This is a genomic window from Ramlibacter sp. (assembly GCF_050250995.1).
GTDB lineage: Bacteria > Pseudomonadota > Gammaproteobacteria > Burkholderiales > Burkholderiaceae_C > Ramlibacter.
Genome location: NZ_JBFWNP010000001.1, coordinates 223,252 through 390,869, shown reverse-complemented (window position 1 = coordinate 390,869; position 167,618 = coordinate 223,252). Strand labels below are relative to the sequence as shown.

152 protein-coding genes, 2 tRNA genes and 2 pseudogenes (1 of these 156 running past the window's edge) are annotated in these 167,618 nt (G+C 68.5%); 83 read left to right on the top strand and 73 right to left on the bottom strand.

All coding sequences use genetic code 11. The features are described 5' to 3' along the window. The first annotated feature begins 239 nt into the window (after window positions 1–239). Complete coding sequence (locus AB7E83_RS01850) at window positions 240–1,883, top strand: AMP-binding protein (RefSeq protein WP_428564704.1); 1,644 nt, start codon at window positions 240–242, stop codon at window positions 1,881–1,883. Here the strand turns inward: AB7E83_RS01850 and AB7E83_RS01845 are convergent. Together AB7E83_RS01845 and AB7E83_RS01840 are read right to left on the bottom strand one after the other, a co-directional pair. Beyond that, a complete protein-coding gene (locus AB7E83_RS01845; RefSeq protein WP_428564701.1) occupies window positions 1,867–2,727 on the bottom strand; it encodes a MaoC/PaaZ C-terminal domain-containing protein in 861 nt (286 codons plus the stop codon). The two genes, AB7E83_RS01850 and AB7E83_RS01845, sit on opposite strands and share 17 nt — an antisense overlap. Window positions 2,728–2,740: 13 nt before the next feature. Then, entirely contained in the window at window positions 2,741–3,658 is a 918-nt protein-coding gene (locus AB7E83_RS01840) for an SDR family NAD(P)-dependent oxidoreductase (RefSeq protein ID WP_428564698.1), read from the bottom strand. Between the two features lie 154 nt (window positions 3,659–3,812). On the opposite strand from AB7E83_RS01840, the gene AB7E83_RS01835 reads away from it, so the two are divergent. After that, a complete protein-coding gene (locus tag AB7E83_RS01835) occupies window positions 3,813–4,979 on the top strand; it encodes a flavin reductase (RefSeq protein ID WP_428564695.1) in 1,167 nt (388 codons plus the stop codon). A gap of 12 nt (window positions 4,980–4,991) precedes the next feature. On the opposite strand, the gene AB7E83_RS01830 is transcribed toward AB7E83_RS01835, so the two are convergent. After that, a complete protein-coding gene (locus AB7E83_RS01830; protein WP_428564692.1) occupies window positions 4,992–6,365 on the bottom strand; it encodes a 4-hydroxyphenylacetate 3-hydroxylase N-terminal domain-containing protein in 1,374 nt (457 codons plus the stop codon). 222 nt (window positions 6,366–6,587) lie between these two features. Here AB7E83_RS01830 and AB7E83_RS01825 point away from each other — a divergent pair, with 222 nt between their 5' ends. From AB7E83_RS01825 to AB7E83_RS01805, 5 genes are read left to right on the top strand one after another with little or no spacing between them, the layout of a single operon-like run. Beyond that, window positions 6,588–7,763 carry an ABC transporter substrate-binding protein gene (locus AB7E83_RS01825; protein ID WP_428564689.1) on the top strand — a complete coding sequence of 392 codons (1,176 nt, stop codon included), beginning with the start codon at window positions 6,588–6,590 and terminating at the stop codon, window positions 7,761–7,763. A gap of 4 nt (window positions 7,764–7,767) precedes the next feature. Further along, entirely contained in the window at window positions 7,768–8,943 is a 1,176-nt protein-coding gene (locus tag AB7E83_RS01820; RefSeq protein ID WP_428564686.1) for an acyl-CoA dehydrogenase family protein, read from the top strand. Window positions 8,944–8,949: 6 nt separating this feature from the next. After that, window positions 8,950–10,140: an acyl-CoA dehydrogenase family protein gene (locus tag AB7E83_RS01815; RefSeq protein ID WP_428564683.1), complete on the top strand. Its 1,191-nt coding sequence runs from the start codon at window positions 8,950–8,952 to the stop codon at window positions 10,138–10,140. A gap of 43 nt (window positions 10,141–10,183) precedes the next feature. Further along, a complete protein-coding gene (locus AB7E83_RS01810; protein ID WP_428564680.1) occupies window positions 10,184–11,605 on the top strand; it encodes a 4-hydroxyphenylacetate 3-hydroxylase N-terminal domain-containing protein in 1,422 nt (473 codons plus the stop codon). A 31-nt stretch (window positions 11,606–11,636) separates the two neighbouring features. Next, on the top strand, window positions 11,637–12,413 hold the full coding sequence (locus tag AB7E83_RS01805) for an enoyl-CoA hydratase/isomerase family protein (RefSeq protein WP_428564677.1): 777 nt from the start codon (window positions 11,637–11,639) through the stop codon (window positions 12,411–12,413). Between the two features lie 18 nt (window positions 12,414–12,431). On the opposite strand, the gene AB7E83_RS01800 is transcribed toward AB7E83_RS01805, so the two are convergent. After that, a complete protein-coding gene (locus AB7E83_RS01800) occupies window positions 12,432–14,633 on the bottom strand; it encodes an acyl-CoA dehydrogenase family protein (RefSeq protein ID WP_428564674.1) in 2,202 nt (733 codons plus the stop codon). 147 nt (window positions 14,634–14,780) lie between these two features. Between AB7E83_RS01800 and AB7E83_RS01795 the strand changes: the two genes are divergently transcribed. Next, window positions 14,781–16,370 (top strand): long-chain-fatty-acid--CoA ligase, encoded by a 1,590-nt coding sequence (locus AB7E83_RS01795; RefSeq protein WP_428564671.1) that lies wholly within the window; start codon window positions 14,781–14,783, stop codon window positions 16,368–16,370. 10 nt (window positions 16,371–16,380) lie between these two features. Here the strand turns inward: AB7E83_RS01795 and AB7E83_RS01790 are convergent, their stop codons facing one another. From AB7E83_RS01790 to AB7E83_RS01760, 7 genes are read right to left on the bottom strand one after another with little or no spacing between them, the layout of a single operon-like run. Next, a complete protein-coding gene (locus tag AB7E83_RS01790; protein ID WP_428564668.1) occupies window positions 16,381–17,559 on the bottom strand; it encodes an ABC transporter substrate-binding protein in 1,179 nt (392 codons plus the stop codon). Between the two features lie 12 nt (window positions 17,560–17,571). Beyond that, a complete protein-coding gene (locus AB7E83_RS01785; RefSeq protein WP_428564665.1) occupies window positions 17,572–18,756 on the bottom strand; it encodes an ABC transporter substrate-binding protein in 1,185 nt (394 codons plus the stop codon). A gap of 49 nt (window positions 18,757–18,805) precedes the next feature. Further along, window positions 18,806–20,644: an AMP-dependent synthetase/ligase gene (locus AB7E83_RS01780; protein WP_428564662.1), complete on the bottom strand. Its 1,839-nt coding sequence runs from the start codon at window positions 20,642–20,644 to the stop codon at window positions 18,806–18,808. Next, window positions 20,641–21,414 carry an ABC transporter ATP-binding protein gene (locus AB7E83_RS01775; RefSeq protein ID WP_428564659.1) on the bottom strand — a complete coding sequence of 258 codons (774 nt, stop codon included), beginning with the start codon at window positions 21,412–21,414 and terminating at the stop codon, window positions 20,641–20,643. The genes AB7E83_RS01780 and AB7E83_RS01775 overlap by 4 nt, the downstream gene beginning before the upstream one ends. Window positions 21,415–21,421: 7 nt before the next feature. Continuing rightward, window positions 21,422–22,180 (bottom strand): ABC transporter ATP-binding protein, encoded by a 759-nt coding sequence (locus AB7E83_RS01770; protein ID WP_428564656.1) that lies wholly within the window; start codon window positions 22,178–22,180, stop codon window positions 21,422–21,424. Beyond that, window positions 22,177–23,253, bottom strand: a complete 1,077-nt coding sequence (locus tag AB7E83_RS01765; protein WP_428564653.1) for a branched-chain amino acid ABC transporter permease — start codon at window positions 23,251–23,253, stop codon at window positions 22,177–22,179. Before AB7E83_RS01765 ends, AB7E83_RS01770 begins: the two co-directional genes overlap by 4 nt. Window positions 23,254–23,263: 10 nt before the next feature. Beyond that, window positions 23,264–24,139, bottom strand: a complete 876-nt coding sequence (locus tag AB7E83_RS01760; RefSeq protein ID WP_428564650.1) for a branched-chain amino acid ABC transporter permease — start codon at window positions 24,137–24,139, stop codon at window positions 23,264–23,266. Between the two features lie 165 nt (window positions 24,140–24,304). Between AB7E83_RS01760 and AB7E83_RS01755 the strand changes: the two genes are divergently transcribed. The 3 genes from AB7E83_RS01755 (at window position 24,305) to AB7E83_RS01745 (ending at window position 28,171) form a co-directional block, all read left to right on the top strand. Further along, on the top strand, window positions 24,305–25,735 hold the full coding sequence (locus tag AB7E83_RS01755; RefSeq protein ID WP_428564647.1) for an MmgE/PrpD family protein: 1,431 nt from the start codon (window positions 24,305–24,307) through the stop codon (window positions 25,733–25,735). Window positions 25,736–25,815: 80 nt separating this feature from the next. Beyond that, window positions 25,816–26,967 (top strand): acyl-CoA dehydrogenase family protein, encoded by a 1,152-nt coding sequence (locus tag AB7E83_RS01750; RefSeq protein ID WP_428564644.1) that lies wholly within the window; start codon window positions 25,816–25,818, stop codon window positions 26,965–26,967. Window positions 26,968–26,995: 28 nt separating this feature from the next. Continuing rightward, the gene (locus AB7E83_RS01745) at window positions 26,996–28,171 is read left to right on the top strand and encodes an acetyl-CoA C-acetyltransferase (RefSeq protein ID WP_428564641.1); all 1,176 of its coding nucleotides are present in this window, start codon (window positions 26,996–26,998) and stop codon (window positions 28,169–28,171) included. A 6-nt stretch (window positions 28,172–28,177) separates the two neighbouring features. Here AB7E83_RS01745 and AB7E83_RS01740 read toward each other — a convergent pair whose 3' ends face one another. From AB7E83_RS01740 to AB7E83_RS01730, 3 genes and pseudogenes are all read right to left on the bottom strand, one after another. Then, complete coding sequence (locus AB7E83_RS01740) at window positions 28,178–28,330, bottom strand: rubredoxin (protein ID WP_428564742.1); 153 nt, start codon at window positions 28,328–28,330, stop codon at window positions 28,178–28,180. 180 nt (window positions 28,331–28,510) lie between these two features. Then, window positions 28,511–28,801, bottom strand: a pseudogene (locus AB7E83_RS01735) (VOC family protein); the annotation flags it as partial. A gap of 15 nt (window positions 28,802–28,816) precedes the next feature. Further along, window positions 28,817–29,803, bottom strand: coding sequence for a Bug family tripartite tricarboxylate transporter substrate binding protein (locus tag AB7E83_RS01730; RefSeq protein ID WP_428564638.1), 987 nt, complete (start codon window positions 29,801–29,803; stop codon window positions 28,817–28,819). A gap of 127 nt (window positions 29,804–29,930) precedes the next feature. On the opposite strand from AB7E83_RS01730, the gene AB7E83_RS01725 reads away from it, so the two are divergent. Next, window positions 29,931–31,067 (top strand): hypothetical protein, encoded by a 1,137-nt coding sequence (locus AB7E83_RS01725; RefSeq protein WP_428564635.1) that lies wholly within the window; start codon window positions 29,931–29,933, stop codon window positions 31,065–31,067. Between the two features lie 28 nt (window positions 31,068–31,095). Here AB7E83_RS01725 and AB7E83_RS01720 read toward each other — a convergent pair whose 3' ends face one another. Then, a complete protein-coding gene (locus AB7E83_RS01720; RefSeq protein ID WP_428564632.1) occupies window positions 31,096–32,010 on the bottom strand; it encodes a LysR substrate-binding domain-containing protein in 915 nt (304 codons plus the stop codon). A gap of 144 nt (window positions 32,011–32,154) precedes the next feature. Here AB7E83_RS01720 and AB7E83_RS01715 point away from each other — a divergent pair, with 144 nt between their 5' ends. From AB7E83_RS01715 to AB7E83_RS01660, 12 genes are all read left to right on the top strand, one after another. Beyond that, complete coding sequence (locus tag AB7E83_RS01715) at window positions 32,155–33,027, top strand: amidohydrolase family protein (RefSeq protein WP_428564629.1); 873 nt, start codon at window positions 32,155–32,157, stop codon at window positions 33,025–33,027. Beyond that, complete coding sequence (locus tag AB7E83_RS01710; RefSeq protein ID WP_428564626.1) at window positions 33,024–33,890, top strand: acyl-CoA dehydrogenase; 867 nt, start codon at window positions 33,024–33,026, stop codon at window positions 33,888–33,890. Before AB7E83_RS01715 ends, AB7E83_RS01710 begins: the two co-directional genes overlap by 4 nt. Then, window positions 33,887–35,293: a phenylacetate--CoA ligase family protein gene (locus AB7E83_RS01705; RefSeq protein WP_428564619.1), complete on the top strand. Its 1,407-nt coding sequence runs from the start codon at window positions 33,887–33,889 to the stop codon at window positions 35,291–35,293. Before AB7E83_RS01710 ends, AB7E83_RS01705 begins: the two co-directional genes overlap by 4 nt. 41 nt (window positions 35,294–35,334) lie before the next feature. Continuing rightward, window positions 35,335–36,312, top strand: a complete 978-nt coding sequence (locus tag AB7E83_RS01700) for a Bug family tripartite tricarboxylate transporter substrate binding protein (protein WP_428564739.1) — start codon at window positions 35,335–35,337, stop codon at window positions 36,310–36,312. A 14-nt stretch (window positions 36,313–36,326) separates the two neighbouring features. Next, window positions 36,327–36,950 carry a flavin reductase family protein gene (locus AB7E83_RS01695; protein ID WP_428564616.1) on the top strand — a complete coding sequence of 208 codons (624 nt, stop codon included), beginning with the start codon at window positions 36,327–36,329 and terminating at the stop codon, window positions 36,948–36,950. Window positions 36,951–37,135: 185 nt separating this feature from the next. Further along, window positions 37,136–38,140, top strand: a complete 1,005-nt coding sequence (locus AB7E83_RS01690; protein WP_428564613.1) for a Bug family tripartite tricarboxylate transporter substrate binding protein — start codon at window positions 37,136–37,138, stop codon at window positions 38,138–38,140. Between the two features lie 19 nt (window positions 38,141–38,159). Then, entirely contained in the window at window positions 38,160–39,134 is a 975-nt protein-coding gene (locus AB7E83_RS01685; RefSeq protein ID WP_428564610.1) for a Bug family tripartite tricarboxylate transporter substrate binding protein, read from the top strand. Continuing rightward, window positions 39,131–40,129 carry a Bug family tripartite tricarboxylate transporter substrate binding protein gene (locus AB7E83_RS01680; RefSeq protein WP_428564607.1) on the top strand — a complete coding sequence of 333 codons (999 nt, stop codon included), beginning with the start codon at window positions 39,131–39,133 and terminating at the stop codon, window positions 40,127–40,129. The genes AB7E83_RS01685 and AB7E83_RS01680 overlap by 4 nt, the downstream gene beginning before the upstream one ends. 2 nt (window positions 40,130–40,131) lie before the next feature. Further along, complete coding sequence (locus AB7E83_RS01675) at window positions 40,132–40,977, top strand: alpha/beta fold hydrolase (RefSeq protein WP_428564604.1); 846 nt, start codon at window positions 40,132–40,134, stop codon at window positions 40,975–40,977. A gap of 98 nt (window positions 40,978–41,075) precedes the next feature. Further along, the gene (locus tag AB7E83_RS01670) at window positions 41,076–41,987 is read left to right on the top strand and encodes a TauD/TfdA dioxygenase family protein (protein WP_428564601.1); all 912 of its coding nucleotides are present in this window, start codon (window positions 41,076–41,078) and stop codon (window positions 41,985–41,987) included. 8 nt (window positions 41,988–41,995) lie between these two features. Continuing rightward, complete coding sequence (locus AB7E83_RS01665) at window positions 41,996–43,144, top strand: mandelate racemase/muconate lactonizing enzyme family protein (protein WP_428564598.1); 1,149 nt, start codon at window positions 41,996–41,998, stop codon at window positions 43,142–43,144. 14 nt (window positions 43,145–43,158) lie between these two features. Continuing rightward, on the top strand, window positions 43,159–44,058 hold the full coding sequence (locus tag AB7E83_RS01660) for a TauD/TfdA dioxygenase family protein (protein ID WP_428564595.1): 900 nt from the start codon (window positions 43,159–43,161) through the stop codon (window positions 44,056–44,058). Here AB7E83_RS01660 and AB7E83_RS01655 read toward each other — a convergent pair. From AB7E83_RS01655 to AB7E83_RS01645, 3 genes are all read right to left on the bottom strand, one after another. Then, window positions 44,048–44,695, bottom strand: coding sequence for a 3-oxoacid CoA-transferase subunit B (locus AB7E83_RS01655; RefSeq protein ID WP_428564592.1), 648 nt, complete (start codon window positions 44,693–44,695; stop codon window positions 44,048–44,050). The genes AB7E83_RS01660 and AB7E83_RS01655 overlap by 11 nt on opposite strands. Window positions 44,696–44,712: 17 nt before the next feature. After that, the gene (locus tag AB7E83_RS01650; protein WP_428564589.1) at window positions 44,713–45,402 is read right to left on the bottom strand and encodes a 3-oxoacid CoA-transferase subunit A; all 690 of its coding nucleotides are present in this window, start codon (window positions 45,400–45,402) and stop codon (window positions 44,713–44,715) included. A 98-nt stretch (window positions 45,403–45,500) separates the two neighbouring features. Further along, window positions 45,501–46,460, bottom strand: a complete 960-nt coding sequence (locus AB7E83_RS01645) for a LysR family transcriptional regulator (RefSeq protein WP_428564586.1) — start codon at window positions 46,458–46,460, stop codon at window positions 45,501–45,503. Window positions 46,461–46,628: 168 nt separating this feature from the next. On the opposite strand from AB7E83_RS01645, the gene AB7E83_RS01640 reads away from it, so the two are divergent. Genes AB7E83_RS01640 through AB7E83_RS01620 form a run of 5 tightly spaced genes read left to right on the top strand, consistent with a single transcriptional unit; the run spans window position 46,629 to window position 51,157 of the window. Next, on the top strand, window positions 46,629–47,639 hold the full coding sequence (locus AB7E83_RS01640; protein WP_428564583.1) for a tripartite tricarboxylate transporter substrate binding protein: 1,011 nt from the start codon (window positions 46,629–46,631) through the stop codon (window positions 47,637–47,639). A gap of 16 nt (window positions 47,640–47,655) precedes the next feature. Beyond that, a complete protein-coding gene (locus AB7E83_RS01635) occupies window positions 47,656–48,336 on the top strand; it encodes a flavin reductase family protein (RefSeq protein WP_428564580.1) in 681 nt (226 codons plus the stop codon). Window positions 48,337–48,362: 26 nt separating this feature from the next. Further along, window positions 48,363–49,460 carry an enolase C-terminal domain-like protein gene (locus AB7E83_RS01630; protein ID WP_428564577.1) on the top strand — a complete coding sequence of 366 codons (1,098 nt, stop codon included), beginning with the start codon at window positions 48,363–48,365 and terminating at the stop codon, window positions 49,458–49,460. Window positions 49,461–49,483: 23 nt separating this feature from the next. Beyond that, a complete protein-coding gene (locus tag AB7E83_RS01625; RefSeq protein ID WP_428564574.1) occupies window positions 49,484–50,326 on the top strand; it encodes a fumarylacetoacetate hydrolase family protein in 843 nt (280 codons plus the stop codon). A gap of 51 nt (window positions 50,327–50,377) precedes the next feature. Then, window positions 50,378–51,157: an alpha/beta fold hydrolase gene (locus AB7E83_RS01620; protein ID WP_428564571.1), complete on the top strand. Its 780-nt coding sequence runs from the start codon at window positions 50,378–50,380 to the stop codon at window positions 51,155–51,157. 19 nt (window positions 51,158–51,176) lie between these two features. Here the strand turns inward: AB7E83_RS01620 and AB7E83_RS01615 are convergent, their stop codons facing one another. From AB7E83_RS01615 to AB7E83_RS01600, 4 genes are all read right to left on the bottom strand, one after another. Continuing rightward, the gene (locus AB7E83_RS01615; RefSeq protein WP_428564568.1) at window positions 51,177–52,277 is read right to left on the bottom strand and encodes an aldo/keto reductase; all 1,101 of its coding nucleotides are present in this window, start codon (window positions 52,275–52,277) and stop codon (window positions 51,177–51,179) included. Further along, a complete protein-coding gene (locus AB7E83_RS01610) occupies window positions 52,277–53,335 on the bottom strand; it encodes a Rieske 2Fe-2S domain-containing protein (RefSeq protein WP_428564565.1) in 1,059 nt (352 codons plus the stop codon). The genes AB7E83_RS01615 and AB7E83_RS01610 overlap by 1 nt, the downstream gene beginning before the upstream one ends. 15 nt (window positions 53,336–53,350) lie before the next feature. Beyond that, entirely contained in the window at window positions 53,351–54,298 is a 948-nt protein-coding gene (locus tag AB7E83_RS01605) for an ABC transporter substrate-binding protein (protein WP_428564562.1), read from the bottom strand. 440 nt (window positions 54,299–54,738) lie between these two features. Then, window positions 54,739–54,815, bottom strand: a tRNA-Ile gene (locus AB7E83_RS01600). Between the two features lie 131 nt (window positions 54,816–54,946). Between AB7E83_RS01600 and AB7E83_RS01595 the strand changes: the two genes are divergently transcribed. The 4 genes from AB7E83_RS01595 (at window position 54,947) to AB7E83_RS01580 (ending at window position 59,085) form a co-directional block, all read left to right on the top strand. Beyond that, window positions 54,947–56,491, top strand: a complete 1,545-nt coding sequence (locus AB7E83_RS01595) for an acetolactate synthase large subunit (protein WP_428564559.1) — start codon at window positions 54,947–54,949, stop codon at window positions 56,489–56,491. Window positions 56,492–56,623: 132 nt separating this feature from the next. Next, the gene (locus AB7E83_RS01590) at window positions 56,624–57,616 is read left to right on the top strand and encodes a Bug family tripartite tricarboxylate transporter substrate binding protein (protein ID WP_428564556.1); all 993 of its coding nucleotides are present in this window, start codon (window positions 56,624–56,626) and stop codon (window positions 57,614–57,616) included. A 51-nt stretch (window positions 57,617–57,667) separates the two neighbouring features. Next, window positions 57,668–58,255 (top strand): hypothetical protein, encoded by a 588-nt coding sequence (locus AB7E83_RS01585; protein ID WP_428564553.1) that lies wholly within the window; start codon window positions 57,668–57,670, stop codon window positions 58,253–58,255. Between the two features lie 5 nt (window positions 58,256–58,260). Next, a complete protein-coding gene (locus AB7E83_RS01580) occupies window positions 58,261–59,085 on the top strand; it encodes an SDR family NAD(P)-dependent oxidoreductase (protein ID WP_428564550.1) in 825 nt (274 codons plus the stop codon). A gap of 12 nt (window positions 59,086–59,097) precedes the next feature. Here AB7E83_RS01580 and AB7E83_RS01575 read toward each other — a convergent pair whose 3' ends face one another. Beyond that, complete coding sequence (locus tag AB7E83_RS01575; RefSeq protein ID WP_428564736.1) at window positions 59,098–60,630, bottom strand: long-chain-fatty-acid--CoA ligase; 1,533 nt, start codon at window positions 60,628–60,630, stop codon at window positions 59,098–59,100. 206 nt (window positions 60,631–60,836) lie between these two features. Between AB7E83_RS01575 and AB7E83_RS01570 the strand changes: the two genes are divergently transcribed. Beyond that, window positions 60,837–61,808 carry a Bug family tripartite tricarboxylate transporter substrate binding protein gene (locus AB7E83_RS01570; protein WP_428564547.1) on the top strand — a complete coding sequence of 324 codons (972 nt, stop codon included), beginning with the start codon at window positions 60,837–60,839 and terminating at the stop codon, window positions 61,806–61,808. A 12-nt stretch (window positions 61,809–61,820) separates the two neighbouring features. Here the strand turns inward: AB7E83_RS01570 and AB7E83_RS01565 are convergent, their stop codons facing one another. Then, the gene (locus AB7E83_RS01565; protein ID WP_428564544.1) at window positions 61,821–62,798 is read right to left on the bottom strand and encodes a Bug family tripartite tricarboxylate transporter substrate binding protein; all 978 of its coding nucleotides are present in this window, start codon (window positions 62,796–62,798) and stop codon (window positions 61,821–61,823) included. Window positions 62,799–62,936: 138 nt separating this feature from the next. On the opposite strand from AB7E83_RS01565, the gene AB7E83_RS01560 reads away from it, so the two are divergent. Next, complete coding sequence (locus tag AB7E83_RS01560; RefSeq protein ID WP_428564541.1) at window positions 62,937–63,239, top strand: YciI family protein; 303 nt, start codon at window positions 62,937–62,939, stop codon at window positions 63,237–63,239. Window positions 63,240–63,257: 18 nt separating this feature from the next. Here the strand turns inward: AB7E83_RS01560 and AB7E83_RS01555 are convergent, their stop codons facing one another. Then, complete coding sequence (locus AB7E83_RS01555; RefSeq protein ID WP_428564538.1) at window positions 63,258–63,995, bottom strand: transporter substrate-binding domain-containing protein; 738 nt, start codon at window positions 63,993–63,995, stop codon at window positions 63,258–63,260. Window positions 63,996–64,085: 90 nt separating this feature from the next. Here AB7E83_RS01555 and AB7E83_RS01550 point away from each other — a divergent pair. Beyond that, window positions 64,086–64,162: transfer RNA gene (locus tag AB7E83_RS01550), tRNA-Arg, on the top strand. Between the two features lie 68 nt (window positions 64,163–64,230). Here AB7E83_RS01550 and AB7E83_RS01545 read toward each other — a convergent pair. Continuing rightward, the gene (locus tag AB7E83_RS01545; protein WP_428564535.1) at window positions 64,231–64,431 is read right to left on the bottom strand and encodes a hypothetical protein; all 201 of its coding nucleotides are present in this window, start codon (window positions 64,429–64,431) and stop codon (window positions 64,231–64,233) included. 25 nt (window positions 64,432–64,456) lie between these two features. After that, window positions 64,457–65,380 (bottom strand): hypothetical protein, encoded by a 924-nt coding sequence (locus AB7E83_RS01540; protein WP_428564532.1) that lies wholly within the window; start codon window positions 65,378–65,380, stop codon window positions 64,457–64,459. Window positions 65,381–65,552: 172 nt separating this feature from the next. Between AB7E83_RS01540 and AB7E83_RS01535 the strand changes: the two genes are divergently transcribed. From AB7E83_RS01535 to AB7E83_RS01490, 10 genes are all read left to right on the top strand, one after another. After that, window positions 65,553–66,632, top strand: a complete 1,080-nt coding sequence (locus tag AB7E83_RS01535) for a porin (RefSeq protein ID WP_428564529.1) — start codon at window positions 65,553–65,555, stop codon at window positions 66,630–66,632. A 348-nt stretch (window positions 66,633–66,980) separates the two neighbouring features. Next, window positions 66,981–68,108, top strand: coding sequence for a non-hydrolyzing UDP-N-acetylglucosamine 2-epimerase (gene wecB / locus AB7E83_RS01530; RefSeq protein ID WP_428564526.1), 1,128 nt, complete (start codon window positions 66,981–66,983; stop codon window positions 68,106–68,108). Between the two features lie 23 nt (window positions 68,109–68,131). Then, window positions 68,132–68,467: a hypothetical protein gene (locus tag AB7E83_RS01525; RefSeq protein WP_428564523.1), complete on the top strand. Its 336-nt coding sequence runs from the start codon at window positions 68,132–68,134 to the stop codon at window positions 68,465–68,467. Then, a complete protein-coding gene (locus AB7E83_RS01520; RefSeq protein ID WP_428564520.1) occupies window positions 68,464–70,101 on the top strand; it encodes a DUF2334 domain-containing protein in 1,638 nt (545 codons plus the stop codon). The genes AB7E83_RS01525 and AB7E83_RS01520 overlap by 4 nt, the downstream gene beginning before the upstream one ends. Window positions 70,102–70,135: 34 nt before the next feature. Then, window positions 70,136–72,145, top strand: coding sequence for a cellulose biosynthesis cyclic di-GMP-binding regulatory protein BcsB (locus tag AB7E83_RS01515; RefSeq protein WP_428564517.1), 2,010 nt, complete (start codon window positions 70,136–70,138; stop codon window positions 72,143–72,145). A 33-nt stretch (window positions 72,146–72,178) separates the two neighbouring features. Continuing rightward, window positions 72,179–74,311 carry a glycosyl transferase family protein gene (locus AB7E83_RS01510; RefSeq protein WP_428564514.1) on the top strand — a complete coding sequence of 711 codons (2,133 nt, stop codon included), beginning with the start codon at window positions 72,179–72,181 and terminating at the stop codon, window positions 74,309–74,311. Next, window positions 74,308–76,818, top strand: coding sequence for an NfrA family protein (locus tag AB7E83_RS01505; RefSeq protein WP_428564511.1), 2,511 nt, complete (start codon window positions 74,308–74,310; stop codon window positions 76,816–76,818). The genes AB7E83_RS01510 and AB7E83_RS01505 overlap by 4 nt, the downstream gene beginning before the upstream one ends. Before the next feature lie 114 nt (window positions 76,819–76,932). Further along, window positions 76,933–77,763, top strand: coding sequence for a hypothetical protein (locus tag AB7E83_RS01500; RefSeq protein ID WP_428564508.1), 831 nt, complete (start codon window positions 76,933–76,935; stop codon window positions 77,761–77,763). A 74-nt stretch (window positions 77,764–77,837) separates the two neighbouring features. Continuing rightward, window positions 77,838–79,769: a hypothetical protein gene (locus tag AB7E83_RS01495; protein ID WP_428564505.1), complete on the top strand. Its 1,932-nt coding sequence runs from the start codon at window positions 77,838–77,840 to the stop codon at window positions 79,767–79,769. After that, the gene (locus AB7E83_RS01490) at window positions 79,770–81,659 is read left to right on the top strand and encodes a putative bifunctional diguanylate cyclase/phosphodiesterase (protein WP_428564502.1); all 1,890 of its coding nucleotides are present in this window, start codon (window positions 79,770–79,772) and stop codon (window positions 81,657–81,659) included. A gap of 58 nt (window positions 81,660–81,717) precedes the next feature. Here AB7E83_RS01490 and AB7E83_RS01485 read toward each other — a convergent pair whose 3' ends face one another. Both AB7E83_RS01485 and AB7E83_RS01480 read right to left on the bottom strand, forming a co-directional pair. Beyond that, window positions 81,718–82,938 carry a hypothetical protein gene (locus AB7E83_RS01485; protein ID WP_428564499.1) on the bottom strand — a complete coding sequence of 407 codons (1,221 nt, stop codon included), beginning with the start codon at window positions 82,936–82,938 and terminating at the stop codon, window positions 81,718–81,720. A gap of 41 nt (window positions 82,939–82,979) precedes the next feature. Then, complete coding sequence (locus AB7E83_RS01480; RefSeq protein ID WP_428564496.1) at window positions 82,980–83,378, bottom strand: response regulator; 399 nt, start codon at window positions 83,376–83,378, stop codon at window positions 82,980–82,982. 141 nt (window positions 83,379–83,519) lie between these two features. Between AB7E83_RS01480 and AB7E83_RS01475 the strand changes: the two genes are divergently transcribed. Further along, on the top strand, window positions 83,520–85,973 hold the full coding sequence (locus AB7E83_RS01475) for a sensor domain-containing protein (RefSeq protein WP_428564493.1): 2,454 nt from the start codon (window positions 83,520–83,522) through the stop codon (window positions 85,971–85,973). Between the two features lie 57 nt (window positions 85,974–86,030). On the opposite strand, the gene AB7E83_RS01470 is transcribed toward AB7E83_RS01475, so the two are convergent. Beyond that, the gene (locus AB7E83_RS01470) at window positions 86,031–86,876 is read right to left on the bottom strand and encodes a hypothetical protein (RefSeq protein WP_428564490.1); all 846 of its coding nucleotides are present in this window, start codon (window positions 86,874–86,876) and stop codon (window positions 86,031–86,033) included. Window positions 86,877–87,125: 249 nt separating this feature from the next. Here AB7E83_RS01470 and greB point away from each other — a divergent pair, with 249 nt between their 5' ends. Continuing rightward, a complete protein-coding gene (greB, locus tag AB7E83_RS01465) occupies window positions 87,126–87,701 on the top strand; it encodes a transcription elongation factor GreB (protein ID WP_428564487.1) in 576 nt (191 codons plus the stop codon). Window positions 87,702–87,710: 9 nt separating this feature from the next. Here greB and AB7E83_RS01460 read toward each other — a convergent pair whose 3' ends face one another. The 6 genes from AB7E83_RS01460 to AB7E83_RS01435 all read right to left on the bottom strand — a co-directional run bounded on the left by AB7E83_RS01460 (window position 87,711) and on the right by AB7E83_RS01435 (window position 92,594). Then, window positions 87,711–89,978 carry a RelA/SpoT family protein gene (locus tag AB7E83_RS01460; RefSeq protein ID WP_428564484.1) on the bottom strand — a complete coding sequence of 756 codons (2,268 nt, stop codon included), beginning with the start codon at window positions 89,976–89,978 and terminating at the stop codon, window positions 87,711–87,713. Window positions 89,979–90,066: 88 nt separating this feature from the next. Further along, a complete protein-coding gene (rpoZ, locus tag AB7E83_RS01455; RefSeq protein WP_428564481.1) occupies window positions 90,067–90,270 on the bottom strand; it encodes a DNA-directed RNA polymerase subunit omega in 204 nt (67 codons plus the stop codon). Window positions 90,271–90,304: 34 nt separating this feature from the next. Next, window positions 90,305–90,925, bottom strand: a complete 621-nt coding sequence (gmk, locus tag AB7E83_RS01450; RefSeq protein ID WP_428564478.1) for a guanylate kinase — start codon at window positions 90,923–90,925, stop codon at window positions 90,305–90,307. A 79-nt stretch (window positions 90,926–91,004) separates the two neighbouring features. Then, complete coding sequence (locus AB7E83_RS01445) at window positions 91,005–91,400, bottom strand: type II toxin-antitoxin system VapC family toxin (RefSeq protein WP_428564475.1); 396 nt, start codon at window positions 91,398–91,400, stop codon at window positions 91,005–91,007. Continuing rightward, window positions 91,400–91,612, bottom strand: coding sequence for an AbrB/MazE/SpoVT family DNA-binding domain-containing protein (locus AB7E83_RS01440; protein ID WP_428564472.1), 213 nt, complete (start codon window positions 91,610–91,612; stop codon window positions 91,400–91,402). The genes AB7E83_RS01445 and AB7E83_RS01440 overlap by 1 nt, the downstream gene beginning before the upstream one ends. Window positions 91,613–91,676: 64 nt before the next feature. Next, complete coding sequence (locus AB7E83_RS01435) at window positions 91,677–92,594, bottom strand: YicC/YloC family endoribonuclease (protein ID WP_428564469.1); 918 nt, start codon at window positions 92,592–92,594, stop codon at window positions 91,677–91,679. A gap of 47 nt (window positions 92,595–92,641) precedes the next feature. On the opposite strand from AB7E83_RS01435, the gene AB7E83_RS01430 reads away from it, so the two are divergent. Genes AB7E83_RS01430 through hemW form a run of 5 tightly spaced genes read left to right on the top strand, consistent with a single transcriptional unit; the run spans window position 92,642 to window position 97,140 of the window. Next, the gene (locus tag AB7E83_RS01430; RefSeq protein WP_428564466.1) at window positions 92,642–93,652 is read left to right on the top strand and encodes a serine/threonine protein kinase; all 1,011 of its coding nucleotides are present in this window, start codon (window positions 92,642–92,644) and stop codon (window positions 93,650–93,652) included. 34 nt (window positions 93,653–93,686) lie between these two features. Then, entirely contained in the window at window positions 93,687–94,589 is a 903-nt protein-coding gene (locus tag AB7E83_RS01425) for a PP2C family protein-serine/threonine phosphatase (protein ID WP_428564463.1), read from the top strand. 12 nt (window positions 94,590–94,601) lie between these two features. Then, window positions 94,602–95,327: a ribonuclease PH gene (gene rph / locus AB7E83_RS01420; RefSeq protein WP_428564460.1), complete on the top strand. Its 726-nt coding sequence runs from the start codon at window positions 94,602–94,604 to the stop codon at window positions 95,325–95,327. 23 nt (window positions 95,328–95,350) lie between these two features. Then, on the top strand, window positions 95,351–95,959 hold the full coding sequence (rdgB, locus tag AB7E83_RS01415; RefSeq protein ID WP_428564457.1) for an RdgB/HAM1 family non-canonical purine NTP pyrophosphatase: 609 nt from the start codon (window positions 95,351–95,353) through the stop codon (window positions 95,957–95,959). Next, window positions 95,950–97,140, top strand: a complete 1,191-nt coding sequence (hemW, locus tag AB7E83_RS01410; RefSeq protein WP_428564454.1) for a radical SAM family heme chaperone HemW — start codon at window positions 95,950–95,952, stop codon at window positions 97,138–97,140. The genes rdgB and hemW overlap by 10 nt, the downstream gene beginning before the upstream one ends. 10 nt (window positions 97,141–97,150) lie before the next feature. Here hemW and AB7E83_RS01405 read toward each other — a convergent pair whose 3' ends face one another. The 4 genes and pseudogenes from AB7E83_RS01405 to AB7E83_RS01390 all read right to left on the bottom strand — a co-directional run bounded on the left by AB7E83_RS01405 (window position 97,151) and on the right by AB7E83_RS01390 (window position 101,428). After that, window positions 97,151–98,701, bottom strand: coding sequence for a class I SAM-dependent methyltransferase (locus AB7E83_RS01405; protein WP_428564734.1), 1,551 nt, complete (start codon window positions 98,699–98,701; stop codon window positions 97,151–97,153). A gap of 125 nt (window positions 98,702–98,826) precedes the next feature. Continuing rightward, complete coding sequence (locus AB7E83_RS01400) at window positions 98,827–99,609, bottom strand: calcium-binding protein (RefSeq protein ID WP_428564731.1); 783 nt, start codon at window positions 99,607–99,609, stop codon at window positions 98,827–98,829. Window positions 99,610–99,946: 337 nt separating this feature from the next. Continuing rightward, window positions 99,947–100,210: pseudogene (locus tag AB7E83_RS01395) on the bottom strand (hypothetical protein); the annotation flags it as partial. Between the two features lie 321 nt (window positions 100,211–100,531). Continuing rightward, window positions 100,532–101,428 carry a LysR family transcriptional regulator gene (locus tag AB7E83_RS01390; RefSeq protein WP_428564451.1) on the bottom strand — a complete coding sequence of 299 codons (897 nt, stop codon included), beginning with the start codon at window positions 101,426–101,428 and terminating at the stop codon, window positions 100,532–100,534. 84 nt (window positions 101,429–101,512) lie between these two features. Between AB7E83_RS01390 and AB7E83_RS01385 the strand changes: the two genes are divergently transcribed. The 5 genes from AB7E83_RS01385 to AB7E83_RS01365 are packed head-to-tail and all read left to right on the top strand — an operon-like array spanning window position 101,513 to window position 106,638. Further along, window positions 101,513–102,307, top strand: coding sequence for an HpcH/HpaI aldolase family protein (locus AB7E83_RS01385; protein ID WP_428564448.1), 795 nt, complete (start codon window positions 101,513–101,515; stop codon window positions 102,305–102,307). Continuing rightward, the gene (locus AB7E83_RS01380; protein WP_428564445.1) at window positions 102,304–103,392 is read left to right on the top strand and encodes a mandelate racemase/muconate lactonizing enzyme family protein; all 1,089 of its coding nucleotides are present in this window, start codon (window positions 102,304–102,306) and stop codon (window positions 103,390–103,392) included. The genes AB7E83_RS01385 and AB7E83_RS01380 overlap by 4 nt, the downstream gene beginning before the upstream one ends. Window positions 103,393–103,403: 11 nt before the next feature. After that, entirely contained in the window at window positions 103,404–104,621 is a 1,218-nt protein-coding gene (locus tag AB7E83_RS01375) for an alpha-hydroxy acid oxidase (RefSeq protein WP_428564442.1), read from the top strand. After that, complete coding sequence (locus tag AB7E83_RS01370) at window positions 104,618–105,616, top strand: Bug family tripartite tricarboxylate transporter substrate binding protein (RefSeq protein ID WP_428564439.1); 999 nt, start codon at window positions 104,618–104,620, stop codon at window positions 105,614–105,616. Before AB7E83_RS01375 ends, AB7E83_RS01370 begins: the two co-directional genes overlap by 4 nt. Further along, window positions 105,613–106,638 (top strand): 2-hydroxyacid dehydrogenase, encoded by a 1,026-nt coding sequence (locus AB7E83_RS01365; RefSeq protein WP_428564436.1) that lies wholly within the window; start codon window positions 105,613–105,615, stop codon window positions 106,636–106,638. Before AB7E83_RS01370 ends, AB7E83_RS01365 begins: the two co-directional genes overlap by 4 nt. Window positions 106,639–106,671: 33 nt before the next feature. Here AB7E83_RS01365 and AB7E83_RS01360 read toward each other — a convergent pair whose 3' ends face one another. Together AB7E83_RS01360 and AB7E83_RS01355 are read right to left on the bottom strand one after the other, a co-directional pair. Continuing rightward, the gene (locus AB7E83_RS01360) at window positions 106,672–107,457 is read right to left on the bottom strand and encodes an aldolase (RefSeq protein WP_428564433.1); all 786 of its coding nucleotides are present in this window, start codon (window positions 107,455–107,457) and stop codon (window positions 106,672–106,674) included. Between the two features lie 32 nt (window positions 107,458–107,489). Continuing rightward, window positions 107,490–108,473: a Bug family tripartite tricarboxylate transporter substrate binding protein gene (locus tag AB7E83_RS01355; RefSeq protein ID WP_428564430.1), complete on the bottom strand. Its 984-nt coding sequence runs from the start codon at window positions 108,471–108,473 to the stop codon at window positions 107,490–107,492. A 107-nt stretch (window positions 108,474–108,580) separates the two neighbouring features. Here AB7E83_RS01355 and AB7E83_RS01350 point away from each other — a divergent pair, with 107 nt between their 5' ends. After that, complete coding sequence (locus tag AB7E83_RS01350; protein ID WP_428564427.1) at window positions 108,581–109,249, top strand: helix-turn-helix domain-containing protein; 669 nt, start codon at window positions 108,581–108,583, stop codon at window positions 109,247–109,249. Here AB7E83_RS01350 and AB7E83_RS01345 read toward each other — a convergent pair. The 11 genes from AB7E83_RS01345 to AB7E83_RS01295 form a co-directional block, all read right to left on the bottom strand. Beyond that, window positions 109,212–110,621: an MmgE/PrpD family protein gene (locus AB7E83_RS01345; RefSeq protein ID WP_428564424.1), complete on the bottom strand. Its 1,410-nt coding sequence runs from the start codon at window positions 110,619–110,621 to the stop codon at window positions 109,212–109,214. The two genes, AB7E83_RS01350 and AB7E83_RS01345, sit on opposite strands and share 38 nt — an antisense overlap. 113 nt (window positions 110,622–110,734) lie before the next feature. Further along, window positions 110,735–112,336, bottom strand: coding sequence for a class I adenylate-forming enzyme family protein (locus AB7E83_RS01340; protein ID WP_428564421.1), 1,602 nt, complete (start codon window positions 112,334–112,336; stop codon window positions 110,735–110,737). A 53-nt stretch (window positions 112,337–112,389) separates the two neighbouring features. Then, the gene (locus AB7E83_RS01335) at window positions 112,390–113,199 is read right to left on the bottom strand and encodes an enoyl-CoA hydratase/isomerase family protein (RefSeq protein WP_428564418.1); all 810 of its coding nucleotides are present in this window, start codon (window positions 113,197–113,199) and stop codon (window positions 112,390–112,392) included. 20 nt (window positions 113,200–113,219) lie between these two features. Beyond that, on the bottom strand, window positions 113,220–114,020 hold the full coding sequence (locus tag AB7E83_RS01330) for an enoyl-CoA hydratase/isomerase family protein (RefSeq protein WP_428564415.1): 801 nt from the start codon (window positions 114,018–114,020) through the stop codon (window positions 113,220–113,222). A gap of 13 nt (window positions 114,021–114,033) precedes the next feature. After that, window positions 114,034–115,029 (bottom strand): branched-chain amino acid ABC transporter permease, encoded by a 996-nt coding sequence (locus AB7E83_RS01325; RefSeq protein WP_428564412.1) that lies wholly within the window; start codon window positions 115,027–115,029, stop codon window positions 114,034–114,036. Continuing rightward, window positions 115,026–115,880 carry a branched-chain amino acid ABC transporter permease gene (locus AB7E83_RS01320; protein WP_428564728.1) on the bottom strand — a complete coding sequence of 285 codons (855 nt, stop codon included), beginning with the start codon at window positions 115,878–115,880 and terminating at the stop codon, window positions 115,026–115,028. The genes AB7E83_RS01325 and AB7E83_RS01320 overlap by 4 nt, the downstream gene beginning before the upstream one ends. 31 nt (window positions 115,881–115,911) lie before the next feature. Then, window positions 115,912–117,051 (bottom strand): ABC transporter substrate-binding protein, encoded by a 1,140-nt coding sequence (locus tag AB7E83_RS01315; protein ID WP_428564409.1) that lies wholly within the window; start codon window positions 117,049–117,051, stop codon window positions 115,912–115,914. A gap of 30 nt (window positions 117,052–117,081) precedes the next feature. Next, the gene (locus tag AB7E83_RS01310) at window positions 117,082–117,804 is read right to left on the bottom strand and encodes an ABC transporter ATP-binding protein (RefSeq protein WP_428564406.1); all 723 of its coding nucleotides are present in this window, start codon (window positions 117,802–117,804) and stop codon (window positions 117,082–117,084) included. Continuing rightward, window positions 117,794–118,567, bottom strand: coding sequence for an ABC transporter ATP-binding protein (locus tag AB7E83_RS01305; protein ID WP_428564403.1), 774 nt, complete (start codon window positions 118,565–118,567; stop codon window positions 117,794–117,796). The genes AB7E83_RS01310 and AB7E83_RS01305 overlap by 11 nt, the downstream gene beginning before the upstream one ends. Next, window positions 118,564–120,138 carry a class I adenylate-forming enzyme family protein gene (locus tag AB7E83_RS01300; RefSeq protein WP_428564400.1) on the bottom strand — a complete coding sequence of 525 codons (1,575 nt, stop codon included), beginning with the start codon at window positions 120,136–120,138 and terminating at the stop codon, window positions 118,564–118,566. The genes AB7E83_RS01305 and AB7E83_RS01300 overlap by 4 nt, the downstream gene beginning before the upstream one ends. A gap of 87 nt (window positions 120,139–120,225) precedes the next feature. Continuing rightward, the gene (locus AB7E83_RS01295) at window positions 120,226–120,594 is read right to left on the bottom strand and encodes a hypothetical protein (protein WP_428564397.1); all 369 of its coding nucleotides are present in this window, start codon (window positions 120,592–120,594) and stop codon (window positions 120,226–120,228) included. A gap of 74 nt (window positions 120,595–120,668) precedes the next feature. Here AB7E83_RS01295 and AB7E83_RS01290 point away from each other — a divergent pair, with 74 nt between their 5' ends. Further along, a complete protein-coding gene (locus tag AB7E83_RS01290; protein ID WP_428564394.1) occupies window positions 120,669–121,007 on the top strand; it encodes a toxin in 339 nt (112 codons plus the stop codon). Next, on the top strand, window positions 121,004–121,351 hold the full coding sequence (locus AB7E83_RS01285) for a helix-turn-helix domain-containing protein (RefSeq protein WP_428564391.1): 348 nt from the start codon (window positions 121,004–121,006) through the stop codon (window positions 121,349–121,351). The genes AB7E83_RS01290 and AB7E83_RS01285 overlap by 4 nt, the downstream gene beginning before the upstream one ends. Window positions 121,352–121,367: 16 nt before the next feature. Here the strand turns inward: AB7E83_RS01285 and AB7E83_RS01280 are convergent, their stop codons facing one another. Genes AB7E83_RS01280 through AB7E83_RS01255 form a run of 6 tightly spaced genes read right to left on the bottom strand, consistent with a single transcriptional unit; the run spans window position 121,368 to window position 126,641 of the window. After that, a complete protein-coding gene (locus tag AB7E83_RS01280) occupies window positions 121,368–122,606 on the bottom strand; it encodes a CaiB/BaiF CoA transferase family protein (protein ID WP_428564388.1) in 1,239 nt (412 codons plus the stop codon). Window positions 122,607–122,618: 12 nt separating this feature from the next. Continuing rightward, entirely contained in the window at window positions 122,619–123,494 is an 876-nt protein-coding gene (locus AB7E83_RS01275; RefSeq protein ID WP_428564385.1) for an NAD(P)-dependent oxidoreductase, read from the bottom strand. Then, window positions 123,495–124,475: a Bug family tripartite tricarboxylate transporter substrate binding protein gene (locus tag AB7E83_RS01270; RefSeq protein WP_428564382.1), complete on the bottom strand. Its 981-nt coding sequence runs from the start codon at window positions 124,473–124,475 to the stop codon at window positions 123,495–123,497. Next, on the bottom strand, window positions 124,472–124,924 hold the full coding sequence (locus AB7E83_RS01265; RefSeq protein ID WP_428564379.1) for a cupin domain-containing protein: 453 nt from the start codon (window positions 124,922–124,924) through the stop codon (window positions 124,472–124,474). Before AB7E83_RS01265 ends, AB7E83_RS01270 begins: the two co-directional genes overlap by 4 nt. A gap of 20 nt (window positions 124,925–124,944) precedes the next feature. Beyond that, entirely contained in the window at window positions 124,945–125,748 is an 804-nt protein-coding gene (locus AB7E83_RS01260; RefSeq protein WP_428564376.1) for an HpcH/HpaI aldolase family protein, read from the bottom strand. Continuing rightward, window positions 125,745–126,641 carry a TauD/TfdA dioxygenase family protein gene (locus AB7E83_RS01255; RefSeq protein WP_428564373.1) on the bottom strand — a complete coding sequence of 299 codons (897 nt, stop codon included), beginning with the start codon at window positions 126,639–126,641 and terminating at the stop codon, window positions 125,745–125,747. The genes AB7E83_RS01260 and AB7E83_RS01255 overlap by 4 nt, the downstream gene beginning before the upstream one ends. 137 nt (window positions 126,642–126,778) lie before the next feature. On the opposite strand from AB7E83_RS01255, the gene AB7E83_RS01250 reads away from it, so the two are divergent. Beyond that, window positions 126,779–127,495 (top strand): IclR family transcriptional regulator, encoded by a 717-nt coding sequence (locus tag AB7E83_RS01250; protein ID WP_428564370.1) that lies wholly within the window; start codon window positions 126,779–126,781, stop codon window positions 127,493–127,495. Window positions 127,496–127,568: 73 nt separating this feature from the next. On the opposite strand, the gene AB7E83_RS01245 is transcribed toward AB7E83_RS01250, so the two are convergent. Next, entirely contained in the window at window positions 127,569–128,357 is a 789-nt protein-coding gene (locus tag AB7E83_RS01245) for an IclR family transcriptional regulator (protein ID WP_428564367.1), read from the bottom strand. A 100-nt stretch (window positions 128,358–128,457) separates the two neighbouring features. After that, window positions 128,458–129,597 (bottom strand): MFS transporter, encoded by a 1,140-nt coding sequence (locus tag AB7E83_RS01240; protein ID WP_428564364.1) that lies wholly within the window; start codon window positions 129,595–129,597, stop codon window positions 128,458–128,460. 136 nt (window positions 129,598–129,733) lie between these two features. Here AB7E83_RS01240 and AB7E83_RS01235 point away from each other — a divergent pair, with 136 nt between their 5' ends. Continuing rightward, on the top strand, window positions 129,734–130,741 hold the full coding sequence (locus AB7E83_RS01235) for a Bug family tripartite tricarboxylate transporter substrate binding protein (protein WP_428564361.1): 1,008 nt from the start codon (window positions 129,734–129,736) through the stop codon (window positions 130,739–130,741). Between the two features lie 20 nt (window positions 130,742–130,761). On the opposite strand, the gene AB7E83_RS01230 is transcribed toward AB7E83_RS01235, so the two are convergent. Further along, window positions 130,762–131,880 carry a nitronate monooxygenase gene (locus AB7E83_RS01230; RefSeq protein ID WP_428564358.1) on the bottom strand — a complete coding sequence of 373 codons (1,119 nt, stop codon included), beginning with the start codon at window positions 131,878–131,880 and terminating at the stop codon, window positions 130,762–130,764. A 160-nt stretch (window positions 131,881–132,040) separates the two neighbouring features. Between AB7E83_RS01230 and AB7E83_RS01225 the strand changes: the two genes are divergently transcribed. From AB7E83_RS01225 to AB7E83_RS01155, 15 genes are all read left to right on the top strand, one after another. Beyond that, a complete protein-coding gene (locus AB7E83_RS01225; protein ID WP_428564355.1) occupies window positions 132,041–133,216 on the top strand; it encodes an acyl-CoA dehydrogenase family protein in 1,176 nt (391 codons plus the stop codon). Between the two features lie 20 nt (window positions 133,217–133,236). Continuing rightward, a complete protein-coding gene (locus tag AB7E83_RS01220) occupies window positions 133,237–135,342 on the top strand; it encodes an acetate--CoA ligase family protein (RefSeq protein WP_428564352.1) in 2,106 nt (701 codons plus the stop codon). Continuing rightward, on the top strand, window positions 135,339–135,731 hold the full coding sequence (locus AB7E83_RS01215) for a Zn-ribbon domain-containing OB-fold protein (protein WP_428564349.1): 393 nt from the start codon (window positions 135,339–135,341) through the stop codon (window positions 135,729–135,731). The genes AB7E83_RS01220 and AB7E83_RS01215 overlap by 4 nt, the downstream gene beginning before the upstream one ends. Window positions 135,732–135,759: 28 nt before the next feature. Next, complete coding sequence (locus AB7E83_RS01210; protein WP_428564346.1) at window positions 135,760–136,725, top strand: Bug family tripartite tricarboxylate transporter substrate binding protein; 966 nt, start codon at window positions 135,760–135,762, stop codon at window positions 136,723–136,725. An 8-nt stretch (window positions 136,726–136,733) separates the two neighbouring features. Beyond that, window positions 136,734–137,510, top strand: a complete 777-nt coding sequence (locus AB7E83_RS01205; protein WP_428564343.1) for an enoyl-CoA hydratase/isomerase family protein — start codon at window positions 136,734–136,736, stop codon at window positions 137,508–137,510. Next, complete coding sequence (locus AB7E83_RS01200) at window positions 137,510–138,661, top strand: thiolase family protein (RefSeq protein ID WP_428564340.1); 1,152 nt, start codon at window positions 137,510–137,512, stop codon at window positions 138,659–138,661. The genes AB7E83_RS01205 and AB7E83_RS01200 overlap by 1 nt, the downstream gene beginning before the upstream one ends. Window positions 138,662–138,671: 10 nt before the next feature. Continuing rightward, window positions 138,672–139,553, top strand: coding sequence for an FAS1-like dehydratase domain-containing protein (locus tag AB7E83_RS01195; protein WP_428564337.1), 882 nt, complete (start codon window positions 138,672–138,674; stop codon window positions 139,551–139,553). Window positions 139,554–139,588: 35 nt separating this feature from the next. Further along, window positions 139,589–141,085 (top strand): hypothetical protein, encoded by a 1,497-nt coding sequence (locus tag AB7E83_RS01190; RefSeq protein ID WP_428564334.1) that lies wholly within the window; start codon window positions 139,589–139,591, stop codon window positions 141,083–141,085. 32 nt (window positions 141,086–141,117) lie between these two features. Next, window positions 141,118–142,104, top strand: a complete 987-nt coding sequence (locus AB7E83_RS01185; protein ID WP_428564331.1) for a Bug family tripartite tricarboxylate transporter substrate binding protein — start codon at window positions 141,118–141,120, stop codon at window positions 142,102–142,104. A gap of 28 nt (window positions 142,105–142,132) precedes the next feature. After that, window positions 142,133–143,062 (top strand): ABC transporter permease, encoded by a 930-nt coding sequence (locus AB7E83_RS01180; RefSeq protein ID WP_428564328.1) that lies wholly within the window; start codon window positions 142,133–142,135, stop codon window positions 143,060–143,062. A 58-nt stretch (window positions 143,063–143,120) separates the two neighbouring features. Further along, window positions 143,121–144,005, top strand: a complete 885-nt coding sequence (locus AB7E83_RS01175) for an ABC transporter permease (RefSeq protein WP_428564325.1) — start codon at window positions 143,121–143,123, stop codon at window positions 144,003–144,005. Next, a complete protein-coding gene (locus tag AB7E83_RS01170; RefSeq protein ID WP_428564322.1) occupies window positions 144,002–145,009 on the top strand; it encodes an ABC transporter ATP-binding protein in 1,008 nt (335 codons plus the stop codon). Before AB7E83_RS01175 ends, AB7E83_RS01170 begins: the two co-directional genes overlap by 4 nt. Further along, complete coding sequence (locus AB7E83_RS01165) at window positions 145,006–145,983, top strand: ABC transporter ATP-binding protein (protein WP_428564315.1); 978 nt, start codon at window positions 145,006–145,008, stop codon at window positions 145,981–145,983. Before AB7E83_RS01170 ends, AB7E83_RS01165 begins: the two co-directional genes overlap by 4 nt. A gap of 66 nt (window positions 145,984–146,049) precedes the next feature. Next, window positions 146,050–146,826: a Crp/Fnr family transcriptional regulator gene (locus AB7E83_RS01160; protein ID WP_428564312.1), complete on the top strand. Its 777-nt coding sequence runs from the start codon at window positions 146,050–146,052 to the stop codon at window positions 146,824–146,826. A gap of 68 nt (window positions 146,827–146,894) precedes the next feature. After that, window positions 146,895–147,275: a hypothetical protein gene (locus AB7E83_RS01155; RefSeq protein WP_428564309.1), complete on the top strand. Its 381-nt coding sequence runs from the start codon at window positions 146,895–146,897 to the stop codon at window positions 147,273–147,275. Window positions 147,276–147,347: 72 nt separating this feature from the next. Here AB7E83_RS01155 and AB7E83_RS01150 read toward each other — a convergent pair whose 3' ends face one another. From AB7E83_RS01150 to AB7E83_RS01130, 5 genes are all read right to left on the bottom strand, one after another. Next, on the bottom strand, window positions 147,348–148,988 hold the full coding sequence (locus AB7E83_RS01150) for a phospholipase D family protein (protein ID WP_428564306.1): 1,641 nt from the start codon (window positions 148,986–148,988) through the stop codon (window positions 147,348–147,350). 70 nt (window positions 148,989–149,058) lie between these two features. Then, window positions 149,059–151,569 (bottom strand): ATP-binding protein, encoded by a 2,511-nt coding sequence (locus AB7E83_RS01145; RefSeq protein ID WP_428564303.1) that lies wholly within the window; start codon window positions 151,567–151,569, stop codon window positions 149,059–149,061. A 262-nt stretch (window positions 151,570–151,831) separates the two neighbouring features. Further along, window positions 151,832–152,476 carry a response regulator gene (locus tag AB7E83_RS01140; protein ID WP_428564300.1) on the bottom strand — a complete coding sequence of 215 codons (645 nt, stop codon included), beginning with the start codon at window positions 152,474–152,476 and terminating at the stop codon, window positions 151,832–151,834. Next, window positions 152,473–154,137 carry a PAS domain S-box protein gene (locus AB7E83_RS01135; RefSeq protein ID WP_428564297.1) on the bottom strand — a complete coding sequence of 555 codons (1,665 nt, stop codon included), beginning with the start codon at window positions 154,135–154,137 and terminating at the stop codon, window positions 152,473–152,475. Before AB7E83_RS01135 ends, AB7E83_RS01140 begins: the two co-directional genes overlap by 4 nt. Window positions 154,138–154,246: 109 nt before the next feature. Then, the gene (locus tag AB7E83_RS01130) at window positions 154,247–155,800 is read right to left on the bottom strand and encodes an ABC transporter substrate-binding protein (RefSeq protein WP_428564294.1); all 1,554 of its coding nucleotides are present in this window, start codon (window positions 155,798–155,800) and stop codon (window positions 154,247–154,249) included. Window positions 155,801–156,006: 206 nt separating this feature from the next. On the opposite strand from AB7E83_RS01130, the gene phnA reads away from it, so the two are divergent. From phnA to AB7E83_RS01115, 3 genes are read left to right on the top strand one after another with little or no spacing between them, the layout of a single operon-like run. After that, entirely contained in the window at window positions 156,007–157,251 is a 1,245-nt protein-coding gene (gene phnA, locus AB7E83_RS01125) for a phosphonoacetate hydrolase (protein ID WP_428564291.1), read from the top strand. Beyond that, on the top strand, window positions 157,248–158,663 hold the full coding sequence (locus tag AB7E83_RS01120; protein ID WP_428564288.1) for an amidase: 1,416 nt from the start codon (window positions 157,248–157,250) through the stop codon (window positions 158,661–158,663). Before phnA ends, AB7E83_RS01120 begins: the two co-directional genes overlap by 4 nt. Next, entirely contained in the window at window positions 158,660–159,217 is a 558-nt protein-coding gene (locus tag AB7E83_RS01115) for a DinB family protein (protein ID WP_428564285.1), read from the top strand. Before AB7E83_RS01120 ends, AB7E83_RS01115 begins: the two co-directional genes overlap by 4 nt. On the opposite strand, the gene AB7E83_RS01110 is transcribed toward AB7E83_RS01115, so the two are convergent. Then, entirely contained in the window at window positions 159,138–160,067 is a 930-nt protein-coding gene (locus AB7E83_RS01110) for a LysR substrate-binding domain-containing protein (RefSeq protein ID WP_428564282.1), read from the bottom strand. The two genes, AB7E83_RS01115 and AB7E83_RS01110, sit on opposite strands and share 80 nt — an antisense overlap. Before the next feature lie 112 nt (window positions 160,068–160,179). On the opposite strand from AB7E83_RS01110, the gene AB7E83_RS01105 reads away from it, so the two are divergent. Both AB7E83_RS01105 and AB7E83_RS01100 read left to right on the top strand, forming a co-directional pair. Beyond that, window positions 160,180–161,136, top strand: a complete 957-nt coding sequence (locus AB7E83_RS01105) for a Bug family tripartite tricarboxylate transporter substrate binding protein (protein ID WP_428564280.1) — start codon at window positions 160,180–160,182, stop codon at window positions 161,134–161,136. Between the two features lie 6 nt (window positions 161,137–161,142). After that, window positions 161,143–162,786, top strand: a complete 1,644-nt coding sequence (locus AB7E83_RS01100; protein WP_428564277.1) for a Na/Pi cotransporter family protein — start codon at window positions 161,143–161,145, stop codon at window positions 162,784–162,786. A 21-nt stretch (window positions 162,787–162,807) separates the two neighbouring features. Here AB7E83_RS01100 and AB7E83_RS01095 read toward each other — a convergent pair whose 3' ends face one another. The 5 genes in view from AB7E83_RS01095 to AB7E83_RS01075 are tightly spaced (at most 29 nt apart) and all read right to left on the bottom strand, a layout consistent with a single transcriptional unit that may run on beyond the window. Then, complete coding sequence (locus AB7E83_RS01095) at window positions 162,808–163,512, bottom strand: enoyl-CoA hydratase-related protein (RefSeq protein WP_428564274.1); 705 nt, start codon at window positions 163,510–163,512, stop codon at window positions 162,808–162,810. A gap of 11 nt (window positions 163,513–163,523) precedes the next feature. Next, window positions 163,524–164,678, bottom strand: coding sequence for an acyl-CoA dehydrogenase family protein (locus AB7E83_RS01090; RefSeq protein WP_428564272.1), 1,155 nt, complete (start codon window positions 164,676–164,678; stop codon window positions 163,524–163,526). Window positions 164,679–164,695: 17 nt separating this feature from the next. Continuing rightward, complete coding sequence (locus tag AB7E83_RS01085) at window positions 164,696–165,844, bottom strand: acyl-CoA dehydrogenase family protein (protein ID WP_428564269.1); 1,149 nt, start codon at window positions 165,842–165,844, stop codon at window positions 164,696–164,698. Between the two features lie 4 nt (window positions 165,845–165,848). Continuing rightward, window positions 165,849–166,991, bottom strand: coding sequence for an acyl-CoA dehydrogenase family protein (locus AB7E83_RS01080; protein WP_428564266.1), 1,143 nt, complete (start codon window positions 166,989–166,991; stop codon window positions 165,849–165,851). Between the two features lie 29 nt (window positions 166,992–167,020). Then, window positions 167,021–167,618, bottom strand: partial view of a Bug family tripartite tricarboxylate transporter substrate binding protein gene (locus tag AB7E83_RS01075; RefSeq protein ID WP_428564263.1) — the 3' portion only. It continues 395 nt past the right edge of the window; the window shows 598 of its 993 coding nt (coding positions 396–993); its start codon lies beyond the right edge, outside the window — the gene reads right to left on this strand; it ends in the stop codon at window positions 167,021–167,023.

Genomic DNA, 167,618 nt, shown 5'->3' with positions numbered 1-167,618 from the left:
GCGTCCGTACGCGACGCCGCCCATGCCCGCCTGCAGGATGGGAACTTGAATATCGAACAGGTCGCAAAGCGGCGTGCGGATGCTTTTCACGAAATCGGCTCCTCGTTTTCCGGTAGCGGTGATCTTAGGCAGGGCCGATAGGCCCGCAAGTCGTCATTGGCGAATCGCGCGTTCGGCCGGCGCGAAGGGGCGACTCTCGATTGACACTGCACCATGCCCTTTGTAGTGTTCGACCCGCGATGAACACACCCACGCGCTACGCAAGCAATTTCCACGGGGACCGTGCCGAGCGCTGGCGCCGCGAGGGCCGCTGGCCCGACCTGACGCTCGGCGAACTCGCGAAGCGGCGAGCGGAGGAGTCGCCCCGGCGCACGGCCCTCGTCGACGGGCGCGAGTACAGCTTCGCGACCTTCTACGACGACGGCGTGCGGCTCGCGTCAGCGCTCCTCGCGCGCGGGCTGAAGCCGGGCGACGTGGTGTCGTTCCAGCTGCCCAACTGGTACGAGGGCTGCGTGGTCTGCCTCGCCGCGGCGCTCGCGGGCCTGGTGGCCAATCCGCTCGTGCCGATCTATCGCGAAGCGGAGCTGAAGTACATGCTCGCGAACAGCCGCAGCCGGCTCGTGTTCATTCCGGCGATCTTTCGCGGTTTCGATTACCGCGCGATGATCCGGCGCGTGCGCGAGGAAATCGGCACCGATTTCGAGGTCGTGTGCCTGCGCGGCGATGCGCAGGAATTCACGGCATGGAGCGACATCGCTTCGGCCGAACGCGCGGCCTTGCCCGACGTGTCGCCGGACGATCCGGCGCTCGTCCTCTACACCTCGGGCTCCTCGGGCCGCGCCAAGGGCGTGCTGCACACCCACAACACGCTGCTCGCGTCCATCGACGATTCCATCGTCTATTTCTCGGAAGGACCCGAGGACGTGAATCTCGTCGTGTCGCCGATCACGCACATCACCGGCTTCGGCCAGGCCTTCCTGCTGCCGATCACCGTCGGCCTGCATTCGGTGCTCGTCGACGTGTGGGAGCCGGCGGCCGCGATGAAGGCGATGATCGAACGGGGCGTGACCATCATGAATGGCGCGACACCCTTTCTCGCGGCCCTCGCGAAGCAGGCTGCGATGGAGGGCACGAACGTTCCGAAGTTCCGGCGCTACATCTGCGGCGGCGCGCAGGTGCCGCCCGGCCTGATCTTCTCCGCGAGCGAACAGTTCACGAACGCGGTCGTCCACCGCGTCTACGGCAGCACCGAGCTCGGCTGCGTCACCGCCGGCACGCGCGATCGCGGCGAGGTCGAGCTGGGCGCGAACACCGACGGCCGTCTCGGCCGCACGGCGGTGCGCATCGTCGACCCCGTCACCGGCGTCGACCTGCCGCTCGGCAGCGAAGGCGAGATCGTCGCGCTCGGGCCGCAGATGTGCATCGGCTACATCGACCCGGCCGACAACGCGAACGCGCTCGACGAGCAGGGCTTCTTCCGCACCGGCGACCTCGGCCGCATGGAGCGCGAATGCCTCGTCATCACCGGCCGCAAGAAGGATCTGATCATCCGCAACGGCGAGAACATCAGCCCGCTCGAGATCGAGGAAGCGCTGGCCGGGCACCCGGACATCCGCGACGTCGCCGTGGTGGCGATGCCCAGCGAGAAGACGGGCGAATGCGCCTGCGCCTTCATCGTCGCGCGCGGCGACAGGCGCCTGGCGCTCGCCGACATCGCAGCGTTCATGACCGAACGCGGATTCGCGAAGCAGAAGATTCCGGAGTGGATCGAGTACGTGGACGAACTCCCCGTCTCGGTCCAGGGCAAGGTGCAGAAGGTCGAGCTGCGCGCCCGCGCGCGGGAGATCCACGCGCGCGCCGCGGCGCTCAGCCGGCCAGCGTAGCCGCGCCGTTGTTCAGGACCACCACGTCGCGCTCGATCGCGCGTGAGCGGAACTGCACCGCGTTCCCCTGGCGCCACATCTCCGTGCGGATGGTTTCGCCGGGGAAGACCGGCGCCGAGAAGCGTGCGGAGAACGCCGTGAGCTTCGTGGGGTCCGAGCCGCAGAAGCTCTTCATCACCGCGTGCGCGGCGACGCCGTAGGTACACAGGCCGTGCAGGATCGGCTTCGGAAAGCCGGCCTTCTTCGCGACGTCCGGATCCGCATGAACCGGATTGGGATCGCCGGACAGTCGATAGATGAGCGCGGCCTGCGCGAGCGTCGGGAGGTCGCACACGAACCCGGGTTCGCCTTCTGGCACGGGCGGCGGCGCAGGCGGCGCGGGGTCGCTCTTCGCGAGGCCGCCGTCGCCGCGGCAGAACGCGACCTGCACCACGGTCGCGAGCAGTTCGCCGCTCGCCTTGTCCGAGATCTTGCGTTCCATGTAGATGAGCGAGCCCTTGTCGCGGCCCTTGTCGACGACGTCGGTCACGCGCGCGCGGCCGATGGCCGTGCCGGCGACCGGAATGGGGCGGTGGATCCGCACCGAGAGTTCGGCCGCGACCACCTTCACCCAGTCGACGCCGGCCTGCGGGCTTTGCAGCCAGAAGCCCAGCGGCGCGATCACCGTGGGGAAGGTCGGCGCGACGCGCAGGCCGTCCTCGTAGACGAAGCGCAGCTCGTCGCGGTCGAGCGGATCGCAGGCGTAGCCGACGCCGAGCGCATAGAGGATCGCGTCCTTCTCGGTGTACGCGTGCTCGATGTCGGCGAACGTCCAGTTTTTGATCTTGTCGTAGTCGAAGGGCATGGCGGGGCCTCGATCAGATCACCGGGTCCCAGGTGAACACGGTGCCCGACACGTCGAGGCCGTAGAACCCCGGCTTGAGCGCGGGCAGCGCGTGATCCGCGATGGCCTGCGGCGTCCAGCCGCCGGCGTGATGCACCGAGCGCACCGGGCGCGGCTGGCTCATCAGCATGATCTCGTTCGCGCGGACGGCGAACACCTGCGCGTTCACCTCCTTCGCCGCGTCGGTGCAGAGGAACACCGCCATCGGCGCGATCTGCGCGGCCTGCATGAGCTTCGTCTTTTCCACGCGCGCCTTCGACTCCGGCGTGTCCGTCGGGATCGAGCCCGTCATGCGGCTCCACGCGAAGGGGCAGATGATGTTGGAACGCACGTTGTGCCGCGCCATGTCGAGCGCGATCACCTTCGACAGCGACACGATGCCGCCCTTGGCCGCGCCATAGTTGGCCTGGCCCACGTTGCCGATGAGGCCGGTGCTCGAGGTCATGTGGACGTAGGCGCCCGATTCCTGCTCGCGGAAGTAGGTCGCCGCCGCGCGGCTCACGTAGAACGCGCCGGAGAGGTGGACGTCGATCACCGCCTGCCATTCCTCGGGGTTCATCTTGAAGAACATGCGGTCGCGCAGGATGCCCGCGTTGTTGACGACGGCGTCGACGCGGCCGAATTTCTCGATGGCGGTCTTGACGATGCCGCTCGCGCCGTCCCAGTTCGCCACGCTGTCCGTGCTCGCGACAGCCTGCCCGCCGCGCGACTCGATCTCGTCGACGACCTTCTGTGCGGGACCCTTGTCGGCGCCCTCGCCGGTGGTCGAGGTGCCGATGTCGTTGACCACGACCTTCGCGCCCTCGGCGGCCATGGCGAGCGCGATCTCGCGGCCGATGCCGCCGCCCGCGCCGGTAACGATCGCGACCTTGCCCTTCATCATGTTGCCCATTGCGTGCTCCTCGTTCTGGCTGAACCGGCGACGATAGCCCCGTCGGCGCGCCGCTCCAAGGCGTGGAAGCCGAATGCCGCGTTCGCATTTCGCGAATCCGATTGATCGCGGGCGCATCCGCTCTTAGGATGCGCCTTGCAAGGAAGAGCGAAGAATGAATCTGCGAGAGGTAACGGACCGCAAGCGGTTCCGGCAGGTGCTCGGTCAGTATCCGACCGGCGTGTGCGTCATCACCGCGGCGCCGGGAAGCGGAGGACCGGTGGGCATCACCGTGGGCTCGTTCACTTCCGTCTCGCTCGATCCGCCGCTCGTGGCCTTCCTGCCCGACCGTGGCTCGACCGCCTGGGCGCGCATCCGGGAGGCCGGCCGCTTCTGCGTCAACATCCTGAGCGCGCAGCAGGAGTCGGTGTGCCGGCGCTTCGCGACGCGCGCGCCCGACAAGTTCGATGGCATCTCGCACCGGCCCGCCGCGTCGGGCGCGCCCATCCTCGACGGCGCGGTGGCGTGGATGGACTGCGAACTGCAGGCCGTCCACGAAGCCGGCGACCACGACATCGTGGTCGGCCTGGTGCGCGCGCTCGAAGTCGAGTCCGGCGAGCTGCCGCTGCTGTTCTTCCAGGGCGGCTACGGACGCTTCTCGCCGCTCTCCCTGGGGGCTTCCGATCCGCTGGGCGCGATCACCGAACAGTTGCGGCGCGCCGACGTCGCGCGGCCCGAGATGGAGCGCCTGTGCGCCGACCTCTCCGCGCGCTGCATCGCGACGGCGCGCGTGAGCGACGAGATCGTGATCGCCGCGAGCGCGGGCGTGTCGCGCCGCAGCGTGGTGTCCACGCTCGTCGGCCTGCGCCTGCCTTTCATCCCGCCGAGCGGCGCCCCCTTTCTCGCCTGGGCGCCCAAGGCGGAGGTGGAGAAGTGGCTGGAGGCGGGCCCGCCCGAGCTGCGCGAGCCCACGCTCGCTTCGCTGCGGGCGATCCGCGAGCGGGGCTTTTCCGTCGGCCTGCTGAACGAGGCGCAGCGCGAGTTCGCCTCCACCGTCGACCGCCTGATGGCCAACGAGCCGGTGAAGCCCGGCGTCGACCTGCGGGAGGTGATGCTGCGCATGCACTACGACCCGCCGGAGATGTCGACCGATGCGCTCAAGCGCGTGCGGCTGATTTCCGCGCCCGTGTTCGATCGCTCGGGCCAGGTGGCGCTGATGCTGACGCTGTTCGAATTCCCCAAGCCGACGGGCGATGTCGGCGTGCGCTCGTACATCCACCGCCTGCTCGAATCCGCCGAGCGCGTGACCGAGCGCTTCGGCGGCGCGCAGCCGACGATCTGATGAGGCCGGGCTTCAGCCCGGCTTCGCCAGCCCCGCCGCTTCCAGTGCGCGCTGCTTCGCGCCCTTCATGTCGTACTTGTAGTACGTCACGATGCGCTGCGTGTTGAGCCCGCCGCCGCCCAGCAGGTTGGCCATCATGCGGTAGACCCCGGTCGGCGAGATCGTCGCGTCGCGGATCGCGTGGAAGAGCTTCAGGCGGTATTCGCCGTCCACGCCGTCCTTGCCGCTCATGTACTTGCGGATGAAGGGGCCGGTCTCCGGGTTGTCGAGATCCTTCATCGACGGCGCCGTCTGCACCGAGCCGCCCGCGATGTCGTGCAGGTGCCGCACCATCACGTTCCACTCGGCCGCGCCGATGTACTTGCCGACGTTGGCGAACAGTTCGTCGGGCGCCAGCGTGCCGTCGGGCAGCGTCCTGCAGTGCGCGAGCGAGGCTTCGAGCGTCGCGCGCAGCGTCGACGCATGGATCACCATGTCGGTGATCTTCTCCTTGATCGCGCTGGTCTTCTCCAGGCCGTTCGCCTCGGTGATCAGTTGCGCGAGGCCCACCAGCAGGTCCGCCTGCACCACCATGCCGACCAGGCCCTCGATGCGGATCCACAGGCCCAGCGCATGCGCGAACGACGCCGCGCAGTCCGTCTCGCCGTCGAGGAAGATGCGATCGTTCGGCACGAACACGTCGTCGAAGATCACGAAGGAGTGCGACGCGAAATTCTCCGCCGCGAGCGGATGGTCGCGCGGGTCGGCGCCGGGCGCCTCGCTGCCGACGTTCACGATCTTCAGCCCCGGTGCGTTCACGGGAATCGCGAAGGCGATGGAATAGTCCCCTTCGTCGGGCTTCATCGCCTTGGTCGGAACGACCAGCACTTCATGGGCGATGGGCGCGAGCGCGATGTGCAGCTTCGCGCCGCGGACCACCACGCCGTCGGGGCGGCGCTCGACCACGCGCATGTAGGAGTCGGGGTCGGGCTGCTTCGAGGGCGGCAGGCTGCGGTCGCCCTTCGCATCGGTGATGCACTGCATCACGCGCAGGTCGCGCCGCTGCATCTCCTGCACGTAGGCCCGCATCGCCTTGCTGCCCTGCGGCCGGCGCGACTCGATGCGGTCGGCCGCGGTCAGCAGCGTCATCGCCGTCGTCCAGCTGATGGCGGTGAGGAAGTCGAAATTGCTGTCCGCGCGCTGGCGCAGCGCGTCGACCGTCTTGGGCGGCGACAGGAAATCGTTGCGGGCGTTGTCGTCCGCGCTGTAGAGCCGGTCGTAGCCGCGCGCGGCCAGGTCGACCTGCCGCGCGAACGTCGGGTGCGTCGTGACGTCGTCGATGCGTTCGCCGCGGAAGTAAACCTTGCGTCCGTCGGCGAGCGAAGCGCGGTATTGTTGGCCGGTCATCATGATGTCGTTTCCCCTCTGTGCGATTGCCCTGTGATTGCCGTGCGGTTGCCTTGCGTGACGAGCGCGCCGATGCTAGCAGCGGGCTCTTTTCGCGCCGTTCGAATTCCGCGAAAGCGGCTTTCGTGGAAGAAGTGTTGGTGGGCGGGAGCGTCGGCAGTACCGTTTGCCGCGTCTGATTTCATCGAAACGATAACGGGGACAACGATCATGTCGACTGGAATGCGAAAGGCCGCCGCGCGGCTTTTGGGTGGGTTGGCGGTGATGGCCGCCGCATGCGGTGCGTCGGCGCAGGCCACGCAGGGAATCTCCAGGGACGAGATCGTGCTCGGCACGATCCTCGACCTCTCCGGCCCCATCGCCTGGGCCGGCAAGCAGTCGCTCAACGGCCAGCGCATGCGCATCGAGGAGATCAATGCCGCGGGCGGCATCAACGGCCGCAAGATCAAGCTGCTGGCCGAGGACGATGCGTACGACCCGAAGCGCTCGGTGCTCGCCGCGCAGAAGCTCGTGAACAACGAGAAGGTCTTCGCCATCGTGCAGCACATCGGCACGGCCGGCAACGTGGCGACGCAGCAGATCAAGTTCGACCGCAACGTCGTGAACTTCATGCCCGCGACCGGCGCGCGCTCGATGTTCGAGCCGCCGGATCGCCTGAAGGTTGCATTGCAGGTGGCGACCGTCGACGCGATGGAAGCCGGCGTGCGCCAGCTCGTGGGCCAGAGCAAGCACACGCGCGTGTGCGCCGTCCACCAGGACGACGAGTTCGGCATGGAGTACGTGCGCGGCACCGAGGCCGGGCTCAAGGCGATGAACCTGGCGCTGGCCGAGCGTGCGTCGTTCAAGCGCGGCACGACGGACTTCTCGTCGCAGGCCGCGCGCCTGAAGGCCGCGAACTGCCAGCTCGTCGTCATCGGCGCGCCGGTGCGCGAGGCCGTGGGCATCATCAAGGAGTCGCGCAAGCTCGACTTCAATCCCGAGTTCCTGGGCGGCGACGCGACCTACAACAAGGACATGATCGCCCTCGATCCGAAGGCGGTGGAGGGCGTGTACTGCGCGCACTTCATGCTGTCGCCGGCGGCGGATTCGAAGAACAAGCGCATGCGCGACTGGTTCGCTGCCTACAAGGCGAAGTTCGGCGAGGACCCGGGCCAGAGTTCGATCTACGGCTACTACGCGATCGACGTGCTGGCGGCGGCGGCGGCCAAGGCCGGCGCGAACCTCACGACGGATTCCTTCCTGACCGCGCTGGAGACCAACCGTTTCCCGCATCCCTTCGACGGACCGGAGTTCTACATCACCAAGGCCAACCGCCTCGGCATCCACGAGTTCATCCTGTCCAAGGTGGACAAGGGCCAGTGGACGCCGCTGGTGACCGGCATCAAGGCGCCGCGCTGAGTCGATGGACCTGACGTATTCGGCGGAGCAGGCGCTGCTGCGGGAGACGCTGGAGCGGCTCCTTCGCAACGTGTATTCGCCGGAGCAGCGCAAGCGCATCGTCGCGTCGGCCGATGGGCGCAGCCCCGAGGCGTGGCAGGCACTCGCCGACATGGGTTGCTTCGCGCCCGCGTTCGGCGAAGCCAACGACGGCATGGGCGTCGATGCGGTCACGCTGGGCATCGTCGCGGAGTCGCTGGGGCGCCACCTCGTGGTGGAGCCGTTCGCGGGGACGGTTCTCCTGGCCGGACGGATCGTCGAGTCGATGGGCACCGAATCGCAGCAGCGGGCTTTGCTGCCGGGCGTGGTCGCGGGGAACATGCTTCTTGCGTTCGCGCACGACGAGGGGCCGCATGCCTTTGCGAAGCGCACGCTCGCGACCCGCGCGCGCCGGTCGGCCGGGGGCTGGACCCTCGACGGCCGCAAGACGGCCGTTCTCGGCGCGCCCTCGGCGGACTGGCTGGTCGTCTCCGCGCGCGACGAGGCTTCGGACGCCACGTCGCTCTTTCTCGTGAAGCGGGACGCGCCGGGCGTCACGCTCACTGCCTGGCCCACGACGCACGAACAGCGCGCGGCCGACATCGCGTTCGAAGGCGTGCGGGTGTCGGCTGCCGATCGGCTTGGCGGCGACGCCGCGAACGGAGACGCGGACGCCGTCGCGGTCATCGACGAAGCCATCGATTTCGCGACGGCCATGCAGTGCGCCGACGCCGTCGGCGCGATGGATGCGGTCGTTGCGATGACGGCCGAGTACCTGAAGACGCGCACGCAGTTCGGCCAGCCGCTCAGCCGATTCCAGGCGCTGCAGCACCGCATGGCGGACATGGCCGTCTGCGTCCACGAGTCGCGCGCGATCACGCTGCTCGCCCTGCTGCGCGCGCGGGCCGCGCCGCGCGAGCGTGCCCTCGCGGTGTCGTCGGCGAAGGCGAAGGTGAGCGCGTGCGCGCAGTTCGTGGGCCGAAACGCCGTGCAGCTGCACGGCGCGGTCGGCGCGACGCAGGACCTCGTCGTCGGCAACTATTTCCGCCGCCTGACCGCCTTCGAATCGAGCTTCGGCGCCGCCGGCGAGCACCTGTCGCGATACGGTGCGATCATGGGCGACTCGCGCTTTTCCGACCGGGCCCTGCTCGGCTCGCACTGATTTCGCATGGACCTGTCCCTCTCCGCCGACGAGCTCGCCTTCCAGGCCGAGGTGCGCCGTTTCCTCGACGAGCATCTCACGCCCGAGCTGAAGCGCGATGCCGCCGCCAAGAGCACTTCCATCGCGCACCCGGACGTCGAGCGTGCGTGGCGGCGCGTGCTGCATGCGCGCGGCTGGGCCGCGCCCGCGTGGCCGCGCGAGCATGGCGGCACGGGCTGGTCGCTCGCGCAGCGGCACATCTTCGACCGCGAATGCAACCGTGCCGGCGTGCCGCAGATGTTCAGCCTCGGCGCGAACCTGCTCGCGCCCGTGCTCATGAAGTTCGGCACGCCCGCGCAGCAGCGCGAGCATCTGCCCGGCATCCTGTCGGGCGACGTGCGCTGGTGCCAGGGCTATTCGGAGCCCGAGGCCGGCTCCGACCTGAGCTCGCTGCGCACGCGCGCCGTGCGCGACGGCGACGACTACGTCGTCGACGGCTCCAAGATCTGGACCTCGCATGCGCAGTACGCCGACTGGATTTTCGCGCTGGTGCGCACCGATTCGACGCCGCGCAAGCAGGACGGCATCTCCTTCCTGCTGATCCGCATGGACACGCCCGGCATCACGGTGCGCCCCATCCACCTGATCAGCGGCGAGCACGAGATCAACCAGGTCTTCTTCGAGAACGTGCGGGTGCCGGTGGTCAACCTCGTGGGCGAGGAGGGCCGCGGCTGGACCTGCGCGAAATACCTGCTGGAGCACGAGCGCGGCGGCTCCTTCGCGGCGAACGAATTGCGCGGCATGCTCGACCGCCTGGTGCGCATCGCGAAGCACGACGGCGAGAACCGCTTCGAGAGCGATCCGGTGCTCGGGCGCAAGCTGATCGAGCTCGCCGTGGACGTCGATACGCTCGAAATGCTGGAGCTCACCGCGATGTCCGGCGTGGCCGCGGGCGGCGACATCGGCGCGCTGCCCTCGATCATGATCCTGCGGCAGAGCCTCACGCGCCAGGCCATCGATGCGCTGGCGCTGGAGATCATCGGGGCGGATGCGTTGCGCTGGACGGCGGCGGTCGCCGAGGAGTTCACCACGCGCCCGCCGCTCGGCGAGCGCGAGCTCATGATGCCCATCTACATGAACGACCGCATCCACACCATCGCGGGCGGCACCACCGAAATCCAGCGCGGAATCATCGCGAAGCAGTCGCTCGGACTCTGAGCGAACGCCGCGCACGACCGAGCAAAGAACAGGAGACACGACCATGGCACTGAGGACGGGCGAAGAATACATCGCGAGCCTGCGGGACGACCGCGTCGTCTACTACGCGGGCGAGCGCGTGAAGGACGTGACGACGCATCCCTACATCTCGCTGCGCGCGCGCGAGAACGCCAGGCAGTTCGGGCTCGGCGCGAAGGAAAGCCCCGAGCGGCTCGACCTGCGCACGGTCCTGCTGCCCGACGGCGAGCGCGTCCACCGCTGGGCCCTGCCGTGCAGGACGCGCGAGGACCTGCTGAAGTTCGTCGAGATGGAAGAGACGATGGAAGGCGACGCGCACGGCGCGATGACGGCCGGCCTCACCGCGCTGAAGATCCTCGGGCGCAAGATGGACGCGAAGTTCGGCACGGCCTACACGCCGCGCATCGAGAAATACGCCGACTGGTTCGCGCGGCAAGACCTGCACGGCTCCTTCGCGATGACGGACGCCAAGGGCGACCGTTCCAAGTCGCCTTCGCAGCAAGTCGATCCCGACCTGTGGGTACGCGTGGTGGAGCGCCGGCCCGACGGCATCGTGATCAGCGGCGCCAAGACCTCGGTGAGCAGCGCGCCCGTGTGCAACGAGCTGCTGGTGCTGCCCACGCACGCGATGGGCCCGGCGGACAAGGACTGGTCGGTGGCCTGCGCGGTTCCCGCCAACGCGCCCGGCGTCACCATGATCTGCAACTACATCGGTTCGCCCTGGGGCGAGCGCCACCGCTTCGACCGGCCGGTGCATTTCAACGACTCGACGCCCGACGCCACGGTGATCTTCGACAAGGTGTTCGTGCCCAACGACCGCGTCTTCATGGACGGCGAGTTCGAGTACACGCGCGAGATGATCGGCTACTTCTCGACCTTCCACCGCGCCGGCATCCTGGTGAACGAGCCGCGCGAGACGAAGAAGCTGATCGGCGCCGCGCAACTCATGGCGCGCTACAACGGCATCGACGGCGTGGGCAACATCCGCAACGGCATCGGGGAGATGGTGCAGACCGTGCAGATGCTCGACGTGCTGCGCCACACGGCGCTGTCGCGCGTGCAGTTCGTCGAAGGCGTGTGCGTGCCCGATGCGGTCGCCTGCAATCTCGCGGGCCTCACGGTCACGAGCGCGCGGCCGGGCTTCCTCACCTTCCTCTGCGAACTCGCGGGCGGCCCGGTGCTCACCGCGCCCTCGGGGCTCGACCTCGCCAACCCCGAGACCTCCGCGCTCGTGAAGAAATACTACGTGGGCAAGGAGGGCGTGTCGGGCGAAGACCGCCTGCGCCTCATCAAGTACATCTACGACATCGCGGCGTCGGACTCGGCCGCCTATTCGGTGGCGCTCGGCGTCACGGCCGCGGGCTCGCCCTCGGCGCGCCGCGTCGCGGTTGCGCGCGGGTTCGACGTCGAGGCCTGCGTCAACACGGTGAAGCAGGAACTGCAATAGGTTCGGAGCCGAACGGCACGAAGGAGAGCGCATGGACACGGACACCCGTTACGAAGTCAAGGACTCGATCGCCACGATCACGCTCGCGCGGCCGGAGAAGCGCAACGCGCTGACCGTGCAGATGCGCGTGGATCTGACCGAGTATTTCGAGCGCGCGGGCGCCGACCGCGACGTGCGCGTGGTGCTGTTGCGCGCCGAAGGCCCGGGCTTCTGCGCCGGCGCGGACGTCGGCGCCATGTCCGACCTGACGCTGCCCGAAACGCGGCACCGCATGCAGCTGGTCCACCGGCTCATGCTGAACCTCCACTACATCGACAAGCCGGTGATCTGTGCCGTGCGCGGCCACTGCGTCGGCCTCGGCTTCAGTCTCGCGCTCGCGTGCGACCACATCATCGCCTCGCCCACCGCGAAGTTCGGCATGGTGTTCAAGAAGCTCGGCCTCGCGCCGGATGGCGGCGCGCTCTACTTCCTCGCGCGTTCGCTCGGCGTCGCGCGTGCGAAGGAGCTGATCTTTTCCGCGCGCATGCTCGAAGCGGCCGAGGCGCAGTCGATCGGCCTCGTGCAGCGCGTCGTGCCCGACGACCAGCTCGATGCCGCCGCCGCCGACTGGGCGCGCGAATACGCGAGCGGCCCGACGTATGCGCTGGGCCTGGGCAAGCGCCTGTTCGACACGGCCAACTCGCCGAGCCTCGAGACCTTCCTGCAGACCGAGCAGCTCACGCAGGCGCACCTCACGGGCACGCACGACCACAAGGAAGGCGTGGCCGCGTTCCGCGAGAAGCGCACCGCGAAGTTCCTCGGCTGCTGAGGAACGCCGCGCCGCGGCCTAACGCGAGCGCGGCAGGCCCAGCCCGGCCTCGGCGATGATGCTGCGCTGGATCTCGCTCGTGCCGCCGTAGATCGTCGACGGAATCGCGCGCTGCATCATCCACTCGATCGCGCCCTCGGCCTGGCGCTGGATGACCAGCGAGGAGGGCGCCGCCACTTCGAGCAGGCGCGCGCAGCACGACACCCACGACTCGGTGCCGAACAGCTTGGCCATGGGCCCCTCGTGTTTGCGCAGCGTGCCGGCCTCGAAGCCCCAGATGCCGCGCCGGTTGATCGTGTCCTCCACCGCGATGCGCACGGCGGTCTCGGCGAGCGCGAGCCGCACGTCGGTGCGCGCGATGGGCCGCTCGCCATTGCTGCCGTCCCGGGCCCATTCGAGCGCCTGCCGCAGCACGTTGCGCATCGACATGAGGTACACGTCGCCCGCCGACTGTTCGAGCGTCAGCGCGAGCGACATGACTTTCACGCCGCCGTTCACTTCGCCGATCCGATACGCATCCGGCACGCGCACGTCGCTGTAGAACGTGATGTTCGACGCCTCGCCGCCGATGGTGTCGATCGGCGTGAACTGGTAGCCGGCCTGGCGCAGGGGCACGATGAACATCGTGAGGCCCTTGTACTTGTCGGGCGCGGTGCGCACGATGATGAGCCCGAAGTCGGCCCGGTGGCCGACCGAGGTGAAGATCTTCTGTCCGTTGATCAGCCACTCGTCGCCGACCTGAACGGCCGTCGTGCGCGCGGAGAAGATGTCGGAACCGCCGGAGGGCTCGGTGTAGCACAGCGTCGCGAACGATTTGCCGGAGAAGAGCTGCGGCAGCACTTCGCGCCGCGCCGTGTCGGTTCCGAAGCGCAGGACGATCTTGGCGATGAGTTCGGTGGCCGACTGCGGCAGCATGTTCCAGTAGTAGTCGCCGAGCACGTCGCGGATCGCTGCCGCGGCGGTGCCGCTCAACCCGCCGCCGCCGAGTTCCTTCGGCGCGTCGGGATACAGCAGGCGCTCCTCGGCGAGTTCGCGGTAGAGGTCGGGGTCGTAGCCGTCGATCGAGTCGCGCATGAGCGCGTGCAGACGGTCATCGTGAAGGCGCTCGCACACGGCGCGCATGCGCGCGGCGGCGGCTTCGCCCTCGGGGCCCCAGCTGAAATCGATGCCGATTTCTCCCGCGTCCGGGAGATCGGCGGTCGCGCCCGACCACAGTCGGTCGGCGACTTCCAGCAGCGACGCGTCGGCCGGTCCAGCGCACAGCGACCATGCATTGATGCGGCGGAAGTAAAGTGGCGCGTCGTAGTCGAGCGTCATGCCGTAGCCGCCGAATACGCGCATCGCCTTCAAGGCCGCGGGCCGCGCGGCCTGGCCCGACCACCACGCGGCCATCGACACCTTGTCCGCGGCGTCGGGCTCGCCGCGCGCGATCGCGTCCGCCGCGCGCCAGCACAGCAGTTGCGCGCCCTGCACGTCGGTCAGGGCGTCGGCCAGCGGATGCGCGACGCCCTGGAAGGTGCCGATCTTCTTGCCGAAGGCTTCGCGCTCGCTGGCGTACGCCGCCGCGAGCTCGACCGCACGCAGGCCGGCTGCCGCGACCTGCGCCGCATTCAGCAGCTTCCATTCCTCGACGGCCGCGCGGAACAGCGCCGCGGCCTGCGGATGATCGATGCGCTGGCGGGTGGCGGGGGTGAGCGTATCGAGCGTGCGCGCGGGGATCGCGCCGTGAATTGGTTGCTTCGCGGATTCGAGGCCGGACCAGAGCGAGACCACGCCGTCCTCGATGCAGAGGATGGCTTGCGCGACCGCGCCGCCCGGGACCAGCTGCGCCTTGTTTGTCGCCACGTCGTGCAGCGCGAGCGTTGCGATGGCTTCGCCCGATGCGCAGCGCGCGAGCAGTTCGGCGCAGGGCGCCCCCAATGCATCGAGCAGCCGGTTGGCCACGATCGCCTCCACCAGCGGCACGCTCGCGAGATGGCGGCCGGCTTCCTCGGCGACGATCACCGCATGCATGAGGCTGGCGTCCGAGCCGAGTTCGCCCCGCACGCGCAGCATGTGGACCTGCGACTCGGCGAGCGCGTCCCAGAGCCGGCCGTCGAAGCCATCGCCATCGGCCTGCCGCGCGATGACGCGGATGCGCTCGCTCGTGGATTCGTTGCGCAGCAGCCGCGAGAGCGTCTCGCGCAGCAGCTTCTGTTCGTCGGAGAGTTCGAGATGCATGTTTCAGGGGTCCCTCGCGTCCATCGTAGGGGCGCGACGCGCGCCGTGGCGAGTTGTCATTGCCGAATTCCGCTTTCGTCTTTTGCGAAAGGTGGCGCCGGGCGCGGGCGCTAACATCGCACGCGGTGCGACCCCATGGATGACGGCATGAGCGACGGCAGCAGAAAGCCCCGGAAATTCGAGATTCGCGGCATTGCCGACATCCCGCGCCTCCACGCGCAGCGCACCCCGCAGCGCCGCGCGCTCGTGTTCGAGGGACGCACCAGCACCTTCGCGCAGTGGGATCGCCGCTGCAACCAGGTCGCCAACGCGCTGCTCGCCAGCCTGTCGGGCGAGCAGGCGCGCATCGCCTACCTCGCCAAGAACTCCGACCGCTTCTTCGACCTCTACTTCGGCGCGGCCAAGTCGCGCATGGTGATGACCGGCGTCAACTGGCGGCTGGCCCCGCCGGAGATCCGCCAGATCCTCGACGATGCGCAGGCCGAGATGCTGTTCGTGGGGCGCGAGTATCTGCCGCTGGTTCCGATGCTGCGCCGGGAGGTGCCGCGGCTGAAGCAGGTCGTGTGCATCGACGGGCCGGGCGAGGGCGTGGACGATTTCGAGGCGTGGCTCGCGCCCTGGAGCGACGCCGACCCCGGCTTCGTGCCCGGCATCGACGACGTCGCCCTGCAGATCTACACCTCCGGCACGACGGGCCATCCGAAAGGCGTGCAATTGAGCAACCGCAGCCTGCTCGGCGCCCTCGAGATGGTGGACCAGGAGGAGATCGGCCACTGGGACGAGAACGACATCGGCCTCGTCACGCTGCCGGTGTGCCACGTGGGCGGCGCGAATTTCGCGGTGTGGACCTTGTACGCCGGCGGCACGGCGGTCGTCATCCGCGAGGCGAACGCGAAGATCGTGCATGAAGGCTTTCGCACGCACCCCGTCACCAAGATCGGGCTCGTGCCCGCGGTCATCCAGGGCATCGTGGATTTTCCCGGCGCGGAGGAGACCGATTTCGGGTCGCTCGACGTCGTCGTGTACGGCGGCGCGCCGATCACGCCGGAGCTTCTGCGACGCGCGACCGCGCTCATGGGGCCGGTGTTCCTGCAGATGTTCGGCATGAGCGAGACCGCGAGCACGGGCACCTACCTCGCGCGCGAGGACCACGATTTCGAGCACCGGCCCGAACTGCTGGCCTCCTGCGGCAAGCCGTATTCGCACGCCCAGGTGAAGATCGTGGACGCCGACGGCAAGGAAGTCGCGGCGGGCGAATCGGGCGAGATCCTGCTGAAGGGGCCGTTCGTGATGAAGGGCTACTGGAACATGCCCGAGGCGACGGCCAAGGCCATCGTCGACGGTTGGTATCACACCGGCGATGCGGGCTACCGCGACAAGGACGGCTACGTCTTCATCCGCGACCGCGTGAAGGACATGATCATCACGGGCGGCGAAAACGTGTACTCGGCCGAAGTGGAGCAGGTGCTGAGCCTGCACCCCGGCGTGCTGGAAGTCGCCGTGATCGGCGTGCCCGATCCCAAGTGGGGCGAAGCGGTGAAGGCCGTCGTCGTGCGCCGGCCCGGCAGCACGGTGAACGCCGAAGAGGTGATCGCTTTCGCCCGCGAACGCATCGCCGCGTACAAGTGCCCGAAGTCGGTCGAGTTCGCCGAAACGCTGCCGCGCAACGCCGTCGGCAAGGTCCTCAAGCGCACGCTGCGCGAGCCCGGATGGGCCAGCGCAGCGCGCGCGAACTGAGCCGCCGCGCTCAGTCCTGCTTCAGCCCGTTCGCCACCACGACCCATTTGCCGTTGCGCAGCTGGGACATCGTGGCCTGGCGGAAGCCCAGGCGGTTCGTCTTCGTCACCGCGAACTCCGGCCCGCCGAGCGGCGAGGGGAAGCGGTTGGCCTCCATCGCGGCCACGAACGCATCGGGCGTGAGGTTGGGCCCGGCCTTCTGCGCCGCCTGCGCGAAGAGGTCCACGCTCAGGTAGGCATACAGCGGGTTCAGGCTGCCGGGCGTGTCGCCGAACTTCGCCACGTAGCGCGCATACCAGTCGCGCGCACGCTTTTCCGACGCATCGGGGCTCGGCATCTCCAGCCCGTGGACGGCATACATGCCCTCCACCGCCTTCGCGCCGAGCTCGAGGAGCTGGTTCGAATACGCGATCTCGCCGACCAGGAAGTCCGGGTTGAAGTCGAGCTTGCGCGCCTCGTTGACGATGCCCACCGATTGCGGCACGAGGCTGCCGTTGACCACCAGCGTGCAGCCGGCGCTCTTGAGCCTCGCCACCTGCGACGAGAAGTCGGTCGTGCCCCGCTTGTACGACGCCGTCGTCGTCATCGGCATGTTCAGCGCCTTGAGCGCCGTCTCGGTGCCGCGCAGGAACTCGAGCCCCGTCTCGTCGTCCTGGTAGACCGTGCACACCTTGGCATTAGGCTTCTGCTTCACCAGATGGCGCACGCCCGCCACGGTGAGGTCGTAGGCCGGCTGGATGCCGGCGAAGCCCAGGCGCTGCGGCGGCTCGAACATCAGGCGCGAGCCCGTGCCCGGCATGAAGTTGACGACGTTCTTCTCGTAGAGGATCGGCATCGCGGCGACCGCATGCGCGGAGCCGAAGGTGTAGAGCGCGGCGAAGACGTTGTCGTTGTTGACGAACTTCTGCGTGATGAGCACCGTGCGCTTCACGTCGTAGCCGTTGTCCTCGGCGATCAGGCGCAGCTTGCGGCCATGGATGCCGCCCGCCGCGTTGATCTCGTCGATGCGCATCTGCATGCCCTGCCGGGCCTGCTTGCCGCCGTAGGCGATGGGGCCGGACAGGTCGACGATGAAGCCGAGCACGATCTCGTCCTTGGTCACGCCGCGGGTCTGCGCCGAAGCGCCGGCCGCGAGCGCGCCCATCACCGCGGCGCACAGCGCGCCGCGAACCAGTCTGGTCAATGTCATGGACGCACCGCCTTACTTCTTGTCGCCCTTGAGGCCGCTCGCCAGCAGGCTCCACTTGCCGTTGTGGACCTGCGACATCATGAATTCGCGGATGCCCAGGCGGTTGGTCTTGTCGACCGAGTAGTCGGGACCGCCGAAGGTGTTGGGGAAGCGCGTGGTGTCCATCGCGTTCAGGAAACTGTCGGTCGTCAGGTTCGGCCCGGCCTTCTTCGCGGCCTGCGCGAAGATGTCCATCGTGTAGTACGCGTAGATCGAGTTCTGGCCCGGGTCCTCGCCGTACTTCGCCTTGTACGCGGCGAACCACTTGCGCATGCGTTCGCTGCGTGCGTCGGCCACCGGCGCTTCCATCAGGTGCATGCAGTAGAAGCCCTCGACGGCCCTGCCGCCGAGCTGGAACATCGAGACGTCGTAGCTCGCCTCGCCGCCCAGGAAGTCGGCGTTGAAGCCCACCTTGCGCGCTTCGTTCATGATGCCCACCGTCTCGCGCACCGGGTTGCCGACGACGACGAGGGTGCAGCCCGCGCCCTTGAGCCGGCTGACCTGCGAGGAGAAGTCGGTCGCGCCGCGCTTGAACGAGGTGCGCTCGCCCATGTTCATGTTGAGCCGCTTCAGCGCTTCCTCGGCGCCGCGCACGTGCTCCATGCCGAACTCGTCGTCCTGGTAGATCGCGCAGACCTTGGCGTCCTTCTTCTGCGCCACGAGGTGGCGCACGCCCACGGCAATCTGGTCGAAGTAGGAGGGCGTGAGCGCAATTTTCAGCCGCTCCGGCGGCTCGAACATCTGCCGCGCGCCCGCGCCCGGCATGAAGTTGATGACCTTGTTGTCGAACAGGATCGGCATGGTCGCGATGTTGTGCGCCGAGCCCTGGTGGAACAGGACCGCGAAGACCTTGTCGTTGTTCACGAGCTTCTGCGCGGCGAGCACCGCGCGCTTCGGCTCGTAGCCGTGGTCCTCGACGATCAGGCGGACCTTGCGGCCGTTGATGCCGCCCGATGCGTTGATCTCGTCGATCCGCATCATGAGCCCGTCGCGCGTGCGCTTGCCGGCGTAGGTGATCGGACCGGACAGGTCCAGGATCGAGCCGAGCAGGATTTCGTCCTTCGTCACGCCGCGCTGCGCCTGCGCCGCCGCCGTCAACGCGATGCCCGCGCCCAGCACACCGGCCATCAGCCGCCCCACTGTCGATGTCCACTTCATGAAATTTCTCCTGTCGTAGTGAATCGGTGCGCGGCCGCCGGGAATGGCGTCACGCTTCGGAATACATGCTTTCGATCTGTTCGGCGTACTTGCGCTCCACCACGCCGCGTTTCAGCTTCAGGGTGGCCGTCAGTTCCTCGTCCTCGGCGCCGAGCTTCTGCTCGATGAGATGGAAGCGCTCGATGCGCGCGGCGCCGCCGAGCTTCGCGTTCACGCGCGCGACCTCGGCCTCGATCAGCTCGCGCACTTCGCGCGTGCGGCACAGGCTGGAGAAGCTGGAGAAGGGCACGGACTTCTCCTGCGCGAAGGCCTCCACGTTCTCGTGGTCGATCATCACCATGCAGGCGAGGAAGGGCTTGCCGTCGCCGATGACGACGGCGTCGGCGACATAGGGCGAGAGCTTCAGCTCGTTTTCGATCCCGCTGGGCGTCACCTTGCCGCCGCCGGACGTGACGATGAGGTCCTTCATCCGGTCGACGATGCGCCAGTGGCCCTCGGCATCGACCGCGCCCACGTCGCCCGTGTGCAGCCAGCCTTCGGCATCGATCGTCCGCCGCGTGAGCTCGGGCTGGTTGAGGTAGCCCGCGACCACGCTCGGCCCGCGCACCAAAATCTCGCCCTGGGCCGACAGCTTCATCTCGACGAAGGGCAGCGACTTGCCGATGCCGCCGCGGCGCACCGCGCCCGGCAGGTTCATCGTCCCCGCGCCGGCGGTCTCCGACATGCCCCAGCCCTCGTGGATCGGCACGCCGATGGCCTCGTACCAGCGCAGGAGTTCGGGCGAGACCGGCGCGGCCGTCGTGATCGCGAGCCGCATGCGGTGCAGGCCCATCAGGCGGCGCAGGTTGGCGAACACCAGGAGGTCGGTGATCCACGCGGCGGCGCGCAGCGAAGCGGAGGGGGCGCGGCCGGCCGCGCGTTCGTCCGCCATGCGCAGCCCGACGCGCAGCGCGGCGTCGTATGCCCAGCGCCCGACGGGCGTCGCCTCGCGCATGCGCATCGTGATCGAGGAGTGGAACTTCTCCCAGATGCGCGGCACGCCCAGGAACACGGTGGGCGCGATTTCGCCGATGTTCGCGGCGAGCGTGTCGGGGTTCTCCACGAAGTTCATGCGCGAGCCGAACTGCACCGACAGCATCGAGCCGAGCAGGCGCTCGGCGATGTGGGCGAGCGGCAGGTAGCTGACCTTGTCGTCGGATTCGTCCTGGCGCGCCGGGTGCTGGTCCATCACCGCGAGCAGGTTGCGGTTGGACACCAGCGCGCCCTTCGGCGCGCCCGTCGTCCCCGCGGTGTACGCGACGATGGCGAGGTCGTCGGGGCGGCGCGACTGCAGGCGCTGCTCGAACTCGCCGGGATGCGCGCGGTCGTGCGCCTCTCCCGCCTCCATCAGCGCGGCGAGGCTCTTTGCCGCCGGATCCTCGAAGCGCTGCAGGCCGGCCATGCCGAAGATGACGATGCATTCGAGGCGAGGGCACTGCTCGCGCACCTCGAGCGCCTTGTCCAGCTGCTCCTCGCCGTCGACGAACAGCACGCGCGCATCGCAGTCGCGCAGGATGTCGCGCACCTGCTCGGGCGAATCGGTGGGGTAGATGCCCACGCTCACGCCGCCGGCGCTCAGCACGCCCCAATCGGCATAGACCCACTCGCGCCGCGTGGCGGAGAGGATGGCCGCGGTGTCGCCGGGCGCGAAGCCGAGCGAGGCGAGGCCCATGGCGACGCGCCGCGCGGACGTGCCCAGGTCGCGCCAGCTCACTTCCTCCCAGATGCCGCGGGCCTTCTGCCGCAGCGCGACGCGATCGCCGCGCGCGGTCACCGCGCTCCAGAAGCGCCGCGCGAGCGTGTCGCCCTGCAGCGGGGCGGCGTTCAGGGGTTTCGCGTTCGGATTCATCGCCACTGCTTCTTCTTCTTCCAGCGCCGGTCGTCGCGCGCGCCATCGGACTTCACGCCCAGCAGGAACTCCTTCACGTCCTGCTTCTCCAGCAGTCGCTGCGTGGTGTCTTCCAGCACGATGCGGCCGACTTCGAGCACGTAGCCGAAATGCGCGGACTTCAGCGCGATGCTGGCGTTCTGCTCCACGAGGAGCATGGTCGTGCCTTCCTCGCCATTGACGCGCACGATGATCTCGAAGATCTCCTTCACCAGCTTCGGCGAAAGACCGAGGCTCGGCTCGTCCAGCAGCAGCAGGCGCGGGCGGCACATCAGCGCGCGCGACAGCGCGAGCATCTGCTGCTGCCCGCCGGAGAGCGCGAGCGCCTCCTGGTTGCGCTTTTCCGCGAGGATGGGGAAGTAGCCGTACATGCGCTCCAGGTCGCGATGCACCGCGTCGCGGTCCTTGCGCGTGTAGGCGCCCATCAGCAGGTTCTCGTGGACCGTGAGCAGCGGGAACACCTCGCGCCCCTCGGGCACGTGGCCGATGCCCTGCCGCACGATCCAGTCCGCCGGCTTGCCGTTGATCGGCCGGCCTTCGAAAAAGACCTGGCCTTTGTCGGGGTCGAGGATGCCCGAGATGGTCTTCAGGATCGTCGACTTGCCGGCCCCGTTGTTGCCGAGCACGGCGACGATGCTGCCCGGCCGCACTTCCAGGCTCACGCCGCGGATCGCGCGCACGGGGCCGTAGCTCGATTCGATGTTCGCCAGGCGCAGGATGGGTTCGGTCATGCCTGCCTCACTCGCCCAGGTACGCCGTCATCACGGCGGGGTCGGACTGCACCTCGGCCGGCGTGCCGAGCGCGAGCAGCTTGCCTTCGTTCACGGCCAGCACGCGGTCGGACACGCGCGAGACCAGCGCCATGTCGTGCTCCACCAGCAGCACCGTGACGTCGAGGTTGTCGCGGATGTCGTGGATCCAGAACGCCATCTCCTCCGTCTCCTCGACGTTGAGGCCCGACGACGGCTCGTCCAGCAGCAGCAGCTTCGGCTTCAGGCACAGCGCGCGGCCGAGCTCGACCACCTTGCGCACGCCGTAGGGCAGGCCGGCCACGAGCGTGTCGCGCACGCTCTGCAGCCGCAGGAAGTCGATGACTTCCTCGACGTGCCGGCGCAGCTCCACCTCGCGGCGCTTGAGGCCGGGCAGGTAGAGGATCTCCGACAGGAGGTTCGCCGAGGTGTGCGTGTGGCAGCCCACCAGCAGGTTCTGCAGCACCGTCGCGTGTTCGAAGAGCTCGATGTTCTGGAACGTGCGGCCGATGCCCAGCGCCGCCGCGCGGTGCGTCGCGAGCTGGCCGATGTCCTTGCCTTCCAGCACGATGCGCCCCGCCGTGAGCGGATAGATCAGGCTGATGAGGTTGAACATCGTGCTCTTGCCCGAGCCGTTGGGGCCGATGATCGTGAAGATCTCGCCGCGCTCGACTTCGAAGCTGATGTCGTTGACGGCCGTCAGGCCGCCGAAACGCTTGGTGATGCCTTCGACCTTGAAGAAGCTCACGTCAGTCGCTCCGATCGCGTGTACGACTTGCGGTGGCGGAACATGCCCTTGCGATAGGTCGGGAAGAGCGAGAACCAGGTGCGGACCTTGACCCAGCGGCCGTAGATTCCCTTGGGTTCGAAAAGCACGAAGAGCACGGTGACCACGCCGAAGACGACGGCCGTGAGGCCGGTCTGGTCGGCGATGGAGCGCGGCAGCACCGACTTGATGTGGCCGATGGCCTCGGGCAGCGTGATCATGAAGATCGCGCCGAAGATCGCGCCGTGCAGCGAGCCCATGCCGCCGATCAGCACCATCATCAGGAACTCGACCGACACCAGCAGCGTGAACTGGTCGGGGCCGAGGAACTTGATCTGGTGCGCGTACAGCACGCCGGCCAATCCGGTCATCGCGGCGGAAATCGCGAAGCTGCGTGTCTTGTACAGCGCGAGGTTCACGCCCATGCTCTGCGCCGACACTTCGGAGTCGCGGATCGCGATGAACGCGCGGCCGGACGGCGCGCGCAGCAGGTTGCGCGCGACCAGCGCCACGGCGACGACGCACGCGAGGCACAGGTAGTACATCGGCGGGCCGTCGGCCACGCGCTCGGTGACGAGCTTCATGGGCGGCACCGACTTGCCCGCGTTGCCGCCGGTCACCGATTCCCAGCGCGCGATGACTTCCTCGACGATGAAGCCGAAGGACATCGTCGCGATGGCGAGGTAGATGCCGGTCAGGCGCAGGGCCGGCAAGCCGATGATGATTCCCGCGGTGGCCGCGAGCGCCATCGCCGCCGGGGCGGTGGCGACGAAGGGCCAGCCGTAGCCCGCCAGCACCATCTCGGTGTACGCGCCCACCGCGAAGAACGCGGCGTGGCCGAGCGAGAACTGCCCGGTGAAGCCAGTGAGCATCATCAGGCCGATGCCGACGATGCTGTAGATGTAGATGAAGCTGAGCGTGTTGAGCAGGTAGTTGCCGAGCGCGAAGGGCGCCAGCAGCAGCGCGGCGAGCAGGAGCAGGTACCAGCGCGCGGTGGCCTTGTCCTTGAACAGGCCCAGGTCCTGCCGGTAGTCGGTGATCATGGTGTGGCGCATGGCGGACTCTTCAGACTTTCTTCTTGCGCAGCGCCGAGAAAATTCCCGAGGGCCGCACGATCAGCACCGTCAGCACGACGAGGTGCGGCGCGACCGCCTTGAAACCCTCGGGCAGCAGGTAGCCCGCGAGCGATTCGGCCAGGCCGATGATCACGCCGCCCACGAGGGCGCCGGGGATGCTGCCGAAGCCGCCGACGACCGCGGCCGGGAACGCGTTGATCGCGATCGAGCCCATGTTGTTGTGGACGAACGTGATCGGGGCGAGCAGCATGGCGGCGAACGCGGCGATGCCGGCCGCGATGGACCAGATCAGCGTGTTCATGCGGTGGACCGGAATGCCGACGTAGTAGGCCGCGAGCTGGTTCTGCGAGGTCGCGTTCATCGCGATGCCGACCGTCGTCTTCTTGAACAGCAGGTAGAGCGCGACGCACAGCGCCGCGGTGGAGACGATGATGACGATGTGGTCCATCGCGATGGTCACGCCGCCCAGGCGCAGGAAGCTTTCGGACAACGGCGTCTTCAGCGGCCGCGTCTCGGTGCCCCAGCCGGGCACCATGGTGACGAGGCCGCGCAGCGCATAGCCGGTGCCGATGGTCACCATCACGGCGGCGAAGGTCGGCTGGCCGACGACGCGCTTGAGCACCACCATCTGGTACACCGCGCCGAACACCGCGAGCGTGACGAACGCGCAGGGCACCATCAGCCAGAAAGGAAACTTCCAGATCGTGCCGAAGGTGTAGGCGACGAACGCGCCGAGCATCATGAAGTCGCCCTGCGCGAAGTTCACGACCTCGGTGGCCTTGTAGATCAGCACGAAGCCCAGCGCCACCAGCCCGTAGACGCAACCGAGCGCGACGCCGCTGATCGCGACCTGCAGCAGATCCATGTGTCTCCTCTCGTTGTCGTCGCGAGTCTAGGAGCGAGCCCTGCGTGGCGTCGATTCGCGATTGGAGAAAGCCGCTTTCTTCGTTTGCGAGCGCGCGCGCGGCGCGTGTCGGGGAAACCCTCGGGCGATGCTTCAGAATCGAGGTAACACAGCGAGGAGACACCGATGTCCGACGAAGGAGTCACGAAAGTCCTGGCGAACTTCTGCGCAGCGCACAAGTTCGAGGACCTGCCGCCCGAGGCGGTGAACGAAACGAAGAGGATCATGCTCGACACCATCGGCTGCGGCCTTGGCGGCCACGGCGTCGACAAGGGCACGATGGCGGTGCGCGTGAGCCAGTTGACGGGCGGCACGCCGGAAGCGTCGATCCTCGGCGTGAAGGGCAAGGTCGCCGCGACGACGGCCGCGTTCGCGAACGGCGAGCTGATGAACGCGCTCGACTGGTGCCCGGTGATGTCGCCGGCGCACGTGCCGCCCTTCGTGCTGCCGCCGGTGTTCGCGCTGGCGCAGGCGCGCAAGCTGAGCGGCAAGGACGCGATCGCCGCGGCGGCGATGGGCATGGAAGTCAGCACGCGCCTGGGCACGGCCACCGGCGGCCTGCGCGCCGGCAAGGACGGCGTTCCGCGCCGCGTGTGGGGCCTGAGCTCGAACTCGGTGGCCGGCACGGCGGCGGCGGGCCACCTCATGCGCTTCGACGCGCACAGGATGCTGCATGCGCTCGGCACCTCGGGCTATTACGCGCCGCTCGCGACGCACACGAAGTTCAACTACACCATCGAGCAGGGCTATGCGAAGTACGGCCCGGCCGGCTGGATCGCACAGGGCGCCGTCACCACTGCGCAGCTCGCGGAGCTGGGCTATCACGGCGACACGACCTTCCTCGAAGGGCCCTACGGCTTCTACGTCGAGAACGGCGCGGACAGCTGGGACCCGTCGAAACTCACGAAGGGTCTAGGGCAGGACTGGATGTTCCGCTTCGTGGGCTACAAGCTCTATCCGACCTGCGGCATCTTCCAGTCGTCCGCGAACATCTTCCAGTCGCTGGTCGACGAGCTGAAGCTGCAGCCCGAGGAGATCGAGGAGATCGACGTCAAGGTCGAAACCATCGGAACGCTCCCGGCCTACGTGAGCACCGAGCCGAACGACCACGTGGAGGCCGCGTCGAGCGCGCCCTTCATCCTGGCCGTCATCGCGCACCGCATTCCGCGCGGACCGGGCATGCAGGCGCAGTCGGTGATCGACGATCCCGCGATCCGCGCCACCATGAGGAAGGTGCGCACGAGCCTGAATCCGCGTTGCGAGGAACTGCGCCACCGCGACATCGTGGTCGAGGGCTTGCCCTATCCGCGGCATCGGCCGGGCTACATCAGGATCAAGGCGCGCGGCGGGCAGGTGTTCGAGCGCACGGCGGATTTCTGCCCGTGGATTTCCATGGACCCGGACTACCGCGCGACGGACGAGGCTCTGGCGGTGAAGTTCCGGGAGAACGCACGGATCGTGCTGAGCGAGGGCAAGACCGAGCGGGCGATCGAGATGATCCTGAATCTGGAGAAGATGGGGGATGTGTCGGAGCTGTTCGAGGTGCTGGCGGACTGAGCGCGGACTTCCGTGAATCGTCCGATGCGACGATCCACCGGGGGTCGAGCCGGGCGTATCCTTGCCCCCAGGATGACCCCATGCCTCTCGACCTGAGCCGCAGCTGGTCCGATGCGGACCTCGACACCTGGCGCGATTCGGTGCGCCGCTTCGTGGCCGACGAAGTGGAGCCCGGCGACGCGCAGGCGCGCGAGGACGGCCACGTCGGCCATGCGCTGTGGCGGCGCGCGGGCGAGCTGGGCATGCTGTGTACCGACATCCCCGATACCTGGGGCGGCATGGGCGGCGATTTTCGCCACGAGGCCGTTTTCGTCGAGGAAATGAGCCGCCGCGCGCTCTCGGGCATGAACACCTCGGTGCATTCCATCGTCGCGCACTACCTGCTGAACCACGGCACCGACGAACAGAAAGCGCGCTACCTCCCGCGCATGGCAAGCGGCGAACTCGTGGGCGCCATCGCCATGTCCGAGCCCGGCACCGGCTCCGACCTGCAATCGATCCGCACGCAGGCTCGCCGCACGGCCGACGGCCGCTGGCGCATCGACGGCGCCAAGACCTTCATCAGCAACGGCTACCTCGCAGGGCTCGTGCTCGTCGTGTGCAAGACCGACCCCGAGCAGCGGGCCAAGGGCACCTCGATCCTGCTGGTCGAGACCGAAGGCGCGAAGGGCTACTCGGTCGGCAAGGTGCTGCGCAAGATCGGCATGAAGGCGCAGGACACGTCCGAGCTGTTCTTCGACGGCGTCGAGGTCCATGCGGACAGTGTGCTCGGCGGCGTCGAAGGCAAGGGATTCTTCCAGCTCATGAGCGACCTGCCGTACGAGCGGCTGCTGATCGCCGTACTCGCTGCCGCCGGGATGGAGGGCGCGTACGAAGCCGCGCTGGCCTACGCGCGCGAACGCAAGGTCTTCGGCCAGCCGATCGCCGAGATGCAGAACGCGCGCTTCAAGCTGGCCGAGGTCGCCACGCAGATCATGGTGGGCCGCGCCTTCGTCGACCAGTGCATCGAGAAGTACGTCGCCGGGAATCTCGACACCGCGACGGCCTCGATGGCCAAGCTCTGGGCGTCGGAAACACAGGGCCGCGTCGTCGACGAGTGCCTGCAGCTCTTCGGCGGCTACGGCTACATGGAGGAATACCTCATCGGCCGCATGTACGTCGATGCGCGCGTGCAGCGCATCTACGGCGGCACGAGCGAGATCATGAAGGAAGTCATCGCACGTTCGCTGTGATGGCCAGGACCCAGACGAAAGGAATCGCATGACCACCGCCTACATCGTCGCCGCCGCCCGCACGGCAGGAGGCCGCCGCGGCGGCAAGCTCTCGGGCTGGCACCCGGTCGATCTCGCCGCGCGCGTGATCGACGAACTGCTGGATCGCAGCGGCTGCGACCCCGCGCAGGTCGAGGACGTCATCATGGGCTGCGTGAGCCAGATCGGCGAGCAGGCGTTCAACGTCGCGCGCAACGCGGTGCTGGCCTCGCGCCTGCCCGAGTCGGTGCCGGGCACCTCGATCGACCGGCAATGCGGCTCGTCGCAGCAGGCGATCCATTTCGCCGCGCAGGCCGTGATGTCGGGCGTCCACGACGTCGTGATCGCGGCGGGCGTGGAGTCGATGACGCGCGTGCCGATGTTCTCCCCGGGCGAGCTGCCGCGCAAGAACGGCATGGGCTACTACATGAGCCCCGAGATCCGCCGCCGCTATGGCGAGCGCGATTTCAGCCAGTTCGACGGTGCCGAGCAGATCGCGGTGAAGTACGGTTTTTCGAAGGACGAGCTCGACCGGTATTCCCTGCAGTCGCACCAGCGCGCGCTGCGCGCAAGCGAGGCGGGCGCTTTCGAGCGCGAGATCGTCGCGGTCGAGGCGCGCACCGCCGACGGCGCCACGGGCGAGATGCACCGCCGCGACGAAGGCATCCGCGCCAACGCCACGCTCGAAGGCATCGCCGGCGTGAAGCTACTGCGCGAGGACGGGCGCATCACCGCCGCGAACGCGAGCCAGATCTGCGACGGTGCGAGCGGCGTGATGATCGCCAACGAAGCGGCCGTGAAGCGCCTCGGCCTGAAGCCGCTCGCGCGCATCCACCACATGAGCGTGATGGGCCACGACCCGGTCATCATGCTCGAAGCCCCGGTGCCCGCGACGCAGCGCGCGCTCGCGAAGGCGGGCATGCGCATCGGCGACATCGACCTCTACGAAGTGAACGAGGCTTTCGCGCCGGTGCCGCTCGCCTGGGCGCAGGCGCTCGACGCCGACCCGGAGCGCATGAACGTGCATGGCGGCGCGATCGCGCTCGGCCATCCGCTCGGCGCGTCCGGCGCGCGGCTCATGACGACCCTGCTGCACGCGCTGCAGGCACGCGGCGGCCGCTACGGCCTGCAGACGATGTGCGAAGGCGGCGGCATGGCCAACGTGACGATCGTCGAGCGGCTCTGAAGGCGCTCAGATCGCGACCATCTCGAAATCCGACTTGTCCGCGCCGCAGTCGGGGCAGAACCAGTCGGCCGTCACATCGGCCCATCGCGTGCCGGCCGCGATGCCGTCTTCCGGCATGCCCGTCGCCTCGTCGTAGATGAAGCCGCAGACGACGCACATCCACGTCTGCAACTCGGTGGTCCTGGCCTGCGGCACCGGCGCTTCCGCCGCCGGCTCCGGGGCGAGTTCGTAGAGCTGCGTCTTCGACCGGATGTGGGCGTCCCACCCGCCCAGCCGCATGTCGATCAACACATTGTCGGGACCCAGATGCTGCGGATTCATCGGGTTGCCTTCGCCGGGCGCCTTGCGTCCGCCGTTCGCCACCATCGTCTTCACGGCTTCGTCGAGGTCGTCGACCCGGAAGCCGATGTGGCCGACGCCGGGCATGACGTGCTGGCCGCCCAGGCGCGCATCGCCGGGCCGGAACTTCTCGATCGTGATGTAGAAGTAGCCGTCGGTGAGGAAGACGGCGTCGTCGCCGGTTTCCTTCGGCTTCCGGCGCAACTCGGTCAGGCCGAAGGTGCGCTTGTAGAACTCGGCGGTGGCGGGCGGGTCGTTCGTCGCGAAAGCAATGTGCTGGATGCGTGCCATCGTGATTCCCGGTGCCTACTGCTGGACCTTGACCTGGGCGCGCTTGATGACGTCCGCGGTCTTCACGGCGTCCTGGCGGATGAACTCGGTGAAAGCCGCCGGATCGGAGCCCTTGGGGGCCAGGCCGTTGTTCACGAGCAGGGTGGCCATTTCCGTCGACGAGACGACCGCCTGGATGTCGCGGCTGAGGCGGTCGCGCAGGGCGGGCGCCATGCCGGCCGGCCCGAATACGCCGATCCAGGACTGGTACTGGTAGCCCGGCAAGGTTTCCGCGACCGCCGGCACGTCCGGCAGCAGCGCGGAGCGCTTTTCGCCGGTCACCCCCAGCACGCGCAACGCGCCGGACTTGATGTGCGGCATGGCGGTGGTGAAGGAGTAGATGCCGAAAGGCGCGTGCCCTCCGACCACGTCGACGGCCGCGGGCGAGGAGCCCTTGTAGTGGACGGTGAGCAGGTCCACGCCCGCCATGGTCTTGAACAGCTCGCCGCTGAGGTGATCGGCCGCGCCCGGCGGCGAGGTGGCGAACCCGAAGGGCTCCTTGTCCGCGTTCTTCTTCTTGATGTGCGCGATCAGTTCGGGAATGGTTTTCACGGGAACCGACGGATGGACCACGACCGCATACGCTTGCGTGGAGACCTGCGAGATCGGAACGAGCTGCTTCATCGGGTCGTAGTCGGGCCGGTTGAACAACAGCGGCGTGGCGACGATGGGACCGTCCCAGACCAGCAGCAGGTTGTAGCCGTCCGGCGGACTCTTGATGACGATATTGGCGCCGATGATGCCGGCCGCGCCCGGCTTGTTGTCGACCAGGACCGGCTGGCGCCACTGGGCGGACAGCAGCTTGGCGAGTTGCCGGGCCACGAGATCGGTGCCGCCGCCGGTGCCGACCGGGACGACGAGCGTCACGGGCTTGTTCGGGAAGTTGTCCTGTGCGACGACGGCGCTGGCGAACGGCAGCGAAAGGACGAGGGCGCCGAGCAGGCGCCGGGAGAGTCTGTACATCGTGTCTCCTGTTGTTTCGCGGATCGTAGCGGTCGTGCCTCGGGGTGTAAAGAACGCTGCTCGACAATAACGCTGCTCGACGAACCCTGCTTGTTGACGAGCAGGACCGGTGTTCAAATGGCGCGCCATGAGCATCGACGCCGCTGGTCTTTTCGTGCCGCTCGAGTTGCGCGGCGTCACGACGCGCAACCGCGTCGCGATCTCCCCCATGCAGCAGTTCGAGGCGGCGCAGGACGCGATGCCCGCCACCTGGCACCAGGTGCATCTCGGCCAGTTCGCGCTGGGCGGCGCCGGGATCGTGTTCACCGAGGCCATGGCGGTCAGTGCGCGAGGCCGCATTTCCTACGGCGACATGGGCCTCTGGCGCGAGGAGCAGGCCGATGCGCTGCGGCCCATCGCGGCGTTCATCCGCAGCACGGGCGCGCTGTCCGGCGCGCAGATCTCGCACGCGGGACGCCGAGGCGCCACGACCGCGCCGTGGGATGGCAAGCGACCCCTCGTCGCGGACGATGCGGCGCGAGGGATGGCGCCCTGGGAACTCTGGGCGCCCAGTGCCCTGCCGAGCCGCAAGGAAGCGCAGACGCCGCTCGCGATGGACGCCGCCATGATCGAGCAGGTTCAAGCCGAGTACGTGCGTGCCGCGGCCCTGGCGGAACGTGCAGGCTTCGACGTTCTCGAACTGCATGGCGGCCATGGGTACATGCTGCACGCGTTCCTGTCGCCCCTGTCCAACCAGCGCACCGACGCCTATGGCGGCAACCGCGAGAAGCGGATGCGCTTCGCGCTCGAAGTGGTCGAGCGCGTTCGCAGCGTGTGGCCGGCCAACAAGCCGCTCTTCTTTCGCGTGTCCAGCTTCGACGGCGTGAGCGGCGGCTGGGAGATGGAGGACACCCTCGCGCTCGTTCCGGCGCTCATGGCGCGCGGTGTGGACGTCATCGACGTTTCCTCGGGCGGCGTCGGCGGCCTTTCCTCCAATGCGGCGGAACACACCCGCATGCCCGGCTATCACGTCCCGATGTCGGCACGCATCCGGGAGGCGACGCGCGCGCGGACGCAGGTCGTGGGCCTGGTGACGGACGCGCGGCAGGCGGACGAGATCGTTCGCAGCGGCGGCGCGGACCTGGTGGCGATCGGCCGCGAGGCGCTGCGCAACCCGTACTGGGCGGCTCACGCACGCGAGGCGCTGGGCGATGCCGACTACAAGTCGTGGCCCGAGCAGTACGCCTGGTGGTTGCGCGCGCGCCGCGATCACCTGGCTCGGTGATTCGCAGCCGCCTTCACGCCGCGCTTCGCTACTTTCCCGCGCATTCCGCCAGCAACCAATCGCGAAATGCATCGAGCACCGGGTTGGGCTTGCGCAATTCGGGCCGGATCAGGTAGTACGCCGTCGAATTGCGCGGCCCGGGCGCGCGAGCGGCCGATTGCTTCTCGAGCGCGCTTTCCACCAGCTCGCCACCCGCGAGTTCGCGCGTGACGAGGAAGCGCGGAACGAGCGCGATGCCGAGCCCATGGATCGCGCACTGCGCCATGTACGCGAACGAGTCGAGGCGCGGGCCGAGCCGGTCGTTGGCAACGCGCAGGCCGAGCGCATCGAACCACTCGCGCCACGCCTGCGGCCGCGTGTCGAGGTGCAGCAGGCGGTGCTGCTCGAAGTCCGACGCCTTCAGCCGCTTGCGCGGCGCGATGAGCGAGGGCGCGCAGACGGCGACGAGGTCTTCGTCCATCAAAAAGGTCTGCTCCGTCGCGGGCCAGTCGGCATTGCGCGCGAAGATGGCCGCGTCGACGCGCGTCTCCTCGAAGAGGAAGGGGCGCGTGCGCGTGAGCAGGTTCACCGTGACCTGCGGCTGCGCCGCGTAGAAGTTCGGCAGGCGGGGAATCAGCCACTGGCTCGCGAAGGTCGGCAGGGTCGCGATGGTCAGTTCGCGTACCCCTTCGCCATGCGCGATGAGTTCGGCGGTGTCGCGCTCGATGGAGTCGAGCGAGGCCGCGACGCGCGCGGCGTAGTCGAGCGCGACCTGCGTGGGTGCGACGCCGCGGCCCGATCGTCGAAAGAGCGCCACGCCCAAGTACTGCTCCAGCGTCGCGATCTGCCGGCAGATCGCGCTTTGCGTGAGCGAGAGATCCTGCGCCGCCTGCGTGAAGCTGCCGTGGCGAACGGCGGACTCGAAGACGGTGAGCGTGAGGCTGCTGGGGATTCGGCGTCGCATGGGGGTCCTCGGAGGCGGGTCGACTTGTGCGCCGTACGCACAGGTCGCTGAGTATTCGTCAATTGTGCCCCTGCAAGCCCGTTTCTAGAATTCCCCGACGCTTGAGAAAAACTCAGAGCCCGACAACAGCCTCCCAGGAGACCCATGCCAGCCACCCCTGCCCTCGACGTGAGCGTGCGCCCGATGCCTCTGGAGATCGCGCAGCGCTACGCGCGCCTGCCCGAGTACCGCCACATCTTCGACAAGGTGTTCGGCCGCCCCGAAGTCATGACCGATGGCATCTCGCTGCCCGCGATGCAGGGCGAGATGGATGCGCACAACGTGCGCCAGATCCTCGTGAGCGGCGCCGACTCGCGCCGGGTGAACGGCCTGCACGTGGAGAACGACTGGGTCGCGTCCCTCATGCGCGACATGCCCGGGCGCGTGGTGGGCGGCGTGGGCCTCGACATGACGCGGCCGCTCATGGAGCTCACGCGCGAGATCGAGCGCTGCGTCGGCGAACTCGGCTTCTCGTTCGTGAAACTGTTCCCGTATTCGGTGGACATGGCGCCGCACGACCGCCGCTTCTACCCGATCTACGCGAAGTGCTGCGAGCTCGACGTGCCCGTGTGGACCCAGGTCGGCCACACCGCGGGCTTGATGCCTTCCGAGCCGGGCCGCCCGATCCACCTGGACCGCGTCGCGCTCGACTTCCCCGACCTGCGCATCGTCGGCGGCCACATCGGCTGGCCGTGGGAGCAGGAGATGATCGCGATGGCGCTGAAGCATCCCAACGTGTACGTGAGCACCTGCGGCCATGCGCCCGATCACTGGCCCGAAGCCTTCGTGCAGTTCCTGAAGACGCGCGGCAAACGCAAGGTGGTGTTCGGCAGCAACTGGCCCTACATCTCTTACGACCGCTACTTCGAGAAGTTCGCGGAGCTTGGGCTCGCGCCCGAGACCGAGCAGCTCTTCCTGCGGGACAACCTGCTGCGCGTGCTCGGCCCGCGCTTCGCCGCCCGCGGAGCCGCGCAATGAGCGAAGGAAAAGTGGAGCTCGCAGCGCCCGACGATGCCATCGGCGAGCGCGCGACGCGCACCGACATCGTCGATGCGCGGCTGCTGATGCAGTTCGCGGCCTTGCTCGACGAACCGATTCCGTCCTTGAAGCCCGGCGACCCCGTTCTCCCCGGGCGCCACTGGCTCTTCTTCAACAACATCGTGCGGCAGTCCGAACTCAAGCCCGACGGCATCGCGCGCAAGACGGCCGCGCTGCCCGACGTCGCGGGCGCCACGCGCATGTGGGCGGGCGGCCGCACCGACTTCCTGCGCCCGCTCGCGGTCGGCTCGCACGTGCGGCGCGAAACCGAAGTGATGTCCACCTCGAAAAAGTCCGGCCGCTCGGGCGACCTCGTCTTCGTCACGCTGCGCCACGAGATCCACGACGAGCGCGGCCTCGCGATCGTCGAGGAGCAGGACCTGCTGTATCGCGACCCCGCGAACATCCGCCGCAGCATGGACATCGCGCGGCCCGCCCCCAACGACGCCGAGTGGTCCGTACCCTTCACGCCCGACGCGATCCACCTCTTCCGCTACTCCGCCATCACGTTCAACTCGCACCGCATGCACTTCGACCCGGAGTACGCGCGGACGAAGGACGGCTATCGCGGCGCGGTGGTGCACGGACCGTTTCTCGCGACGCTGCTGATGGACCTCTGCGCGCGCGAGACGGGCCGCGCGGTGCGCCGCCTGGCGTATCGCGGCGTGAGCCCGCTCTTCGACGGCCTGCCGGCCGTGCTGTGCGGGCGGCGCGACGGCGACGGCGCGCGCGTGTGGGCCGCAACGGCCGACGGACGCCTGGCGCTCGAAGGCGAGATCGCCCTGGCGGAGGCGTCCGCGTGAGCGCGAACCCGCCGTCCTTCTACTACCCGCATGCGCTGGACTTCGACGCGCTGCTGCGCGAATTCCCCACCGGCCGCGAGTACGTCGAGCAGGTGCACCGCATGCCCGTCGAGCGCCTGCGCGACCTGCAGGAGACGCGCTTCCTCGCGCAGATGAAGCGCGCCTGGGAAGTGCCGTTCTACGCGCGCCACTGGGGCGCGGCGGGCATGGAACCCGGCGACGTTCGCGGGCTCGACGACCTCGACAGGATCCCGCCCTACGACGTGAATGACCTGCGCGAAAGCATCGAGCGCGCGCCGCCCTGGGGCGACTACCTGGGCATCGACCCGAGCACGAGCCCGCCCATGCCTCTCGCCTTCCACACGAGCGGCGGCACCACGGGCCTGCCGCGCCCGATGCTCTACACGCCGCGCGACCGCGAAGTGATGGCGATCACGAGCGCGCGCCGCCAGTACCTGGCCGGCGTGCGGCCGTTCGATATCGCGCAGGTCACCTTCTCGCTCGGCCTCGCCAACGCGGGCATGTTGTCGCGCGAAGGCCTGTGGAAATACACGGGCGCCGTACCCGTGGTGACCGGCTCCGGCGCGACGCTGCCCACGCGGCGGCAGATCGAGGTGATGCGCGCGTGGAAGGTCAACGTGCTGCTGGCCTTTCCGGCCTACCTGCGACACCTGGCCGATGTGGCGCGCAGCGAATTCGGCTTCGACGTGCGCGAGCTTGGCCTGAAGGCGCTGGTCACGCATCTCGGCGCCGATGCGAGAGAACCGCTCGAATCGATGTGGAACGCGCCCGCGTTCGACAGCTACGGCACCAACGAGTGCGGCACCATCGCCTCCGACTGCGATCTGCGCGGCGGCATGCATGTGTTCGAGGATGCCTTCGCGGTGCAGGTGTGCGATGCGCAGACGCTGAAGCCGACGCCCGAGGGCGAGCGCGGCACTATGTTCGTCACCAGCCTCTTCAAGCACGCCGCGCCCATCATCCGCTTCAACTCCAACGACGTGTCGAGCTGGATGCGCGGCACGTGCGCCTGCGGCGGCACGCACCGGCGGCTCGAACGCATCTTCGGCCGCAGCGACAACATGGTGAAGCTGCGCGGCGTGAACGTGTTTCCCGACGCGATCGGCTCGGTCGTCGCGGAACAGGCCTGGTCCAACGGCGAATACGTCTGCCTGGTCGAGACGGCGCAGGCGCACCGCGACGAGATGACGGTGATGGTCGAGGACGCGAGCGGCGCGGCCGTCCGCGCGGGCCTGCAAGCCGCGCTCGAGAGTCGCTTCAAGGAAGTGCTGGGCGTGAAGGTGCTTGCGCGGATCGTCGACGTCGGCGCGACGGATTCGCTCACGGGCCTGTCCACCACATCGAAGATCCGCCGGCTGATCGACCGCCGCACCCCGGCCTGATCTCGGCCACCACAAAGCAAAGGAGACAAACGATGAACTCGATTTCCGCAGGCCGCCGCGCCTTCGTCGCCGCCTCGATCCTCGCGCTCGGCGCCGCCGGTGGCGCCGCGTGGGGGCAGGGCGCCTATCCCTCGAAGACCATCCGCATCGTCGTGCCCTACGCCGCGGGCGGGTCCACCGACGTGCTCGCACGCATGATCGGCACGCACATGGCGCAGGCCTGGGGCCAGCCCGTCGTCGTCGACAACCGCCTCGGCGCGGGCGGCGCGATCGGCACCGAGGCCGTGGCGAAGTCGCCCGCCGACGGCTACACCGTCCTCATGGCGATCACGGCGATGATCCAGGCGCCCGCGCTGAATCCGAAGCTGCCCTACGACCCGTTCAAGGACTTCGTGCCGGTGTCGCAGGTCGGCTTCTCGCAGAACCTGCTGCTCGTGCCCGCCAGCCTGCCCGCGAACAACGTCCGGGAATTCGTCGCGCTCGCGAAGGCGCCCGGCAAGGGGCTCAGCTTCGCATCGTTCGGCAACGCGACGTCGCCGCATCTCTATGGCGAGCTGATGAACCAGCGCGCCGGCATCCGCATGGTGCATGTGCCGTACAAGGGCGCCGCGCTCGCGCTCAACGACTTGTTCGCGGGGCAGGTGGATGCGGTGTTCGTCGACATGGGGTCGGCGCGGCCGCACCTGGGCTCGGGCAAGGTGAAGGCGCTCGCGATCACCGGCGCACAGCGCGCGAGCTTCCTGCCCGACGTGCCGACGATGGGCGAGAGCGGCTACAGCGGCTTCGAGCCCAATGGCTGGTTCGGCCTCTTCGTGCCCGCCGGCACGCCGCCCGAGATCGTGCGCAAGCTCTCGGCCGAGACGGCGCGCATCGTGCGCCTGCCCGAAGTGGCGGAGCGCTTCGCGGGGCTCGGCATCAATCCGCTGGGCAGCACGTCCGACGAGTTCGCGGCGGTGCTGCGGGCCGATGCGCCGAAGTGGGCGCAGATCGTCAAGGCCGCGAACATCAAGATCGACTGAGGACGCGTTCCGCCATGCATCTCGCCGCCGCGGACCTCGACGCCGACAGCACGTACCGGCTGCTCTCGGGCATCGTGGTGCCGCGCCCCATCGCCTGGGTCACGACGCAATCGTCGACCGGCCTGGTGAACCTCGCGCCGTTCTCCTGCTACACGTTCGTGTGCAACCGGCCGCCGATGCTCGGCATCACGTTCGGGCGCAAGGCGGGCGTGCGCAAGGATTCGGCGACGCACATTCTCGACTCGCGCGAGTACGTGGTGAACATCGGCACCTTCGCCCAGCGCGAACAGGTGCATGCGAGCAGCGAGGAGCATCCGGCGGACGTGAGTGAGACGGACCTGCTGGGGCTGGCCACGCTGCCTTCGCAGGTCGTCGGCGTGCCGCGCCTGGCGGATGCGCCGATCTCGATGGAGTGCCGGCTGCGGCAGGTCGTGCCGTTCGGCGAACTGGGCTCGGAGTTCTTCGTGGGCGAAGTGGTGTCGTTCCATATTCGCGAGGGCCTGTATCGCGACGGCAAGATCGACACGCGCGAGCTCGACCCCATCTGCCGCATCGGCGGGCCGAACTATGCGTCGCTGGGGGAGATCGTCACGCTGAAGCACGTGGCGGCAACGCCGCGCGGGGCGACAGCTTCCTAGGGATTTCCGGGCCTTGGCGGTCCGGCCCCAGCAAGCCCCAGCGGCCCCCAGCGGCCCCCAGCGGCCCGCAAGGGGCCGCGATTATTGCTGATCTCGAACAGCCTCTGGACCGATTCGGCAAGTAACGCTTTCGGCGGCTCGCCCTATTCTCCGTGCATCGCTTCCACACCACGATTGCACACGTCATGACCCGTCGCATCCCGGGCTTCGTGCCCATTCGCCGCGCGATCGCCGGCCTGGCTGGATCGTTGTTCCTCGCGCTTGCCATCGCGCCCGCGCCTGCGATCGCGCAGGCGTTCCCCTCCAAACCCATCACCATCGTCGTTCCCGTCACGGCGGGCGGTCCGAGCGACCTCATGACGCGTGCCATCGCGCAGAAGCTGTCCGCCGAACTCGGGACGTCGGTCGTCGTCGAGAACCGCACCGGCGCGGCGGGCCTCATCGGGCTGAAGCACGTGCTGGCGCAGAAGCCCGATGGCTACACCTACGTGATGGCGGGTTCGAACGTCCTCGCGGCCATGCCGCACCTGGACCCGAACGTCGGCTACGACGTGAACAAGGACATCGAACCGATCACGCTCGTCTCGAAGACGGCCCTCATCCTCTTCCAGACCACGCAACTGCCGTCGACGACCCTGCGCGAACTCATCGCGTACGGCAAGGAGAACCCGGGCAAGCTCACGTTCGCGAGCGCAGGATCGGCGTCGACGGCGCACCTGAGCGGCGAATTCCTCTCGCTCGTGACCGGCGTGCCGCTCACGCACGTGCCGTATCGCGGCTCGTCGGCCGCGATGCCCGACCTGCTGTCGGGACGCACCCACATCTTCTTCGATGCCTCGCAGACGATGAGTTTCGTGAAGGACGGCCAGTTGCGCGCGCTGGCCGTGAATTCCCCGCGCCGCCTCGCGGTTTATCCCAACGTGCCGACATTCGCCGAGGCCGGCCTGCCGGAGTTCACGATCGGATTGTGGTTCGCGCTGGTCGGGCCCAAGGGCATTCCCGCGCCGGTGGTCGACCGCATGAACCGCGCGATGCGGACGGCGCTCGGCGACCCGGCCCTGGTCGAGACGTTCATGAAGCAGGGCGTCGAACTGCAATGGACCACGCCGGCCGGGCTGTGGGCCTACAAGGACGAGCAGTCCGCGAAGATGAAGCAGATGATCGTCACGCGCAACATCAAGGCCAATTGAAGGCACGAGGAGCCCCGAGATGAATCTCATCGCCCGATGGTTCGCCGCCTCGCTCGTCGGCGCCGCGACCCTCCTTCCGGTTCCCGCCGCCGCGCAGGACGTCTACCCGAGCCGCCCCATTCGCATCATCGTGCCGTACTCGCCGGGCGCCGCCGCCGATTCGGCCGGGCGCGTCGTGGCGGACAAGCTCTCGGCCGCCTTCGGCCAGTCGGTCGTCGTCGAGAACCGCGCCGGCGCCAATGGCGCGCTGGGCATGCAGGCGGCGGCCACGAGCAAGCCCGATGGCTACACGCTGGTGGTCGCGCCGAGTTCGGCGATGTCGGCGGCCATGGCGCTCAGCGCGTCGCTGCCCTATCACCCGGTCAAGGACTTCGCGCCCATCGGCCTGATCAGCACGGCGCCGATCGCGCTGGGGGTCGGCAAGGACCACCCGGCCAACACGATCCAGGAATTCGTCGCCATGGCGAAGGCGCGCCCCGGCACGATGAGTTACGGCTCGAGTGGCGGGCTGCTCGAACTCGCGGCCGAAGCCTTGAAGCAGAAGGCCGGCATCAACCTGCTGGGCGTGAGCTACAAGGGCCCGACCGAGGCCTCCGTCGACGTGATGTCGGGGCGTGTCGATGTGCTGAGCTCCGGCCTGTCGTCGCAGATCCCGCTCGTGAACGGCGGCAAGATGAAGACGCTGGCGGTCCTGAGCCCCACGCGCTCGCCGAAGCTTCCCAACGTGCCCACGATGGTGGAGTCCGGTTTCAAGGACTTCCAGATCGTCGGGTGGAACGGATTCTTCGCACCGGCCGGCACGCCGCCCGCGGTCGTCACACGCCTGAACACGGAACTCAACAAGCTGCTGCAGCTGCCCGACGTGAAAAAGCAGTTCGATACGCTCGGCTTCGACATCGTCCCCGTCACGTCGGCGCAGTTCGTGACCTATCTCGGCGACGACGTCGCGCGCCTCGAGGCCATCGCCAAGGCCGCGGGTATCGTGAAGAAATGAGCGGGGGCCTCCTGCGCGGCGCGAACGTCTCGCGGGTTTCGCGACGCCACCTCATGATCGCTGCCGGCGGTCTTGCCCTCGGCAGCGCCCGCGCGCAATCCGACTTCCCGAACCGGCCGGTGAAGATGATCACGTTCTTTCCGCCGGGCGGCAGCGCCGACGGAACGGCCCGCCACATCGCGGACAGGATGGCCACGGTGCTGGGGCAGTCGGTCGTCGTCGAGAACCGGCCCGGCGCCGGCTCGCTGCTCGCCGCGCGCGCGGCGCTGGCCGCGCCGGCGGACGGCTACACGATGCTGTTCGTGGGCACGTCGTCGCTGATCGCGACGGCGCTGTACAGCAACCCGGGCTTCAGCTACCTGAAGGACTTCATGCCCATCGGGCCCATCTCCAGCAGCGTCCACCTGCTCGTGGCGCGCGATGGCGTCCCGGTGAAGACCGTGCAGGAACTGATCGCGTATGCGAAGGCCAATCCGGGCAAGCTGAATTACGCCTCGGTGGGCAACGGCACGTCGACCCACATCGAGATGGAGATGTTCAAGGGCATGACCGGCACGCAGATCACGCACATCCCGTACAAGGGCAGCGCGCCCGCGGTGCTCGCCATGCTGGCGGGCGACGTCGACGTGATGTTCGACTCCATCGTGTCCGTGCTGCCACACATGAAGTCCGGCCGCATGCGCGCGCTGGGCATCAGTTCCGCGACGCCATCGTCCACCACGCCGGGCGTGCCGCCGATCGCGACCGCCGTGCCCGGGTTCGACATCACGGTCTTCTCGGGGCTCGTCGTGCGCGCCGGCACGCCGGCCGCCATCGCCGACCGGCTCAACGCGGCCCTCAACAAGACGCTGGCGATGCCCGACGTCGCCGGCAGGTTCCTCGAATCGGGCGCGGAAGCCATGCCCCAGACCCGCGACGAATTCGGCGCCTTCATGACGCGCGACCTGGCGCGCTGGAGCAAGGTCATCGCCGACGCGCGCATCAAGGTGGACTGACCGTGCCCCTGGACTACCGATCGCAATACGCCGACGTCCTCGGTCACCAGATTCACTACACCGAATGGGGACGCGCCGATGCGCCCGTGGTGCTCGTCTGCCACGGCCATACGCGCAATTGCCATTCCGCCGACGTCCTCGCCGAAGCGCTCGCCGACGAGTGGCGCGTGATCTGCCCGGACGTCATCGGCCGGGGGATCTCGAGCTGGAGCAAGGACCCGGAGAACGAGTACCGGTCGGACTTCTACGTGAAGCTTCTTGCCGCCCTGGTCGACCATCTCGGCATCGACCGGCTGGCCTGGATCGGCACGTCGATGGGCGGGCGGCTCGGGCTGCTGGCGGCCGCCGGCGTGCTGCGCGACCGCATCCACAGCTTCGTCATCAACGACATGGGGCCCGTGCGCGGCGCGGCGGTGCGCCAGCGCATCGGCGGCTACATGGCGAAGGAGGTCATGCGAGACACGATGCCCGAGATGGAAGCGTACTTCCGCCAGGTCTACAAGCCCCAGGGAATGCTCACCGACGCGCAGTGGCGGCGATTCGCCGAGACCTCGTCGCGGCGCCTGCCGGACGGCCGGTTCACGACGCTGCACGATCCGCGCGTGGCCGACGAACTGATCCAGGGCAAGCTGCAGGAAGACATGTGGCCCGAGTGGGACCGCATCGTGGCGCGCACGCTGGTCCTGCGCGGCATCGAATCGGACGTCCTGTTGCCGCAGACCGCGGATGAGATGACCCGGCGCGGGCCGAAAGCCCGGTTGGCCGTCATTCCCGGGTGCGGGCACACGCCCGCGCTCAACGTCCCCGAGCAGATCGGCATCGTGAGGACTTTCCTGGGCGGTGGCTGAATTATTGCGCGATGCGAACAGCCACTGGACCGATTCGGCTGTTTATCGCGGCCGGCATGCTCCCTATGCTGCGCGTGAAACGCAAAGGAAATTGAGAAGTGGCCATCGATATCCAGTTCACCGACGCACCGCTCGGCCATGAAGTCCGCGGCGTCGACCTGAACGCGCTCGACGACGCGACGTTCGGCGAGATCGCGGACACGTTCGACAAGTACGGGGTCATCGTGATCCGCGGGCAGTCGCTCTTGCCGCGCCAGCAGGTCGACTTCAGCCGGCGCTTCGGCTCGCTCGACCGGTTCGTGCTCGACCGCTTCAACATGAAGGAACTCCCCGAGGTGTTCGTGCTGTCGAACATCATCGAGGACGGCAAGCCGGTGGGCATGAGCGATGCGGGACGCTACTGGCACAGCGACATGTGGGTGAGCGACAAGCCGCCGCGCGGCTCGATCCTCTACTCGGTGGAGGTGCCGCATCGGGGCGACGAGCCGCTGGGCGACACGTACTTCGCGAGCACCGCGTACGCGTACGACACCCTGCCGCAAGCCACGAAGGACCGCATCGAGAACCTCAGCGCGGTGTTCAGCTCGCGCCTCTATGCCGAGTACGTCGGGCACAACACGGTCAAGGACGTGCATACGAAGGAGATCGTGGAAGCGCGCAAGAACATCCAGGACCGGGAGATCACCCACCGGCTCGTGCGGCGGCACCCGATCACCGGACGCAAGTGCCTGTACGTCGTCGAGGGCGTCATCAGCCACATCGTGGGCATGAGCCGTGCCGAGTCGAAGGCCTTGCTGGACGAACTGCTGGCCCACATCGTCCGCCCCGAAGCGGTGTACAGACATCGGTGGAAGGTCGGCGACGTCGTGATGTGGGACAACTACGCCGCGGTTCACCGCGCGACCGGCGACTTCGAATTGCCCCAGCGCCGCCTCATGCACCGCACGACGCTCAGTGCGCCGGGCGCCGCCGCGAACGCGGCTTCTCCGGCCACCGCCGGCGCGATGTGAGGCCACTCATGCGACGCATCCCCACCATCCGGTCCCTGTCCCTCAGCGGGTACCAGTTCGTCCTCGGCCCCGAGCATTCGTACGGCAACGCGCGTGCGATGGGCTTTTCGCCGCGCTCCACGCTCATCGAGGTCGAGACCGACGAAGGCGTCACCGGCATCGGCGAAGCGGCGGGCGCGCCGCAGGTCGTTCGCGAGTATCTGAAGTCGGTGCAGCCGTACTTCATCGGGAAGTCGATCTACGACTTCCCGCAGATCCAGTCGTACCTGCTCAACCGCATGTACCACTCGGGCGTGCAGAACTCGCTCACGGGTTGCCTCGGCGGCATCGACGTCGCCTTGCTCGACGCCATCGGCAAGACGCTGGACGTTCGCGTCTGCGATCTCATCGGCGGCTGCAGCCGCGAGAAGATCCCGGTGTACGCGTCCAGCGGATATTTCTCGGACGATCGGGACAACCGCTTCGAGGACATGCTCGGCAAGGTGAAGAAGGGCGATTTCCTCGGCGTGAAGATCAAGATCGGCCGCGGCGTCGCCAGCGACGTCGAGCGCGTCGCCGCCACGCGCGAGATCCTCGGCGAGAAGCCGCTGCTCATCGTCGACATGAATGCCGCCTACACCGGCGACGTCGCCTTGCAGTCCATCCGCGCCATGGCGAGCCACGACATCCACTGGGTGGAGGAGCCGCTGCCGCCCTGGGACTACCGCGGGTACACCGAATTGCGCCAGCGATCGCCCGTGCCGCTGTCGGCCGGCGAAGCGCACTACACCGCGCAGGAGTTCAACCGGCTGATCGAAGGCCGCTGCGTCGACATCCTGCAGCCTTCGATTCCGTACACGGGCGGCCTGCGCGAAGCGCAGCGCATCGCGTTCCTCGCGCAGCTGCACAACCTGCGCGTGGCGCCCCATGTGTGGGGCAGTGCGATCGGCCTCGCGGTGGCCTGCCACTACGGCGCCGCGCTGCCGCCGTGGCCGCACACCGATCACCCGGCCTTTCCGAGTTTCCTGGAGTACGACGTCGGCGCCGACAACCCGCTGCGCGACCGCATGCTCAAGACGCCGATCGTGCTCGAGGACAGCCACGTGCTGTTGCCGCAGGGGCCCGGCCTGGGCATCGAGATCGACCGCGACGCGATCGAGAAATACCGGGTGTGCTGACGATGACGCTGACGATGACAAGTGCGTCCGCCATGGATCTCGACGTGCGCAGGCTGCACCCCGTGGTGGGCGCCGAGATCGGCGGCATCGACCTGTCGCAGCCGCTGGACGATGTGCGCTTTCTTGCGATCCGCCAGGCGCTGAGCGACCACCAGGTGCTCGTGTTCCGTGACCAGCCGCTGGACCAGGACCAGCTGCTGGCCTTCGGCACGCGCTTCGGTCAACCCGAGGTGTTCCCGGACGTCAACTCGACGCAGGGCAAGGTGCCGCAGGTGCTGCGGCTCACCAATCTGAACGCGGAGGGCCTGCCCACGGGCCCCGGGCCGGAGATGGCGCGCAAGTCGCTGGCGGAGAACTGGCACAGCGACAGCTCGTACCGCGCGGTGCCGTCGTACGTGACCATGCTGCACGGCATCGAGATCCCGCCCATCGGCGGCGACACCGATTTCACCAGCATGCACGCTTCGTACGAAGCGCTGCCCGCGGAACTTCGCGAACGCGTGGCGCCGCTGTCGGCCGTCCACAACTGGGAATACCAGCGCGACCTTTCGGGCAAGCGTGCGCCGATGACCGAGCAGGAACGCGCGGGCTATCCGCCCGTGCGGCATCGGCTCGTGCAGCGGCACCCCGACACCGGGCGCAAGCTGCTGTTCATCAGCAGTTCGGCCGAGTACATCGACGGCATGCCGCGCGAAGAGGGCCGGGCGCTCCTCGCGCAGCTGACGAAGATCGTCACCGAACCGGCGCTCGTGTACACGCACAAGTGGCGCAAGGGCGACGTGGTGATGTGGGACAACCGGGCCACCCTGCACCGGTCCGCGGGATTCGACTACCAGTCGCTCACGCTGCGCCGCCTGCTGCATCGCGTGGTCATCGGCGGCGACAAGGCGGCCTACGAGCGCGTCAACGCGTGATCACCGGCAGGCGGAGCAGGGCCTGGAGTTCGTCGACCGTGAGACCCTCGACCCGATCGAGCAGGCGCAGCCCGTTGGGCGTGCATTCGAACGTGCCGTGGTCCGTGTAGACGCGCTTCACGCAGCGCAAGCCGGTCAGCGGATAAGTGCAGCGCTCGACGATCTTGCTGGCGCCGTCCTTGGCGAGCAGGTTCATGCAGACCCAGGTCTGGACGGCGCCCATGGCGAGATCCATCGCGCCGCCCACGGCCGGAATCGCATCCGGTTCGCCGGTGCTCCAGTTCGCGAGGTCGCCGGTGGCGCTCACCTGGAACGCGCCCAGCACGGCGATGTCGAGATGGCCGCCGCGCATGATGCCGAAGCTGTCGGCATGATGGAAGATGGAAGCGCCCGGCAGCAGCGTCACCGGCTGCTTGCCCGCGTTGATCAGGTCGTAATCTTCCGCGCCTGGGGCCGGCGCCGGCCCCAGGCCCAGGAGCCCGTTCTCGCTGTGCAGCAACACCTCGCGGCCCGCGGGGATGTAGTTGGACACCAGCGTCGGGATGCCGATGCCGAGATTGACCACCGCGCCTTCGGGAATGTCGCGTGCGATGCAGCGCGCGATCTCCTGGCGGTCGCGAAGTTTGTACGCTGCCACTTTCATGCCTCCTTGCGTCACGCGCCGCCGGGCGCGGTGGGGACATACGGGATCTGCACGACCTGCGAGACGAAGAGACCCGGCGTGACGATGCATTCCGGATCGAGCGCCCCGAGCTCGACGACCTCGTGGACGGTGGCGACCGTGTACTTCGCCGCCGTCGCCATCACCGGCCCGAAATTGCGCGCGGACAGGCGATAGGTGAGATTGCCCCAGCGGTCGCCGCGGTGCGCCTTGATCAGCGCCACGTCGCCGTGGATCGGATATTCGAGCACGTAGTCGACCCCGTCGATGCGGCGCGTCTCCTTGCCCTCGGCCAGCGGCGTGCCGAAACCGGTGCGGGTGTAGAAGGCGCCGATGCCCGCGCCGGCCGCGCGCAGGCGCTCGGCGATGTTGCCCTGCGGCACCAGCTCGAGTTCGAGCCGCCCGCTGCGATACAGGCCGTCGAAGACCCAGGAATCGGTCTGCCGCGGGAAGCTGCACAGGATCTTGCGCACGCGGCCGGTCTTGAGCAGCGCGGCGAGGCCGTATTCCGCGTTGCCGGCGTTGTTGGAGACGACGGTCAGGTCCTTCGCGCCCTGTTCGATCAGGCCGGCGATCAGCGCGTCGGGCGTGCCCGCCGTCCCGAAGCCGCCGATCAGGACCGTCGAGCCGTCGCGGATCGGCGCGAGGGCCTCGGCGACGGAACGGGCGAGCTTGTCGATCATGGGCCGATCATAGGCAGTGCGCATCGAAGGCGCCACGGCGAGGCGCGGTCCTCCGGGTGTGCAGGAACGGCAACAATCGCGGGCGGCCGGACCATGCGCTACTCGAGATGCTTCAGGTAGTCGGTCAATTCGCTCACGAACATGCGCGTGCGCTGCAGCAGGCGCTTGCCGGGATACAGGATCCAGATCTCGGGCGACTGCCCGTCCGGATAGACGTTGGCGTACTCGGGCAGCACCTGCACGAAGCGCCCGGCCGCGAGATCGTCGCGCACCGCGGTGCGGCTCACGCGGATCAGGCCCATGCCCTGCCGGGCGAACTGGATCAGGGGCAGGTAGCTGTTGGCCAGCACCGTTTCCCGGATCTCCTGGCGCAGGATCGTGTCCCCTTGCTTGAAGAACCACGCGCCGCCCGCGCTCTGGCGATGCACCAGGCAGTCGTGCTCGGCGAGGTCCTGCAGGCTGCGCGGCTCGCCGCGGCGCGCGAGGTAGTCGGGCGACGCGCACAGCACGCGTTGCACCGGCCGGATGCGAACGCCCATGAGGCTCGAATCCGGCACCTGGCCGGAATGCACCGCCACGTCGTAGTCGCGGTCGTCCGCCGTCACGAGCGTGTCGGACATGGTGACGATGTAGCGGATCTCCGGGAACTTGCGCGAGAAGGCCGCGAGGAAGGGCGGCAGCAGCACGGTGCAGACGTACTCGTTCATCACGAGCCGCAGCACGCCCGAAGGCCGGCCCTGCATCGCCGTGAGTTCGTCGGCCAGGCGGGTGTGCCCGGCGACCACGTCGCGCGCCCACGCGAGCGCGACGGCCCCGGCCGCCGTGAGGTGGATGCGGCGCGTCGTCCGGTCGAAGAGCCGGGCCTGGAGCGCCGCCTCGAGGGCGGCGATCTTGCGCGTGGCCACCGAGGGCGCCATCTGCAGCCCGCGTGCCGCCTGCGCGATCGCGCCCGCGTCGGCCACCGCGACGAACAAGGACAGCAACTCGAGGGTCACGCCCGGCGTTGCATTCTTGAAGTGCGGCGGTGCCGCCTGAAGGGCGCTCCGTTCGTCTTGCATGCGGGGATTGTTGCTGATTTCATCATGCGGTCGATGCGGGAACTGTCCTGCACCTGTGCAAATGCGGAAGGAATGGGATGCGCCCTTGCCGGATATAAAGATCACCGGCAGCGTTCGATGCACCGCCTTTGCCTCACCCGACATCGACCTGAGACGGAGACAAGCCCGATGCATGCTTCCCACCCCCGGCACGCCGGTGACCGGCCGATCGCGCGGCGCAGCGCCCTGTTCAGGCTCGCGGCACTCGGTGCCGCCGCCGCGAGTCCGTCGGCGTTCGCGCTCGACGTGGGCGGCCGGCCGATCCGGATCGTGGTCCCCATCACCCCCGGTTCGACGCCGGACCTCGTGGCGCGCCACATCGCCGCCGGCCTCGCGCGCGACCTGAAGACGCCCTTCGTCGTGGAGAACAAGTCGGGCGCCGGCGCGATGATCGGAACGATGGAGGTCGTGCGTGCGAAGCCCGACGGGCTGACGCTTCTGCTCACGGGCGCTTCGCTGTACACGAACCGCTGGATGCTCAAGGACCCGCCTTACGATCCGTTGAGGGACTTCCAGCACATCGCCAAGGTGGGCGAGTCCTATTACGTCATCGTCGTGCCCGCCGAGATGAAGGTGACGAGCCTCGCGCAGCTGGTGGCGGCGGCGAAGGCGGCCCCCGGCGAGATCACCTATTCGTCCGCCGGCCACGGCAGCACGTCGCACCTGGGCGGAGTGATGTTCGAGGACGTCGCCGGCGTCAAGCTGCGGCACATTCCCTTTACCGGCGCCGCGCCGGCGCTCACGGCGGTGGGGGGCGGCCAGGTGCAGGTCAGTATCCAGGGCATCACGACCGTGCTGCCCCTGCTGCAGGCGGGCAAGGTGCGTGCGCTGGCCGTCTCGAGCCCCGTGCGCAGCAAGCGGATTCCGGACGTGCCCACGTTCGCCGAGGCGGGCCTCCCCGGCTACAAGTTCAGCAGCTTCCTCGGCATCCTGGCGCCCGCGGGGACGCCCATGCCGATGGTCAACGAACTCTCCGCGGGCATCCTGAAGATCGTGAGGGCGCCCGAATACCACGCACTGGCGGCGACCCACGGCTTCGAGCCGGACGTCGCGGAGATGGCGGCGTTCGCCGCCGATGGGCCGGTGGAGCTCGAACGGTGGCGCCGGCTGATCCAGCTGGGCGGCGTCCCGCAGCAGTAGGCCGGCGCCCGGACCCATGCAGCACGCGAACTCGCCCACGTTCAAGACGATTCTCAGCAGCGAGATCGACCAGCCGATGCAGTACAAGCTGCTGGCCGGCGTCATCATTCCGCGCCCGATCGCGCTCGTCACCACCCTCGGGCCCCGAGGCCCGAATGCGGGGCCCTACAGCTTCTTCAACGGCATCGCCACGGACCCGCCGATGGTCGTCTTATCCGGCGGTCCCCGAAAGACGCCCGAGGGCGAGTGGGCCATGAAGGACACCATCCGCAACATCGAGGCGTCGCGCGAGTTCGTCGTGAACCTCGTGTCCACGCCGATCCTGGACAAGATGAACATCTGCGCGACGGACTTCGACGAGACCGTCGACGAGATCGACCTCGCCGGCTTCACCACGGTGGCTTCGAAGCACATCGCCGCGCCTCGCCTGCGGGAGGCCATGGTGCATCTGGAATGCCGCGCGGTGCAGATCATCCCGATCTCGAACCGGCCCTACCGGATGATCCTGGGGGAGGTGCTGTGCTTCCATATCGACGAGAAGATCCTGCAGGAGCGCAACCGCATCGACGTCGCCGGCTTCGACCCGGTCGGGCGGCTTTCGGGCGACGACTACACGCGGGTCACGGACCGCCTGAGCGTCAGGCGCATCCCCCCGCCGAAGGACAAGGCCGCGCCCGGTGCGGGCGGCGGCGGATGACAACACATTTTTCAGGAGTCAGTTCCATGATCGCTGCCCAGGCCGACGTGAAGGTGCGCGGCGTGCGCGTGCGCACGGTGTTGCTCGACGTTCGCCAGCCGCTGGAGACGGCGTCCGGCAGTTTCTCGAAATGGCCCGTGCTGCTGCTCGACCTGCAGACCGATGCGGGCGTCACCGGCCATGCCTACGTGGGCCTGTTCCTGCCGATGATGCTCAAGCCCGTTGCCGCGATGCTGCAGCAAGTCGGCGGCCTGATCGAGGGCGACACGCTGGCGCCCCTGGACCTGGATCGCAAGTTGCGCGCGCGCACGCGTCTCATCGGCACGCACGGTCCGCTCGCGACCGCTTGCGCGCTGATCGAGATCGCCGCGTGGGACGCGTTGGCGAAAAGCGCGAAGCTGCCGCTGGTGCGGCTGCTCGGCGCGGCGCCGCGCGCGCTGCCCGTCTACAAGACGCTCGTGGCGATGGATCCGGCGAAGGCGGCGGACTTGGCGCGCGAAGCAATCGCCGACGGGTACGGCGGCGTCAAGCTCAAGCTGGGCCATCCATCCGTGCGCAAGGATCTCGCGCTCGTCGCCGCGGTGCGTGCCGTGGTCGGTGACGACTTTCCGATGATGGGCGACTACAACCAGATCCTGTCGGTGCCCGAAGCCGCGGCACGCATCCGCGCCATCGACGGCGAGGGGCTGGTGTGGATCGAGGAGCCGGTCGCCGCGCGAGACTACGCGGGCTGCGCGCAACTCGCGCGTGGCGCCGCGACGCCGATCTCCATCGGTGAGAACTGGCTCACGCTGGCGGACGCGGCGGACAGCCTGCGCGCGAACGCTTCCGACTACGCCATGCCCGACGTCGTGAAGATGGGCGGCATCGCCAACTGGATGAAGGCCGCGACGCTGTGCGAAGCGCACGGCGTGCCGGTGTCCGCGCACTCGTTCCCGGAAATCTGCGGTCACCTGTTGCCGGGGTGCGGCGCGGCGCACTGGCTCGAACACGTCGGCATGGCCGATGCGGTGATGCGCGCGTCGTTCAAACCGACGGCGGGCGCCTGGAAGGTTTCGGAGGCGCCGGGTCTCGGCATCGACTGGAACGAAGACGTGATCGCGGCCTCGCTCGTCGACCTCTGAGCGGCAACCTGTTTCCACGCATCATGAAACTTGCAACTTTCACGGAAAGCGGACGCGGCAGCTGGGGCATCGTCGAAGGCGACTCGGTGGCCGACGTGGGCGCGGTCCTGGCCCACCGTTACGCCGGCATCCGGCAACTCCTGGCCGGGAACGGCCTCGCCGAGGCGTCGAAGGCGCTGGCATCGGCGCGGCGCATCGCCATGTCGCAAGTGAAGCTCGACCTGCCCGTGCCGGACGCCGCCAGGATCATCTGCATCGGCCGCAACTATCGCGCGCATGTGGCCGAGGGCAGCGCGCCGCCGCCGGAGCATCCCGAGTTCTTCCTCCGCACGAGCGACAGCCTCGTGCCGCACGGCGACGTGGTCCAGCGACCGAAGGTGTCGACCTCGTTCGACTACGAGGGCGAGCTGGCCGTGGTCATCGGACGCGGAGGGCGCCACATCGCGAAGGCGGATGCGCTGTCCCATGTCGCGGGCTACACGATCCTCGAAGACGGCAGCGTGCGCGATTTCCAGCGCCAGCATTCGCTGGCGGCGGGCAAGAACTTCCATCGCAGCGGCGCGATGGGGCCGTGGATATGCACCGCGGACGAGATTCCGGACCCGTCGCGGCTGACGCTCACCACGCGACTGAACGGCAACCAGGTGCAGCACTCGGGCCTCGACGCGCTCATCTTCGACATCCCCACGCTCATCGCGTACCTCTCCGACATTTTCCTGCTGGCGCCCGGCGACGTCATCGCGACCGGCACGCCCGCGGGCGTGGGCTTCGCGCGCAAGCCGCCGCTGTGGGTAAAGGCCGGCGATCGCATCGAGGTGGAGATCCAACCGATCGGGACGCTGGCGGTCGGCGTCGAGGATGCGTGAGGTCCGAGGCCGGGAATAGAATCGTTCGATGACGCGATTCGCCCGTGTTTCATGACCGAGTTCGTCTCATCGTTCGTCGACGTCGCCGGTTGCCGCACGCGCTTCTGGCGAGGCGGTGAGGGTCCCACGCTGCTGTACCTGCACGGCTCGCAAGGCGTGCCTGCGCCGCTGCCCTTCATGCAGAGACTGGCGAAGAACTTCGAAGTGCTGGCGCCGGAGCATCCGGGCTTCGGCGAAAGCGAATCGCCGCCGTGGCTCGCGAACATCCATGACCTCGCTTATTTCTATCTCGACTTCCTGGAGGCGCTCGACCTTCGCGATGTCGTCGTCGTCGGCCAGGCGCTCGGCGGCTGGATCGCGGCGGAGGCGGCGATTCGCGATTCGTCCCGGCTGAGGCGGCTCGTTCTCGCTGGCGCGCCGGGTCTCGACGCGCCGGAAGCCGCGACGCTCGACGTGTTCTCGATGAGCGACGAGGCGCTCGCTCCGTATCTGTTCCACGATCCCGCCCTGGCCGAGACGGCCCGCGCACGCGCCGTCGCCTCGCAGGAGAGTCCCATCGCGCGCAAGAACCGCGAGAGCCTGGAACGGATCGCGCGCGCGTGCCGCTTCGTCGACCCCGATCTCGCCAAGTGGCTGCATCGGGTCCGAGTTCCGACGCTGCTGCTGTGGGGCGAGAACGATCGCGCGGTGCTGCCGGCGATCGGGTCCAGGTATGCGTCGCTGATCCCGGGTGCGCGCCGGGTGTTGCTGCCGGCTTGCGGGCACCTGCCGCACGTCGAGCGCGCGGCCGACTACGTCGCGGCCATCGAAGCCTTCGCCGCCGCGCCTTGACCGCGCGAGCTGCGCGGCCTCAGCGTGGGAATCCGCCCCGGTTCAGGCCCTTGGCCTTCGCCGCCTGCAGGGTGTCGAACTCGTGGATGCGCTCGGGCTCCAGCGGCCGGAACACGGGCGCCATCGTGCGGTCCTCGTCGACGAGCGTGATGCGATCGATCTCCAGCAGATCGGCGGCGCTGAAGCGCACGTCGAGGCACTTCAGGTTTTCCCGAAGGTGCTCGACCTTGTCGACGCCGGCAATCACGGTGCTGACCGCCGGCCGCGAGATGAGCCACGCCAGCGCCATCTGCGCGATCGTCCAGCCGCGCGCCTGCGCGAAGGCGAGCAGCTTCTCCTGCACGTCGAAATTACGCGGAGACTGCCAGGTGTGCGTCACCGGGTTCATCGCCTGGCGGGTGCCGGGCGCGGGCGCCGCATCGCGCCGGTAGGCCCCCGCGAGCAGGCCGCCGGCCAGCGGAAAGTAAGGCACGAGGCCGATGCCGAACTTCAGCAGGAAAGGCTCCATGCGTTTCTCGATGTCGCGGTACAGCAGGTTGTAGTGGTCCTGCGTGCTCACGAATTCGGCATACCCGCGCTGGCGCGATGTCATCACCGCTTCGCACAGCTCCCACTCGTAGAGGTTGCAGCCGCCGATGTAGCGGACCTTCCCGGCGCTCACCAGGTCGTCGAGCGCGCGCAGCGTCTCGTCGATCGGCGTTTCGCGGTCGGGCCAGTGAAGCTGGTAGAGATCGATGTAGTCCGTCCGCAGGCGCCTCAGGCTGTCCTCGCACGCACGCACGATGGCGAGTCGCGAGCCGCCGACGTCGTGCGGTCCGGGTCCGGTGCGCTGGCCGAACTTCGTGGCGATCACCGCTTCCCGGCGCCGGCCGGCCAGCGCTTCGCCGAGGCACGATTCGCTGCGGCCGAGGCCGTAGCTGTTGGACGTGTCGAAGTAGTTGATCCCGCCGTCCAGTGCTTCGCGGACGATCGCCGTCGCACCGGCCACGTCGACGACGCCGCCGAAGGGGATGCAGCCGATGCCCAGTGCGGAGGCGCGCAGGCCGCTGCGCCCCACCGGGCGGTACGGCACCGTCGATGACGCACCGGCTGTGAAGCCGATCTCCATGCCGGTCGCCATCAGGCGGCCATCTTCGAGGGCGCAGGCCCGTCGAGCGCGAGTCGTTCGCGCACCAGCCGCCGCACCTGCAGGCCGGCCACGTCGTTGCGGATGTCGACCCACTTCGCATCGGGCAGGGCCGACATGCGCGCCTGCTGCCGTTCGAGCACGTCGCGGTCCTCGAGGAAGGTCACATCGATCTGGTCGTAGACCAGGTCGGTCGTCGCGGGATTGTCGATGTCGAAGCTGTGCGCGGCCGACCAGAAGAAGTGCATCGAGGTCGCCGTCTCCGGCGTGATGCCGTCGAAGGTCCGCAGTCCATGTTCGTCGCGACCCGGCTCGGCCGGCACCTCGCCGCCGCCGCGGCCGACGGGCATCACGCCCGTGTACACGCGAATGAGGCCGTGGAAATACTCGATCTGCTGCCAGCGGTCGGCCGTGGCCGCGAGGCCGGGGATGGCCTTCGTGTACGTGGGCGGCGGCGTCGAATCGCGCAACCATCGCACGGCCTTGATGCTCTCGCCCTCGCGTGTCACCTTCATTTCCGCATTGAAGTGGATGGACGGATTGCCGCCGATGGTGTTGCGGTGTACGTACGCGAGATGCGTGAGGTCCATGACGTTGTCGTTCATCAGCTCCCAGTTGCACGCGATGGTGTAGAGCTGCTTGCGATGCGCCCAGCCGCTGCCGGGGTTGTGCCAGGGGTAGGGAACGATCTTCGACGCATCGGCGCGTTCCTCGTCGCCCATCCAGATCCACACGACCTCGTCGCGTTCCACCACCGGATAGCTGCGTACGCGCGCCGCCGCGGGAATGTCGGCCTGGCCCGGGATGAGCACGCAGCGGCCCGTGCAGTCGAATTCGAGGCCGTGATAGCCGCACTGGATTCGGTTGCCGACGACCGCGCCATCCGACAGCGGCATGCTGCGGTGGCAGCAGCGGTCCTGCAGCGCGACGGCTTTTCCGTCCGCCTGCCGGTACAGCACCACGGGCTCGCCGAGCAGCGTGCGGCCGAGCGGCTTGAGTCCGGTCAACTCATGCGGCCACGCCGCGACATACCAGTTGTTGCGGATGAACATGGGCGAAGGCCGGGCTCAGCGCAGCGCCACGGGGGCGACGAATCGCGCAACGTCGACGGGGGCCTGCAGCATGCCGTGCGCGCGCATCAGGTCGACGGTCTTGCGGATCTGATCCGGATTCACGGTCAGGGGCAGCGGCTGCAGCTTGATCTCCCGGACCGTGGCCGCCGGGATGCGTGTGAACTCCGAAACGATGTCGGCGAGTTGCGGATTGGCCCGGTTGTCGTTGAACCACGTGATGCCCTTGCGCATGGCGCGCGCGAACTTCTCGACGGTGTCCGGGTTCTTCGCCAGATAGTCGGCCGTGGTGAGATATTGGCCGACGTCGAGGCCGGGCTGCACCTCGATGAAAGGCGAGCCCGCGATCGCGATCTCGGGATCGCGCAGGTTGGCGCTCTTGAACGGCTCGACCTGGAACCCGAGGTCGATCTGCTTGCGCTTGATCGCATCCGCGAGCTGCGGGAAAGGAACTTCGCGGTACTGCACCTTGTCGGGGTCGCCGCCGCGGGCCTTGACCCATGCCCGTGCATAGAGCCAGTTGATGCCGTTGCGCGTGTTCACGCCGATCGACTTGCCTTCGAAGTTCGCCGCGGTGTTCCAGGCTTCGCCCTTGCGGCCGATGAGCACCGCCACCGTCGGGCTGTCGTTCATGTTCGTCGCGGGCGCGATCACGCGCACGGGCAGGTTCTGCGCCGCCGCGAGCATCGTGGACACCACGTTGCCGAATGTGATGTCGACGGAGCCGCCCAGGAGCGCGGGAATGCCCACGGCGCCGCCGGCGGTCGGCGTCGTGTCGACCTTCAGTCCCTCCTGCTCGAAGTAGCCGAGCTTCTGCGCGACCGCGAACGGCACGGCATCGATGATCGGCAGGATGCTGACGCGGACCGTCTGCTGCGCTTGCGCGGGCGAGACGCCGGCGAACGCGGCAGCGGCGACGAAGGCAAGGCAGGAGAGGAGTTTCATGGCCGGACCTTGAAAATCGATATCCTCACTTTAATCGGTTTTTTTGGCGACGTCACGCTGCGATTTCCCGGCATCGCGCGACAGGACCCATCAACTTCGATGGCAACCCCGGACTCTGAATCTGCGTGTTGCCAAGGGTGGGGGAGCGCTATCACTCGCTGTCTGCCGAGTTCGGGCAAGCAAGGTGTCATCATCCCTTCCAGCTCTTCCGCGCGTCCGAAAAACGTGCCATCTTTCGGACATGAAAGCCGCTGGCTCGTCACATCAGGCTGGCCTCACCGGCTCCGTGTTCACGCCGGCGCTGTTTGCGGGACTGGGGGCCGCACGGCTCGACGCGCTGGCGCGCGACTACGCGCGGATGCGCGCAATGTTCATCAAGCCGCCGCCTGCGTTCGAAGTCGTGATGACCCGCCTCGCCGAGGCCGAACGCACATTGCGAATGGTAGGCCGTGCTGGGCTCGAACCAGCGACCAAGGGATTATGAGTCCCCTGCTCTAACCAACTGAGCTAACGGCCCGCCTGCCGCATTGTAGATTCGCGGTCCGCGCGATCGACCCGACGCGCAGGCGATGCGACCGTATGATCCACGGGCCGGACGCTGGATCCGGCGCCATCGAGAAGGACAAGCATGGTCATGGATCGAATCGAATGAACGGCGCCCAAAGCCTCGTTCGAACTCTGGTGGACGCGGGGGTCGAAGTCTGCTTCGCCAACCCCGGCACGTCCGAGATGCATTTCGTCGCGTCGCTCGAAAAGGTCCCGCAGATGCGCTGCGTGCTCGGCCTCTTCGAAGGCGTGGTGACCGGCGCGGCCGACGGCTACTACCGCATGGCCGGCAAGCCCGCGTCGACCCTGCTGCACCTCGGGCCGGGGCTCGGCAACGGCCTCGCCAATCTGCACAACGCGAAGAAGGCGCGCTCCGGCATCGTCAACATCGTGGGCGAGCACGCAACGCACCACCTGCAGCACGACGCGCCCCTCACCACCGACATCGAAGCGATCGCGCGCCCGATGTCCGACTGGGTGCGGACGTCGAAGGACGCCCTGACCGTCGCGGCCGATGGCGCCGCCGCGGTCGCGGCAGCGTCGGGCCGGCCCGGGAAAATCGCGACCCTCATCATGCCGGCCGACGCCGCATGGACCGAAGCGCGCGGACCCGCCGCGCCGCAGGCGCCGAACCCGCCGCCGAAGGTGGGTGAGTCTCCCATCGCGGCGGCCGTGACGGCATTGCGCAAGGGACGCGCGGCCCTGCTGCTCGGCGGCGAGGGCACGCGCGCAGGTGCGCTCGAAGTGGCCGGCCGCATCGCCGCGGCAACGGACTGCGCGGTGCTCACGGAATACGCCGTCGCGCGCGTGGAACGTGGCGCCGGGCGGGTCGAGGCCGTGCGCCTTCCGTATGGCGTGGCCGAGGCCGTCGCGCTGCTGAAGCAGTTCCAGACACTCGTGCTCGTCGGCACGAAGGCGCCCGTGGCCTTCTTCGCCTACCCGAACATGCCGAGCCTCCTGGCCGACCCGGCCTGCGACATCGTCGAACTCGCGGGTCCCGAGGACGACATCACCGGCGCGCTCGATGAACTGGCGAAGTCGCTCGGCGCACAGGCGCTGGCTCCGCGTGGCGTCGCGGCATTGTCGCGGCCCGGCCTGCCCACGGGGCCGCTCACGCCCGAAGGCATCGCGGCCGTCCTGTGCCACCTGATGCCCGTGAACGCCATCGTCGTCGATGAAGCGGTGTCGAGGGGCCGGGGCTTCGGCAAGCTGACGTCGACGGCGGCGCCGCACGACTGGCTGACGACGGTGGGCGGCGCGATCGGTTTCGGCCTGCCCGCGGGCGTGGGCGCGGCGATCGCGGCGCCCGACCGTCCGGTGGTGGTGCTCGAGGGCGACGGCAGCGCGATGTACACGCTGCAGTCGCTCTGGACGATGGCGCGCGAGAGCCTCGACGTGAAGATCCTCGTGTTCGCGAACCGGTCCTACCAGATCCTTCGCGGCGAACTCATGCGCGTCGGTGCGGACGCGCGCGGCGCCGCGGCGCAGGAGATGCTGAGCCTGGAGCGGCCGACGCTCGACTGGCTGGCCTTCGCGCGCGCGCAGGGCCTCGGCGCGTCGCGCGCCGACACGCTGGAGAGCCTCGCGGCCGAGTTCCGCAAGGCGCTCGCGACGCCGGGTCCCTACCTCGTCGAAGTCGTTCTCTGAGCCTTCGCGTCTTTGGCAGGAATGCGGTTGACGCGACGACCGTAGAATGAATCCGCTTCCGGCAAAAGGCGCCGCAAACGCACTTTGGCCGGAAGCAGGGAAAAGCAGTACCCAAGAAAAAATGGAGACAGCATGATCCGAGCTTCCCGACATCGCTTCTACGCGCTCGCGTTCGCATTGGCGGGCCTCTTCGCAGGCACCGCCTTCGCGCAGGCGAACTTCCCCACCAAACCCGTCACCCTCGTCGTGCCCGTCGGCACCGGCGGCGGCACCGACCTCGTGGCGCGGCGCCTGGCCAAGGCGCTGTCGGACAAATGGGGCCAGCCCGTCGTGGTCGAGAACAAGCCGGGTGCGTCCGGCATCATCGGCGCCATGGCGGTCGTGAAGAGCCCGCCCGACGGCTACAACCTGCTGCTGGCCTACGACGGCGCGGTCGTCGCCGCGCCCATCCTGGTCAACCGGCCCGATTACGATCCGGCCACGCAGCTCACGGCGATCTCGCAGGTCTCCACGCAGGGCTATGCGGTGGTGGTCCACCCCTCCGTTCCGGCGAAGAACGTCGCCGAGCTGATCGCCCACATCAAGAAGAAGAACGCGGCCAAGGAGACCTTCGGCTTCGCCACGTCCGCGCCGGGCGCGGCCGATCACCTGAGCGGCGAGGCCCTCAAGATGCAGGCGGGCGTAGACGTCCTCATGGTGCACTACAAGGGCACCGCGCCCGCCATCGCCGACGTCGTGGGCGGGCATGCGCCGTATGGGCACTTCTCGTTCACGGGCGCGTTGCCGCACATCAAGTCGGGCGCGCTGCGCGTGCTGGCCGTGACCTCGGACAAGCGGTCCGCCCTGCTGCCGGACGTGCCCACGGTGGGCGAAACCCTCAAGGGCTACCACTATCACTCCTGGATCGGCGTGTTCGGCCCGGCCGGCATGCCGGCGGCGCTGCGCGAACGCATCAGCAAGGACGTCCACGCGGCGGTCAACTCGCCCGACATGGCCTCGACCATGCTGAGCAATGGCCTGGTGCCGACCGTGTCCGACCCCGCGGCCTTCACCGAGTACGTCCGACAGGACGCGGCGCGGACGGCGGAAGTCATCAAGCGCGCGCAGATCAAGGCCGCGCAGTAAGCTGGACGCCCGCGTTTAGAGGGCGCCCGTTTTTTTTGAAGGAGCATCCCGATGTCACGATCCGAGAATCCGAATTCGATCCGAACTTGTGCCGCGCGGATGATGCGCACCATCGAGGCGTGGGAGCAGGACAGCGACAACGACAAGCTGCGGGAAGGCCTGCTGGAGGCCACCTTGCCGGTGCTGCGCCGCGACGACCTGTACAAGCTGGGCACCAAGCGCCAGGCCAACCACATCGAGAACGCCAAGTGGCTGTACTTCGACGAGGACCTGACGCTGGAGCTGGACCAGTTCCCCAACGGCAAGTTCATCCCGCCGCACGATCATGGCGTGTGGGAGGCCATCGTGGTGTGCAAGGGCACGCTGAAGCACACCGTCTACCAGCGCGTGGACGACGAGAGCGTCGACGGCCATGCCGAGCTCAAGATCGTCGAGGAAGTGCTGATGAAGCCGGGCGAGATCGCGATGGTCGTGCCGCCCAACGACATCCACAGCTTCCAGGCGATGACCGACGACACCTTCGGGCTCACCATCGTGGGCGGCGAATACTCCCCGTACCGGCGCTACTACAACCTCGGCTCGAACACCTATGCCGTGAAGACGCCGCGGGCATTGAAGGAGAGCGGGGCGCTGGCCTGAACGGCATGGACCTCGGACTAAAAAACGCCGCCGTCCTCGTCACCGGCGGCAATCGGGGAATCGGGCGCGCGATCGCGCTCGCTTTCGCGCGCGAAGGCGCGAGGGTGGCCATCTGCGGGCGCGACCCGGCATCGCTCGAGCAGACCCGGGCCGACATTCGCGCGCTCGGCGCCGAATGCGTGGCGCTGCAGGCGGACCTGGGCGACGCGGGCAACTGCATCGGCGTCGTTCAGCGCACCGTGGAGGCATTCGGCGCGCTGAACGTGCTGGTCAACAACGCGTCGATGTCCGCCGACAAGGTTCCTGCGCGCTTCGAGGACATGACCGACGAGCAGGCGATGATGCGCATCAACGGCAAGCTGCTGGTCGCGATGCGCTGCTCGCGTGCCAGCATCGCGCCCATGCGCCTCGCGGGCCACGGCCGCATCATCCACATCGGCGGCACGGCGGCGCGCGACGTCTCCCGCGCCAAGGAAACGCCGGGCAACGGGTCCGGCCTGCCGCAGGGGCTGGGCAATGCGTCCGTCGCCGCGTTCTCGAAGTACCTCGCCGAGGAATTGATCGGCGACAAGATCCTGGTCAATGTCGTGCATCCGCACATCGTGCGCACGGACCGGCACGCGGGCCGCGTCGCTGCGCGGGCGCGCGAACTCGGCGTGAGCGAGGCCGAGGCCGACAAGGCCATCGGCGCGCAGCTTCCGCTGGGCCGCGTGATCGAGGTGGACGAGGTCGCGTCGGTGGTGGTGTTCCTGGCCTCGCGCGCGGCCTCCGCGATCACCGGCCAGGCCATCGCGGTGGATGGCGGCGTGTCGCGCGGGATCGTGTACTAGGAGCCTGGGCTCCTAGACCTGCCGCTCCTGCGCGCGCCAGTACGGCTGCCGCAGCTCGCGCTTGAGGACCTTGCCCGACGCATTGCGCGGCAGGGCGTCGACGAAATCGACGGACTGCGGCGCCTTGAACTTCGCCATGCGTTCGCGCGCGAAGGCGATCAGCGCGTCGGCATCGAGCGCGTGCCCCGCGCGGAGAACCACGACCGCCTTGACGCACTCGCCCCAGCGCGGATCGGGCACGCCGATCACCGCGACCTCGCCGATCGCCGGATGCGCCAGCAGCACTTCCTCGATCTCGCGCGGATAGATGTTGATGCCGCCGGACTTGACCATGTCCTTGATGCGGTCGTGGATGTAGAGGTAGCCGTCGTCGTCGAACCAGCCGGCATCGCCGGTGTGAAGCCAGCCGTCGCGCACGGTCTCGGCCGTCTCGGCCGGCTGCATGAAGTAGCCACGCATCACCTGGGGCGCACGGCAGACGATCTCGCCGGCCGTGCCCGGGGGCACGTCGCGGCCGGCCTCGTCCACCACGCGCACTTCGGCGCCATCGGCACGGCCGCAGGATTTCATGCGCTGCGCCGCCAGCGGCCCGACGTGGTCTTCGGGCCCGAGGTGCGTCACGGCGCCGCAGGTCTCCGTCATGCCGTAGCCGGTGGCGAAGCGGCAGCGGAACACCTCCCGTGTGCGTTGCAGCAGTTCGTAGGGCATCACCCCCGCGCCGTAGAAGATCAGGTCCAGCGACGACAGGTCGGCGCTGCGCGAGGAGGGCGACTCCAGGATCATGTGCAGCATCGACGGCACGAAGAAGATCTTGGTGATGCGCCGCCGCTCGATCGTGCCGATGACCTCCTCGACGTCGAAGCCGTCGAGCAGCACCATCTCCATGCCGAAGTAAAGGCAGCGCAGGCTCACGGTGCTGCCGCCCAGGTGGCACATGGGCATGCACATCAGCAGGCGGTCGCCCTCGTGCCAGATGTCGTGCCGCGCCACGCGCGCGAGGTCGGCCATCAGGTTGCCGTGCGTGAGTTCCACGCCCTTCGGGCGGCCCGTGGTGCCGCTCGTGTAGATCTGCAGGGCCACGTCCCCGGGCCCGGCGGCCATCGGCACCGGGCTGCCCTCGTGCGCGTCGCGCCACTCGTCGAAGGCGGGCCACTGCGCGTGGCCGCCATCAATGGCGACGACGAGCCGCACGCTTGGCAGGTCGGGCAGCATCGATTCGGCCAGTGCGTAGTGGTCGCGGCCGACGAGCAGGATCTCGGTGCCCGCGTGGTTCAGGATGTAGAGCAGCTCGCTCGCGACCAGGCGGTAGTTCACGGGCACCAGCACGGCCCCGCATTTCATGGCGCCGAGCCACGCCTCGAGCTGGGCGGGGTTGTTCTTCGACAGCACGGCGATGCGGCTGCCGGCGCGGATGCCCGCCGACTGCAATGCGCGGGCTACCCGGTTGCTGCGGGCCTCCAGCGCAGCGCAGCGCGTGGATACGCCGCGCCAGTCGAAGGCGATCGCCTCGGGCGTGACGTCGGCGCGGCGGCGAACGACGTCGATGATGGTGCGGGCTGGCGTGGACAGCTTGCTCTCCCTGGATGCGGGTTGTGGTGGCCGCCGCCATCCTAGGCGTCCCGCGCGTTCGGGACAAATTGGATTAACTGAAGCATTGTTCAGGATTGAAGAGTCCTTCAGATTATTTGATTTGTCCCGCGGGCAGCCGAAACCTAGGATGCTCCGACTCGAACTCCATGAGACAGCGCCGTATGCATTCCATCACCCGCCGGACCTTCTGCCTTGCCGGTGCGGCAGCCACGTTGCCGCTCGGCGCGGCGGCCCAGGCGCCCGCCTTCCCCACGCGGCCCGTCACGATCCTCCTGCCCGCCCCCGGCGGATCGACCGGCGACGTGGTGGCGCGGCTGATCGCTTCGAAACTCTCGGAGGAATGGAAGCAGCCGGTCATCGTCGACTTCAAGCCGGGCGCCTCGGGGATGATCGGGTCCGCCTACGTGGCCCGCTCGAATCCGGATGGCCACACGATCCTCCTCGGCTTCAGCCAGCTGGTGCAGGCGCCGTCGCTCTACAGCAAGCTCGAATACGATGTCCTGAAGGACTTCACCGCGCTGGGCCGCGTCAACGACATTCCCCTCGTGCTCGTGACGTCCGATGCCGGCATTTCCTCGCTGCAGGATTTCGTCGCCAAGGGCCGGGCCGCGCCCGGCAAGTACAGCTACGGAAGCTACGGCAACGGCACCACCGCGCACATCTACGGCGAGCTGCTGAACCAGCGCCACAACCTGAAGGCGGTGCATATCCCGTACAAGGGCACGGGCCTGCTGATGACGGACATGCTGGCAGGACATGTCACGCTGGGTATTCTCGACCTGGCCGCAACGCTTGCGCAGAACCGCACCGGCAAGGTCAAGCCGCTCGCGATCACCGGCAGCAAGCGCTCGCCGCACCTGCCCGACGTGCCGACGTTCCTCGAGCTGGGTTATCCCGAGCTGTCGCTGGCTGGCTGGTTCGGCCTCTTCGTGCCGTCCGGCGTGCCGGCCCCGCTCGCCGAGCGCATGCGCGCCAGCGTGGAGCGCGTCGCGCGCCTGCCGGAAGTTCAGGAGAAGCTGGCCGCCGCAGGCCTGGAGCCCGTCGCGGGCCCCGAGGACTTTCCGCGCAAGCTGCGCAACGACATCGAGTACTGGAAGAAGGCCGTGGCCGTGACGGGCGTCAAGATCGATTGACGCCCGGCGCGTTCACTGCGGCTGGATGTTCGCGTCCGCCGCGCTGCGCGTCCACTTCACGATCTCGCCCGCGATGAACGCGCGCAAGGGCTCGGGCGCGAGCGGCATGGGCGCCATGCCCAGCGAGGCGAGCTTCTCGCTCATGCCCGGCTGGCTGAGCGCCTGGATCGCGGCCGCGGACAGCTTGTCGGCCACGTCCTTCGGCATGCCGGCCGGGCCGACCAGCGCGAACCACGCCGGGTAGTCGAAGCCGGAGCCGGGAAGCACTTCCATGACCGAGGGCCAGTCCGGCACCAGCGGGCTGCGCTTGGCCGTGGTCACGGCGAGGGGGCGCAACGAGCCGGCCTTGGCGTGCGTCATGGCGTTGGCCAGGTCGATCCACGACGCGTCGATGGTGCCGCCGATCATGTCGGTGATGATCGCGGGGATGCCCTTGTAGGGGACGGCCAGCACGTTCGTCCCGGCCACCTTGTCGAACGCGGCGATCTGCACCTGCACCACGCTCGCCGCGTAGCCCACGGACACCTTACCGGGGTTCTGCTTGGCATGCGAGATGAATTCCTGCAGCGTCTTCGCCGGATGGCTGGGCCGGACCATCAGCACGAGGGTCGTGGCGCCGAAGCCGGCGATGGGCGTGAAATCGCGCCGCGGGTCGTAGGGCACGTTCTTCACGAGCGCCATGTTGATGGCCAGCGTGGAGACCGATGCGAACAGGAGCGTGTGGCCATCCGGCGCGGCGCGGACCACGTCCATCGCGCCGATGACGGTGCCGCCGCCCGCCTTGTTGTCGACGATGAAGGACTGCCCGCCGAGCAGCTGGCTCATCTGCTGGCCGAGCGTGCGTGCGGACTGGTCCGTCGCGGTGCCCGCCGGCAGAGGCACGACGATGCGAACCGGGCGGCCCGGGTTCAGTTGCGCCAGCGCTTTCGTGCCGGTGAATGCCAGCATCGCGACGGCGCTGAGGGCCTTGAGAAGGAATCGTTTTTTCATCGGGACTTCATCGTTGTTCGCCGGGCAATGCGCCCGCGAAGCATGGTGCGCGAAGCGGGCGGCGAACGTGAGCGCGCTTTCCCGCATGGACGGCGTCATCCCCCGTCCCTACGATCGCGCTCCGGGATCCTTCACACCATGCACTACCTGCTGTTCTACACCGTCACCAAGACCGACTTCACCGAACGCCGGGCGAAGATCAAGGACGAACACCTGCGCTGGGCGCTCGATGCGTACGACCGCGGCGAGCTGCTGCAGGGCGGCTCGCTCGGCAACCCGCCGACGGAGGGCTCCGTGCTCTGGTTCAAGGGCGATTCGCCGAAAGTGGCGGAGGATTTCGCGCGGGGCGACCCCTACGTGCGCGATGGGCTCGTCACGGAATGGGTGGTGAAGCAGTGGAACACGGGCCTGGGCCCGGATGCCGCCGCTCCTCCGCGCTGATCGGCGCCGAGCCTTCGTTCAGCGACCCGGGCCTGTCGCCACCCGCGCGCCCTGGATGCCGTGCCGCTCGAGCGCGGCGCCGATGAATCCGCCTTCGATCATTTCCTGTGCGAACTGCTCCAGGTACGCCTGCGTCGCTGCACCGCAACGTCGGGGCAGCGCCATGGCCTGCCCGACGCCGGGGAAACCGCCCTCGAGCATGCGCAGCCCGGGCGTGCGTTCCGCGGTGACGATCAGCGACGGCTTGATCCCCGCCAGGGCTGCCAGGCCCTGATGCTGCAGGAATGCATCGAGCACCTTGGCTTGCTCGCGCACGCGAACGATGGTCGCGTGCCGCAGCGTGCGGGTGAGGTAGAGGTCGTATGCACTCGTCTCGAAGACGAAGACGGTGCATCCCGTCTGGTCGACGTCGTCGCCCCGCACGAGCGGCGAGTTGTCGCGCGCGACGTAGCCGCACTCGATTTCGACATACGGACGTGTGAAATGGACCTCCTGCGCGCGCAGCGGGTCGACGGCGAAGAAGCTCAGGTCGGCGTCGCCCGCGGCGAGCACCCGCAGCGCCTTGCCCGGCGTGTCGCATTCCTCGAACGCGACGTCGAGTCCGAGCCGGCGCGCGAGTTCGCGCGAGAGGTCGATGGTGACGCCCGCGGGGCGCTCCGAGGTCGTCCGGCTGGCGGCGAGCACGCCATTGGCGGAGTTCAGCGCCACGCGAAGGCGGCCGGTGGGGGCGAGGTCCTGGAGGAGGTCGTTGGGCAAGGGCATGCGGTGTTGTAGCACTGCGGAGCCGGCGGCGTCCGTGGGCGGCTTCGCCAGGTCCTCGCGGAGCCTGTTATACTTGCGGGCTCAGCGGCTGTAGCTCAGTTGGATAGAGTACTTGGCTACGAACCAAGGGGTCGTGGGTTCGAATCCTGCCAGCCGCGCCACTCTCTACAGAGGGGAATCACGTGAAAGCGTGATTCCCCTTTTTTCGTAGATGTCGATGACGATCCGCTCAGCGGCCATCACGCAGACGCCGCACTGCCGCGATGGCGCCGCCCCGCGGGTTGGGCCTGACGTCGGCCGTCGCGGCGCGTAGCCGCTGCAGCGCGGCCATCGCCTTCTTCCCGTACAGAGGGAACACAGCGTTCACATGGATGCTGGCAGGCTCCTCCGGCGTCGCGGCGGTGCGATTGCGCGCGGGGGTGGCAGGCACGGCAATGCCCTCGCAGCGCGTCTTGCTATGAAAGTAACCCATGCTGCAATGGCGCCCGGTGCTCGCGCACCTTCGAGACGATGTGCTCCAGCTTCAGCCCGTTGTCCGTGATGCTCTGCACGCGGCGCAGGTCGACGATCAGCACGTCGCCCTTGCCGAATCGCTCCTGCCCCGACGCGATCCTCTCGAGAAAGTCCCTGTCCGCGATCTCTGCGAAGAACGAGACGGCCCCGTCGTGGAAGCGCCACTTGTTGTCTTCCTTGAAGACGGCGGACTCGATCTGGAGCAGAACGTTCTCCGTCAGGGTGTCGGATACGACGTCGGGCGAGCCGGCGGCCAGTTCGAAGAACCGGGCCTCCTCCTTGGTGACCACCGCCTCCGTCACGCCTCCTCGCCCCGTCGCGAACAGGTCGATGCCTTCGCGCTCGAGTGGCTTCACGACCTTGGCCAGGGATTGCCGCACGATTCGGCTCTGGTACAGGCGACCCGTGATCAGGTCGACTTCGAATGTCTCGACGCTCTCCGAGCCGCGAAGCTCGAACACCGTCGTGTCGCCAGTGATCCTGATGCTGGTTGGCCTGCGCCCGCGCAGCCACTTGATGACGTCGATCAGCCCCTTGCCGGCGGCTCCCAGCAGTCCGAGCCCACCGAGAATGCCGAAGAGATTGGCCGAGGCGGAGGCGGTCGGGCCGGAAAAAATCGCGACCAGCTGGTCCTTCATCGATTGCAAGGCAACGAGATCGATCGCGAAGCACCCGCCCTTGAAATCGCCCTTGACGTGGACGCGAACGTCCGAAGCGTCGGGAAACACCGCACGGTTCGCCTCCTCCAGGAGGTTCGAAAGGGCCAGGAGCGCGGGTGCCAGTTCACGCACATCCATCTCGTGGCTCGACAACGCGGGTCCGTCGTATTTGATGGAGAAATGCACCGTTGCCGTCATGTCGTTCATTCTAGGATTCCCCCTCGTCCGTAAAGTCCAGCAGCCGAAGATATCCCGCCCCACCCGCCGTTTCACCCCCGCCACACCCAGCCTTTCGTCTGGTCTCGATACCCCACGACCTCCCCTAGCATCGCGGCGCAATCCTGCACCACGTTCCGCACACTGAAGGAGAGAGGGAATGATGAAGAGATCGATGCTGGCCGCCGCGTTGGCGATTCTTGCCGGGGGCGCCGCGAACGCGCAGTCGTCCGTGACGATGTTCGGCCTGGTCGACGTGGGCTACGCGCACCTGTCCGGGCGCAACAACGGAAGCCTGAGCATCCTCGGTCCCGATGGTTACCAATCCAGCCGCCTCGGCTTCCGGGGCGTCGAGGACCTCGGCGGCGGGCTGCGCGCGAGCTTCTGGCTCGAAGCGGCCCTCACGCCCGACGACGGCCAGGGCGGCGCGACCAACAGCAACAACCAGCCGAGCGGCGCGGGCGCCGCGACCGCGGGCCGCCAGGGCCTCACGTTCAATCGCCGCTCCACCGTGAGCATCGCCGGCTCCTGGGGCGAAGTCCGCCTCGGCCGCGACTACGTCCCCGGCTTCTGGAACCTGTCCGCGTTCAACCCGTTCGGAACCAACGGCGTCGGCAGCTCCGGCCACCTGTTCTACCCGGTGCAGGGCGCGGCGCGCGTGACCAACGTCCGCGCTTCCAACTCCTTCGGCTACATCCTGCCGGGCAACCTCAACGGGTTCTACGGGCAGGCGATGTACGCCCTGGGCGAGAACGCGTCGAACGCCGGCGCGACGGAAGACGATGGCGACGTGCTGGGCTTCCGTCTCGGCTGGGCCAGCGGCAAGTTCGACGCCGCCTTCGGCGTGACGCGCACCGAGATCGCGGCCCTGGGCGACCTGCGCCAGACGAACTTCGGCGCGAGCTACGACTTCGGCATGGCCAAGCCCATGGTCCTCATCAACGAGAACCGCACGGGCGCGACGCGCACGCGCACCTGGCTCATCGGCGCGACCGTGCCCGCCTTCGGCATCGGCATGTTCCGCGCGGCCTACAGCCGCGTGAACACGTCGGCCGTCGCGAACGACGCCGATCAGTGGGCGCTCGGCTACGTCCACAATCTGTCGAAGCGGACGGCCGTGTACGCCAACTGGTCGCGCGTTTCCAACAAGGCAGGCGGCACGAACTATCACAACGGCCGCGCCACCACGGCGCCCGGCGGCTCGTCGACGGGCTACGAACTCGGCTTGCGTCACACGTTCTAAACCCCGGCCGACGCCTCTGGCGTCAAGGGCGGATCGAGCAGCCCGGCAGTCGCGCAGACTGCCGGGCTGCCTTTTTTTTGAGCCGAAGAAGCGCGCCTCGGCGGTAGGCACTGTCCTACTTGCATTTGCGCGCTGCACCCTCCATTGCGTACCCGTTACAAAACCTACATTGATCTGGCGTTTGATACATCCGCGGACGCCGGGACCCGGCACCGCAGCGTGATTTAGTCGCGGACCGTCCCCACGGCCTGTATCGAAACGTAGGTCGCTCCGCGCGCAGCAGTTGCGCGGGAGCGGTTGACAAAGCAGTACCGGTCGACAGGCCGGCGGGTCAGGGAGGCCCAGGTCGTGGACAAGCCCCTCATCGGCATCGTGTGCGGTACACGGCCGGAAATCATCAAGCTCGCCCCGGTGTATCACGCGCTCCGCGCGCGTCAATGGGCCCGTGTGGTCTGGGTCCACACCGGACAACATTCCGACATGGCGGAGGACATGCTCCGCTGCTTCGACATCGTGCCGGACGTGCGCCTCACGCGCTCCGGCGCGTCGCTCGAGCAGTTCAGCATCGAGTGCCGCACGCAGCTCGATGCGCTCATGGCCGCCGAGAAGTGGGACATGTGCATCGTGCAAGGCGACACGGAGAGCGCGTTCCTTGGCGCGCTCACCGCGTTCTACCGGCGCGTGCCGGTCGCGCACGTCGAAGCCGGCCTGCGCACCTACAACCTCGACCGACCGTTCCCCGAGGAAGGCCTGCGCCAGATGATCAGCCGCATCACGCGGCTGCACTTCGCGCCCACGCAGCGCGCGGTCGATGCGCTCATGAAGGAAGGCATCGCGCCCGAAGGCGTGCATATGACGGGCAACACCGTCGTGGACGCGCAGCACTGGACCTGCGAGCGCTACGGCATCAAGCGCCTGCCCGGCGCAACGAAGGGCCCGATCCTGGTCACCGTGCATCGCCGCGAGCACTGGGGCCAGGAGATGGAGGACATCTTCCACGCCGTGGCCGACATCGCACGCGCCAATCCGCAGACGCAGGTGCGATTCCCCATCCACCTCAATCCGGTGGTGCAGCGCGCGGCGCGCAGCATCCTCGAAGGGCTGCCCAACGTCGAACTGAGCGCGCCCTTCGACTACCTCGAGATGCAGCAGGCGCTGGCCGACGCGTCGATGATCCTCACCGACTCCGGCGGCCTGCAGGAAGAGGCGCCGACCTTCGGCGTGCCCGTGCTCGTGCTGCGCCACGAGACGGAGCGGCCCGAGGCGGTGGACGCCGGCTGCGCCGCACTGATCGGCCCGCACCGCGAGGCCATCGTGCGGGAAGTGCAGCGGCTGTCGAGCGACGAGCTCGCGTATCGCCGCATGCAGGCCACCACGAATCCATTCGGCGACGGCCGGTCGGCCCAGAAGATCGCGGATCTCCTGGCTGCCGAGCTGATCGACGCCACCTCCGCGGCCCAGGCGGCCGCGGCATGAAAAGTCAACAGGGAGAGAAGTCCATGCGTACGTTCAGACTCGCCGTCCTTGCCGCCTCGGCCTTGATGGCCCTCGGCGCGCAGGCGCAAACCGTGAAGCCCCCGCCGCGGCCGCCAGGCTCGGACCGGATCCAGCTCGATGCGGGGGTCAACCCCGAAGAGCGCAAGCGCCACATTCGCGCCCACCATCACAAGGGGCATCACAAGAAGGACGTCACGCGCGACGACCGCATGGACCGCAAGGCCGAACGGGAAGAGCGGAAGGAAGACCGCAAGGAAGCGCGCGACGAACGCCGCGAGGATCGCCGGGACAACCGCAACGACAACCGCAACGACAACCGCGGAGGTGCCAAGCGATGAACCGCCTGATGCGAATTTTCCTCTGCGCCGCGAGCCTGTTGATGGCATTCGCCGCGCCCGTGCAAGCCCAGGCCGTGCCCAAGGTCCTCGTCGTGTACGACGCGCCTCCCGGCACCGAGTTCGAGAAGCTCGGCATGGGCTACGGGATCATGCTGAAGAACCTCATGGGCCACTTCAACGCCCAGACCGACCTGCTGCCGGTGCATCAGTACACCGCCGGCAAGATGGCCGGCTACGACGCGACGTTCTACATGGGCGCGTACTACGACAACCAGCTGCCGCCCGCGTTCCTCGGCGACGCGATGGCGACGCAGAAGACCATGGTGTGGTTCAAGTACAACCTGTGGCAGCTCGCGTGGAACGCGGCGTACAACTTCCAGGCGAACAAGGGTTTCGGCTTCAACGGCCTGCGCGGCCTGAACGCGGCGCCGAGTTCGTCGAATCCGCGTCCCGGCTTCTTCGACACGGTGAGCTACAAGAGCCTGAACTTCGTCAAGTACTACGAGTACGACGCGGCGCGCAACGTCGTGGCGGCGGACCCCGACATCGGCGTGACCGGCATCACCGACCCGGCGCGCGCGCAGGCGGTGGTCACCGTGAGCAACCCCAAGACCGGCGAGGCCGCGCCGTACATCGTTCGCTCGGGCAATTTCTGGTACGTGGCCGACATGCCGTTCAGCTACATCGGCCCGCGCGACCGCTACATCGTCATGACCGACATCCTGCACGACATGCTGGGCATCAACCATGCGCAGAACCACCGCGCGATGATCCGCCTGGAAGACGTGGGCGCCCTCGTGTCGGTCGATGCGATGACGAAGCTGTCGGACCACCTGCACGCGAAGAAGATTCCTTTCTCGGTGGCCGCGATCCCCTACTACGTCGATTCGCTCGGCGCATACAACGGAGGCGTTCCTCAGTACGTGCCGCTGTCGCGGGCGACCAATCTGCGCCGCTCGCTCGACCATGCGGTGTCCCGCGGCGGCGAGATCGTGATGCACGGCTACACGCACCAGTACGGCAAGCAGAAGAACCCGCACACGGGCGTGAGCGGCGACGACTACGAGTTCTGGGACATCGTGGCGAACACGCCGGTGCCCGAGGACTCGGTGCAGTGGGTCAGCAACCGCCTGCAGAGCGGCCTGAACGATCTGCGCAACCACGGCTACAACGTGGTGGCCTGGGAGGCGCCGCACTACCACGCGTCGGCGATCACCTCGAAGACGGCCGCCGGCATGTTCCCGACGACCTACCAGCGCGTCGTGTACTTCACCGCCGACAAGCCGAACCTCGCGGGAACGCGCAGCAAGGACTTCGCGGTGGGCCAGATCTTCCCGTACCTGATCCACAAGGATCACTACGGCCAGCGCGTGCTGCCCGAGAGCATCGGCAACATCGAGTACGACATCCGCCACATCGACCCGACCTCCTACTACAACTACACGTGGCAGGACATCGTGACGAATGCGCAGTACGGCAAGGTCGTGCGCGACGGTTTCGCCTCCTTCTTCTTCCACCCCTTCTGGCTCGAGCCCGAGCTCGGCGTGCCGGGGTTCGAGGACTTCAAGAAGGCGCTCGATGGCATCACGCAGCTCGGCTACACCTGGGTGGCGCCGAGCGCGGTCAAGAACTGATCACCACCCAGCCTGCCTACAAGGAAACGCTTCCATGAACTCCTTGCTCCTTCGCACAGCGTCTCCCGCGCCGCAGTTCGGGCGCTTCCTTGCCACCGTGGCGCTGCTCGCGCCGCTGCTGGGCTTCGCGCAACAGGCGTCCGCCCAGTCCGCGGCGCCTGCGGCGGCGGCCGCGTCGCAGGTCGCGGTGGCGCCCGCCGCCGCGCCCGGACAGGGCGCGTGGCTGCCGCGCGCCTTCACCCTGCAGGACCTGGGCTTCACCGGCCCGGTCGTGCTCGGCTACCCGGACCAGATCCGTGAGTTCTACCTGCCGGTTCCGCCCGGCATCAACCTCAACAACGCGACGCTGCAGCTCGATGCGACCTACGTGCGCGCCGACGGCGGCCGCACCACGATGATCGTCGCGGTCGACGGCACGCCGGTGAACGCGCGTCCGTTCACGGCGGAGAGGGGCGATGCCAGCATCGTCATCCCGCTCGACAACAAGCCGCGTCCGAGCGGCTTCATCCGCGTCACCATCGACTGGCGCACGGCCGTCGCGCGGGAGAACACCTGCGCCGATGCGCGCACGCCGGGCAACCTGCTGCGCATCGAGCCGACTTCCCGATTCACCTTCCAGTACGACGGCAACGGCATCGCCGACCTGACGACCGCGTGGTCGTCGCTGCCGCCGCAGCCGGTCGTCGTGGTGGCGGGCAACAAGCTCTCGGCCGCATCGTACGACTCCGCCTGGCGCGTCGGCGTCGCGCTCGAGCGTGCCGGCAAGCGCCCGCAGATCCGCACGATGCCGCTGCCCCCGAACACGGTGGCCGACGTGGTGATCGCGGAGCAAGGGCAGGGCGGCATCGGCGCGAGCGAAGTGCGCCTCGCGCCGTTCCAGGGCCGCCCGACGATCTTCGTCGCGCCCGATGCCGGCGCGAAGGCCGCCGGCCTCTTCAGCCAGATCTGGCAGCACGCCGCCGCCGGCACGAGCCTGGTGGTGAACGCGGCCGACGAGCCGAAGAACGACAAGACCGCGGTGTCGCTGAAGTACCTCGGGGCCAAGCCGGCGAGCTTCGACGTGCTGTCGCACGCCGACTGGAACGCGACCTTCGACATCGGCGCCGTGGCCGCCGACGGGCGCGGCCCGGGCACGCTGGTGATGGACGTCGCCGCGTCGCCGTCCGCCGCGCGCACGCCGCCCATCGTGTCCGTATTCATGAACGAAGTGCTGCTGGGCGCCAAGGAGATGGAGGCGACGGGCCGCCGCGAGCGCATCGTCGCGCCGATCCCGCGCTACGCGCTTGCCGCCCGCAACGTGGTGCGCGTGTCCTTCACGCGCCAGCTCGCGAGCGACCGCTGCCGCGAGACGCCCGAGCCGTATCCGGTCTCCGTGCTCGCGTCGAGCCACATGCTGCTCGACAAGATCGAGCCGGCCGGCGACTTCACGGGCCTCATGTCGAGCTTCGCCAACGGCGGCACGCTGCTCGTGCCCGCCTCGCACCTGAACGACGCGCCCGGCACGCTGCCGCGCGTGATCCGGCTCGCGTCGAGCACCGGCATCTCGCCGTCCAAGGCCAAGTTCCAGGCGGTCGAGGGCAACTCGCCGAAGATCGACGGTCCCTTCCTGGCCGTGGACGTCGCGATGAAGGACGCCGACAAGAGCGAGGTGAAGGCCGAGAACGGGCGCCTGTACCTCTCCGGCTCCAGCGACAAGCCGCTGATCGACGTGCGCGGCCTCAACAAGGTCGGCGTGCTGGAAGTCACCAAGGCCGATGGCCAGATGGGCGCGGTCTACCGCACGCTCGGCGCGGAGGCGCCGCCGATGGACAAGCCGATCCAGCTGTCCGACGGCAACGTCGCGATCATGGGCAACAACGGCCTGCGCACCGAAGTCAACACGCACGACCCGTCGGGGCAGGGCGCGTTGCGCGAGGCGCGTCCGTCGATCTTCGAGCGCAGCTACTGGTGGCTGGTGCCGATCCTGCTCGTCGCCTTCTTCGTCGCCCTGCTGGTGTACGCGAGCCGCGCACGCCGCCGCAAGAGCGCCGCGGCCGACCACTGACACCTCGAACGACCGGAAGAGGCTTCATAGAAAATGACCTGGGACATGTTCATCGCGGACTACTACGCGGGGCTGGAATGGCTGGCCGTGATCGTGGCCCTCGTCATCTTCGTGTCCTCGCTGGACGATGTCTTCATCGACATCTGGTACTGGGTCCGGCGCGCCTACCGCGCGCTGACCGTCCAGCGCAAGAACTATTCGAAGCTCACCGTCGAGGCGCTGCACGAGCGCGAAGAGCAGCCGATGGCGATCATGGTGCCCGCGTGGCAGGAGCATGACGTCATCGCCGCCATGCTCCAGAACATGGTGGAGGTGCTCGACTACAAGAACTACGTGGTCTTCGCGGGCTCGTACGTCAACGACCCGGCCACGATCGAGGAAGTCGAGCGGATGGTCAAGCGCTTCCCGCAGATCAAGCGCGCGGAGGTGCCCCACCCCGGCCCGACCTCCAAGGCGGACTGCCTGAACTTCGTGGTCGAGGCGATCTTCAACTACGAGCGCGAGAACAACATCGAGTTCGCGGGCGTCGTGCTGCACGACAGCGAGGACGTGCTGCACCCCCTCGAGCTGAAGTTCTTCAACTACCTGCTGCCGCGCAAGGACATGATCCAGCTGCCGGTGGCCTCGCTCGAGCGCGAGTGGTACGAGCTCGTCGCCGGCACCTACATGGACGAGTTCGCCGAATCGCACGCCAAGGAGATGGTGGTGCGCGAAAGCGTGTCGAACATGGTGCCCTCGGCGGGCGTCGGCACCTGCTTCTCGCGCAAGGCGCTGCAGGCGCTGGTAGGCGCCACGCGCAACAAGCCGTTCAACACGAACAGCCTGACCGAGGACTACGACGTGGGCATGCGCCTCGCGCAGCTGAACATGCAGTCGATCTTCGGCGTGTTTCCCGTGACCTACCGCGTGCGCCGCACGGCCTGGGGCGGCAAGAAGCACCAGCGCGAAGTGCTGCTGGACATGCCGCTGTGCGTGCGCGAATATTTCCCCGACGACTTCCGCGCGGCCTACCGCCAGAAGGCGCGCTGGGTGCTGGGCATCGGCCTGCAGAGCTGGGAGCAGATCCGCTGGCAGGGCCGCTCGCTCGCCGCCCGCTACCTGCTGCTGCACGACCGCAAGGGCGTCGTCACCTCGTTCATCAGCATCCTGGCGTACGTGCTGGTGCTGCAGTTCATCGTCTTCCACGTCGGCCTCGCCACGGGCTGGTGGGACGCGTACTACCCCTCGCTCTTCCACGAGGGCTCGGTGTGGCGCAACCTGATCTACATCAACGCCATCTTCCTCGTCATCCGCGCCGCGCACCGTGTCTACTTCACGACCGTGCTGTACGGCTGGGAGCACGGGCTGATGTCGCTGCCGCGCATGGTGGTGGGCAACTTCATCAACTGCATCGCGGTCGGCCGCGCGTGGAAGATGTACCTCGCCTACCTGTTCCGCGGCAAGGCGCTCGCGTGGGACAAGACGATGCACGAGTTCCCCTCGGGCGCGCAGCTGGCCCGCAAGCGCCAGCGCCTGGGCGAACTGCTGCAGAGCTGGAATGCGGTGGAGCCCTCGGCCCTGGAACGCGCGCTGCAGCAGCAGGCGGAAACGCAGGCGCCGCTCGGCCGCGTGCTCGTCTCCAACGGATGGCTGGACGAGGAGACGCTGGCCGAAGCCATCGCCTATCAGGCCGACCTGCCGCGCGCGCACCTCACGGCCGACCTCGTGCGCGGCAATGCGAGCTCGCTGCCGATGGAGATGGCGGTGCGGCACCGCACCGTGCATATCGGCCGCAACAAATCCAACCGGCCCGTGCTCGCGGTGTCGAGCCCGCTTTCCGAGACCGCGCTCCAGGAAATCACCGACGCCATCGGCGAGCCGCCCGTGCAGCGGGTGGCTCGCGAAGGCGAACTGGCCATCGCCTTGCGGCTGTTGCGGGACATCGCAACCGGCGCGCCCGGCGCGAGCGCGCCGGTGCCCATGGGACCGCTGCTGGGTGATATGCTGATCGAGCGCGGCCTGCTCAAGAGAGACCAGTTCGAAGACGCCATGCGCGACTATCGGCCTGACCAGCACGGACGCATCGGTGACTACCTCGTCGAGAAACGGGTCATCGTGCGGGACGTGCTGGAACAGGTGGTCCAGGAACAGCGTCGTCAATTCGCGGAGGCGGGGCATGCCACATGAAAAAGCAGAACAACAGCGGCCATAACAACGAACCGTCACTGATCCTCACCCTGATGGCCGCCTCGGCTGCGATCGGATTCGCTCCGTCCGCGTCCGCGCAGACCGCCGTGCCGCCGGGCACGCTCGGGCCGCCGGGCATGCTGTCGCCGGCCTCGCCTTCGGCCCCGAAAGCATCCGCCACGATGCTCGCACCGGCCGCGCCGAGGGCGTCCTCGTCGACGCCCGTGGCACCGCGGCCCGCGACGCCGGTCACCGTTGCGCCGAGGGCTGGCGCGTCGGCGCCCGTCGCACCGTCCGCACCTGCGGCCGCCGCCGCAGCGGCTTCGCCAGCACCCGCGACGCGCCCCGCGACGCGGCCCGCGGCCACGGTGCGCCGTGCCCCGGCGCCCGCACCGGTTGCGCCTGCGCAGGCTGCGTTCCGCGCGGCGGACGCGGGCTACAAGGCCTACGAATCGCGCGACTTCACCGCTGCCGTCGGGCACGCCGAAGAGGCCGTGCGTCTCGCGCCGGCGCGCCGCGACTACTGGGTGCTTCTGGCCAACGCGCTGATCGGCGCGGGCCGCCACGCCGATGCCGAGCAGGCGCTGCAGCGCGGCGAGGCCATCAACGGCCCCGACGCGGTGTTCACGCAGGCGCGCGAATCCATGCGGCGCGCGCAGGCGCAGGCCGCGGGCGCGGAAATGTACAAGGCACTCGCCGCGAACGACCTGCCGCGCGCGATCGCCCAGGGCCGCGCAGCCACCGCCTTCGCGCCCGACCATGCGGGGTACCGCCTTGCGCTCGTCCATGCCATGCTGCGCGCGGGCCAGTTCGCCGATGCCGAACGAGTCGCGGGCGAAGCCATCGCCATGCTGCCCGACAGCGCGGTGCCGCTCGCATTGCGTGCCTATGCGCGCCAGCGCCTGGACCGTTTCCCCGATGCGCGTGCCGACATCGATCGGGCGCTGCAGCAGCGCGGCCTCGCCGCCGCCGACCAGCGCGAACTGCGCCTCATCGCCGCCGACGCCGCGCTCGCCATGGGCGAGCCGCAGCGCGCCCTCGACCTGATGGCCAACCTGCCCGCGAAAGATGCGGCCGTGGCCACGCGCACGGCGGTCGCACGCCAGTCGCTCGCGGCCGGCAATGCGCGCGCCGCCATCGCGCTCACGCCGCCGGCCATCGACTGCAGCAACGTCGAGCGCACGCAGACGTGCAGCATCGCCGCCGGCGCGCCGCCGACCGCGCCCGGCTACGAAGCGGCCGCGGCGGGCTACAAGGCGCTCGAGGCGCGCGACCATGCCGCCGCGCTCGAGAGCGCGACGCTGGCCGTCGCCGCGTCGCCCGGCAACCGCGACTATCTCCTGCTGCAGATGCAGGCCGCGATGGGCGCGCAGCGCTACGACGTGGCCGAGTCGGCCGCGACCGCCGCGCTCGCGCTCGCGCCGCAGGACGCGACGCTGCTCACGCAGCGCGCCGAGATTCGGCGCCGCATGGGCAACGTCGCGCTCGCGAACGAGGACGCGCGCGCCGCGCTGCAGGCCGGCAACCTGCCGCCGCTCGAGCGCGCTTATCTTGCAAACCAGCTGGGCGAGACGCGCCTGGCCTACGAGCAGTTCGCCGCGGCCAACGCCGCGAATGCGCTGCCGGTCACTTCGCTGCAGGACGCGGGCTATGCCGCGATCCGCGCGCGCAAGGACGCCGAGGCGGTCGAATACTTCAAGCGCGCCCTCGACGCCGCCGAGTCCATGCAGCTGAAGATGGACCGGCAGATGGCGTTCGACACGCGCCGCACCATCTCGGAGGTCGAGCGCAAGTGGGGCGTGCTCGCATCGCTCACCTGGCGCTCCGGCGGCGGCGCGGAGCCCGGTTTCGGCATCACCAATGCGGGCAGCCAGCGCACGCTGCAGGCCGGCGCCGAGGTGTACTGGCGGCCCTGGGGTTTCATGAACGGCCGCTTCGTCGAGCTCTTCGCGCGCGGCTTCCAGACGCTCTCGAGCGAAGGCGGCGGGGCCCAGGGCGGCGACAGCTTCGCCGGCGCGCTCGGCGGACGCTGGAAGCCCTTCACGCAGCACAACGTGGTCCTGTCGTTCAGCCGTCTCTTCGGCAAGGGCGTCGATGCCGACTGGCTGGCGCAGGCCGCGTACTCGCTCGACAACGGCACCGACCTGCGGGTCGACGTGCCGAGCTGGTGGACGACGCGGATCGCGGCGGAAGTGGGGCGCTATTTCTCGCCTACGCAGACCTACGGCCTCGGCTCCGCGATGTTCGGCCGCAGCTACCGCATGGGCGGCGAGCAGGGACAGAACGTGCTGTTCCCGCACGTGTTCGCGGCGGCGGAATACAACTCGGCGCTCGCCGAGAAGAGCGCGGTGGCCGTGGGCCCCGGCGTGTCGTGGCGGCACTGGTTCAACGGGGACAAGTACCACGCGCCGCGTTCGTACTTCGACCTCACGCTGCAGTACCGCATGCACGTTGGCGGCGACGACCGCATCAAGGGCGGCTACATCAACGGCCTGATCAGTTATTGAGGCCCCCCCGAGATTGGCCCCCCCCCGAAGCGCCTGCGGCGCTTCCCCCCCAGGGGGGCGCCCCTGCGGACCGGCGGAGCCGGATCCGCGGGGCCTACTGGAGTGATCTGCGACATGCGAAGACTATTGGCCATCGTTGCGACGGTTCTGGCGCTTGCCGGTTGCGCGTCTCAAGTGGTCCCACCCATCGAAGGCCTCGTCTGGCAGCCCGACAACGACAACGTCGCCTTGCGCGGCGACTGGCAGAAGCTCGGCGTGAAGCGCCTGCTCGTGCAGTGGACCGCGGTCGACGACATCTCGTTCGTGGACAACGGCGGCGTGCCTTCGGCGCCGAAGCTGCCCGACTGGCAGCGCATCGCCGCCGAGCCCTGGGCCCAGGAAGTGATCGTGGGGCTCGCGGGCCGCTTCGACGAGGGCAAGGCGCGCGCGGGCATCGTCGAGCTCGCGGAGCAGTCGGTTCGCATCGCGCAGTCGAAGCCGCCCGTCAACGTGTCGGGGTGGTATTTCCCGGTGGAGATCGATCCGACGTGGACCGAGGCTCCGAAGCTCGGCCCGCTCCTGAACAAGCTGCCGCGGCCGCTGTGGATCAGCGTCTACGACAGCGCCAATGTCGGCCCGTACGAGCTCGCGGAGAGTCTCGCGTCATGGCTGCCGCCGGACGTCGGCGTGTTCTTCCAGGACGGCGTGGGCGTCCATGCGCGCGAGGCGTACGTCGCGCGGCATTACACGAACGTGCTCGCCGCCAAGCTGGGCAAGCAGCGCGTGCGCGTGATCGCCGAGGCGTTCCGGCCGAAGCAGGGCGGCGGGTTCCGGCCGGCGACGCTCGACGAATTACGGCCGCAGCTCGCGACGTATCAGGGTTATCCCATCTATCTGTTCGAGGGGCGGTATGTGCCCGGCGAACTCGTGAATCAACTGGCCGCCTCCCAGGCCGGCCGCAAGTAGTACGCGTCCTACACGAAGACCGAAGCGAATCCCACACCGGGCAAATTGCCTGGTTTCTTACAGTGGGATTCACCATGAAAAGATTGCTTACCCCGCGTACGGCGCTCGCATTGCTCGTCATGAGCATGGGCGCCAACAGCTTCGCCCTGTCCGTCGGGGCGCTGCAGGGGGCGACCATCGTGGGCCGGCCGCTCGACGTGAGCGCGCCCGTGCAGTTCGATGCGCGCGACGCGAACGACGCTTGCCTGCGCGCCGACGTGTTCTATGGCGACGCGCGCGTGCCGTCGTCGAGCGTGCAGGTTCACCTGCAGCGCCGCGCCAACGGCGACGCTGGCGTGCGTGTCGTGTCGTCGAAGGCGGTGGACGAGCCGGTCGTCACCGTGGTCGTGAATGCCGGCTGCCAGGGGACGACGGTATCCCGCCGGTTCGAGCTGCTGGCCGATGCGCCAGTGGCCGCCGCGCAGCCGATCGAGCCTGCCGCCGCGCTGCCGCGCGCGATGGGCGCGGGTCCGCTGATTCCCGTGTCCGCCCAGCGCATTCCCGGCGCGGCACGGGCAGCGCCCACGCGATCGAGCGGCTCGCGCCTGCGGATGGACGCCTCCGACACGCCGGAAGTCTGGAACAGGGTGCAGCCGTGGCTGCGCGTTTCGATGGAAATGGGAGCCGGGCCTGCCGTCGACACGACCCAGCGCGCCGCGGCAGCGCTGCTGTGGCAAGCGATTGCCGCGCAGCCGGCCGACCTGGTGCGCATGGGCGACCGCATGCGCTCGCTCGAAGGCGAACTCGCGGCACTCGGCGAACTGTCCGGCCGCAATCGCACCGAGATTTCGCGGATGAATGGACAAGCCGACCCCGGCGTCGGCGGCGCCTCGTGGTGGTCGATCGTGGCCTTGCTGCTCGCGGCCGCGGGCGCGAGCGCAGCCTTCCTCGGACGGCGCCATGCGAAGGCGCGCCGCGCGGCCGTCCCCCCCGACGACTGGTTCACCGATCTGCGCACGCCGCCGCGGCACGAGGCGGAAGCGGAGCCGGTCGCCCCACCGATCGCCGTGGTCCGCAAGGGCGCCTTCGCCGCCGCGCAGGCCTTCTTCTCGTCGAAGCCCGCGTCGCTCGAAGCGAATCGGCCCCTCGTCGTCGACGAAATCCTGCCGGACGAGCCGCCCGCCGCGGCCGCCGAACGACCCGCGCACTTCCTCGATGCCGATCTGTCGCTGCCCCACCTGAACGACGGGGCCGGCGAATCCGGCGAGACGGCCGCGCGCGACGGGCGCAAGCCGCGCCGCCACCTGCAGGTGGTCGCGCTCGGCGAAGCGCTGCAGGAAGCGGAGTTCCTCGTCTCGCTCGGCGAGGGCGAGCGCGCCGTCGACGTGCTGCGCGATCACGTGTCGGGCGCGAAGGAGCACTCGCCGCTCGCGTGGCTCGAACTGATCCAGCTGTGCCGCGACGTCGGCGACGCGGAGGGCGTGGACGAAAGCGAGAACGAGTTCCGGCGCCTCTATGGCGAGGACGCGCCGCGCGCCGGGGCGGTGTCCGGCATCGAGGCGTGCGGCCCCGCCCTCGCGCGCATCAGCGCCGCGTGGCACTCGCGCGAAGTGTTCGCCGTGCTGGAGGAGTTGCTCTTCGGCGACCCCGCCGCGCTCGGCGGCTATGCGAGCCTGAATGCCTGGCGCGACCTGATGTGGCTGTACGACCTCGCGCAGGACACGATGCGCGGCCCGGGGCGGCGCACGGCGCCGCCGGTGTCCGCCAGCGAATCGCCGGAGATGACGCTCGACATGATCCAGGGCCACGACTTCGCGCCGGCCGCGCACAGCTTCGCGGTCGACTGCGACGTGACCGACGTGCCGACGGACCGCCACCGCGTGTTCGATCTTCAGCACGTGCCGCGCCTGCCCCCGATGGTGCAGCCGCCGCCCTCGATGGCGATCGCGAAGCCGCCGACCGTGTACGAGGACTTCTTCGACGCCGCGGTCGCCGCCGAGGGCCGCAGTCTTTTCATGGCCCGCTAGATGCGTCGCGAAGCCATGGCGCAACTGCAGATGAACCCGATCGTCCACGCCGCCCAGCCCGACGCCCTCATGTTCGAGTTGGGCCGCGGTGGAGGCGACGGCAAGCCGCAGCCCGCGCGGCCCGCGCTGCTGTACGGCGCGCCGCTGCTGCCGAGCGACGAGCCGGCGCGGCTGGCCGAACTGCGCAACTTCAGCATCCTCGACACCGAACCCGACGAGGACTACGACCGCCTCGTGCATCTCGCGGGCGTGCTGTGCAACACGCCCATGGTGGCGCTTTCCTTCGTCGATCGGGGGCGGCAGTGGTACAAGTCGCGCATCGGCGTGCCGGTGGAGGAAGTCGAGCGCAACGCGACGCTGTGCGCGCACGCGGTCCTCGACTCAGACCGCCTGCTCGAGATCCCCGACCTGAAGCGCCTCGCGTGGTGCGACCGCAAGCCCTGGGGCGAGCAGGGTCCCGAGCTTCGCTTCTATGCCGGCGCGCCGCTCAAGACGCGCGACGGCAGCGCCATCGGCACGCTGTGCGTGATGGACACGGTGCCGCGCGCGCTTACCGACGCGCAGCGCGACGGCCTCAACAAGCTCGCGAAGGCGGTGGCGAGCCAGCTCAACCTGCGCCGGCAACTGCACATCGCGACCTCGACCGACCGCCTGACGGGTCTGCCGAACTGGTTCCACTTCGAGTCGCAGTTCGAGTCGAGCAAGCCGGCCAAGGGCGCGGTCTGCTTCGTGCGTCTGAAAACCATCAACCAGATCAACTCCGCGCACGGCTTTCGCGTGGCCGATGCGCTGATCAAGCAGACCGCCGAGCGCCTGCGCGGATTCGGCGACGAGGGCGTCTTCATCGGCCGCATCAAGCGCGGCCTGTTCATCATGTTTTTCCCGGACGTCGATCCGGACCGCTTCGCGAACCGCACCGCGCCCGATCTCGCCAACCGGCTGCAGGCGCCCTACAACGTCAACAACCTCACGCTGGTGTGCCCGGTGAACATCGGCTTCGCCGCGTATCCGCGCGACGGACGCTCGCTCGACGAAGTGGTGATCTCGGCGGATGCCGCCGTGCAGATGGCGATCGAGCGCGAGCAGCCCATGGCGTTCTTCGACAAGTCCGTCGACAACCGCCAGAGCCAGCATTACCGGCTCGAGCCCGAACTGCGCCGGGGCCTGCGCAACGACGAGTTCGTCAACTACTACCAGCCGAAGATCGACCTCGAGACCGGCCGCATCGTGGGCGTCGAGGCGCTCGTGCGCTGGATGCATCCCACGCGGGGGCTGGTGCCGCCGGGCGACTTCGTGCCGGCGCTGGAGGCCACCGGCCTGATCGGCGAGGTCGGCAACCGCATCCTGCAGCGCGCGGCGAGCGACTGGATGCAGTGGCGCGCGGCGGGGCTCGCCGCGCCGCGCATCGCCGTCAACGTGGCGGCGGCGCAGTTGCGCAGCCAGAGCTTCGTCGACGAGCTGAAGGCCGCGCTCGCCCGCCTCGACGGCGCAAGCGGCGCGCTGTCGATCGAGGTCACCGAAAGCATCCTGATCGGCGACATGGATCATGCGATCCAGATCCTGCGCAGCGTGCGAGAGCTGGGAATCCCGGTCGCCATCGACGATTTCGGCACCGGCTATTCGTCGCTCGCCTACATCGTCACGCTGCCGATCGACGAGCTGAAGATCGACCGGGCCTTCATCAAGAAGATCACCGCCGACGCGGCGTACGAAGGCATCGTGCGCACCTGCATCTCGCTCGCGCACGGCCTGAACCTGAAGGTGGTCGCCGAGGGCGTGGAGACCGAGGAACAGGCGCGCGCGCTGCGGACGCTGAACTGCGACCAGGCGCAGGGCTTCCTCTACAGCCCGCCGGTGCCGATGGAACAGCTGATGCACATGCTGAAGTAGGGCGTCCGAACGCGCCCTGGGGAACCCTGGGCCCCCGCCTTCGCGGGGGCGACAACCTTCAGGCGTGCTTGACCAGCTCGAACAGCACCGCCGGCGCCAGCTCCCGCGCGATGTCGTCGCGGCCCACCTTCGCGGTCTCGAAACCGTCGAAACCATTGACGTGGAAAGACGGCGAATCCTGCGTGATCTCGACGATGGGGCAGCGCCAGTCGTGGCCCAGCGCATTCGCGCGGAACTCGTGCAGGTGCTCGCCGACCGAGTCGAACGCCACGACCATGAGCTGCGGCTTGCCGGAAATCACCACGCGCGCCGCCTCCGTGTAGTCGGCCGCGCCCTTCGCATCCACGCCCACCGCGCGCAGCGCGTCGAGCGACGCGCGGCGCAGCACCGGGTCGCGCGCGACCACGAGCGCCCACGAGTCCGCGAGCTGGCTCGCGGCCGATTCGGACTCGAGCAGTTCCATGGTCGCGATGCCGTCGGCATTGAGGAAGGTCTTGGGGAATTCCACGGTGACGATGGCCGCGCCGGGCGCGCTCGTGCGCGTCACCTTGATGTGCGCCGAGGCGGCCATCTGGCGCAGCAGCATCCAGTGCAGTCCGTCGTTGAGCCGGCGGCCGCGCGGCCGCGCCGTCCAGCCGCCGGATGCGGCGGCGCCGGCTGTCTCGCGCGGCGGCGTCGCCACGCGAACCAGGAGCTTCGCGGGGCCGGAGAATTCGGGCGGCTCGAGCGACAGGGTCACTTCGCGGCTGAACGACAGCCCCCAGTCGATGATGGTGTTCACGAGGCTCACGGCCGCAGGCGGATCGAGCAGCACGTCGGTGGGGGAAAGCGCGGCCGTCACGTCGGCCTTCGTGGCGAGGAATTCCTCCTGCCGCTCGTCGAGCAGCTGGCGGATCACTTCGGAGAGGTCGACGCGGTCCTTCGCCTGCCGGATGCGGCCGCTCGCCAGGCGCGTGATCTGCTGGCCGCGCAGGCTCGTGTCGCGCAGCACGTACATCGCGTCCGAGAGCGCCTTCGCTTCGCTGCGGCGCAGCCGACCCGCGCCGACCAGGAAATCGAGCGCGCGCAGCACGAGGTTGCTGCTCTCCACCGCCTGCTCCGAGAGCGTGGCGACGAGCGCCGGCCAGTGCTGCGCCATGGACCAGGGCGCGTTCGGGTCCGCGGACGCGGCGTTGCTGCCCACGCCGTCGGACCAGCGGCGGCCGCCGCTCGGGGCGGGCTCGTGCTGGTGGGTGGCGGGCTGGGCGGCGGGCGGCGTGAAGTCGAGCAGGTTGGACATGGGGGCCTCGGTTGACGGGTGGGTGGCGCCCGGTCGGGCGATCAGTTGTGCTCGAAGTTGCTCGTCTGCTGGAAGCACTGGTGCGCGCAGTAGTCGACGAGCGTGTCGATCTCGGTGGACTTGTCGAAGACGGCGTCGACGCCCAGCTGCGCGCAGCGCTTGCGCACGCTCGCGTTCACGTAGTTGGAGAAGACGACGACCTTCTGCGACGGACGATCGCGCTTCACGCGCTGCACGAGGCTCAGGCCGCTGCCCTGCTTCAGGAAGAGGTCGACGATCGCGATTTCCCATTCGGTGTGATGGCTGTGCAGCCACTGGAGTCCGTCGTCCTCGGTCGCGGCATTGCCGACGACCTTCAGGCAGGTGAGCTCCTCCAGCGCGCCGATCAGGTTCTCGCGGATGTTGGGGTTGTCCTCCACGACGTAGGCTTTGAGTTGCACGGGCGCTCGATGTGTGAATGCGGGTATCGGTTCGTTTCACTGTACCGGCCGGGAATTTCGCCGGCTCAGGACAGTCCCCCATCCGGGTGTAGGACACTGCCTACCGCGGAGCGGCCGGGTGCTTCGTAAGATGGCCGTCTCATGGATTTCAACTCGTTGCCGCCGTCGCACTCGCACTCGATCCTCCGATTGGTCGAGCGCACGGCCTTCGTCGGCACGTGGACGTTCGACGTCCTTCGCGGCCAGCTTCACTGGTCCGAGCAGCTCGCCCAGCTTCACGAGGCGCCGCCCGGCTTCGCGCCCGCGCCCGAGCATGCGGCCGACCACTATGCGCCCGAGTGGCGCGAACGGATCGAGCGGTGCCTGCGTGCCTGCCGCGACGAGGGCCAGCCCTTCGACCACGAGGTGCAGATCGTCACGCTGCACGGCCGCCGCGTGTGGGTGCGCTCCGTCGGCGTGGCGGTGCGCGACGCCGACGGCCGCGTGGTTCGCATCGACGGCGCGGTCCAGGAGGTGACGCCGCACGGCTATCCGCAGGGCTCGCTCATCCGCCACACGGTCAGCATGGGCGGGGCGCTCGGCAGCGGCGAGGCCTTCGCCACCGTGGACGCCGAAGGCCGCATCACCTACGTCAACGAGGAGGCGGAGAAGCTGCTCGGCCGCGACGGCGGCGAGATCATCGGCCGCAAGATCTGGATGCATTTCCAGAAGACCGCGCGGCTGCGGGTGGAGGAGGACGTGCGGCGCGCCTTCGAGTCGCAGCAGTCCTTCGAGTTCGAGGAGCTGGATTCGCGCGTGAGCCATTGGCTGGAAGTGCGCGGCTACCCGTTCGGCGCCGGCATCGCGGTCCATCTGCGCGACGTGACGGAGCGGCACCGCTCGCAGGAGCAGCTGCGCCTGCTCGAGGGCAGCATCGCCCGCCTGAACGACATCATCATCATCACCGAGGCCGGCCCCTTCGGCCATCCCGGCCCGCGAATCGTGTTCGTCAACGAGGCGTTCGAGCGGCGCACCGGCTACACGCGCGAGGAGGTGCTGGGCCGCACCCCACGCCTGCTGCAAGGTCCCAACACCCAGCGCGACCAGCTCGACCGGATCCGCGCCGCGCTCGAGCAATGGGAGCCGATGCGCGTCGACCTCATCAATTACACGAAGAGCGGCGAGCCCTACTGGGTCGACCTCGACGTGTCGCCGGTGTGGGACAAGACGCGGCGCCTCACGCACTGGGTGGCGGTGGGACGCGACATCACCGAACGCAAGATGTCCGAGGAGAAGATCCAGTACCTCGCGTTCTACGATCCGCTCACGCAGTTGCCGAACCGGCAACTGCTGCTCGACCGCCTCGCGATGGCGCTGCAGCAGGACGACGGCCGCGCCGGCGCGCTGATGTTCATCGATCTCGACAACTTCAAGGTGCTCAACGACACGCTGGGCCATGCCAAGGGCGACCTGCTGCTGCAGCAGGTGGCGCGGCGGCTGCGCTCGTGCGTGGCGAAGGGCGACACCGTCGCGCGACTCGGCGGCGACGAGTTCGTGATCCTGCTCGAGAACAACGGCGAGAAACCCATCGACCCCGTGCAGGCCGCGCGCGTGGTGAGCCACCGCATCCTGCAGACGCTGGGCGAGCCCTACGTGCTGCCCGGCCACGTGCATCACAGCAGCTGCAGCATCGGGGTCGCGGTGTTCGGCCGCGCGCCGTGGAGCGTGAGCGAAGTGCTCAAGCAGGCCGACCTGGCGATGTACCAGGCGAAGGCGGCGGGCCGCAACACCGTGCGATTCTTCGACCCCGAGATGCAGGCCGTGGCCAGCGCGAATGCCGCGCTGGCGTCCGACCTGCGCCAGGCCTGGCTCGACAACCGCCTGGTGATCGAATACCAGCCGCAGGTCGGCCCCGGCGGCCGCATGTCCGGCGTGGAGGCGCTGCTGCGCTGGGAGCATCCGGAGCGCGGCGTGGTGTCGCCCGCGCATTTCATTCCGACAGCCGAAGAGACCTCGCTCATCATTCCCATCGGCCACTGGGTGCTCGAAACGGCTTGCGCGCAGATCGCGGCGTGGTCGAAGCGGCCCGAGCGCCGCGACCTCACGATCTCGGTGAACGTCAGCGTGCGCCAGTTCCGCCACCCCGATTTCGTCGACGAGGTGACCTCGGCCATCGTGCGTTCGGGCATCGAGCCGCGCAAGCTGCGGCTGGAGCTGACCGAGAGCCTGCTGGCCGACGGCATCGAAGTGACCATCGCGAAGATGGGCAGCCTGAAGGCGATGGGCGTGACGCTCTCGCTCGACGATTTCGGCATCGGCTATTCATCGCTCTCCTACCTCAAGCGCCTGCCGCTCGACCAGTTGAAGATCGATCGCGAGTTCGTGCGCGACATCCTGACGGACCCGAACGACGCGGCGATCGCGCGCACGATCATCGGGCTGGCCCACAGCCTCGGGCTCGGCGTGATGGCCGAAGGGGTGGAGACCGAAGCGCAGCGCGAATTCCTCGCGCGGCAGGGTTGCGACGAATACCAGGGTTTCCTGTTCTCGCGTGCGCTGCCCATCGATCGGCTCGAAGCATTGATGGAGCGGCTCGACAGGGAAGCGGTGGCCTGAGCCGGGCTTTCCATTTCCGCGGAGGCGGGAGTCCGGGGCGCTGCGCCCCGGCGTCGTTCAGATGGGCGCCATCCGAAGCGGCGAACTCGGCAAGGCGCGCGCAAGCCGCATGACGATGCGGCCCTCGCCACGGAACAGCTCGGCCGAATCCGCCTCGGCGAGCGCCTGCACGTCGGCCCAGTCGACCGGCACCGTCGGCGTCTCGGGCGGCGTGCGTTCGGACGCGTCGCCCGTCGGCCGGCTCGTGATCGTGATCACCGCGAAGCCCGAGCTCACCTCGGCGCTCACGTTCAGCTCGCTCGGCGAGGGCGAACTGTCGGCCAGCGCGAAGAGGGAGCCGGCGAACAGCGTGCGCAGGGTGCTTTTGCACACGTCGAAGTCCATCTCGGGGACGTCGTCGACGATGGCGTAGCCCCGGAAATTGAAGCTGCCGCCCATCAGCGAGACGCAGTCCGCGATCCCCTGCGACAGGCCGATGGTGTCGTCCTCGCCCGGGTCGATCCAGGACGAGACATTGAGGCACTTGAGCACCGCTTCGCGCGCCAGGCGGTTGAGCTTGGAAATGCTCGCCTGCAGGTCGGGGCCGTTGCCGGGGCTGCGATCGAGGCGCGAGTTCAGCATCTCGGCCATCATCGAGACCGCCTGGAGGTTGACCACCATGTCGTGCTTCAGCGCCGGGCCGAGACGGCGAAGGACGGCGTGGCGCGCGGCATCGACGCTGGCGCGCGGCTTCGCGCCCACGAGGGCGGAAGAGGGCGCTGGCGCGGCAGGGGCACGTTCGTTGGCGGCGTACAAGGGGGTGGGCAGGTCGGTTTTGAAGAGCAGGTCAGTCTGCTCGTCGACCGTGTCCCAGCGTGTCAGGTTCGCCCGGGGCGCCTTGTAGGAAAAGGACGGCATCTCCACGGTCAGGTCCTCCCCATGCGTCGAGCGTCCGGCAACACCTCTTCGAATCCCGTGTACATCGTCGTCTCCATCGATACATGGATATTCGGCGCAGCCGGGGTTCGCGCGGATAGGGTGCCGGCGATTGCGGATGTAGGACGGCAATGATGCACTTGTGACGCTTACACACACCTCGCCGTATATTCTTGCGACCATGACCGCCATGTTTCACGCTGCATGCCGCGCGACGCCATCCTCGCCAGAGGTCCCATGAGCAAGGCCTTCACGCGCGAAACCGAAGGCGACCAGGTCGACGAGGACGACGAGCCCGGGTTGCCGCCGCTGCCCGCGGGCAGCCGGAACTACATGACGCCGGGCGGCCATGCGCGGCTGCGCGCGGAACTGCTGCAGCTGATGGACGAGGAGCGGCCGCAGGTCGTCGAAACCGTCCACTGGGCTGCGAAGAATGGCGACCGCTCGGAGAACGGCGACTACCTCTACGGCAAGAAGCGCCTGCGCGAAATCGACCGGCGCATCCGCTTTCTCACGAAGCGGCTCGAGATCGCGGAGGTGGTCGATCCTTCGGTTCACCACGGCGAAGACCAGATCTTCTTCGGCGCCACCGTCACCTACGCGGACGAGCGCGGCGAGGAACGCACCATCACCATCCTCGGCATCGATGAGGCGGACAGCGCGCAGGGCCAGGTGAGCTGGATCTCGCCCGTGGCGCGGGCGCTGCTCAAGGCGCGCGTGGGCGACGAGGCGAGGCTTGTCACGCCCTCGGGCGTGCATGCGATCGAAGTAATGGCGGTCGACTACCCCGCGCCGGCCGCGGGCAAGGCGTGAATCGGCTGCTCAGTTCACGCCGGGCCGCACGCGCTGCACCCGCAGCACCGAACCCACGCGCTTCGTGTTGCGAAGCACGGCCTCGAGGTGGAAGCGGTCGCGCACGGAGATGATGAAGCGCAGGTCGGTGGCGTCCTGGGCGCGCTCCTCGTCCATGTCGACGTGCGTGATGTCCGCCTCGGCGCTCGCGAGGGCCGCGGCCACGCGCGCGAGCACGCCCTTGGTGTTGGCGACGGTGACCAGGATGCTCGTCTCGAACGGCCGCACCGGCTCCTCGGCCCATTCGACGCCGATGAAGCGCTCGGCGTCCTTGTGCTGCAGGCGCTTGGCGACGGCGCACTCCTCGGTGTGGACGACGAGGCCCTCGCCGCGGCCGAGGTAGCCCAGGATCGAATCGCCGGGCACCGGCCGGCAACACGAGGCGAACTTCACGGAGGCGTTCTCGCTGCCGTCGAGCACCACCGCGCCCTGCGAGACGTTTTCGTGGGCGGTGTAGCGCTCGCGCGTGATCAGCAGCGCATCGGGCCGCGCGCCGCGCTCGGCCATCAGCGTCATGAGGCGCTTGGCCACGATGCTTGCGATGCGCTTGCCCAGGCCGAGGTCGGTGAGCAGCTCGGCGCGCGTGCGGTTGCCGGTGAAGCGCAGCAGCCGCTCCCACAGCGCGTGATGTTCCGCGTCGTCGGCCGGCAGGGCCTCGAGGCCTTCCGCGCGCAGCGCCTGGGTCAGCAGCTTTTCGCCGAGCTGCAGCGACTCGACCTGCGCGAGCCCCTTGAGGTGATGGCGGATCTTCGAGCGCGCGCGTCCCGTGCGCACGAAACCGAGCCACGCAGGGTTGGGGGTGGAATCGCGTCCGGTCTCGACCTCGACCACGTCGCCGTTCTTGAGTTCGGTGCGCAAGGGCACCTGCGCGCCGTTGATCCGGGCGCCGGTCGTGTGGTCGCCCACGTCGCTGTGGATTGCATAGGCGAAGTCGACGACCGTCGCGCCGCGCGGCAGCGCGAGGATCTGGCTCTTGGGCGTGAACACGTAGACCGCGTCGGGGAAGAGGTCGATCTTCACGTGGTCCCAGAACTCCGCGGCATCGCGCGTCTCGTTCTGGATGTCCAGCAGCGACTGCAGCCACTTGTTGCCGAGGCGCTCGGTGCCGTCGCTCTCGGGCATGCTCGACTTGTAGAGCCAGTGGGCGGCCACGCCCGATTCGGCGACGACGTGCATCGCCTCGGTGCGCAGCTGGAATTCGACGTTCACGCCCGACGGCCCGACCAGCGTCGTGTGCAGCGACTGGTAGCCGTTGATCTTGGGGATCGCGATGTGGTCCTTGAAGCGCCCCGGCACCGGCTTGTACATCTGGTGCAGCAGGCCCACGGCGGTGTAGCAGTCGATCACCTGCGGCACGATCAGGCGGAAGCCGTAGATGTCGGTCACCTGCGCGAAGCTCAGGTGCTTTTCCTCCATCTTGCGATAGATCGAGTACAGCGTCTTCTCGCGCCCCGCGATGTGAACGCCCATCTTCGCGGCGGCGAAGCCGTGCTCCACGTCGCGCTGCACCTTCTGGATGAGGTCGCGGCGGCGGCTGCGCGCGCGCGCCACGGCCTTGCTCAGCACCGAGTAGCGCCAGGGCTTCAGGTACTTGAACGCGAGCTCCTGCAGCTCGCGGTAGGTGGTGTTGAGGCCGAGCCGGTGCGCGATGGGCGCGTAGATCTCGAGCGTCTCGGACGAGATGCGGTGCCACTTCTCGCGCGGCACGTCGTCCATCGTGCGCATGTTGTGCGTGCGGTCGGCGAGCTTCACGAGGATGACGCGCACGTCGCGCGCCATCGCGAGCAGCATCTTGCGGAACGACTCGGCCTGGTTTTCCTCGCGCGTGTTGAACTGCAGCCGGTCGAGCTTGGTGAGGCCGTCGACCAGTTCGGCGACGGGCGCGCCGAAGCGCTCGATCAGGTCCTGCTTGGTGACGCCGCAGTCCTCGATGGCGTCGTGCAGCAGCGCGGCCATCAGCGCCTGCGCATCGAGCTTCCACTCGGCGCATTGCGCGGCCACCGCGATGGGGTGCGTGATGTAGGGCTCGCCGCTCGCGCGGATCTGGCCGAGGTGCGATTCGTCGGCGAAGCGGTTGGCCTTGCGGACCTGGTCGATCTCGCCGTGTTCGAGATAGTCGAGCCGCGCGGTGAGCGCGGCGAAACGGGCCGCGGCTGCGTTCGCAGCGGCGGGTGTGGGGAGGGTGCCGGCGGGGGGTCGCTTCCCCTTGCCGGGGGTGGGGTGGAGCACCGCGCTCATAGGTCTTAAATGTAGCCTCTGGGCGCGAATCGAAGGGCCCCAATGAAAAAGGCCCCTCGCGAGGGGCCTTTCGTCTGAATGCGGCGCGTCAGCCTGGCACTTTCTTGAGCATTTCGAGGCCGATCTTGCCTTCGGCGATCTCGCGCAGCGCGGTCACGCCGGGCTTGTTCTTGCTTTCGATCTTGGGCGTGTGGCCCTGGCTCAGCATGCGGGCGCGGTAGGTCGCGGCGAGCACGAGCTGGAAGCGGTTGGGGATCTGCTCCAGGCAGTCTTCGACGGTGATGCGGGCCATGGGTGCGGGTACTCCGGTGAAACTGTGTGGATGCTCAGAGGATGCCGAGGCCCCGGAAGGTTTCGGCACGCGCGCGGCGCTGGGAGGAAAACTTCAATCGCTGGGCGTGGACGACGGCCTTGAGGTCGAAGAGCGCGCGCTCGAACAGTTCGTTGATTATAACGAAATCGAATTCTTTCGCCTGCGCGAGCTCGGTCCGGGCGTTCTCCAGGCGCAGCTCGATCACCTCGTCGCTGTCCTCGCCGCGCCGCTGCAGGCGCGAGCGCAGTTCCTCCCAGCTCGGGGGCAGGATGAAGATCAGCACCGCGTTGGCGAAGGTGCGGCGGATCGAGAGCGCGCCCTGCCAGTCGATCTCGAGGATCACGTCGGCGCCCTGCGCGATGCGGTCGGCGATGGCCTTCTTGCTGGTGCCGTAGCGGTGGTTGTGGACGTGCGCCCATTCGACGAACGCGTCGCCCGCGACCATCGCGTCGAACTCCTGCGCGGACGCGAAGAAGTATTCGCGCCCGTGCTTTTCCTGTCCGCGCGGCGGCCGGGTGGTGTGCGAAACCGAGGGCTGCACGCGCGAGTCGAGCTCGAGCAGCGCCTTCACGAGGCTGGACTTGCCCGCGCCGCTGGGCGCGGCGACGACGAAGAGGTTGCCGGGGTAGTCCATTCAGGATCGGTCTTGGACCTTCATCCGGCAAGAATACAGGAACCCTCACCCGGCAGCGCACCGCGGAAGCCTGGCCGGCTCAATGCTTGGGACTCTTGGGAACGATCACGACCTGCGGCAATCCGTTGAAATGAGCGTCGCAGGTCAGGAGCTCCGCCTGCTTCTGACGCGCCGTTGCATAGACGATCGCGTCTGCAGTCGCCAGTTTGTGCTCCCGGTGAAGGTCGGCAGCCAGCAAGGCGATGGATGTGTCGAGGTTTACGACGGTGCATTTCTGCGTGTAGGCGATGACTTGATCGACATGCTCTTCGCTCGTCTCGCGCGCGAGCCACTTCGCCAATTCCAGTTGAACGATCGTAGGCACGATGCATTCCGTCATCGCGGGGAAATGCTTGCCCAGCGCCTCCCCGGTTGCGCTGCCCGTCAACCACTCGATCCACGCGGACGTATCGACCACTCGCGGTCGTCCGGCCATCAGTAACGGTCCTTGCGGTCGCGATAGCCGTCCTTGCGCGCGCCCTTCGCGATGCCGGCGAGCTGATTCAGCTCCGGCACGGGCATGACGAGAACGCCTTTGCCCTTGGGAATGAAGACGAACTCCTGGCCGGCTTCCCAATGCTGCTCTTCGCGCACGGCCTTCGGTATCGAAATCTGGAACTTGCTCGACAGCGTCGCGGTCGGTGTCATTTCGTACTCTTGGTGAATCGATGCGGTGATCGTAAGAATACACCAGTGCGCGCCGGCCGCGGCCTCACTCCAGGTTCTGCACCTGCTCGCGCATCTGCTCGATCAGCACCTTCATGTCCACCGAGATGCGCGACAGCTCCAGCAGCGCGGACTTCGAGCCGAGCGTGTTGGCTTCGCGGTGCAATTCCTGGATCAGGAAGTCGAGGCGCTTGCCGACCTCGCCGCCCTTCTTCAGCAGGCGCTCGATTTCATCGAGGTGCGACGCGAGGCGCGTCAGTTCCTCGGCGACGTCGATGCGGATGGCGAAGGCGGTGGCCTCGGTCAGGGCACGGTCCTGCGCGCTCTCGGGCGAAACCGTCCCCTCGGACAGGGCCATCGCCTCCTTCCACCGGTCGAGGAAGCGCTGGCGCTGCTGTTCCACGAGTTGCGGCACGAGCGGCTTGGCGGTCGCGCAGAGTTCGCGCAGCTGCGCGAGGTGGCCCTGGAGCATGTCGGCGAGCCGCTTGCCCTCGCGCTGGCGCGCGGCCACCAGATCGGCGAGCGCGCGGCCGGCGACCTCCTGCACGACCGGGCTCCAGTCCACGTCGGCCGTCACGTCCGCGGTGGCCAGGCGAAGAACCTCGGCCACGCTCAACGCGGGCGCGTCGGGCAGCCATGAGCGCACGTGATCCTGCACCGCGCCCACGCGCTGGAGCATGCGCACCGTGGGCTCCTGCAGGCCGCCCGCGGCACTGCCCTCGATGCCGGCGCGCACTTCGACCTTGCCGCGTTTGAGGCGCGTGGCGAGCAGCTCGCGCAGCGCGGGTTCGTGCGCGCGGAGTTCGTCGGCGAGGCGGAAACTCAGGTCGAGAAAGCGGCTGTTCACCGAGCGGATTTCGAGGCCGAGGCGGCCCGCCGCCGCCGGTTTGCCCTCTGTCGCAGCCGTGCCGGCCCCCGGTGTCGCTTGCGCGGAGGCGTAGCCGGTCATGCTGTAAACTGCCATCGGAGCCTTGTGCGGTTCGTCGTTGCGGAATTGCGGATCTTCAAATTATGTCAAAGGTCAAACCGGCGCCGTTGCCGCCCGATACCGTGATCGGCGGCTATCGCGTGGTCCGCAAGCTCTCCTCCGGCGGCTTCGGCGTGGTCTACCTCTCCGTCGACAACGAAGGCCAGCAGGTCGCGATCAAGGAATATCTGCCTTCGTCGCTCGCCACGCGCTCGCCGGGCGAGCTGCTGCCGCAGGTCTCGCCCGAGAAATTGTCGCTCTACCGCCTCGGCCTCAAGAGCTTCTTCGAAGAGGGCCGCTCGCTCGCCCAGATCTCGCATAGCTCCGTGGTGAGCGTGCTCAACTTCTTCCGCGAGAACGAGACCGTCTACATGGTGATGAACTACCTGGAGGGCGCGACCCTGCAGGACTTCATCATCACCGCGCGCGAACTCAAGAAGCAGAAGGTGTTCCGCGAGTCCACCATCCGTTCGCTGTTCGACGAGATCCTGCGCGGATTGCGCATCGTGCACCAGCACAAGATGCTGCACCTGGACATCAAGCCGGCCAACATCTTCATCACCGACGACAACCGCGCGGTCATGATCGACTTCGGGGCGGCCCGCGAGGTGCTGTCCAAGGAAGGCAACTTCATCCGCCCGATGTACACGCCCGGCTTCGCCGCGCCCGAGATGTACCGGCGCGATTCGTCGATGGGCCCCTGGACGGACATCTACGCCATCGGCGCGTGCATCTACGCCTGCATGCAGGGCTATCCGCCCAACGACGCGCCGCAGCGGCTCGAGAAAGACCGCCTGGCGCTCGCGCTGTCGCGCCTGCGCGGCATCTACTCCGACAACCTGATCGAGGTGGTGGAGTGGTGCATGTCGCTCGATCCGCTGTCGCGCCCGCAGTCGGTGTTCGCGCTGCAGAAGGAACTCAGCCGCGAGGGCGAGCGCCGCTACACCAAGCTCTCGGTCGGCGAGAAGATGCGCCTGCAGTTCGACAACATGGTGACGGACACCAAGAAAAACATGCGGCGCGCCACCGGGTTCGGCGGGGTGAAGGCAAAGTGACGGCCCCCGGTGTGGCGGCGCGTCGGAGGTTCGGATGAAATTCTCCGTGTTCCAGGTCAGCCGAAAGGGCGGCCGCGAGAGGAACGAGGACCGCATGGGCTACTGCTACACGCGGGAGTCCGGGATCTTCCTGCTGGCCGACGGCATGGGCGGCCACCCCGAGGGCGAGGTCGCGGCGCAGCTTGCGCTGCAGACGATCTCCGCGCTCTACCAGAAGGAGGCGCGGCCGGTGGTGCAGGACGTCACCGAGTTCCTGTCGACCGCGCTCATGGCGGCGCACCACCAGATCATCCGCTACGCGAGCGAGAAGGGCATGCTCGACACGCCGCGCACGACGCTCGTCGCCGTGGTCGTGCAGCACTCGCTCGCGACCTGGGTGCATTGCGGCGACTCGCGCCTGTACATCGTGCGCAACGGCGAACTGCTCACGCGCACGCGCGACCACTCGTACATGGAGCAGCAGAGCGCGGGCGTGATCCGCATGGACAAGATCAACCGCAACATCCTGTTCACCTGCCTCGGCTCGCCGACCAAGCCCGTCTTCGACGTGACGGGTCCCGTGCCGCTGCAGCAGGGCGACAAGCTCCTGCTGTGCTCCGACGGCTTGTGGAGCAGCCTGACGGACGCCGACATCGTGCGCCAGCTGAGCGCGAAGCCCGTGGCCGATGCCGTGCCCGACCTCGTGGAGGACGCGCTGCGCCGCGGCGGCGAGCATTGCGACAACGTGACCGTGATCGCGATGGAGTGGGAGACGCCCGATACCTTCGAGTCGACCCGCGGCGTGATCACCGACAGCATTTCCGACGGCGTCTTCGCCTCCACCATCCAGGCGGGCGTGCTCGACACGATGGTCGAGGACCTCGACGACGCCGCCATCGAACGCTCCATCGCCGAGATCAACGAAGCGATCAAGCGCTCGGCGGCGCGCAAGAACTAACCCCTTCCCACCATGACATTCTCCCGCCCCCGCGGCCGTGCCGCAGACCAGCTGCGCCCGGTGCGCATCACGCGCAACTTCACCATCCATGCCGAGGGCTCGGTGCTCATCGAGTTCGGCGACACGCGCGTGCTCTGCACGGCCTCCGTCGAAGACCGCGTGCCGCCGCACAAGCGCGGCAGCGGCGAAGGCTGGGTGACGGCCGAATACGGGATGCTTCCGCGCGCCACGCACACGCGCGGCGACCGCGAAGCGGCGCGCGGCAAGCAGAGCGGGCGCACGCAGGAAATCCAGCGCCTCATCGGCCGCAGCCTGCGCGCGGTGTTCGACCTGAAGAAGCTCGGCGAACGCACCATCACGCTCGACTGCGACGTGCTCCAGGCCGACGGCGGCACGCGCACGGCGGCGATCACGGGCGCATTCGTGGCGGCGCAGGATGCGGTGGCGAAATTGATGGCGTCGGGCAAGCTCGCCGCGTCGCCGATCACGGGCCATGTCGCCGCGATTTCCGTCGGCATCGTCGAGGGCACGCCGCTGCTCGACCTGGAATACGTGGAAGACGTCGCCTGCGACACCGACATGAACGTCGTGATGACCGGCGCCGGGCACTTCGTGGAAGTGCAGGGCACGGCGGAGGGCGCTGCGTTCACGCGGGTCGAGATGGACCAGCTGCTTGCCCTCGCGGACAAGGGCATTCGCGAGCTGACCGAGCTGCAGCGCGCGGCGCTCGCGGCATAGACCGGCGCCTGCCGCCCGCGGCCATGAAGATCACCCGACTCGTCCTCGCCTCCAACAACAAGGGCAAGCTCGCCGAACTTCAGGCGATGTTCGCGCCGCTGGGCATCGAGCTCATTGCGCAGGGCCAGCTTGGTGTTCCCGAGGCCGAGGAACCCTTCCGCACCTTCGTGGAAAACGCGCTCGCGAAAGCGCGCAATGCCGCGCGGCACACCGGACTGCCGGCGATTGCCGACGACGCGGGCCTGTGCGTCGATGCATTCGGCGGCCTGCCGGGCGTCGACACGGCGTTCTATGCCACGCAGTTCGGCTACCCGAAGGGCGACGACCACAACGTCGATGCCTTGCTGGCGCAGATGCGCGACGTGACGAATCGCCGCGCCGCGCTCGTCAGCACGCTCGTGGCCGTGCGCACGCCGGAAGATCCGGAGCCGCTCATCGCGGTCGGCCGCGCGGTCGGCGAGATCGCGCGCGAGCGTGCGGGCGAACACGGCTTCGGCTTCGATCCCGTCATGTTCATCCCGGAGTTCGGCCAGACCTTCGCGCAACTCTCGCCCGAGACCAAGAACGCGAACAGCCACCGCGGCAAGGCCGCGCGGCAGATGATCGAACTGATCCGCGGCGCATGGCTGTGAAGGACATCGCGCACTACATGCGGCCGGGCACGCTGCAGCTCGCGGCGCTGCCGCCGCTGTCGCTGTACGTGCATCTGCCGTGGTGCATCCGCAAGTGCCCGTACTGCGACTTCAATTCGCACGAGGCCAAGAGCGGTGAACTTCCCGAGCAGCGTTACCTCGATGCGTTGACCGCCGACCTCGAAGCCGCGCTGCCGCTCGTGTGGGGACGGCCCGTCCACAGCATCTTCATCGGCGGCGGCACGCCCAGCCTGTTCTCGCCGCAAGGCATCGACCGCCTCCTCGGCGACATCCGCGCTCGTCTGAAGCTCACCGCCGATTGCGAGATCACGCTGGAGGCCAATCCCGGCACGTTCGAGAAGGAGCGCTTCAAGGCATTCCGGTCCGCGGGTGTGACACGACTGTCGGTCGGCGTGCAGAGTTTCAACGATGCGCACCTCAAGTCGCTCGGACGCGTGCACGATCGCTCGCAGGCGATCGCCGCGCTCGAAGAGGCCGCGCTTGCCTTCGACACGTTCAATCTCGACCTGATGTATGCGCTTCCGGGCCAGACCCTGGAGCAGCTCGAGGCGGACGTGACGCAGGCGCTCGCGATGGCGCCGCCCCATCTGTCGATCTATCACCTCACCATCGAGCCCAACACCTACTTCTCGAAGTTCCCGCCGCAGGTCCCGCCCGACGATCTGGCGTACGCGATGCTGGACCGCATCACCGAGATGACGGAGGGCGCGGGTCTGGAGCGCTATGAGGTCTCGGCCTATGCGAAGCCCGGCCACCGCTGCTGGCACAACTTCAACTATTGGCAGTTCGGCGACTACCTCGGCATCGGCGCGGGCGCGCACGGCAAGCTGAGTTTTCCGCACCGCGTGGTGCGGCAGGTGCGTTATCGCGAGCCGAAGCTGTACATGGACAACGCGCTGGCCGGCAACGCGATCGCGCAGGACGACGAGGTCGCGCGCGGCGACTTGCCGTTCGAGTTCATGCTGAACGCGCTGCGCCTGAAGGACGGGTTCCTGCTGCAGGATTTCACCGCCCGCACGGGCCTCCCGCTGTCTTCCATCGAAGCGCCGCTGCGCGAGGCGGAGGCAAAGGGACTGGTGGAGAGGGACTTCGCGCGCGTGAGGCCGACGACGCGCGGCTTCGACTTCCTCAACGATTTGCAGGCGCTCTTCCTGCAGTGACAGGTCGGCGCTACCCCGCCACCTTCAACGCCTTCAGCACGCCCAGTTTCTCCGTCTCGAACGTGGCCGCCTGCGCGTTCAGGTCCGCCATCTCCTCGTCGGTCGAGAGCGTGTTGCCGTCCCTGAGCATCCGCTCTCCGTTGGCGCGCAACTGCGCCCAGGCGTAGCTGCCCCAGGTCGACGGATTCATCTGCGCCGCGCGCGCGGCCAGGAAGAACTGTTCGGTGCGCGTCACGGACACGCCGCCGCCGGTGACCGGGCTCGCGAGCCACGAAATGTCGTCGCGCGTGCGGCTCATGTCCATCAGGTGCTGGTTCAGCCGCGACGTGGCGTGCGTCTGCCGGACCATGTCGGCGTCCGACTGGGCGATGCCCAGTGCGCCGAGCCCGATGAGCACGCCGATCGCCTCGCGCAGCTGCAGCCAGTTGACGGTGTGCGACAGCTTCTGCTGCAGCTCCGCCACCGTGCGGACCCGGTGGTCGGACAGCTCGTCGAGGATGGGCCGGTAGAACTCCTCGCGCAGCGTCAGCTCGCCGGTTGGCCCGGGCACCGTCAGCTTCACCTTGGCCGGGTCCGTGAGCAGCAGCACGCGCAGCTCGCTCATTCGGCGCTGTATCTCCTGCGGCTTCAGGCGCGGCGCGCCGCGCACCCAGTAGTCGCGGCGGAACTGCTCGTTGACGCAGAAGTCGCGCACCGTCTCGCGCAGCACCGGGTCGCGGATGTCGTCGATCAGCGCCTGCTGCTCCGGCGTGGCGTTGATCGCCTTCAGGTTGTACAGCGGCGCGGCCGACGCGGCAAAAGTGAGCTTGGCCGGCGCGAGCAGCCGCGCGACGTCCGAGAAGTACATCGGCTGCCAGTCGGCGTTGAAGAATTCGTGGGCGAGGTAGTGGCGGTCGTACTTCTTCACGCGCTCGAGCCGCGCGGCGACCTGCGGGTTCGCGCGCAGCGTCGCCGGATTCACGTCCAGCAGCGCCTGCGCGAAAGCGAGCGCCGCATCCACCCGCTGCACCATGCCCGAGCCCGGCGCGCCCTGGCTGTTGGCATGCTCGAACATCAGGTGACGCAGCGGCAGGCCGCTCGTCCATCCCGGCAGGGTGTTGTAGCTGGCATAGACCATGCCGCCCACCTTCAGGCGCCTGCGCAGGAAATCCACGATCACCTGCCGGTTCTCGGCCGACACCCAGCTCCAGATGCCGTGCAGCACGATGAAGTCGAACTGCGGGAGATCGGTGCGCGCCGCGAACTCGGCGAAGGTATCGTCGGCAATGGTCACGCGCGCGCCGCTGGCCTGCGCGAGGCGCTGCGCGAACGCGGCATGCGAGGGATTGAAGTCGGTGCCCCACCACGCGCCCGGCTGCGCGGCCGCGTGGATGTTGAACGCCAGGCCCTGGCCGAAGCCGAGCTCGCAGCACAGTCGACCCTCGGGGCCGGGCGGCAGCGGATCGTAGCCGGCCTCCAGCAGGGCCCACTGCGCCCGCATGGGATTGAGCTCGCCGTAGTAGCCGTACGTGTAGTCGATCTCGGTGACGTAGCCGTCGGACCAGTCCGCCTGTTCGTTCATTGCGACCTCGCTGGATGGGAAAGAGAAAACTCTCCCCAGTGTGCGCGAGACGCACGCCGAATCCAAATGCGAACCGGCGCGTGCACCCTGTACGGAAGTCTGGCGCGCGCCGCCGCCTCGGCTGCTCAGGTCTGCAACGTTCCGTCGGTGAACCCGATCAGCTCGATGCGGGCCAGGCCGGTGCCGTCGTACCAGTCCTTGATGGTGATGCTGTCGTCGCCGGTGAAATCGAGGAACAGGTCCTTGCCCTGCCTCGAGGCGCCGACCAGCTCGGACGACTTCATGTCGATGACGAGCCGGTCCTGGTACGCCGGGTCCGTCGGGTTGGCGAGGAAGTAATCGCGAACGCCCGTGGACGGATGGAAGCCGACGCTGTCGTGGATCACGTCGTTGCCGTCGCCCCTCGCGAAATAGTAGGTGTCGCCGGCATACGAGCCCGTGATCGCATCGTTGCCCTTGCCGCCGCGGAACGAGACGTTGAACACGCCGCCGTCGACGATCGCCGCGAGCGTGTCCGCGCCGTCGCCGCCGCGCAGCTCCGTACCCCAGCCGGTGGCGGTGAGCGAGTCGTTCAGGCGCGAGCCGGCCAGCGTGCCGCCGCCTTGCAATGTGAGGCCGACGTAGCCGGGGTCCGCCATCGTGGCGATATCCGCATGCGTCAGCGTGGCGCCATCCGCGAACTGGAACTGCTCGATCTGCGAGTAGATCGTGCCGTCGAAGAAGTTCTTCACGGTGACCGCGTCGCCGGCGCTGCCGGCGAAGGTCAGCACGAGGTCGGCGCCGGTGCGTGCGGCGCGCAGGCCGTCCGCGGAGATGCCCGCGCCGAAGACCAGCGTGTCCTGGTAGCTCGCGGACGTGGAGTTCGCGAGGAAGTAGGCCGCGACGTCCGCATTGCCGAGGCTGCGCACGTCGTCGCTGATGACGTCCCTGCCGTCGCCACGCTCGTAGAAGTAAGTGTCCCCCCCCGTAGCTGCCGGTGAGGGTGTCGTCGCCCTGGCCGCCGCGCAGGCGCAGGTCGAACACGCCCGGGTCGATGCGCGCCGTCAGCGTGTCGCTCCCGGCATCGCCGGAGAGCGCCGCCCCGTAGCTGACCGCGGTGAGCGTGTCCGCATACACCGTGCCCGACAGGTCGCCGCCGAGCGCCAGCGTCACGCCGGCATGGGAAGGGTCGAGCTTCAGCGTGATGTCCGACGCCGACCATCGCGTGCCATTCATGAAATACACGTGCTCGATCTGCGTGAACACGCCGGGCGCGAACCAGTCCTTCACGCGGATGCTGCCGTCCGCGCCGATGCGGAATACGAGGTCGGCCCCGTCGCGCGCGGTCGTCACGTCGGACGGCGCGATGCCCGGCCCGAACAGCAGATGATCCTGGTAGCTCTCGAGTCCCGTGTTCGCTTGGAAGTAGTCGGCCGCGCCGCTGCCCAGGCTGCGCACGTCGTCGACGATGGTGTCGTGGCCATCGCCGCGCAGGTAGAGGTAGGCGTCGCGGGCGTAGCTGCCCGTCATGACGTCATTTCCTTTGCCACCCCAGAACCCGATGTCGAAGACGTTGCCCGCCGGCGCGGCCGACAGCGTGTCGTTGCCGTCCATGCCGGCGAGCACGGTCGCGTAGGCCGTCGCGGTGAGGTGATCGGCGGACTTGCCGCCGAGGCGCAGCCGGGCCTGGCTGAACCATGCCTGGATTTCAGAAGCTGTCATCTCGCACTCCCTGTGCTTTCGTTGTGTGCCCAAAGGCTACGAAACGAAATGGGGCGCGTGTCGGGGAAAAGGGTTGTTAACGGAGTAGGCGCACCCCTACGACGACTTTCTACGTTGGCGCACCGAGGCTCATCCATCGCGGCAACTCGCGAGCAACTGCCGGATGAACGCTTCGCTGGGCGGGGGCAGGGAGCGCCCGGCCTTCTTCACGATCCCCATCCAGCGCGTCGGCAGGTCGTCCGCCAGCGGCTTCACGGTGACGCCGAGATACATGGGCGCATCGCGCGACGACACGGGCAGCACGGCGACCATGCCGCCCGAGCGCACCATGGCCACGGCGGAGGCCAGCGTCATCACCTCGCAGGCGGGCGCGAGCGCGAGTCCCGATTGCGCGATGGCGGCATCGACGAGCCGACGCGCGCTGGTCTCGCGATCGAGCAGAACGAGCGGGCAGTCGGCCAGCCGGGCGAGCGTGAGCCGGCGGGCGCGCGCCAGCGCGTGTCCGGCCGGCAGCAGCGCATGCAGCCGTGCCTCGAGCAGCGGCGTCACTTCCAGCTGCGGATCGCCGGCGGTGGCCATGTCGGCCACGCCGAAGTCCACCTCGCCGCTTCGCACCATGTCCACGGTGCGCGTGCCCGATGCGTCCTTCACCGAGAAGCCGATCCTGGGGTGTTCGCGCTGGAAGCGGGCGACGGCCTGCGGCAGCACGGTGCTCGCGAACGACTGCAGGCATGCGAGCCGGACCACGCCGCGCAGGCCGAGCGCGATGTCGCGCGTTTCCGCGAGCACGGCGTCGAATTCGTCCTGAAGACGCTCGAACTTCATCGCGAGCTCGCGGCCCGCGCGCGTGATCTCCACCGTGCGCGTGTTGCGGTCGAAGAGGCGCAAGCCCAGGGCGGACTCGAGCTGGCGGATCTGCACCGTGAGCGCGGGCTGCGAGATGTGCAACTCGCTTGCCGCGCGGGTGAAGCTGCTGTGGCGCGCGACCGCGAGGAAGGCGCGCACCTGGCGGAGATTGGCGGTCATGCCGATACGTTATGACAGTGTTCCAAATTATTCAATTGAATTAAGTATCGTCCGCTTCGACAATGGCCGGCCGAAGGAGACACGATGGCTGGAACGCCGAATCACATGCTCGCGTGCATGCAGTCGGGCGCCGTGGCGCATGGCGTCGGGCTGCGCCAGGCGCGCACCGCGGACACGGGCCGCGCGATGCGCACGGCGGGATGCGACTGGCTCTTCATCGATACCGAGCACAACGCCATGCACCTCGACACCGCGGCGCAGCTGTCGGTGGCCGCGCAGGATGCGGGCGTCACGCCGGTGGTGCGCGTGCCCGGCCGCGACTACGCGCTCGCCAACCGCCTGCTGGACAACGGCGCCATGGCGATCGTGATGCCGCACGTGGACAGCGGCGAGCAGGCCGCCGAGTTCGCGAGGGCGTGCCGCTATCCGCCGCTGGGCAAGCGCTCCGTCGCGGCGGGCCTGCCGCAGATCGGCTTCGCGTCGATGCCCTTGCGCGACGCGGTGGCGGCGATCGAGTCGCGCATTCTCCTGTTCCCGATGGTCGAGACGCGCGAAGGCGCGGCGGCCGCGCGCGACATCGCCGCCACGCCGGGGCTCGACGGCATCCTGCTCGGCCTCACCGACCTGTCGATGGAACTCGGCGTGCCGGGCGACGTCGGCCATGCGTCGGTGCGCGCCGTCGTCGAGAACACCCTCGCCGCCTGCCGCGCGCACGGCAAATGGGTGGGCGTCGGCGGCGTCGGCGACCCCGCTCTTCTGCGCGGCTACATCGCGCAGGGCATGAACTTCGCCCTGATCGGCAACGACCTCGGCCTGCTGATGGCGGCCGTCACCGCGCGCATCGCCGCGCTTTCCGCCCCGACCGGACCCGCCGCATGAAGATCACCCGCATCGACACGACCGTCGTCGAACTCACGCTGCCCAAGCCGGCCGTCAACTCCGCGCGCGTCGCGATCAAGACCGTCGGCTGCGTGCTGGTGCAGTTGCGCACGGACGGCGGCGCAGACGGCGAAGGTTTCCTCTACACCATGCGCGGCAAGCACATGGCGCCGCTGAAGGCGATGATCGATTCGCTCGGCGAGCTGCTGGTCGGCGAGGACGTCTCGCAGCCCGAGCGGCTGTGGGAGAAGCTCTGGCGCGAAATCTATTTCTTCGGCTTCACCGGCGTCGCCGTCATGGCGATCTCGGCGCTCGACACCGCCGTGTGGGACGCGCATGCGCGCAGCCTCGACCAGCCGCTGGGCGTGCTGTGGGGCGGCAATGCGAGCAAGGTGCCGGTCTACGCGAGCCAGGGCCTGTGGACCGACCTCGAACCCGACGCGCTGGCCCGCGAAGCCGCGGACTACAAGGCCGCGGGATGGCGCGCAATGAAGATGCGCACGGGCCGGCCGAACGTCGCGGACGACGTGCAGGCCGTGAAGGCCGTGCGCGAAGCCATCGGCGACGGCGTCGCCCTGATGGCCGACTGCAGCCGGGCATTGACCGTGCCGCACGCCATCCGCCTCGGCCGCGCGCTCGAGCCCTACAACCTCACCTGGCTGGAGGAGCCGCTGCCCGCGCACGACATCGACGGCATCGCGCAGGTGGCGGCGGCGGTCCCGGTGCCCATCGCCATCGGCGAGAACGACTACACGCGCTACGGTTTCCGCCGCGTGATCGAGGCGCGCGCAGCGCACGTGCTGATGATGGACCTGGCGCGCGTCGGCGGCCTGTCGGAAATGCGCAAGGTGGCGGCCCTCGCCCGCGCGCACGACCTGCCGGTGTCCAACCACATCTTCACCGAGCACAGCCTCGCGGCCTGCGCGACCTTCTCCAACCTCAACTTCGTCGAATACATCGACTGGTTCGAGGAGCTCTTCACCGAGCCCGTGCGAATGCAGGACGGCTTCCTGCAGGTGCCCACCACGCCCGGCCACGGCTTCCGCTTCGATCCGCGCACGATCGAGAAGCGCCGCGTCGGCTGAGGCCCGCCCGCATGGCATCGCTGGTCGCCCACAACATCGCGGACCTGCGCCTCGCGGCGCGGCGACGGGTGCCGCGCGGACTCTTCGAGTACGTCGACCGCGGCACGGAGGAAGAGGTGTCGCTGCGCGCCAACCGCGAGGCCTGGGACCGCGTGCGCTTCGTGCCGCGTCCGCTCGCGGGCGTGGCGACGCGCTCGCAGCGCACCGAAATGTTCGGCCGCACTTTGGGCATGCCCCTCGTCATCGCGCCCACCGGCATGGCGGGCCTGCTGTGGCACCGCGGCGAACTGGCGCTCGCGCGCGCGGCGAAGGCGGCGCAGGTGCCGTTCACGCTGTCGACCTACTCCATCACCTCGCTCGAAGAGGTCGCGGCGGTCGGCGGCAACCTCTGGTTCCAGCTCTATCTGTGGCCCGACATCGAGATGTCGCGCGACCTCGTGCGCCGCGCGCAGTCGGCCGGCTTCGGCGCGCTGGTCGTCACCATCGACAGCGTGGTCAACGGCAACCGCGAGCACAACCGGCGCAACGGCTTCTCGGTGCCGATCCGCCTCACGCCGCGCAACGTGGTCGACGGCGCGCTGCATCCGCGCTGGACGCTGGGCGTGATGGCGCGATACCTCCTGACCAGCGGCGTTCCCGAGTTCGCGAATTTCCCTGCGGCCATCCGCTCCGACCTGCGGGGCCGCGCCGGCGGCAACCGGCCCGCGAGCCTGCCGAAGCACGAAGGGCAGAACTGGGACGACATCCGCCGGCTGCGCGACCTGTGGCAGGGCCCCTTGGTCGTGAAGGGCGTGCTGCACGCGGACGATGCGCTGCGTGCCATCGACTGCGGCGCCGATGCCGTGGTGGTGTCCAACCACGGCGGCCGCGCGCTCGACGGCGCCATCGCGCCGCTCGAAGCGCTGCCCGACATCGCGCAGGCCGTCGGTGACCGCGCGAAGATCCTGATCGACGGCGCCGTCATCCGCGGCTCCGACATCGCGAAGGCCATCGCGCTGGGCGCGCATGCTGTCATGGCCGGCCGCGCGCCGCTGTGGGGCGTGGCCGCCGGCGGCGAAGCGGGCGTGGCGCTCGCGCTCGATACCTATCGCACCGAACTCGACCGCGTGATGGCCTACCTGGGCTGCCGCGGCATCGAGGACATCCATGGCGGGCTGGTCCGCATCGACGGACAGGCCCCGCCGCGGCGCGAAGCTTTCCGTTCCCACAACATCGAGGAGACGACATGAACCGAATTTCTTCCCTGCGCCGCGCGCTGCTGCTCGCGCTCGCCTGCGCGGCCGGCGCGGGCCTGCCCGCATCGTTCGCGCACGCCCAGTCGGGCGACTACCCGAACAAGGCCGTGACCTTCATCCTGCCGTATCCGCCCGGCGGACTCGGCGATGCGATCGTGCGGCGGCTCTCTCTGCGCTTGTCGGAGATGTGGAAGGTGCCCGTCACCGTCGACAACAAGCCCGGCGCGGCCGGCCTGCTCGGCGCGGGCCTGGTCGCGAAGGCGCCGGCCGATGGCTACACGCTGATGTACACCATTCCCGAAACGCTCTCGATCACCAAGGCCGCGAAGCAGAACGTCGGCTTCGACCCGGTCAACGACTTCCAGCCCATCGCGCTGACCGCGCTGAGCAGCGTGGTGCTCACCGTGCCCGCGAATTCGCCGCACAAGACGCTCAAGGACTTCCTCGACTACGCGAAGAAGAATCCCGGCAAGATCAATTTCGGCGTGCAGGGCACGGGCAGCGGGTTCCACCTCGCGCTCGAGCAGCTGAAGGCCGTGGCCGGCGTCGACATCACGGCCGTCCCGTACAAGGGCGCCGCGCCCACGATGGCCGACCTGCTCGGCGGCCGGCTCGACGCGATGATGGTGTCGACCTCCGTCACCATGCCGCACGTGCAGGCGGGCAAGCTGCGCAACATCGCGGTGGCGAGCAAGGACCGGGTGCCGCAGTTCCCGAACATCCCGACGATCAGCGAGTCGGGCTATCCCGGCTACGACTTCCCGGTCGGGCTCGCGGTGTTCGTGCGCAACGGCACGCCGAAGCCCATCGTCGACAAGCTGTCCAACGACATCCGCCGCGTGATGCACGAGCCGGCGATGACGGAATGGCTCGGCACCGTGTTCACCGCCACGAGCAACATGACGCCCGACGAATTCAAGGCGCGCATCGCGAAGGAAGTGCAGACCTACGGGCAGCTGATCGAGAAGGCCCACATCAAGTTCGAATGACGGCGCCGACGGGCGGAAAGGTCTTCGTCTGCCGCGACCACGTGCTGGTCGCGGTGCTCGACGCGCTGTCGCGCGACCTGCAGTCGGCGGGTGTCGAAGTCGTGCGCGGCCCGCCTTCCATCCCCGGCATCACGACGGTGATCCCGCCCGCCGACTACGCGCGCATCTTCGGCGACGTCGAGGTCGCGCTCTTCACCTCGCGCACGTCGGTTCCGCGCTCGCTGCTCGAATCCGCGCCGCGCCTGCGCGGCATCGTGAACCTGGGCGTGGGCCTGGAGACGATGGACCTCGAAGCGGCGGACGAACTCGGCATCGTCGTCGGCTATGGCGCGACGCCCGAGAACACGCTCGGCATGGCGGAAGCCACGGTCATGCTGATGCTGAACCTGCGCTACCGGCTGCGCGCGACCGAGGCGGTGCTGCGCGGCGAACGGCCGCGGCCCGCGGCGTCGGCGGAGGCGCAGCATGGACGCATGCTGCGCGGCTGCACCGTGGGCGTCGTCGGGCTGGGCCGCATCGGACGCGCGGTGGTCGACCGGCTGCGGCCGTTCGGCGTCGAGTTCATCGCGTATGCGCCGACGGCGCGCGCGGACAGCGTTCCGGCCGACGTGGCCCTCGTCGACTTCGATGCCTTGATGCAGCGCAGCGACATCGTCGGCCTTTTCGCGGCGGCGCATCCCGGCAACCGTCGCCTCGTGGATGCGCGCGCGCTGTCGCTGATGAAGCCGGATGCGTATCTCGTCAACATCGCGCGCGGCCAACTGGTGGACGAGGCGGCGCTCTACGAGGTCCTGCGCGACAGGCGCATCGCGGGCGCGGCGCTCGACGTATTCGAAACCGAGCCGCTGCCCAAGGACAGCCCGCTGCGCACGCTCGACAACGCGATCCTCACGCCGCACCTGGTGGGCCACACGCGCGAGCTGTACGAGGCGATGGGCCGGACGGCGTTCGAGAACGTCACCCGCCTCTTGCGCGGCGAAGCGCCCTTGTACGCACGGCCGAGCGCGCGGCCGGCCCGCTGACGCCCGGGTCGGGCAAGCGGTCCGGGTCCGGCGTCAGATCGATCCGCTCGCCAGCAGGCGCTCCGCGCGCCGCGCGTAGTACGCGAACGTCGCCTGGTGGCGCTTGGGCGTCGAGATCCAGCGCTGCGCCTCCTCGCCGAGCTCCGGCGGGATGGGCTGCACGGCGCCGGCGGCCATGGAGAGAAGCTGAAGACGCGCCGCGCGTTCGAACATCACGCCGAGCACGCAGGCTTCTTCCACCGACGCGCCCGTGACCAGCAGCCCGTGGTGCGCGAGCAGGATCGCCTTCTTGTCGCCGAGCGCGGCGGAGATGATCTCGCCTTCTTCGTTGCCCACCGGAATGCCCGGCCACTTCTTCAGGAACGCGACCTGGCCGTAGAGCACGCAGGTGTCCATGTGCGCGATCTCCAGCGGCACCTCGAGCATGGCGAGCGCCGACGCATGCGGCGCGTGCGTGTGGACGATGCAGTTGATGTCGGGCCGCGCGCGGTAGAGCCAGCTGTGGAAGCGGTTCGCCGGATTGGGCATGCCGTCGCCCTCGAGGACGCGCAGGTCCTCGTCGACGAGCAGCAGGTTGTCGGCCGTGATCTCGTCGAGGCCGAGTCCGAGCCTCTGCGTCCAGTAGGTGCCCGGACGATCGGTGCGCGCGGTGATCTGGCCCGACAGGCCGGAGTCGTGGCCGAAGGCGAAGAGCGTGCGGCAGGTCTGCGCCACGGCGTCGCGCAGCGGCATCGCGTCGGCGTGCAGGTGCGTCTGCATCTGGCGCAGCGCGGAGTCGACGATCTCGTCCTTGCCGAGTTGCATGGTGCTGGTGTTCATGGCTGTCTCCTTTTCTTGCTCGCGGGCGTGCTTCAGATCTTCGGCGAGCCGGCCAGCAGCTTGCCCCATTTCGCATGCTCGGCCTTGACGTTCTGCAGGAACTGTTCGGGCGTCGAGCCCGTGGCCTCGGTGCCCTGCACGAACAGTTTCGCCTTCAGTTCCGTATTCGTCACCGCCTTGCGCGCGGCGGCGTTGAGCTTGGCCACCACCTCGGCCGGCAGGCCTGCCGGACCCACGAGGCCCGAGACCGACGAGGAGCGGATACCGGGGAAGCCGAGCTCCGCGGTCGTCTTCAGATCGGGCGCGGACGCATGGCGCTTGGGCGCGGCGATGGCGAGCGCCTTCAGCTTGCCGCCCTGCACCTGCGGCAGCACGACGGGCAACGCCTCCAGCGTCATCGACACCTGGCCGCTCATCACGTTGGTCACGCTCTCCGAACCGCTCTTGAACGGCACGTGCAGGAACGATGCGCCCGTGGCGGCTTCCACCAGCTTCATGCCCTGGAAGGGCGAACTGCCGTAGCCGGCGGTCCCGTACGACAGCGCCTGCGGCTTCGTCTTCGACAGGGTGACGAGTTCGCCGAGCGTGTTCGCGCGCACCGCCGGGCCGATGACGATCGCGTGCGGCGTCTCGGCGACGCTCGAGATGTAGGTGAAGTCGGTGAGCGGATCGAAGCGCAGGCTCGCGTAGGTGTGCGGGTTCGCGGCGACGAGTCCCATGGTGGTGAGCATGAGCGTGTAGCCGTCGGGCGCGGACCGCTTCAGCGCCTCGGCCGCGATGTTGCCGCCCGCGCCGGGGCGATTGTCGACGATGACGGTCTGGCCCAGCTCGCGGCCGAGCTGCTCCGCGAAGGTGCGCGCGACGACGTCGGTGATGCCGCCGGCGCCGAAGGGCACCAGCATGCGGATCGGCTTGTCGGGATACGACTGCGCGTGCGACGGCGCGGGCAGCGTGGCCAGCACGGCGGCGGCGATGGCTGCGGCGGTGAAGGCGCGTCGCGGGAGGAGTCGGGTCATCGGAGGGGTCCTTCGTGAATCGGGGGGGGCGGGGGCAAGATGCATGACACAAGCGTGTCATGGCGAGTATGACATGGATCAAACGTTCATGACACAATCGTGTCCTGATGGACATCAAAGAGTCATCCGCCTCGCTGGCGGAGGGTTTCGGCCAGCGCATCGCGGCGCTGCGCCTGCTCAATGCCCAGAGCCTGGAGGACGTCGCGTCGCGCGCGGGCCTGACGAAGAGCTACCTGTCCAAGCTGGAGCGCGGCGTGTCGCAGCCGTCCATCGCGACGGTGCTGAAGCTCGCGAAAGCATTTGGCGTGCCATCCGGCCGGCTGCTCGGCGATTCGGGTGCGCCCACGGACATCGTGGTCGTGAAGAAGGGCGAGCGCATCCCGTTCAGCCGGACCGCGGGCCGTGCCGGCTACGTGTACGAGGCCATCGCCGCGCACGGCGCCGACAAGCGCATGACGCCCTTCATCATGCGGCCGCCGCTCGCCAGCAGCGAGCGGCTCGACCTGGTCACGCATGCGGGCGAGGAACTCGTGTTCGTCATCAGCGGCCGGTTGGAGCTCATCTTCAAGGACCGCCGCTTCGTGCTGGAAGCGGGCGACTCGGTGTATTTCGCGGCGGCACTGCCGCACCGGTCGCGCTCGCTCGGACGCACGCGCGCCGAAGCGCTCGTGGTCGTGAGCGCGCCGCAGTCGCCGGCCGACGCCGGCGTACCCGAACCCGAACCCGGACCCGCGCCGCTCAGGCGGCGAAAAGCGCCGTCAGCTCGGACGCCTTGAGATTGGGGTCGAGCCGGCGCAGGGTCGCGAGCAGCGCCTTCGCGCGGTCCGTGCCCAACACGTCGGTCGTAAGGTCCATGAACTTGTCGTCCTGGAAATCCTCCGTCATCGGGTTTTTCTCGGTGCCGATGGCGTTGTCCACGAACACCCGCTCGGTCGTTCCGTTCTTGAAAGTGACGGCGACGTCGGCCACGAACTGGCCGGGGTATTTCTCGTCGAGCTCCGGCGCCTCGACGATGGCCATCCTGCCGATCGTCGCGAGCAGCGGCTGCATGTCGATCTTCTTCGCCATGTAGTCGCGATGCACGCGGTAGCCGTTGCCCAGGCCGTGCAGCGCGAAGGCGGCCTGCGTGGGCAGGCTGTACTGCACGTGCTCGATGGTCTTCGGCGCGAACGCGTTCGCATTCGCCGTGCCCACGACGACGTTGAAGGTGGGCGAGATGCGCAGGTCGACCTTTTCGATGTCGGCCAGGCGCGGCGCGAAGGGGCGCGTCGCGTCGATGTAGGCGTGGCAGCAGTAGCAGGCGCAGTAGGCCTTGAGCCACACGGTCGAGATCTCGAACTTCGTGCCGGGCGCGAAGCGTTCCTCCGCGCGATCCGCGGGGGGGCGCTGCAGGAAGGTGCGGAAGAAGCCCTTGCGTCCGCTCAGGAAGGCGCGCGGGCCGGTGATGCCGGCCTTCGCCAGATCGGCCGCCGTCATGCCGTTGCGCGTGCCCATGCCCGCATGGACTCGCTTGACGGAGCCGCCGGTCGAGCTGAACTCGGTGATGCCGCTCGCATGGCTCGCGGCGATCGAGAGCGCGTGCAGCGTCGTCTCGGCATCGAAGCCGCGCAGCTTGGCCGCGACCGCCGCCGCGCCGAAGTTCGACAGCACCGCATGCGGGTGATAGCCGCGCTGCAGCAGTTCCGGGGCGAGCAGCACGCCGAGGCGCGTGTAGACCTCGTAGCCGGCGACGATGGCGGTCATCACCTCGCCGAGGGTCGCGCCGAGTTCCTCGCCAAGCGCGAGACCCGCGGGGATCACGCTGCTGCCGGGGTGGCTGTAGCTCGGGCCGTGCGCGTCGTCGTACTCGAAGCCGTGGCCGTAGGAGCCGTTCACGAACGCGGCATCGCCCGCGGCGAAGGTGAGCGAACTCGCGGCGACGCGGCTCTTGCCGGGCCGCCCGTTCGCCTTCGCGTACTCGAGCAGCTGCTGCGACCACGGCATCCGCGAGATGCCGACCTGCAGCGCGATCTGGTCCCGGACGAGGCGCGAGAGCCCGGCGCGCGCGGGCGCATCGAGGTCATCGTCACGCAGGCTTTGCACGAATTGCACGATGGACTGCTCGAGCGGCGGGCAGTCGGGGAGTGTCGAAGATGCGGTGGCGACCATGGCGCAGCATAAAAGTAGGACTTCGGATTAAACGACGGGCCACGCCGGCGGGGGCGGCGCGCGCGTCGGCCGTTCCGTACTGTGGTGGAAAGCGACGCGCGCGTCCAGCGGCGCTAGCGCTTCGCCGTCAGCCGGCCGACAACCTTCTCGGCGTCCCAGGCCGCGTCGTGCGGCAGCGCCTTGAGCTTGTGCCGCTCGATCTCGCGCTTCGCGGCCGAGCGCGGGAAATCCGCCACGAACTCGACGTAGCGCGGCACCTTGAAATACGCGAGCCGCTCGCGGCACCAGTCGAACACGGCACGCGGATCGGGCGTCGCGTTCGGCGACGCGATGACGAACGCCTTCACGTCGTCCTCGCCCAGGTCCGAGGGCACGCCGACGACGGCGACCTCGAACACGCCGGGACACGTCGCGACCACGGCCTCGACCTCATGCGCCGAAATGTTCTCGCCGCGCCTGCGCAGGAAGTGCGCCTGGCGCCCGGTGAAGTACAGGTACCCCTCTTCGTCGAGATGGCCCAGGTCGCCCGTGTGCAGCCACAAGCCCTGCAACACCTGCGCGGTGCGCTCGGGCGCGTTGTGATAGCCGAGCATGAAGGTGTGCGGAATCCTCGGTCGCAGAAGGATCTCGCCCTGCACGCCGGCGGGGGCAGGGAAGCCCTGCGCGTCCGCGATCATGATGTCGACCCAGCGGCTCGCGCGCCCGTTGGATTGCGGCTTCGTCGAGCCGAGCGGATTGTTGACGATCATGAGCCCGCCGCCCTCGCTCAGCGAATAGAGGTTCACGAAGCCGATGCCGAAGCGATCCGCGAAGCCCTGCACGGTGTCCCACGGCAACTGGCCGAAGGCGCCGGTCGCGACACGCACGCGGTGCGAACGCTCGAGCGCATGCGGTGGCGACTTCGCGAGCACCGCGAACATCGTGCCGATGGGATCGACGACGGTGGCGCCCGTGTCGTTGACGCGCTGCCAGAAGGCGCTCGCGCTGAACCAGCGGTCGAGCGTCGTCGGAATGTCCGCGTAGATCGGGCCGATGAGGCCCGCCATCAGGCCGCCGACGTGGAACATCGGCAGCACGGAGTAGTGGCGGTCCCCGGCCGTGATGCCGAGCGCCTCGACATAGCGCATGCCCGCGGCGATCCAGGCGAAGTGGGGCAGCACGACGCCCTTGGGCAGGCCGGTCGTGCCGCCGGTGTAGAGGATGACGGCGGGGTCGCCGGGCGCGATGGCCGCTTCCCGCTCGATGGGCTCGTGCTCGCGCAGGAATTGCTCGAAGCCCCCGCGTCCGTGCGTCGAAACGCGGCCCACCTTGACCTGCAGGCCGTCGAACCGCACCGCGTCGAGCTTGGGTTCGTTGTCGTCGTCGATGAAGATGAGGGAAGGCGATGCGTCGTCGAGCACATGCTGCAAGTCGTTGCCGGCCACGCTGGCATTGATCGGCACCCACACCGCGCCGATCTTCACCGTGCCGATCCACACGAGCAGTTGCTCGACGCAGTTGAACATGAGGCAGGCAACGCGATCGCCCTTGCGCACGCCGGCCGCGCGCAGGTTCTGGGCCACGCGGTCGCTTTGCGCATCGAGTTCCGCGTAGGTGAGCGTGCGGCCGTCGATGGCGATGCGCACGCCATCCGGCCTTGCGAGGGCGCGCGCGCGGATCAGTTCGCCGAGGGTCGACCAAGGCGCGTACGGGTTGGGGGCCGCGCGCTCTCGCACGTCGTCATCCCCGTGTCCTTCGTCATCCCCGCGCAGGCGGGGATCCGGGGCTTTCAGGACTTGTCCTCCGCAACGAGCCGATCCCAGTCGAACGTCGCCGGCTCCTTCGCGAGAAATCGTCCCACCGCCGCGCGGTGATAGTCCGACTTCAGGCAGATCGGCTGGCCGCTGATCTCCATCTCCTGCACCGCGCGGAAGTCGATATGCAGCGATTCGTTGAGGCAGCCCTTCGCGACGTCGAATGCGGTGCGCGAACCGTGGACGAAGCGGCGCGCGAACCGGCGCGCGGCTGGCATCAGGTCGTCGGGCGCATGGATGGAATGCACCAGGCCCATCGCCTTCGCCTCCTCGGCCTCCACCTTGCGCGCCGTGTAGACCATGTCCTTCGCGTTCTGCAGGCCAACCATGCGCGGCAGGTAGTACATCGCGCCGAGGTCGGGCACGAGGCCGATGCGGCCGAACACCGCGGAGAAGGACGCGCGTGGCGTCGCGAAAATGAAGTCGCCCGTGAGCGCGAGGCTGAAGCCGCCGCCGAAGGCCGCGCCGTCCACCGCCATGATCACGGGGATCGGCAGGCGATGGATGCGCTCGCTCCAGCCGTTGACCTCGCGCATGTGGCGGCGCGCTTCGGCCGCGGTCGCGAAGCCTTCCTTCAGCTGCGCCATGTTGCCGCCCGCGCAGAAGGCCCCGGGGCCGCCGTAGACGATCAGCGAGGCGATGTCCTCGCGCGTTTCCATCTCGTGCAGCATGCGGTAGAGGTCCGCGGTGAGCTCCGGCACGAGCGGGTTGCGCTTCTCGCCGCGCAGCAGCGTGAACTCGGCGACGCCGTCGGCGACGTCGAGGCGGGACACTTGATAGCTCATTCTTCGATACTCCTTTTACTTCAGCGGCCCGTGAACACGGGCGCGCGCTTCTCGACGAAGGCGGTGACGCCTTCGAGATGGTCCTGCGTGGCGGACATCGCCGCCACCGACTCCGCCTCCCGGTTCGACTGTTCGTCCCACGAGCGGCCCATCGAACTGCGCACGAGGCGCTTCACTTCGGCGAGCGCGAGCGTGGGGCCGGCGGCCAGCCGCTTCGCGAGCGTCATCGCCTCTTCTTCGAGCGACGCCGGCTCGACGAGGCGGTTCACGATCCCGAGTTCGTACGCACGCTGCGCGTCGAAGCGATCCCCCAGCAGCGCGAGCTCGAGCGCGCGCCGCTCGCCCACGAGGCGCGGCAGGAAGTAGGTGGCGCCGCCATCGGACGACAGGCCGATCTTGCTGTAGGCATAGCCGAAGTACGCGTCGCGCGCGGCGATGGCGAGGTCGGCCGACATCACGAGCGCCATTCCGAAGCCCGCGGCCGCGCCCTGCACGGCGACCAGCACGGGCTTGGGCATGCGGAACAGCGCGGCCACCACCTGGTGCGCCTCGATGGCGCGATGCTCGAAGCCCTCGGTGTAGTCCTGCCGTTCGGTCGTCACCGCGCGGTGCAGCCGCTTCACGTCGCCGCCCACCATGAAGTGCTCGCCCGCGGCGCGCAGCAGCACCGCCCGCACGGCCTTGTCGCGTTCGAGCGCGGCGGTCGCGTGGCGCAGCTCCTGGATCATCTCCAGCGACAGCGCGTTGCGCACGTGCGGACGGTTCAGGGTCAGCACGCCCAGGCCGTCGCTCACGTCGACGCGGATCGTTTCGTAGTTCACTGCGGTCCTCTCATCATGCGGATTGCGACGCTTCCTTCGGCGCGGCGTCGTCGCGCCCGCCGGCGCGCACGCGCCGCAGCCATCGCGATGCGCCCCCGGCCTCGCCGGACGGACTGCGCACCATCACGGCCAGGATCAGGATGACGCCGTACAGCACCACGCGATAGATCCCCATCTGCGTGAACACGATCTGCGTGAGCGCGACCAGCACGATGGCGACGAGCGCGGGCCCGTAGGTGCCGAAGCGCGCGCCGACGGCGGCGTACACGAGCCAGTCGATGCTGATGTGCAGCGAATAGCTCGACGGACTCGCGAGCCGCGTGAAGGTCGCGACGAGCGGCCCGCACACGCCGAGGATGAAGGCCGAGGAGCCGAGGATCGCGAGGCGATGCTTGAAGACGCTGACACCCGCGCTCTCCGCGAGCTTCTCGCTCGCGGCGATGAGCTTCAGCCGCAGGCCCGTGCGCGATCCGGTGAGCCACACGACGAAGCCGAGCGTGAGCAGGGTGAGGACGAGCGTGAGCCAGTAGATGTTCTCGGTCTTCGAGAAGTCGATCTCCCAGCCGCCGAGGGCGATCGTCCCCGGCCGCGGCACGCCCGAGATGCCGCTCTGCCCGCCGGTGTAGTCGTCGGCCTGGCGCAGCAGGCCCTGGAACATCTCCAGCAGCACGAAGCTCATCATCGCGAAGTAGATGCCCGACAGGCGCAGCGTGATGACGCCGAAGAGCAGCGCGGCGACGGCGGCCGCCAGGCCCGCGACGGGCACCGTCGCCCAGAAGCTCCAGCCATGGGTCACGCACAGGATGGCTGTCGTGTACGCCCCCACGCCCATGAAAGCCGCGTGGCCGAGCGACAGCAGGTTGATGCGCATCATCAGCCACAGGCTGTACGCGCCGACGCAGGCGAAGAGGATCTGCGTGGCGACGCTCGTCCGGTATTCGCTCAGGACGAAGGGCACGGCGGCGCCCGCGACGGCGATGGCGGCTAGGGGGAGGTAGCGAGGCTTCACGCGGTCTTTCGTCCGAGCAGGCCGCTCGGGCGGATGAGGAGGATGGCGCCCACGAGCGCGAAGAAGATCAGCCGTCCCGCGTCGAGCGAGAGGTAGGTCTGCGCGATGCTGAGCGTGAGCCCGAGCGCCATCGCGGCGAGCAGCGAGCCGGCCACGCTGCCGAGGCCGCCGAGGATCACGACGGCGAAGGCGAGCAGGATCGCGTCCTCCCCGATGTAAGGGTCGATGAAGATGAGCGGCGACATGATGGCGCCCGCCGCCGCCGCCAGCGCGAACGAGATCGCGAGCACGATGATCGACACCACGTCGAGATTGACGCCGTGCAGGCCCGCCACCTCGGCGTCCTGCTCCGCGGCGCGGATCGCAAGCCCGAGTTTCGTGCGAACCACGAAGAAATACACCGCCGCGAGCGAAGCGAGGGCGGCCACCACGACCACCAGCCGCTCGGCCGTGATCGCGACGCCGCCGACGTGGATGACCGAGCCGAGGTAGCTGCGCACGTTGCGGTGCTCCGGCCCCATCGCGAGCTGCGCGAGGCCCTGGATGACCAGGGTCAGCCCGATGGTCACCATCAGGCTGTCCATGAACTTGCCGTAGACGTGCCGGAACAGGAGCCAGTGCAGGAGCGGGGCGAGCGCCGCGACGATCGCGATCGTCGCGAGCAGCCCGATCCCGAAGGGCAGGCCCATCTGCTGCGACAGGATGAACACGCCGTACGCGCCCAGCATGTACACCGCGCCGTGCGCGAAGTTGACGACGTGCATCACGCCGTACGCGAGCGTGAAACCCACCGACAGCAGCGCGAGGGACGAGCCCAGCACCACGGCGTTGACCAGGACCTGGCCGATCATCGACACGTCGAACGTCCCCTCTGCGCGCGGCTTACTTGCAGGGCGGCTGCGCGACGTCGAGCAGCTCTTCCTTGCCGGCCTTGATGCTGGTGATCGCCATCGAGTTCACCATCGCGTTGCGGATGCCCTTCACCTCGTGGAAGCAGGCCTTGCCGAACACGCTGTCCTTGAACGGCAGTTTCTGCAGCGCGTTGTAGACGGCCGTCGTGTTCTCCACCGTGCCGGCGGCGACGGCGGCGCGGATCAGCATCTCGCCGATGTTGTAGCCGTCCAGCAGCAGCGCGGGCGGCGCGCTCTTGCGCGCGGTGACCCAGTTCGTGTGGACCTTGCGCGCGCGGTCGGTCATGGGATAAGTGAGCGCCACGGTGTTGAGCACACCCTCGGCGGCCGGACCCATCGCGGTCACCACGGAGCCGGCTTCCATGGACGGCAGCATGATCAGGCCCTTGAAGCCCAGCTCGCGCGCCTGCTTCGCGGCGATGGGCTGCTGGCCCGGCGGCGTGTAGAACGAGATCGCGTCGGGCTTCTTCTCGAGCACCTTGGTGAGGATGGGGTAGAAGTCGGTCACGTCGCGCGGCACACGCTCGTTGGCGACGATGGACAGGCGCGTCTTCTTGATCGCCGCTTCCTCGTGCACCTGCGAGGCGCGGCCGGTGTCGTCGTTCGGCTGGAACAGCGCGACCGTCTTCACCTGCGGGTACTTGTTCGCGACCCACGGCCAGTAGACGTAGAACGCGTCGAGCGAGCTCATGTGGCTGCGCAGCGACAGCGGCTTGTCCTTGCCGAGGAAGGCTTCGGCCGCGCCGAGGTGGAACTGCAGCACCTTCGCGCTGCTCATCACGGGCTCGGTCACGACGCCGATCGCGCCGCCCATGGTGGCCGCGAACTTGACCTTCTTCTCCTGGATCATGCGCTGCGAGTTCGCCACGGCCGTCTGCGTGTTGTACGCATCGTCGTAGGCGTCGAGCACGAACTTGTAGGGCTTGCCGCCGATCTGCACGGTACCCGCGTCGGCGAACGCCATCTTCATGCCTTCGGCCATGCCGATGCCCCACGAGGAGGCGGAGCCGGTGAGCGGGCCGGTGTAGCCGACCGGCACCGTGGTCTGGGCGTGCGCGGCGAGGAAGGCGCCGGCGGCGAGCGCCGCGAGGGCGAGTTTTCTGAAGGTCATGGCGGGGGTCTCCGGGGGTTGATTTCGTTGTCAGGCATGCGCTGTCTTGCCGACGTAGGCCTCGGCCACCGCCGGATCGCGCGCGAGTTCGCCGACGCTGCCTTCGAGCGCGACACGGCCCTGTGCGAGCACATAGCCGCGCTTCGCGAGGCTGAATGCCACGCGCGCGTTCTGTTCGACGAGCACGACCGCCATGCGTTCACGTGCGACGATGTCCTTCAGGTCGCGATAGATCTGCGCGACGATGGTCGGCGCGATGCCGAGCGATGGCTCGTCGAGCAGCAGCAGGCGCGGGCGCATCATGAGCGCGCGGCCGATGGCCAGCATCTGCTGCTCGCCGCCGCTCAAGGTCCCGCCCGACTGCTTGCCGCGCGCACGCAGCACGGGGAAGTAGCCGTAGACCTTTTCCAGGTCGGCCTGCACGCCGTCCGCGTCGTTGCGCAGGTAGGCGCCGAGCCGCAGGTTGTCGAGCACGCTCAGCGCGGCAAGGATGCGGCGCGCTTCGGGCACGTGCGCGACGCCGAGCTTCGCGAGCAGTCGCGTCGGCGTGCTGCCGACGTCCGCGCCTGCGACGTGGATCGTGCCGGAAGTGGCCGGCACCAGCCCCGAGATCGCGCGAAGAAGCGTGGTCTTGCCGGCGCCGTTGGGGCCGATCACGCAGACCGCTTCGCCGTCGTCGACGGAAAGCGACACGCGATCGAGCGCGGTCGCGCCGCCGTAGCGCACGCCGAGCTGGCGGACTTCAAGCAGCATGGGCAAGCCTCTCGTCATTCCCGCGAAGGCGGGAATCCGGGGCTTCCGGTTCCTCGTCGCGGCCCAGATACGCTTCGATCACCTCGGGGTGCGCCTGCACCTCGCCCGGCGTCCCGTCCGCGATGAACTTGCCGTAGCTGAGCACGACCACGCGCTCGCACGTCGACATGATGGCGGCGACGTTGTGTTCGACCCAGAGGACCGTGGTGCCGAATCGGTCGCGCACGGACCGGATCGCGGCGGTCGCCTGGTCGATCTCGAGCGTGCTCAGCCCGGCCAGCGGCTCGTCGAGCATGAGCAGGCGCGGCGATGCGGCAAGCCCCATCGCGATCCCGAGTTTGCGCAGCACGCCGTGCGGACAACTCCCCGCGCGCTTGTCCATGAAGGCCTCGAGCCCGAGGACGGAAGCGATGTCGTCGACGCGCACCGCGTCCGCGCGCGGCGAGGCCTGGGCGAAGACCTCGATGTTGGCGCGCACCGTCTCGTCGAGCACGACGAGGTTGTGCTGCCAGGTTCGCGACAGGCCGCGCCGCGCGATGCGGTTCGGCGCCCACGCGGTGATGTCCTCGCCGTCGAACACCACGCGCCCGCTCGTGGGGCGGATGAAGCCGCTCGCCACGTTGAACAGCGTCGTCTTGCCCGAGCCGTTGGGTCCGATCAGGCCCACGAGCTCGCCCTCGCCGAGCGAGAACGACACGTCGCTCAGGGCCTGCACGCCGTCGAAGCGCTTCGAGACGCGATCGACCTGCAGCAGCGGACTCATCGCGCGCTCTCTTTCGCGCGCTTGCGCAGTTCCGCCTTCTGCACCTTGCCGGTCGAGGTCATGGGGAAGTCGGGGACGACATGCACGGCGCGCGGAATCTTGAAGCTCGCGATGCGGCCGCGGCAGGCCGCGATGAGCGCCTCGGCATCGAGCCGCGCGGACTCGTGCGCGACGACGAAGGCGACTGGCACCTCGCTCAGCTTCGCATCGGGGATGCCGACCACGGCCGCCTGCGCCACGCCGTCCATCGTCAGCAGCAGGGCCTCCACTTCGGCCGGCGCGACGTTCTCGCCGCCGACCTTGAGCATGTCCTTGTAGCGCCCGACGAACTGCAGGTAGCCGTCCTCGCGCAACCGGCCTTCGTCGCCCGTGCGCAGCCACTCGCCGTCGAACACCTCCGCGGTCGCCTGCGGCTCGCCGTAGTAGCCGAGCATGTTGGTGTACGAGCGGATCCAGATTTCGCCGAGCGCGCCGGTGGCGACGTCCGCGCCGGTCTCCGGATCGCGGATGCGGAATTCGACGCCGGGCATCGCGATGCCGGAGGTCTCGCAGCGCTGCTCCGGCGTGGAGTTGGCGAAGCACAGCGCGTTCCACGACCAGCACTCCGTCATGCCATAGCCCGAGGTCGTGAGGCACAGTTCCTGCACCTTGTACGTGGAGACGATCGCGTCCTCGGAGCCGCTCGCGCACTGGCCGATGCGCAGGGACGACACGTCGCGTGGCCGCGCCTTCTGCGCGTCGAGCATCGCGAGCCAGTGCGTGTCGAAGCCGTAGGCCATGGTCACGCGCTCGCGCTCGACGAGGTCGATGGCCTCGTCGCCGTCGAACTTGTCCATGACCACCTGCTTCGCGCCGCAGAGGATGGAGCTCATCATGATCGAGATGCCGAAGAGGTGGAAGAGCGGCAGGTAGTTGAGCGAGACGTCGCCGCAGGTCATGCCGAAGGGCAGCGAGCGCTCCTGCATCGCGCGCACGCAGATGTGGCTGTGCATCACGCCCTTGGGCGCAGCGGTGGTGCCCGAGGTATAGATGATCATGGCGGGCGCGTCGGGGTCGACGGCGGCCGCGCGGGCTTGCAGGTCCCCGGCGGAAACGCGCGACTGCCTGAATTCGTCCCAACGTATCGCGCCCTCGATGGCGTCGTCGCCCAGCATGACCACGCGCTTCAGGTGTGCAAGGGGCTCCTGCAGCGCGGTGCGGACCATCGCCGCATAGTCCACTGGCCCGGACCGGTCCATGGCGAACAGCCAGGCGCAATCCGCCTTGCGCAGCGCGACGGCGAGATCCTCGATGCGATAGCGCGTGTTGAGCGGCACGGCGACCGCGCCGACCTTCAGCACCGCGTAGAAGAGGAAGAAGAGCTCCGGCCGGTTCACGAGCCACAGCGCAACCTTGTCCTGCGGCTGCACGCCGAGCGCGAGGAGCGAGGCCGCGAGCGCATCGACTTCGCGGTCCACGTCCGCATGCGTCCAGCGCCGATCCTGGAACACGAGCGCTTCGCGCGCGCCCCAGCGCACCGCCGCGTCGCGCGGCAGCGATCCGATCGTGCGCTTCGGATACCAGTCGGTCATGCGGCGCAGGATAGGCAGCGCGCGGCCACCCGCACAACCGGGTGCGGCCGTACGCGATTCACATTGCGAATCGTCTGCGGATGCGAGTCATTCGTGCGTGCCGACCAGCGTGCCCAAGCGTTGCCCGATCTCGCCCACGTCGCGCAGCGCTGCGATCCCGCGCACGCTCTCCACGATCGCCTCCGCCCGCTCGCGCGGAATCGGCCCGATGGAGATGGGCAGGTACTTCCTGAATTTTTCCTCGGCCACCTCGTCGAAGGACATCGGCTTCGACGGATCGCCCTTGCACTTCGCGATCAGCTTCTCGTACGTGCGGCCGTCGTTCAGGCGGATCGCCGCGAGGACAGGGCCTTGCGGTCCTTCGTCGTTCAGGCGCGAGCCGAGCCCGGGTTCGACTCTCGCCTTCACCGTCGCCATCACGCGAAAGGCGCAACGAAGGTGCCTGGGCGCCGGCAAGCGTCGATTCGCATGGTGAAACGAGAAGCGTAGGGAAGCCGGTGATACCATACGCATATTGCGTATAGTTGAACATGCAGGCCACCTTCATCGAACTTGCTCCGTTCGAGAGGCATCGTTCGGAGTATCTCGATGACGACTCGTACCTTGAATTGCAACAGGTCCTCATGGCCAACCCGGAGGCGGGGGACCTGATCGCGGACACGGGCGGTCTTCGAAAGCTGAGGCGACCCGATCCGCGACGAGGGAAGGGCAAGAGAGGCGGCTTGCGGGTGATCTATTACTGGTGGCTCGGCGGCGAACAGTTCTGGCTCGTGACGGTGTACGACAAGGACGAGGCGAGCGACCTGACGAATTTGCAGAAGAAGAGCTTGCGCGAGTTGATCCGGCGCGAGCTGGAACAGCGCGATTGACCGAAGGGAAAGCAGTTATGACCAATCGGAATTCAAAGCGGGATCTCTATGCGGAGATCGTCGAGGGCCTCGAGTCGTTGAAGGAGCACCGCGAAGGAAAGAGGACATTGAAGTCCACGGTGGTGGACGACAAGCCCCCTGTGACGATCACGGCCCGCGAAGTGCAGGCCGCGCGCGAAAAGCTCCATGTTTCGCAACGGGTGTTCGCACGGTATTTGAGGACCAATCCGCGAACGCTCGAGAACTGGGAGCAGGGACGGGCCAAGCCGAATGCCCAGGCGGCCCTGTTGATCAAGATGGTGGCCAAGAGGCCCGAGTTGCTCCCTCTGCTCGAAAGCTTCTGACGCGCCGACGCAGACTTCAGATCACCCGGCTGCCGCGCAATGCCGCGATCCGCTCGTCGCTCGTCCCCAGCCACTGCCTCAGCACATCGTCGGTGTGCTCGCCGAGCGTCGGGGGGAGGCCCGTCGCCGCCTCCGGCACGCCGGACAACTTGACCGGATTCCCCGCCACCTGCACCGGGCCCCACGCCGGATCGTTCAGCGTGAGGATCATGTTGCGCGCCGCCACGTGCGGACAGTCGAAGAGGTCCGCCTCGGTGTTCACGAGCGACGCGGGCACGCCCACGGCGGTGAGCGCGTCGACCGCCTCCTCGCGCGTGCGGGCGGAGAGCCACGGCGCGATGTTCGCATCGAGCGCTTCGATGTTCCTGCGGCGGCTGATGCCGTCCTTGAAGCGTTCGTCCTCCAGCAGGTCGCGGCGGCCGAGCGCTATGCAGAACCGTTCCCACGTCGGCTCGCCGACGACCGCGATCACGATGTCGCCATCGCTCGCGCGGTACGTGCCGAAGGGCGCGGTGACCGGATGGACGCCGGGCTTCGCCGGCTTCCTCGTCGCCGAATACATCGCGACGGACACTTCGTTGAGCGCCACGCATGCGTCGTACAGCGAGATGTCGACCATCTTGCCCTTGCCGGTCACATGCCGCTGGAAGAGCGCGAGCATCGCGCCGTACGCGCCCAGGATGCCGGCCTCGATATCGGCGAGCGAAAAGCCCAGGTAGACCGGCCGGTCGTGCTCGCGCTCCGCGCGATGCATCAGGCCGCTCATGGCCTGCCCGACGATGTCGAAGGCGGGGCGCTGCGTATAGGGGCTCGGCAGGATGTCGTCGTGGCCGAAGCCGGAAATGGCGACGTACACGAGCCGCGGATTCAAGGCGCTCAGCACGGGCCAGCCGAGGCCGAGTTCGTCCATCACGCCGGGGCGCAGGTTCTCGATCAGCACGTCGGCTTGCGCCGCGAGTTCCTTGAAGACGCGCTTGCCCTCCGCATGCTTCAGGTCGAGCGTCACGCTCTTCTTGTTGCGGTTGGTGCGCAGGAACGCGAGGCTGCGATCGCGCCCCTCGTCGTCGGTGCGCGTCGGCGTCAAGGCGCGGGAGAAGTCTCCACCGTCCCGACGCTCGATCTTCACCACTTCGGCGCCCGCGTCGGCGAGCCACATCGAGGCGAAGGGGCCGGCGACGAAGTTTTCGATGGCGAGGACGCGCACGCCGGCAAGCGGGCGCTCGGCGGACGAACCGGTGTCGGAAGGGATGGGCATGGGCGCGAGTCTTCAGCTGTTCGGCGCGAGGCCCGACCACGCCGCCTGCAGGGCCTGCCACGGCGTCTCGCCCACCAGGGACGACAGTCCCTGCGTGACAGGCATGTCGACCCGCGCCGATTCGGCGAGACTCAACACCAGGTCGAGGTCTTTCCTGCAGATCGCGTTGTTCGAAGCGAAGAGCGCGCCGTCCTGAACATAGCGCGCATAGGACGCCTGCCGAGCGGGCCAGTTGCCCGTCGCGATGTTCCGGCCCGACCCCTGCTCCATCGTCGCGGCCAACGCGGCGAGGTCCAGACCGAGCCGGGAGGCGAGCGACATGGCCTCGGCCATCAGCAGCCAGTTCGCGACGCCGATCAGGTTGTTGAGAATCTTGGTCGTCATGCCGGCGGCGAGCGGTCCGCAATGGGTGACGCTGTGGCCGATCGTCTCCAGCAATGCGCGCGAACGCGCGACGTCCGCTGCCCGTCCGCCCACCATCACGCTCAGCCTGCCGCTCGCGGCCCCGTCGATGCCGCCGCTGATGGGCGCGTCGACGAGCGATGCGTCCGTACCTTCCAGCGACTGCGACAGTTCACGCACGACGTCCGGATGGATCGTGGACATCACGACGATCTGCGGCGACGCGTTCTTTTCTCGAAGTGCGGGCACCACGCCGCCTTCGCCCAGGAGCACTTGCTTCGCCTGCCCGGCGTCCGCGACGAGCACGACGACCGCATCGAGCGCCGCGCACCCGGCGGGCGACTTCGCCACCGACGCCCGCCCGCGGAACGCATCGAGCGCCGCCGGGTTCGTGTCGTACACCGTGAGCCGATACCCCGCATCGATCAGCCGCGCGGCGATGGGCGCGCCCATCGCGCCCACGCCGATGAAGCCGATGTCGCGCACTCAGTTGACCTTCACGTCCATCTGTTTGACGAGCGGGCCGTAACGGTCGAGCTCCTCCCGCCAGAAGCGGTCGAACTCCTCCGGCGTCGAGCCCGCGGGCTCGTAGCCGAGCTCCTTCACGCGCTCGGCGATGGCGGGCTGCTTCATCACGGCGGCGATCTCGGCCGACATCCTGTCGACGATGTCCTTCGGCATCTTCGCCGGCGCGTAGATGCCGAACCACGTGTCCATCGCGAAGCCTGGCACGGTCGCGCCGATGGGCGCGGAGCCCGGCAGGAACTCGGTGGGCTTCGCGGTCGTCACGCCGAGCGAGCGCAGCTTGCCCGACTGCAGATGCTGTTTGGTCGAGCCGACGGTGTCGAAGATCAGTGCGACGTCGCCCGCGAGCAGGCCCGCCATCGCCGGGCCGTTGCCGCGATAGGGCACGTGCATCATCTCCACCCCCGCCTGACGGTTGAACATCTCGCCCGCGAAGTGCGTGATGGTGCCGATGCCCGAGGAGCCGTAGGAATACTTCTTCGGGTTCGCCTTCAGCAACGCGACGAATTCCGCGAGGTTGCGCGCGGGCAGGTTCCCCGGCACGGCGGCCACCAGCGGCGCGCGGCCGATCAGGCTGACCGCCTTGAAGTCGTTCACCGGCTGGTAGGCGAGGTTCGTGTACACGAACGAGTTGATGACGGCCGCGGAGACCGTCTTCACTTCGAAGGTGTAGCCGTCCGGCGCCGCGCGCGCGACGTTCGCCGATGCGATGGTGCCGCCCGCGCCGGTGACGTTGTCCACCACGACGCCGGGGCCGATGCGGTCCTTCAGCGCCGCCGCGATCACGCGGATGGTGGCGTCGGTGCCGCCGCCCGGCGGCAGGCCGAGCACGAATCGCACGGGGCGCGCGGGCCAGGCCTGCGCGTGCACGTGCGGGGCGACGCTGGCCAGCGCCGTCGTGGCGGCGGCCTGTGCGAGGAAAGTGCGGCGGGTCGTGTTCATGTCGGGCTCCTCATGGCGCGATGCAGCGCATCGGGTTCGTCGTATCGGCCGTCGACCGTCTCGTACTTCGCGGGCAGGATCACTTCGAGGATCTCGCGGTCGTCGGAGAAGCCGAGCACTTCATGCACGATTCCGCTCGGCTGGATCCACGACGTGCCCGCGGTCGCGGTGATGACTTCGTCGTGCCCGGCGAAGCGCATCTTCTGCCAGCCGCGGATCATGTAGCAGAACTGGAAATGCACCAGGTGGCGGTGCGGCCCGCCCACGCCCTCTTTCGGAAACGGCCGCGCCGCGCGCACCACGTGCGCCATCGCGAGACCGTTCGTGGCCTTCTCGACGCCGAGGTCGCGATAGCTGCTGTTCGGCCGGAAGCCGGGCTTGAAGTCGTCGTCGCCCCTGAAGTGGCTGAGGGCGATCCGCTCCAGCGCTTCGCTGCTTGTCTCGCTCATGCGTGTTCCTTGTGTGGGAATCAGGTTTCTTTCGTCTTGTCTGCCGCGGCGGCCATCGCCGCCGTCGCCTGTTTCGCGCCCGCGATGAAGTACGCCGCGTCGGTCGCGCCCATCAGCATGCGCGCGCCGAGGCCGATGACCCACGGCATGTCGGGCCCCGCGCCGCCGCATACGAGGTGCTTGCCGTGCCGCTTCGCCGCCTGCGCGACGTGCTCGAACGCCGCGCGCAGCCGCGGATGGTTGCGCTCGCCCGCGATGCCCATCTGCGCGGTGAGATCGTTCGAGCCGATCATCAGCACGTCGATGCCCGCAATGGCCGCGATGGCGTCCGCGTTCGCGATGCCTTCCTCGGACTCGAGCATGGCGATCACGAGCGTCGCGTCGTTCTGCACGCGCATCGACTCGGCCACCGGCACGCTGCGGTACTGCAGCGTCGGATTCAGCGCGGCGACCGAGCGCTCGCCCAGCGGCGGAAACTTAGCGCAGCGCACGGCGAATTCGGCTTCGGCCACGGTCCCGATGTGCGGGACGATCACGCCGAGCGCGCCGCCGTCGAGGGCGCCCGCGATGTCGGCGGAGGTGAGGCTGCGCACGCGCACGAGCGGCGTCATGCCGATGGCGGCCGCGACGATGCACAGCTTCGACGTGGTTTCGTCGGAGACGGCGCAATGCTCGCGGTCGACGTAGAAGGCGTCGAAGCCTGCTTCGCGGATCATGAGCGGCGCATCGGCGCCGACGAGGTGGCGCAGCGTGAGGCAGCGCACGAAGCCGCCGGCCGCGAGCGTGTCCTTCGCGGGATTCGTGAGCGTGGTGGCCCGACTCATGCCGCCGCGACCGCGTCCTTCTCGAACGTGCCGGTGGTGACCGTGCCCTTGACCACCGTGCGCCGCATCACGCGCTTGTGCTTGCGCATGTCGAAGTTCTGCACCGCGCGGTGCAGCAGCGCGCGGTTGTCCCACATCACGACGTCGCCGGGCCGCCACTGGTGCGTGTACACGAACTGCTCCTGCGTCGCATGCGCGAGGAGGTCTTTCAGCAGCGCGCGGGCGTCCTCGTCGGGCATGCCCGGAATGCGGACGGCGTACATGCCGATGTAGAGCGCCTTCTCGCCGGTGGGGTTCTTGCGCACGAGAGGATGGAGCACCGGCGGCGCGTCGCGCATCTCCGCTTCCTTGCCGGGCGGCCCGCCGATGTTCAGGTTCTTCTCGCCATAGCTATGCGCCGCGCGCAACTGCTCGAGATCGCGCTGGCGCGCGGTCGGCAGCGCCTCGTAGGCCCGCACCATCGACGCGAAGCTCGTGTCGCCGCCGTCGGGCGGCAGGATCACGGCGTGCAGGACGGTGAAGGAGGGCGGCGTGGGAAAGTGCGCGCCGTCGGTGTGCCAGTACGAAGTCGCGTGGAGATACGGCTTGTCGGTGGGCTGGTCGTTCTCGTCGACGTTCGAGATTTCGTGGACGGGCGCGAGGCGCGATCCGTCCCGCATGCGGCCCACGTGTTCCTGGACCTCACCGAAGCAGCGGGAGAACGCCTCCTGCGCGTCGGCGTCGAGATGCTGGTCGCGCACGACGAGCAGGTGATGCTTTTCGATCGCCGCGCACATCTGCTGCGCAAGCGCTGTCGGGATCGGACGGCTCAGGTCGACGCCGGTGAGTTCGACGCCGAACTTCGGCGAGAGCGGCGCGAAGCGGCCGGTGCTGGACGATGCCGTGGCGGACATAGGGCGTTCCCCGAGCAGGTTTGGACTGGCGCGTTGCCGTACGGAACGCATTTGCGGCCGAGTGTTGACGAGCGCCTGCCGCAGTGTCAAGCTGCTTCCAAAATATTGGAAACAGTTTCCAGGGAGTACGCACGCACGTGGATGCCGTCAATCGTGTTTTCGGATGCCTCGAGGCGCTCGATGCGGCCGAGCGTCCGCTGTCGCTGCGCGAGCTGCAGGACGAGCTCGACTGTCCGGTCTCGACGCTCGCGATGACGCTGCGCACGCTGGTGCAGCTCGGCTACCTGCATCACGACCGCTCGCGCCGCACGTATGCGCCGACGGTGCTGCTCGCCGACCTGGGCGGGTGGGTGGCGTCGCGCTTCGCGCCCGGATCGAACGTCATCGAAGCCGCGACGGCCATCCGCAACCGCACCGGCGGCAACGTCGCCATCGCGCACCGCAACGACCTGCGCCTGCAGTACCTGCACTTCATTCCCGGCAAGGATCTGGAGCCCGCCGTGCGCATCGGCACGACGCGCCAGCTGTGCCGCTCCGCGATGGGCTGGGCGCTGATGTCATTCCTCACGCCGCGCGCGATCCACAGCATCGTGCGTCGCACCAACGCGAGCCTGCCGAGCGAAGACCGCGTGGACGCGGAGCCGCTGCTCGCGCTGGTCGAGGAGTGCCGCGAAGCCGGCTACGTGCTTGGCGAGAACATGCATCGCGCCGGCTACAGCGTGATCGCGATGCCCTTGAAGACCCCCGGCATGGAGCTCGCCATCGGTGTCTCGGGGCGCGCGGACCAGATCAAGCGCACGCGGGAGAAGATCCTCGATGCGATGCGGGGGGAACTGGTGAAGCTCGAGCGGTAGATGCGGAAAGGGACGTGTCTCACGATGCACTTCGCCGAAACATTTCCGCTCGGCCCGTGCATTTCGGGCCGCCTCAAATGCTGACCGACTCCTCCGCCAGCGCGGCCACCGCCTCCCGCAGATCCGGCAGCACCTTGCGCAGCATCTCCGTCGGCACGTCCGCCGCCCAGGACGATACCGTGATCGAGCCCGCCGGTTCGCCCGGCGGACCGAAGGCCATCGCGATCGAATTCACGCCGTGCCAGAGCAGCCCTTCGCTGAGCGCATAGCCATTGCGCTGGCTGGCCTTCAGCAGCTCGTCCACGCGCGCGAGGTGCGGCGTGCCGAAGTGCGCGAGCCGCTCGCGGTTGCGCGCGATGACGGCGCGCATCTCGTCGGGCCGCATCGCCACGACGATCGCGACGCCCGCCGCTTTGGTCAGCAGGGGAAAGCGCTGGCCCATCTGCGAACTGCTTTCCGTGCGCGTGTACGTCGGATGTCCCGCGCGGCCGATGCACACGCAGTCGTCGCCGCTGCGCAGGAAGCCGACGACGCTGATGCGCGGCAGCACGCGCACGACGCGCCGCAGCGCGGCCTGCGTCGCATCCATCAGGTCGACGCGATGCGGCACCGCGAGGCCGAGCTCGAAGTTCAGCGGCCCGATGAAGTAGCGGCTGTCGCTCGCGCGCTGCTGCACGAGGCGCTCCCTGACCAGGCACTTGAGCATGCGATGCACGGTGCCGGGGTCGAGGCCGCAATGCTGCGCGAGGTCGCGCAGGCCCCAGCCGAGATTCGAACGCGAGGCGATCTCGCGCATGAGGAATGCGGCGCGTTCGATGCTTTGCGTGCCGCTGCGGGAGGCGGGAGAGGACGCGGGGGCCATGCTTCGCATTGTGAAGCGCGGGTGTTGGGCGATCGCGCGGACCCCGATTCTGTTTCGCCTTTCGGAACGGGCAGCCGGACCGATCGGAACCTGGCCCCCTTCAGTCCCGGCCGGGCGAAGCGCGCCGCGCCGCCCACCATCCCCCGCCCGCCATCAGCACGCTGTTGATCCAGAACACGGCCAGCAGCCCGGTTGCCGTCGCGATGCCGCCGAACAGGGCGGGCCCGGCCATGCGCGCGAGATTGTTGCCGGTCATGCGCAGGCCGATGACTTCGCCCCCGCGCCCCGGCGGCGCGGCGTTGAACATCATGAGCATGCTGAGCGGTTGCGTGCAGCCGCCGCAGAGGCCGAACGCCAGCGCCAGCATGCACAAGGGCGCGACGTGCCGGAAGAGCGGCACCAGCGCGAAGGCGGCGGCGCCGATGAAGAGCGCGATCGCGAGCAGGCGCGCTTCCCCGAACCAGGCGACCAGACGCACCAGGCCGAGCCGCACGCTGAACGAGCCCACGGCGACGGTCGACACGATGATGCCGATCGTCGTGGCCGACAGGCCGATCCCATGGCCATACATCGGCAGGAAGATCAGGAAGATATCGGTGACCAGCTGGCCGATCGCGCTGACCGCGAGCAGGCCCCACAGCCGCCGGTCGCGCAGGGTGGCCATCAGGTTGACCTCGAGACGGCGCGCGGTGTCGTCCCTCGGCAGCGCCTTGCCCCATGCGAGCAGTCCGGCGACGCCGATGAAGAGCAGCAGCGAGATCACGGCGCAGGTGGCCGGAAACCCGAAGCGGTCGATCGAGGATCCCGCGAGCGGCGGGCCCACCAGGATCGAGATCGATCCCATCATGCTGTAGTTGCTGAAATTCCGCGTGCGCGTGGCGGGGGTGCTGAGCAGGCCGATCAGGCTCTGCCCGATCACCGTGGTGCAGGCGGTGGTCAGTCCGATCGTCGCCGCGGCCACGTACAGCGAGGGCAATCCCGGGAACAGGAAGGGAACGAGCGCGCCGCATGCGCCGACGGCCGTGCCGCCGGTGAGCAGCCAGCGCGGCGACGTGCGTCCGGCCAGCACGCCGATGGTCCACGACAGCAGCAGGGGGAGCGCATACAGGGTCGCGATGATCGATCCGACGTGGACCGCGCTCGCGCCGAGGCTGAGCGGATACAGCGAAAAAACCATCAACGCGGAATTGAGCGCGGTGAATCCGAGGCCGTTGATGGCGAGGGCGAGAAAGAGAGGCACCTCACATTGTGAGCCACTCGGCGGGGCGCGGTGCGTTCGAAAGGGGTGAACCCCGTTGCTGCGCGGCGGCACTCCCGCTATGTTGCAAATGGCAGCTGACCAGACTCTCTCTTTAACCGCTCGAGGAGATCGCCGTATGAAGGCTTCGAAGGAATCGTTCGTCACGCGTCGCGCCGCGCTGGCTGCCGTCGCCGCTGGACTCGCCGGCGCCGGCCTGCCCGCCTGGGCGGCCGACCCGGCAGAGGCCAACTATCCGACGCGGACGATTCGCCTGCTCACGCCGACCGCCGTCGGCTCCGTGACGGACCTGTCGTCCCGCCTGCTCGCGCCGCACCTTGCCGAGCTGCTCGGCCAGAGCGTGGTGGTCGAAAACGTCGTGGGCGCGGGCGGCGTGACCGGCACGCGGCAGCTCGTGCGCTCGCCGAAGGACGGCTACACGATCGGCATGATCACCAACAACCACGTGATCAATCCGAACATCTACAAGGACATGCAGTTCGACAGCCTGAAGGACGTGCAGCCGATCGGCAACGTCGGCAACACGCCGCTCTTGCTGGTGACCGGGCCGACGGGTCCGATCCGCGAGCTGAAGGATCTGCTCGCGGCCGCGCGGCAGAAACCCGGCGCGCTGACCTTCGGCTCCACCGGCAACGGCACGGTGGGCCATCTCGCAGGCGTCATGCTGACGACGGACGCGAAGATCGAGATGAAGCACGTGCCCTACAAGTCGGCCGGACAGCAGTTCAACGACCTCATGGGCGGGCAGATCGACATGCTGTTCACCGGCCTCGCCACGGGCGCGCCGCAGGTCGAGGGCGGCAAGCTGCGGGCGCTCGCCGTCACGTCGCCCACGCGGTCGGCGCTGCTGCCGAACGTGCCGACCTTGCAGGAGCTCGACCTGACGAATTCCAATTTCGCAGGCTGGGTCCTGCTCGTTGCGCCCGCGGGTGTTCCGCGCCCGATCATCGACAAGCTCAATGCCGCGCTGCGCACCGCCCTCGCGCGGCCCGACGTGCAGCAGACGTTGACGAAGGCGGCGGTCACGATCACGCCCAGCAACCCCGATCAGGCAACCCGGTTCCTGGAGGCGGAGATGGTGCGGCACGCCTACCTCGCGAAGCGTGGCGGCGCGGTGCTGGAGTAGCGCCGCGCTCGTCTCGAGGCTCACCCCGCGACGATCGCCTCGAGACGTTCCACCGAGGCCGAGAACTCCTCCAGCATCTCGCGGTAGATCGTGCGCACGGTCGTCTCGCCGGTGAGCTGGCCCGCCACCTGGCCGGCGGCCCAGCTCACCAGGTCCTCGCGCCGCGCGCGCTCGATGCGTTTCAGCGCCACGTGCGTCAGCACGCCCTGCAAGGGCATCGGCAGCGGCGGCGGCGCATCGGGCGCGTTCCACGCCTCGACCCAGGCGCTCGACAGCCGGCGCGCCGGCTTGCCGGTGTTGCAGCGCGTGCGCTGCGTCTCCTCGGCGGAGCTCGCGAAAAGTCGGGCCTTCACTTCCGGCGTGGCGTCGCTCTCCACCGTCCCGAGCCAGACCGTGCCGCACCACGCGCCCTGCGCGCCGAGCGCGAGCGCCGCCGCTAACTGGCGCCCGCGCCCGATGCCGCCCGCGGCGAGCACGGGCACCGGCGCGATCGCGTCGGCGATCTCGGGCACGAGGATCATGGTCGTCACCTCGCCCGTGTGGCCCGCGGCTTCGTAGCCGCTGGCGATGACGATGTCGGCGCCGGCGGCCACGTGGCGCTTCGCATGCTTCGCGCTGCCGACCATGCCGCCGATCTTCATGCCGCGTGCACGCGCCCGCGCCACGACGTCGGCCGGCGCGGGGCCGAGCGCGCTCACGACGAACTTCACCGAAGGATGGTCGAACACGACGTCCAGCCGTCGCTGCGCGCCTTCGACGGTGAACGCGAGCTCGTCGATGAAATGGCGCAGGAGCGCATCTTTCTCGTCCTGCGGGATGTCGGGCACGCCGTGGCGCGCCAGGACGCTTTCGACGAACTCGAAGTGCCGCTTCGGGATTTTTTCGAGGATGGACAGGTCGAGCTTCGGCGCCTCGCCGCCCTCGCTCGCGGGCATGAGCACGTCGACCCCGAAGGGCTTGCCGCCGGTGCGCTCGGCGATCCAGTCGAGGTCGATCTTCAGCTCCTGCGGCGTGTGCGTCATCGCGCCCAGCACGCCCATGCCGCCCGCGCGCGTGGCCTCGGCGACGACGTCGCGGCAATGCGAGAAGGCGAAGAGCGGCGTCTCGATGCCGAAGAGTTCGGTGGCTTGCGTTTTCATGGCCGTGATGAGACGCCGCGCGCCTGCATCCGGCAACCGGGTTTCACCACCGATTGATTCACATAGTGAATCCTGCGCGGGGCTTCCTCCTAGCGCGTGGTTCGCCCCGCTGCCTATCCTTGCGCAGCGCTCGGAATCGTCCAGTGCGCGAAGGACCCTCATGAAAGCGATCACGCAAGAACACCAGCCGCTCTTCGACATTGCCCGCCGCTTCGTCGACAAGGAATTGATGCCGCTGGAAAAGCAGGTGCTGAAGAACATTGCGGCCGGCGAAGGCCGCATGTTCTCGCGCGACGTGCTCGACGGGCTCGACGCCAAGGCGAAGGAATACGGCCTCTGGGCGCTCGACATTCCCGAGGAGCTCGGCGGCTCCGCATTGCCGGCCGTGGCGATGATCGGCGTGAACGAAGCGCTCGGCCGCGTCGCGCCCTTCTACATGTTTCCGCCGGACTCGATCAACCTGCTGTTCCTGCTGCAGTCGGGCACGGCGGAACAGAAGCGCAAGTACCTCGAGCCCTCGCTGAACGGCAACATGCGCTCGGGCATCGCCGTCTCCGAACCCGGCGGCGGCGGCGACCCCGCCGGCATGACGACGCGCGCTGTGAGGGACGGCAACGACTGGGTCGTCAACGGCCGCAAGATCTGGATCACGAACGTCCCCAATCTCGACTTCGTGATCATGATGGCCGCCACCGGCGAGAAGGGCGCGCGCCGCCAGGTGTCGAGCTTCATCGTCGAGATCGGCACGCCGGGCTTCGTCATCGAGCGCAAGATCCCCATGATCGGCGGCATGTTCACGTACGAGCTGCTGTTCGAGAACATGCGCCTGCCCGCATCGCAGCTGATCGGCGAGCCGGGCCAGGGCTTCGGCAACCTGCAGAAGCGCTTCTCGCTGCGCCGCCTTCAGCTCGCCGCCAACTGCGTCGGCATGGCGCAGCGCGCGCACGAGATGATGATGGAGTACGTGCCGCAGCGGAAGACCTTCGGCACGGCGCTGTCCGACCGCCAGGCCATCCAGTGGTGGGCGGTCGATGGCGCGATGCAGATCCATGCCGCGCGCCTGATGCTGTACGACGCCGCATGGAAGCTCGACCACGGCGAGGAGGCGCGCGTCGAGTGCGCGATGTGCAAGATCCACGCGACCGAGATGGCGACCATCGTGATCGACCATGCCATGCAGGCATTCGGCGCGATGGGCATGACGCGGGAATTGCCGCTCAGCCTCTTCGCGGAAACGGTGCGGTGGATCCGCATCGGCGAAGGCCCGTCGGAGGTGCATCGCGCCTACGTCGCCAAGCACCTGTGGCGGGACCACGGCGTGCGTCTGTCCGATTGAGAAGGGATCCAGGGAATTCGATGACCAGTCCGTTGCAAGCCATCTTCGCGCCGCGCCGCGTCGCCGTCATCGGCGCCGGGCAGGACCCGCTGCAGGTGCGGGGCCGCCTCGTCCACAACCTGAAGGTCAGCGGATTCAAGGGCGACATCCTCCCCATCCATCCGAAGCACGCGGAGATCCAGGGGCTGCGCGCCTATCCGTCCGTGTCGGAGGCCGGCCCCGGCATCGACCTCGCGATGATCGCCGTGCCGTCGGAGAGCCTCCTCGATGTGCTGCGCGAGTGCGGACAGGCGAAGGTGAAGGGCGCGGTCGTGATCTCCGGCATTCCGGGCGGCCCCGCGGGGCATCAGCTGCAGGCGGAAGTGACGCGCGTCGCGCGCGAGCAGAACGTGCGGGTGCTCGGGCCGAACTGCCTCGGCTTCTTCCGGCCCTTCGGCAACGTCGCCGCAACCTTCTCGCCGCTCGATCCGAAGCAGTTCGCGAGCACGTCGCCCGACGGCAAGCGCGTCTCGATCATTTCGCAAAGCGGCGGCACCGGGCTGCAGATCTACGAGATGTGCGCGGCCGCCGGCATGAACGTCGTGCAGGTCATCATGCCCGGCAACGAGGCGGACATCGAACTCGTCGAGCTGCTCGACCACGCGGTGGAGTCGGGCGAGGTCGATCTCGTGCTGATGTACATCGAGGGCATCAACGACGGCCCCGGCTTCGTGCGCGCCGCGGACAAGGCCGCCGCCGCGGGCATTCCGATCATCGCCATGAAGGTCGGCAAGTCGCAGGCCGCGAGCCGTGCCGCGATCTCGCACACCGCGCACCTCACCGGCTCCGATGCCGTGTACGAGGCGGTGTTCGACAAGTACGGCATCACGCGCGTGTACGACCCGGATTCGATGGTGTCGCTCGCCTCCGTCATGGCGCGCCGCGTCCCGATGCGCGGGCGCAGGGTGGGCATCGTGTCGGCGGGCGGGGGCCACGCGACGATCTGGACCGACCTGTGCGAGATCAACGGCCTGTCCGTGCCGTCGCTGAGCCAGGCGCTCTACGACGAGATCGCCACCTACGTGCCGCCGCACGGTTCGGCGAACAATCCGGTCGACACGGCCGGCTCCAACGACGACCGCGGCTTGAAGATCGTGCGCGCGATGAAGTCGCTGCTGCGCTCGGACGAAGTGGATGCGGTCGTCGCCACCTGCCACTTCGGCCTGACCGGTCTGGACAAGGTGATGTGGCCGTACCTGAAGAAATTCGACGAGGAAAGGAAGAAACCCGTCGTGCTCGTCTCCGCCGCGACGCCGAGCGAGGAGAACGTCGAGGCGCTCAACGGCATGGGCTATCACCTGTTGACGCTCGCGGAGGCCACGCAGGCGTTGAAGGCGCTGGCGCGCTTCAACGAGATCGCGGCGCAGCGTGCCGCGTCGGCGGCCTCCCCAGCCCGCTCGCGTGCAAAGCCGCCGGCGAATCTGCGACCCGACACCCGCGCCGGCCAGAACGCATTGCTGAAGCACTACGGCATCCGCCTGCCCGCGGAGGCGCTCGCGACGAGCGAAGACGCGGCCGCCGCCGCGGCGCGCGATATCGGCTTTCCGGTCGTGCTCAAGATCGAATCGCAGGACATCCCGCACAAGACCGAGGCGGGTGGCGTGCGCCTGAACGTCGCCGACGAAGCCGGCGTGCGCCTCGCCTTCCACGAGATCCAGCGTGACGCGAAAGCGTTTGCGCCGCAAGCGCGCATCGACGGCGTGCTGGTGCAGGCGATGGCGAAGCGGGGCCGCGAGATGATCGTCGGCACGATCGCCGACGACACCTTCGGTCCGCAGATCATGGTGGGCTTCGGCGGCACCTATGCCGAAATCCTGAAGGACACGGTGCTCGCGCCGCTGCCCCTCGACAAGGCCACGGCCGCGTCGATGATCCAGCGGCTGCGCGGCGTGGAAATTCTCCAGGGCGCGCGCGGCGAGAAGCCGGACGACATCGACAGCCTCGCGGAACTGCTGGTTGGCGTGTCGCAGCTCGTTGCCGATCACCCGGATGTCCAGCAGCTCGACCTCAACCCCGTCATCGTCTACGCGCAAGGCGAAGGGCACTGCGTGGTCGACACCCTCTTCGTGAACGGAGCCGCATCGTGACCGCACCCGACGCCACCCCCGAATCGCAGCCGCACTGGGACGGCCTGAAGGAAGGCCGCTACCTCATCCAGCAGTGCGGCGAGTGCGGCACGCGCCGGCACTATCCGCGGCCGGTCTGCGCCCGGTGCTTCTCGCTCGAATTCGACTGGATCGCGGCGAGCGGCCGCGGGACGGTCCACAGCTGGACGGTCACGCACCAGGTCTTCGACGCCAGCGTCGCGGGGCAGACGCCCTACGTGCTCGCGACGGTCGATCTTGAGGAGGGCGTGCGCATGCTCGGCCGCCTGCACGACGCCGATGCGGGCGCGCTGCGCATCGGCACGCCCGTGCGCATGACATTCGACAAGGTGAGCGACGAGCTCACGGTGGCGGGGCTTCGCCTCGCCTGATGTACCGACAACCCACTGGAGACGCTCCATGCTGACTCGCCGCACCTTCAACCTGCTGCCCCTGCTCGGCGCCGCGCCGGCCGCGTTCGCGCAGTCGGAGCCGTTTCCGTCGAGGCCGATCCGGCTCGTCGCCGCTTATTCGCCCGGCTCGGGCACCGACGCGGTCGCGCGACTCGTCGGCACCAGCATGGCGAAGACGCTCAACGGCCAGGTCATCGTCGACAACAAGGTCGGCGCGGGCGGCATGATCGCCGCCGACTTCGTCGCGAAGTCCGCGCCCGACGGCTACAACCTGCTCTTCACCACGGCGAGCCATTACGCGCTGCCCTTCGTGCAGGACAAGCTGCCCTACGACGCGTTCAAGGACTTCGCGGCGGTCGCCGCTTTCGCGCAGGCCGCGCTCATCATCACGGTGCCCGCCGACTCGCCGCTCAGGAGCGTGCGCGACATCGTTGCAGAGGCGAAGAAGCGGCCGGGCGCGCTCACTTACTCCACGTCCGGCGTCGGCACCACCGTCCACATGGCGGGCGCGCTCTTCAACTCGATGGCCGGCACCGACATCAAGGCCGTGCATTACAAGGTCGCGCCGCAGGCGATCCTCGATGCGTCCACCGGCCAGGTGAGCATGGCCATGAGCGGCATCGGCGGCACTGTCGGGCTCATCAAGGCGGGCAAGCTGCGGCCCATCGCGGTCACGAGCATTCGCCGCTCGGAGCTGATGCCCGACGTGCCGACGGTGGCAGAGAGCGGCCTGCCGAACTTCGAGGTGGTGACGCCGATGTTCGCGCTTGCGCGCGCGGGCACGCCCAAGCCCATCCTCGACGCGCTGTCGAGGTCCATCGTGACGGCCGCCGGCACGCCGGAGTTCAAGGCGCTGTGTACGGCGCAGATCCTGGAAGTGGCTCCCGTCGAGGAGGCCGCGCTCGCCGCCTCCATGCCGCGCGAATTCACCAAGTGGAAGATGCTCGCCGAGCTCGCCCAGAAGCAGGGATGACAAGCCCCATGACGCAAGACTATCAATTCATCCTCACCGAACGTATCGGCAAGCACATCGGCCTGCTGATCCTCAACCGCCCCGAGGCGCGCAATGCCGCGAGCGCCGCGATGGCGGCGGAGGTCAACGACTACCTCCACAAGTTCGAGGCCGACCCCGAATTGCGCGTGGGCATCATCACCGGCAACGGCCCGGTGTTCTGCGCCGGCGCGGACCTGAAGGAAGTCTCGGCCGGCCGCGACATCCGCATCCCGCGCAAGGGCGGCTTCATGGGCTTCACGATGTTCCGGCGCACCAAGCCCTTCATCGCGGCGCTGCAGGGGCCGGCCTACGGCGGCGGCGCGGAACTCACGCTCGGCTGCGACCTCGTCGTGCTGGCCGAGAACGCGAGCCTCGCGCTCACCGAGGTGCGGCGCGGGCTCGTTCCGCTCGGCGGCGGCGCGGTCTACGCGCCGCGCCGCCTGCCGGGCCCCATCGCGAACGAGATGCTGCTGACGGGCATGCCCCTGTCGGCGCAGAAGGCCTATCAGCATGGCCTCGCCAACAGCGTCGTGCCGGCGGACAAGGTGCGCGAGGAAGCCATCCGCTATGCGGAGCAGATCGCCGAAGCCTCGCCGCTCAGCGTGCGCCTGACCCTGAGCGTGTCGCGCGCCACCTACGACGCCACCATCGACGAGGCCTGGCGCATCAACAACGAAGCGATGCACGCGCTCTACGAGTCGCCCGACTTCAAGGAAGGCCCGCGGGCCTTCGTCGAGAAGCGCAAGCCGGTGTGGAGCACCTGATGCGCGATGCCGTCGCGGTCACCGGCATCGGCGAGACCGTCTACCAGAAGAAGTCGCTCGGCAAGACGGCGCTGCAACTGCAGCTCGAAGCCTCGCTGGCCGCGATCTCGGACGCGGGCCTGAAGCCCACCGACATCGACGGCCTCATCACCTACGCGGGCGCGAACTCGCCGGTCATCCCCGAGGACTTCATCGTCAACTTCGGGCTCGACCTGCGCTTCTCGGGCCACACGCCGCTCGGCGGCGCGAGCCCCGTCGCCGCGATCCAGAGCGCGGCGGCGATGATCTTTGCCGGCGTCTGCCGGCACGTGCTGATCCCGGTGGGGCGGTCCAACTACACGGGCGCGCGCGCGTCGGACCGCATCAAGGGGTCTTCGCAACTGCGCCTCATCACCGAGTTCGAACGGCCCGCGGGCGCGTTCGCCCCCGCGCAGTACTACGCGCAGTTCGCGCGCCGGCACATGGAGCTCTACGGCACCACGAGCCGGCAGCTCGCCGAGATCGCGGTCACCACGCGCAGGCACGCCGCGCTCAACGGCAACGCGGCGATGACGGCGCCGATGACGATCGAGGACCACCAGGCCTCGCGCATGATCACCGACCCCTTCCGCCTCTTCGACTGCTCGCTCGAGACCGATGGCGGCGCGGCCATCGTCGTCAGCGCGACGGAGCGCGCGCGCGACATGCGGCAAAAGCCGGTGATCGTGATGGGCGTCGCCGAGGGGCACCCCGATTCGCCGAGCACGATCACGCAGCGCGAGAACCTCACGGAGTTCGGCACCGCGCGCGCGGCGCCGCATGCGTTCGCGATGGCCGGCGTGACGCCGAAAGACATCGACGTCGCGGAAATCTACGACTGCTTCACCTTCGTCGTGCTCAACCAGCTCGAGAACCTCGGTTTCTGCCGCAAGGGCGAGGGCGGCGCGTTCGTCGAGAACGGCAACATCGGCCTGGGCGGCACGCTGCCGGTCAACACGCACGGCGGCTTGCTGAGCCAGGGCCACGTGCTGGGCATGAACCACGTGGTGGAGCTCGTGAAGCAGCTGCGCGGCGAAGCCGGCAAGGCGCAGGTGAAGGATGCCGAGATCGGGCTCGTGTCCGGCTTCGGCAACATGTGCGAAGGCTCGGTCGCGATCATGCGGCGCGCGTGAGGGCAGGGCGATGAGCGATCGACCCGACATCCGCCGCCTTCGCGACAAGATCGGGCTGGAGCGCACGTTCGACGACGTGCTCACGCTGCGCACGGCGCAAGCCTTCCTCGCGACCTTCGACGGCGACGCGAACGCCCTGCGCGACGGCGACCCCGCGCCGGCCGGCGTGCATGCCTGCCTGCACACGGCGCTGCAGGTGCCCACGCGCGAACTGCAGGCCGACGGCAGCGACGACGACGGCGGCGAATTCGTGTCGCCGCCGGAGCTGCCGCGCCGCATGCGTGCGGGCGGCGGGCTGCGCTTCCATCGGCCGCTTCGCATCGGCGCGCCGGTGCAGCGGCGCGACCGCATCACCGGGGTCGAGCTGAAGCAGGGTCGCAGCGGCTGGCTGTGCTTCGTCACGACGCAGCGCGACTACCACTGCGAAGGCGCACTCGCGATGAGCGAGCGCATCGATGCCGTGTATCGCGGCCCGGCCGATCCGACCGAAAAGCCCGCGGCGGCCAGGCCGTCGGGCGTCGCGGCGTCCGCCGCGGCGACGAGCATTCCGCTCGTCCTCACGCCCGCACACCTGCTGCGCTACTCGGCGATCACCTTCAACGCGCACCGCATCCACTTCGACGAGCGCTACGCCATCGAGGCCGAAGGCTACCCCGGCCTCGTCGTCCACGGTCCGCTGCAGGCGACGCTGCTGCTGCGGCGCGCGATCGCGCTGGCCGATGGCGAGACGCTGTACTCGCTCGAGTACCGCTCGACGAAGCCGCTCATCCTGGGCGATGCCGCGCGCATCGCCAGCCTGCGCGAAGGCAAGCGCATCGAACTCGCCATCGTCGGTGCCGACGGCCTGCCGACCATGAGCGCGACCGCGCAACTGCGCGGCGCAAGCGCGTGAGCACCGCACGTGAAGACATCGAAGGAGCACCGACCATGAACGACCGCTTGCCCGTCATCGTGGGCGTCGGCGAAAGCATCGACCGCCTCGAATCGCTGGAGAATTCCAAGGGGCCGCTCGACCTCATCGCCGAGGCGGTGGCGAATGCCGAGCGCGATGCCGGCGTGCCGCTCGCCGAGATCACCGACCAGATCGACGTCGTGAAGCACACCTCGGTGAGCTACGACGACCTGGCCGCGCTCGTGAAGCTGCGCCTGCGCGCCGGCAAGGCAACGTCCACGCTCAGCGACGGCAGCGGCAACGGCCCGCTGCGCGAGATGCACAACGCCGCGCTGCGCATCCAGCGCGGCGAGATCCAGGTCGCGCTGCTCACGGGCTCGGAGGCGCAGCGCTCCGTCGACCATGCGCGCAAGCAGGGCATCCGCCTGCCGTGGATGGGCAAGCAGGAGGCGGGCCCTGTGTTTCGCGCGCAGAGCTACGCGAATCCGCTCGCGGTGAAGTACGGGCTGGAGATTCCGTTCCAGATCTATCCGCTGTACGAGAACGCGACGGCCCCCCTGTGGGGCCAGACGCCGCAGCAGGCCCGCGACGAATCGGCGCGCATCTGGGCGAACATGTCGGAGGTGGCGGCGCGCAATGCTTGCGCGTCGGCACGCAAGCCGCTGACGCCTCGGGAGGTTGCCGAACAGACCGCGAACAACCGTCCGCTCGCCTGGCCGTACCTGAAATTCATGGTGGCGCAGCCTTCGGTCAACGTCGGCGCCGCGATCTTCCTCACGAGCGTCGGCCATGCGCGCAAGCTGGGCATCGCCGAGGACCGCATGGTCTTCCTGCACGGCGGCGCAGCGGCGCGCGAGCCGGACGACTACCTCGTGCGCGACAGCTATGGCGTGAACGCATCGCAGACCACCGTGCTGCAGACGGTGCTCGCGCAGATGGGCTGGGACCGCTCCAGGTTCGAACTTGTCGACCTCTACAGCTGCTTCCCCGTCGTGCCGAAGATGGCGCGCCGCCTGCTGGGCATTGCCGAGGACGGCGGGCTCACCATTGCGGGCGGGCTCTCGTTCTTCGGCGCGCCCGTCCACAACTACATGTCGCATGCGGCGGCGGCGACCGTCCGCCAGTTGCGCGCCGCGCGCGATGGCCATGCGCTGCTCTACGGCCAGGGCGGCAATGTCACGAAGCACCACGCGCTGGTGCTGTCGGGCCGCGCGCCCGAATCCCTGCTGCCGGAATCGTTCAGCGTGCAGGCGAAGGCCGATGCGGCGCGGGGCCCCGTTCCGCCGCTGACCGACGCCTATACCGGCCCGGCCACGCTCGAGACCTTCACCGTCATGCACGACCGCCATGGCGAACCGACGAACGGCGTCGTGCTCGTCATCACGCCCGCGGGCGAACGTGCGCTCGCGAACGTTCCGGCAAGCGACACGCGCACCATCGCGCACCTCAAGAGCCTCGCGCGCTCGCCCATCGGCGACACCGTGCAGCTTCGCCCGGGTAGTGCGGGTCTGACCGAATGCACAGTGCCCTGAGCACGACCAGAATTCACGAAGGAGACACAGCCATGAAAATCGCGTTCGCAATGCAATGGGTTCGCCGGGTCGCACCGGCCTTGTCGGTGGCGCTGGTCTTCGCGGCCGGTACGGGCAATGCGCTGGCGCAGGCCGCATCGTTCCCGTCGAAGCCGCTGCGCTTCATCGTGCCCGTGGGCCCCGGCAGCAACAGCGACGTGCTCGCGCGCTGGATGGCGGACCGCACCGCCAAGGCGCTGGGCACCACCGCAATTGTGGAGAACAAGCCGGGCGGCGAAATGCTGATCGGCATGGCGGCCTTTCTGCAGTCCCCGCCGGACGGCCACACGATCACGCTGCTGAGCCCCACGGCGATGATCATCAATCCGATCACGATGAAGGACATGCCGTACGACGTCGACAAGGACGTGCGGCCCGTCTCCGGCTCCATGCGCAGCATCGCGGCCATCGTCGTCGGCCCGAACTCCAAATACACGAAGCTGGCCGACCTGATCGCCGACGCGAAAGCGCGTCCCGGCGCCGTGAGCATGGCCTGGTATGCGCAGTCGTTCCGCCTGGGCCTGCTGGAGATCGAGCGCGATGCGAAGGTCAAGTTCAACCCCATCGCGTACAAGGCGCCGAACCAGGTGACGACCGACATCATCGGCGGCAGCCTCGACGGCACGCTGATGGACTTCGGCGCCGCCATGCAGCTCGCCAAGGGCGGCAAGGTGCGCATCCTCGCGCAGACCGGCGACGCGCGCCACCCGGGTCTGCCCGACGCGCCGACCGCCACCGAAGCGGGCGTGCCCTACAAGCTGTTCCAGTTCTCCGGCTTCGGCGTGAGCTCGAAGACGCCCGACGACATCGCGCGCAAGATCGAGGCGACGATGCTCGGCGTCGTGAACTCGGCGGAGTACAGGAAGTTCATCGAGGACTCGGGCGCCGAGCCGATCGCGCTGACCGGCGCGCAGATGGCGAAGACGCTGGCCGACGAGCGCGCGAAGTACCGGGAAATCCTCAAGGGCGTCGGAAGCTGAGCGCGCGGTCGCGCCACCCTTGCCACCCATGCTCCGTTTCATCGCGAAGCGCGCGGCGTATGCGCTGATCTCGCTCGCCATCCTGAGCTTCACGATCTTCCTGCTCATGCGCGTGTCGGGCGACCCGGCCGCGCTGCTCGCCGCGCCCAACGCGACGAACGAGGAGATCGCCGAGGTCCGCACGCGCCTCGGCCTCGACCAGCCGCTCGTCGTGCAGTACCTCACCTACGTCGGCAACCTCGCGCGCGGCGATTTCGGCCAGTCGTTCCAGTACGGCGCGCCGGTGCTCGAGCTGTACCTGTCGCGCCTGCCCAGTTCGCTCTACCTCGCCGCGGTCGCGCTCGCGTTCTCGCTGCTGGTGGGCGTGCCCGTCGGCGTCTTGTCGGCGGTCAAGTCGGGCGGCCTGTGGGACCGCTTCGCGCGCATCTTCGCGATGCTCGGGCTCGCGCTTCCGTCCTTCTGGCTCGGCCTCATCTTCATCCTCGTGTTCTCGGTCTACCTGCGCTGGCTGCCGTCGTCGGGCTCGGGCTCGCCGCTGCACATCATCCTGCCGGCCGTCACGCTCGGCTGGTATTTCACGGCCGCGCACATGCGGCTCACGCGCTCGTCGATGCTCGACGTGATGGGCTCGGAATACATCAAGCTCGCGCGCCTCAAAGGCTTGCCGGAGTGGCTCGTCATCGGCAAGCACGCGCTGCGCAACGCGCTGATCCCGCTGGTGACGCTCGCGGGCATCAACCTCGTGCAGATGGTGAACGCGTCGGTGGTGGTCGAGGCGATCTTCGCCTGGCCCGGCATCGGGCGGCTGCTGTTCGAGGGCATTTCGCAGCGCGACTTTCCCGTGGTGCAGGGCGTCGTGGTGCTCGGCGGCGTGATGATCGTGACGGTCAACCTGCTGGTCGACATTCTTTATGCGGTGATCGATCCGCGCATCAAGCTGGAGGCGCAGGCGGTATGAGCCGCCGGCCCGCCCCAGGGATCACGGCCCCCGAGCGATTCGCGCGGAGGGTCATCCATTGAGCACGGCCTCGGTGACCGCGGCCGTCGAGCCGCAAGCGCCCGCGCGCAGGCGATCCGCGCACCCGGTGCCGGTGTTCCCCATCGCCATCCTGGGCATCTTCGCGCTGGCCGCGATCTTCGCGCAGTTCTTTCCCATCGATCCGCAGGCGGCGGACCTTGCGGCGCGCTACCGGCCGCCCGCGTGGCTCGAAGGCGGCACGCTGGAGCATCTGCTCGGCACCGACCACATGGGCCGCGACGTGCTCGCGCGGCTGGTCTACGGCGGGCGCATCTCGCTGACCGTGGGCCTCGCGGCGGTCGCGGTCGCGGGTGTGCTCGGCACGCTCATCGGCATCGTCGCGGGTTACCTCGGCGGCATCTTCGACCAGGTGATCATGCGCATCATCGACGCGTGGATGGCGCTGCCCTCCATCACCATCGCCATCTTTCTCGCGGCCATCGTCGGGCCGAGCTACGTCAACATCATCCTGATCCTCGCGGGCGTCTACTGGACGCGCTATGCGCGCGTCGTGCGCGGCGAGGTGCTGTCGCTGCGCGAACGCGACTTCGTGAAGCTCGCCGTCGTCGCGGGATGCAGCCCGCCATCGATCATGCTGCGGCACATCCTGCCGAACGTGGCCAACACCGCGGTGGTGATCGCCACGCTGATGCTGGGTGTCGTCGTCGTCGCGGAGGCTTCGCTCTCGTTCCTCGGCGTCGGCGTGCCGCCGCCGGAGCCGGCGTGGGGTCAGATGCTCTCCGACGGCAAGCGCGGCCTGACCTCGGGTTACTGGTGGGTCACCGTGTTCCCCGGCCTGTGCATCGTGCTGCTCGTGCTCTCGGCCAACCTGATCGGCGACTGGTTCCGCGTGCGATTCGATCCGCAGCTGCGGCAGTTATGAGCGTCGCCGGTCCACTGCTGCAAGTCCGCAACCTGAGCATGCGCTACGTCACCGCCGGTGGCGCGCGCATCGCGAAGGCGGTCACGGGCGTGTCGTTCGAGCTCGGCGCGGGCGAGACGCTCGGCATCGTCGGCGAGTCCGGCTCGGGCAAGTCGACGCTCGTGCTCAGCTTGCTGCAACTGCTCGCGCCCGGCGCGCAGGTGACCGAAGGCGAGGTGATCTTCGAGGGGCGCGACCTGCGCAAGCTGAGCGCCGAGGAAATGACGCACGTGCGCGGCAAGCGCATGGCGATGATCCTGCAGGACCCCATGGCGTCGCTCAATCCGCTATTCACGGTCGGCGAGCAGGTGGCGGAGCCTTTGCGCCTGCACGAGTCGATGACGCGCGCGGCGGCGAAGGCGCGCGCGGTCGAACTGCTGTCGGACGTGCGCATTCCCGCGGCCAGCGAGCGCGCGAAGCAGTATCCGCACGAGATGTCGGGCGGCATGCGCCAGCGCATCGTCGGCGCCATCGGCATTTCGTGCGAGCCCTCGCTGCTCATCGCCGACGAGCCGACGACCAGCCTCGACCTCACGATCCAGGCGCAATACCTCGACCTGCTGCGCTCGATCCAGCGCGAGCGCGGCCTCGCGATGATCCTCATCACGCACAACCTCGGCATCGTCGCGCGCATGTGCGACACGGTCGCGATCATGTACGGCGGCCGCATCGTCGAGCGCGGCCCCGTGCGCGACATCTTCGACCGGCCCGCGCATCCGTACACGCAGGCGCTGCTGGAGTCGATGCCGCGACGCACGGCGCGGCACGCGCGACTGAAGACCATCGAGGGGCAGCCGCCCGACCCCGCCGCGCTGCCTGCGGGTTGCAGCTTTCATCCGCGGTGTCCGCAGGCAATGCCGGTGTGCACGACGGAATTTCCGCCGGAGGTGCGAATGGGCGACCGGCACGTGGCGAAGTGCTGGTTGCGAGTGGCGAATCGCGAGGCCGCGGAGTCGCCCGCATGACCGCGCCCATCGTCCAGGTCGAACACGTCGCGAAGCGCTTCAAGGCGCCGGCGGCTTCGGTGCGCGGCGGGTCGCGGACCGTGCACGCGGTGGACGGGCTTTCGTTCGAAATCTTTCCCGGCCGCACGCTCGGCGTCGTCGGGGAGTCGGGCTGCGGCAAGAGCACGACGGCGAAGCTGCTGCTCAAGCTCGAGGAGCCGACCGAAGGCGCGATCCGCTATCGCGGCGAGGACCTGCGCAGCCTGTCGAAGGAAGCGCTGCGCGCCTATCGCCGCGGCGTGCAGGCGGTGTTCCAGGACCCGTTCGCGTCGCTCGATCCGCGCATGCGCGTGCGCTCCATCGTGAGCGAGCCGATCACCGCACACGAGAAGCTGTCGTCGGCGGAGGTCACCGAACGCGTCGCGCAACTGCTGGAGATGGTGGGTCTGCCCGCGCGTTCGCAGTCGATGTTTCCGCATGAGTTTTCGGGCGGGCAGCGCCAGCGCATCGCGATCGCGCGCGCGCTTGCGCTCAAGCCCGGCCTCATCGTGCTCGACGAGCCCGTGTCGGCGCTCGACGTGTCGATCCGCGCGCAGATCCTGAACCTGCTGGCCGACCTGCAGTCGCAGCTCGGCGTGTCGTATCTCTTCATCACCCACGACCTCGACGCGGTCGCGCACATGAGCCACGAGATTCTCGTGATGTACCTGGGGCGCATCGTGGAGAAGGGCGATGCCGGCGACATCGCGGACAACCCGCTGCACCCATACACGCGCAGCCTGTTCGCCGCCGCGCTGCCGCGGCATCCGGACGAGCCGCAGCAGGACACGCCGATCCTCGGCGAGATTCCAAGCCCGCTGTCGCCGCCTTCCGGCTGCCACTTCCATCCGCGTTGTCCGCAAGCGATGGAGGTGTGCAAGTCGACGTATCCGGCGCAGCGTGTGGTGCAGGGGCGCTCGGTGGCGTGCCATCTTTACCCGGAAACTTCGTCCTGACTCCGCCGCACCCCCTACCTTCGTAGGGGTCCAGCGCGCGCGATGTTGAGTAGCATCGCCGCCCGCATGAGCGCGCACGTCCTTCATCCCCAGGCGCTGGCCCACGACCGCTGGTTCTCCAGCCTGCCCGCCGCCTTTGCCGACAGCCTGCTGTCGGCCGGCGTGTCGCGCCGCTTCGAAGCGGGCGAACGCATCTGCCTGCGCGGCCAACGCCACGCCGGCCTGTACTGCGTGCTCGGTGGCGTGGTCCACGTGCTCAACCAGCTGCAGCCCGATCGCGACACGTTCCTGGGTGCATTCGAGGGACCGGTGTGGCTCGGCGAGCTCGAGCTCTTCGATGGCGGATCGGTCACGCACGAAGCGCAGGCGCACACGCGCTGCACGGCGCTGCTGTTCTCGCGCGATCGCGTGCTGCGCCTGCTCGACGCGAATCCGCAAGGGTGGGCGCACCTCGGCCGCCTGCAGGCGATGAAGCTGCGGCTCGCGTATTTCCTGCTCGACGAGTTCTCCGGCCGCGCGATCGACACGCGCCTGGCGCGTCGACTGCTTGGCATGGCTTGCGGCTACGGCATGCGAGTCGGATTCTCGCAGCTCGTCCCGGTGGGCCAGGAGATGCTGGCGCGCAGCATCGGGCTGGCGCGCGCGAGCGTCTCGCCGGTGCTGCGCGACTGGCAGCGCCGCGGCATTGTGCGCTTGCACTACCTGAGCATCGAGCTGGTCGACGTGCGCGAGCTGATGCGGATTGCGCGGCACGCCGAGTGGTCCGACCACGAGCGTGAAGTCTTCGATTTGCCGGGCGGTGGGTCGCTGGCCGACGAAGCGATTCCTTCCGGTTGGAATTGATCAATCCTGATCAATCTCGATGCGCGAGGCGCGACATACTCGCGGCTCGTTTCAACTTAAGGACTCCCATGCGAACCTTCTTCCTTTGCGCCGCCGCCGCCCTGATGGCCTTCGGCGCCACCGCGCACGCGCAGACCGCCACGACCACGGACAAGGCGAAGCCGGTCGCCCAGACGCGCACCGGCGGCGAAGCCGACGAGAACCGCCCCGTGGCGGGCGAGAAGCTGACGCCCGAGCAGCGCGCCAAGGCGCGTGAAGAGCGCAAGAAGCAGACCGCCGCGGCGAACAAGGCGGGCCAGTTGAGTGGCGGCGAGGCGAAGGATAGCGACAACCGCCCGGTTGCCGCCGCCAAGGTGTCGAAGGAAGAAAGCGCCAAGGCGCGCGAAGAGCGCAAGAAGCAGACCGCGATGGAGAACAAGTCGGGCCAGATCCCGAAGGCGACGCCGTAAGTCGCTTCGCCTGCGTCGAGAAATGAAAGCCCGGCCGCTCGCGCGGCCGGGCTTTTGTCTTTTGTGGGTCGGCTACAGGATGTCTTCGTGAATGAACAGCGACTGGATCATCACCTTGAACCGCTGATACCAGTTGCCGTCGGGGTCGGTGTCGCGCTTGCGTTCCTCGCTCCCGTCGCGTGAGACCCATTCGAGCTTGCCGCCCTCGGCACTGCGCCGCACTTCGTAGACGCCGGGGAAACGATCGAGTTGCATCAGCGGCAGGATGCGAGCGGCGAGATCCGGCGATTTCATGACGACGCCGATCTCGGTGTTCGCGAACGCGGATCGCGCATCGAGGTTCATCGACCCCGCCATGACCGTGTGACGATCGACGAGCGCGAGCTTCGCATGCAGTTGTCCCTTCGACTCGCCGAGCACGTCGGCGAAGCGCGCCTCGCGCTTGAGGCCGTCGTCGGTCAGCTCGAAGATGCGCACGCCCAGCGACAGCAGCTCGTCGCGGTAACGCCGGTAAGCCAGGTTGACGATGGGTTCGTCGCTCGTGCTCATCGAGTTGGTGACGATGTGGATGTCGATGCCCCGCTCGCGCAGCTGCCGGATCGACGCCATGCCCCGGCTGCCCGGAATGAAGTACGGGTTGAACACCAGCACTTCCTTCTGCGCGGTGCGAAGCGCCTGCACGAACTTGACCGTGACCGACTCGCGCTGCTTCTGCTTCGCTGCTGACCCGCGCGCCTTCTGCGGGCTGTCGGCCCACGCGGAGGCGTCGGCAACGTGCATCGACAGAGGTGCCGTGCCCGCGAGCACGGCCGTCAGCGTGGGCTGGCCGAGCATGTCGCGCGCCGCGGGCTTCGTTTCCGCGGGCGGCGTGGCCGGTGTCGTGGCACGGACGAAAGCCTGGCGAAGCTCCGCGGGCGCTGAGTCCGGACGCACGACCGCATCCACCGGGTACGCCTCCTCGCTGTTCCAGTACTCGTCGAAGAGGCGTCCAAGCTGCGAAGTCACTTCGCCCGCGACGACGAAATCGATGTCGATGAAGTTGCCCTCGCGCGAGCGGAAGAAGTATTCGTCGGCCAGGTTGCGCCCGCCGATCACCGCCATGGCGCCGTCGGCGATGAACGCCTTGTTGTGCATGCGGTGGTTGAGCCGGCTGAAGTCGAAGAGCAGCCCGAGGTAGCGCGCGCCCTGGCTGTCCCGGCCCGAGGGGAAAGGGTTGAACAAGCGCACCTGCGCGTTGGGCGTCGCGTGCAGGCCGGCCAGCAGAGGGTCCAGCCCCGGCGTGTGCATGTCGTCGACGAGCAGCCGCACGCGCACGCCGCGCTCCGCGGCGAGCCGCAGCTCGCGCAGGATCGTGTGGCCGACCTCGTCGTTGCCCAGCAGGTAGTACTGCAGGTCGAGCGTGCTCACCGCGTTGCGGATGAGGGCGACGCGCGCATCGAGCGCGAAGCCCGCGCCCGGCATCGGCCACACCCCGGTCTTTCCGTGCGGCAAAGCGGCAGAGTTCGCGAGGCGCACGATCGGCGACGTGTGCACGGGCGGGCGCGCGAAGGACTCGGTGCGCACGACCTCCGTCGGCAGCGATGCGCAGCCGGCGAGCGTCAGGGCGATGACGGCGAGCGCGGCGACGCGTCCGGCGAGGCGCGTGGCAAGGCGCGTGGCGAAGGGCGCGGCAAAGGCCGCTGCGAAGGGTGCGCGGGGTGCGGTCCGTGACATGGCAGCCGTCCGGAAGTGGAGAAGCGGCGGATGATCCCACCGCCGCTGGCCGCGGATTGGTCAGAACTGGTCAATGCATCGCCGCGCCCTCGTCGCCCAGGCCCCGGCCGTCGGAGGCGGGGCCGAGCCAGCCGTCGAGGAAGTTGTTGACCCGCAGGAACTCCATCTCGAAGGTATCGAGGTCGGCCGCCAGGGCGGCGGCGTCACCCCCGGTCGCGGAGGCCTGCAGATCCGCGCAGGCTTGCGCGAGATAGGTCGCGCCCAGCATGGCCGCAGCGCCCCTCAGACGGTGCACGGAGCCCACGAGCTTCTGTCGATCGCCGGTCGCGACCGCGCGGCGCAAGGCGGTCGCGTCTTCGTCGTTGTTGCGGCGGAAGTCCGCGACGATCTGCGCGCGCTTTTCGGGATCGCCGCAGCTGATTGCCGTGACCAGCGCGATGTCGATCAGCCCCGCGCTGCCGGCCGGGAGCGCTTCGAACGCCGTCTCGGGCGGCGCCCAGTCCGGATGCCGGCGCACGGACGGCAGCGGCACCCAGCGATCGAGCGCTTCGCACAGGGTCTCCAGCGTCACCGGCTTGATGACGGCGGCGTCCATGCCCGCCGCGAGGCAGGCCGCGGCGGACGATGCCTGCGCGTTGGCCGTGCAGCCGACGATCGGGATGCGCACGCCCTCCGCTTCTCGTTCGCGAATGGTCCGCGTGAGTTCGAAGCCGTCCATTTCGGGCATGTTGCAGTCGGTGATGATCGCGGCAAAGCGCCCGCTCTCCCACGCCCGCAACGCCTGCGGGCCGTCGGCGACGGCTTGCGCCGCATAGCCCAGCGTGCTCAGCTGGCGCAGCAGCACGACGCGGTTGATGGGATGGTCGTCGACCACGAGCAGCAGGCTGCCCTGGGCCTGCGCGTCCTCGATGGAGGGCGCGGGCGGCCGGCTGGCCGCCAGTACGTGCAGGCGCAGCCGCTGGGCCTCGCTGAACGATTCGCACCCCCAGTCCTCGTCGCAGCGGCGGAATGCGACGGCCAGCGTGAGCGTCGTGCCCACCCCGACTTCACTGTCCAGGGACACGGTGCCGCCCATGAGCTCGGCAAGGCTTCGCGCGATGAAAAGCCCCAGCCCGGAGCCGCCATACCGGCCTGCGATCTTCGAATCCGCCTGCGAGAACGGCAGGAACAGGCGTCCCATGCGCTGCGGCGACACGCCGATGCCCGTGTCCTTCACCCGGAACTCCAGATGCTCCAGTCCCGCGTCGCGCTGCACCAGCCGCACGTCGATGTCCACGCGCCCGCGCTCGGTGAATTTCACCGCGTTGCCCGCGAAATTGTTGAGGATCTGGCTCAGGCGCAATGCGTCGCACTGCGACAGCCGGCTGATCGAGGGATCGACCGAACAGGCCAGCTCGACGCCCTTGCTTGCCGCGACCGGGGCATGCAGGCGCGAGATCGTATTCATCAGCTCGGCGATGGAGCACGGCGCCAGGTTGAGCTCCAGCGAACCCGCTTCGATGCGCGAGAAGTCCAGGATGCCGTCGATGATCTGCTTGAGCGCCTCGCCCGACTTGCGCGCAACATCCAGGGTCGAGCGCTGCTCTTCGTTGAGCGGCGACAGGTCCAGCAGTTCGAGCAGTCCGAGCATGCCGCTCATCGGCGTGCGGATCTCGTGGCTCATCGCGGCCAGGAACGCCGACTTCGCGGCGTTCGCCTGTTCCGCCTCGGCGCGCGCCAGGGCGAGCTGGGCCGTGCGCTCGCGCACGCGTTCCTCGAGGCCTTCGTTGAGCTCGCGCAGCGTCTGCTCGGCCCGCTTTCGCTCGGTGGTGTCCCGCGCGGCGCCCACCATGATCTCCACGCTTCCGTCGGGCGCCAGGGCTGGGCAGAAGATGTATTCGAAGTAGCGCTCGCGGCCGTCGACGTCGGTGATCGGCATCTCGTCGCGCACCGGCACGCCGGTCGCGAACACCTGCCGGATCTGCCGGTTCAGCTTGGCGCCGGCCTCCTGCGGATAGCGCAGGTCCGTCACGTTCTTGCCGCGCGCCTGCTCGAGCGTGCAGTCCCAGATGCCGAGGGCCCCGGGGTTGGCGTAGAGCAGGTTGCCTTGCGCGTCGGTGGCGTAAGTCAGGTCCGTGATGGACGCGAGCATGGTGTTGAGCATGCGCTCGCGGCGTTCGGTTTCCAGCGACATGCGGGCAAGTTGCCGCGCCGCCCGGTAGCGCTCGGTGATGTCGACGTGCATCACCAGCACCCTTCGCCCTTCCCGCGTGCCGAACGCGATGCCGCGCTGAAGGAACCACCGCTCCTCGTTGTCCGAGTGGCACGCGTACTCCAGCGTCGTGCTTTCGATGCGGCCCTCCAGCAAGTCGGCGATGGCCCGCGCCGTCGTCGCGTCCTCGCCTCGCGCGCCGGCGCAAGCCGCCAGGTAGTTCGCGCCGACGCAGTGCGCGGGCACTGCCAGGCCGTTCGCATCGCCGAACTCGCGCCAGGCCGCATTGACGTAGGTGATATGTCCGGTGGCGTCCAGCAGGGCGATCTCGGCGGGCATCGCATCCAGCAGCGCCTGCTGGACTTCGGCGGAAAGAGAAGGGGTGCTCATGGGGTCGGTGTTTTCCGTGAATCGCAGGGAGACCCGCCGCCGCCCGCCTGCGCCTGGCATGGAATCGGGGAACATCGTCGGCGCAGGAGTCGGGCAAGTCAGCCGCGGGTCGGCATGCATGCAGAGCGTACGGAGGGCGCGGGAGGCCGTCTGCAAGGAACTCTGCCTGGCGGCTGCGGGGAGTTCTGTACAGCCGAGCTGGCGGCCCGGGGTTCCCGGGCGCAGCCGACCCCGTCCGCGCGGCCGCCCGGAACCCGGCCGCTCATTCGAGCGGAATGACGCCCTGCCGGATGGCGAACTTCACCAGCGAGGGGACGTCCGCCAGCCCGAGCTTTCCCATGAGCCGGCTGCGATAGCTGTCCACGGTTTTCGGCGAAAGAAACAGCAGGGCGCCGATTTCGGCGCTGCTGTGCCCCTCGGCCACCAGCTGCAGGATCTCGCGCTCGCGCCGCGACAGCGACTGCAGCGGATTCTCGCCGGGCTTGCGCGTGCCGAGGTGCTCCGCGACGACTTCCGCAATGCCCGGACCCAGGTACCTTCGCCCCGCGCTCACGGCACGCACCGCTTCCACGATGTCGCGCGCCGCCGATTCCTTCTTCAGGTAGGCGCGGGCGCCGGCCTCGATCGCCTGGAAGACGTGTTCGGACGATGCGTGCATGCTGAGAATCAGCACGCCGCATTCGGGCCACTCCTCGCGGACCTGCCGCGTGACTTCGATCCCGTTGAGACCCGGCATCGAAATGTCGAGGATGACGACCGTGGGACGCAGTTCGGCGATGAGTTTCAGGCTTTGCCTGCCGTCTCCGCACGTTCCGACGATCGAGAAATCGGGCTGCTGCGCGAGAACCTGGCTCAAGCCCTCGCGCATGATCGCGTGGTCGTCGACGATCACGATGGTGATTCTCATTCGGCGTCCCGAGCGGTGGGCAGGTTGCACGGGAGCCGGACGATCACCGCCGTGCCGCCGTCGGCATCGGGGGCGACCTCCAGCGTCGCGCCGACGGCCTCGGCGCGTTCGCGCATGGTGGTCAGGCCCAGCCCGGCCGATTGCCACGGCTGCTCCGGCGGCTGCAGCCCGTGCCCGTCGTCCACGATGACCAGGGTCACCTGGCCGGGCGCCTGCGACAGGCGCGCGCGCACGTGCGCCCCGCCCGAATGCTTCGCCGCATTGGTGAAGGCTTCCTGCGCGATCCGGTACAAGGCGATCTCGCAGTCCGCGCCCAGGCGCGGCATGGGTTCCTCGCCTTCGACGGTAAAGCGCATCAGTCCGCTGTTGTTCATGTCCGCCGCAAGCTGCCCCAGCGCGGCCAGCAGCCCCAGTTCGTCGAGCGCGGTGGGCCGCAGGTTGCCCAGCACGGACCGAACGGCGCCGGCGGTCTGCCGCACCAGGTCCTCGCAGAACTCGAGCCTGCGCGAAATCGCCGCCAGGGTGGCGGGGTCCGACTCCTGCCGAATCAGCTGCAGCGACAGGCCCAGGGTCGCGAGGTTGCCGCCCACCTGGTCGTGCAGCTCGCGGCCCAGCAGGCGCTTGTGGCTTTCTTCCACCAGCATGAGGCGCCGGGCCAGCCCGCGCAGGCGCTCGATGTCCTTGGCGCGCGCCGTCTCCGCGGCCAGCTGTCCCGTGATGTCGCGGGCGACGGTCGAGATGCCCGTGACCTTTCCGTGCTCGTCGCGGATGGGGGCGGTCGAGAGCGACACGTCGACGAGGGTGCCGTCCTTGCGGATCCTGCGCGAGACGTGGCCGAAGATACGCTCGCCCTGGATCACCCGGGGCGCGATCATGGGATGTTCGGCCGGAACCATGGCATCCAGCGGACGCCCGAGCACCTCGCGGGCGGCATAGCCCATCATCTTTTCCGCGCCCGCGTTCCAGTGCGTCACGCGGCCTTCCACGTCCAGCCCCACGATGGCGTCACTGCTCGCCTCGACGATCGCCGCAAGCCGCTCGGCGCGCAGGCGCCCTTCCAGGCGCCGCGTGGCGTCGCGCAGGACGATGCTGAACAGTCTGCCTGCGCCGCTGCCGACCTGCATGACCGAGGCGTCGATGGGGAACTCATCGCCGGAAGCGCGCAGGGCCGAAATTGCGCCGGGTTCGCCGAGCGGCCGGTTGGGCTCGCCGCTTCGGGCGAACGCCTCCAGATGCTCGCGATGCCACTCCCGCAGGCGCGGCGGAATCAGCAGGTCCACCGACTTGCCCAGCACGTCCCGCGCGGCGTAACCGAACATCGCTTCGGCGGCAGGATTGAAGAGAACGATGGTGCGGTCGGGCGCGAGGGTCACCACCCCATCCATCATCGCCGCCGCGCCGGCCACCATGCGGCGCACGTAAGCGGAAGTGAGATTGCGGTAAAGCCAGAAGAAGATGGCGAAGTCGAGCAGCGCGCTCGCGGCCGCGGCGGCGCCGGCCCACGCGGCCATCGACCCGGTGGCCCCGGCATCGTGCGAGCAGGCGCGGGTCCACAGCAGCCCCAGCAACGCCGCGTTCTTGACGACGATCAAGGCGGCGACCGCGCGAGCACGGTCCGGGGTCTGCCTGATCAGCCAGGTCAATGTGTGCAGGCGGCGCATGATGTACCCCGAAGCTGGACGGCAACCAGGAACCAGCCTGCACCTTAGCAGACCTGAAGGCGCAGCCCCACGGGATTTTCTCAGGCCGCCGACGTGGTCGGCGCGCGGCTTACTTCCCCTTCAGCCGGATATCTTCATACGGCCCCGCATACGCGAACCCGTCGATCAGGTCGAAGCCCGATTCCGCAACCCGCGGACCCACCGCATGCAGCGCGGTCGGGTGCACGATGGGCACGAACATCATGCGGTCGTTCACGATTTGCTGGACGTGGGCGAGCAGGCGTTCGCGCTTCACTTCGTCGACTTCCTTCGCCTGGATCGCCATCGCGTCGGTGATCTCCGGGTAGACGCCGAAGGTGCCGCGGCCCTGCGGCGTGACGAACTGCTCCAGCCAGGTGCCCGTGTTCTCGAACCCGCTCAGGATGCAGAACACTACGCCCTTCATCTTCTTCTCGGTCCACTGCGAGTAGTACGCGGCGCGCTCCAGCGAGCGCAGGCGCAGGCGGATGCCGACGGCCTGCAGGTTCGCCTGCACCACCTCCGCGATGGTCGCGTAGCCCGCATCCACGATGAGGTCGCCGCCGTCGAAGCCGTTCGGGTAGCCGGCCGCAGCCAGCATCTTCTTCGCTTTCGCGGGATCGTAGGCATCGGCGGGGAAAGCCTTCGCGTACTGCACGCCCGTCGGCACGATGGAGCCGGCCGGCCGCGCGTAGCCCAGGAACTCGCTGTCGATCAGGCCTTTGCGGTTGATCGCGTAGCTCACGGCCTGCCGCACTTCCTTTTTGGAGAAGGGCGACGCGGGGTCCCACTGCTGCGTGAACGCGAGCCAGTTGGTGAAGTACAGGCGCGGGCCCTTCAGCGTGATGCCGGGCGATTTGCGCAGGTCCTGCGCGATGGCGCCGCGCACGAGGTTGGCGACGTCGGCCTCGCCGTTCTTCACCATCGCGGCGCGCGTGAGCTCCTCGGGCACCGAGCGGAACACGTGGCGCTTCACGCTGGGCTTTTTGCGCCAGTAATTCTCGTTGGCTTCCACGATGAGCTCGAGGCCGGGCTTGAACGAGACGAACTTGTACGGACCCGCGCCGATGGGCGCGCGCTTGAAGCCGTCGTCGCCGACCTGCTCGATGTAGCGCTTGGGCAGCACCCAGGCCGCGCCGCTCGCGGTCATCGCGTAATAGATCATGAAGTCGGGCCACGACTCCTTGAGGCGGAAGCGCACGCGCAGCGGGTCCGGCGTTTCGACGGCGGCCACGCGCGACTTGAGCAGCGTCGCGGCCGAGCCCTTGTAGCGCTCGAACGAGAACTTGACGTCTTCCGACGTGACGGGGTCGCCGTTGTGGAACTTCACGTTCTCGCGCAGCACGAATTCATAGACGAGCCCGTCGGGCGAGCGCGACCACGACTTCGCGAGGCTCGGCGTCATGCTGTTGCCGGGCATGGGCTTGACCAGCGCGTCGTGGATCGCAAAATACACGTACCACGGCGGCTGCGAGCCCGCATGCTCCGACGGATTGAACCAGGCCGGCACGAGCGACAGGTGCGTCGCCCAGACCATCTGACCTTCCTGCGCGACGGCCTTGGACGCGGTGCCCAGCGCGCAGCCGAGCAGGGCCGCGAGGCACAGGAGCCGGCGTCCGGAATTCACGAGCGAGAGCGCTGCCATTCGATGTCTCCTCTTGGGGTCAGACATTCGATTCCGCATGCGGCGGACCGTCAACCGGAGTGTTCCCAAGGCGTTTCGCATTGCGAATCAATGCCGGGGTTCACGAAGCCGTGGGAAACTGAACAGAGAGGATGCGTGATCAGACCTCACGCATCCAGAAAATTTTCTCGATTGCGTGAGGGTGCCTCACCGCTTAGCCTTGGGTCATGCCTTATGACCCGATCCACGTGAATGGCCGCTCGTACGCGCGGCCGCAGGCCCCGACCATCGTCGTCTGCATCGATGGCTGCGAACAGGAATACATCAACCAGGCCGTCCAGGCGGGTGTCGCGCCCTTCCTGGCGCAGCTGTCCGCGCGGGGTTCGGTCCTTGCAGCCGACTGCGTCATGCCGTCGTTCACCAACCCCAACAACTTGTCGATCGTGACGGGCGTGCCGCCGAGCGTCCACGGCATCTGCGGCAACTACTTCTACGACGCGGAGGCCGGCCAGGAGGTACTGATGAATGATCCGCGGTACCTCCGCGCGCCCAGCATCCTTGCGAGTGCGGCAGAGGCGGGATGCTCTGTTGCGGTCGTCACCGCCAAGGACAAGTTGAGGGCTTTGCTCGGCCATGGCCTGCGGGGCATCTGCTTCTCCGCCGAAAAAGCAGACGACGCCAACGAAAAGGACAACGGCATCGGCGACGTTCTTGCACGCATCGGCCGTCCGCTGCCTTCGGTCTACAGTGCGGACCTGTCCGAATTCGTCTTCGCCGCGGGTGCGATGCTGCTCGAGACCGCTCGCCCGGACCTGATGTACCTCTCCACCACCGACTACGTGCAGCACAAGTTCGCGCCCGGCACCGCGGGCGCCAACGCGTTCTACGCCATGATGGACCGCTATCTCCTGCGCATGGACCAGGCCGGCGCCGTGATCGGCATCACGGCCGACCACGGGATGAACGCCAAGACCGATTCGGCCGGCCGGCCCAACATCCTGTTCCTGCAGGACGCGCTCGACGAGGTGCTCGGCGCCCGCAAGACCCGCGTGCTGCTACCCATCACCGATCCCTACGTCGTCCACCACGGTGCGCTGGGTTCGTATGCGACGGTCTATGTCGCGTCCCGCGACCACCTCGCGACGGCGATCCAGTTCCTCTCGCGACAGGATCACGTGGAGCGCGTGCTCACCCGCGCCGAGGCCGCCGCGGAGTTCGAACTGCCGCCTGATCGGATCGGCGACATCGTCGTGACGGCGAAACGGCTCTCGGTGCTCGGCACGTCGGCCAGCCGCCACGACCTGGCCGGCCTCGATGTCCCGCTGCGATCGCATGGCGGCGCATCGGAGCAAAGGGTTCCTTTGCTGTTCAATCGGCGTCTGACGTCGGTGCCGGCGCGGCGTCTGCGCAACTTCGACGTGTTCGATCTCGCGCTGAACCGGACGGGCGCGCCAGGCGGAGCCGGCGCATGACGGACCTCTGGAAGCTGACCGCGCGCGAGGCGAGCGCGCTGGTGAAGGCTCGAAAGGCAAGTCCCGCTGAACTGGTTCGCACAGCGCTGGCGCGCATCCGCGAGACGGACGCGGCGCTGAATGCGCTGCCCACGCTGTGCGCCGAACGTGCGCTCCAACGCGCCGCGAAGCCCGGGCTGGTGGAAACGCCGCTCGCCGGCCTGCCGATCGCGGTCAAGGACATGAACGACGTCGAAGGCGTCCGCACCACCTACGGCTCACCGCTGTTCGCGGACCACGTTCCCCCGGCATCGGACGCGATGGTCGAAACCCTGGAAGGCAACGGCGCGCTGGTGCTGGCGAAGTCCAACGTCCCGGAGTTCGGCCATGGCGCGAACACGTACAACGAGGTCTTCGGCAAGACGCGAAACCCGTGGGATACCTCGCTCACGTGCGGCGGATCTTCGGGCGGGTCCGCCGTTGCGGTCGCGACCGGACAGGTGTGGGCAGCCACGGGTTCGGATTTCGGTTGCAGCCTGCGCACGCCCGCCGCGTTCTGCTCGGTCGTCGGGCTGCGGCCGTCGCCCGGACGGATCGCCCGCAGTCGCACGCGCCTGCCCTATGACAACCTGTGGGTGCAGGGCCCGATGGCGCGCAACGTCGGCGACGTGGCAATGCTGCTCGACGCGATGTTGGGCGCCCATCCGCTCGACCCCATCTCGATGGAGAGCCCGGGCCATCGCTATCTCGATGCCGCGCTGTCGCCGCGCACGCCCCGCAGGATCGCGTTCTCCGCGGACCTGGGCGGGGCGGTGCAGGTGTCGCGGCAGGTTCGCACGCTATTCGCCGAAGCGATGAAGAAGATCGATGACGCAGGCATCGCCTGCGTCGAGGAAGCACCGGACTTCACGGGCGCGGCAGGTGCCTATCAGGCGCTGCGCGCGAACCAGTTCGTCGGCGACCTCGGGCCGATCATCGAAGCGCATTCGAACAAGGTCCGCCGCGAACTCGTCGAGAACTACGCACGGGGAAAGGAGTTGCCGGCGGAAGTTCTCGGCAAGGCTGAGAACGCTCGCGGCGAAATCTATGAACGCGTTGCCCGCTTCATGGAGGCATACGACCTCCTGATCTGTCCCGCAACGGCAGTGCTGCCATTCGACGTCGAACGCAGGCACGTGGAGAGCATCGACGGCGTCGCGTTCCAGCACTATTACGAGTGGTATGCCATCTGCTACGTCCTCACGCTTACGTCGCTGCCTGTGCTGTCGCTGCCTTGTGGCTATTCGTCCGAGGGACTTCCAGTGGGCATCCAGGTCGTCGGAAAGCCGCGCGGCGAGTACGAGCTCATTGCCTTCGCGGCACGGCTCGAAGAAGTGTTCGGCGTTTCGGCGCGGACGCCCTGCCAACCGAAGGTGACGCATCTCGGAACATGACCGCCCCGGTTCAGCTCGGAATCGGTACGGAAGCGCGCCTGCTCCTGAGCTATTCCGCGTGGGCCAACGGTCTGCTCTACGAAGCTCTCGCGCAACGCCCCGGATCCGAACTCGCGGAGCCGCGACCCGGGCGCCCGCAAGGTCTGCTCGGCGTGATGGGCCACGTCTTCGTGATCGGCGAAATCTGGAAGTCGCATCTCACCGCGCGACCGCACGGCTTTCGCTCGAAGCAACTCGAGTCCGCTGTGCCGCTTGAACAGCTCCGGCGTCTGCAAGCCGAGCTCGACGCCTGGTACGTCGAGTTCGCGGCCGGCCGCGACGAAGCGGCGCTCGGCCGTGAGATCGAGTTCAAGTCCATCGACGGCTCGTCCGGCGCGCTCCGTGCCCGCGACATGCTTTTACATGTCGCGAACCACGCCACATACCACCGGGGCGCCGTGGCCGCGATGCTGTATGACGGTGGGGTGCGGCCGCCTACGATGGACCTGCCTGTTTTCCTCCACGCGGAGCGTGCGCGGACTGAGCTGCTGCCTCCGCGCTCAGCCACTCCGTGAAGTCCCGCAGGTAGACCGGCTTGTCCGCGTCGCGCGGGAGGACCATGTAGTAGTGCGTGCCTTCGACGAGAACGTCCGGAAACGGCGTGACGAGCCGACCCAGTCGAACGTCGAGGTCTAACGTCGGCAGCGGGCCGATCCCTACGCCCATGCCGTCCGCGATCGCCTGCAGCGTGACGAAGAAGTGATCGAACCGCAGCGTCTGCTGCGCGCGCAGGTCGCCCGCGCCTGCGGCGGCGAGCCATGTCTCCCACTCGGCGGGTCGCGACTCGGTCGACAGCCAGATCGCCTTGCGCAGGTCCCGCAGCTTGCGGAGCTTGCGCTGGGCCACGTAGTCCGCGCTCGCGACCACCGTGCTGCGCTCCGTGAACAGCGGCGTTACCTCGAACTGCGATTTGTCTTCGGGCGAGCGGCGGATGCCCACGTCGAAACTCCCGCGCAGCGGCGGCGCGTTGCTGAATGCCGTGGACACGCGCACCTCCACGTCAGGACGCAGCGCCTTGAACCCGGGCAGCTTGGGAATGAGCCAGCGCATCGCGAGCGTGGCGGGTGCATCTACTCGAATCACGCGCGAACGAGCGCTCTTGCCGTAGCGGCGCGCCGCATCGCCGATGTGGTCGAACGCGGCGCTGATTTCACGGGCGAAGGCGCGCGCGTGCGCCGTGGGAATCATGCGCTGCCCTTCCTTGCGAAAGAGGGGCTGGCCGAGCGATTCCTCCAGCAACTTGATCTGCCGGCTCACCGCGCCGTGGGTGATGTGCAGCTCTTCGCCCGCCTGCGTGTAGCTGCCGGCGCGCGCCGTGACTTCGAAGACGCGCAGGGCGTTGAGGGACGGCAGATCGCGCGGCATATGTCAGCTTTTCTCACGAGAGTGGAAGATTTGATCGTTTGCGAGACAATTCCTCATTATCTATTCTGGCTGCGTGCATTCCAACGGCATTCCACCTTCCGCAAGGAGAACCATGTCACGCGCCTTTTCGATCCGCCTCGCCGCGGCCCTCTTCGCGTTGCCGATCGTCGCGGCCGCGTATCCCGACCGACCGATCACGCTCATCGTCCCCTTTGGCGCCGGCGGCAGCACGGACACGATCGCCCGTACGGTCGCCGATGCGATGTCGAAGGACCTGCGGCAATCCATCACCATCGACAACCGCGCCGGCGCCGGCGGCAACATCGGCGCCGCGATGGTCGCCAAGGCCAGACCCGACGGCTACACCATCCTGCTCGGGTACAACGGCACGAACGTCATCAATCCGCACCTGTACAAGCAGATGCCCTTCGATGCGCTCTCGAGCTTCGCGCCCATCGGAATGATCGCGCGCGTGAGCAACGCGATGGTGGTTCGCAACGATCTTCCCGCCGCGAACCTCCAGCAGTTGACCGACCTCGCGCGAAAGGCGCCGGGCAAGGTGACGTATGGTTCCGCCGGCGTCGGCAGCATCCTGCACCTCGCCGCGGAACTGTATGCGTCGACGTATGCGGTGAAGCTGACGCACGTGCCGTACAAGACCTCGCCGGCCATCTTCGCGGACCTGGTGCCGGGCCGCATCGACGTCGCCATTCCCACGGTGCTCGTGTCGGCGCCGTTCGTGAAGGACGGACGGCTTCGCGCTCTCGCGGTGACCGGCAAGAAGCGCTCCGACTTGCTGCCTTCGGTCCCGTCGTTCGGCGAGCTGGGCATTCCGGTGGCCGACTCCTGGTTCGCGCTGTTCGCGACCGCGGGCACGGAGCCGGCGATCGTGCGGCAGTTGGCGGCAAGCCTGCAGCGCGTGCTCGCCTCGGCGCCGGTGAAGGCGAAGTTTGCCGAAATCGGCGCGGATCTCGAAAGCTCGACGCCCGAGGAACTGAAGGCCGTGGTCGAAAGCGACCTCATGGCCTGGGGCGAAATCGTCCGCAGGCTCAATCTGCAGATCGAATAGCGGCCCTTGAAGCATCTGGTTCATCTGCTCGCGGCCATCGCGCTGCTGGTCTGGGCAACCGCGCTCGTCCGCAATGCCATCCTGCAGGTGGGCGGCGACGCCCTGCGCAGCACGCTCGCCCAGGGTCTGCGCAACCGCCTCGCCGCCGCCGCGGCGGGGCTCGGCGTGACGGCGCTCGTGCAGTCCAGCACCGCGACCGGGCTGATCGTCGCGGGCTTCGCTGCGCAGCAGCTTGTGCCGCTGCATACGGCGCTTGCCGTGATGCTCGGCGCCGACATCGGCTCCAGCCTCATGGCCGTGGTCTTTTCCTTCGACCTGAAGTGGCTCTCGCCCGTCTTCATCCTGGCCGGCGTCGTACTGGCGACCGCATGGCCGCAAGCGCGCGCCGCAGCGGTCGGACGCGCGCTCATCGGTGTCGGCCTGATGCTTCTTGCCTTGCGCCTGATCGCGGAGACGGCCGGGGGCATCGTCAGGACGCCGGCGGTGGAAGCGCTCCTGCAGTCGCTGTCCTCCGACCTCCTGATCAACGTCACCGTGGGCGTGATCCTCACGATCATGTCGCACTCGAGCCTTGCCGTCGTGCTGTTGACGGCCGGCCTCTGCGCGTCGGGCGCTCTCGCACCCGACATGGCGCTGGCGGTGGTGGTGGGCGTCAACCTGGGCGGTGGCATCCTCGGCGTGCTCATCACCCGGGCGTCGCCCATGGAAGCTCGGCATGTGATGCTGGGCAACCTCCTGTGCAAGACGCTCGTGTCGATGCTCGTCCTTCCGCTGCTCGGCGAGTGGGTTCGGCATGCGGGCCTCTACCTTGGAGACGCGGCGCTGGTGGTCACGTTCCACCTTGCATTCAACGTCCTGCTGGCAGTGCTCTGTATCGGGATCGTCGGCGTGGTGGCGCGTCTGCTGCAGAGATGGATGGCGGTACCTCGCAATAGCGGCAGCGACGGCGTTGCTTCGCGCATTCATCACCTCGATCCGGCAGCGCTCGCCACGCCGTCGCTCGCGATCGCCTGTGCGGCGCGCGAGGCCATGCGGCAGGCCGACCTGGTCGAAACCATGCTCGCGGGCATGATCCGCGTGCTGCGCGAGAACGACGTCCAGTTCGCGCAGACGCTCCGCAAGATGGACGACGCGGTGGACGAGCACTACTCGGCGATCAAGAGCTATCTGACGAAGATGCCGCCCGACAGCCTGGACGAAGACGACCGCCGGCGCTGGTCCGGCATCATCCACTTCATCATCAACCTGGAACAGGTCGGCGACATCGTCGAGCGCGTCATCGACGACGTGGAGGCGCGGAAGATTCGTGCGGGAAGAAGCTTCTCCGATGCGGGCCTTGCCGAGATCTGCGAAATGCATGCGCGTCTGCTCGCCAACCTGCGTCTCGCCATGAGCGTGTTCCTCACCGGCTCATGCGACGACGCCCGCAAGCTGATGGAAGAGAAGGCGAGGTTCCGTTCCCTCGAACGCGCCTATGCGAGCGCCCATCTCGCGCGGTTGACGGGAAACACCGCGCGCAGCGTGGAGACGAGCGCGCTCCACCTCGACCTGATCAGCGAACTGAAGCGGATCAACTCCCACATCTGCGCGGTTGCGCAGACCGTGCCGGAGCGCGAAGCAGCGCAATCCGCGGCCGTAGGCGTGGCATGAATCGAACCTTGGCGCAGGCGCCTACAACTCGCCGCGCGCCACCGCCTCGTCGTTCAACCGCCAGGCTTCTTCCAGCGGCAGTTCGGCCGTCGACCGTGCCTTCGCGAAGAACGACTGCGCGATGGCCGGGTCGACCTTGGCCGCGAGTTCCGCAAGACGCAAAGCTTCTTCGCGCACCTTCTCCACCGGCACGACGCTGTTGGCGAGGCCGTAGAGATACGCGCGCTGGGCCGTGAGCGGCTGGCCCGTGAGAATGACCTCGTGGAACACGTTGGCGGGCAGGCGGCGCGGCGCATAGACCGCGCCGACGGCGCGCGGCACGAAGCCGCGATGCACGCCGGGCCACAGCATCGTCGCGTTCTCGGACATCACGAGCATCTCGCAGCACAGTGCGATCTCCGCGCCGCCGCCGAGTGCCAGGCCCTGCACGCACGCGATCCAGGGCTTGGTGCGCTTGACCTGCGTGAAGCCCGCGAAGCCGCCCTTGCTCACGATGGCGCGCGTGTCTTCCTTGTTGTCGCCGCCGGCGCAGAACGCCACGCCATTGGCCGCGAACACGCCGATGCGCAGCTCGGGGTCGGCCTCGAAATGCGCGAGCCACGCGCCGACTTCCGCGGCAAAGGCCGTGTTCACCGCATTGCGCGCCTCGGGCCGGTTGAGGACGAGCAGGAGGACGTGCTGGCCGATGCGCTCGACGGTGACGTATTGCTGGGTGGGTTTGTTCAAGGGAGTCTCTGTCAGGAGGCGAGGCCGAGCACGGCTTTCGCGAGGATGTTGCGCTGGATCTGGTTGGTGCCGGCGTAGATGGACGCGGGCCGCGCCATCCAGTAGCGGCCGAGCGGGTCGAGGGTGTCCGCGCCGAGCGTGACGCCGCCGCGCACCGCCGCATGTTCGGCGCTCCACTCCAGCATCGTTTCGGTGATGGCCTGGAAGGTCTCCGTCACCCAGATCTTGAGGATCGACACTTCGGGGCCGAGCGCGCCGCCGCGCTTGAGCGTCTGCGCGAAGCGCTCGTAGGTCGCGATGTGGTCCTGCACGTCGAGATGCAGCCGCGTGAAGGTGTCGACGAACGCGGCGTTGGCGAATGCGCCCGTCGCGCGCCCGAGCTTCTCGAGCTCGAGCAAGGCCAGTTGCGCCGCCATCGGGCTGCCGATGGTGATGCGCTCGAACCCCATCAGAGCCTTCGCGACCGACCAGCCGCCGTTCACCGGGCCGACGATGTTCTCCTTCGGCACGCGAACGTTCTCGAAGAACACTTCCGCAAAGTCGTCCTCGCCCGCGAGCGTGCGGATCGTGCGCACCGTCACGCCCGGCGTGTCCATGCGCAGCAGGAAGAAGCTGATGCCCTCCTGTTTCTTCGCCTCGGGGTCGGTGCGCGCGAGCAGGAACATGTCCGTCGAATCGTTGGCGCGCGAGGTCCAGATCTTCTGGCCGTTGATGACCCACTCGTGGCCCTCGAGCACGGCCTTCGTGCGCAGCGACGCGAGGTCCGATCCCGCGCCGGGCTCGGAATAGCCCTGGCACCAGATGTCCTCGATGCGCAGGATGCGCGGCAGGTAGTGCGCCTGCTGCGCGGGCGTGCCGTGCTTGATGATGAGCATGCCGAGCATGTTCACGCTCATCTCGGAGCCGCGCGCCACCCCCGCCGCATCGAGCTCGTCGTGATACGCGACGAGCTTCTCCGGCGACAGCCCCATGCCGCCGAATTCGACCGGCCACGCGGGTGCGAGCCAGCCTTGCGCGGACAGCTTCCGGACCCACGGCTCCATCTCCGCGCGCTTGACGAGCCGCGCCTGGAAGCGCAGGTTCGGCGGACACTCGGCCGCGATGAACTCGCGCAGCATCGCGCGGAAGTCCGCCTCGGACATCGCGTTGTAGTCGACGGTCGCCATCGGCATCCTTGCGTGCGTCAGCCGAGGCCGAGCACGGCCTTCGACAGGATGTTGCGCTGGATCTCGCTGGAGCCGGCGTAGATCGTCGCCGGCCGCGAGAGCCAGAAGAAGCCGAGCGGATCGACCTCGCCGCCGCCGATGCGCGACGGCCCCGACACCGCGCCGTACTCCTGCGCGACCTCGAGCGTGTATTCGGTGATGCGCTGGTAGACCTCGGTGATCCAGATCTTGAGGATGGACACCTCGGCGCCGAGGTCGCCGCCTTTCTTGAGCACGGCCGCGAAGCGCTCGTACACCGTCACGTGGTCCAGCACGTCGAGCTGCAGTCGCGTGTACGTCTCCACGAACGCGGGGTCGTCGAACGCGCCGACGCGCCGGCCGAGATCGGCCAGGCGCAGCAGCGCGACCTGCGCGACCTTGGGGCTGCCGATGGTGATGCGCTCGAAGCCGAGCAGCGCCTTGGCCATCGACCAGCCTTCGTTCGCGCGGCCCACGATGTTCTCGCGCGGCACGCGCACGTTGTCGAAGAAGACTTCGCAGAACTCCTCCTCGCCCGCCAGCGTGCGGATCGGCCGCACGGTGATGCCCGGCGTGTCCATGCGCGCGAGCAGGAAGCTGATGCCCTTCTGCTTCGGCGCGTCGGGGTCCGTGCGCACGAGCATGAAGATGTCCGTGCAGTCCTGCGCGAGCGTGGTCCAGATCTTCTGGCCGTTGATCACCCAGTGGTCGCCGTCGAGCACGGCCTGCGTGCGCAGCGAGGCGAGGTCGGAGCCGGAGTTGGGTTCCGAATAGCCCTGGCACCAGAGATCCTCGCAGCTTAGGATGCGGGGCAGGTAGTGCGCCTTCTGCTCGGGCGTGCCGAACTTGAGCAGCAGCATGCCGATCATCACGACGCCCATCTCGAGGCCGCGCGAGACACCCGCGTTGTCGATCTCGTCGTGATACGCCACGAGCTTTTCGGCGCCGAGCCCCATGCCGCCGTGCTCCACCGGCCAGGCCGGCGCGAGCCAGCCCTTCGCCGCGAGCTTGCGCGTCCACGGCTCGATTTCCTTCCAGCGCACGCGCCGGCCCTGGAACAGCAGGTTGGGCGTGCATTCGGCCCGGATGAAGTCCCGCAGCATCGTGCGGAACTCCGCCTCGGGCATCGCGTTGTAGTCGATCGCCATGTCCTCAGTGCCCCGCGTTGTTCAATTCGAGCGATGCGTAGCGGCGGCGCTGCGCGGCCGCGGTGCCGTGCGAGTGCGCCAGCGCGATCGCGCGGCGCACGAAGCGGCTCAGGGCGTATTCCTCGGTGTACGCGATCGCGCCGTGCATCTGGATGCACTGCTTCACCGTGTAGAGGCCGGCTTCGCTGCAGCGGCTCTTCGCGCGCGCGACGGCCACCGCGCGATCGTGCGGGGTGGGCGCGTTCTCGCACACCTGCACCGCGTGGTGCAGCACGGAGCGCGACAACTCGACCTGCACGTACACGTCGACCGCCTTGTGCTGCAGCGACTGGAAGCTGCCGATCGGCTTGCCGAACTGAACGCGCTGGTTCATGTAGGCCACGGTCATCTCGAGCATCTGCTCCATCGCGCCGAGCAGCTCGCCGCAGGCGGCGACGCTCGCGGTGTCGAGCGTCTCGGCGAGCACCTCGCGGGCCGTGTCGGTGTCCGCGACGAGATCGGCGCGCGAGACGCGCACGCGGTCGAAGCGCACCTTCGCGCCGGCATGCGTGCCGTCGGCTAGCGTCGCGGACTCGACCGTGTAGTTCGCCTTGCGGTCGACCCAGAACAGCATCGTGCCGCCGGCCGCGCGCGCGGCGACGACGAGGCCCTGCGCTTCGTCGGCGATGGGCACGAACACCGCTTCGCCTTCCAGCACCCAGCCGTTGCCCGATGCGGTGGCCGTCGGCCCCACGTCGTCGGCATCGACGCAACCCGTCGCCTTCTGCCACGCGAGCGAGCCCAGCACTTCGCCGCCCAGCAGGCCGGGCAGCAGCTTCTGCTTCAGCGCATCGTTGGACGACAGCGCCACCGGCCGCGCCGCGAGCACGGCCACCGGAATCAGCGGCTCGGCGAAGGCGCCGCGCCCGATCTCCTGGTGCAGCGCGACGAGGTCGCCGGCCGCGAGTTCGAGCCCGCCCGCGGCTTCGGGCAACTGCAGCCCGAGCCAGCCGAGCGAAGCCATCTGCCGCCAGCGGCGCGTGTCGAGCGCGGGCGCCTGCTCGGCGCCCTTGTTGCCGCCCTGCGGCGCGGCCTCCTTGCGCACGAAGGCCGCCACGCTGTCGCGCAACTGGCTGCGTGCTTCGTCTTCCTCGAGCTGCTTGAACATGGGCGCTTCGTCCTGGTTTCGGGAAGGTCTCAGCCCTTGTTCGCGCCGGTCAGCGCGACGAGGTTCTTCCACTTCTGGAATTCGGCCGGCGCCTTCTTGCGCGCGGTCGCGGCATCCTCGAGATCGACGTCGAGGCCCTGCGCCGTACACAGGTCCTTGAACTCGGGCAGTCGCGCATAGGTGAGCATGGCGGCCGACAGCTTGTTGACGATGGCGTCCGGCGTGCCCGCGGGCGCCATGATCCACACCGGCGAGCTCACTTCGTAGCCCTTCACGCCGGCTTCCTGCATCGTCGGCGTGTCGGGCAGGATGGCGGAGCGCTTGCGCCCCGTCGTCGCCAGCACGCGCAGCTTGCCGGCCTTCACGAGGCCGATGCTGGACGACGTGCCCGCGAAGCTCATGTGGACCTGGCCGCCGGCCGTGTCGACCACCGGTTGCGCCGCGCTCTTGTATGGCACGTGGCGCAGGTTCACGCCCGTGAGCGAAGTGAAGAGCGACGCGCAGACGTGCCCCGTGGAGCCGACGCCGGCCGTGCCGTAGGTGTACATGCCGGGGTTCTTCTTCGCGGCATCGATCAGGTCCTGCACCGACTTGAACGGCGAGTCGGTGGGGACGATCAGGGAGAGG

Bases quoted from the DNA above. Each gene is read 5' to 3' on its own strand.
- AB7E83_RS01850 (WP_428564704.1), top strand. From the start codon at position 240: ATGAACACACCCACGCGCTACGCAAGCAATTTCCACGGGGACCGTGCC.
- AB7E83_RS01845 (WP_428564701.1), bottom strand. From the start codon at position 2,727: ATGCCCTTCGACTACGACAAGATCAAAAACTGGACGTTCGCCGACATC.
- AB7E83_RS01840 (WP_428564698.1), bottom strand. From the start codon at position 3,658: ATGGGCAACATGATGAAGGGCAAGGTCGCGATCGTTACCGGCGCGGGC.
- AB7E83_RS01835 (WP_428564695.1), top strand. From the start codon at position 3,813: ATGAATCTGCGAGAGGTAACGGACCGCAAGCGGTTCCGGCAGGTGCTC.
- AB7E83_RS01830 (WP_428564692.1), bottom strand. From the start codon at position 6,365: ATGACCGGCCAACAATACCGCGCTTCGCTCGCCGACGGACGCAAGGTT.
- AB7E83_RS01825 (WP_428564689.1), top strand. From the start codon at position 6,588: ATGCGAAAGGCCGCCGCGCGGCTTTTGGGTGGGTTGGCGGTGATGGCC.
- AB7E83_RS01820 (WP_428564686.1), top strand. From the start codon at position 7,768: ATGGACCTGACGTATTCGGCGGAGCAGGCGCTGCTGCGGGAGACGCTG.
- AB7E83_RS01815 (WP_428564683.1), top strand. From the start codon at position 8,950: ATGGACCTGTCCCTCTCCGCCGACGAGCTCGCCTTCCAGGCCGAGGTG.
- AB7E83_RS01810 (WP_428564680.1), top strand. From the start codon at position 10,184: ATGGCACTGAGGACGGGCGAAGAATACATCGCGAGCCTGCGGGACGAC.
- AB7E83_RS01805 (WP_428564677.1), top strand. From the start codon at position 11,637: ATGGACACGGACACCCGTTACGAAGTCAAGGACTCGATCGCCACGATC.
- AB7E83_RS01800 (WP_428564674.1), bottom strand. From the start codon at position 14,633: ATGCATCTCGAACTCTCCGACGAACAGAAGCTGCTGCGCGAGACGCTC.
- AB7E83_RS01795 (WP_428564671.1), top strand. From the start codon at position 14,781: ATGAGCGACGGCAGCAGAAAGCCCCGGAAATTCGAGATTCGCGGCATT.
- AB7E83_RS01790 (WP_428564668.1), bottom strand. From the start codon at position 17,559: ATGACATTGACCAGACTGGTTCGCGGCGCGCTGTGCGCCGCGGTGATG.
- AB7E83_RS01785 (WP_428564665.1), bottom strand. From the start codon at position 18,756: ATGAAGTGGACATCGACAGTGGGGCGGCTGATGGCCGGTGTGCTGGGC.
- AB7E83_RS01780 (WP_428564662.1), bottom strand. From the start codon at position 20,644: ATGAATCCGAACGCGAAACCCCTGAACGCCGCCCCGCTGCAGGGCGAC.
- AB7E83_RS01775 (WP_428564659.1), bottom strand. From the start codon at position 21,414: ATGACCGAACCCATCCTGCGCCTGGCGAACATCGAATCGAGCTACGGC.
- AB7E83_RS01765 (WP_428564653.1), bottom strand. From the start codon at position 23,253: ATGCGCCACACCATGATCACCGACTACCGGCAGGACCTGGGCCTGTTC.
- AB7E83_RS01760 (WP_428564650.1), bottom strand. From the start codon at position 24,139: ATGGATCTGCTGCAGGTCGCGATCAGCGGCGTCGCGCTCGGTTGCGTC.
- AB7E83_RS01755 (WP_428564647.1), top strand. From the start codon at position 24,305: ATGTCCGACGAAGGAGTCACGAAAGTCCTGGCGAACTTCTGCGCAGCG.
- AB7E83_RS01750 (WP_428564644.1), top strand. From the start codon at position 25,816: ATGCCTCTCGACCTGAGCCGCAGCTGGTCCGATGCGGACCTCGACACC.
- AB7E83_RS01745 (WP_428564641.1), top strand. From the start codon at position 26,996: ATGACCACCGCCTACATCGTCGCCGCCGCCCGCACGGCAGGAGGCCGC.
- AB7E83_RS01740 (WP_428564742.1), bottom strand. From the start codon at position 28,330: ATGTGCGTCGTCTGCGGCTTCATCTACGACGAGGCGACGGGCATGCCG.
- AB7E83_RS01730 (WP_428564638.1), bottom strand. From the start codon at position 29,803: ATGTACAGACTCTCCCGGCGCCTGCTCGGCGCCCTCGTCCTTTCGCTG.
- AB7E83_RS01725 (WP_428564635.1), top strand. From the start codon at position 29,931: ATGAGCATCGACGCCGCTGGTCTTTTCGTGCCGCTCGAGTTGCGCGGC.
- AB7E83_RS01720 (WP_428564632.1), bottom strand. From the start codon at position 32,010: ATGCGACGCCGAATCCCCAGCAGCCTCACGCTCACCGTCTTCGAGTCC.
- AB7E83_RS01715 (WP_428564629.1), top strand. From the start codon at position 32,155: ATGCCAGCCACCCCTGCCCTCGACGTGAGCGTGCGCCCGATGCCTCTG.
- AB7E83_RS01710 (WP_428564626.1), top strand. From the start codon at position 33,024: ATGAGCGAAGGAAAAGTGGAGCTCGCAGCGCCCGACGATGCCATCGGC.
- AB7E83_RS01695 (WP_428564616.1), top strand. From the start codon at position 36,327: ATGCATCTCGCCGCCGCGGACCTCGACGCCGACAGCACGTACCGGCTG.
- AB7E83_RS01690 (WP_428564613.1), top strand. From the start codon at position 37,136: ATGACCCGTCGCATCCCGGGCTTCGTGCCCATTCGCCGCGCGATCGCC.
- AB7E83_RS01685 (WP_428564610.1), top strand. From the start codon at position 38,160: ATGAATCTCATCGCCCGATGGTTCGCCGCCTCGCTCGTCGGCGCCGCG.
- AB7E83_RS01680 (WP_428564607.1), top strand. From the start codon at position 39,131: ATGAGCGGGGGCCTCCTGCGCGGCGCGAACGTCTCGCGGGTTTCGCGA.
- AB7E83_RS01665 (WP_428564598.1), top strand. From the start codon at position 41,996: ATGCGACGCATCCCCACCATCCGGTCCCTGTCCCTCAGCGGGTACCAG.
- AB7E83_RS01660 (WP_428564595.1), top strand. From the start codon at position 43,159: ATGACAAGTGCGTCCGCCATGGATCTCGACGTGCGCAGGCTGCACCCC.
- AB7E83_RS01650 (WP_428564589.1), bottom strand. From the start codon at position 45,402: ATGATCGACAAGCTCGCCCGTTCCGTCGCCGAGGCCCTCGCGCCGATC.
- AB7E83_RS01645 (WP_428564586.1), bottom strand. From the start codon at position 46,460: ATGCAAGACGAACGGAGCGCCCTTCAGGCGGCACCGCCGCACTTCAAG.
- AB7E83_RS01640 (WP_428564583.1), top strand. From the start codon at position 46,629: ATGCATGCTTCCCACCCCCGGCACGCCGGTGACCGGCCGATCGCGCGG.
- AB7E83_RS01635 (WP_428564580.1), top strand. From the start codon at position 47,656: ATGCAGCACGCGAACTCGCCCACGTTCAAGACGATTCTCAGCAGCGAG.
- AB7E83_RS01630 (WP_428564577.1), top strand. From the start codon at position 48,363: ATGATCGCTGCCCAGGCCGACGTGAAGGTGCGCGGCGTGCGCGTGCGC.
- AB7E83_RS01625 (WP_428564574.1), top strand. From the start codon at position 49,484: ATGAAACTTGCAACTTTCACGGAAAGCGGACGCGGCAGCTGGGGCATC.
- AB7E83_RS01620 (WP_428564571.1), top strand. From the start codon at position 50,378: ATGACCGAGTTCGTCTCATCGTTCGTCGACGTCGCCGGTTGCCGCACG.
- AB7E83_RS01615 (WP_428564568.1), bottom strand. From the start codon at position 52,277: ATGGCGACCGGCATGGAGATCGGCTTCACAGCCGGTGCGTCATCGACG.
- AB7E83_RS01610 (WP_428564565.1), bottom strand. From the start codon at position 53,335: ATGTTCATCCGCAACAACTGGTATGTCGCGGCGTGGCCGCATGAGTTG.
- AB7E83_RS01605 (WP_428564562.1), bottom strand. From the start codon at position 54,298: ATGAAACTCCTCTCCTGCCTTGCCTTCGTCGCCGCTGCCGCGTTCGCC.
- AB7E83_RS01595 (WP_428564559.1), top strand. From the start codon at position 54,947: ATGAACGGCGCCCAAAGCCTCGTTCGAACTCTGGTGGACGCGGGGGTC.
- AB7E83_RS01590 (WP_428564556.1), top strand. From the start codon at position 56,624: ATGATCCGAGCTTCCCGACATCGCTTCTACGCGCTCGCGTTCGCATTG.
- AB7E83_RS01585 (WP_428564553.1), top strand. From the start codon at position 57,668: ATGTCACGATCCGAGAATCCGAATTCGATCCGAACTTGTGCCGCGCGG.
- AB7E83_RS01580 (WP_428564550.1), top strand. From the start codon at position 58,261: ATGGACCTCGGACTAAAAAACGCCGCCGTCCTCGTCACCGGCGGCAAT.
- AB7E83_RS01570 (WP_428564547.1), top strand. From the start codon at position 60,837: ATGCATTCCATCACCCGCCGGACCTTCTGCCTTGCCGGTGCGGCAGCC.
- AB7E83_RS01565 (WP_428564544.1), bottom strand. From the start codon at position 62,798: ATGAAAAAACGATTCCTTCTCAAGGCCCTCAGCGCCGTCGCGATGCTG.
- AB7E83_RS01560 (WP_428564541.1), top strand. From the start codon at position 62,937: ATGCACTACCTGCTGTTCTACACCGTCACCAAGACCGACTTCACCGAA.
- AB7E83_RS01540 (WP_428564532.1), bottom strand. From the start codon at position 65,380: ATGAACGACATGACGGCAACGGTGCATTTCTCCATCAAATACGACGGA.
- AB7E83_RS01535 (WP_428564529.1), top strand. From the start codon at position 65,553: ATGAAGAGATCGATGCTGGCCGCCGCGTTGGCGATTCTTGCCGGGGGC.
- AB7E83_RS01525 (WP_428564523.1), top strand. From the start codon at position 68,132: ATGCGTACGTTCAGACTCGCCGTCCTTGCCGCCTCGGCCTTGATGGCC.
- AB7E83_RS01520 (WP_428564520.1), top strand. From the start codon at position 68,464: ATGAACCGCCTGATGCGAATTTTCCTCTGCGCCGCGAGCCTGTTGATG.
- AB7E83_RS01515 (WP_428564517.1), top strand. From the start codon at position 70,136: ATGAACTCCTTGCTCCTTCGCACAGCGTCTCCCGCGCCGCAGTTCGGG.
- AB7E83_RS01510 (WP_428564514.1), top strand. From the start codon at position 72,179: ATGACCTGGGACATGTTCATCGCGGACTACTACGCGGGGCTGGAATGG.
- AB7E83_RS01505 (WP_428564511.1), top strand. From the start codon at position 74,308: ATGAAAAAGCAGAACAACAGCGGCCATAACAACGAACCGTCACTGATC.
- AB7E83_RS01500 (WP_428564508.1), top strand. From the start codon at position 76,933: ATGCGAAGACTATTGGCCATCGTTGCGACGGTTCTGGCGCTTGCCGGT.
- AB7E83_RS01495 (WP_428564505.1), top strand. From the start codon at position 77,838: ATGAAAAGATTGCTTACCCCGCGTACGGCGCTCGCATTGCTCGTCATG.
- AB7E83_RS01490 (WP_428564502.1), top strand. From the start codon at position 79,770: ATGCGTCGCGAAGCCATGGCGCAACTGCAGATGAACCCGATCGTCCAC.
- AB7E83_RS01485 (WP_428564499.1), bottom strand. From the start codon at position 82,938: ATGTCCAACCTGCTCGACTTCACGCCGCCCGCCGCCCAGCCCGCCACC.
- AB7E83_RS01475 (WP_428564493.1), top strand. From the start codon at position 83,520: ATGGATTTCAACTCGTTGCCGCCGTCGCACTCGCACTCGATCCTCCGA.
- greB (WP_428564487.1), top strand. From the start codon at position 87,126: ATGAGCAAGGCCTTCACGCGCGAAACCGAAGGCGACCAGGTCGACGAG.
- AB7E83_RS01460 (WP_428564484.1), bottom strand. From the start codon at position 89,978: ATGAGCGCGGTGCTCCACCCCACCCCCGGCAAGGGGAAGCGACCCCCC.
- rpoZ (WP_428564481.1), bottom strand. From the start codon at position 90,270: ATGGCCCGCATCACCGTCGAAGACTGCCTGGAGCAGATCCCCAACCGC.
- gmk (WP_428564478.1), bottom strand. From the start codon at position 90,925: ATGGACTACCCCGGCAACCTCTTCGTCGTCGCCGCGCCCAGCGGCGCG.
- AB7E83_RS01445 (WP_428564475.1), bottom strand. From the start codon at position 91,400: ATGGCCGGACGACCGCGAGTGGTCGATACGTCCGCGTGGATCGAGTGG.
- AB7E83_RS01440 (WP_428564472.1), bottom strand. From the start codon at position 91,612: ATGACACCGACCGCGACGCTGTCGAGCAAGTTCCAGATTTCGATACCG.
- AB7E83_RS01435 (WP_428564469.1), bottom strand. From the start codon at position 92,594: ATGGCAGTTTACAGCATGACCGGCTACGCCTCCGCGCAAGCGACACCG.
- AB7E83_RS01430 (WP_428564466.1), top strand. From the start codon at position 92,642: ATGTCAAAGGTCAAACCGGCGCCGTTGCCGCCCGATACCGTGATCGGC.
- AB7E83_RS01425 (WP_428564463.1), top strand. From the start codon at position 93,687: ATGAAATTCTCCGTGTTCCAGGTCAGCCGAAAGGGCGGCCGCGAGAGG.
- rph (WP_428564460.1), top strand. From the start codon at position 94,602: ATGACATTCTCCCGCCCCCGCGGCCGTGCCGCAGACCAGCTGCGCCCG.
- rdgB (WP_428564457.1), top strand. From the start codon at position 95,351: ATGAAGATCACCCGACTCGTCCTCGCCTCCAACAACAAGGGCAAGCTC.
- hemW (WP_428564454.1), top strand. From the start codon at position 95,950: ATGGCTGTGAAGGACATCGCGCACTACATGCGGCCGGGCACGCTGCAG.
- AB7E83_RS01405 (WP_428564734.1), bottom strand. From the start codon at position 98,701: ATGAACGAACAGGCGGACTGGTCCGACGGCTACGTCACCGAGATCGAC.
- AB7E83_RS01390 (WP_428564451.1), bottom strand. From the start codon at position 101,428: ATGACCGCCAATCTCCGCCAGGTGCGCGCCTTCCTCGCGGTCGCGCGC.
- AB7E83_RS01385 (WP_428564448.1), top strand. From the start codon at position 101,513: ATGGCTGGAACGCCGAATCACATGCTCGCGTGCATGCAGTCGGGCGCC.
- AB7E83_RS01380 (WP_428564445.1), top strand. From the start codon at position 102,304: ATGAAGATCACCCGCATCGACACGACCGTCGTCGAACTCACGCTGCCC.
- AB7E83_RS01375 (WP_428564442.1), top strand. From the start codon at position 103,404: ATGGCATCGCTGGTCGCCCACAACATCGCGGACCTGCGCCTCGCGGCG.
- AB7E83_RS01370 (WP_428564439.1), top strand. From the start codon at position 104,618: ATGAACCGAATTTCTTCCCTGCGCCGCGCGCTGCTGCTCGCGCTCGCC.
- AB7E83_RS01365 (WP_428564436.1), top strand. From the start codon at position 105,613: ATGACGGCGCCGACGGGCGGAAAGGTCTTCGTCTGCCGCGACCACGTG.
- AB7E83_RS01360 (WP_428564433.1), bottom strand. From the start codon at position 107,457: ATGAACACCAGCACCATGCAACTCGGCAAGGACGAGATCGTCGACTCC.
- AB7E83_RS01355 (WP_428564430.1), bottom strand. From the start codon at position 108,473: ATGACCCGACTCCTCCCGCGACGCGCCTTCACCGCCGCAGCCATCGCC.
- AB7E83_RS01350 (WP_428564427.1), top strand. From the start codon at position 108,581: ATGGACATCAAAGAGTCATCCGCCTCGCTGGCGGAGGGTTTCGGCCAG.
- AB7E83_RS01345 (WP_428564424.1), bottom strand. From the start codon at position 110,621: ATGGTCGCCACCGCATCTTCGACACTCCCCGACTGCCCGCCGCTCGAG.
- AB7E83_RS01335 (WP_428564418.1), bottom strand. From the start codon at position 113,199: ATGAGCTATCAAGTGTCCCGCCTCGACGTCGCCGACGGCGTCGCCGAG.
- AB7E83_RS01320 (WP_428564728.1), bottom strand. From the start codon at position 115,880: ATGATCGGCCAGGTCCTGGTCAACGCCGTGGTGCTGGGCTCGTCCCTC.
- AB7E83_RS01315 (WP_428564409.1), bottom strand. From the start codon at position 117,051: ATGACCTTCAGAAAACTCGCCCTCGCGGCGCTCGCCGCCGGCGCCTTC.
- AB7E83_RS01310 (WP_428564406.1), bottom strand. From the start codon at position 117,804: ATGCTGCTTGAAGTCCGCCAGCTCGGCGTGCGCTACGGCGGCGCGACC.
- AB7E83_RS01305 (WP_428564403.1), bottom strand. From the start codon at position 118,567: ATGAGTCCGCTGCTGCAGGTCGATCGCGTCTCGAAGCGCTTCGACGGC.
- AB7E83_RS01300 (WP_428564400.1), bottom strand. From the start codon at position 120,138: ATGACCGACTGGTATCCGAAGCGCACGATCGGATCGCTGCCGCGCGAC.
- AB7E83_RS01290 (WP_428564394.1), top strand. From the start codon at position 120,669: ATGCAGGCCACCTTCATCGAACTTGCTCCGTTCGAGAGGCATCGTTCG.
- AB7E83_RS01280 (WP_428564388.1), bottom strand. From the start codon at position 122,606: ATGCCCATCCCTTCCGACACCGGTTCGTCCGCCGAGCGCCCGCTTGCC.
- AB7E83_RS01270 (WP_428564382.1), bottom strand. From the start codon at position 124,475: ATGAACACGACCCGCCGCACTTTCCTCGCACAGGCCGCCGCCACGACG.
- AB7E83_RS01265 (WP_428564379.1), bottom strand. From the start codon at position 124,924: ATGAGCGAGACAAGCAGCGAAGCGCTGGAGCGGATCGCCCTCAGCCAC.
- AB7E83_RS01260 (WP_428564376.1), bottom strand. From the start codon at position 125,748: ATGAGTCGGGCCACCACGCTCACGAATCCCGCGAAGGACACGCTCGCG.
- AB7E83_RS01255 (WP_428564373.1), bottom strand. From the start codon at position 126,641: ATGTCCGCCACGGCATCGTCCAGCACCGGCCGCTTCGCGCCGCTCTCG.
- AB7E83_RS01245 (WP_428564367.1), bottom strand. From the start codon at position 128,357: ATGGCCCCCGCGTCCTCTCCCGCCTCCCGCAGCGGCACGCAAAGCATC.
- AB7E83_RS01235 (WP_428564361.1), top strand. From the start codon at position 129,734: ATGAAGGCTTCGAAGGAATCGTTCGTCACGCGTCGCGCCGCGCTGGCT.
- AB7E83_RS01230 (WP_428564358.1), bottom strand. From the start codon at position 131,880: ATGAAAACGCAAGCCACCGAACTCTTCGGCATCGAGACGCCGCTCTTC.
- AB7E83_RS01225 (WP_428564355.1), top strand. From the start codon at position 132,041: ATGAAAGCGATCACGCAAGAACACCAGCCGCTCTTCGACATTGCCCGC.
- AB7E83_RS01220 (WP_428564352.1), top strand. From the start codon at position 133,237: ATGACCAGTCCGTTGCAAGCCATCTTCGCGCCGCGCCGCGTCGCCGTC.
- AB7E83_RS01210 (WP_428564346.1), top strand. From the start codon at position 135,760: ATGCTGACTCGCCGCACCTTCAACCTGCTGCCCCTGCTCGGCGCCGCG.
- AB7E83_RS01205 (WP_428564343.1), top strand. From the start codon at position 136,734: ATGACGCAAGACTATCAATTCATCCTCACCGAACGTATCGGCAAGCAC.
- AB7E83_RS01200 (WP_428564340.1), top strand. From the start codon at position 137,510: ATGCGCGATGCCGTCGCGGTCACCGGCATCGGCGAGACCGTCTACCAG.
- AB7E83_RS01195 (WP_428564337.1), top strand. From the start codon at position 138,672: ATGAGCGATCGACCCGACATCCGCCGCCTTCGCGACAAGATCGGGCTG.
- AB7E83_RS01190 (WP_428564334.1), top strand. From the start codon at position 139,589: ATGAACGACCGCTTGCCCGTCATCGTGGGCGTCGGCGAAAGCATCGAC.
- AB7E83_RS01185 (WP_428564331.1), top strand. From the start codon at position 141,118: ATGAAAATCGCGTTCGCAATGCAATGGGTTCGCCGGGTCGCACCGGCC.
- AB7E83_RS01180 (WP_428564328.1), top strand. From the start codon at position 142,133: ATGCTCCGTTTCATCGCGAAGCGCGCGGCGTATGCGCTGATCTCGCTC.
- AB7E83_RS01170 (WP_428564322.1), top strand. From the start codon at position 144,002: ATGAGCGTCGCCGGTCCACTGCTGCAAGTCCGCAACCTGAGCATGCGC.
- AB7E83_RS01165 (WP_428564315.1), top strand. From the start codon at position 145,006: ATGACCGCGCCCATCGTCCAGGTCGAACACGTCGCGAAGCGCTTCAAG.
- AB7E83_RS01160 (WP_428564312.1), top strand. From the start codon at position 146,050: ATGAGCGCGCACGTCCTTCATCCCCAGGCGCTGGCCCACGACCGCTGG.
- AB7E83_RS01155 (WP_428564309.1), top strand. From the start codon at position 146,895: ATGCGAACCTTCTTCCTTTGCGCCGCCGCCGCCCTGATGGCCTTCGGC.
- AB7E83_RS01150 (WP_428564306.1), bottom strand. From the start codon at position 148,988: ATGTCACGGACCGCACCCCGCGCACCCTTCGCAGCGGCCTTTGCCGCG.
- AB7E83_RS01145 (WP_428564303.1), bottom strand. From the start codon at position 151,569: ATGAGCACCCCTTCTCTTTCCGCCGAAGTCCAGCAGGCGCTGCTGGAT.
- AB7E83_RS01140 (WP_428564300.1), bottom strand. From the start codon at position 152,476: ATGAGAATCACCATCGTGATCGTCGACGACCACGCGATCATGCGCGAG.
- AB7E83_RS01135 (WP_428564297.1), bottom strand. From the start codon at position 154,137: ATGCGCCGCCTGCACACATTGACCTGGCTGATCAGGCAGACCCCGGAC.
- AB7E83_RS01130 (WP_428564294.1), bottom strand. From the start codon at position 155,800: ATGGCAGCGCTCTCGCTCGTGAATTCCGGACGCCGGCTCCTGTGCCTC.
- phnA (WP_428564291.1), top strand. From the start codon at position 156,007: ATGCCTTATGACCCGATCCACGTGAATGGCCGCTCGTACGCGCGGCCG.
- AB7E83_RS01120 (WP_428564288.1), top strand. From the start codon at position 157,248: ATGACGGACCTCTGGAAGCTGACCGCGCGCGAGGCGAGCGCGCTGGTG.
- AB7E83_RS01115 (WP_428564285.1), top strand. From the start codon at position 158,660: ATGACCGCCCCGGTTCAGCTCGGAATCGGTACGGAAGCGCGCCTGCTC.
- AB7E83_RS01110 (WP_428564282.1), bottom strand. From the start codon at position 160,067: ATGCCGCGCGATCTGCCGTCCCTCAACGCCCTGCGCGTCTTCGAAGTC.
- AB7E83_RS01105 (WP_428564280.1), top strand. From the start codon at position 160,180: ATGTCACGCGCCTTTTCGATCCGCCTCGCCGCGGCCCTCTTCGCGTTG.
- AB7E83_RS01090 (WP_428564272.1), bottom strand. From the start codon at position 164,678: ATGGCGACCGTCGACTACAACGCGATGTCCGAGGCGGACTTCCGCGCG.
- AB7E83_RS01085 (WP_428564269.1), bottom strand. From the start codon at position 165,844: ATGGCGATCGACTACAACGCGATGCCCGAGGCGGAGTTCCGCACGATG.
- AB7E83_RS01080 (WP_428564266.1), bottom strand. From the start codon at position 166,991: ATGTTCAAGCAGCTCGAGGAAGACGAAGCACGCAGCCAGTTGCGCGAC.